Here is a 199,684-nt window from a genome sequence, read left to right as displayed (position 1 = left end):
AACAGTTTCTCCTGTTGGTGTATTTGGACAAGCATCTACATTATTCATTACACCATCATTATCATCATCTAATTGGCTACTTGAACAACCTGTAGCATTTGCAGCTTCACCTATTGGTGTATTTGGACATACATCTAAACTATTTTGAACGCCATCATTATCATCATCTAATTGTCCAATTGAACAACCATTTGCATCAACACTTTCTCCTGCTGGGGTATTTGGACAACTATCATTTACATTTAAAACACCATCATTATCGGTATCCTCATTTTCATTTTCAGCAGTTATTTTAAAACTATCTACTGTCCAACGCGTTGGAACGCCGTTTGAATAATATTTAAAAGCAAAATACACAGTTCCTGTAATTGAACTAATATTAACATTAGAAAATTTAAAAATTTCTTCTGTACTGCTGGTGTTTGATTTAATTGGAATGGTAATATTTGGAACTGGTTGCCAAGTAAAATCAGCTGGATTTCCTGCGCCAGCATAATCAATAGAATATACTAATTCTAATGGTGAATTTCCGTATGCTGCATCGGTATAAAAAGTAAGTTTTTCTCCAGTATTGGCATCAAAATCAATAGGCGTTTTTGTAATTAACCAATCTTTACTTAATACTTCTTCTTGGTAACCATTTATTCCATATGAACCTGAATTATTTTCACCAAATTGTGTTTCGCAAGCCCAATTTTTAGTACTTGCTTCATTGTACGAAACAAATTTCACATCGGCACAGCTATTAAAATTTTCTTCAAATAAAACAGTTGGACCAACCTGTGTAGTAAAATTATATGATGCACTAAATTCTGACTGATTATTAGCGGCATCTCTAGCTTTTACTGATATTTGATAAGAAGTGTTTCCGTTTAAATTAGAAATATTTACAGAAGTGGCAGTTGATGATGTTAAATAATTACCATTTAGGTACACTAAATAATCATAAACCCCTGTATTATCCGTTGAGGCTGTCCAAGTAATTGTTGCACTTGTATCGGTAATATTAGAGGCTACTAAATTTGTTGGTGCAGAAGGAGCTTCGGAATCTGAAGAACCTGACATGTTCCATTTATCTTCAGCGGCTAATCCGCCCCAAATTACAGTTGCTAAATATGGGTTATCTACATAAGGGTTTCTGTTACCTTGTATGTTTGCCAAAATGTTGTTTCTATTTTCTTCAAATGTAGAAACAGGGTCTTCAACATTCCATTTTAAAAATAAATCTATCATATTAGGATCTACAGCTAATGTTGTTCCAAATCCAACATTAATTGGTAAACATTTTGTTTCAGATACTTTAGAACCATCACCATTGTAACGTGTATACATATACATTACAATTCTAGCAATATCTCCTTTCCATTCATCACCAGGATACCAGCCTCCGTTAGTTGAAATAATTCTAGAAGTGCCACTTGCATCGGTAAATTTATTATTACTTCTTGTAGAATTTCTATCTTGGTCAGCTGGTCTTAAATTATAAACGTCCGTTCCAGGGCCAGGTTCTTCAGTTCCTAACGCTGGAATTGCCAATGATTTTGCAAAAACGTGTTCTCGGTTCCATTTTCCAGGAATATAAGATGAGCCTGCTTGCTCTAATTTTGATCGGCTTCTATCCGTAGAAAAATTACCATCATCATCGTTATAACCATAAATCAACAAAACATTTGCAGCATTATCAGGGTCTTCATCACCACTTTTACAAGCGTCCCAAACATCAACAGGAGAACCCGTATAAGGTATTCCCGTATGGGTTGCTTTTAATTTTGCAGATAGTACTAAAAAAAGATCGTTCCCAGTATTTGATAAATCAACATCATTATAATAAGATTGAACTTGACTATAGGTGGGAATTGTAAATAAAAACAGAAAGAAATAACGTAAAATTTTTTTCACTTTAAAATGGTTTAATTAATTTTTGTGCAAATTTTCATTGATACAAAAAAGATTTGTACAAACTTATTATATATTTATAGAATTAAATAATTTTGTGAATAATATTATAGGCAAACTATTATTGTAAAATTAAAAAGTAATTAAATTTTCCTACTTTTGTGCTCAACTAAAAAAACAAAACTATTATGACCAAAATGATTCATTCTTACTGGGCTTACATTGTATTAATTATTTTAATTTTTGCAATTGTAAATGCTATTATTGGCTTAAATTCTAAAAAAGAATTTGCTGCTAAAGATTTAAAGATTTCTCTATTTGCACTTATTGCATCTCATATTCAATTAGTTATCGGTTTTATTGCTTATTATATGTCCGATTTTTATTTAACAATGAGAAGCGCTGGAATGGGTGAAGTAATGAAAAATAGTGATCTTAGAAAAATATTAGTTGAGCATCCATTGGTTGGAATTATTGCAATAACTTTAATTACAATAGGATTTTCTAAACACAAAAAGAAAGCTACAAGTACAGAAAAATTTAAAACAATTGCTGTTTTTTATGGAATTGCCTTAATTTTAATTTTAAGCAGAATTCCTTGGTCGCAATGGTTTTCTATGTAAAAAATATTAAATACATCCTAAGTTAACGCTTAGGATTTTGTTTTTTGTAATTATGAAAAAAATTTTATCATACATACTTTCTATTATTTTTTATTTTTTCTACGGAACCTTATTATTAGTCTTCCACGTATTACAATGGTTAGGTAATACTTTTGGAAAGTATAAAGGGCATAAAATTGCTGTAGATTTAATGAACTGTACTTTTACATACCTTTTATTAATTTTAGGAAACAGGGTAACATTTATAAATAAATTTAAAATTCCTAAAAACGTACCTTTAATAATAGTATCAAACCACCAAAGTATGCATGATATTTCTCCAATGTCATGTTATCTTAAAAAATACCATCCAAAATTTATTTCAAAAATAGAATTAGGAAAAGGGCTTCCTAGTATTTCATATAATTTAAGACACGGAGGATCTGTTTTAATTGACAGAAAAGACCCAAGACAATCTTTAACTGCAATTAAAGAATTTGCTCAGTATATTGAAAAAAATAACTACGCAGCTGTAATTTACCCAGAAGGCACCAGAAGTAAAGATGGTGTTCCAAAACGATTTTCAGAAAATGGCTTGAAAATGCTCACCAAATTTGCACCTTCAGCCTACATAATTCCAGTAACAATTAACAACTGTTGGAAAGTAAATAAACATGGCATGTTTCCGCTTGGAATAGGAATAAATGTAACCTTTGAATTTCATGAAGCTATTAAAGCAGACAGTATGGAATTTGAGAAACTTTTTGAAAAAGTTGAAACTACTATTAAAAATTCCGTAGTTTAGCAACCTACTAAACTAAAAATCAAAACATGTCAGCACATAACGTAAGGTTAGAGGTGATGCGCACCTTAGAAAAAAATATTGATACTTTTGTAGAAAAATTCTTAATTAGTCCTGAAAAAATTTGGCAACCAACAGATTTTTTACCCAACTCACAAAGCAGTACTTTTTTAAATGAAGTAAAAGAAATTCAAGAATTATCAAAAGAAATGCATAACGACTTTTGGGTTGTATTAGTTGGTGATACCATTACCGAAGAAGCATTACCAACATACGAATCATGGTTATTAGATATTGAAGGAATATCTCAACACTCTAATGAAGGAAAAGATAATGGTTGGGCAAAATGGATTAGAGCTTGGACCGGCGAAGAAAACAGACACGGAGATGTTTTAAATAAATATTTATACCTTTCTGGAAGAGTGAATATTCGAGAGGTTGAAATTACAACACAGCATTTAATTGCAGACGGATTTGATATTGGCACGTCTCGCGATCCATATAAAAACTTTGTATATACTAGTTTTCAAGAATTGGCAACCTACATTTCTCATAATAATGTTGCTAAAATTGCACGTCAAAATGGTCATAAAATGTTGGCAAAAATGTCTAAAATAATTGCAGGTGATGAAATGCGTCACCATTTAGCATATACAGAATTTGTAAAGCAAATTTTTCAACACGACCCAAGTGAAATGATGTTAGCTTTTCAGCACATGATGAAACATAAAATTGTAATGCCTGCTATGCATTTAAGACATTCCTCAGAAGCAAAAGGAAGTATTTTTGATCAATTTTCAGCAGTTGCACAACGCATTGGTGTATACACTGGATTTGATTATGTTGATATCATAAAAAAATTAAATACAAGTTGGGAAATAGACAAAATTACTGGTTTAACACCTGAAGCAGAAAAAGCCAGAGATTATTTAATGAAATTACCTGAACGTATGTACCGAATTACAGAAAGAATTGTAGTCCCAAAAACCGAATACCAATTTAAATGGATGAATCCATTAGTATAACAAAAAAGCTCCAAATTAATTTGGAGCTTTTTTTATAAAATTTTGAAAGTGTCTTTATCTTTTAAAAAATTAAGTTTATTTCTTGTTGTTGAAATATGTGTTTTATCTATTGTAAAAGATATTACATCTTCTTCATCGAGTAAAGCATTTATTAGTTGTTCACCTAAACAATTATAGGCTGCAGAATGACCGTTATATTCCAATCTACTTGCATCAACTCCTACTCTATTCACACCAATAGTGTAGCACATATTTTCAATAGCTCTGGCTGGCAATAATGTATCCCAAGCGTTAATTCTTGGTTTTGGCCAATTTGCTACATATAATAAAATATCATAATCTTCTACATTTCTTGCCCAAACAGGAAAACGTAAATCATAACAAACTAATGGGCAAATTTTCCAGCCTTTATAATTAACTATCAATTTATGTTCACCAGCAGTATACACCTTTTCTTCTCCGGCTAATGTAAATAAATGTCTTTTATTGTAATAATTTACCTCTCCTGAAGGATGTACAAATAAAAACCTGTTATAGTACTTACCATCTTCTTGTATAATTACACTTCCACAAATAGCAGCATTTGTTTTTTTAGATGTTGTAATCATCCATTGCACAGTGTTTCCATCCATTTGCTCGGCAATATCTTTAGGTTGCATACTAAAACCTGTGGTAAACATTTCGGGTAAAATAATAATGTCTACTTCTTCTTTAATTTCGCTTATTCTCTTAGAATATTTTACCAAATTTTTAGCACTGTTTTGCCAAAAAATGTCTGATTGTATTAAAACAATATTTAAAAATCTATTCATAAATAATTACAACTTTTTTTTAAGCTTATCAATTTTGCTTTTTAAATCGCCCAGTTTTTTTTGCCATTTAACTTCATCTTCCGGAGATAATTTTCCTTTTTCCTGTAATTTCTGATGCTTTTTAAGTTCGTTTTCATATTTATTTTGAGCATCAGTATATTTATCTTTTGCTTTTTCTGCTTTTTTAATCTGTTCTTCGGCTGCTTTTTCTTTTTTTTCGGCTTTATTTTGAGCTTTTTCAGCTTTTTTTTGAGCCTTTTCAGCTGCTTTTAACTTTTTATTAGCTAAAATTTCTTCACTTAATTTATTTTTAATTACAACTTGTTGTTCTGGTGATAAAGTGTTGGTTACATCAATTTTATTCATAAAAATAGCATTTCCTTTCACCAAATAGGTTACTCCATCATACTCAACTTTTTGCGCATAATTTATACAAACTGCAAAAAGGAAAAGTGTAGTTATAATACTTTTTAATGTTTTCATAATTTTCTTATTTAAACTAAAATACAAATTAAATTGAATTTAAAATGGAAGCTGCTTGTTTTAAAGTTTCATCTGTTTTTGCAAAACAAAAACGTAAAACTTTGGTATCTAACTTATGTTGATTAAAAACAGAAATTGGAATAGCTGCTATTTTTTGTTCCTGAGTTAAGCGAACTGCAAAATCATAATCGCTTTCATCAGTAATATTTTTAAAATTTAGCAGTTGAAAATAAGTTCCTTTTGAAGGTATAAATTCAAATTTCGAATCTTTAATTAAGCTTAAAAATAAATCTCTTTTCTGTTGATAAAAACTGTTTAACTCTAAATAATTATTGGGTGTTTTTAAATGTTCAGCTAATGCAACTTGTGTTGGATGATTTACACTAAACACATTAAATTGATGTACTTTTCTAAATTCATCCATTAATTCCTTTGGTGCCAAACAATAGCCAACTTTCCAACCTGTATTATGAAATGTTTTTCCGAAAGAAGCTGTAATAAAGGCTCTTTCGGCCAAAGCAGGAAATAAAGCTGCTGATTGATGTTGTTCTCCATCAAAAATAATATGTTCATACACCTCATCACTTAATAATATAATATTGGTATTTTTAAGTAATGTTTCTAATTGCAACATATCTTGTTTTGTTAAAATTCTTCCTGATGGATTGTGTGGTGTGTTAATGATAATCATTTTAGTTTTATCAGAAATCAACCCTTTTACCAATTTCCAGTCAATTTTAAAATCTTCCGGATTTAACTGAACCGCAATAGTTTTTCCACCAAAAAGCTGAATAGTTGGTTCATAAGAATCATAGGCTGGTTTAAAAATAATAACCTCATCATCTTTTTTAATTGTTGCGGCAATTGCTGTAAAAATTGCTTGCGTTGCTCCTGCTGTAATGGTAATTTCAGTTTCAGGATTGTAAGAAACACCATATAAATTTTCCATTTTGGTAGCTATCGCTTTTCGCAAACTAAAAACACCAGGCATTGGTGCGTATTGGTTTTTTCCATCATTCATGGCCTTGTTAACCGCCTCTATTAGTTTTGAATCACTTTCAAAATTTGGAAAACCCTGTGATAAGTTTAAAGCATTGTGCTTAATGGCCAATGTACTCATTACAGAAAAAATAGATGTTGGTACTTCTGGTAGTTTAGACACAAAAGTATTAGTATATGAAGGCATTTAATTTAAATTTTAGAACTTAAATGTACTAAATATCCGCTGATTCATCAGAAGAAAATGCTAAAATATCTCCTGGCTGACAATCTAACTCTTTACAAATGGCTTCTAAAGTCGAAAAACGAATTGCTTTAGCTTTACCCGATTTTAAGATTGATAAATTTGCGGTTGTAATTCCAATTTTTTCAGCCAATTCAATGCTTTTCATTTTTCGAGTAGCAAGCATTACATCAAGATTTACAATTATTGACATACTTAAATAGTTAATTCGTTTTCTTCTTTTAATTTTTTTGACATTCCAAAAATTTCACTTAAAACCATAAAAAATAATCCAAAACATATTAATAAGATAAACGGGCTAAAGGTAAAGTTAAAAGCAGCCGTAACTTTATGCATATAATAAACTTTATAAAAGGTTGTTGTTATACCCGTTAAAATAGCAGAAGTTATTAATAAATAGCCAATTTTATTAAAGTTTTTTAACACAACTTCATCAAATATTTTTAACAAATAAAAATATTTGATCACCTCTCTAAAAAGATATAGACAATAAATTACAATTAAATATGATATCATTAATACTAGCAGTAAAAATTTTGTAACGTTATCTATAATTTCAATTTGAACACCGTTAATATTGAAATCTAAGTCTGCGAAACCTATATCTAAAAAAACAACTACAGTAAACACCACTATGGCAACTACAGAAATCATTGAAAAGATCCAAAGTAAATCAACTAATGCTTTTAAAATTTTAAGTTTTCTCATTATATATAATTTAGTAACTCAAAAATATAAATAATTATCGAATAACAATAATTATTTTCCATAAATCAATAAAAAAACCTGTTTTATTTCTAAAACAGGTTTTTCTAAATTTATATATTTTAAAAACTAAATAATACTAGCTTTTAAATATTCACGGTTCATACGTGCAATGTTTTCTAAAGAAATTCCTTTAGGACATTCAACTTCACACGCTCCAGTATTGGTACAGTTACCAAAACCTTCTTCATCCATTTGCTTAACCATATTTCTAACTCTATCTGCAGCTTCAACTTTACCTTGAGGTAATAATGCAAACTGAGATACTTTTGCAGAAACAAATAACATTGCTGAAGAGTTTTTACAACTAGCAACACAAGCTCCACAACCAATACATGCTGCAGCATCCATAGATAAATCTGCGTTATGTTTAGAAATTGGGATTGCATTAGCATCTTGTGTGTTTCCTGAAGTATTTACAGAAATGTAACCACCAGCTTGTTGAATACGTTCAAAAGCCATACGATCTACAATTAAATCTTTAATTACTGGAAATGCTTTTGCTCTCCAAGGTTCAATATAAATTGTATCACCATCTTTAAAAGTACGCATATGTAACTGACACGTAGTAATTCCTCTGTCTGGCCCGTGTGGTTCACCATTAATATGTAATGAACACATACCACAAATACCTTCTCTACAATCGTGATCAAATGCAATTGGCACTTCATCTTTCGCTACCAATTGTTCATTCAACACGTCCATCATTTCTAAAAATGACATATGTTCTGAAATATCGGTAACTTTATATTCGACCATTTGACCTTTATCTTGAGGTCCTTTTTGTCTCCAAATTTTTAACGTTAAATTCATAATGTCTTCTTATTTATATGAACGAGTTTTTAATTCGATATCTTTAAATTCTAATTGTTCCTTATGTAAAATTGCTTCACTTGGTTTTCCTGTATATTCCCAAGCTGCAACATATGCAAAGTTGGCATCATCACGTTTTGCTTCTCCATCCTCAGTAACGTGCTCTTCTCTAAAGTGACCTCCACATGACTCTTCACGATGTAAAGCATCTTTCGCAAATAATTCTCCTAATTCTAAGAAATCAGCTACTCTACCTGCTTTTTCTAATTCAGGGTTTAACTCATTTAAACTTCCTGGTACTTTAACATTTTTCCAAAAATCTTCACGAATTTCTTGAATTTCTTTTATTGCTTCTTTTAATCCTTTTTCATTACGAGCCATTCCAACTTTATTCCACATTACATTTCCTAATTTTTTATGGAAATAATCTACAGAATGAGTTCCTTTATTGTTCACAAAGAATTCTAATTGATCTCTTACAGATTTTTCAACTTCATCAAACTCTGGGCTATCAGTAGGAATTTTACCTGTTCTAATATCATCAGCTAAATAATCACCAATAGTATAAGGCAATACAAAATATCCGTCAGCTAACCCTTGCATTAATGCAGATGCTCCTAAACGGTTAGCTCCGTGATCAGAAAAGTTTGCTTCTCCAATACAATATAAACCAGGAACAGTTGTCATTAAATTGTAATCAACCCAAACGCCACCCATTGTATAGTGAGTTGCTGGATAAATCATCATAGGTGTTTTGTATGGATTTTCATCTACAATTTTCTCATACATTTGGAATAAGTTTCCATATTTCTCTTCAATAACTGCTTCACCTAATTTTGTAATTTCTTCTTTTGAAGGATTGTGTAGCCCTTGCACTTTTGCTTTTTCACTACCATATCTTTGTATTGCAGCAGCAAAATCTAAATATACAGCTTCACCTGTAGCATTTACACCATAACCAGCGTCACAACGCTCTTTTGCAGCTCTTGAAGCAACATCACGAGGCACTAAGTTACCAAATGCAGGATATCTTCTTTCTAAGTAGTAATCTCTATCTTCTTCTGCAATTGCCGTAGGTTTTAATTTTCCTTGTTGAATTGCTTTAGCATCTTCAATTTTTGCAGGAACCCAAATTCTACCATCATTACGTAATGATTCAGACATTAACGTTAATTTACTTTGGTAATCTCCCGAACGAGGAATACACGTTGGGTGAATTTGTGTAAAACAAGGATTTGCAAAAAACGCGCCTTTTTTATGAATTTTCCAAGCAGCCGTGGCATTAGAACCCATTGCATTTGTTGACAGGAAATAAACATTACCGTAACCACCTGTTGCAATTACAACTGCATGTGCAGAGTGGCGCTCAATTTTTCCTGTTACCAAATCACGAGCAATAATTCCTCTCGCTTTTCCATCAATTTTTACAACGTCTAACATTTCATGACGATTGTACATATCAATTTTTCCACGAGCAATTTGCCGGTTCATTGCAGAATAACAACCTAGTAATAACTGTTGCCCTGTTTGTCCTTTTGCATAAAAAGTTCTAGATACTAAAACTCCACCAAATGAACGATTATCTAACAATCCACCATAATCACGCGCAAAAGGAACTCCTTGCGCCACACATTGGTCAATAATAGCACCTGAAACTTCAGCTAAACGATGTACGTTTGCTTCGCGTGAACGGTAATCGCCACCTTTTACAGTGTCGTAAAATAAACGATAGTTTGAATCTCCATCGCCCATATAATTTTTTGCTGCGTTGATACCTCCTTGTGCTGCAATTGAATGCGCTCTACGCGGAGAATCTTGGTAAGCAAATGCTTTTACGTTATATCCTAACTCAGCTAAAGTTGCTGCGGCTGAACCACCGGCTAAACCTGTTCCAACCACAATAATATCAATATTACGCTTATTTGCTGGGTTTACTAAGTTAATGTGATCTTTATATTGTGTCCATTTATCTTTTATTGGACCTTCTGGTACTCTTGAATTTAAAGTAGTCATATTCTCTTAAGATTAATGGTTAAAATGGTGAAATAATGCAATTATGATAAATCCAAGTGGAATAAGTATTGAATACCATTTTCCTAGTGATTTTACGCAACTTGTATACTTGTTATTAAATCCTATTGATTGAAACGCCGATTGAAAACCGTGCATTAAATGTAATGCCAATAATACAAAAGCAACTACATAGATTCCAACTTTTACAGGACTAGCAAATTTGTGCTGCAATTCTTCATAATAACGATAATTTGTAGTTCCTTCTATATAACCACTCATATCTCCTACGACATATTTGGTATTTAATTCTGGAATCCAAAAATCTAAAAAGTGAATTACAATAAATGCTAAAATAACACCGCCACTAATTGCCATATTTCTTGACATCCAAGAAGCACTAGCTGCACCATTATATTTTACATAATTTACATTTCTTGAAGCTCTGTTCTTTAACTCTAACACAAAACCCATCACAAAATGAAAAACTACGCCAAAAATAAGTATTGGTTGCAATGCAAACTGAATTAATGGATTTGTTCCCATAAAATGAGAAGCTTGATTAAATGCCTCTTCACTAAATAATGAAGTTAGGTTTACCGCTAAATGAATAATCAAGAAAAAAATTAAGAAAAGTGCTGACAACGCCATGGCTACTTTTCTTGCGATTGATGAAGATAAAAATCCGCTCATTTTTTATATAATTTTTTTAAAACATCAAAGATACTATTTCCTTTTTTTTCCTAAAAGATAAATTCACCTTTAAAGTCTATTTAGAATGATTATAAAAATAACAATTTATTTATAATTAACTTAATTTATTTAAATTAGTCTGCTAAACCATTCTACTCTAATTTTTTATGAAAAAACTAACTTCCATTTTCCTATTTATTTCTATTTGCTTAAATGCACAACAATTTGATATAGAAAAATTTAAAAACATAAAACCACGCGCTATTGGTCCAGCAGGAATGAGTGGTAGAATTACCGCAATAGATGTAGTTACTAAAAGCCCTGAAATTATTTATGCAGGCTCTGCATCTGGTGGTTTGTGGAAATCTGAAAGTGGCGGAATAGCTTGGGAACCAATTTTTGATAAACAATTAGCCTTATCAATTGGTGCTGTTTCAATTCAACAAAGTAATCCTGATGTAATTTGGGTAGGAACTGGTGAAGGAAATCCTAGAAATAGTTTAACTGGCGGCTACGGCTTATACAAAAGTTTAGATGCTGGAAAAACCTGGCAACTGGTTGGTTTAGAAAAAACAAGAAATATACACAGAATAGTTATTGATAAAGACAATCCTAATACTGTTTATGTTGCTGCAATCGGTTCTCCTTGGGGAGCACATCCAGAACGTGGTGTGTATAAAACTACCGATGGAGGCAAAACTTGGGAAAAATCGTTGTTTGTAAATAATAAAACTGGATGTGCCGATTTAGTTGTGGATCCATCTAATCCAAATAAATTAATTGCTGCCATGTGGGAGCATGAACGCAAACCTTGGACATTTAATTCTGGCGGTGAAGGTTCAGGATTATATATAACTTATAATGGCGGTGAAAATTGGAAAAAACTAACTGATAAAGACGGTTTACCTGAAGGAAATTTAGGAAGAATTGGATTAGCAATAGCAGCTAATAACCCAAAAATTGTATATGCATTAGTTGAAGCTAAAAAAAATGGTTTGTACAAATCTGAAGATGGCGGAATTAATTGGAAGTTAGTTAATGATAAATCAAGCGGAAGAGGATCTGAAGGCATTGGAAACAGACCTTTTTATTATTCTGATCTTGCAGTTGATCCATCAAATGAAAACAGAATTTATACTGTTTTTACCTATGTAAATGTGAGTGAAGATGGCGGAAAATCTTTTAACCAATTAATGCCTGCTTACGGAACATCGGTTGGCGTTCACCCAGATCATCATGCGTGGTGGATTCATCCAACAAATCCAAATTATATGATTGACGGAAACGATGGCGGCTTAAATATTACACATGATAGAGGTAAAACTTGGCGTTTTGTTGAGAATTTACCAGTTGGGCAATTTTATCATATTAATGTAGATAACGATTTTCCTTACAATGTGTATGGCGGATTGCAAGATAACGGCTCTTGGGCTGGCCCAGCGTATGTTTTAAAAGATCAAGGTATACGTAATTCCTATTGGCAAGAAATTCAGTTTGGAGATGGTTTTGATGTAGTTCCAGATCCAAAAGATTCTAGATTTGGATATTCTATGTCGCAACAAGGTTTTGTTACTAGGTATGATAAGGTTACTGGAAATTCTAAAATCATTCGGCCAACACATCCAAATCCTGCTATTAAATTGCGTTTTAATTGGAATTCAGCAATTGCTATGAATCCTATTGATAATGAAACTATTTATTTTGGGAGTCAGTTTGTGCATAAATCAACCAACAAAGGTTATACTTGGGAAATCATTTCGCCAGATTTAACTACCAATAATCCTGATAAACAAAAACAACACGAAAGCGGCGGAATAACCATGGACGCTACAGGAGCCGAAAACCATTGTACCATTTTAGCAATTGAACCAAGTACTTTTGATGAAAATATACTTTGGGTAGGAACCGATGATGGAAATATTCAATTAACTCAAGACGGAGGAAAAACTTGGGAAAATGTTTCAAAAAACATAAAGAATATACCAAAAGAGGCTTGGGTTGCACAAATAAGAGCTTCAAAATTTAATAAAGCAGAAGCTTATGTAATTGTAAATAATTATCGCCAATTCGATTTTAAACCATATTTATTTAGAACACGTGATTTTGGAAAAACTTGGGAAAATTTAGTAGAAGATAAAGATGAAACTTTTGGATACACATTATCTTTTATTCAAGATTTAGAAGTTCCAAATCTTCAATTTTTAGGAACAGAATATGGCTTATATGTGAGCATTGATGAAGGTAAAAACTGGACAAAATGGAACGGCAACTATCCAAATGTTTCAACAATGGATTTAACAATTCAACCTCGCGAGCACGATTTAGTAATTGGTACTTTTGGTAGAGCTATTTATGTTTTAGATGATATTAGACCATTAAGAGCTATTGCAAAAGAAGGCAAACAACTTTTAGATAAAAAAATACACCTATTTACGCCTCCAACAGCATTTATTACTGAAACGCAACAACCCTCAGGAACACGTTTTGGAGCAAATGCCATTTTTAATGGAGAAAATAAAAATGGTGGCGCCATGATTACGTATAGTATAAACAAACCAGAAATTAAAAAAACAGAAGAAACTTCAGACAAAAAGAATAAAAAAGCAACAACTGAAACTGCTATAAAAGAAGAAAAACCAGCAGTTAAATTTGATACTATTTTCTTTGAAGTTTACAATGATAAAAATGAGTTAATACGAAGTGTCAAATACAAAGCACCAAAAGAAAATGGACTGCATAGAATGTACTGGCGATTAGAAGAAAAAGGAACAAGAGGACCTTCAAGAAGAAAAGTATCGGAAAAAGCTTCTGAACCAGGTGGCGTAACAGTTTTACCAGGAAATTATACAATAAAACTACATTTTGGAAATGAAACTGTTTCAGAAAAAATTGAAGTAAAATATGATCCTAGAATTAGCATTTCATTTGAAGTTTTAAAAAGTAAGTACAATTTATTAAAAGCATTAGAAAATAAAATAGGAATTGCAGGTGATGCCAGTCAACGCCTACTTGCTTCAAAAGAAATTGTTGAAGATTATCAAAAAAGAATTATAGCATTAAAAACGGATAAATTTGAAGATTTACTTAAAAACCATAAAGAAATTATAACTAAAATTAATGGTTTATTAGATGATTTATTAGGGAAAGAAGATGACAGACAAGGTATTACCGACACCGAATTTCCGAGCACCATTTCTTATTTATACACAGCAAGGAGTTATGTAAATTCCTTACAGCAATTACCAGGTTTAACAGAAACAACATTGATAAAAAATGCTGATGAAAAAGTTAAAGAAGTAATTTCAAAAATTAATGAATTTTATAAATCGGATTGGATTTCTTATAAAGATTCTGTAAAAGATTTAAAATTATCTCCTTTTACTGATATTGAAGAATTTAAATATGAATAAACAAAAGGCTCAAATGAATTATTTGAGCCTTTTGTTTTTAAAGTTAAAAACCAATGAGATTTGTTACATTTTACTTCACTTCAAAAACCTGTTTTTCTTCACCAATTTTTACAATATATTTTCCTTTTGGTAAATAATAAACATCATTTTTAGCTTTTTTATAAGATGCGTCTTTTTTGGTTAGTGCAATAATTGCCTTTTTATCAACTACTGATAAATCATACTCAAAATAATTAAAACCTTTTTCTGCTTTTACTTGATATTGGTTTAGTTCTAAATTATCTTCTGTACTAATAGTAATTTTTAAATTTCCTTCATTAGCAGCGTAAAATGGAATTGTTACACTTGGTAAATTAACATCATACCATTGTCCCCAAGAACTTCCCCAACGCGATGAATAACGAATTGTAGGAATTTCAAAAATAGCGGAGTTCTTATCTTTTATTTTATTGAATTGTTGCAAAGCTGAAACGTTTGCTTTGTAAATAGAGCGACCGTGCGTTCCAACAACTAAATCTTTCGCCTCCTTTTGAATCACTAAATCATGAACTGCAACTTTTGGTATTCCATTTGAAAAAACTTGCCAGTTTTTACCTTTATCAAAAGTAACATACAATTCATTATCAGTTCCTAAATACAATGTATTTTCATCTTCAGGATCTTCTTTTACCACATTTATTGGGAAATTTGGTAAATTACCTTGAATACTTTCCCATGATTTACCCATATTTTCGCTTACAAAAATATAAGGTTTAAAATCATCGTTTCTGTAACCATTTATAGTTACATATACTCTTTCTTTTTCATGTTGTGATGCAATAACTCTAGAAACCCAAAGACCTTGTGGTAAATTATCTGAAATTCGCACCCAACTTCCTCCACCGTTTATAGTTACATTTACATAACCATCATCGCTTCCAACATAAATAAATCCAAATTGAAACGGACTTTCAGAGATTGCAGTAAGTGTTCCATAAGGTACATTTCCTTTTTTTCCACCAGTGGTTAAATCTTCAGAAATAACATCAAAAGTTTCTCCTTTATCCATGGAACGTAATAATTTATTAGCGCCCATATACAAAATATCTTGATTATGAGGCGATAATAAAATAGGTGTTTGCCAATTATATCTGTATGGTGAATCTCCTAATTCGTGTTTTGGATGAATGTTAACTCGTTCATTGGTTTTCAAATTTACACGATAATAATACCCAAATTGACTTCCAGCATACACAACATTATGATCTCTGTTATCAATCTGAACTTGCATTCCATCACCACCTCCAATACTTTTATAGGGATAATCACCGTTTGATTCCCATCGTTTAGAAGCCTCGTAATTACTAGGTCCGTACCAAACACCATTATCTTGCAATCCGCCATATACATTATATGGTTTTTGATTATCAACATTTACGGAATAAAACTGTCCTACAGCTGGTTGATTATTCTTTATCCAATTATCTCCATCATCGTACGTAATATTAATTCCGCCATCGTTTCCATTAATTAAATGACCTTGCAAAATTGGGTTTACCCAAATAGATTGATGATCTGAGTGTACATTATCTTTACTGATGGATGTAAACGTTTTACCACCATTATCAGATTTTAATAATGGAACGCCACCTATATAAACTTTGTTTTCATTTGATGTATTCACTGCTATTGTTCCAAAATAATATCCATAGGAACTGTAAACATCATCTAAATAATTTTCATGTGTTTTATACCATGTTTTACCTCCATCAACAGATTTATATAGCTCTGCACCAATAACTTCAGAATTTAACAATACAAAATTTGCATCTTCTAAATACGAAACCAAATCATTAGGAACAATTTTCCCTTTTTTAACTGATTCTTTTACAGATTCCGCTGTATATTTTGAATCGAAATCATTTTCTTTTAAATATAAATTCAACTTTTTATTTTCCAATTTCAAAAAGTCTGAAGTGCTCATATTTCGTAAATCATCCTTTTTTAAACCTTCTGATTCTTTTTTCACTTCTTCGGGTCTCAAAAATTGATTATCTAATAAAGCATAAATAATATCATCATTAAAAGCTGCCAAACCAATACGCCCAATTCCATCTCCAGTTGGAAATCCGTTTCCTTCAATGGTTAATTTACTCCAAGTTTCTCCTGCATCTGTACTTTTATAAATAGCAGAATTTTCGCCATCTCCATCAAAATTCCAGGCTTTCCGGTTTCGTTCCCAAGTAGCTGCGTATAAAATATTTGAATTTGTGGGTGAAGCACTGATGTCTATTACACCGGTATTTTCATCAATAAATAAAACACTTTTCCAAGTTTTGCCACCATCAGAAGTTTTAAAAATTCCTCGTTCTGCATTTGGTGTGTATAAATTACCAATTACACCAACCACCACTTCATTTGGATTATTTTTATTGATGATAATTCTACCAATATGCTGTGAATTTTTTAACCCAACGTTTTGCCAAGTTTTACCTTTATCTATACTTTTTAAAATGCCAATACCTGCATACGAAGAACGTGACGAATTACTTTCGCCCGTGCCAATCCATATGGTTCCGTTATTCCAATCTACTGCAACATCTCCCATGTTTTGAGTTGGTGCGTTTTCAGTTACAGAAGTAAAAGACGTTCCGTTGTTATTTGTAAACCACAAACCTCCTGAAGCGTATGCGGCATAAAATTCAGTTGGTTTATTTGGATTAACATCTACATCTACAATTCTACCGCTCATAATTGTAGGACCAATATTTACAAATGGTACATTTTTAACTAAAGAAGTTTGTGCATTTATTTCTAAAAAAAGACATAAAAACAGCCATAAAAAGTATTGCTTTTTCATTATAAAAGTTTGATTTTGGTACATAAATTTAACTTTTATAAAGATACAATTATTTAAAAACTATTACTACTAGCTTTTATTTTAGTGCAAAATTAAAAATGGTGTTTTAGTGTAGTATTTTATTGAATTCATTTTTGGTCTAAACAAAATTTGTTCAAATAAATTTAAATTTTTAGCTGCCATTATTACAATGTCAGTATTATACTCATCAATAATTTTTTGAATAGAAAGTTCTAAGTTTTTATTTAGCTCGGAATGGAATGTATGCGAGCAATTAATAAAATAATCATGCAGTGTTTCTTTATTCCAAAGCTGCTCTTTATCAAGCACTGCACTTTTTTTAGCAACATACACAAACCTAAATGTAGATTTTTTGTATTCTAATAAATGATTGATGTTTTGAAGCAATTTGGCTTCGTAAAAATAGGTGTAATCTGTTGGAAAAGCTATTTCTTTTAAACCTTTATATCGTGCATCTTTTGGTACAACTAAAGTTGAGCATTTTACTTTTGTAATAATATCTTCAGAAATTGAACCAATATTCATTTTCCCTTTTGAAGAAAGCCCATTGGTTCCCAAGATAATTAAATCTATTTTATGTAATTTAATTTGGTTTTTTACCGCACTAAGCAAATTAGATTCAACAGCAATTGGAGAAAATGTATGTTTCCCTTTTAAGGGAGATTGGTTTATTTTATTTAATAATGTATTGAATTCTTTTTTTGAATTTTTAGCTTTTTTAACAGTAGCCAAACCTCCATTATCTATAGCCACATGTTCAAATTCATCTTCTTGAATATCAGAGGCATTTAACAAGTAAAAATTGTATATTTTATCTTGAAAAAGTGCTAAAGAATACTCAATAGAATTCCATGAATTTGAAGAAAAATCGGTTAAGATTAAAATATTTCTCATTGCTTTTATTAATACAACAAAACTAAATAAAGGTGTATTAATAATAAATGACATAAATCAGTGATTTTTTGTAACATTAACTATGTTACATAAAAAAACTTATTGAAAAGTTAATTAATTGACTCTAAAGCATTCAAGTCAACAATTCTGATATTTCTTCCTTCTATTTCTATAATTCCTTCTTTTTTTAAATCGGTTAACGTTCTAATTAAACTTTCTGTTGCAATTCCGGCAACTCCGGCTAAATCTCGTCGCGAAATATTTATGTTATCGGAAGGTTTTCTGGTCATTTTTTGTGCAAATTTTAAAATTGTACTGGCTGTTTTTCTTCGCATTGAACCGTATGCCATTTGCAACAATTGTTCTTTAACTTCAATTAAATTATCATTAATTAATTGAAATATTTCTAAGGATAATTTATAGTTGTTTTCAATAATTTTTTGCATTGTATTTTTTGTAACATACATTAATTCAGCCTTTTCCATTGCTGTTGTTGTTTCAAAATAATGTGCATTTTCTATAATTGAAGAAAAACCAAAAAGATCGTCATCTTTATAAACATTAATAATAAGTTCTTTTCCAAATTCATCAATTTTTGAACTTTTTACAGAACCTTTATATACCAAAAATACGTTGTTACAGAATTCTCCTTCTCTGTATACTACCTCACCTTTTTTTAGCACTTTTGAAATACCAAAATCGCAAAAATAATTTTTCAGATCATCAATGTTTTCTATGTTTTTAAATTCAGAAGCTTCGTTGGAGGTTTCAATATTTGTTTCTTCTTCTTGCAATAAAGCTGATTTTGCCAACCTACTTTCTATTGCGCTAATTAACAACTCGTCATTTACTGGTTTTGTTAAGTAATCATCCGCACCTAAATCCATTCCTTTTCTAACATCTTTTATTTCGGTTTTTGCCGACATAAAAATAAATGGAATTCGTTTGGTTTTTTCATCCTCAGAAAGAATCTTAAGCACATCGTATCCATCCAGTTCTGGCATCATAATATCACACACTACTAAATCTGGCATTAATATTTTTGCTAATTCAGCGCCACGTTTTCCGTTGGCTGCTGTTACCACTTTATAGTTTTCTAGTTCTAAAATTTCTGCCGTTGTTTCTCTTAAAACTGTGTCGTCTTCAATAATTAATATTGTTTTCATTCTTCTGTAATAATTGGTAGTTTTACAATAAATGTTGTTCCTTCATTTTCAACACTATGAAATGATATTGAACCATTTAAACTTTCTAAATGTCCTTTTATAATATTTAAACCAATACCTGTTCCTTGGTTTGTTAATGCATTTTCTGCTCTAAAATATCGCTCAAAAATATGCTTTTGGTCTTTAGAAGGAATTCCAATACCGCTATCTTTTATTTCAAAAATAAAACCATCACTGTTTGCTGTAATATTAAAATCTATAACAGTATTTTCTGGTGAGTATTTTATGGCGTTGTTTAGCAAATTTCCTAAAACTAAATCTAATATTTTTTCATCGTTATAAATACTTATATCATCAATGTTTTTTGGGTAATTTATATGTTGCCCCATTTTTAACATCATATTAGCATTGTAAACTACTTCATTTACTACTTTGCTTAGTTTAAAGTTAGAAAATTTGTATTTTACTTTTCCTGAATCTAGTCTTTCAACAGATAAAAAGTCGTTTAAAATGCCATCTAAATATTGCACTTTATTTTTAATGGTTTGCAAATGTTTTTCTCTTTTATCTTGGGTTTCTGTATTTGTATATCGGCCAATTAAAACTGCTGAATTTAAAATTCCACTTAAAGGTGTTTTAAATTCATGAGAAACTAATGATAAAAATTTAGTTTTTAACTCGTTTAATTCTTTTTCTTTTTTAAGGGCATTTCTTAATTCAAGTTCAGCTTTTACTCTTTTATCAATTTCACTTTTTAAATTTGCAACGGTTTTATGAAGTTCGTTTGTTCTAGTTGAAACTTTGTTTTCTAATTGCGTATTTAATTCAATAATTTTATCTTCGGCTTTTTTACGTTCTGTAATATCAATAATTATTGACATTATATATGTTTTTTCTTGAACTTTAAAAGGATTTAAACCTACCTCGACAGGAAAATTATCACCATTTTTTTTAACTCCAAATAGCAATCTATTTTTCCCCATTTGTCTTTTTGAAGCTTTGCTATCAAAAAAAGAATTAAAATAATCACCATGCACATGATGATGTTTTGAGGGAATTAAAATATTTAAATGTTGGTTTATAATCTCATTTTTTAAATACCCAAACATTTCTTCAGCTGCTGAATTTGTTGCAACAATAGTCTGATTTTCATCGACTACCACTACACCTTCAGAAACTGCTTCAAATAGAATATTAAACACGAAATCGTCTTCTTGAAACAAACTTGGCAATAGAATATTTTTTTAGTTATTAGTAAATTCGAATTTACAAAAAAAATGGGAGCTCTAAATATATAGTGTTTAATTTTTTATTAACTAATATGTTTTCGTCATAGTTTCAGGAACTACAATAATAAAATCGGCTTTTAATTTATTTTCTTGGTTAAATTTATTCAAATTCTGTTGCTCCACCACACTAACTGTTACTACTTTTAAAGAATTTGCATTTTGTTTTAAATACCAATTAATTCCTTCATAATCATCAGAATGATATGAACCGTTGTAATGTAAAAACAACTTGTTTTTTTCGTTGTTTTTTAAAATAAAATATGCCATTGTAGCATCTTTTATTGCTTGTGCTTTTGGTAAATTATCACCTCCGTGACCGCCCATCATCGCTTTCATTTTTACATATCCTGGCAACGTAGCATCATATTTAATTGGCAACGTAGCAATCCAAGATTTTTCTTCTACAGCAAGTGAATCTAGTGCTTCAAAACCTCCTTTATAAACCAAACTTGCGTAAGATCTAGGAATATTGGTTGCAATAAATTTAAGATTGTTTGTTTTAGCAAAATCTACCAAAGGTTTGTAATCTGTTTTATAATTATTCCACAATCTTACTAAAGTATCTAGTCCTTTTTCATCTATTTCTCCAGATAAGTAATTATTTAATTGTTGTTGGTTATCCGCCTCAAACATTTCGGCTCCTAAAGTTAATTTTCTTAACTTAAATAAATCTTGTGTAGTTTCCAATTGTAACCAGTGCACAATAGGATTGTTGTGGTGTTCGCCAAATAAAACAACATCTGATTTTGACATAGTTTTAATCATTTTTTTATACGAAACCTTATTTCCTTTTGCATTGTATAATTTATATGCAGGTTTATTTTGAGAAAAAAGTATTGTTGAAAATAATACAATTGCAATAGATAGTATTAGTTTTTGCATAAATAAAATTTGATTTAATGAAGGTTGGTTTTCAACAAATTTATAACTTTGTTATTAAATAATCCAAATAAAATCTTAGTATTAAAAAAGCAAGTTGCCTTTTTAATTAATTAAGAGATTAAAAATATAAATACTTCAACATGAAATATCTTCCAATAAACAATCAGCTATTTATTAAAAATAGAGCAAAATTTACTGCTCAAATGAAACCAAAATCTATTGCAGTTTTTAACTCAAATGATCTTTTTACAACGGGTGCAGATAGCACATTACCGTTTGAGCAAAGTAGCGATTTGTTTTATTTAAGTGGTGCAGATCAAGAAGAAAGTATCTTGTTGCTTTTTCCAGATGCTATTGAAGAAAAACACCGTGAAATTTTATTTTTAACCGAAACCAATAAGCATATTGAAATTTGGTATGGTGCAAAATATTCTAAAAAAGAAGCAACTGAAGTTTCTGGAATAAAAACGATTTATTGGCTATCTGAATTTAAAAAAATATTTTTTGAATTAATGACTGAAGCTGAAACTATCTACTTTAATACAAATGAACATTACAGACAATCTGTAGAAATAGAAACACGTGAAGATAGATTTATAAAACAATGCAAAAACGATTTTCCAGCACATAAGTGGGAAAAAAGTAATCAAATCTTACAAGCTATTAGAGGGGTTAAAGAACCTGAAGAAATTGACATTATGCAAACAGCCTGTGAAATTACAAATAAAGGTTTTAGAAGAATCTTACCTTTTGTAAAACCAGGAATTATGGAATATGAAATTGAAGCCGAGTTTATGCATGAGTTTTTAAGAAACCGTTCAAGAGGATTTGCTTACACACCAATTATTGCATCGGGTTACAGCGCTTGTGTTTTACATTATATAGAAAATAACAAAGAATGTAAAGATGGCGACATGTTGCTATTAGATGTTGGTGCAGAGTATGCAAATTACTCGAGTGATATGACCAGAACCATTCCTGTAAACGGTAAATTTAGCGATAGACAAAAAGCTATTTACAACGCAGTTTTAAGAGTTAAAAATGAAGCAACAAAAATGTTAGTTCCTGGAACTTTTTGGGCAGAGTATCAAAAAGAAGTGGGAAAAATAATGACTTCTGAATTATTAGGTTTAGGATTATTATCTAAAGCTGATATTCAAAATGAAGATCCAAATTGGCCAGCATATAAAAAATATTTTATGCACGGAACTTCGCACCATATGGGATTAGACACTCACGATTATGGTCAATTAAAAAAACCGATGCAAGCTGGAATGGTATTTACTGTGGAACCAGGAATTTATATTCCTGAAGAAAATATGGGAATTAGAATTGAAGATGATGTTGTTGTACAAAAAACTGGAGCTCCTTTTAATTTAATGAGAAACATACCTATTGAAGTTGAAGAAATTGAAGATTTAATGAATTAACTAAAAAAGTTTTCAAAAAAATAAAAATCTTAATCCCAAATTAATTTGGGATTAAGATTTTTATTTTTTCAAGAAGTAACTCCTTTAAAAAAGATTATTTTTTTTATAATAATACAACACTCTTATAAAATACGTTACTAAAATAATAATTGAAAATATTGGATAAATACAATTAACTTCACTATTTTCATTTGTCATTTCATTTAAATGATACATAAAAAACAAACACCCTAAAGCATATAAAAATTTAAAATAGATGGGTTCTTTTTTTATAAATTCCAATAATTGCATTTTCAATATATTTACATTCAACAATTAAAAAAACTCGAAAAAATTCGAGTTTTCCTTAGCAATTTCCTTAAAACATTCATATTTGAGGTTTCAAAACAATTTCACAAATCTTCATAAAAAAGATTTGAAGAATTAAGTAAAAGTAGTTATACTTCAACAACCTAAAAAACTTTACATGTCTATATTCATAAATTTAGAGTTATTTTTGTAGTATCAATTTTGTATTTTTGAACCGCTAAAAAAGAAATGAAAAAAGATGACCCTAAGTACAAATTTAAAACCTCGAATTTTAAATAATACAATAATTACATTTAACTTGTTGTTTTATTTAATAATTTCACAAACAACCTCTGCACAAAATAATAACTTAAAAACATCTGATTCTTTAAAAAATAAAAGTTATGAAGAATATGCATCACTCTTTTATAAAAACCAAAATGATTCAATTACAGCTTATAAATATGCTAATTTATATTTAACAAAAGCTAAAAAAGAAAAAGATATAATTAGAACGGCAAATGCATATTCTTTATTAGCAACTCTTTGCTCTAAACCAAAATTTGCGATTAAATATAGTGATAGCATTATTAACCTCACAAAAAATATCAAAAACAATAAAATATACCCAACTCTAGGCTATATACAAAAAGGAATGTTAAATGAGCAGCTTGGAAATTATTATGATGCACTAGATTACTATATAACCGCAAATAAATTAGCTGTAAAAAACAAAAACTATGAGCAAACTTTTTATATTAAAAATCAAATTGGGCAACTTAAATTATTTTGGGGAGATTCAAATGAGGCTTTGAATATTTTTAAATCTCAATTATATTTATTTACAAATAATAAAGAAAAATTTAAAGATAAAAACGCAGCCTATTATAAAACACTATTTAATTTATCTAATGCTTATATTTTAAATGAAAAGCTTGATTCTGCATTATTCTTTTCAACAAAAGGGCTTAATAAAGGATTTGAAAATAATGATTTGTTTCAATATAATAGGTTTCTCTCACAAACAGGTGAGATTTTCTATTACAAAAACGAATTAAAAAAAGCCTATGACAGTATTATAAAGGCTTTTCCATTTGAAACATCGTACAATGCTCAATTCAACAATCATTTTATTTTAGGTAACATTTTTAAAAAACAACATAATGAAGTTAGTGCATATTACCATTTTTCAAAAGCAGATTCCATTTATAATTTAACAATGGATGTTGTTCCAGAAGTAAGAGAAATTCAAGAATATTTCATCAATTATTATAAATTAAAAGGTGATATTAAAAATCAATTAAAATATATAAATAGACTTTTACACCTTGACAGTATTATACATAACAACCATTTAAATTTAAATGAAACCATTTTTAAAAAGTATGACACACCTTTGCTTCTTGCTGAAAAACAAGAATTAATTACGCATTTAAAAGAAAAAGAGAAAAAAACATCTTTTATAATTTATGGCTTAGTTGGCATTTTGTTAATTATATTTTTTTTTAGTTTTCGATTTTTCAAAAACCAGCGCACTTATAAAAAGCGATTTAAAAAATTATTATTTGAACAAAAAAAAGAAATTGAAAATAATATTGAAAACAAGACTAACTCAAATGAATTACATGAAATTTCAAAAGATATAGTTGATGCAATTCTTTTTAATTTAAAAAAATTTGAAAAAAATAATGGTTTTATAAATAACCAAATTACCCTTGCTAATTTAGCTACGGATTTTAATACAAATTCCCGCTATTTATCAAAAATAATTAATGTAAATAAACAAAAAAACTTTAGTACCTATATTGCAGATTTAAGAATTGAATATTGTATAAAAAAATTGAAAGAAGATATTACATTTAGAAAATATAGTGTTAAAGCAATTTCTTCAGAAATTGGCTTTAATAATGCCGAAACGTTTTCAAAAGCATTTTATAAAAAAACGGGTATTTACCCTTCTTATTTTATTAAAGAAATTGAAAAATAACCATAAAAAAACTCGAAATTAAAATTTCGAGTTTTTTCTTTAACCAATAAATTTATCATAGTAATTTATGAGGTTGCAAAATCAAAAACGTAATTATTTAAACGTTTAAGTGCCGTAATTTTATCGTTTGTATTTACTAAAAGTGAAATATTATTATTACTTCCTCCATAAGAAATCATTCTTACAGAAATGTCTTGCAATACTTGAAATAATCTATGTGTTTCTTGATGTTTAACAACTGAATGCCCCACCAAACAAATAATAGTTTGCTGATGATCAATTTCAACTGTTGAAAATTTTTCTAATTCTTCTTTTATGTCTGCTAGATTTCTATCATTATCAATAGTTAATGAAACTGCAATTTCAGAAGTTGTAATCATATCAATTGATGTTTCGTATTTTTCAAAAATTTCAAATACTTTTTTCAAAAATCCGTGAGCCAATAACATTCTTGCTGATTTAATTTTAATGGCAGTAATATTATCTTTTGCAGCAATTGCTTTTATACCTTCACCAACATAATCGCTTGTAATTAGTGTTCCATAACATTCTGGATCCATTGTGTTTTTTAAACGCACTGGAATATTTGCTTCACGCGCAGGCATTACCGTTTGCGGATGTAAAATTTTTGCTCCAAAATAAGCTAACTCAGCAGCTTCATCAAAAGATAAATTAGAAATTGCGTGTGTATTTTCTACAAACCTTGGATCGTTATTATGCATTCCGTCAATATCAGTCCAAATTTGAACCTCATCTGCTTCTATAACAGCTCCAATAATTGTAGCTGTGTAATCACTACCTCCACGTTGTAAATTTGCAACATTTCCATAGGCATCTAAACAAATAAAACCTTGGGTAATATAAATATCTGCAGGTAATGCATCATTTATAATACGTTGTATATTTTGTCTGATATAAAAATCATCAGGTTCATTTGCTTTGTCAATTCTCATAAATTCTAAAGCTGGTAACAAACGTGCATTTACACCTTCTTGAATTAAGTACTTTGTAAATATAAATGTAGAAAGTAATTCACCTTGCGCAACAATTTTATTGTAAACTAATATGGAGTGTTTTTCTGCAGTTATATTTCTTAAAAAGTCAAATATTTTATCAATATAATTTGCCGCTTCTTGTTTTATTGATGGTGATTCTAATAATTCATCAATAACAATATTATACTTATTATATAATGCTTCAATATTCTCTAAAGCTTGTGCAACAGCCCCTTTTTTTATAAGGTCAGAAATCTCTACTAACGCATTTGTTGTTCCTGACATTGCAGACAAAACAACAATTTTTTTATCATTATCTGTAATTAATTCTTTAACACGCATCATGTTACCTATTGAACCTACAGAAGTTCCTCCAAACTTTAAAACTTTCATTTTTTCTTATTATTTAGTCCGCAAATGTAAATTGTTTTCTATTTAAATGTGTTTATTTAAAAATTATAAACTAATTTTGCACAAACTGTTAACTATTTAACAAAATGAAAACAATAGCCACTTGTGTAGAAGAAATTTTAGTTTCACAACCTTTTTTAGAAGATGCCTTAACACGAAATATTTTAAACTTCAGTGCTTTATCAGAAGAGTTAAGAGAGCCTATTTCTAAAATGTTACGAAAACCGGTAAAAGCTGGCGCAATTATGATGGCTTTAAGGCGCTATAGTCCGCCAAAAGAAATGGCTAACAAAGTGAAACTGAATAAAGTATTGCAAAATTTAGGTGATATAACTGTTCGGTCAGATATTTCCGATTACACATTTAAAAATTCTCCAAGTTTAATTCACAGTCATTTAAAAATGCTGGAAGTAATTAAAGAAGATCCTCATATTTTTTACACATTTACACGGGGCGTACACGAAAGCAATGTATTAATTACCAATACGTTAAAAAAACACATGGAAGATAGCTACAAAGATGAAGTTTGTACAACCATGCAAGATCATTTGTCCGCCATTACCATTGGATTGCCTAAAGAAAATACAAAAATTGCAGGTTTATATTATCAGTTTTTTAAACGATTGGCTTGGGAAGGAATTTCTTTATACGAAGTAGTTTCAACCACCAACGAGTTTACCATTTTGGTTGAAGATGAAGTTGTTGATACAGCTTTTTCAGCTGTAAAAAGTTTAAAAAATTAAGTTAGTTTTAACTCTTTTAAAATGACAATTCTTTACAAAAATACAACTATTAATTTTACATCAACCGGTAAAGGAACTGCCGTTGTGTTATTGCACGGTTTTTTAGAAAACAGCAGTATGTGGAATGAAATTGTTCCTGAAATTTCTAAAAAAAATCGAGTTATTTGTATTGATTTATTAGGGCATGGAAAATCGGAAAGTCACGGTTATATTCATACTATGGAAGAACAAGCTGAAATGGTAAAAACTGTTTTAGCCTTTTTAAAATTGAAAAAATATATTTTAGTTGGCCACAGTATGGGCGGTTATATTGCATTAGCTTTTGCCAAATTATATGCCAAAAACATAAAAGGTTTATGTTTAATGAATTCAACAGCGCTACCAGACACTGAAGAGAAAAAAATAAATCGAGATAGAGGAATTGCAGCCGTAAAACAAAATCATAAAACTTTTGTTAGAATAGCAATACCAATGCTTTTTTCAGAAAAAAACAGAGCTATTTTTACTTCTGAAATTACTTCTGTTACTAATGAAGCTTTAAAATTATCTGCTCAAGGAATTATTGCTGCTTTGGAAGGAATGAAAGTCAGAAAAAACAATACTCAAATCTATAAAAAAGCGGAATTTCCAATGATGATGATTATTGGAAAAGAAGATCCAGCTTTAGATTACAATTCACTCATTCAACAAACTAAAAATACAAGTGTAAATGTTGTTGAATTTCCTGATGGACATATGAGTCATATTGAAAATAAAGATGAACTCATTGAAACGTTATCTCAATTCATTAAAAAAGCATAATCAAAACGTATATTCTGCTCCAAATACTATTCCGTTTACATTTTCGCTGCCTATAGCATTTGCATGGTAACCTATAACAAGTGCTGTTTTTTTAATATGATATTTTAATTGAACCTTAAATTCATTAACATTACTAAAATTTATAAAACTTTGTTTGTAACTTAAATGGATGCTTATAGGCTTTGCTGGAAATATTTCTGTTCCAATGGTGTATGCTAAACCCCAAGTATCAACTCCGTTTGCAACATAAGAGGCTCCTGCTCCCCACCAAACTGAAATATTCTGTTCTCTAACTCTGTAATACTTCAGTAAAAATGAAGAAACATCTAAATATTGCTTTCCTTGAATAGAATTTTCTGAAAAATTTAAATGCGAAACTTCAACACCTAAAATAGGAATAACTCTATAATTAGCATTTAACTCTAATGCATTAACACCTCTATTAAAAAGCTGATAGGCACTGATTTTAAACAAACTATTTTTGGTTTGTTCAAAATCCGTTTTTAAATATTCTCCTCTTAAATTTTTGTAATAAGGATAAGGTGTTATATTTCTATATTCCGATCTTCCGACAACAATTCCATAAAATGCATAATAGCCTAATTCAGCAAAAACATCAACAAAAAACCCATTACCTTCATTATTTCTACTAATTTTTCTGGAGGTAGATTTTGTTTCTGATTCTTCTGTATCATTTGATAAACTTTCCTTTGCTTTTTCAAGTCTGCCTTGCGAAAACATTATAAAAGAAGATAAAAATAACGCAATAAAAAGAAAGTTTTTCATATACTTTATATTTTAAAAATTAGCATCAATTATAATGCCTAAGCATATTTTAAAAACAGAAATGCGTTTAATCTTTACTTAACGCATTCCAACCTTGGGCAGTTAATTTTATTTGTTGACCAGCTCTGGTAACTAAATTTGCGCCAATACTTTCATCGGTCATATGACCAATAACGGTTAAATGTGGATTCCCTTTAATTTTTGGAAAATCTTCTTGAGCAATTGTAAACAACAACTCGTAATCTTCACCGCCACTTAATGCAATAGTTGTACTATTTAAATCGAATTCTTCACACGTTGAAATTACCTGCTGATCTAACGGTATTTTTTCTTCATACACATTACATCCAACTTTAGATTGGGTACAAATATGTAAAATTTCAGAAGAAAGTCCATCAGAAATATCAATCATAGCTGTTGGTTTTACTCCTAAATCACTCAATAATTTCACAATATCTTTTCTTGCTTCAGGTTTTAGTTGGCGTTCAACTAAATATGAATAATTGGTTAAATCTGGCTGCGAATTTGGATTTACTTCAAACACTCTTTTTTCTCTTTCCAATACTTGTAATCCTAAATATGCAGCACCAATATCACCAGTAATCACTAATAAATCATTTGGTTTTGCAGTATTTCTGTATACAACATCTTCCTTCTTCACTTCACCTATGGCAGTAATACTAATTAGCATTCCCTTTGTTGAAGTTGATGTATCGCCACCAACCAAATCAATATTATAGGTTTTACAAGCTGTGTAAATTCCATCATACAATTCTTCCAAAGCTTCTAACGGAAAACGGTTAGAAACTGCAATAGAAACAGTAATTTGGGTTGCGTTACCATTCATTGCGTACACATCCGATAAATTTACAACCACCGCTTTGTAACCTAAATGCTTTAACGGCATATAACTTAAATCAAAGTGTACGCCTTCAATTAACAAATCGGTAGTTACTAAAATTTGATTTTCTTTATTTTCAATAACTGCAGCATCATCTCCAACACCTTTTATTGTTGTTGAATTTTTAATTTTAAAATTTTGAGTTAAATGGTTTATCAATCCGAATTCTCCTAATTCAGATAATTTGGTGCGCGATTGGTTTTTATCTTCTATCATTTTGCAAAGATATAGCAATTCTTAAAATGAAACGAATACAATTACTTTTTGAAATATTTAAACACCGGAAACTCCACTTTTTTGGAATTTACCTTTTTAGATGCTAAATAATTATCGAAAAAATTCCAAGTGAACAATCCATCATCAGATTGAGGTTCTAACATATAAAAGATAAGGTTTGTTAAAGGTTGTGCCATATCAATATAAAAATCTCCTTTTTTAAATGTTGTTGTTTTTGAAACATAGTTTCCTTCAGCAGTTGCCATAAAATGACCTTCAAACTCACGATCAGATTTTTTAAACGAATCAATTAAAAATACTTCGCCTTTTACAGTTTTATTTTTTTGAAGTTCTTCCACTTTTACGCCATGCTTTTTTAAATGATTTACAACAAACTCCATAGATTTTGGCAAATAATAACCACTTGGCAATTTACTTTCAACTGTTGCTTCAAACTTAGCATAATTTGTAACATTCGGGACTTCTATTATATGAGTTCCGCGTGCATATTGCTGTTTTCCATCTTCATCAATAAATGGAATATAATTATATGTTCTGTAGTTTTCAATATTTTCATCTAAAGCAATCATTTTAAACCGAACACCTTTGGTTATTTTCCCTGCATTGTTTTTTACATTTTCAATGGCATTTTTTTCAGCTTCCGCATTAATTTCAACAATTTTTTGGGCATTTTTATTGGTAAACTCTAAAATTTCTGCAACAAAACCATAGGTTCCATTCATTCGTTTATAAAAGCGATCGTGTGCAAAAGCTTCACTTAAAATTCCTATTTTGTTTCGTAAACCCATTAAATTTACAATATATCTGGGATGATGATTGTACGTGTAAATTGCTTTTGGCGGCCAACTTTCTTGTAAATAATAATAACCGTAATTTCCCATTTTCACATGGTAATTAGCATCAACAGCTTTGGTAATTTCGGGCAACATGGTATTCCAAGTATAATTGTAAGTGCCACTTTCTCCTACGGAATGATAACTTGGCGCATAGGTAATTCCGTATCCGTGCCAAGTTCCGTTGGTGGTGTGCAAATCCACCAAAATTTCTGGGTTCCATTTTACCAACACATTGGTAATTAAACTTTCGGTTTCCAGCGCTTCCATTTTTATGCCGTCTCTGTTTAAATCTAATCCTTGGCTGTTTTCCCGAATTCCAACTTCAATTGGGCTATCTTCTTGACTTGGTCTTCTGTCTTTTTCCATTTTATCATTAGAATCAGTATTATAAATGGGTGCAAAAAGCAAAATCTGATTTTGAAGTAAATGTTGTTTGTCTCCCAATAAAATATCGCGTATTAATTGTTGTAACACTTCTTTGCCTTCGACTTCACCGGCGTGAATATTGCCCTGAACATAAAATACCGGTTTTCCACTTAATTTTGCTTCTTCTGGATTGGAAATTTTTGGATTTGCCAATATAACTAATGGAATCTCTTTTCCTTCTTTACTTGTTCCCATAAATTCAATATGAATGAAATCAGATTTTTTCTGAATTTCATTTATGAAACTCATAACTTCAGCATAGGTTGAAGTCTTTTCGTAATTGCTTTTTTCAGGAATTGTTAATAAATTATGATCAATTACATGTTGACTAGTTATTTGAAAACTGATAAAAAATAGGGAGAGATAGATTAATTTCTTCATTTTAAATTTGTGCTGAATTTTTAATTGATAAAAATAACTAAAATTAACTTTGAAATGATTTCAATTAAAAAAAGAACTAAATTTTAAATAAAAACTTCAATAATAAGATACTAACTATTGATATTTCTAATTACACTATTGATATTATTCATATTAAAATACTATTATAAATCAATATTTGTACCTATATTTGCACTTATTTAGAATTAATCTATTTAAGCAATATGATAAAAGTTTCAGAAATAGCAAAAAAGAAAGTTATAGAGTTAATGCAAGAAGACGGCTTTAATCCTGAAGTTGACTTTGTTAGAGTTGGGGTTAAAAGTGGTGGTTGCTCTGGACTTTCTTATGAATTAAAATTCGACAAACAAAACCAAGAAGGCGATAAAGTATTTGAAGATAATGGTGTAAAAATTATTATAGACAAAAAAAGCTTTTTGTATTTAGTAGGTACAACTTTAGAATATTCGGGCGGTTTAAACGGTACAGGATTTGTTTTTAACAACCCTAACGCACAAAGAACGTGCGGTTGTGGAGAAAGTTTTTCCCTATAAAAGCATTAAAAAATTGAAAAGTTTAATTTATAAATTAAACATATCTCTTAACAATTTTCTAAATTTATCAACTATTAAAAAAAATACAATTCATAATTTCAATAACTGATTTAATGAATTAGCAACTAATTATAATGAGCAAATTTACTGAAGACGATTTAAAAAAAGAACTCGAAACCAAAGAGTATGAATATGGTTTTTATACAAATATAGAAGCCGATAAATTCCCAATTGGTTTAAGTGAAGAAGTTGTTATTGCCATTTCTAAAAAGAAAAACGAACCTGAATGGATGACCTTATGGCGTTTAGAAGCTTTCAAAATTTGGAAAGAAATGGAAGAACCAGATTGGGCAAATGTAAACTATGAAAAACCAAATTTTCAAGATATAAGTTACTATTCTGCACCGGTTCAAAAGAAAAAATTGGATAGTTTGGATGAAGTTGATCCAGAATTATTAAAAACTTTTGCAAAATTGGGAATTTCAATTGATGAACAAAAACGTTTATCAAACGTAGCTGTTGATATTGTTATTGATTCAGTTTCTGTAGCAACATCTTTCAAAAAAACATTAAAAGAAAAAGGCATTATTTTTATGCCAATTTCAGAAGCAATTCAAGAACATCCAGAATTAGTGAAAAAATATTTAGGAACCATTGTTCCTAAAACCGATAATTTTTATGCCGCTTTAAATTCTGCAGTATTTTCTGATGGATCATTTTGCTACATCCCAAAAGGTGTAACCTGCCCAATGGAGTTATCTACTTATTTTAGAATTAACGAAGGTGGAACTGGGCAATTTGAACGTACTTTAGTAATTGCTGATGAAGGAAGTTATGTAAGTTATTTAGAAGGTTGTACTGCGCCAGCGCGTGATGAAAATCAATTACACGCAGCAGTTGTAGAATTAATTGCTTTAGATGATGCTGAAATAAAATATTCAACAGTGCAAAACTGGTTTCCTGGCGATAAAGAAGGAAAAGGTGGAGTGTATAATTTTGTAACCAAACGTGGTTTGTGTGAAAAAAATGCAAAAATTTCGTGGACTCAAGTAGAAACTGGTAGTGCAGTAACCTGGAAATATCCTAGTTGTGTGCTAAAAGGTGACAATTCAGTTGGAGAGTTTTATTCTATTGCAGTTACTAACAATCATCAACAAGCAGATACTGGCACAAAAATGATTCACTTAGGAAATAATACAAGAAGTACTATTATTTCAAAAGGAATTTCAGCTGGTCATTCACAAAACTCATACAGAGGATTAGTTCAAGTTGGAGCGCGCGCTAATAATGCTCGTAATTTTTCACAATGTGATTCTTTATTAATGGGTAATAAATGTGGCGCACATACATTTCCATATATTGAAGCAAAAAACAAAACTGCACAAATAGAACACGAAGCAACCACTAGTAAAATTGGTGAAGATCAATTGTTCTATTGTAACCAACGTGGTATAGATACTGAAAAAGCCATTGCCTTAATTGTAAACGGTTTTAGTAAAGAAGTATTAAATAAATTACCAATGGAATTTGCAGTGGAAGCTCAAAAATTATTGGAAATTAGTTTAGAAGGATCAGTAGGATAAAAATTAAAAAGTAAGAAGTTAAAAGTTTAAAAATAAAATCTAAAGCCTTTAACCTTTAATCAAAATTAAAAGATGTTACAAGTAAAAAATTTACACGCAAGTATCAACGATAAAGAAATTTTAAAAGGAATAAATCTTGAAATAAAAGCTGGAGAAGTGCACGCTATTATGGGACCAAATGGTTCTGGTAAAAGTACATTATCTGCAGTAATTGCTGGAAAAGAAGAATATGAAGTTACCGCAGGATCTGTAGTTTTAAATGGTGAAGATTTAGCAGATTTAGCTCCTGAAGAAAGAGCGCACAAAGGTGTGTTTTTATCATTTCAATATCCTGTTGAAATCCCAGGCGTAACAGTTACCAACTTTATTAAAACAGCTATTAACGAAACTCGCAAAGCAAAAGGACAAGAAGAATTGCCCGCAAAAGATATGTTAAAGCTAATTAGAGAAAAAGCCGATTTATTAGAAATTGACAGAAAATTTTTATCACGATCATTAAATGAAGGTTTTTCAGGAGGTGAAAAAAAACGTAATGAAATTTTTCAAATGGCAATGTTAGAACCAAAATTAGCCATTTTAGATGAAACCGATTCTGGTTTAGATATTGATGCTTTAAAAGTAGTAGCTAATGGTGTAAACAAATTAAAAAGCAGTGACAATGCAGTTTTAGTAATTACGCATTACCAACGTTTGTTAGATTATATTGTTCCAGACTTTGTACATGTTTTATATAACGGAAAAATTGTAAAATCTGGTGGTAAAGAATTAGCTTTAGAATTAGAAGAAAAAGGTTACGACTGGTTGAAATAATAAAACTATGGATTTAAAAGAAAAATTAGTTTCTTCATTTTTAGCTTTTGAAAATAAAGGAATTCTTGATTTAGACTCAAGCGTTCATTCTATTAGAACAAAAGCTATTCAAAACTTTGAAAAAGAAGGATTTCCTTCAAAAAAAGATGAAGAATGGAAATACACCAATTTAAAACCATTGCTAAAACACGATTTTAGTTTGTTTTCTGCTACTGAAAAATCAACTGGTTTTAAAAACATTGAAAATTACTTAATTAATGATATTGAGTCTTATACTTTAATATTTATTGATGGCGTTTTTAGTTCATTTTTATCTGATACAACACATGATGATTGTGATGTTTGTGTGTTATCATCTGCATTAAACAGACCTAAATACAAAATGGTTGTTGATAATTATTTTAATACCATTGCTAAAAACAATAATAGTTTATCGGAATTAAACACGGCTTTTACCAAAGAAGGTGCATTTATTAATATTCCTAAAAATACCATTGTTCCAAAACCTATCCAAATTTTAAATTTTTCAACTGGTAGCGAAAAAGAAATTTTACTACAACCTAGAAATTTAGTAGTTGTTGGTGAAAATTCGCACGTTCAAATAATTGAACGTCATCAAAATTTATCAAAAAATACTACGTTAACAAATTCTGTTACTGAAATATTTGTTCATAAAAGAGCCATTGTAGATTATTATAAAATTCAAAATGATACTGAAAATTCTTCGTTAATTGACAGTACCTTTGTGTCGCAAAAACAACAAAGTGTAGCTTCGGTTCACACGTATTCTTTTGGAGGTAATATCACTAGAAATAATTTAGAATTTTACCACGAAGGCGAACATATTACAACTAATTTAAATGGTATTTCTATTTTAAACGGAAAACAACATGTGGATAATCATACGTTAGTAAATCATAAATTCCCAAATTGTGAAAGTCACGAGTTGTATAAAGGTATTTATGCTGATAAATCTACAGGGGTTTTTAATGGAAAAGTAATTGTACAACAAGAAGCACAAAAAACAAATGCTTTTCAGCAAAATAACAATATTTTAATTGATGATGGCGCAAGTATAAATGCAAAACCTCAATTAGAAATTTTTGCTGATGATGTTAAATGTTCGCACGGTTGTACCATTGGACAATTAGATGAAAGTGCTTTATTTTATATGCAATCTAGAGGAATTCCTAAAAAAGAAGCGAAAGCTTTATTGCTTTTTGCCTTTGGAAATGATGTTGTAAACAAAATTAAAATACCACAATTAAAAACTAGAATTACTAAATTAATTGCTAAAAATTTAGGTGTTAATTTAGGATTTGAACTTTAAAAATTTCTATTATAAAAATAAAAAAGCCACAAAAACAGTGGCTTTTTTATTCTTCTTTTTTTATAACTTCAGGGTTTATTACAACAAATTCGGTTCTTCTATTCATTTGATGTTCTTCTTCAGTGCAATCAATTCCATTTGAACATTTATTTACCAATTTAGTTTCTCCAAAACCTTTTGTTGATATTCTTGCAGAATTTATGCCTTTTTCAATAAGCCAATTTGCAGAAGCTTTAGCCCTTTCATTAGATAATTTTATATTATATTCATCTTGCGCTCTGGAATCAGTATGCGATTGAATGCTAATTTGAATTTCGGGATACTTATTCAGTATATCCAACACTGTTTCTAACTCTTTTTTTGCGTCTGCTCTAATTTCTGATTTGTCCAAATCAAAATATATGGTATTTGTTTTAATTAATACCAAATCATTATTTTTTTCAAATTCAATAGGCTGTTTTTCAATTTCAGCGCTATTTTGCGTATATAAACTGCTACTAACTGTTTTACAACGCACATATAATGGTGTTGAAATTGGATAATCATTATTCATATCAAAATCTTTTAGATAACCGTCATTGGCATAATTATCTAATTCAATAACCGACACATTGCTAAACTCAAACATAACTCTACTGGTTGGTCCATCATTTTCTTCAAGAGAACCCACTGCAATAATATTTGGAGGTAAGTTTGCTACAATTAAATTTGTTGGATTTGCAGTACCTAAAAACCTTAAATTAGCGTCACAATTGGTTGCTAAAGCTTCATTGTCTGGTCCGTCAATATCATTTATAATAAATCTAAAATTATTACCTTCAATTGGTGTTTTTTTATCGGATTTTAAAAACGTAAATCTAATTCGGCTTAAGTTTCCTGGTATTCCAGATGTTGAAGAAATTGCAGTATATCTAATGTCATCACCTTGTTGGGTGAAAAAACCGTTTTGAGGACCTCCAATTTTTTGTGCTTTAATGTATGCTAATGATGGAATTGTAGATGAAGTTGCTTTAAATAAGGCATTATTTGTTCCACTTCCTGAAAGCACACTTATAATTTTTACCGATTCAAAAGATTGAGCAAAAATCTTATTTTTAAAACATACTTCACCTAATATTACAAATATTAATGCTAACAATGAGCTATTATAATTTTTGTAATTGATAATATAATGCCAAAAAAACTTTTTAAACATCATCGTGCTAATTATCAAGGCTCTACAAAAATAACTTTCAATTAATTACAAAACACTAATTATTATCAGAATATTGAAGAAAGATTTACAAATTATAATAAAACATATATAAATTTAATTAGGTTTTACTTAAAAAAATCTATTAAACTGATTAAAAACAAAAATCCACATTTAGTGGATTTTTGTTTTTAAAATTATCTTTATTGTTTAATTGCATCTGGGTTTACAATAACAAATTCAGTTCTTCTATTTAATTGATGGTCTGGTTCGCTACATTTAACACCATTAGAGCATTTATTTACTAATTGTGTTTCTCCATAACCTTTACCTGTTATTCTTGAAGGGTCAATGCCTTTATCAATAATCCAATCTCTGGTTGATTTGGCTCTTCTTTCAGATAATTTAATGTTGTACAAATCTGGAGCTCTACTATCTGTATGTGATCCTAAGTCAATTTTTAAATTAGGATATTTTCTCATAATTAATAGTACTTTTTCCAATTCAATTGCAGCATCTTTTCTAATGTCTGATTTATCTAAATCAAAATAAATTGGATTTATATTTACCATTAATTTACCTCTAACATTTACAAACTCACTAGGTGACAATGTTAATCCAATAGCTAATTCTAAATCTACTACATTTGAAGTTGTAAATATTTCTGAATCTTCATTGTAATTTTCTTTAGTTCCCACTACCTTATATGGCGTTTCACAAGCTACTTTAAAACTAAATGATGCATATTTATCGGCAATAACACTTTCAATTTTATTTCCATTTCCATCATATAAAACTACCAAAGCTCCTGGTAATAAAGCTCCTGAATCCTTTTCTCTTACTTGCCCTTCAACAAATTGTTCACAATTAACTTTAACAGGTTTTAGTTCTTCAAAATAATAAATATCATCATCGCCTTTACCGCCTTCTCTTTTAGAAGTAAAATGACCCGTTTTATTTCCTTTTTGAAAAACAATTGAAAAATCATCTTTGTCACTATTTATAGGAATGCCTAAATTAATTGGTTTTTCAATTACTTCATTGGCAATAATTTTGGTTTCATAAATATCTAATCCTCCCAAACCTTCTCTATATCCATCTGAAGAAAAATATAGTATATTATCACTATTTATATATGGAAACATTTCTTTTTTTGCTGTATTAACATTTGGTCCCATATTTACAGGTGTTCCGTAAGTACCATCTTTATTAATATCTACAACCCATATATCTGTTGATCCGAATCCGCCGGGTCTATTTGATGTAAAATACAGTTTATTTTCTCTAAAATTAAGTGCTGGATGACCCGTATCGAACTCATCACTATTGAATGGTAATTTTTCAATATTTACAAATTCACCATCTTCATTTACATCAGCTTTAAACAATTGAATTAAAACCCAATCATTTGAATCCTTTTTTTGCTTTTTATTAATATAATTGTCTCTTGAAAAATAAACAGTTTTTAAATCTTTTGTAAAAACCGCATTAGATTCGTGAACTTTTGTATTTACCTTTTTAGAAAACAATTCAACATCTGTTATTTCACCTGTTGCAGTAACCGTTCCTTTATATAAATCTAAAAAAGGTTGCTTATTTAAGTACCATTTTCTATTTCTAGCATTTTTAATTTTTCTTGATGAAGCAAAAACCACTGAATTTTCTCCATAGTAAGAAACTCCAAAATCTTGATATTCAGTATTTACTTCAATATTTTTTATAGTATATTTTTGATTTTGAGCAAATACAAATACTCCAAAAAATAATACTATTATAAATGTAATTTTTTTCATATTAAAAATGTTTTAATTAAAAGAATCTAGGACTCTTAATATTTTTTATATTAAAATCAAACAACAACATAATTTCATGTGATCCTGAATTAAAATCCCCAAATTTGGAAGTTGTATAATCATATGCGTAACCCACTCTAAAATCATCATTTACCTGAAAACCAATCATTCCACTTATAGAATCATCAAGTCTGTGAGATAACCCTAACTCAACTCTTTCATCTACTAAAAGATTTAATGATAAATCAACTGATAACGGTGCCCCTGCAGTAGCTTTAATCATTGTAGATGGCTTTAATTTTAAATTATCTGCTACATCAAAAATATATCCAGTTGTAAAAAAGTAATGCATTTTTTCTGAAGCTGTACTTACAATACCACCTTCTTTTTCAAGATGCCTTGTTTCTAAAAAGTTAGGTGCGGATAAACCTGCATAAAATCTATCATTGTAATACAGTATTCCAGCTCCAAAATTAGGAGAAGTTTGATGAATTGGAATGTTTAATGGATCTGGATCTACAGTTATTAATTCTCTAACATCCATAAAAGTAACACCTGCTTTTAATCCAAATGCTAATCTACCTTCATTTGATGTGTAAATTGTATACGAAAAATCTGCATACACATTATCTTCTTTAACAGGGCCTATTTCGTCATGAATTACAGATAATCCTAAACCGACTGCTCTTCCAACTGGCGAATGCACTGAAAGTGTAACAGTTTTAGGAGCACCTTCTACGCCAACCCATTGAGTACGACCAAGCAAACCGATACTTGTGATTTCTTTAGAACCTGCATATGCTGGGTTTAAAACATTCATATTGTACATATACTGCGTATATTGAGGATCTTGTTGACCAAAAACAGTTGTAATGGAAAGTAAAGCTAAAACCCCTAATAGTAATTTAATTTTTTTCATAAACTTAGTTTAAAAATTTAGATGGAGAGCGCAAAAACGCTCTCCATAAAATCATGTTTTTATCTTCTTAAATATATCCAACCTGTTTGAGGTTTTCTTTCATCATTATTAAAATAAATAGTGTAGAAATAAGTTCCTGTAGGTAAAGGATCATTTGTAAAGTTCCATTTACCATTAGAATATCCATTCCACCATTGTGGTGTTTGGTATGGATTTCCGTTGTGTTTATATTCATACACTTTATTTCCATATCTATTAACAATTTCCATACTGAAATTAGGATAAAGAACTTCTAAATGTTCAATTTCAAAAACCTCATTTATTCCATCTCCATTTGGCGTAAATCCTTCAGGAATGGTTAATAAAACTATTGGTTCAGTTGCCGCAGATGCTTGATCATCTTCATATTGATCATTATTTCCTGGTGTAGAATCTATATCAAATTCATTCGAAGCTATAACTTCTGCTATATTTGTCCATTCTCCAATTGGTAACACATACGCAACAATTGTTAAAGTTTCAGTTGCATCATTTAAAATTGTACCAACGTTCCAAATACCAGAATTAGCATCATACGTCCCTATAGTAGAAGAGTAACTTACAAAAGTATAACCTGATGGAAGCATATCTTTAACTACTACACCCGTTCCACTACTTGGGCCAACATTTGTTAAATTTATTGTAAACTCAACATTTGTTTCTGCATAAGGCTCAAATATATCAACATCTTTAGTTAACTCTAAATCTGCCACTGGTATTGGTGAAGTTGCAATACAACTGGTATTGTTACTAGCATTAATATCTGTTTGATGCAAGGCTGTAATAGATGCACAATTTAAATAATCTCCTGTTGCATTCACAATTGCATCAACAACTAAAACTTCTGTTTCTCCATTAACTATTTTTCCAACGTTCCACAGTCCTGTTAAGTAATCATAAGTTCCTCGTGTTGAACTATAATTTAAAAATCTATATCCAGAAGGTAATAAATCTGTAACTTCAACTTCTGTTGCATCAATATCTCCATTATTTGTTAATCTAATTTCAAAAGAAACTTCGGTTTCAACTAAAGGATTTATATTGTTAGCCACAACAGTTTTAGAAATACCTAAATCCACTGCTTGAATTGGAGGTGCTGCAGCACAATCATAATCATCTTCAGTATCCAATCCATTATTTGGTGTTGAATCAACATCAATTTCATTTGCTGCGGTTATTTCTGCACAGTTTGTATAAATACCGTTTTCTAAAACAACAACATCAACCAGTAATACAGCAGTATTTCCAACTTCAATAAATCCAATATTCCATAAACCTGTTATTGGATTGTATGTTCCTATAGATGAGCTATAATTTACAAAATCATAACCCGATGGGATGATATCAACAACTTGAACTCCGGTTGCTTCAGTTGGACCATCATTGTTAACTCTAATTTCAAATGTAATTGTATCTCCTACTTCAGGATTTACAACATCATCTACCACTGTTTTTGTTAAACTTAAATCAATATAAGCAGTTGGAACAATACTTACACTACCAATATTATTGTCAGGATTTAAATCAGCCTGATCAGCTAATAAATTACTTGTTGTATTCGTAATTGTTTGCCCAAGGGTACCATCATTAACAGTCGCAACAATTGTTAAAGTCGCTGATTCTAAATTCAACAAACTTCCTACTGTCCACAATCCAGATCCATAGTTGTAATTTCCAACAGTTGCTAAACTACTTACATATGTAACACCTACTGGTAAATTATCAATTAATGATACGCCTGTAGCGGTACTAGAACCATTATTTGTTACAACTATACTGTATATAATGGTATCACCTTCATTTGGCGTTGCATTACTCACTGTTTTAAGTACTGCTAAATCTGAACTTGTTACAGTGATTGTAGCTGATAAATCGTCTTCAGTTAAATTTGAATCAATTTGATCTTGAGAATTTGAAACACTATTTGTAATTGTTTGACCTCCTTGATCTAATCCTACTAAAGCCTTTATAACAATGGTTTGTTGCTCACCTGGATTTAATGTTCCGATATTCCAATTTGGAGCCATCCAAGTACCATCACTTGGAGTAATTGTTTCATATGTTAATCCAGTTGGTAAATCATCTGTCACTACTAAATTAGTTACAATTGATTCTCCTTTATTTGTTACTGTAATTGTATATGTAACAATGTCACCAATATTTGGAGTTGGATTATCTACTACTTTTGTTAACACGATATCAGCATCATTAGAAACAGTAATGCTTTCTGTTAAATCATCGGCAACTAAATTTGGATCAGATTGATCTCCTGTAGCTGCTGTTGTTGTATTAACAATTGTATTACCTGAAGTGCCTTGATTAATAATTGCTAAAATTGTTAACGTTTCTGTAGCACCGTTTGTTATGGTTCCTATATCCCAATTTCCATCACCACTATTATATACACCTGAAGTTACAGTTGCACTGCTAAATGTTAATCCGGCAGGTAATAAATCAACTAAACTAACATTTGTAGCATTACTTGGCCCTTGATTTTCAACAGTGATGGTATAAACTACCGTGTCGCCTTCATCAAATGTACCATCTAATTGTGCAGCAACCGTTTTTGTTGTTACCAATTCTGATGCGGTAACTGTTACTATTGCTGATGGACTATCTTCAGTTAGGTTTGTATCTATTTGATCTTGACTATTTGTAACTGTATTTATAAGTTGCGTTTGTGGTACAGTTCCTTCTGCAGTTACCAGTGCTTCAATGGTAATTGTTTCTGAAACTCCACTTGCTAAACTACCTATAGTCCAAATTCCAGAATTCCAAGTACCAATACTAGGCGAAGCATTTCCTAGTATTAAACCAGCAGGCATAGCATCGGTAATTACTAAATTTGTAACTAATGATGGACCATTATTGGTTACAACAATGGTATAAGTAATTGTATCACCAGTGTTTGGAGTTGGATTGTCTACTGTTTTAACTAAAACAATATCAGCACTTTCAGTTACAGTTATAGGTTGATCCAAATCATCTCCTACGGTTGTAGGGTCGGTTTGATCTCCAATTGCAGCAGTTGTTATATTGGTAATTGTGTTACCACTTGTACCTTCATTTACGGTTGCTGAAATTGTTAACGTTTCTGTAGTACCGCTTGTTATGGTTCCAATAACCCAATTTCCATCACCACTATTATATACACCTGAAGTTACAGTTGCATTACTAAATGTTAATCCAGCAGGTAATAAATCAACCAAACTTACATTTGTAGCATTACTTGGTCCTTGATTTTCAACTCTAATTGTGTATGTTACTGTATCACCTTCATCTGGTGTGTTTACATTAACTGTTTTTACAGTAACTAAATTTGCTGCAGTAACTGTTACACTTGCTAAATTTCCAGTAATTGGTGAGCTATCATTTTGATCTTGAGTATGAGTTGCTACATTAATTATTGGTATTTGAGCTGATGTTCCTTGTGCTGTAACGACCGCCTCAATTGTGATTGTTTCGGTTAAACCAACACCTAAAGTTCCAATGTTCCAGTTAGGTGCTGTCCATGTTCCTGAACTCGGTGTTACTAAACCTAATTGTAATCCTAAAGGTAGTACATCTGTTACCACTAAATTGGTAACAACTGCCTCGCCATTATTTGTTATAGTAATTGTATAAGTAACAGTATCTCCTGTATTTGGAGTTGGATTATCTACTACTTTTGTTAACACGATATCCGCATCATTTGAAACGGTAATGCTTTCTGTTAAATCATCAGCAACTAAATTTGGATCAGATTGATCTCCTGTTGCTGCTGTTGTTGTGTTAACAATTGTGTTACCTGATGTGCCTTCATTAATAATTGCTGAAATTGTTAACGTTTCTGTAGCACCGTTTGTTATGGTTCCTATAACCCAATTTCCATCACCACTATTATATACACCTGAAGTTACAGTTGCACTGCTAAATGTTAATCCGGCAGGTAATAAATCAACTAAACTAACATTAGTAGCATTGCTTGGTCCTTGGTTTTCAACAGTAATGGTATAAACTACTGTGTCGCCTTCATCAAATGTACCATCTAATTGTGCAGCAACCGTTTTTGTTGTTACCAATTCTGATGCGGTAACTGTAATCGGCTCTACTAAATCATCACCAATGGTTGTTGGATCAAATTGATTACCAGTTGCAGCAGTAGCTGTATTAACTATTGGAGTTTGTGAAGCTGTACCTTGTGCAGTAACCAATGCATTAATTGTTAATGTAGCAGAATCTCCAATATCAATAGTACCAATATTCCAAACACCACCAGAATACGTATTAACAGAACCTCCAGTAGCAATGTGTGAAACATAAGAAGTTCCTGTTGGCAAATTATCAGTTAAACTAACACTTGTAGCAATACTAGGCCCATTATTAACAACCGTTAAAGTATAAGTTACAATATCACCTGTATTTGGTGTGGCGTTATCTACATTTTTAGTTGTTATTAAGTTTGAAACACTTATAGGTGTTGTAGTAACATCATCTTGGTCAATTTCACCTGGTGTATTATTACCATGTACTATTCCATTTGGATCTGGTTGATCTGCAGATGTAATTTCAGCAATGTTTGTAAAATTACCTGTAGCATTTACTAGAGCTGTAATAGCTAAAGTAGCTACAGAGGTATCTGATAAACTTCCAACCGTCCATAATCCTGTTGTGTCATCATACACTCCTTGAGATGGCAATGCTGAAACAAATGAATACCCACTAGGTAATTGATCTACTACATCAATTCCAGTAGCATCACTTGGACCATTATTAGTAACTGTAATTGTAAATACTACATTACTACCTACATTTGGATTTAAATTATCGACTACTTTAGTAAGTACAAGGCTTGCCAAAGCATTTTCAGAAGTTGCAACTGTTGCATTATTATTAGATGCATCAGGATCAGCTATATCTGACGATGCAGCAGCTGTATTATTTATTAATCCTGTATAACTACTTGGCACAGCAATTGTTACCGTATACACAACAGTACCACCAGAATTTAGTGAAGATATATTTTCATTAATATCACCTGATCCATTAGTTGCATTCGTTGCGTTCCAAGTTGTAGCTGCTTCTAAAATAGGATCTGTAATATCATCCAATACTACTACATTTGTTGCTGTGGCAGGTCCATTATTGGTTACCGAAATGGTATACACTAAATTGGTTCCAGGAGTATATGTAGTAGCACTTGTTTTTACAACTACAATATCAGCTTGTGGAATATACTCTATAGTTACTAAAGCGTTGTTTGATTGATTACCTTGCGCATCTTCTACATTATAATTAATTGGTGTTGGATTGGTAATAAATCCTACATTAGGCGTAAACGTTATTGCTCCTATAATTAAGTGAACATTCCAACTTCCTTCACCAGGCACATCAAAACTAGTTATATCACCATTAGCATCGGTTACAATATTTAATGCACCTACTGGCGCTACTAAACTAACTGTTGTAGGATTGTAATTATCACCATTAATATCATTTAGAAGTACATTAACAGTAACAGCAGTATTTATTGGATTACCTGTTGAATAATCATCATCTGCAACCGGAGCATAATCAACAAAAATGGTTGCTTCTGTTGAAACATTTGCTTCGTCATCCTGAATTACATAATTAATTGGTGTTGGATCTATTACAAAAGTAGCTTCTGGAATAAAAGTGACTTCACCTGTTATTTCATTAACAGACCAAACTCCTTGACCTGGTACAGTTACTTCAATACAATCTCCATCCAAACCAGTTACTGTGCAAGATGCACCTACTGGTAATCCTGTTAATTGTAATGAAACGGTTGTTGGATTAACAGTGTCTCCTAATGTATCATTTCCAACGGTAGCTACAGTAACGTTTGTTAAAGGCGAATTGCCAGCTGTACTGTAATCGTTTTGAGGTACAGGAATATAATCGAAGGTTATTGTTGCAATATTTGACGTATTACCATCATTATCTTCTATAGTATAATTAATTGATGTTGGATCTAAGGTGAAGCTTGAAATAGGTGTAAATGTTACAACCCCTAACGAATTTACACTCCAGTTTCCTTCTCCAGGTACATCAAAACTTGTAACATCGCCATTTGAGTCGGTTACAATATTTATTACCCCAACTGGCGCAATTAAACTTACTGTAGAAGGAATAACACTTCCGTTTGTTTCAACATCGCTATCAATACCATTTCCATTATTAGCAATAACATTTAATGAAACTGCTGAACTTGGTGTATTACCTCCACTATAATCATTTTGTGCAATTGGCGGATTTACGAGATATGTAATTGTTATGGTAGCTTCATTTGAAACATCTCCATCATTATCTACAATGGTGTAATTAATTGGTGTGGGATTACTTGTAAATCCTGCGATTGGCGTAAAGGTTATATTTCCTAAAGCATCAACTAACCAAGTTCCTTGGCTAGGTATATCAAATCCAACAATATCTCCATTTAAATCTGTAACAATATTTAGTGCTCCAACTGGAACAATTAAATTAATTGTTGATGCATCAACTAATCCATCAGAATCAGAGTCCAATCCGTAACCATTGTTATTTAAAATATTTAGGGTAACTGAACCTTCAGGATTATTTAAACTTTCATCATTTTGAGCTAAAGGAAATGCGTTTATAGTTAAGGTTTCTGTTAAATCATCACCAACAGTAGTAGGATCTGATTGGTCTCCAGAAGCCGCTATTGTTGTATTTGTTATGGTTGTTCCTTGCGTTCCTGCGTTTACAGTAACTGTTATATTTAATGTTGCAGTTGCATCAACGGCAATAGTACCAATTGTCCAAACCCCTGAAGCCTGATTAAAACTACCAGCAGTAGTAACATGGCTCATATAGGTTAAAGTTGTTGGTAAAATATCTGTTAAAGCTACATTAGTTGCAACTGTTGGTCCACCATTATTATTAACCGAAATAGTAAATGTTACTATATCACCTTCATTAGGATTTGAATTATCTACCGTTTTAGTAGTAACTAAATCAGATTCATTAATAGGAATAATATTTGCGGCATCGTGGTCATCTTCAGTAATGTCATTATTTCCATGAGGAGAATCTGGGTCAATTTGATCTGCCGATACAATTTCAGCAAAATTTACATAACTACCTGTTGGGTTAACTGTTGCAGTAATATTTAAAGTTACTGAAGCTGCTATTCCAAGAGAAGGAATTACCCATGAACCCGTAACAGCATTATAGGTATTAGTAACATCTGATAATATATGAGAAACATATGTGAATCCTGAAGGTAAAAAATCTGTTACATCAACATCTGTAGCGATGCTAGGACCATTATTTAAAACTGTTATGGTAAATGTAACATTTTCACCAACATTAGGTGTTGGATTATTCACAACTTTAGTTAACTCTAGGTCTGAAACTTCAATTGGTGTAGCTACAGCATTATCTTGGTCGTCTTGAGCAGCAATATTATCATTAGGAGTTGAGTCAATATCTGCTTCATTAGTAGCAGTAATTTCAGCACTATTTGAATACACTCCCGTAGCATTAACCGTTGCTACAATTTGCATAGTTGCATTCGTTCCGTTATTAATATTTCCTGCATTCCAAATTATTGTTGGAGCAAAAGAATCATCAATTGAACCTGTAATTGTGTTACTCGAAATATATGTATAACCAGACGGTAATATGTCTGTAACTTCTACACCTGTAGCGTTACTTGGTCCGGCATTTGCAATAGTTAATGTAAACGTAACGTTACTTCCAACCATTGGAGTGCTATTATTTATTATTTTTTGCAATGACATATCAACCAGTGGAACTGGTGCTGCAGTAACCGAACTTTGATCATCTTCGGTACCAACTTTATTATTAGGTGTTGAATCTGGATCGTATTGATCGAAATCAATAATTTCAACAGTGTTTTGATATTCATTTGGAACTCCTGTTATTGCATTTACTGTAACTTGATAGGTTAAATTTAGTGTTGTTCCATTAAGTATTGCTAAATTATTCCAATTAATTTCATGTGTTCCAGAATTATATATACCTCCATTGCTAATTGATCCAGGAACAATTGTGTATCCAACAGGTAAATCATCTGTAATATCAATTCCAGTAGCGTTATTATTTCCATTATTGGTTACAGCTACCTGAAAATTAAGCGTACTACCAACATAAATTGGTGAAGGAGGTGTTATTAACGTTTTCAATAAACTTAAATCGGTAACGGGAATAATTGTAATAATAACATTATCACTTGTCGTAGCGCAAATTCCGTTTTCAATAGTCCACGTAAACTCGTAAGTACCTGGAACAAATCCTGCAATTTGCGTGTTTGGATTATTAACATCTAAAATAACAGGTGAATTTGGTCCCGCTACAAAAGTCCATTCACCAACCAACGGAGATGTTGCTGGAACTGCATTTAAAAATAAGTTATCAAATTGAGCAATTACCTGATCTGGGCCAGCGTTTGCTGCTGGTTTTGAATCATAAATTGTAATTTGAACTGTGTCATCAAGAGTACATCCTCCGTTAGAAACTGTCCATCTAAATACATAAACTCCTTCTTCTAAACTTGATGCTGTAGCATTTGGAGAAAATAAATTAGAAAACACAACTGCTGCAGAACCAGCTGGCTTAGATACAACAGACCAAGCACCTGAACCTGTACTTACAGGATTAGCTCCTAAATTCACAGAAGTTACATCACAATGTTCCTGATCTGGACCGGCATTTGCTGATGTTGGAGGAACTCCATTAAATATGACATCAACTGTATCAATACTTGGAGCACAAACCGTTCCATTTGTTATTGCCCACGTAAATTGATATGTCCCTAAAATTAAAGCATATGGATTTGATATAGAAATTCCTGATTTCGGGTCATTAGGGCTATCAATTGTTAATGACCCTGGAATATAACCTGCAGGAGTAGATGTTAAGGTCCATGTTCCGATTCCATTTGTAGGTGTATCAGCATCTAATTGAATGGTTAACTGACATGCATTGTTTTGATTTGGTCCTGCATTTGCTAAACTAGGTGGTTCATATGCATTTACACGAACAACATCTCTTAAATTTGAACAATTTCCATTAGAAGATCTCCATTCAAAAATATACAAACCTTGAATTAAACCTGTAAACGTAACAGATGGATTATTAGAGCCTATTTCTGGTGGTGTATTTGGACCACTTATCAAAGCCCAACTTCCTGTTCCTGAAACAATTGTATTTGCTGCCATGGTAACTGTAGTACCTCCTGACAAACAAATTTCTTGATCACTTCCAGCATCAGGAGTTGTGGGTAAAGCACTATTTACCACATTCATCGTATCTGTAGGTCCACAAGATGCGCCATTATCAAATTGAAATGTATATGAATTACCTGGAACAACTGTTGCAACTGCAGTATAACTTGAAATTGGAGTAATTACTGCACCATTTGCAGTAGTTTCTGTCCAAGTACCTATAGAACCCTCCGTTCCAATTAATAATACTTGTGTTGCATTACATAGGTTTTGATCAGGACCTGCGTTCGCTGGCGCCTCTACTATAAATGAAACGTCAGATGTATATGTAGGGCAATACATGCCATTAGCACTAGTCCATCTAAAAGTATAGGTTCCTGATACTAATCCAGAAACCAGAGTTGTTGGGTCATTTATATTGGCAAAAGTTGGATTATTTGGTCCTGAAACTAGTTGCCATGTTCCCACTCCATTTGTAATAGTATTTCCTGATAAATTTACAGAAGTGCCACAAAAATCTGGTATTGGTGAAGTTGATGCCACTGTTGCAGGTAAGCTCACTATAAATGACATCGTATCGGATGCTGAAGCACAATTACCTTGCTCAACTCTCCATTCAAACACATAATTACCTGGTGCTAATGATGAGAAAGTTGCAGTAGGACTATTTATATCATCAACCGTCCAATTACTATCACCTGAAATTTGAATCCAAGTTCCAGTTAATCCAGAAGCAAGAGTATTTGCAGCCATCACTACTGAATCTCCAGTTAAACTAGTACAAACTGTTTGATCTGGACCTGCATTTGCTGCTGGTGGATCGGAAATTGTAATCTCCATAGTATCTGTAAATTCAGCACATGACGGATCAGAAAAAGATCTCCATTGCAACACGTATGTACCACTTGAAGTTAATCCGTTAACGTCTGTATTTGCACTTGTATTATCTACAAAAGTAATGATAGGGCCCACTGGTTGAGAAATTACTGACCATTCACCTGAGCCACTTAATAATGGTGTTGCTCCTAAAGTTGCTGAAGTTATTCCTGTAACTAAACATTGATCAGAACCAGCATTAGCTGGAGAAGGCGCAATAAATATACTTGTATTTAATGTTACATCACTTTGAGCTATTGGACAATCAATAGCCGATGAGGTGACTGTCCATCTTAATGTATATGTAGAAGATGGATTTAAATTTGTTACATACGAATTTGGATCTGTTGCATCTGTAAATGTTACGGCCGGATTGGCATCTAATTGTGTCCACAATCCTGTTTGTCCAGCTATTAGAGCATCTGCTTGTAATTTATATGTACCAGCACAAATTGGATCTGGTGGTGGAGCAATTGTTGATGTTGGAGCAATTGAAACTGTAACTTGTACATCATCATGAGAATCTGTACCAGCTACACCTCCCGACAAATTCCATCTAAAAACATAGATGCCCTGAACTAATCCTGATACGTTGGCATTAAAATTATTTATATCATCAAATGAAGCAGAATTAGGACCACTTACTTGCGCCCAATAGCCAACAATTCCAGTACTTGATGTATTTGGGTTATTTCCAGACAGTTGTGTAGTAGTAACTCCACATAAAAGCGCTACATCTGTTCCAGCATTTGAGATAGAAGGTGTAACAGATGATATCACTGTTAAATCAGCAAAGGCTTCATTACAGCCTGTATTAATATTTCCATTCGTATATCTTCTTACTCTAAATACATACGTACCTGGTTTTGATAAACCTGAAAAGTTTAAATTTCCTCCAGAAGTATTTAAAGATGGAGATGTGCCTGAAGGGCTGCTAATTACAAAGGTTTGATATGCGTTTCCTCCAGTGTTTGTGAGTGAAACACTTCCAGATGTTGCATCTACTGGTAAAGTTAAAGGACTTATACCTCCATTTATAGATACCGTAACTGGATTATTGAAATAACTAACCGTAAAGTTAATAGATGAAATACACAACGGATTAACACTTGCATTTCCATTAATTGTATATCTAAATGTATAACTTGAAGTTCCATCTAAACCTGTAACAATTGTTGTAGGAGAATTTGGGCTTGTTATGGTAGCCGCAGGACCAGCAATTTGTGTCCATTGCACTGTTTCACCAGAATATAAAGGTATATTTCCTTCTAAAACTGTTGATGTAACAGTTCCTAAACAAAAACGTTGTGTTCTATTAACACCACCTGCAGTGGTTACAGATTGTGTAGCCGCCGGAACAACAACAGAAACTTCATCAGTTCCAACTGCACAAGGTCCAGTAACTGTCCATCTAAAAACATAGGTTCCCTCTATTAAACCATTTACTGCAGTACTTTCTGCATTTGGAGAAACTATTGTTGGTGTACTTGGTCCAGAAACAAATGTCCAGTTTCCAGTTTGACCACCTGTTCCGTTTCCTCCAATACTCCCTAATAAATTGGTATTTTGAGTAGTGGTATAACATTCACTTAAATTTTGATCAGTACCAGCATTTGCTGTTACTTCACCACCGTAATTTGTAACAATTACATCATCAGATGTTGAACATCCGTTTGGATTGTTAATTGTCCACCTTAAAGTTGTTGACCCTGCAACATTTGTTGGAAATGTAATTGATGATGTTGGCGACGAGGTTGTTGAAATTGTTACACCTGCATTATTAGTACCTACAATACTCCAGACTCCAGACTCACCAGCATTTAATGGTGTGTTTGCTGATAAATTGTAGGAACCAGGACAACCATCTATCGGACTCCCAGCATTGGCAATAGTAATTGGATTAACAGTGTAAGTTACATCTTGAAAGGTTGTACCAATATTACAAACCGCAGATATGCGGAATGTATAGGTATTACCTCCAACTGCACCTAAAACATTGGTTACAGCTGCTGTAGGATTTACAATTACAACAGAAGGACCCGCAATTTGTTGCCATTGAAAGCTAACAATATTACCTCCAGTAACACCATTTAAGGTAAATGTGTCTGATGCGCAAATGGTTTGATTAATTCCGGCATTTACGGTACAATCTTGAGCCTTTATATTATTTGTAAATAAGATAAAAAAAGTAAACAGTGTACTTAGTACCTGAAAATTAAATTTAGACCAAAATTTCTTTTGATTAGAGTAGTTTTTTTTCATGTATTGACTTTTTATAGTTTAAAACCCTCTAAATATCAAGTGTTTACTTAAAAAATGAGTTGTGAGGGACTTTAACATATTTGAAGCCAATATAATGAAATGAGCATTTTTTTGTTAAAATATGTTAACAAAATAAGCAAAATACAATAATATTGTAATAATTGGACATTATTAATTAACAGAATACAAAATTTCACTTAAAAACTGATTCACATTAAAAATTGGATTTTCAGCTAACCCAAAACGCACAATAACCAATTCTTTAGAAGGAATAATAAAAACGTATTGACCTTGGTAGCCGTTGCAAGAATATAAATCTTTTGGAGCATTTGGGTAAACACCACCCACATTTAACCAAAATTGGGCTCCATATTCACCATTAGAAGTTTTAGTTGGTGTTTTTGTATAATTTACCCAAGATTCATTTAAAATTTGAGTTCCATTCCAATTGCCATTATGTAAATATAATAGTCCGAATTTTGCCCAATCTCTGGCAGTTGCCCAACCATAACTAGAACCTATATAATTACCTGAAAAATCTGTTTCAACAATCATAGAATTCATACCTATTTTATCTATTAATTCAGCATACCAAAAATCTAAATAATCTTGATGTGCTTTAAATTGATTACGAATAAAACCAGATAATAAATTGGTAGTTCCAGATGAATAATTCCAACTTTCATTTGGTTTGCCAACTAACGGTTTAGTCAGTTGTATTTTTGTCATATCTTTATCTAAAAACAACATTTTAGTAACGTCTGAAATTTTGTTATAATCTTCTAACCACTCTAAACCACTATTCATTTGCAATAAGTTATTTAGAGTTATTTTTGAACGCTCATCATTTTCCCAAGCTGGAAACAAATGGGTTTGATTTACATGAATTTTTCCTTGTTTTTCAAGTACGCCTAAAACAGCACTTGTAATACTTTTGGTCATAGACCAACCTAGTAATTTGGTATTTTTATTAAAACCATCAACATATTTTTCAGCAATAATTTGGTCTTTATAAATTACCAAAACAGCTCTTGTTCTTTTTTCTTGTTCACCTTCACAATCAAAGGCATTTTCAACGGCAAAGTCTAATAATTTATAATTTACATTACTAAATATAGTGTCTTTTTGAGGAAGATTTCCATACGGATATGGTAAATTGGTTACAATAAAATTTCTTTTAGGTTTAAATGAAATAGTTTCTTCTAAATTTTCAGGAACCAACACACATCCAATACCGTCTTTATATATAGCCTTTCTTTTTTTAAGTCCAAATACGGTTGAAGAAACGGATTTTTCTTCAAAATTTATTTCATTTTTTGCATAATAAACCGGATTAATATCATTATCTCCTTCTTCAATAGATTTTAGATCTCTTCCTGCTTCAAACGTACAAGAACAAACACTTTTTGCTGCAAAACCTGTAATAATATTTAAACGCGGATAATTAAAAACAACTACTGCAATTAGTATTATAACTATAGGAAGTATTCCGAATTTGACTATTTTTTTCATTAATATTTAATTTTATCACCCCTAAAAGTAACATTTATTTTGTTAGTTCAAAAAAAGATTTTACTTTTGTTAACCATTTGGTTAAACCATATAGTTAATTTAATGAAAAAAATAAAAGACACAACAACCGAAACATCTATATTAAACGCCGCTAAAACTATTTTTGAAAAAAAAGGAATGGACGGCTCAAGAATGCAGGAAATTGCTGATGAAGCAGGCATAAATAAAGCATTACTCCATTACTATTATAGAAATAAACAACAATTGTTTGAAGCTGTTTTTAAAAGTGCCTTTAATTTATTAGCACCACAAATGCATAAAATACTAAACGACGATTCTTCGGTTTACGATAAAATAAGAAGCTTTACTAGCAACTATATTTCGTTTGTAATAAAACACCCGTATTTACCAAATTTCATTATTCAAGAATTAAATAAAAACCCAGAATTTGCCATCAATATTTTAGCAGAAAACAAGTTTCCAAATATTGAAAAATTTAAAAATCAAATTTCTGAAGAAGTAGCAAATGGAACTATAAAACCCATAAAAGCAGATCAATTATTTATCAATATTCTATCCTTAAATATTTTCCCATTTATAGCTGCTCCGTTGCTTAAAGGATTTTTAGATTTAAGTAAAGACGATTATAATTTAATGTTAGAATACAGAAAAACAGAAGTCGCCGAATTTATAATAAACTCCATAAAAGTTTAAATTATGAAAAAAACAATCACATTTGTAATTCTTTTCGTTTCGTTTTACGCAATTGGCCAAGAAAAATTACAGTTAACGGATTTATATAAGTTATTAAATACAAATTATCCGTTAACACAACAAACAACACTTTTAGAAAAACAACATCAGTTAGATTTAGAAGTTATTAATACTGAAAATTTACCAAAATTAGAATTTGCTGCACAAGCAACTTATCAATCAGATGTAACACAAATTCCTATTGTAATTCCAAATTCTACCATTGAACCGCCAAATAAAGATCAGTACAAGGCAACAATCTCTGTAAATCAATTAATTTATGCTGGCGGTTTGGTGAAAGCATCATCTGAAGCAAAAACAGCTGCTTTAAAAACCAATTTAAAACAAGTTGAAGTCAATTTATATCAGTTGAAAAAACAGGTAAATCAACTGTATTTTTCTATTTTATTTCAACAAGAAAAAAAGGTGTTACTCAATTCTAAAAAAGAATTGTTAGAAGCCAAATTAAAAGAAGTAAAAGCCGGTGTAAAATACGGTGTTTTATTACCTTCATCAGACAGTGTTTTAGAAACTGAATTGTTAAAAATCAATCAACAATTTATTGAAATTGAATCAAACAAAATAAGTTTATTTCAATCACTTTCTAATTTAGTTGGGACAGAAATCTCTTCAAACAAAACGTTAGAAAATCCACAAACAATTACTGCAGAAAATAACGAAATTAACAGACCAGAATTGGACTTGTTCCAACTAAAAAAAGAACAAATTGATAATACCGAAACGGTCCTTTCTAAACAAATTGCTCCAAAACTATCAAGTTTTGCAACTGGTGGTTACGGAAATCCAGGATTAAATGCTTTAGATAATTCATTTCAAACTTTTTATATGGTTGGTGTTAAATTAAACTGGAACGTTTTTGATTGGAACGCCAACAAAAAACAACGCGAATCTTTAAAAATAAACAAAGAAATTATTGACACAGAAGAAGCCGTTTTTAAACTAAACACAAACATTGAATTAGACCAAAATAAAGCCGAAATTGAAAAAATTTCAGCATTTATACCCAATGATAATTTAATTATACAATTACAAAAAAACATTTTAAAAACTGCTGAATCGCAATTAAAAAATGGTGTAATAACTGCATCTGCATACATCACAGAATTAACAAATTTATATGAAGCAGAAAACAACTTAAGCACACATAAAATTCAATTATTACTAGCGCAAACAAATTACAATACAACTAAAGGAAATTAAATTATGAAGATTATAAATAATATAATAGCAGCGGGCTTTATTACAATTGCATTAATTTCTTGTAACAACAACAATAAAGCAGATGGTTATGGTAATTTTGAAGCTGTTGAAATTACAGTTTCTGCAGAGAATAACGGAAAATTAACATTATTTTCTGTTGAAGAAGGACAAACTATTACAAAAGGAGAAATTGTTGGTTTAATTGACACCATTCCTTTAGCGCTTAAAAAAGAGCAACTAATGGTTTCAAAAAACATTATTTCATCAAAATCCAGCGGTGTTTTATCACAAATTAGTGTTTTAAACGCGCAATTAAAAACTGCAAAAATATCTCAAAATAGAATTCAAAATTTGATAAAAGAAAACGCAGGAACACAACAACAGTTAGATGACATCAACGGTAAAATTGATGTTATAAATCAGCAAATTAGAAGTGTTGAAATTCAAAATGCGCCAGTTGTCAATGAACTAAAAAGTATTGATGTCCAAATAAGTCAATTAGAAGATCAACTGCAAAAAAGTTTAATTACCAATCCAATTAACGGAACCGTTTTGGTAAAATATGCCGAGCCAAATGAAATTACTTCTTTTGGAAAACCGCTATACAAAATTGCAGATGTAAGTACCATGCAATTAAAGGTGTATATCAGTGAAAAACAATTAGCTTCCATTAAAATTGGACAAAAAGTAATTGTAAAAATTGACAGTAATAAGGATTTAAAAAATTACGAAGGAACTATTTCTTGGATTTCATCGGAAGCTGAGTTTACACCTAAAATAATTCAAACAAAAGAAGAGCGAGTAAACCTTGTTTACGCAGTAAAAGTGAACATACAAAACGATGGAAGTTTAAAAATTGGTATGCCTGCTGAAATGTGGATTTCAGAATAATTTTCTAAACATACGTCAACTTGAACTTAATTCAGGTTCTCATCAAGATTAGGAAAGAAATTGTGAAATTCAGAATCAAGTTCAGAATGACGAAATTTTTCCATAAAAAAATTAATAAATATTTTCGTGAAACATTTACATAAAATAGCATCCCTACTTGCCTTTTCCATTGGAATTATGTCCGTAATTGCAGGCTCAAAAGTATTGTTTCGCATTGCTACAAAAAACTATACAGTGCTTAACTGGTTAGTTATTTATAATGTAATTTTTGGGTTTATATCAATTGTTGCAGCATATTTAATTTGGACAAAACATATATTTACTAAAAAAGTTATTGCTTTTGTTCTAACATCTCATGTGCTGCTACTCATTTATCTCAATTTTTTAAATGAAACTGTAGCTTCAGAAAGCATTTATGCCATGGTTTTTAGAGTAAGTGCCTGGAGTATAATTGCACTTATTACTTTAAATTTTAACACCTATAAAAAATGAGTATTTCTGTACAAAATATCAGTAAATCTTTTAAAGACAAAACCGCTTTAAAAAACATTTCTTTTGAAGTACAAGAAGGTGAATTATTTGGTTTAATTGGTCCAGATGGAGCAGGAAAAACAACACTTTTTAGAATTTTAACCACGCTTCTTTTTGCGGATAGCGGAACTGCAACTGTCGCCAATTTTGATGCCATTAATGATTATAAAAAAATTAGAAACAATGTTGGTTATATGCCAGGGAAATTCTCATTATATCAAGATTTAACCGTGGAAGAAAATTTAGAGTTTTTCGCAACTATTTTCGGGACAACCATAGAAGAAAACTACGATTTAATTAAAGATATTTATGTTCAAATAGAGCCTTTCAAAAACCGTAGAGCAGGAAAATTATCTGGCGGAATGAAACAAAAATTAGCCTTATGTTGTGCATTAATTCACAAACCAAAAGTGTTGTTTTTAGATGAACCAACTACAGGTGTTGACCCAGTTTCTCGAAAAGAATTTTGGGAAATGTTAAAGCGTTTACAAACCAAAGGAATTACCATGTTAGTTTCTACGCCGTATATGGATGAAGCTGCTTTGTGCGATAGAATTGCGCTAATTCAGGATGGTAAAATTTTAGAAATTGATACACCACAACACATTGTAAAACATTATCCAAAAACCATTTATAATGTTAGCGCAAACAATATGTACCAATTGATTAATAGTTTAAAAAATTACGAACATAATTATAGTGTGTATCCTTTTGGTGAATTTGTGCATTATTCCGATAAAAGAAATGATTTTAATCCAACAGATTTAAAACTATACTTAGAAAAACAGCAGTTACAAAACATACAAATAAGTAAAACGGCAGCAACCATTGAAGATACTTTTATGGAATTGGCTAAATAAATAATACGTCACTTCGAGTGATTTTTGCAAAAAATTATATCAAGAAGTTCTCGATATTTCGGCTAAAGCCTCAACTTGAACTGACGAAAAGCATTAAAAATGAAAGAAGATACTGTAATAATAGTAGAAAATTTAACCAAAAATTTTGGAGATTTCACTGCCGTAAATAATATTTCCTTTGAAGTTAAAAAAGGTGAAATATTTGGGTTTTTAGGAGCAAATGGTGCAGGAAAAACTACCGCAATGAAAATGCTGATTGGTATTTCAAATCCAACTTCAGGAAATGCACAAGTTGCTGGTTTTGATGTGTATAAAAATCCAAATGACATCAAAAAAAATATTGGATATATGAGTCAGAAATTTGCGTTGTATGATGATTTAACAGTAAAAGAAAACATCACCTTTTTTGGCGGAATTTATGGTTTATCGCGTAAAAAAATTGAAGAAAAAAGATGTCAATTAGTTGAGGAATTAGGTTTGCAAGAAATCGTAAATGAATTGGTTGGCTCACTACCATTAGGTTGGAAACAAAAAATATCCTTCTCTGTTGCTTTATTACACAACCCGAAAATTGTTTTTTTAGATGAACCAACTGGTGGAGTTGATCCAATTACACGTCGCCAGTTTTGGGAAATGATTTATAAAACCGCACACGAAGGAACCACCATTTTTGTAACTACACATTATATGGATGAAGCGGAATATTGCGATCGGGTTTCCATCATGGTAAACGGTAAAATTGAAGCGTTAAACACTCCAAAAAAATTAAAAGAACAGTTTAAAACCTCAACTATGAACGACGTATTTTTAAAATTAGCCAGAGGATGAAACGATTTATAGGATTTATAAAAAAAGAGTTTTACCATATTTTTAGAGATAGACGCTCATTGTTTATACTTTTTGGGATGCCAATAGCTCAAATTATGTTATTTGGATTTGCTATAACCAATGAAATTAACAATGTTAATATCGCTATTTTAGATCATTCAAAAGATGAGACAACAAAGGAAATTATTCATAAAATAGCATCTTCAAAGTATTTTACAATTACAGCATCAATTTTAAATGAAACTGAAATTGAAACCGCCTTTAAAAAAGGACATGTAAAAGCGGTACTTATTTTTGAAAAAGATTTCAGCAAAAATTTAGGCAAGGAAAACAACGCTACAGTTCAAGTAATTGCAGATGCAACAGATCCAAATACAGCAAATACAATTAGTAATTATGTAAGTGCAATTTTACAAAATTATCAACAACAAATTAATGTAGCTGTAAAAACTTCGTATCAAATAATACCAAAAACCCGAATGGTTTTTAACCCTGAACTTAAAAGTGTTTTTATGTTTGTACCAGGAGTTATGACCATTATTTTAATGTTGGTTTCTGCAATGATGACTTCTATTTCTATAACTCGCGAAAAAGAATTAGGCACTATGGAAATCTTGTTAGTTTCGCCTTTAAAACCATTTCAAGTAATTATTGGCAAAGTTGTTCCATATATTTTTCTATCTATTATAAATGCCATTGTAATTGTATTATTGGGGATTTTTGTTTTTAATATGCCGGTTCAGGGAAGTTATTTTTTACTAGCTGCAGAAAGTGTTTTATTTATCATTACGTCCTTATCATTAGGTATTTTAATTTCAACTATTTCAGCGTCACAACAAACAGCTATGATGATTTCATTAATGGCTTTAATGTTGCCAACAATATTACTTTCTGGGTTTATTTTTCCGGTTTCAAGTATGCCGCTTCCACTTCAGATAATTAGCAATATTGTACCTGCAAAATGGTTTATCATCATTCTAAAAGGAATTATGTTAAAGGGTGTTGGAATTCAATTTATTTGGAAATCGACATTAATTTTAGTGGGTATGACCTTGTTTTTTATAGGTTTAAGTGTTAAAAAATATAAAATACGATTAGAATAATGAAAACCATTCTATTTATCATCCAAAAAGAATTCAAGCAAATCTTTAGAAATAAAGGAATGTTACCAATTATATTTGTGTTACCAATTTTACAATTGGTGATACTTTCTAATGCAGCTACTTTTGAAATAAAAAATATTAAATTTTCGTATATAGATAATGACAAAACTTCCTTTTCAAGAGAATTAATTCAAAAATTTGATGCTTCCACCTATTTTAATGTACTTACCGATTTTCCTTCAAATAAATTAGCTAGCGAAGCTATGTTAAAAGGTGATGTTGATGTAATTTTAGAAATTCCCGAAAATTTTGAGCGAGATTTAGTGAAAAATCAATCAACAGATTTATCGGTAACTATTAATGCTATTGATGGCGCTGCAGCTGGCGTAGAAAATGTGTATATCAATCAAATCATCAAAGATTTTAACAAAAAAGCGCAGGTAAAATTAGTACAACCTTTTAACCAAATTAACAAACCCATAAATATTACAAGCATACCTTCATTTTGGTATAATGAAACCTTGAATTACAAAACATTTATGGTACCCGGAATTTTAGTTTTATTAGTGACTATGATTACGCTTTTTCTATCCGGAATGAACATTGTTCGCGAAAAAGAAATTGGAACTTTAGAGCAGATAAATGTAACGCCTATAAAAAAACATCAGTTTATCATTGGAAAATTATTCCCCTTTTGGATAATTGGATTTGGCTTATTAACTATTGGGTTAATCATTGCAAAACTGTTATTTAATGTTCCAATAGTTGGTAGTATTTTTCTACTATATTTTTTTACTTCTATTTATTTGTTAGTAATTTTAGGTATCGGATTTTTTATTTCAAATTTTACAGAAACCCAGCAACAAGCTATGTTTATTTCGTGGTTTTTTACAGTAATTTTTATTTTAATGAGCGGACTTTTTACACCTATTGAAAGTATGCCTGTTTGGGCACAATATATTACCGAATTCAACCCAATTAAATACTTTGTTGAAGTCATGCGTATGGTGATGTTAAAAGGTTCAAACTTTACCGATATAGTTCCACAATTTACAAAAACATTGGCGTATGCAATTATTATGAATGGTTTGGCGGTAATTAGTTATAAAAAGTCAACGTAGTTTATTTCAATTTTGTAATTTTGTATTTAGAATCATTCTAAAAAAGAAAAATGATAGATATTGATAAAGTTAGAGCCGATTTTCCAATTTTAAAAGAAACAATAAACGGAAAACCATTAGTTTATTTTGATAATGCAGCAACAAGTCAAAAACCACAAGTGGTAATTGATAGCATTGTAAACTATTATAGCACTATAAACTCAAATATTCATAGAGGTGTTCATACTTTAAGTCAAAAAGCTACCGATGCTTATGAAGAAGCTCGTATAAAAATTCAAAAACATTTTAACGCTAAAAATAGCTACGAAATAATTTTAACAGCCGGTACAACACATAGTATTAATATTGTTGCTACTGGTTTTACTTCGCTTTTAAATAAAGGTGATGAAATTATTGTTTCAGCACTTGAACATCACTCAAATATAGTTCCTTGGCAAATGTTATGCGAGCGAACTGGCGCTATTTTAAAAGTAATTCCCATGAATTTGGATGGTGAATTGGTAATGAGTGAATATGACAACTTATTATCAAACAAAACCAAATTAGTTTTTGTAAATCACGTTTCCAATGCTTTGGGAACCATTAATCCTATTGAAGAAATTATTGAAAAAGCACATAAAGTTGGTGCGGCTGTTTTAATCGATGGCGCACAAAGTTGTCCACATTTAAAACCCGACGTTCAAGCGTTGGATGTAGATTTTTATGTGGCTTCTGCTCATAAATTGTGTGGCCCAACAGGTGTTGGAATGTTATATGGAAAAGAAGCATGGTTAAACAAGCTTCCTCCATATCAAGGTGGTGGCGAAATGATTAAGCAAGTCACTTTTGAAAAAACTACGTATGCAGATTTACCTCATAAATTTGAGGCTGGAACGCCAAATATTTGTGGAGGAATTGCCTTTGGAACTGCTTTAGATTATATGAACTCCATTGGTTTTGATAATATTGCAGCCTACGAGCATGAACTGTTAGAATATGCTACCAAAAAATTATTAGAAATTGAAGATTTAAAAATTTACGGTACTTCCAAAAATAAAACTGCTGTAATTTCTTTCAATATTGGTAATATTCATCCCTACGATATTGGTTCAATTATAGATAAATTAGGTATTGCTGTTAGAACAGGTCATCATTGTGCACAACCAATAATGGATTTTTATAAAATTCCTGGAACAGTAAGAGCTTCATTCTCATTTTACAATACTTTTGAAGAAATTGATATATTTATATCTGCTTTAAAAAAAGCAAAAATGATGTTGCGTTAATTATTTAACACTTTTTTACTTATTGTTATTTATACTTGTTTTATTGAGTTTCTCATAACTTTTTTAGTATTTTTTTTATAAACTAATTTGGTTGTTAACATTTTTTTAATATATTCGACAATCTTTATTTTAAAGATTTCGTCCTATTATTAACTAAAATCAAACTTAACAATGAAAAAAATTATTCTATTCTTTGCTTTTGTAGCATTAGTATTTGTTGCTTGTCAAAACAACTCAAGTGAAGTTGTTCCTACTCAAGAAAGTGCAGAAATTGACATGAGTGACTTTTACGTGTACACCGATGATGACTTATCATCAAGATCAACAGAAAATTCAGCCGGAGACAAATGCTACAGTATGAAAGTTCTGAATGAACAGTTAAAAAACAATCCAGGTTTAGAAAAAAAGATGTACAATATTGAAAAACATTCAAGAACTGTAATCTCTTATAAAGGTAAACCAAGCAATCCAGGTGGTGGTGGAGGAACTACTCCAACTCCTTATACTGGAACTATAAATATACCTGTATATGTTTATGTGGTTTACGCAAATTCATCTCAAAATATTAGTGATGCACAAATAAACTCACAAATTTCAGTTTTAAATGCAGATTTTAATGATACAAATTATAATGATGTTCCTGCCGAATTTCAAGGAGTTGGCGCAGATGTAGATATCAATTTTTCATTAGCTGTAGTAGATAGAAAATCAAACTCAACAGCATCTTGGGGAACAAATAATGCTGTAAAAAGTGCGTATCCTGCAGTACCAGGTTATTTAACTATTTGGGTTGCAAACATTGGTGGGGGAATTTTAGGTTATGCACAATTTCCAGGTGGAGCAGCATCAACAGATGGTGTAGTTATTTCTCCTCAATATTTTGGAACAACAGGAACAGCTACAGCACCTTTTGACAAAGGAAGAACTGCAACTCACGAAGTTGGACATTGGTTAAACTTACGCCACATTTGGGGTGACGGAAGATGTAAGCAAGACGATTTTGTTGCTGATACACCAAGTTCTGATGGACCAAACTATGGATGCCCATCATACCCAACAGTAAATTGTCAATCAAACGACATGACAATGAACTATATGGATTATACAGATGATGCTTGTATGAATATGTTTACTGAAGGTCAAAAAGATAGAATGAGAGCAATATTTGCTACTGGAGGTGCTAGAGAAAGTTTTGTACAATAAAAATACTGAATAACATTATTAAAAAAGGAGCTTTAAAAGCTCCTTTTTTGTATTTTAAATATCTATTTCAATGAAAACATTCTTAAATTTAATAATAGTTCTTTTTTCACTTTCAACCTCCTGCGAAAGCCAAGAGGTTAATCAAAAAATACATATAAATTATAAAGCACAAACAAGAGGATTTTTATATAAAATCTCTTTAAATAATAACGTTTTAGAAATAGACAATAACGGAACACTAAAAAGTAAAATCCTAAATAGCCAACAATTCTCAGAAATTGAAAAATTAGTATTCAATATAAATTTTGATGAGATTAAAAACAACATTTCAATAGATGATTTAGCTGTTGATAAGGCAATTGAAGGCGTGTTTGAAGTAAAAATTAATAGTAAAACACATCTATTGAACTTAAATCACAACAATCTTCCTGTCAAAATCGAAGAATTATTTAGTCAATTAGAACGTTATTTAGAATGATTTATTTCCTTCCAAAATCGGCTGGAATTTCACCCCAAGCTTTCGTTTCCCATTTTAAAATTCGGGTAGTGTAGTTATTTTCTTTCAGCCATTTTTCAGCTCGTTTCACCAAATCAAATAATTGCTGATTTTCAGAAGAAATAGGTAAATTAGTTCTGCACTGACCATTTTTAACCCAACTCATGGCAATTTTAGAATCGGAATATAAAGGATAATTTAGGTTTTTCTGTTTTAAATAACCTAAACCGTGTACCAAAGCTAAAAATTCACCAATGTTATTGGTCCCTTTTTCAAACGGACCTTGTATAAATAATTGTCGCTTTGTTTCAGAATCTACTCCGCGATATTCCATTTTCCCTGGATTTCCAGCACAAGCTGCATCAACTGATAATGAAGGAAATTTAGGTTTTCCAAACTTTTTTAATTCTTCAGAGGAAAGTAGTACTTTTTTTGTATCCTTTCCTTTATAATCTTCATATCTCCCTTTAAATGCATCTTCAGCTTCTACTTTAGAAACAAATGCTTTGTATTGTGCACCTTTAAAATTATCTATTTGTTTTTTACAAGTATCCCAAGAATTAAAAACTCCTTTTTTGTGCCCTTCCCAAACAACATAAAACTTTTTTTTAGCCATAATATATTAATGTCCTACAATAACTTCTTCAATAACTTTTGGAAAATATTTATACTCTAATTCGTGTATTTTTTCCGCTACATCATTAGCAGAATCCGATGGTAATACGTTAAATCGCTCTTGAAAAATGATGGCTCCTTCATCATAATTCTCATTTACATAATGAATTGTAATGCCAGTTTCGGTTTCTTTGTTTGCAACAACTGCATTGTGTACATGCATTCCGTACATTCCTTTTCCACCATATTTTGGCAATAATGCAGGATGAATATTGATAATTTTATTTGGAAAAGCTTCAATTATTTTTGATGGAATTTTCCATAAAAAACCAGCTAAAATCACATAGTCTGCATTGTTTTTTAATAAATTTAAAATAACATCAGAATCATTTAACATCGCCCTGTCAAAATATAAACTATTTATTTCTAACCTTTTAGCTCTTTCAAAAACTTTAGCTTCCTTCTTGTTACATAAAATTTGAACAACAGAAATTAAATTGCTATTTTTAAAATACTTAATTATATTTTCAGCATTAGAACCAGATCCGGAGGCGAGAATAACAATACGAGTCATAAAATTTAAACTAAGTTGTATCGCAAATAAAACAAATAATTAGTAACTTATTCCGTTAAAATACAAAAACTTTATCTATTTTTATTCTAAATAAATCATCTTTTACAATTAAAAGATTTTGATTTAAATAAAGTTTTATATTTTTGCCGAGTAATTAAATTTAAAAATTAAAGAATTATGTCAGACATTGCATCAAGAGTAAAAGCCATTATCGTTGATAAATTAGGCGTTGACGAAAATGAAGTAACAACAGAAGCTAGCTTTACTAATGATTTAGGAGCAGATTCACTTGATACTGTTGAATTAATCATGGAATTCGAAAAAGAATTTGATATTCAAATTCCAGACGATCAAGCAGAGAACATTGGAACTGTTGGTCAAGCAATTAGCTATATAGAAGACGCAAAAAAGTAAATTTTATATGGAAATTAAACGAGTTGTAGTAACTGGACTTGGGGCATTAACACCTATTGGAAATAATGTTGAACAATATTGGAATGGACTCATTAACGGAGTTAGCGGGGCTGCTCCAATAACTTATTTCGATGCATCCAAGTTCAAAACTCGTTTCGCATGTGAGCTCAAAAATTTTGATGTCACTCAGTTTATTGATAGAAAAGAAGCTAGAAAAATGGATAGGTTCACGCAGTATGCCATGGTTGCATCTGACGAAGCTATTTTAGATTCTAATTTAAACATTGAAAATCTTGATAAAGACAGAGTTGGCGTTATTTGGGGCGCAGGTATTGGTGGTTTAGAAACTTTTCAAAATGAAGTTTTAAACTATGCCTCTGGTGATGGTACGCCAAGGTTTAATCCTTTCTTTATTCCAAAAATGATTGCAGATATTGCGCCAGGTCAAATTTCTATTAAATATGGATTTAGAGGTCCAAATTTTGCAACCGTATCAGCTTGTGCATCATCATCAAACGCAATTATTGATGCTTTAAACTATATTCGTTTAGGATATGCAGATGTTATGGTATCTGGTGGTTCTGAAGCAACTATTACCATTGCTGGAATTGGAGGATTTAATGCATTACAGGCGCTTTCAACAAGAAATGATGATCCTGCAACCGCATCAAGACCTTTTGATAAAGATAGAGATGGATTTGTTTCGGGCGAAGGAGCCGGAGCTTTAATCTTAGAAGAATATGAACACGCCAAAGCAAGAGGAGCAAAAATTTATGCTGAAATTGCTGGAGGCGGTTTATCTGCAGACGCATATCATATAACTGCTCCGCATCCAGATGGATTAGGTGCCAGAAATGTGATGCTTAACTGTTTAAAAGATGCTGGTTTAAAACCAGAAGATGTGGATGCTATTAACATGCACGGAACTTCAACTCCATTAGGAGATATTGCTGAAAGTAAAGCAATTTTAGAAGTTTTTGGTGAACATGCTTACAAGCTAAACATCAATTCAACCAAGTCAATGACTGGTCACTTATTAGGTGCTGCCGGAGCTGTAGAAGCTATTGCATCTATATTAGCTATAAAAAACGGAATTGTACCTCCTACAATAAATCATTTTACTGATGATGACCAAATTGACAGTAAATTAAACTTTACGTTTAACAAAACTCAAAAACGTACTGTAAATGTTGCCATGAGTAATACTTTTGGCTTTGGAGGGCACAACGCTTGTGTACTGTTTAAAAAACTAGATTAACACAACTGAATGAATTTCATTCGAAAAATTATTAATACTCGCACAAAAGATGACGAGGCTTTTTTTGCTGATTTAAAAAAAATAATAGGATTCACTCCTAAAAATATTTCCTATTATAAAAAGGCATTTACTCACAGATCTATAAAAGAGTTTGATGAAGAAACTGGAAATCCGGTAAACTATGAACGATTAGAATTTTTAGGTGACGCTATGTTAAGTGCCGTTATTGCTGCTTACTTATTTAATGAAGTTCCATCAGGTGATGAAGGATACCTAACTCAAATGCGATCTAAAATTGTAAGCCGAGAACATTTAAATGAACTTGGTAGAGATTTAGATTTACTCCGTTTTGTTAAAAGCAATATTGCAAGATCTAAATTTGGAGAAAACATTCATGGAAATATTTTTGAAGCATTGGTTGGAGCTATTTATTTAGATAGAGGTTATAAATACTGCAATAAATTTATTGAAAAAAGAGTAATTACTCCTTACGTTGATGTTCCAAAACTAGAAGGAAAAATTACCAGTTATAAAAGTTTATTTATTGAATGGTGCCAAAAACAAAAAAAAGAATTTGTATTTGATGTGTATGAAGATACGGGTAACGACACTATAAAACATTTTAGTGTAAAACTTTTTTTAGATGGAATTTTAATTGCAAAAGGGCGAGCAACCTCAAAGAAAAAAGCAGAAGAAACAGCATCTAAAAGAGCTTATTTTGTTTTTCAAAAAGAATTATCTAACTTATAATCAATACAAATCGAATACGATTTCGTAAATTAATTAGTTACTATAATTAAACAATAGTACTTTTGTCCCTATTTATATTCATTCTTGATATGCAACTATTAACGTTTGATTTTGAAGATGATTATTCCCTAATTGGAATTCATTCTACTGAAGAAGATTACAAGTTAGCTTATTTGTTAAATAAGCACTTAAAAACAAAATTTAATAGATGTAAACAACATTTAGATTTTAAAAATTCCAATGCTGAATTTCCCTTGTTTGAATATAAAGATGAACATAATTTTATGAATTATTATTTAATTAACAACAAACATATTCAATATGTAAACTCTAATGAAATGGGCGGTTTATTTGGTGGTAACTACAGCACAACTTCATATTTAATTCCCGAAAAAAAAAACGTAGACTTTTTTTTAAAAATTGAAGGTGGAGATCACGAAAATTACATTCAAAAAACAATAAATAATTTAAAAAAAATTAATCAAATTATAACGTCCTATTCAATAGAACTTAATACTTTAAAAACAAAAGATCACCTTATATTTTAATTATGGCAGAAAATAGAAAACGCACCAAAATAGTAGCAACATTAGGGCCAGCAATTGGCACAGAAACTCTTTTAGAAAAGATGATGGAGTCTGGTGTAAATGTATTTAGAATTAACTTTTCGCACGCAGATTATGAAGATGTTAAAGAAAGAGTTAATTTTATTAGAGCAATTAATAAAAGAAGAAATTTTAACGTAGCTGTATTAGCAGATTTACAAGGACCTAAATTACGTGTTGGTGTAATGCAGGATGATGTATATTTAAATGAAGGTGATGTATTTACATTTACAACCAACAAATGTGAAGGAACTAAAGAAGTTGCCTTTATGACCTATCAAAGTTTTCCTATGGACGTTCAAGTTGGAGAACATATTTTAGTTGATGATGGTAAATTATTATTTGAAGTTACTCATACAGATAGAGACAGCAAAGTTGTAACAAAGGTATTACGCGGCGGTCCGTTAAAATCTAAAAAAGGTGTTAACTTACCAAATACAAAAATTTCTTTACCCGCATTAACAGAGAAAGATATTAAAGATGCTATTTTCGCAATGTCTATTGAAGTAGATTGGATTGCCCTTTCTTTTGTTAGAACTCCTGAAGATCTTATTCAACTTAAAGATTTAATTAAAGAGCATTCAACACATAATATTCCAATAATTGCTAAAATTGAAAAACCAGAAGCAGTTGCAAACATTGATAAATTAACAGCTTATTGTGATGGTTTAATGTGTGCTCGTGGAGATTTAGGAGTGGAAGTTCCTATGGAAAAAGTGCCTTTAATTCAAAAAAGATTGGTACTAAAGGCAAAAAAAGCACACATTCCAATTATTATAGCTACGCAAATGATGGAAACTATGATAACCAATCAGGTACCAACAAGAGCAGAGGTAAATGATGTAGCAAACTCAATTATGGATGGTGCAGATGCTGTAATGTTATCTGGAGAAACTTCTGTTGGAGAATACCCATTAGAAGTTATTAAACAAATGCGTAAAATTATTGAAAGCGTTGAAAACTCTCCACTAATTTCCGTTCCAGACCATTATGTACAATGCATAAATGAGCGTTTTATATCAAACACTATTTGTCACCAAGCAGCTTTAATGGCAAATTCTATAAATGCTGAAGTAATTACAACATTAACTGATTCGGGTTATACTGCTTTTCAAATTTCATCTTGGAGACCAAAATCAAATATTTTAGTTTTTTCTTCAAACAGAAGAATTTTAGCAATGTTAAACTTACTTTGGGGAGTTAAAGGTGTGTATTATGATAGATTTGTAAGTACAGACCAAACTATTGAAGATATTAATAATTTAGCGCATGAACGTGGGTATTTAAACCAAGGAGATTTTGCTATCAATATTACTTCAATGCCAGTAAAAGAAAGAGGTATGGCAAATACCATGAGAGTTACAGAATACAAAAAGAATTAATAGCTTTTTAATATAGCTTATATAGCCAACAATATTAAAAAATGGGCTTTAGCAAATTTGCTAAAGCCCATTTTTTAATATCTATAAATTTAAATTATATCTTCAAAAGATAATTTAAATTATACTTAAATAAGTAAAATAAAATTCCCAAAACAATTTGTTTAAAAAAAAACAAAACCTGTATCTTTGGAACTTATTTTTAGTAATTATATTATGGATAGAAGAAAGTTTTTTAGAAACGGTTCACTTTTTGCCTTAGGCACTTCACTATTAAACACTTTTGATTTAGAAGCAAAACAAATTGATTTTGATACTATAAAAAAGAATAAAATAGCTAAAAATATTATTATAATTATTAGTGATGGTATGAGTATAGGAACTTTAAATATGACCGACTTATACCTTTCAAGAAAAAATGGTATCGGAAGTAATTGGCTACAATTATATAAGGAAAATAAAATATCTAGAGCTTTAATGGATATGGCTTCAGCCAACTCTATAGTAACTGATTCAGCAGCAGCAAGCTCATCTTGGGGTGGTGGGTATAGAATTAACAATGGAGGATTAAACGTAGGCGTAAATGGAGAAAAATATTTACCTATTTGGCAAAAATTTAAAAAAGCTGGTAAAATGGCTGGCTGTGTAACAACCGTGCCAATCACGCATGCTACTCCTGCAGGTTTTTGTGTTAACAGTTCATCAAGAAATGACCAAGAAGGTATAGCAGAAAAATATTTAGATAATAATTTTGATATAATGATGGGCGGTGGAAATAGCTATTTTTCTTCAGAACATCGTAAGGATAAAGTGGATTTATATCAAAAATTCAGCAACAATGGTTATCAAATTGTAAAAACAAGAAAAGAAATGTTAAATACCAGTAATAATCTACCAATACTGGGTGTTTTTTCTGATAGCGGATTACCTTATACAATAGACAGAAATAACAACAACGAATTGCATGAAAAAATTCCAACACTCGGTGAAATGACTCAAAAAGCCATCGACAGAATGAAAGGGCATCCTAATGGTTTTGTTTTACAAGTTGAAGCAGGAAAAGTAGATTGGGCTGCACATGGAAATGATATTGCTGGTTTAATTTTTGATCAAACGGCCCATGATGAAGCAATAAAAGTAGCAATCGATTTTGCTGAAAAAGACAATGATACATTAGTTATTATTACTACAGATCACGGAAACTCTAATCCGGGTGTTATTTCTGGAGAAAAAGCAAACGATAATTTTGACACAATTCAAAAATACAAACATTCTAATGATTGGATTTTAAACGGCTTTGGTAAAGAAACAACAATTTCACAAATAAAAGAACGAATAGAATATGCAAATAATTTTAGCGTAAGTGAAGATGAAGCAAAATTAATTTTAAGCTATTATAATAACCTTAAATCTGAAGATGGTTTATATAACAATAAACACCTGCCCTTTAAAGTGTTAGCCGAAATACAAAAAAAGCATAATTCTGTAAGCTGGATCAGCCAGCACCACTCATCAGATTATGTTGAATTGGCAATGTTTGGACCAGGTAGTAACCTATTAAAACCATTTATAAAAAATACAGACTTACACTACTTAATGTTGGAAGCTGCTGAAATAGAAAATAAATTTTAAATTATTCTTTTTTAATTAATAAATAATAATCATTTTCTAACGGTAAATAACCTTGATCATATAAATAAAAATAGGTATTCCCGGTTTTTGTAGTGTAAATTGAAGTAAAATAATTAAAATCAAAATTACCATCTAATAGTTTAGTTCTAGTAACTTTTGTTTTACCCGATTCATTTAAATCACTCAATATTTTATGATTTTTCCGAAGGCGATTATTAATATTTCTAATTAAATTTTTACTCTCTTTGTTTACTTTGTTATTGTAAGAGTTTCTACAATAATCTGAACAAAATTTTTTATCAACCCTTCCATTTAAAGGTTCATCACACTCTAAGCACTTTTTTTTCATAGCTTTTGCAATCTTTTTATTTTAATCGTCAATTTTTACGTTTCCCCAATTTTCTCCAGATTTAATTCTATACAATTGCATCTCTGAAATTCCAAATTGCTTAGCAATTAAACGCATTCTGGTTCTTCTATTAGGGTCAAATATTTTCTTTTTAATCATTCTAACTCTACCTTCCGTAAGTTTAGAATAGGTTCGCTTACCAATTTTTTTCTTGTGAATTGGGTTCTTTTTATTGTGTTCATTTAATTCTGCCCTATTCACCCATTTCAAATTATCAGCTCTGTTATTTAATTTATCAAAATCTAAGTGAATTACAAAGTTTTGGTCTTCTCGTTTTTTACAATAAATCTCAGCTACAACTCTATGAATATAGCTAGATGATGTGTTTTTGTTTCCTTTTTTTCGAATCCAAAATGAATCATACCCTCCAATTAATGATGTTTTAGAAAGTTCCCATTCCTCCTCACCGGCTTTTCTTCTTTTAACGCGCCCGTAATTAGATATCATCAACTCATCATCAGCACTCCATTTTTCATTAAAATAGGGCGTCCAAGTTTCCTGTCTAAAATTAACAATCATTTTTCTAATTTTTAGTGTGTAGTTTATCAAATATACGAAAAAATATCCGTGTACAAACGACTACAAACATTTACATACGAAAGTAAACATATTACAACCGAATATAATTTAAAACATACACAATATTTGCACTGTTGAATTGAACGAATGACATTTAACATAATTAAAACCTTATCTTATGAATACGTTAAGAAACAAAGTACAACTTATTGGAAACTTAGGAAACAAACCAGAAATAATAACATTAGATTCTGGAAAAAAATTAGCAAAATTTTCAATGGCTACAAATGAAACATACAAAAACGCACAGGGCGAAAAAGTAACTGAAACACAATGGCACAATATAGTAGCGTGGAATAAAACTGCTGAAATAGCTGCACAATATTTAGAAAAAGGACGTGAAATTGCTATAGAAGGTAAACTTACATCTAGAAGTTATGATGATGTAAATGGGGTGAAAAAATATATTACTGAAATTGTTGTAAGTGAAATGCTTTTGTTAGGCAACAAGTAGTAGGAATTTTGCCGTGAAAAAAAATGAGTGCTAATTGGCACTCATTTTTTCATGTACTAACAAAAAAACAGAGTAAACATGTACGAAAATTATAAAAAAAGATAAAAAACAGTATTAGAAAAAAAATGATTAATTTTTTATAAATAATCTAATAAAAAAATAAAAACTATCATAAAAACAAGCTAACAACTCATAAAAAACCAATAATAATTAAAATACATGTCATAATTACAGTAATAATATGCAAAATATAGCATTATAACCATACAATTAAATCATTTACCTAACATATATAATTATTCAATTTTAAACATAACTAATTATTTTTTAATGATTTATGTACAGTAAATCAAAAATATTACTATTTTAGCATTAAAAATTAAGGAGTTTTACTAATTCAAATATTGCATAATAAAAATTATATGTGTAGTTTTGTTCCCTAATTGTAATAACACAAGTTTATTAACCTATTTAAATTTTAAAGAATATTAATTAAAAAGTTACAAAATGAAACATTTAAAAAAATTGTCGGTAGTTCTGATGATGACTACCCTATTCAGTGTTAGCTTTACATCTTGTATTGACAACGAAGTCTCTCCAGTTGTAGAAGCTATTTACGAAGCTCAAGCTGATTTAATTGCTGCACAAACTGCAGTACAAAATGCTGAAGCATCTTTATTAGCTGCGCAAGCACAAGCAGAACAAGCGCAAGCTGCTTATTTAGAAGCGCAAGCTCAAGTTGCTCTATCTCAAGCTGCTGCAATTGATGCAGAAACAGCTGCACAAGAAGAAGATACAGCTTATATGGCTTTAGTACACGAACAACAAATGATGTTATTAGTTGCTCAAACAACAGCTAATGTTGCTGCTCAAGAAAATGCTGCTGCAATTGCACAAGCTAATTTTGAACTTCAAATGGCAAATTTAATGGCTCAATTAGAAGCTGCTGGTGCGCAATTAGCTACTCAGTATGCTTATGCTTATGCAAGTGCTATGAATACTGCTAATAGTATTTTAGAAGACAAATTAGATGCTGAAGCTGATTTAGCTGCTGCAAACCTTTTCTTAACTTATGATGGAAGTAACTATGTTTCTTCTGCATATTATTTAGCTCAAATGGAAGCTGCTGTTGCTAATGCTGTAGCTGAGAAAGCTAGCATTGAAACTGCAATTGCTGATATGGAAGCTTACATTGCTAATCCTTCAACTCCAGAAGCTATGGTTTCTGCTTTAGAAGCTGATAGTGATGATTTACAAGCTCAATTAGATGCTTTAGCTATTACTATGCAAGAGCAATACAACAAAATCATGGCTATATATGATCAAAACGGCGTAAGAAATGAAGTTGTTGACAGATATATGGAAGCTTTAGGTGATTTAGAAGATGCTCAAGAAGACAAACAAGATCGTGAAGACTGGATTGATGCTGCTAATGATGATATCGCTTTATGGGAAACTCAATTAGCTGATTATCCAGCTGCTTTAGCTGCTTTAGAAACTGCTGTAGCTGATGCTGAAGCTGCTGTAGCTGCTGCTGAAGATGCATTAGAAGCTGCTGAAGATGCTCAAGATATTACTGCTGATGCTTTAGCTGATGCAAACACTGCTTTAGCTGATGCAAACACTGCTTTAGCTGATTTAAATACAGAATTAGCAGGATTAAATACTTCTTACCAAGATGCTATTCAAGATTTAGCTGATGAAACTGCTGCTTACGAAGCTGGTTTACCAGCTGCTGAAGCTGACTTAGCTACTGCTGAAGCTAATTTAGCTGCTGCTCAAGCTGACTTAATTGCTGCTCAAGCTGATTATGATGCTAAAAAAGCTGCTTTTGAAGCTGACCCTACAGGTTTTGTATGGGAAGGAGGAGCTAATGGTGCTGTAGGTTTACATGCTGATGCAACAACACCTACTGATTCTTACAGAGTTGTAAATGCTACTGATAATGGCGTTGATGCTTTAACTTTAACTGCTGGTGCAGGTTTAAACGTAACTGGATCTTATGCTACATATGCTGCATTCTTAGCTGATGCAAGTGCTGGTGCTTTAGCTCCTGGTGACTACTACAATGTAGGTGGTGATGATATTGCTGCTGGAACTAAATCAGATCGTTTAGAAGCTGCTGCTGATGTTTTAACTGCTGCAATTGATGCAATTGAGCCATTAGAAGACGCTGTGGCTGTTGAACAAGATATCGTTGATAATTTTGGAGATGCTTTAGCTGCTGCACAATTAGTTTACGATCACCAAAAAGATTTATACGAAAATCAATTAGCGCTAGTTGCTGCTGCTGAAGCTGTAGTTGATGCTGCTCAAGCTGATGTTGATGCTGCTATCATAGCTAATGATGACGCTCTTGATGCAATTGCTGATGCAACAACTGATTTAGCTGACGCTAACACTGATTTAACTGATGCTGATGCTGATTTAACTGCTTTTGAAGCTACTACTGAAGAAGATATCCAAGGATGGATTGATGATGCTAATGATGATATCGCTGATTGGACAACAGAAATTGCTGCTATCCAACCTATCATTGATGCTAAACAAGCTGTTGTTGATGCTTTACAAGCAGAATACGATGAGTATGTTGCTAACACTGGTTATTTAAGTTCATTATATGCTGACTTACACGCAGAAATTATCGCTGAATGGCAAGTTTACTGGTCATTAGAGCAACAAGAAACTGCTTTAAATAATGAGTTAGACTTAAACGAAGACTTAATTGATGCTTATACTTCTGGAAATTTAGATGATTTAGCTGATGATTTAGCTGATTTACAGTCTGATTTAGAAGATGCTATGTATGACATCGAAGTTGCTCAACAAGCTTTAGCTTCTGCTCAAGTTGATGCTAATGCTGATGTTGCTTATATTGCTTACTTAGAAGCTAAAATCGCTACTTTAACTGCAAGACATGCAAATGCTTTAGCAATTGCTGCTAAATACAAAGCATTAATGGATGCTGCTTTAGCTAGCTAAAAAATTCTTTAGGAAACTAAAAAAAGGGCTGCAAAAACAGCAGCCCTTTATTAAACAAAATAAGAACTCTTAAAGAACTAAAACATATGAAAAAATATTTAATTTTATGCTTTATTTTTGTGTTAGCACTAAGTGTTAATGCTCAAGATAAAGATTCAGACCACGTTTGTAAAGAAGATCCTTGTAGTCATGCGAATATATTCGCACCACAAAAAGGAGACTTTACAGCCGCTATGGTTTTTGGACGAGGAGCATATCTAAATGGTGGTTTAGTTGTACCTAATTCTTATCCTAGTACTGTTGATGGAACGTCACCTTACGATAATACCGTAAATGCGAACAGCAATAGTATTACAAACATGATAGGAGCTGAAGGTAGATATTACGTTGGTAATAAATTTGCGCTAACACTTAGTGGTGGGGCAATTATGCGTAATACACCTGCAGTATTAGCTATTCCTGGAGTACCAAATTCAAGTGTTCCTGCGTATGCTGCTGTTGATTCTTCTGAAAATATTGATGTTACAGCTACTATAGGTGGACAATGGTTATTTAAAACAAAAAATGATAGATTATTTCCTTATTTAGGATTTGCTTTACCATTTGATTATGCAAGACAATCTTTGTATGATCCAACTGTAACTGTTGACAACTTAGGGAATGTTACTATTACTGATTTAGGTGCTCGTCACGCAGATATTACTGCATTTGGTGTACAAGCTGTTGCTGGTGTTGATTATTATGTTGCTAAAGATGTATTCTTTGGTTTTGATATTAAACCAGTTTCATACACTTATGCTGTTAGTGTAAAAACTCCAGGTCCAGGATTAATGAATCTTGAATCTGAAAACAATACTGTTTCTTTCTTTGCTCAATTTTCTTTCAAACTTGGGTTTAAATTCTAACTTGTAGATTATTATAAGAAACTAAAAAGAGGCTATTTTAATAGCCTCTTTTTTTTTAGTAATTCATTGATAACTGAATGCGTTTTCTTGAAATATCTACAGCTATTACTTTTACTATAACTTGTTGATGCAATGCTACAATTGAACTTACATCACTCACAAATGTATCAGACAAGTTAGAAACGTGTACCAAACCACTTTCTTTAATTCCAATATCAACAAAACATCCAAAATTAGTTATATTATTTACAATTCCTGGCAATAGTTGTCCTTCATGCAAGTCGTTAATAGTTCTAATATTTTGGTTGAATGTGAAAACTTTAGCTGTTTTACGTGGATCTAAACCTGGCTTTTCCAACTCTCTTATAATATCTTTTAAAGTTGGTAAACCGATTGTTTTTGAACAATATTTTTGCAACTCAACCTTTTGAAGAACTTGTTTATTTCCAATTAAATCAGAAACATTTAACTTTAAATCTTTGGCAATTTTAGTAATTACTTCATAACTTTCAGGGTGAACTGCAGAATCGTCTAGAGGATTCTTTGCATTTTTAATTCGTAAAAACCCTGCACCTTGTTCAAAAGCTTTATCACCTAATCTAGGAACTTTTTTAATTGCATCTCTAGAAGTAAAAGCGCCTTTTTCATTTCTATGCTTCACAATATTCTCTGCCAATTTAGGTCCAATTCCAGAAACATAACTTAGTAAAGAGGCACTTGCCGTATTTACATTAACTCCCACAGAATTTACACAACTTTCAACAACGGAATCTAAAGACGTTTTTAGTTTAGTTTGATCAACATCATGTTGGTATTGACCAACGCCAATAGATTTGGCATCAATTTTAACTAATTCAGCCAAAGGATCAGCTAGGCGACGACCAATTGAAACGGCTCCTCTAACAGTAACATCGAAATTGGGAAATTCATCTCTTGCAATTTTTGACGCCGAATAAATACTTGCGCCAGCTTCACTTACCACAAAAACCTGCACATCTTTATTAAAACGCATTTTTCTAATTAGCTGCTCCGTTTCACGCGAAGCAGTTCCGTTGCCAATAGCAATGGCTTCAATTTTATACGCATCTACTAAACTATTAATTTTTTTCATTGCTCCAATAGCGTCGTTTTTTGGAGCGTGCGGATAAATAGTTTCATTATATTCTAAACCACCTTGTGAGTTTAAGCAAACTACTTTGCAGCCGGTTCTAAAACCTGGGTCAATTGCTAAAATATTTTTTTCACCCAGTGGTGCACCCAATAATAATTGCTGTAAGTTTTTTGCAAAAACTAATATGGCATTTTCATCGGCTTTTTCTTTTGATGCGTTTAAAATTTCATTAGATAATGCTGGAAATAACAAACGTTTGTAAGAATCTTGAATAGCTAATTTTATTTGCTGTGTACAAACATTGTTGGAATTAATAATTCTGTCTTCAATTTTAGCTACAGCTTTTTCATCATCAATTTGTATTTTAACACGAATAAAACCTTCTTTTTCTGCTCTTAAAATTGCTAATAACCGATGTGATGGACAACGATTTAAAGTTTCAGACCAATCAAAATAATCTCTAAACTTTTGTGCTTTTTCATCGTCTTCTTTAGCTTTTACAACCTTTGTATTAATGCTTGCAAATCTATCTAACTGATAACGTATATTGTTTCTAACATCAGTGCGTTCGTTAATCCATTCTGCTATAATAAAACGCGCTCCTTCTAGAGCAACATCTATGCTTTCAATCTCACTATTCAAATATTTTTCAGCAATAGAATCAATATCTGTTGCGCGCTGACTCATTATAATTTTAGCTAAAGGTTCTAAGCCATTTTTACGTGCAATTTCAGCTTTTGTATTGCGCTTCTTTTTATATGGCAGGTATATGTCTTCTAAAACGGTTAAATCTGTTGTAGCTTCAATTTTTTGTTTTAATTCATTAGTCAAAACCTCCTGCTCTTCTAATGTTTTTAAAATAGTTGCTTTTCGCTTTTCTAACTCTTCAAATTGAGCTTTAAATTTAACAATATCACCAATTTGAACTTCATCTAAATTTCCAGTTCGCTCTTTTCTATAACGTGAAATAAATGGAATGGTACAATCTTCATTTAAAAGTTGTACTGTATTTAAAATACTATTCGTTGAAATTTGAGTATTACTAGCTATATAAGATATTAATTGCATGTTATTAATTTTATTTATGCAAAGATATTATTAACAAAATTAAATAGTGAATTATAAATAAATTAGAATCTAATAAAATTAAAAATACGATAAATGACGTATATCTTATAGCTATAAAATAACATACATTTAAAATAAAAAAATAGCGTGAACTATATACGTAGAAAAATTGCATTTATAATTTTAATTACACTTTACTTAAATGTTTTTTCACAAAAAAAAACAACTACAGATTTCTATTTAGACAGCACTATTACATATACATTTACTAGAATATTTAGTTACAACGGAGAAACGGATGAACTGCAATTTAAAAGTTCAGAAGAACTCTTTTTTATGAATGGTTTTTTAACTGAACATTATCAAATTACTACAAATCCAGCATTTAATAACGCCACTTTGTTTAACTATAACAAATCTACGCTGCTATCAGAAACACAAAAGACCACTAGTGAATTTGGTTATACTGAAGACATTATAAATTATGAATACGATTCAATAAACTCAACAGTTATTATAAAAAAAGGGTACGGAGATTCACCAAAAAAAATAACACAAAAACTGTACTACGAAAACTGTATAAAACCAAATTTTATTGAAACATTTGATGATTTTGAAGATTATATAATACTAAAAGAAATACTGAGTAAAGATTATAGCAAAAAAATTTATTATAATGCATTAGGAGAAGTAACGGGAACAATTATACAATTATTTAATGGTTATCTGCCAATTAAAACTATTAGTATATCAAAAATAGGACGAAAAAGAATTTTTGATCACGAAATATATAAATATGACACCTATGGAAATTTAGAACAAATAGATTTTTTTACTGTAAAAAACAAACAACTCTATCGGAAAAAAACGCCTGTACAAACTATCACAAAATTTTCAAACTTTTTAGTGAATTCATATTGGGTTATCCAAATAGATCAAAAACTGAATGCTGAAAACAATGGTTTTTATGTAACCGTAAGAATACTAAAAGATGATAAAAATAATATTTACAAATTAGCTGATGATGGTATTATTTTAAATTTCTGCAAAAAAATATACAACGAACTAAAACCAAACTAATTTTTTGAAGTTTTTATTTCGAAAAAAAGTTTTAAAAGTAAAAAAGGAACTATAACAATGGCTGATAACATATTTGAATTGGAGTTTTCATAAAAGTTTTTTGGGAGAAAACCCCATATAAGCATTCCAATGATTATTGAAATATGAAGTACAATAATTCCTTTTGATAGTAATATATTACCAGAAACAGTTTCGTATTCATTTTTAAAAAACAAAAACAATTCCCTAACAATAAACGTAATTAGCGTAAAATTAAACATGGAACTTTGAAATAATAATACTTCAAAATTTATAAGAATTAAATCTTGATTTTTCCAATCAATTATAAATCCAAAAAAAATAACAATAAATACAAAATAGACAAATAATAAGAAAAATTTACTTTTAATATTACTAATAAAAACCAGCTGATTTTGAATAAATTGTTTTTTAAAAATATAAAAAACAAATTTAGAAACCGTTCTTAAAATTTCATCAAACCAAAATAAATATACAATATAAAAAACACTTATTTGGTTGTTAGCAACTGCCATTAAAGTAAAAGTTGACATCAATGCTAGAGAAACATAATTAGTAATCACTGAGGCTTTTAATATCATATTTATACTATTTTTTAAATTAACTGAATTTCATTTACAAATAAAACAAAAAAACCAGTAAAATTAAATTCACTGGTTTTTTTGTTTTATTTTATTTTAAAATAATTACATATCAAATCGCACACCAAGTGAAATATTGTTTTGCTTAATTGTAGCGTCTTTAAAGATTGGATTTAAATCGTATTTAATATACAAAGACACATCATCTTTACCCACATAAGCACTTAAACCATATACAAAATTATTGGTATTAAAATCTTTTCTAGATTTTTCTTTTATTCTATCACCGTCTTGTTTGTATTTAAGTTTTTGAAGGTTTCCAATATTAAAACCACCATAACCACCAATTCCAATTTTAAATTTATTGTTTCTAGAATATCTAAAACTATTTTCTCTTTCAATTTTATTGGATGGCCCAAACTCAAAATGAATTGGAAAAACTAAATTGGTCATTCTAAATTTTGATTTGTTTAAATCATCCGGAAACTCTTCCAAAACAGTTTGATTTCCATTTTCAACAAAATACATATTATCTTTTAATTTAAAGCCATTGTATTGAAGCGAAACCCCATATTTAAATCTAACAGCATTTGTGTTTTCAAACATTCTAGTATCCCAAGCCCAACCAATTTCAAAAAAGCGACTTCCACCAACTTTGTAAGGAGAATCATTTAAGTTTTGCCCTTCAATAATGGAGTTATTTAGCCCAAAAGCTACTACAAGATTAGAGTACGTTTTTATATCTTTCTGATTTCTACTTCTATTATCATCTATTTTTAAAAACCCATCTTTACTACCAATTTCAATTGAAACCTTAGTATATTCATTTGTTTCAGCTAATTGGTTTTCATTATTTCTTTTTAATAATGAAATTGAATTTTCTATAATTGCTAATCTGTCATCAATATTTAATGCGTGTAACTGTGCTGCTTCATTTTTAAGTTTATCAGCTTCTAAAACAGAAATTTCTCCTTGTTCTAATTTTTTATTAATTGCAATAACTTCTTTTTTTAAAGCTTCTTTTTCATTTGTTACTACTTTTTCTTTTTCTAATTTTAATGTTTCTAATTTATTTTGATATGATGTTTTTTCTTGAGAAAAACTTTGTTGACACAACACACAGTTTCCTATAAGGAATACGAAAATTACTATTTTTTTCATCTTATTAATTTATTTTAATTGTCTCTAATTACAAATATATTTTTAGGCTCTTTTAAAGTATTTACAATAGCTTCAAATAATCTATTTTTAAAATCTTTATCTAAATCATATTCAACATCCGCTAACAAATCTGCACTATTAAATTTATTGTTCTGCCCAGCTTTACGAGCTGTTATTAAACTTTTTTGAGCAGCAACTAATAATTGATCAATTTCTAAATCTGTTACTTCACCTTTCTCTTTTTTTATATTTTCTACAAGAGCAACAAATTCTTTTATTTTTTGATTTTCTAAAGTGTCAATTCCTAAAGTTTGAGTATTAACTACCATTTCAGACTTATTTGATATTTTAGAAACTGCTAATTGATTACTTTGTTGAATGTTAATAGCATTTTTAACTTTTGTTTTTTGAACAGATTTGTTTGGTATTTCTTCTTCTAAAGTTGCAATTACGTTTTGATTTTCTTGAATTTTAGGTTGAATTTTATGTTCCTTAACTTTTAAAACTGGTTGTTCTACAATTTCAATTTGTTTTTCTTTATTTCCGAAAAAATAAACTCCAACAGCAACAAAAATTATAATAGCTGCAGCATATCTTAAAAAAGTCCACTTATTTTGTTTTTTAGTTTTTTCAAAATCGGATAATCTTTTTTCTAATGTATTCCAAGCATCTTCACTTGGCTGAATGGTCCTTTTTTGTAAGTGATTATTATGATAATTCATGATACTTTTTTTTATTTGTTTCCAGCATTTTTTGCAATGCTTTTCTAGCTCTGAATAATTGTGTTTTTGATGTTCCTTCTGTAATATTTAACAGTGATGCAATTTCTGCATGTTTATATTCTTCAATTACATATAAGTTAAAAATTACTTTACAAGCATCTGGTAATTCATCAATATAATTTTGTAAATCTTCAATAGCTATTAAAGGTTCTGTAGCTATTTCTTCCGCTTCTTCAAAATAACTCATGTCATCTACAAAAACCAATTTGCTCCTTTTTCTTAAAAAAGAAATACTTTCCCAAATCATAATTCTTTTAATCCAACCTTCAAAACTTCCCTCGTTTTTAAATGTTGATAATTTTGTAAATACTTTAAAAAAACCATTTAACATAATTTCTTCAGCTTGTTGAAGATCTTTTATGTAAAATTTACATACACTCAACATTTTAGGAGCATATTTATCAAACAATAGTTGTTGAGCTCTTCGATCACTTTTAAGTGATTGCTTAATTAAATTTGAATCGTTTGAAATTGGTTTTATTATTTTAAGCATATTTTAAAAACGTCTTACATTAACATAGACGCAAAAGTTGTGCTAAGGTTGACAAAGATTAATTTAAATAAATATAAAACATAAAAGCAACCTCCTTTTAAAGAAGATTGCTTTTGTTTCTTGTGTAAGAATTTGCAAAATTTTTAACTCACTTGCGCTCCATTAGCAACGGAATCATTTTCAGGAGCTATAAATGCTAATTTTCCATCTGGCGTGTCAGTCATTAAAATCATTCCCTGACTTTCAATTCCTTTTAAAACACGTGGCGCTAAGTTTACTAAAACAGTTACTTTCTGACCAATAATTTCTTCAGGCGAAAAAGATTCTGCAATACCAGAAACTATGGTTCTAACACCTAAACCAACATCTACTTTTAGTTGCAATAACTTCTTAGTTTTAGGCACTTTTACAGCTTCTAAAATGGTTCCAACACGCATATCTAATTTTGTGAAATCATCAAACTGAATGGTTTCTTTTTGTGGTTCTACTACTTTATTTTCTGCTTCGTTAACTAATTTTGTTGCTTCTAATTTATCTAATTGCGCTTGAATTTCTTCATCTTCAATTTTGGCAAACAATAATTCTGCTTGTCCAATTTTGTGATTGACAGCAATTAATTCATCAGTTTTAGCGATATCTTCCCAAGATATTTCGTCTGCACTTGATGTGATATTTAATATTCCTTTTAATTTACTTGATGTAAATGGTAGAAATGGTTCTGCAACAACAGCCAAACCTGCTGCAATTTGTAAAGCCACATACATAATGGTTTTAACACGTTCTGGGTCTGTTTTTATTACTTTCCAAGGTTCTTCATCAGCTAAATATTTATTTCCTAAACGGGCTAAATTTAGCATTTCTTGTGAAGCTTCTCTAAAACGGTAACGTTCAATTGAACTTGCAATAATGGCTGGGAATTTTTGTAATTGCTCTAAAGTTTCATCGTCAATAGCTCTAAATTCATTAGGCTCTGGAATAATTCCTTCGTAATATTTATTGGTTAACACCACTACTCTATTTATGAAGTTGCCAAAAATAGCCACTAATTCGTTGTTATTACGTGCCTGAAAATCTTTCCAAGTAAAATCGTTATCCTTAGTTTCTGGTGCATTTGCTGTTAAAGCATAACGTAATACATCTTGCTTTTCGGGAAAATCTATTAAATACTCATGCAGCCAAACTGCCCAGTTTTTTGATGTTGAAATTTTATTGCCTTCTAAATTTAAAAACTCGTTTGCAGGTACATTTTCAGGTAAAATAAAACTTCCTTCGGCTTTTAACATGGCTGGGAAAATAATGCAATGAAATACAATATTATCTTTCCCAATAAAATGAATTAATTTGGTGTCTTTATCTTTCCAATATGGTTCCCAATCTTTTCCCTCACGTGCTGCCCATTCCTTTGTTGATGAAATATATCCAATAGGCGCATCAAACCAAACGTACAATACTTTTCCTTCTGCTCCTTCTACAGGAACTGGAATTCCCCAATCTAAATCTCTAGTTACTGCACGTGGTTTTAAACCATCATCTAGCCAAGATTTTACTTGCCCTAATACGTTGGTTTTCCAATCATTTTTATGACCATCAACAATCCACTCTCTTAACCAAGTTTCATATTTATCTAATGGTAAATACCAATGTTTTGTTAATTTGGTTGTTGGTACATTTCCTGTAATTGCAGATTTTGGATTGATTAAATCTGTTGCATTATGACTTGTTCCACATTTTTCACACTGATCGCCATAACTTTCTTCGTTTCCACATTTTGGGCACGTTCCAATAACAAATCTATCTGCTAAAAATTGCTTTGCTTCTTCATCGTATAATTGTTCGGTAGATTCTTCAATAAATTTACCTTCATCATACAATTTCTTAAAAAATTCTGAAGCTGTTTTATGATGCACTTCTGCCGATGTGCGAGAATAATTATCAAATGAAATTCCAAAATCTTCAAAAGACTTTTTAATTATTGCATGGTATTTATCTACAATATCTTGTGGTGAAACACCTTCTTTCTTAGCTTTTATAGTAATTGGCACACCATGTTCATCTGATCCGCAAATGTAAATTACATCGTTTCCTGTGTTGCGTAAATAACGTGCATAAATATCTGCTGGTACGTAAACTCCTGCTAAATGCCCAATATGAACTGGTCCGTTTGTGTACGGTAATGCCGCTGTAATTGTATATCTTTTTGAATTGTTCATCAAAATTTATTTAAGAAAGCACAAAAATAGGCATTATTGTTGATTTTAATAGTTGTTTAAACACTGTTTTATAATAAAATGATTGTATTTGATTTATTTGACAATCTGCTTATTTATATTAAATTTACTAAAAAACGCTTGGTATGTTAAACAGAAATAAAATATGGCTATGCACGGTTTTAATTTTAAGTGTTTTTTATTATGCCTTTTCAAACACAACAAATCATCAAGAACAGTTTCAAAAAATGACTAATAAATTGATAAAACCTCCGTACTTAAAAGCTGGAGACACCATTGCAATTGTAGCAACTGCAGGAATTATTAAAGATAAATCGCCTATTTTAAAAGCTAAAGAATTGGCAGAAAGTTGGGGTTTAAACGTTATTATTGGAAAAAATACATTTAACCAAACAAATCATTTTGCAGGTACAGATCAAGAACGTTTAAACGATTTTCAAGAAGTACTTGACAATAAAAACGTAAAAGCAATTTGGTGTGCCAGAGGTGGTTACGGAACTGTAAGAATTATTGATGCTGCTGATTTTACAAATTTTAAAAAAAATCCGAAATGGATTATTGGATATTCTGACATTACAGTGTTACATAGCCATTTACATAATTTAGGTTTTGAAACCTTGCACGCAATATTAGGAACAAGTATGGATTTTAACGAAGAAAAAAACAAACCTTCTATTGCATCCTTTAAAAAAGCCTTGTTTGGAGAGCCACTAACCTATTCTGTAAAAGAATCAAACTATAATAAAATGGGGCACGTAAAAGGACAACTTGTTGGTGGAAACTTATCTATTTTACAAAGTTTATTAGGTTCAAAATCTTCTATAAACACTGATAATAAAATTTTATTTATTGAAGAAATTGGTGAATATCATTATCAAATTGATAGAATGCTATATGCCTTAAAACGTGCTGGATATTTTGATAATTGCAAAGGTTTAATTGTTGGAGGAATGACCAAAATTAGAAAAAACACTACACCTTGGGGGCAAACTATTGAAGAACTGGTTTTGGATATTACTAAAGAATACGATTTTCCAATTTTATTTGATTTTCCTGCAGGGCATGATGTTGAAAACAATGCTTTAATTTTAGGCCGAGAAGTTGATTTATATGTTACTAAAGAATTTTCAGTTGTAAAATTTAGCGAATAAAAAATGGCTACACACAATGAATTAGGCACTAAAGGGGAAGAAATTGCTTTAGATTTTCTTCAAAAAAATAATTATAAGATTTTAGAAAAAAACTGGCGATTTAAAAAAGCTGAAGTTGATATTATTGCCTTAAAAAAAGGAATATTGGCAGTTGTTGAAGTAAAAACGCGCTCATCAGATTATTTTGGAAATCCACAAGATTTTGTTAACCAAAAGAAAATTCAATTATTAGTTGAAGCCATTAATGAATATGTGATTTCAAAAAATTTAGACGTAGAAGTCCGATTTGATATTATTGCAATCTTAAAAAATAAAGACAAATTTGATATACAGCATTTAAAAGATGCTTTCCTTTATTTTTAATTGCTCTGCGCAATATCTACAATTGCTATTGGCTTATTTTTATTATTTACTGCAGCAAATGTAAACACGCCACTAATTGCTTTTAGTCTTTTTTCATCAAACATTTCTTCCATATAAATTTCAACCAAAACATCAATTTTAACGGCACTAACCTTTATTACTTTCCCTACAATTTCAACTATTGAACCAGACTTTATAGGTTGTAAAAATTTAATTTTATCAGTACAAACAGTCACCATTTTTTTTCTGGTAAACCTAACGGCAGCAATATACGCAACTTCATCCATCCATTTTAAAGCTTCACCTCCAAACAACGTTTCGTGATTGTTTAAAGCAGTAGGAAAAACAACTTTAAACTGACTTGTTACAGAATTATTGATAGTATTTGACATTAAAAAAATATTTCAGCAAATATAAATAATTATTATTGTTTTATGAACGTACGTTCATTATATTTGTATAATAAACACAAAGAATGGCACGACCAGAAAAAAACAGAACAATTTCTCAACCTCCTTTAATGAAAGGATTTAAACCTTTTGGTATTCCACGCTGTAAAGTTGAAGCTCTTAATTTAACTTTTGAAGAATACGAAAGTATTCGGTTAGTAAATTATGAAAATATGGAACAAAAAGAGGCTGCTGCTTTAATGAGTGTTTCTAGACCAACACTTACAAGAATTTATAACAAAGCCTTAAAAACAATATCAAAAGCATTTGTTGAAGGAAAAGCAATTGTTATTGAAGGTGGAAATTACGAATTAGCGCAAGATTGGTACAGATGTAGAAAATGTCATAAACTAATTGAAGCCGATAAAACTCAAGCTGATTGTGAGGAAACAGAAGATTGTCATCCAAATGAATTAATAAATTTAAACAAATAATAAATCGCTAAAATAATTTTAAAATGAAAAAAATAGCAATACCCGTTGATATAAACAGTCAACTTGAAGATCACTTTGGACATTGTGATCATTACGAAATTTATTCAATTTTTAATAATAAAATTGTATCTGTAGAAACTTTAATTGCCGAACAAGGTTGCGGATGCAAATCTAACATTGCAAGTGTTTTAGCAGAGCATGGCGTTACAACTATGTTGGCTGGCGGTATTGGAACTGGTGCCATAAATGTACTTAATAAATGTAACATTGAAGTTGTTAGAGGTTGTTCTGGAAATACCATGGAAATAGTTAATAATTACCTTGATGGTAAAGTAATTGATAGTGGCGAAAGCTGTATGCATCACGAACATGAGCACAGTCATGGACATCAATGCAGCCATTAAAACAAATAAAAAAGCCTTCAATACAAATAAAATATTGAAGGCTTTTTATTTATTTCGGTGAGCTATTTTCTAATAAAAATGCTTTTACATCCTGAATGTGGTCAGGTTTTGCGATAATTGTTTTCGAAGCATCTAACACAAAATATGTTGGAGTTGATGTTATATTGTATTGTTTAGCAATGTTGTTTTGCCATTTTTCAAGTCCTAAAACATTGGTCCATTTTGTAAATTTCTCCGAATAAACTTTAAATCCCAATTCATCATTTTCTAAAGAAACTGCAATTACATGAATATTTTTGTTATTCTTTGTGTACTCATATAATTCTGGTACTTCAACTAAACAATGCGAACAAGTGGTACTCCAAAAAACCAAAATGTAAGTGTCTGAAACATTTATATCAGATAATTTTTGTTGTTTCCCATTTTGTTCCCAAGAAAAATCAGGAGCAATTTTACCTATTGATAACTTCATTTTACTTTCAACCTCTACAACAAGTGCTTCATCAATAAATTCTTTTGGTAATTTTTTATAAATAGATTCTAACATAAAATCTACCAAAGTAACATTTTGTATTTGAGTAAAAGCCAACATTAAAGTAGCCGAAACTTCACTAGCCAATGCATTATTTTCACCAATTTTTTGTAGCACATCTATAACGGCATTTTTGTACAAAACAGTTTGTACTTGTGCATCATCAGATTGACTTAAATAAAACACATATTCTATTATTTTTTGATTGATAAAAACAGCGTTTCTAAGCTCATTATCATTGAAATTTATAAAATCAAAAAAATGTTGTCTTTCACTGTTTAAATATTCTTGTGGCGTGTTAATAATTGTTGGCGCATAATATTTTTGATTTGCCTTTATAAAATGATTTGCCAATTTACCAACAGATGCTATCTCAAATTTTGTTTGCACATTTTTAAATAGCTCATACGCTGAAGAATAATCTGCTTTTAAAGATTCTTTTTGCTTTTCATCATCAGTTCTAAAAAAAGATAACTGAATAGCATCCAGCTTTTGACGCATTACTTCTATTTCATTTAAATAATTATAGTATAATTTATTTTCTTCAGAGGCTATAATTTTTAACGTTTCAGCCTGGTTTTTAGGATTAAATTCAATTTCTACAGATTCATTATTATATAAAATATCAACAAAACCACTATTTTCTATATCGTACGTTAATCTATACATCCCTTTTGGTGTATTTTCTGGAATATTAAAGCTAAATTTTCCAGAAACCACATCAGCATTTGCAATGTAATTTTGATTAACTCCTTTAAGTTGATATAAAATAACCCATTTATTTTCGTTTACTCCAGTGAATGTTCCTTTAACAACATTTTGACTTTGAGCAACGAATGAAATTAAAAATAAGCTGAATATAATTTTTTTGAACATGATAATTTTTTTGTTGAAACAATCAATAATTAAACCAAATGTAACTATTTTTATTATTTTGCATAAAACAACTTCTTATGAATTTTACAAATAAAGTAATTTGGATTACTGGTGCATCATCAGGCATTGGAAAATCTTTAGCAATGGAGCTTTCAAAACTGAACACTAAATTGATTTTATCATCTAGAAATATTGCTGAATTAGAAAAAGTGAAGAATGAATGTGATGCTTCATCTGAAATAAAAATTATTCCGCTAGATTTAGAAAAATATCAAACCTTACCTTCTAAAGTTGATGAAGCTATGTTACTTTATGGAAAAATAGATATTCTGTTTAATAACGGTGGTATAAGTCAACGTTCAAAAGCTATTGACACTGCAATTGAAGTTGATAGAAGAATTATGGCTATTAATTATTTTGGCACCATTGCATTATCCAAAGCGCTTTTACCTCATTTTATTGCTCAAAAATCTGGACAATTTGTTGTAATTACTAGTGTTGTTGGCAAAGTTGCAACACCAGTTCGTTCATCGTATTCTGCTTCAAAACACGCATTACACGGCTTTTTTGATAGTTTACGAGCCGAAACACATCAATACAACATAAAAGTAACATTAGCGTGTCCTGGCTATGTAAAAACCAATATTTCTATGAATGCATTAACTGGAAATGGCACTGCTCAAAATAAAATGGATATTGCTACCAATAACGGTTTATCTCCAGCATATTTTTCTAAAAAATTATTAAAGGCCGTTTCAAAAGAAAAAAATGAAGTGTACATAGCAGGTTTTAGAGAAAAATCTGCCATTTATTTAAAACGCTTTTTCCCAAAATTATTAGCTAAAATGATTCGAAAAATGGCTGTTACCTAAATAAGTTCCTGTGCTTTAAAATACAACACAATTGCTTCTTTTATAAGTACCGTTTGTTCGCCAGTTTTTAACGGAGGTAATTCTTCTAAAACTTTGTAATGCGGCCAACCATCTGCATCATAAAAATCAAATTCGTAATAACCAAAAGGCTCTAACAAACGGCAAATTGCTATATGCATTAAATTAACTTTATCATCTTTTTTAAACTCTCTTGCACCTTGCCCAAGTTCCTGTACACCAATTAAATAAATAATAGCATCAACATTTAATTTTTCACCATCACCAAATTTAGCTGCTAAAATTTCGAGAATTTTCTCGTAATCTTCTTTTAATTTTTGATCTCTAGACATTTGAATTTTTTAGTTTGATGGCAAATATACAAATCGATTCATGTATATTTACAAAAAGAACCAAATGAATACTTTTGATATTATAATTTCGGCACTTTTACTCTTTGGTTTTATAAGAGGTTTATTTAAGGGTCTGTTTGTTGAAGTTGCAAGTTTAGTAGCATTAATTGCAGGCGTTTACGGAGCTATTCACTTCTCATATTTTATTGGTAATTTTTTAGCAAACAGGGTTGAATGGGATGAAAAATTTGTGACAATAATTTCGTTTTCAATTACTTTTGCAATTATTGTTTTAGTAATTGCCCTAATTGGAAAATTATTAACCAAAATAGCAGATTTTGCTTCATTAGGCTTGTTAAATAAATTTTTAGGTGGCGCATTTGGTGTATTAAAAGTTGGGTTAATTTTAAGTATTGTGTTAATAGTTTTTTCAAAATTAAATAATACCATTCCTTTTGTTTCCGATGAAGAGCAAGAAAATGCTATTTTATACAAACCAATTAAAATGTTAGCTCCAGCAATTTTTCCAAACTTTTTACGAGTTAATGAAGATAAAACTATTGATACAGCTAATTCTGCTGAAAATTAATGTTAGTAATTGTATAAACTAACGTCAAAGCTAAAAAATCTTATTTCATATATGCGCAATTTATTATCGCTAGTTACTTTAGTTACTATTATTCTATTAAATGGCTGTACAAAAAAAAATAACGATACTTTTAGTATTTCAGGCAAAGTTTTAAATTTAAAAGAAAACTATGTTGTACTCTCTATAATTGATGATATTCAAAACAATTATTCAACAGTTATTGACACATTAAAAATTAATAAAAATGGAGAATTTAATTCGGTTTATTTTTTAGAACCCGCTATTTATTCTTTAAATTTTGATGATAAAAAAACGGTTTTATTGGCTATTGACAAAGGTCAACATATTGTATTAAAAGGAAAGAACATTGAAAATATTACAATTAAAGGTTCACCAGATACCGATTTATTAAATGCATATGAAACTTTTAGAAATGAATCATTAAACCGATTGGTAAAATCTGTAAGAAATCAAATTAAAGAAGCTCAAAAAACCGCTAGTGAAAACGAAATTGCTGAATTACGCGAGCTTGAAGTTGAAAACTACAAAAAACACATTAATGAGTTAACCAATTTTATTAAAGATAAAATGGGAACTTCTATAGCTATTTATCCAACTTCAATACGTTGGAATGCTGAAGAAAATTTACTATTTTATAAAGAATTAACAACTAGTTTTGAAGAAAAATATCCAACTATAGAAATTACTAAAAAATTAAAGCAACGTGTTCAGTTATTAGAAAAAACGAGTATTGGAAGTATAATTTCTAACATAAAAATGACCGATACTACGGGAACTATTATTGAGTTAGATAGTGTGCGTAAAAAATATACTTTAATTGATTTTTGGGCAAGTTGGTGTCCGCCTTGCAGAACTGAAAGTAAATTATTAAATGAGCTATATGATAATTACAATTCAAAAGGATTTGAAATTTATGGAATTTCTTTAGACTCAAAATCTGAAAGTTGGTTAAAAGCTATTGAAAAAGACCAAAGAATTTGGCCAAATGTGTCAAGCGTTGAAGGTTTTAAAACACCTATTTCTATTGAATTTGGAATTACAGCTTTACCAACTAATTTTTTAATTGATGAAACTGGAAAAATAATTGCAAGTAATATTCATGGAAAGCAATTAAAAACAAAAATAGAAACGCTTTTTAATTAAATTTCTTTTAAATTGTTTGCTATCGTCCAACCAATTTTACCATCTGCTAATTTAATTTTTTTCCAATTATCTAATTCGTCTAAAATTTGAACTTTTGTTCCTTCGTGTAGTTCAAAAACCTCATCACTTGTATTTGTGGGTGCATTTTTAACATCTACTTTATCTTTAAAAATAATAGCTGTTTTAGTGTTTTTAACAATATCATAATTTTTAAACGCAAAAGAAGCACTTATAACCATTATAAAAACAGCTAAAATTGAGGTATTAAAAAATAGCAATTTAGTTTTTGAACCTGATGAAAAATAGTATAACAAAAACAATAATACTGCTAAAAATGAAGCAATTACAGCTATAATTGCCCAAGTATCAAAAGTGTATTTTAAAATTACATTTGCTGAAAACCGTTGTAAAAAAGTTTTTGGCAATTCTTCAATAACATCAATAGTCATTCTTTTAGCAAAAGCTAAATTTGAAATAGCATCTTCGTTAAGAGGATTTATCTTTAAAGCCTTTTCATAGTAATAAATAGATGGTGCAACTTTGTTTAATTTATAATAAGAATTTCCTAAATTATAATACAACTCATCTGACTGTAAACCTTGCTTTTCAATAGACAAGTATATATCAATTGCTTTGGAATAGTTGCCATTTTTATATAAACTATTTGCCTTAGAAAACAATGCTTCAGGTGTTTGTGAATATGACAACACCGTAAAAAGTACTACAAAACTAAAAACTAATTTTTTCATATTACAAATGTTTATCAATTTTAGTAATTACCTCTTTTGCTTTCTCAAACTCTTGCTCCATCATTACGTTTGTAGTTGGTGTATATCTGGCAAAATCACAATCGTTTAAAACATCAATAAAATCTTTAATGGTACTTTCATCAACTCCTTTGTTTTTTAATATTTCAGAAATTTTTTCTTTAGAAATATCAGAAGTTTCAATTTGTAATTTTGCTTTTAAGAAATTATGCAATGCCTTTTCTAACGCAATATAAAACGCTTCTTTTTTACCCAATTGTTTTTTAGCTTGTGATAGGTATTTTTTAGCCAATCTGTCCGCTAATCTAATTTTATTACCAAAAATATCCCCAGCACGTTCCGCACGTTTTTTTCCAATAAATATTGCAATAGGTATTGCTAAAAATGGTAATAACAATAATAAATAAAATGTTGTTGAATGTAAAAATTCTGGCTCTTTAATAGGTTTAAACTCGGTATCTAAATCAATAAACCTAAAGTTGTTGTTATTAGCAACTACTTTTTGTTTTATGGTTTTAGTTGAATCTACAGTTGATGGTAAATCTTTGCCTTCTAATACCTCCATAATAATGGCATCTACCTGAATAGTTTTGTATTTCTTTTCAGCAGTATTAAAATAGGAAAAACTAATTTCAGGAATTTTATATTTTCCTTTATATTGAGGAACCACAGTATAAATATCAGAAACACTACCTCTTAAACCATTTAATGCAGTTGAAACTTCTTCTTTATGTTCTGGTGTGAATACTTCTAATTCAGTTGGTGTGGTTATTTTTGGAATCTCAAATAATTTTAAATTTCCTCTACCCGAAACTTCAACTGTTATTTGAGCAGCATCATTTGCTTTTAGTTGGTTTTTATCTGCAATAACTTTAAAATCAAATTCACCAACAGCACCCGTAAAATCAATAGGCTTACCAGTTTCTGGCAGTGCTTTAACTTTTATATTTCTAATGGCTGAAGCTGTTGAATAACTAATGTTTCTAGTAATCATATTACCAAAAAAATCACCTCTCCCTGTAGGAATTCCTACAGAAAAGTCCATTGTCATTGGTTCAATAATTAATTCTCCGGCTCTTTGTGGAATTAAAACGGCTTTTTTAAGAACTATATATCTGTAATCTTCTCCGTTATATTTTCCTTTTTGAACGTTGATTTCACTAACTTCTATATCCTGATTCCAAAACCCGTTATATTGAGGAGATTCTGTAACACGCCAATCATTTACGCTTATGTTTTCACTAACAAAAAGTTTGTATACCACGTAAATTCCTTCGCCTACATACGGACTTAAATTTGAAACTTCCGCCACCAAATGAATGTTTTGTTGCGCTATATATTCTGGATTATTTGGATCTTTTGGAATTTCTACAGCTTTAGAAACCGTAATTTTTACAGTATTAGATTTAACGGTTTCTCCTTCGTATTCAATTGTTGCAGGTTCAATAGTAAATTCTCCTTCACTTCTTGGTTCTAAAATATAAATATACGATTGTGAAAAACTTGCTTTACCATTAATCCATGATTGATTTACAGATGAACTTGGTCCACCAACCACTTTAAAATTACTAAAAGATGGTGGTGAAAAATTATCTGCACCTTGTTTATTTACAGAAAACTGTACTCTAAAACGTTGATTTACGCCTAAAGTATTTTTGCTCACAGATGTTTCAAATTCAATTTGAGCAAAAAACACTTGTGATGTAAATAATAAAAAACCTAGTATGTAAAACTTCATTAATTTCATGGCTTCAAAAATTGGTTCTTATAATTAATTACCAGTCTTTTTCTTGTTTAACTTTTCTGCCTTTGGCTTTTTGTTCGTTTAGTTTTTGTTGTGTTTTATTTTCTTCATTATTCATAGCCTCCAGCAACTGTTTCATTTGCTCTGGTGATAATTGATTTGGACGCGGTTGCGGTTGCTCTTTCTTTTCAGGATCTTGTTTATCATCTTTCTTTTCATCTCCTTTATCATCTTTTTTGTCCTTTCCTTTGTCTTTATCGTCTTTTTTATCTTGGTTTTTATCTTGATCGCCGCCGTCTTTATCTTTATTATCTTTATTCTTATCGTCTTTGTTGTCCTTATTATCTTTGTTGTCCTTGTTATCTTTATTATCTTTATTTTGTTGGTCTTTCAAAAGTTTTTGAGCCAATGCTAAATTATAGCGAGTTTCATCATCTTTTGAATTATTTCTCATAGCGTTTTTATAAGCTTCAACGGCTTGTGCATACTGTTTCTCTTTCATAAAAGAATTTCCCATATTATGAAAAATTTCGGCTTTGCTCATTTTATCTTTCGTTGCTTTTGCCGATAATTCATAGTTTGCAATAGCTTCTTTATTTCTTCCTTGTTGATAAATTGTATTTCCTAAATTATAGGCAGCTTTGCTATAATTCGGATTTTTAGAAAGTGCTTTTTTATAAGCAACTTCTGCATCAGAAAATTTTAATTGGTTGTATAGTTTATTTCCTTCTCTTACTTCATTTCTTGCTTCGCGCTCTAATTGTTCTTGATTAGGCTGTTGCGCAAACAGAATTGTTGTAAATGTTAAAAATACTATGATTAAACTATTTTTTTTCATTGAATAAATTTAATTTTTGAATCCATTTCGTTTTCTTTTCAAGCAATAATACATCAATTAAAAGGAACAGCAAACCTAAACCTATAAACCACTGAAATTGGTCTTTATAATCTGAAAATTGTTTTGTTTCAAATTCATTTTTTTCTGCTTTAAGCAATAAATCTTCAATGGTTTTAATAGTTTCTTGCGTTCTATTTCCATCAATATATTTTCCATTACCTTCGGAGGCAATTTCTTTTAAAACATCTGGTTTTAATTGTGTAATTACAACTTCACCTTTATTGTCTTTTTTATAACTTACTACATTTCCGTTTTCTTTTATTGGAATTGGACCACCTTTTTCTGTTCCAATACCAATAGTAAAAATTTTAATTCCGGCTTTGGTAGCATCTTCTGCTGCATAAGCAATATTTTCTTCGTGATCTTCACCATCAGAAACAATAAATAAAAATCTATTGGTTCTTTCTTTCATATCAAAATAGGTAATTCCTCTATTTATAGCTTCATTAATAGCGGTTCCTTGGCTTGAAACCATATCTGGATCAGCATTTTGCAAAAACATTTTAGCTGCTGCGTGATCTGTAGTTATTGGTAATAAAGGATAGGAATTTCCTGCATAAATAATAACTCCAATTCTATCACTTCCTAAATTATCTATTATTCTGGTAATAATTTGCTTGGCTTTTTCCAATCGGCTTGGAGCAATATCTTCAGCTAACATACTTTTAGATACGTCTAAAGCAAAAACAATATCAACACCTTGCCGTTTTATAGTTTCTAACTTAGTTCCCATTTTTGGGTTTACCAATGCTATTACCAAAAATGCCAAAGCAATACAAATTACTCCAATTTTTAAGAAAGATTTGAATGTAGACATTTGTGGACTTAATTTTTCCATTAAACCGCTGTCTGCAAATTGTTTTTGTTTTCTTTTTTTCCACCATAACACCAACAAAAACAACACAAATATTACTGGAATACTTGCTAAATATATAAAATATGTTGGTTCTTCTAATTGATACATTTTTACTAGTTTAATGGTTTATTGCTGAATGGTTAAACAGTTTAATTATTAATTTGTGCTTTTCGCAAAGCATTTAACATTCTCGATATTTTACCTATTTCAACCCTTACTTTGTCATAATTTTCTTCAGAAATAAAATTTAATTCTTTTGATATAATTAACTGATTTAAAACTTCCATTAATGAACTAAAAGCCATTGTTGTAAAATGAGCTTTATCTTTATTAGTTTGTCTTGAAGTTCCTTCTGCTAAATTAGATGCAATTGAAACTGATGCTCTTCTCAACTGACTTACCAATCCATACTTTTCATTTTCTGGAAAACTAATTGTTAATTGATATATTGTTTTTGATAAATCAACTGAACACTTCCATACTTCTAATTTTTCAAATGAAAATTCATACTTCATAACCTTTACACTTTTCAACTAATCCACCTATTAACCAATTTATATAAAACTTTTAAAAATGGTATGTTTTAATAACATTTCAATAAAAATTAGCAATCCTGCTAATAGCACTAAAATTCTGTAATCTTCTTGATAATTATAATATTTAAACTCCTCAATTTCTGTTTTCTCTAGCTTATTTATTTCATTATAAATAGCTTTTAACTTTGTGTTATCAGTAGCTCTAAAATACTTCCCACTGGTTTCTTTAGCAATATATTTTAATAAAGCTTCATCAATTTCAACAGGTGAATTTCTAAACAATAACTGCCCTGTTCTTGGATCTTTTGCATAAGGAAAAGAAGCCATTCCGTTGGTTCCTAAACCAATGGTATATACTTTAATTCCAAGTCCAATAGCTAATTCTGTAGCTGTTTTAGGATCAACAAAACCTGTATTATTTACACCATCTGTTAACAAAATAATTACTTTGCTTTTTGCTTTGCTATCTTTTAAACGGTTAACTGCCGAGCCTAAACCCATTCCAATTGCAGTTCCGCCATCTAACTCTCCCCAATTTAACTCTGAAATTGTTTTTTGAACAATTCTTTTATCACTTGTAATTGGTGTTTGTGTAAAACTTTCACCTGCATAAACCACAATCCCAATTCTATCATTTGGACGTTGATTTACAAATTGTGCGGCTACTTTTTTTAGCGCCTCTAGTCTATTAGGTTTTAAATCTCTAGCCAACATACTTGCAGAAACATCTATTGCCATTACAATATCAATTCCTTTATTTGTTTTTGTATGCTGACTTACAGAAACTATTCTTGGTCTTGCTAATGCAATAATTAATAAAGCAATTGACACTATTCTTAAAACTGGTAATATTGGTTTTAGTTTTACAATTATTGATGGTTTTGTTAGAAATCCTTTAGTACTTGAAACCAATAATGTTGCACTATCATTTTTTCTAATTAAAAAATACCATACAGCTAACAATGGTATTAATACTAATAACCATAAAAACTGCGGATGTAAAAATTCAAAATTTCTTAACATTGGTTATGGTTTTATGATCACAGAATTTATAATTCTTTCACTTATTTTATTAGCACTAGCATCATCTTTTATGTTTGAAACTATCACTTGTCTCATACTTTTATTATCAGCAAAAAATAACATTGTTAATTTATAATCTGTTAATTTTGAGGTTAGTAAACTTTTTCTCTGATAATTAACTGTTACTTTTCTTCCTTCCACGCCATTATTAGTAATGGTTTCTTCTTCATAATTTGAAAAAATAGTACCCATACTTTGTCCCATTTCTTTTAATGAACCTTGCACTCCACCATCCATATCCAAATTATCTGTTTCTTTTAAGAAATTTGTTGAGTTAACAGCTACATAAAAATCACTTATTAAACTTCCATAAGTGTAAATTGTATAATCTCCAACAATTGTCATTACACTTTCTGGTAATTGAACCGACTCCAGTTTTAATAATTCAGGCGTTTCAATTGTTACTTCTGGAAAGCCATAGTTAGATGTATACCATTGCTTATCTAATATTTCGGAAGTTGTGGATCCTAATACGTTATCTTTTACATATTTATAACCAAAATAACCTAAAACACTGATTATTAATAGTAGAGCCGCAACACCTATTAAAATATATTTTACAATATTATTTTTCTTTTTCTTAACAGGTTTAATGGTAGTTTGAGTTGCATTTTCTATGTTGCTTTCAACTTCAACCGAATCATTTTTATGAACGGCGATTTGTGTGTCTTTTAATATTAATTCAACTGTATTTCTATCCGCTTTAATTTCTTCAACAATAGGATTTGATTTGGCAAATTTTACTAAATCGGCACTTTGTAATACTCTTTTTAACTGTTGAATTGTTTCTTTTGAAATCCCTAAATTACTTGATTCGTTAAAATCATTAATTGTTTCAATCAACTCATTGGTTGTAGATTCTAATGCTGGAATGTGAATGTCTTTCTCTATATATGTTCTAACAATATCAGTTAATTCAGAATAATAGATTTTAACTTTATTTTGTTGCAACAATTGTTTTTCATCTAATTCTTTTAAACGCTGAAAGGCTTCTTGAATTGGCGCAACATATATTATAACTTCTTTTTCTTTTTTCTTTCTAAAAATAAAATACAACGCAACTCCAATAATTGCCAATATTATAAGCAACCACCACAATAAATGTTTGTAATCATCAAAAGTTTTTGGTTCACTTTTAACAGCTTTAATTTCATACATTTTTTGCTTAAGCGTGTCTACTTTTACAGTTGCAACATTTATTAATAGAGAGTCTGTTAAATATTTTGAGTTATTAATTAAAATTTCTTGTTGCGGAATAACATATACGCCACTGTCAAAACTTGTAAGTAAATATTTTTTTTCAAGCTGATTTTTTAAAGTATCTGTTGGTAAAGCTTCTACCAACTCTACTTTTTTTAAACTATCTAATTTAATGGTTGGAAAAACAATATTATTTTGACCTTTAACGGTTACTTTATACTGAATTTGCTCACCAATTTTAATGGAAGTTGTATTTGTTGAAATAGATACTGGGCTTTCTTGAGCATAGCTCAAAAAACCAATAAATAATATGCTAAATAAAAACAGTTTTTTCATTTTAATTGCTTTCGCTCCAATCAATTTCATTCGTTATCTTGCTCCTTTATGTTTAAAATAACCCAATAATTTTTTAACATAACTTTCATCAATTCTAGAACTAATAGTTCCTGCACCACTATGGTTAAAAGATTTTTCAAAATAGTCTACCAATTTTAAGTAATGTGCTGTATAACCTTTTCTAACACTTTTTGAAGCTGTATTTACCAATATTGTTTTACCAGTTTCGGCATCTAACATTGGTACAACTCCTAAATTTGGCATTTCAACATCATGCTTGTCAAAAATTCTAATGCCGGTAACATCGTGTTTTCTACCAACAATTTTTAATGTATGTTCATAATGATCATCCATAAAATCAGACAGCACAAAAACGATGGCTTTTTTCTTCATTACACTCGACAAAAATTTCAATGCTTCATTGATATTTGTTTTGGTGCTTTTTGGTTGAAACTCTATTAATTCTCTAATAATTCTAAGCACATGGCTTTTTCCTTTTTTAGGCGGAATAAATAATTCTGCCTCATCTGAAAAAAGCAATAAGCCAACTTTATCATTATTTTGAATAGCAGAAAATGCTAATGTTGCAGCTATTTCTGTAATGGTATCTCTTTTAAATTGTTGTGTTGTTCCAAAAAATTCTGACCCGCTTACATCAACCATTAACATCATTGTCAGTTCACGTTCTTCTTCAAAAACCTTTACATAAGGTTCATTATAACGTGCTGTAACGTTCCAGTCAATAGCTCTAACATCATCGCCGTATTGATATTGTCTTACTTCAGAAAAAGTCATACCTCGTCCTTTAAATGAACTGTGGTATTCACCTGAAAATATATGATCAGACAAGCGGCGTGTCTTAATCTCAATTTTTCGAACTTTTTTAAGTATTTCTTTAGTATCCATTTTTCAAGCTTTTGGCTTTTGGCTATTAGCCAAAGGCTTTTTAAGGTACTTCTACTTCGTTTACAATTTTATTAATAATATCTTCTGAAGTGATGTTTTCAGCTTCTGCTTCATAAGTAATTCCAATTCTATGACGCAACACATCGTGTACAACGGCTCTAACATCTTCTGGAATTACATATCCTCTTCTTCTAATAAATGCGTAGCATTTTGATGCCATTGCTAAGTTAATACTTCCACGCGGAGAAGCTCCAAAGCTAATTAAGCCTTTTAAGTCTGATAAATTATATTTTTCAGGATAACGAGTTGCAAAAATAATATCTAAAATATATTTTTCAATTTTCTCATCCATGTAAACTTCTTTTACGGCTAAACGAGCTCTATTGATTTGTTCTAATGACGCAACAGCGTTTACATTTGCGAAACCATCATTTAAATTCTGGCGCATAATTAATTGCTCTTCATCCATTTTTGGATAATCTATAACAGTTTTAAGCATAAAACGGTCAACTTGTGCTTCTGGTAATGGATATGTTCCTTCTTGCTCAACAGGGTTTTGTGTTGCCATTACTAAAAAAGGAACATCTAATTTAAAAGTAGTATCGCCAATGGTTATTTGACGTTCTTGCATTGCCTCAAGTAATGCAGATTGCACTTTTGCTGGTGCACGGTTTATTTCATCGGCCAGTACAAAATTTGCAAATATTGGGCCTTTTTTAATGGTAAAATCATTTTCTTTAATATTGTAAATCATAGTACCAACAACGTCTGCTGGTAATAAATCTGGCGTAAACTGAATTCTACTAAAATCACCTTGAACTGCTTTTGCCAATGTATTAATAGCCAATGTTTTTGCCAATCCTGGTACACCTTCTAATAAAATATGTCCATTACCTAATAAACCTATTAGTAATCGTTCAATCATATGTTTTTGACCCACAATTACTTTGTTCATTTCCATAATTAACAAATCAACAAAGGCACTTTCTTTTTCAATCTTTTCATTGATAGCTCTAATGTCTACGGAACTATTATTTTCTTGAATCATATTTATTGTTTTTAAACGCGTGAATTTAACATGCTTTATAACACGATGCAAATAGCCGAAATATTTTTTAAATTCTTGTTAAAAATTGGTTAAAATATAGCCGAAAGCCCTAGGTTTAATAAGATTTTAACATCATTTCTTCACCATTAAAAACGGCATAGGTAAAATGGGTAATCCAATCTCCCGTATTTATATATTTTGAGTTAGGGGCAAGATTAATTTCCATAGGTAAATGGCGATGACCAAAAAGAAAATAATCAATATGTTTTATTTGTAATTTTTGTTTACAATATTGCACCAACCACTCATTTTCTTCGCCTAAAAATTTCACATCTTCTTCACCAGAAATTAATTTATTTTTTACCGATAAATATTGCGCTAATTTTATTCCAATATCAGGATGAAGCCATCTGTACAACCATTTTGAAAAGGAGTTAGTAAAAACTTTTTTCATGCGTTTATAACCCTTATCTCCTGGGCCTAAACCATCACCATGGCCAATTAAAAAGGTTTTGTTATTGAATACAAATTCAGTAGGTTTATAGTAGGTTGGAATATTTAATTCTGTTTCAAAATAATTATTCATCCAAAGGTCATGATTACCAACAAAAAAATGAATTTTTATTCCGCTATCGCTTAACTCGGCAAATTTTCCTAAAACACGCACAAAACCTTTTGGTACAGCTTTTTTATATTCAAACCAAAAATCGAATAAATCTCCTAATAAAAAAATGTGTTCTGCATCGTTTTTAATAGCATCTAACCAATTCACAAACTTTTGTTCACGAACTTTACTTTTAGCTGCTGTTGGTGCACCAAAATGCTGATCTGAGGCGAAATATATTTTTTTGTTTACTGTCAAATTTATTTTTTAGATTCTAATTCCAGAACTTTTAAAATCATTCTGTCCTTTTTTTGAGTAATTATAAAATAACCTGTTTCATCAAATAAATTACGCGCCATAAAAGCATTGAAATATACTTTTAAATTTTCTTTTGATTTAGGTGAAAGCGGTAAATTTAAATCTAATTGTTTAATATATTGATTGAATATTTTATTATCAGTATCAAAATTCTCAACAAAATCATACAATTCCCATTTACTCATTTTTACTCTATTGTCATCAATATATTTGAAAACAAAGTCGTTTAAACCTCCGTAAAGTCTATTACTAAAAGTGTTAACAGTATCAATAGACACAAATACATCTGGAATTATTCCACCGCCACCATAAACTATTTTACCTTTTGGTGTTGTATATTTTAACGCATCATCAACTTTAATACTGTCTTTTGAAATTAACTCACCGTTATGAATTCTTTCTAAATATTCATTATCATAACTTAACGTTTCTTTGTGGTTGTATGGTTTTTGAATAGACCTTCCGGTAGGCGTGTAATAACGAGATGTTGTTAACCTTACCGCTGATCCGTCACCTAAATCCATTTCTTGTTGTACCAAACCTTTTCCAAAAGATCTTCTTCCTACAATTACACCTTTGTCATTATCTTGTAAAGCTCCGGCAACAATTTCACTGGCTGAAGCAGAGTTTTGATCAATTAAAACATATACTTTTCCATTTTCAAAATCGCCTTTTTTTGTTGCAAAAGCCTTGTCTACTTCACCATTTTTATTTTTTGTGAAAACAATTAATTTTCCGTCTTCTAAAAATTCATCAATAATGCTGTTGGCAATATCCATAAAACCGCCAGGATTTCCTCTTAAATCCAGCACTAAAGATTTCATTCCTTTTGAAATTAAATCATCCAACCCTGTTTTAAATTCATCGTATGTAGTTCTGGCAAATCGGTCAATATTTATATAACCCAATTCATTAGTTATCATATAATATGATGATACGCTTTTTATTGGAACTTCACCTCTTTTAATATTAAATTGAAGATTTTTATGTTCAGATTTTCTGTAAACAGTTACATTAATTGATGTTTGTGGCTCCCCTTTTAAGGTTTTCATTACGGCATCAGTAATTTTTCTATTTCCTAAAAAAGAACCTTTTTCAGTATCTGAAATTCCCGCAATTTTTTGAATATGTTTTCCAAATATAGAATCCTTTCCTGCAACAATAATTCTATCACCGGCTTTTAGCCCTGCTATTTCGCTTGGTCCTCCTTCAATTACATTGGTTATTGCAACGGTATCATTGTACATTAAAAATGTAACGCCAATTCCTACAAATTTACCTTCCATACTTTCTGTAACTCTTCCTAAATCTTCTTTTGGAATATATACCGAATGTGGATCAAGTTTAATAAGCATATTTGTTATAGCATTGTCTAATAAACTATCTGTATTTACTTTATCAACATAGTCATATTGAATATAATTTATCAGCCTTTTTATTTTAGCTTCATTAGAATTTGAACTAAATAAAACCGATTTATTTTTGAAGTTTAATGTAGATCCTATTAAAATACCAACTGCAACTGCAATTCCAATAAATAATGGGTAATATGTTTTTCTTTTGCTCATTTTAAATCTTTAAGATGTGTCAATTCAACTCCTGCTTTTTCTAAAAACTCAAGTCCTGTAGTATCTTTATATTTATCGGCATATACAACTCTTTTTATACCCGATTGATGAATTAATTTACTACATTCTTTACAAGGAGAAAGTGTTATATATAACGTAGAATTTTTACAAGATTGTGTAGAACTAGCAACTTTTAAAATAGCGTTGGCTTCGGCGTGTAATACATACCATTTTGTATTTCCTTCTGCTTCTTCGCAACAATTTTCAAAACCAGTTGGTGTTCCATTAAATCCATCAGAAATTATCATTCTTTCTTTAACAATTAAAGCTCCTACTTGCTTTCGTTCACAGTGAGATAATTTTGCCCACTCTAACGCCATTCTCATATAAGCTTGGTCGTATTTTAATTGTTTTTTATTCATAACTGTTTTAAAAATTCTAATTTACTGTGTTTCTTGATACTTTAACGTTAAAAATTTACCAAAAGATTGCACCAATTAACATGGGTAAGGTGATTCCAATAACAAATGATGAAACTATTAATACCCATTCTTTTTTGGAATATCTAAAAATCTTTTGAACTAAAAACCCTAAACTTAAAATGGCTAGAACAATTATTATTTGTGCAATTTCAATTCCTAAAGCAAATTCTAATAATGAAATAAATTTACTGCTTGAACTGCCAATTAACATTTTAAAATATCCTGAAAAACCCAATCCGTGAATTAAACCAAAAAATAAAGCGAAAATTAAATTGGTATTTGTTTTTGTTTGCTTTGCGGTATTTTTTCCATAAAAAATATTTACCAAAGCTGTTATTATAATTGTTAAAGGAATTAAAAATTCTACCCATTGTGAACTTATATGTACAACTTTATAGGCAGCCAAAATTAATGTAAGCGTATGACCGATGGTAAATAAAGTAATTAGCCATAATATTTTTTTCCAGTTTTTAAAATCGTAAACAACTGCCAATGCAATTAAAAAAAGAATATGGTCATAGGCATTCCAATCTAAAACATGAAAAAGCCCTGCCTTCAGAAAAAATATAAAATTATCCATTAAATTATCAATTTTAAGCGTTTCAAATATAAAAAAAGTCTACTGAATGTTACTTTTCAAACCAACTATTTACTAATTGAACCTCCACAGAACTTGCAGTATTGTGTATGTATTCATTTTTATTTGCATTGTAAGTGTATTCTTTTGACCAAAGCTCATGATTTTCAGCAACTTGCTGAATACCTTCACAAACGTACAATACATCTTTAGTTGATATTGTTGGGTGAATAGACATACGAATCCAACCAGGACGCTCAACCATACAACCATCTAATATTTGCTTTTCAATGCCTTTTGATGTTTGCTGATCTACGTGTAATAAAAAATGACCGTACGTTCCGGCACAAGAACAACCGCCTCGTGTTTGTATTCCAAATCTGTCATTCAATAATTTTACCACCAAATTAAAATGCACATTTTTTATGTAGAATGAAAAAATCCCTAACCTATCGGTATGTTGCGCTGCTAAAACAGTAAGGTTTGGAATTTTGGATAATTTATCAAACACAATAGCATTAATTTCGTGCTCTCTTTTTAAGATATTTTCAACACCCATTTTTTCTTTCAGCTGTATTGAAAGAGCTATTTTAATGGTTTGCAAAAAACCTGGAGTTCCACCATCTTCTCTGGTTTCTATATCATCAATATAATCGTGATCTCCCCAAGGGTTTGTATAATTTACAGTACCTCCACCTGGATTGTCAGGAATTAAATTTTTATAGAGTTTTTTATTAAAAACCAACACTCCTGAAGAACCTGGACCACCTAAAAATTTATGCGGCGAAAAGAAAATAGCATCTAAATAAGATTCTTCATCTGCAGGATGCATATTTATATCAACATACGGAGCTGAACATGCAAAATCAACAAAACATAACCCACCGTTTTGATGAATTATTTTTGCAATTTTATGGTAATCTGTTCTAATTCCTGTAACATTTGAGCAAGCTGTAACAGATGCAATTTTTATTGGCCTATCTTTATATTTTTCTAATAATTTTTCAAAGCTATCAAAACAAATTAAGCCCGTTTCTTCACACGGAATAATCTCTACATTTGCAATAGTTTCTAACCATGATGTTTGGTTTGAATGATGCTCCATATGCGAAATAAACACAATGGGTTTTAACTCATCAGGAACCGTTGTATGATTTTTTAAATTTTCAGAAACCTTTAATCCTAAAATGCGTTGAAATTTATTTACAACGCCAGTCATTCCAGTTCCATCGGTTATTAAAACATCATCTTTACTTGCGTTTACGTGCTGTTTTATAATGTTTCGGGCTTTGTGATAAGCCATTGTCATTGCTGAGCCAGTAACGGAAGTTTCAGTATGTGTATTGGCAATAAATGGACCTAATTCGTTCAATATTTTTTCTTCAATTGGTCTGTAAAAACGTCCGCTAGCAGTCCAATCTGTATAAATAATTTCCTTTTCACCATAAGGCGATTGAAATTTTTGATGAACACCAATGATATGTTTTCTAAATTGTTGAAAATAAATTTCTAATTCAGAAATAGTATTTTCTAAATTTTTATTTAAAGATTTTTCTGATGAAATACTCATACTTAAAACTTGTTGAAAAGAAACACTCTAATAAAACTATAATTAGAGTGTATCTTTTAGAATAAAAATCAATAAGGTTTTGTTATATCTTTAATTCATCAAACAACGCTTTTAAATCGTCTGATGATGGTCTTGGCGCATCTGGAGTAACAATATTTCCTTGCGGATCAATTAATATAAAACGTGGAATTCCATTAATTTTATAATCTGTAACAAACTGCGATTTCCAATCATTTTCTGCAAATAATTGAATACCTCCTAATTCTTTTTCGGCAACCATTTGTTTCCAAGCTTCGTGATCTTTTGCTTGATCTATTGATATACTTACAAACTCAATATTTTTGCCATGATATGCTTTTTCAACTTCCTTTAAAAATGGAATTTCTCTTTTACAAGGTCCACACCAAGTTGCCCAAACATCAACATATACATATTTTCCTTTTAAATCATCTAAAGAAGTTGTTCCTCCTTTAAAATTTTCTAAATCTGTAAATTTTGGTGATACATTTCCTTTTGCTAAAACTGTATTTAAATATTGTTGCTCTTCATAACTATTAGCAACATATTTTGTAAAACCTTCAATACCTTTCATTTCATTAGCAATAAATAATGAATCAAGGTTTTGTGTATTGGTTAAAAGTGCATTAAAATTTTCTTTAATTTCTCCTATTTTTTGATCAAAAACTGCTTTTTCTAAGGTAAAAAGTGTATCGTTTTCAAAAACATCTTCTTGCATTAATGCTTTTGCTGCTAAATAATTATTTACATCAGCTCCTTCACCCGTAAAGCTAACAGATTCGTCAAATTGTTTTGTATCTAATGAAATAACTAAATCAAATCCATTTTTTAAATATATTGAAGTGCTTTCTGCTCCATCAAAAAAATTGTATATTCCAGTTGCTACTTTTAAAGTGTCTGAAAAAGTTCCATCAGCATTTACTTTAATAGTTTTGCTATAGTCTCTTGATCGAACAACCAACGAGTCTGAATTTTGATCTATAATTTTACCCGATAAGGTTACATAATCTTTCGGTTCTTCTTTTTTACAAGATGCTACAAGCAAAACGATGCTTAAAAAATAAATTAGTTTTTTCATTATTATTAATTATTTAAAGTTTGATATTCCTGTTTTTAACCAATTGTGATATTCCTCAACATCAGGAGTATAAGCAACTGGCTCGTTTAATTTTTCTTCGTTGGTATTTATTAACACATAAAATGGTTGCGCATTTGCACCATACTTAATGGTTTGAAATTCACTCCATTTTTGTCCAATATATTTTAATTTTTTACCAGGTCTTAATTTCGAATCAATTTCATCTCCTTCTGGCAATGGTCTTTTATCATCTACATACAATGATATTAAAACGACATCATTTTTTAAAATTGGTAAAATTTCATCTTTTGCCCAAACATTTTGCTCCATTTTACGACAATTTACACAAGCGTGCCCTGTAAAATCTAACATTATTGGTTTGTTTACTTGTTTTGCATAGGCCAAACCTTTATCATAATCATTAAAGGCTAAAATATTATGAGGCGGCATAATGTGTGCGCCATCAGGTAATTCTGAATGGTTTTGATTTAATGAACTTCCAACTTTTGTTGATCCAACTCCGTAAGGAGATTCGCTATAGTGTTGCGCTGGTGGAAATGCGCTAATTAAATTTAGTGGCGCTCCCCAAAGTCCTGGAATCATATAAATAGTGAAGGTTAAAGATAATAACCCTAAACTTAATCTCCCTACAGAAATATGAGTTAGCGGTGAATCATGCGGTAATTGTATTTTTCCAAATAAATAGAATGCTAAAGTTCCAAAAATAGCAATCCAAATAGCTAAGAAAACTTCACGTTCTAACCAATGTAATTGCAATACTAAATCGGCGTTTGATAAAAATTTAAATGCTAAAGCCAATTCTAAAAATCCTAAAACAACTTTAACGGTATTTAACCAACCTCCAGATTTTGGTAATGAGTTTAACCACCCAGGAAATGCTGCAAATAATGCAAATGGAATAGCTAGGGCTAATGAAAATCCTAACATTCCAACAATTGGTCCTATTTGATTGCCTCCAGCTGCAGCTTCAACTAATAATGTTCCAACAATTGGTCCTGTACATGAAAAAGAAACAATTGCCAAAGCCAAAGCCATAAAGAAAATTCCTATGATTCCACCTCTATCTGCTTGTGCGTCAACTTTTGTTCCCCAACTGCTTGGTAATACAATTTCAAAAGCACCTAAAAACGAGATTGCAAAAACTATTAATAGTAAAAAGAAAATAATATTAAACCATACATTAGTAGATAATGCGTTTAAAGCATCTGCACCAAAAATGGCACTTACCAACAATCCTAAAACTACATAAATAATTACAATAGAAGCTCCGTAAATAATGGCATTTTTAATTCCAGCTACTCTGGTTTTACTTTGTTTGGTAAAAAAACTTACTGTCATAGGAATCATTGGAAACACACACGGTGTTAACAACGCCGCAAAGCCCGAAAAGAAAGCTATAATAAAAATAGTTAACAGACTTTTATCTTTAGATTTTGGTAATTTAGTTTCAATAACTGTTGTGTTTTCAGTAATTTCTGAAACTTTCGCTTCAATTTCATCTTCAACTGGATTTGCTGAAAAATTAACCCCAGTTGAAACTGGAATGGTAAAATTTAAATCTATATCTGTTGGCGGTAAGCAATTAGCATCGTCACATACCATAAAAGTAACAGAACCTTTTATATCAAATGTACTTTTTGAAATTACTTTTATGCGTTGTTTAAAAGTTGCTTTGTTTTCAAAATATTTAATTTTCATTTCAAAAACAGGATCATTTACTGTATGACCTTCTTCTTCTGATGTTTTTCCAGTTATTTCAAAATCTTTACTTGTTTCATAAGAAAAAGATGTTGGAATTGGTCCATCTTGCGGAACATTTTGTGAATATAAATGCCAATTTTTTTCAATAATGGCAGTTGTAATTAAATTGTATTCTGTTTCTGAAACTTTTTCAACTGAAGTTTCCCATTTTACTGGGTCATGAATTTGAGAAAAACTAAGTGAAACTATGAAGAGAGATATAACTAAAAATATTTTTTTCATATTAAAGGGTGATTCTTTTATAAGAATTTCAAAATTAAACAATAATTATGATTCTGTCGTTTAATTAAGTAATTTACCCTATTTCAATATGTTAAATTTTTCTTAATGTATTTTAAAACGTTTCCTCTTTTATTTTATAAATTAAGTTTTCAATAGGTCTTTTAATAAACCTAGCAGCCCTTAACCCTCTTTCTTTCAGGGCTTCATTTATAAAATCTTGCGCATAATATGCAATAGAACCAACAAAGTATAACGGCACAAACTTTAACTCTTCTTTAAATTGTAAAATTTGATTATCAATAAATTTCTTAATGCCTTTATTAATAATGTTTTTCATTACGCTATCGTGCTTATTTTCAAATAAAAAAACTGCAAATTCGGCTAAATATTTATTTGGAGCATCTGACTGGTATAATTTACTGATTACTTCATTTTCTGAAATCACAAATTTTTCTTCAAACAACACTTTTAGTGTTTCGGGCATTTGATTGTAATAATAACATTTCAATAATTCTTTCCCAAAATAGTTTCCACTTGCTTCGTCCATCAACATATATCCCATTGCCGGCACTTTTTGATAGATTTGATTTCCATCAAAAAAACAACAATTTGAGCCAGTTCCTAAAATACAAACTACGGCAGCTGAATTTGTAGAAGCTTTTACCGCCGCCATTGTATCTTCTTTTACATCTATTTTCGCATTTTTAAAATAAGATGAAAAAATGGTTGAAATTAATTGTATGGTATTGTTTGTGTTGCAACCAGCGCCATAAAAATGAATTGAACTTACTTTGTCTTTATAGTTTAAAAGCTGTTTGTTTTCTGAAATTATATTTTGAAGCGTTTCCTTTTTTAAAACTGAAGGATTTAAACCTTTGGTTCTAATTTTAATTGGAGCGGCATCTTTATTTTCAAAAAGAACCCAATCACATTTAGTTGAACCACTGTCGGCAATTAGTAACATTTAATTGAAATTTTATAAACTAATTAGTTATTTTTTTGAAATACTCATTTGAAATATTACTTACTTTTTTAGTATCAATTAAAAAAGCTGCTAACTTTTTTAAGTCTTTAGAAATTGCTAACTCTACATCTTCAACTGGTTTTTCAATTTGCAAAAGTTGTTCAATACAATTTGTATAATCTTCCTTTGTAATAGTTTCAGAATTAATAATTTGCAAAAATGTTGTTGAAATTTCGGCTAAATTTTTAGATAAAGGCGCTATATTTTTAAGTAGCGGACTTCCTTTTTCTATTTGATTAAACTGCTGGTAATTTACAGCCCATTTTTTAAAAAAAGAAACAATTTCAGCTTTACTATTTTCGCCTTTTGAAGAAATAAAATTATGAACCAGTTCTTTAAAAATAATAGCATCACTTGCATCGGCTGTACAAGCATCGGCAAATAATGTAAACGGAGAATAGGTTTTATATTCAGTTCCTCCTGCATTTCTTGAATAAATTTTTAAAGGCTCGTATACTTTTGCTAAAGTAATTAATGCTTCAATATTTTGATTATTTGTAATATTTCTTAAGATTACATCTCTATTTCTGATATGAGTTATACCTAATTCTTCTAATCTAAAACTAATAACACCCAATCTTTTATACATATTTGAAACATCAACTATTGCTTCAGATGACCAGAAACGTTCCGCAATTGCTGCGGTTCTGGGCCATAACCTAGAATCTAATGTTAATTTTGTTGCTAATTCACTCCACATAGTTGCTTCACCACCTAAAACTCTAGCTTTTTCAATAGCTGATAAGTTGTTGTTTTTAGGTAACGGATCAACCAAATAATGTTCACTTACTGGCTGCATTAAATCTATATAATACCCATTTGACAAAATGGTATTGTATCCTTTTTTTGCGGCTAAAAATAAGGAACTTCTTTGTGGAACGCCTTCATTTTTTCCTTTCCAAGAGTGAATTAAAGCAGATTTTGGCATTTTATCTGTCATAATTTCTTCCCAACCCATAACAGATTTACCTAATTTAACTAAAATTTCCTCTAAACGAATGTTCATAAAGGTTTGTAAATCATGGTTAGATTGTAAATTATGTTTCTTTTTAAAACTTTGAATATGCTCATTTTCATCCCAATGTTTTCCTTCATTTTCATCACCTCCAATATGAAAATACTTGTCTGGAAATAATTCAGCCATTTCGGCAAACAAATCACCTAAAATTTCATAAGTTTTTTCGTTTGTTGGATCTAAAGTTGGATCAAAAATTCCTGAAAATCGTTCAATTGAGTAAATCGTATCTTTACTTCCAATTTCAGGATATGCAGTTAAAATTGCTGTTGCATGACCAGGAACATCTATTTCTGGAACCACTCTAATTCCTCTGTCTGAAGCGTACTGAACAACATCTTTAATTTGTTCTTGCGTATAATATTGCCCGTCTGAACCCAATTGATGTAATTTTGGATGTTTTTTAGATTCAATTCTAAATCCTTGATCATCGGTTAAATGCCAATGAAATACATTCATTTTTACAGCAGCCATTGCATCTAAATTTCGCTTTAAAACATCAACCGGATGAAAATGACGTGCTACATCTATCATTAATCCACGCCAAGTAAATCTAGGAAAATCATTAATACTAACTTCAGGAAAATAGTATGATGTGTCATTATTATCAAGTAATTGCAACAAGGTTTCTAAAGCATAAATTACGCCAATATCTGTAGTAGCTTCTATAGAAATTTTATTTGATGAAGTTTTTAATTGATAAGATTCATCTTCATTTATTTCTAACTTCCCTGCTCTTTTATAAAAAATTTCAAGTGTGGCATTTTGTATTGAGTTTGCATTAAAAGCAAATCCGTTATCAAAAAAAACACCTGTTCTGCCACTTAATCTTCTTAAAAACTTAGTGGTTGCTATTTCTATTCTTTTGGTTATTTTTTGATGTACAACAATTGTAAAATCAGGTTGAATTTCAAGTTTTGATTTTCCTAAAACTAACTCTTGTGGCCAAGGCATTAGGTTTAATTCCTTAGATTGACTCCAAGAAGAGATTACATTTAACAGTATAAAAAAGAATAGAATTTTTTTCATAGTTTTTTAATAATAATATCTTTTAAATGCTTCTAAAGCAGCATAATCAGCCAAACCTAATTGGTGGTATTTTTGAGCAGTTTCATTGTTTCTTTCCTCTGCACGCACCCAAAATTCTCGAGTATCATTTCCTTGAAACATCACTCCATCTTTTTGAGATTGATGAAAGAAAATTGCTTTTCTTTTTCTTAAAACTTGATCTGGACTCATTGGTACAGCCATATCAATTTGGTGGATATCCCACTCGTGCCAAGCGCCTCTATATAACCAAACCCAGCAATCATCCATATACTTTTCAGGTTTTAAAATTTCTAAAGCCGCAAAAATTGCATCTAAACAAACTTTATGAGTTCCGTGTGGATCCGCTAAATCACCTGCCGCATAAATTTGATGCGGTTGAATTGATTTTATTAAACTTACCACAATATCAATATCAGTTTTTCCTAACGGATTTTTTTTAATTGTACCGGTTTCATAAAATGGAAGGTTTAAAAAATGAACATTTTCATCAGGTACACCAATAAATCTGGTAGCGGCTAACGATTCTCTTTTTCTAATTAATCCTTTTAATTTTCTAACCTCCAAAGCATCTTCAACATCATCTTCTTTTGATTTTAATTTTTCAATAATTACATCAATATTAACACTGCCAGAATTTACATCTTTAACTACTTCAGCATATTTTAGAGCTTCATAATCTGAAACAGCAATATTTCCAGAGGTTTGGTAAGCAACATGTACTTCGTGTCCTTGTTCAACTAATCGATCAAATGTTCCTCCCATTGAGATTACATCATCATCAGGATGTGGACTAAATATTAACACTCTTTTTTTAACAGGATTTGCACGTTCTGGTCTAGATGAATCATCAGCATTTGGTTTTCCACCTGGCCAGCCAGTTATGGTGTGCTGTAATTTATTAAACATTTTTATATTGATATCATAAGCAGAACCTTCTTGTACCAATAAACTAGACATTCCGTGATTATTATAATCTTTATCTGTTAATTTAAGAATAGACTTTTTGGTTAACTTACATAACCAAATAATGGCTTTACTTGTTAATTCTTCGGTCCAAATACAAGGTCCAACTAACCAAGGCGTGTTTAAACGAGTTAAATCTTGAGCAGCTTCATCGTTTAAAATAAAAGTTGTATTTTCATGTTCTTGAAGGTATGTTGCTGGAACTTCAGAAGTTATTTCTCCTTCAATAGTTTCTTTAACTATAGAAGCTTTGTTGTGTCCCCAAGCTAATAAAACAATTCTTTTTGCTTTTTTAACGGTTCCAATACCCATTGTTATTGCTTTTTTAGGAACATTATCAATTCCTAAAAAAGATGGTGCTGCATCAACACGTGTTAAATGATCTAAAGTAATACTTCTTGTACCAGAATTGTAGTGAGATCCAGGTTCATTAAATCCAATATGTCCAGTTCTTCCAATTCCTAATAATTGAAAATCTAATCCACCATATTCTTTAATTTTTAAATCGTAATCAATACAATATTGATGTAATTCATCAATTGAAACTGTTCCGTTTGGTATGTTTATATTTTTTGGTTGAATATCAATATGATTAAATAAATGCTGGTGCATAAAATAATAGTAGCTATGTACACTGCTTTTATCCATAGGATAATATTCATCTAAATTAAAAGTTACAACGTTAGAAAAGCTTAAGCTTTCTTCTTTGTGCATTCTTACCAGTTCTTCATACACTTTAATTGGAGAAGAACCTGTTGCTAAACCTAATATACAATGCTTATTTTCTTTTTGTTTTGCTCTAATTAATTCAGCAATTTCTTGAGCTACACAAATAGATGCTTCAACAGAGCTTGAAAAAACAATGTTATGAATTTTCTCAAATCGAGTATCTTCAAATTGACCTGCTGGTTGGTATTTAATTTTGGTAGTAGTTGTAGTCATAGTTAGATTATTATTCATAAATAAAAAAGAATATTGTATGGTAAATTTATTGAATGCCTTTTTTAAAATTTTATTTTTTCGACCAAAAGCTTTTATTTAGCTATAAAAAGCAAACGGAAGTGACTAATTCCGTTTGCTTTTTCATTAATCAAAACTCAATATAAAAAAACACATTAGAAATTACTTCCTGATACATCCCACCAAAGTCTAGTGCCTCCGTTATCAGAACCATTTAAAAGGGTAATTGCTTTTGTAACATTTGCATTGTTGGTATTCTTTTCATTTTGAACAAAATTTATTCTTCTAATTTGAATATTAGTATCAATTGTCCCTCCGCTATTGTTTATTACTACAGGGAAAATTTTCGGATATCCAGTTCTTCTAAATTCACTCCAAGCTTCTTGTCCATCAGGAAACATTGCAATCCATTTTTGGGTAATTATTTGTTCTAATTTTTCTTCATTAGTACCATTAGAATTAAAAGCAATTTTAATAGTACTTGGATAAGCAATATTATTTGCTGGATTTAAGGCATCAACAAAATCTTTTGGTGTACTTGTATTATCCGCTAAATAAGCATCAATGCCAGCAACATTATGTTGTGTAAAAGAAGCTCTTATGCCTGCTTCATAATTACTTTTTGCATCACCTGCATTTGACCAACCTCTTAAAGCTGCCTCTGCACGCAAAAACCAAATTTCAGCTGCAGTCATCCATTGCATAGTTTCACCGTCAACAACACTTCCTATTGAAGAGTGACCAACATATTGTCCTTTTGCTTCAATTGCAATTCCCATTCTAATACCTTTATATGCACCAGCTAAAGAAGCGTCTTCTGCAGGATTAAAATATTTTTCAATTCTATTATCTTTAAATCCACTTAAAATTGATTCCATTTCAGCACTCATCCTAATATCACCCCAAGAACCACTTATTGTTGCTATTGGATGTGAAAAACCAGTGTTAATTTTCATATCTATAGTTTCTAACAAACCTGCATTACTATTTAATGATAGTTCTCCTTGTGTTTTTGATAAAACTGGATCAACATTTACAATTCTCATTGCAAGTCGTAATCTTAAAGAATTTGCATATTTTCTCCACAATGCAATATCACCACCCAATGAAGACATATCAAAAGGAATAAATTGTGTGTCGTTTTCATAAGCCGCTAGACCATCAATTGCATCACCTAATTCATTAAAAAATGCATTGTATGCAACTTTTTGAGAGTCATACTCTCCAGTTGTTGCAAAATCATCAAATTTTGTATAACGTATTGGTCCATAAATATCTGACACCCGATGCATTGCTGAAACTCTGATAATATTTGCCAAATGCACAAACTTTACGCCAGATTCATCTCCACCAACAGCAACTGCATTTTTTACATCTAAAACAAAAGGCATTACATTTTCATAAGCATCTGACCAAGGAAATCCGTTCCAACCATCCATTAAGCTATACGTCATGTTATTTACATTTCCTGCAAATGGTGTTGGAGGAGTCATATACCCTGAATACACATCACCCATTAAATTTTGTTGCAATTGATAATTCCAAGCTGGAGTTACATTAAAAACATTTAAAAACATTGGTGTAAATGAACCTCCTATATGATTGTTCATTTGTGTTAAACTTTCGTTTGAGATACCGTTTGGATCTGTATTGATGCTCTCAAAGTCACCAGTACAGTTTAGAAAACTAACAGCTACTATGGATGTTAGTGTATATTTTATAAGTTTATTCATTTTTTTAAAAATTTACGTTAATGTTTAATCCTATACTTCTTGTAGATGGTTGACCATAAATATCAACACCTTGCAATCCTATCCCTGTACTAGAAGCAATATTTGGGTCGAACGGAGCATCTTTATAAATAAAGAATAAATTGTTTGCTATTACTGAAAGTCTCATGTTCTCAACAAAACTTTTTTCAAATTTTAAGTTATATCCAAATGAAACTTCTCTTAAACTAACATTAGTTGCATCGTAAACATATTCGCCTAATAAACCAGCTCTACCTCCGGTTTTTAAATAATAATCTTGCGCTGTCATTTGTTTTAAATTGCCATTTGTATCAACAACATCAACCATGCCGCCATTATTATTTCTAGCATCTGCCGTTGCTTGTGAAACCCCATAAAAATCGTTTACGGCTTCCGTTACACTTACTACTTCACCACCAACTTTAGCATCAATTAAAAAGTTGAATGAAAAGTCTTTAAAATCAAATGTATTGCTCCATCCAAAAGTAAAATCTGGTTGTGCGTGCGCAATAGTTTCAAAATCGGTAGTTTCTAAGGTTAAGCTTCCTGCATCATCTGTTACAACTGGTAAACCGTTTTCATTTCTTACAACAGAACGGCCTCGAATGCTCCCAAAATCTTCACCTTCAATTAATGAATATGCGTAACCATTAACACCTGGTGCTGTTAAAATTGCTTCACCATTTTGTAATGAAGGATGTACAGAAACTACTTTATTTTTATTGGTTGCAAAGTTTAACGTTGTATTCCAATTAAACATATCATTAACAATTGGTTTTGCATTTAAAACTAGCTCTATTCCGCTATTTGATATTTCACCAGCGTTTACAATATTTTGTACAAATCCGTTTACGTTTGGCTCTGCTGCAATAAAAAATATTTGATCTGTAGTTTTTGAATTATAATACGTAAAATCAATACCTAATCTGTTATGGAAAAAACGCCATTCTGTACCAATTTCAAATGATTTTTGTTCTTCAGGTTTTAAAGTTTCGCCTTCTTTAACACCAAATCTTGGTTTTGTAAAATTTCCTTGACCAACTGGAATTGAATTTAAAGGAATTGTTGCATACGCAGGAATATCTTTACCAACAACAGCATACGATGCTCTTATTTTTGCAAATGAAATATTTTCTGGCATTTTAAACATTTCAGATAACACACCTGTTACACCAATTGAAGGGTAAAAAAACGAGTTTGTATCTGTATTTACTAATGTTGATGACCAGTCATTTCTTCCTGTAACATCTAAAAATATTTTGTTTTTATAACCAAAATTTGCTGAGCCAAAAACGGATTGTACTTCTTTGTTTGATACCGATTGTTTAATATCATTTGTACTTGCAAAGTTACCTATAGTAAATACGTTTGGATATGTTAATCCGCTACTGGTTCCTGAATCTAATGAAAGTTGGTCACCTATTGAATATTTAGTTAAACTTGTACCTAACACTCCTGAAAAAGTAAAATCTTCAGAGATTTCTTTGTTATAGTTCACAATTAAATCTAAGTATTGTTGTGTGTTCTCGGTTTTTTCTAAAATATACCTTCCTGTTGCTGGCACAAAAGTTAAATCACTACCTGCATACATTCTTTTATCAAAAGTAAAAAAAGATTTATCAAAACTTCCTCTTGATTGGAAAGATAAATCATCATTAACTTGGTATTTAACACTAACATTAGCAAGAACTCTTTGCGCTAAATCTTTACTTGGATTTCTATTTACAAGCCAATATGGGTTTTGTTGAATATTTTCATCAAATGAAGTGGCGTATTGATCCATCATATTTGTTGCTGTATTAAAATATTCAAATTTATTTTTGTACGTATTCAAATCTATTCCAACAGGATTTAAATATAAACCAGATAATGGATTAGAATACAATCCGTTAGTAGGTCGATTCCAAATTCGTTGATCAGATATGTTTATATTTGCTGAAACTTGTATTTTATTATTTAAAAAATTAGCGGTTTCACGTAAGTTTAAATTGTTTCTTACTAATTTGTTGTTTGGCATTACACCTCCTGCAGTTGTGTTTGCGTAAGAGAAAAATGTTTGAGCCTTTTCATTTCCTGCTGTTAATGATATTGATTGAATGGCCGTATAACCTGTTTTAAAAAAATCATCAACACCATTTGTTAATCCACTTTTTTTAGCGCCCCAAGATTTAGGGTCTGTAACATTCCCATTCTCAGCGATTGGTTGTCCAACTGAATTTGATTGGTACTCAGTTTGTAATTCTGGTAAAGAAACTACATTATCAACAGTAATACTTGAACTAAAGTTTACTTGAACTTTTCCATCTTTTCCGCTTTTCGTAGTAATTAAAATTACACCATTAGCACCTTGACTTCCGTATAAAGCTGCTGCTGAAGCACCTTTTAAAACCGACATACTCTCAATATCATCTGGATTTAATAATGACAATGCATCACCTCCATCTCTATTTCCAATTTGACCTCCAAAAATACTAGTTCCTGGCTCTTCACCATTTTGTCCATTTCCGCTGTTTAACATTGGCACACCATCAATAACATACAAAGGATCGTTATTTGTTGTTGAAGAATTTCCTCTTAGCACAACTTTTGAAGCTCCACCAACACCTGATGAACTTTTAGTAATAGTTAAACCAGCAGATTTACCAGATAAACTGTTTATTGGATTGGTTTGTTTTACTTTAGTTAAATCTTCCCCTTTTACTTCCTGAGCAGAATATGTTAATGCTTTCTTCTCTTTTTTCATACCTAAAGCAGTAACAATTACTTCGTTTAAACTTAATGCGTCTTCGGCTAAAACTACGTTTAATGTATTAGCATCAGTAACATTTACAAATTTTGTTTTCATTCCAATAAATGAAAAAACAAGCACATCTCCGTTTGAAGCTTCTATACTATATTTTCCATCAAAATCTGTTTGACTTCCTTTTGTTGTTCCTTGCAAAACAACATTAACTCCTGGCAAAGGAGCGCCATCTAATTCAGCGGTAACTGTACCAGAAATAGTTTTAACTTGTGCATTTACTTGTGTAGTAATTACAAGAGAAAAAACCAGCATTAATAGTGGTAATAATTTTTTCATAAGTATAATTAATGGTTAAATAATTAAAGTTTAAACTTAGATATATCAAAAGATTTTAAAAAAATATTTCTATAAACAACAGAAAAAAAACAACAGATAACAGTTTTTGCAATATTAACGAAAACGTTTTATTGTCAATTTATAATTTTATTGCAAATTGTTTTGTTATCGTAAAAAAAACCTATAATTTTTCACAAAATTTAACCTTCAAAATTTTAATATTTGAGTTTTTCGAAATTAAAATGGCTTGAAAATTCAAGCATAAAAATACCTTTAAAGTACCATTTACTTTTTTGGGGAAGCTATTTTGTATTTAATGTAATTAGATGGGGAAGTTACTTTGATGATTATTGGTATTCATTAAAATCTAACTTGGTTGAATTTCCTTTACACATTATAATTGTATATTTTAATATTTACTATTTAATACCAAAATACATTTTAACCAGAAAATTTAAACGTTACATTCTTTTTCTTTTATTTTCATTATGTATACTGTATTGTATAAGAACTGGCTTAAACTTTTTATTGGTAACCAAAAATATTTGGCCCGAAGCTGAAGGAACACAACAAGCATTTACTTTTAACCATATTGTAGCAGTAGTTTTAGGTGAATTATATGTTGTGGCTTTAGTTTCTGCTATAAAATTAACCTTTGATTGGATTTACGAAAAAAGACGCGCTGAAGATTTACAAAAAATACAATTAAGTACTGAGCTTGATTTTTTAAAATCGCAAATACAACCACATTTCTTTTTTAATACTTTAAATAATTTATACGCTTTAACCCTTCAAAAATCTGATACTGCACCCAATGTGGTTTTAAAATTATCAGACATTATGCAGTATGTTTTATATGATGTAAAAGAACCTGTAATAAGCTTATTTGATGAAATAAATTACATTCAAAATTATTTAGATTTAGAAAAATTACGTTACGGAGATAAAGTTAACTCTAAAATAAATATTATAGGAAATATTGAAGATGTTAAAGTACCTCCATTACTTTTTTTGCCTTTTATAGAAAATTGTTTTAAACATGGTGCTCAAGAAAATGAATCAATACAAGTGCGCATTAAATTTGAAATAATTAATAACAAAACTTTAAAATTTTGTGTTAAAAATAGTTTTGTGCATATTAACGATACTACTCAAAAACACGGCATTGGTATTAAAAATGTTAAAAGAAGACTACAATTATTGTTTAATAATAACTTCAAATTAAAGACTTTTGTAAAAAAGCAACACTATTTTGTTAAATTAAAAATACCAATTCAATGAAAATAAAATGTATTATTATTGATGACGAACCTTTGGCTATTTCTGTTATAAAAAGTCATTTAATTGAGTTTCAAAATATGGAATTAGTTGCAACTTTTAACACCCCAATTGCCGCTTTACAAACTATAGAAACCAATGAAATTGATGTGATATTTTTAGACATAAATATGCCTAAAATGAGCGGATTAGAATTTTTAAGAACACTTACAAATAGTCCCCATATTGTAATAACAACCGCCTACAGAGAATTTGCAGTAGAAAGTTTTGACTTAGATGTGTTAGATTATTTAGTAAAACCAATTCCTTTTGGAAGGTTTTTAAAAGCTATTAATAAAATTCAAAGTAGAATCAGTCTTGAAAAAGAAAAAATAACCGACATTGCTATAAAAGAAGAACCTTTTATTTTTTTGAAAGTTGATAAAAAAATGATGAAAATTAAATTAAACGATATTTTATATATAGAAAGTTTAAAAGATTACATAAAAGTATTTACAATTACAGGAGACTATCTAGTACATAAATCTATGACTAGTATATCTGAAGAATTACCAATTGATAATTTTTTAAGAATTCATCGGTCTTTTACCATTGCCATTAATAAAATTACTGCTGTTGAAGGAAACTCTGTTGAAATAAACAAAAAAAGAATTCCAATTGGCAGAAATTATCTAATTCAAGCAAAGCAAAAAATATTTAATAGTACCGATTTTATCAATTAATTGATCCTTTAAAAAACGTTAATGTTCAATAAAGTTAAGTTCAGCTATGTTTTTATGTTGATTAGAGAAAATAATTTCTAATACTTATTTTTAATAGTATCTTAGAAAAATATTTTTTAACCAAACATACAATAACAATGTCATCAACAAAACAACAACTTAACTCTAATAAAAGCACATTCATTCCAATACTAATAATTGCAGGATTATTCTTTATTTTCGGATTTGTAACCTGGATTAACGGAGCATTAATTCCGTTTATGAAAACAATAAATGAATTAACTTCTGCACAATCCTTTTTAGTAGCGTCGGCATCATATATTTCCTTTGTTGTAATGGCACTGCCTGCTTCTTATATTTTAAATAAAATTGGTTATAGAAAAGGAATGAGTTTAGGTTTATTTGTTATGGCATTAGGAGCTTTGGTTTTTATACCAGCCGCCGAAGCAAGAACTTACTGGGTATTTTTAACCGGTATTTTTATTCAAGGAATGGGAATGACTTTATTACAAACTGCTTCAAACCCATATATTACCATTTTAGGACCCATTGATAGCGCTGCAAAACGTATTGCAATAATGGGAATTGCCAATAAAGTAGCTGGTGCGTTAGGTTCATTAATTTTTGGAGCAATTTTACTTTCTGGAATTGATGAAATTAAAGAAAAATTAAGTGTTGTTGATGCAACCGAAAAAACACAATTACTAAATACTATGGCCGATAGTGTAGTAATGCCTTATATTATTATGGCTGCCGTACTGTTTGTATTAGCAATTTTAATACGAAAAGCACCATTACCTCACGTAGAAGCAGAACCTATTAATGAAATTGAAGAAGGTAAAACAACCAAAACAAGCATTTTTCAGTTTCCACATTTATGGTTAGGCGTTTTAACATTATTTGTTTACGTTGGTGCAGAAGTTATTGCAGGAGATACTATTATTGCTTACGGAATATCATTAGGAATATCTGGTGATGAAGCAAAATATTTTACAACATTTACTTTAATGGCAATGGTTGCTACGTATGGTTTGGGCGTATTTTTAATTCCAAAATATATAAACCAAGCATTTGCTTTAAAAGCAAGTGCTATTTTAGGAATTGTATTAACATTTTGTATAGTGTTTACAACAGGATTTGTATCTATATTATTTGTAGCTGCTTTGGGAATTGCAAACGCTTTAGTTTGGCCAGCCGTTTGGCCTTTAACTTTAAAAGGATTGGGTAAATTTACCAAAACAGCTTCTGCATTATTAATTATGGCAATATCTGGAGGTGCAATAATCCCTCCTTTATACGGACGTTTTGTAGATAGTAATAAAATGGAATTACTTTCACAAGGTTTTAGTGAAGCAGCTGCATCGGCACAATCTGCAACAGCTGGCTATTGGATTTTATTACCTTGCTATATCATTATTTTATATTACGCCATTGCTGGTCATAAATTAGGGTTGAAAAAATAATCTAATTTTTTATGGCTACTCAAAGATTAATGGCTCTTGATGTAATGCGAGGCTTAACAATTGCATTAATGATTATGGTAAATACGCCCGGAAGTTGGAGTTATGTGTATCCCCCATTATTGCATTCAAAATGGCACGGCTGTACGCCAACAGATTTAGTTTTTCCGTTTTTTCTATTTATTGTTGGAGTGTCTATGTGGTTTTCATTTAAAAAATTTGATGAAGGAATTACAAAAAAATCACTTTATAAAGTATTAAAACGATTTTCTATCATGTTTTTGTTAGGTGTTTTTTTAAACGCTTTTCCGTATTTCGATTTTGAAAATTTAAGATATTTAGGTGTATTACAGCGCATTGCAATTGCTTATTTAATTGGCGCATTGTTATGTATGCAATTTAATTACAAACAATTACTTATTATTTTTGGAATTATTTTATTGGCTTATTGGGGATTGCTATTTTTTGGGAGTACAAATGAACCTTATGAATTATCATCAAACTTAGTTTTAAAATTAGATGTTTTATTATTCGGTAAAAATCACTTGTACAACGGCTTTGGAATTCCATTTGATCCAGAAGGATTATTATCTTCACTTCCAGCAGTTGCAACGTTACTTTTGGGTTATTTTTCAGGAAAAATAATTGAGTCATCAGGCAATATAATGGCAGTTGTAAAAAAGTTACTTACTGTTGGTACTATTGCTGTTTTTATAGGTTTTATTTGGAGTTTTGTGTTTCCAATTAATAAAGCTTTATGGACTAGCTCATATGTTTTATATACAGGAGGATTAGCTATGGTTTTTTTAGCTTTTTTACTATGGATTATTGATGTGCATAATTTCAAAAAATGGTCCACTCCATTTTTACATTTTGGCACAAATCCTTTAGCAATTTATATGTTTTCTGGAATATACGTACTCGTAATTATTTATTTAATTAACATTACAAACGCTCAAGGTGAAATTATTTCAGCTTACGATTATCTTTATGCAGATATTTTTGTTCCAATTGCAGGAAATATGAATGGCTCTTTATTATTTGCCGTTACTCATATTATTTTCTTTTGGTTAATTACCTATATACTGTATAAAAGGAAAATATTTATTAAAATCTGATAAAATTGTATCTTTTTATGCAGCGTTTAAGAATATTATTTGAAAAACTGTATTATTAATTTATAGTTAAAATTACAAATAAATCAAAATAATTGAATATTTTTGGATAACCAAACTGGTTAACCAATTAATATTCAATATATGAAACTAAAATTTTCCTATTTATTTTTATTATTTACACAAATAAATATTGCTCTATTTTCTCAAACTCAGAAAACAATTGTTGAAACTATTGATCAATTTAACAATGCAATTAAGAACGCAATTCCTGGAAATACTATTATATTAAAAAATGGAATTTGGAAAGATGTACAACTGAATGTAAATGGAATTGGAACTAAAGAAGCACCTATAACTATAACTGCAGAAAAAGAAGGAGAAGTTATTATAACCGGAAACTCTAAATTAACTATTTCTGGTAAATACATGGTAGTAAGTGGTTTATGGTTTAAAGATGGCGTTCCAATTGATAAAGAAGTTATTTCCTTTAAAAAAGACTCAAAAACATTTGCCTACAATTGTAGATTAACAAATTGTACTATTTCAAATTACAATCCAACAGATAAAAGTATAGAAACTCATTGGGTTGATATGTGGGGAAAAAACAATAGAGTTGACCATAATAATTTTACTGGCAAAACAAACGAAGGTACAACATTAGTAGTTTGGTTAAAAGGAGAAGAACATATTGAAAATAATCACTTAATTGACCATAACTTTTTTGGAGAACGCCCAGAATTAGGAGTTAATGGTGGAGAAACTATCAGAATTGGAACTAGTGAAAACTCCATGAAATCATCAAAATCAACCGTTGAATACAATATATTTAAGCATTGCAATGGTGAAATTGAAATTATTTCAAATAAATCATGTGATAACATCTATAGAAACAATTTATTTTTAGAAAGTGAAGGTACTTTAACCTTACGCCACGGAAATAGAGCGTTAGTAGAAAACAATGTTTTTGTAGGAAATAACAATCCGAGAGTTGGTGGTATTAGAATTATTGGTGAAGACCATACCGTACAAAACAACTTATTAATTGGTATTTCTGGAGATGATTATCGGGCTCCAATTGTAGTGATGAACGGAGTACAAAACTCACCTTTAAACCGTTACTTCCAAGTTAAAAATGCTACTATTCAAAATAACACATTAATTAATTGCAATGCCGTTCAATTTGGAGCAGGGAAAGACAATGAAAAAACATTAGCTCCAATAAATTCAGTTTTTGCAAATAACTTAATAACCAATACTAATAGCGGTAAAATTTACAATGCCAACGACGTTATAAGTGGAATTACTTTTACTTCAAATTTTGTAGATGCCGATGTTGAAATAGATGGAAATTATTTTACTAAAGTAATTGTAGATTGGGAAATGTTAGGTTCTTTACCAATGCCTTCAGAAAATAATAATCTTTTAAAATCTGCCATAAAAATAGCAACAAGTCCAGTTGTAGATATCACGAATTCTGCAAGAACTTACTTTGTTGCTGGCGCTTTTAATTTAGGAAATAAATTAATTCCTGAAGCAATTAATGCCATAGCTGGCCCAACATGGAAACCATTGATTGAAGAACCTACTCTTGTTAAAAAAGCACAAACACTTGTAGTAGATCCTGGTGTTGAAACGCTTTCAAAAGCATTAAAAAAGGCCAATTCTGGTGATGTTTTGCTTTTAAATCCAGGTATTTATTTGGTAGATAAATCAATGAAAATTAATGGAAACATCTCTATTATTGGTAAAAATGAAGGAAATGGCGTAGAAATAAAAGCAAATGAAAATTTAGAAAAACCTATTTCTTACTTTTTTAGAGTTACACAAGGAGCTAGTTTTACAATGAAAAACATAATGCTAAATGGAGATGCTAAAGAAGTTGTAAAATACGCAGTAGTTTCACCTGATGAAAATGAATCAGAAATTTATAACTTGAGTATTGATAATTGTCAATTAGTAAATTTTACAAACAAAAATGGAGGAAGTGTTTTTAAAGCCTATATTGGAACAATGGCCGATACAATTAACATAAAAAACACGCTAATATCCGATGCATATAGAGGTTTAAATTTATCGTATGAAAAAGATCCTTTAGGAAAGTACAATGCAAAAAATTTAATAGTTCATAATACTGTTTTTAAAAACATTGATGAATTTGCAATTAATTATTACAAAAGCGGCTCTACAGTTGATGGTGGTAATTTACGTGTAACAAATTGTGTTTTCAGTAAAGTCTATAATCAAGAAAAAGGCTATGCTATTAAAAACAAAAATATTGACAATGTAAGTATTGTAAATTCTGTTTTTGAAGGTAGTTATCAAGTTAAAAATTTTGTGAATTTAAGCGGAACTTCAAACAGCATTTCCAATTGTCTAATATATGATAATGGAAGTATAAAGACTTCAAATAATGCTATTATGGAAAACATTGCTTTTAAAAATCCAAAATGGGAAGATAAAAAACTATTTATACCAAGTGATAAATCTCCTTTACTAAAAGAAAATAATGGCATTGCAAACATAGGATTGCAGCTAAAACAATAAATAAACAGCCCCCAATTAAAAAGCCTAACATCAAATATTTAATGTTAGGCTTTTTAAGTTTATGACCTAGTTTGTCTTAAACAAAATCAACAATCATTTTGTATATTTGTAATGTGCAATTTCCATTTCTAGCTCATTTTAAATACTTAATATTTATACTACTTAATAGTAAAATTTAATGTACTTTTTTAGATATTTATCTACTTTTTATACTGATTTTATCTACATTTTTCACCAACAAACACAAATGCTTTTATAAAAAGCCTTTGTAAAATTACAAAAAACCTTTTGTACAGTGAGAAAATTGTTTTAAAACAACATAAAAAACAGTCATCTATATTTTTATTCCAAAATTGAATTCTATAAAATATACTTATTTTACAGCAATTTATTTAGTTCCTGCTATAAAATTCAGTACAACATCCTCCGAAATTATAGGATTTGCACCTTCGCTTTGTGCTACCAACGCTCCAACTGCACAAGCATAAATAATAGCCTTCTGTGGGTCTTTATCCGTAAATAGTTTGTTTATCAAAGTGGCTAAAAAGGAATCTCCAGATCCAACGGTATCAACAACATCTACATAATAGCCACAACTATGATAATATGTTTCATCAACGAATAAAACTGCTCCATGAGAACCCAAGGTTACACAAATTGTTTTTGTAGTTGTTTTTTGGGCAATAAATTCTAAGTTTTGTTGCAATGAATTATATGTAGAACCTAAAAATCGAGAAACTTCATACAATTCTTCATCATTAAACTTAATAAAATCTGCGGTATTCATAAACTCAATCAAAGTATCTTCAGTATAATGCGGATTTCTTAAATTGATGTCAAATATTTTATAATTAGCAACTTCTAACAATTGCAATACTGTTTTTTTTGTTGATTCATCACGAGCAGCCAAGCTTCCATATACAAAAAAATCGGCATTTTTAACTAATTCTAAATCATCAATAGATAAACGAATTTTATCCCAAGCAGAAGGATAGGCAATATCGTAAGAAGCATTTCCTTTTTCATTCAATTGGACATTTACAACTCCTGTTGGATAATTTTTTTTTACTTGAATTGATCTTGTATTGATTTCTAATTTTTGAAAATATTCAATTAATTCTTTTCCATTTTCATCATTACCAACTGCGCTAATCATAGCAACATCAACACCAAATGATTTTAACCGAGAAGCCACATTTAAAGGTGCTCCTCCTATTTTTTTAAGTTTAGGAAAAACATCAAATAAAATTTCGCCAAAACAAACCGCTTTTAACTTTTTACTAGCCATTATAACTTACTTAAATTTACATATTCGCTTTCATTTAATTGTGAAATACGAATATGAGTCGGTTTAAAAATCATATTATATAAAAATCCGAGAAATAATATAGCTGCAAAAAAGGTTGCTAACATAAAACCGTATATTGCATTAGAACCAAATAAATCGCTAACTACACCCATTAACATGGGTCCAACAGCCGCACCTGCAGCTGTAAAAAATAAAATAATTCCTGCAACAGAACCATGACTGATTTTTGGAAAACAACTAATTCCTTTAGAATTTATTGTTGGGTAAATAACAGACATAAACAAACCTGATAATGGTAATAATACAACTGTGGCTGTACTATTTAAAAAACTAAAAGCATAACACAATAATATTGCAAAACTTGAAATAGCCATTACAACAGTCCAATCAAAACGCTCTAACATCCATGCACCTAAAAAGCGTCCTCCTGCACGTAAAATAAAAAATATAGGCAATGCATACAGCGCTATAAAAGTAAAACTACCATCGTACCCAGCTATTAAAGTTGGCATCCAAACATAAATTGCAGCTTCAACAGCAACATATAAAAAAGCGGCTAAAGAAAATCCAAGGGCATATTTATCTTTCACCATAAGCAAGGTTCGTTTAATATTTATTGGCTCTTCTGTAGATTTTTTAGTATCTGGATATTTTGCAAAAAAAGCTATAATAATTAAAACCACACATAAAGTAGCTGCCACCACATATAGCCATTTCCAATCTACATTTTTGGTCAAAAAATAACTTACTAAAAACGGACCAATTATAGCTCCTACGCCAAAAAATCCTTCTACAACATTCATTGTTGACGTATGATCGTTTGTAGATTTTGACATATCTCCAATCAATGCCAAAGCACCTGTTTTAAAAACACCAATTGCTGCTCCAGAAATAATTAACAACACTAAGAAAAACCCAAAAGTATTACCCAACAAAAATAAATATGAGTTTACAGCGAATAATGCCAAACCTATTATAATTGTTTTTTTTCTACCTATTTTATCTGCTAAAAAGCCTAAAAATATACCGGCCAACGCAATTGCTGTCATTGGACCGTAATGTAAAAGTCCAGCTGCAGTCATTGATAAATTAAATTCCTTCATTACTTCTGGAATAATAACACCCACTGCATCTGTTGTCATAGCAAACATCATAAACATAAGGTAAGTTAACCACTTTATGTTTTTTTGATTGTATTCTGTCGTTTGTTCTACCTGATTTTTCATTGTATTAATTTGTATAAAATTAAATAATATTCCTATTATAGCACTTTAATCACTATTTTATGATGAGAATTTTGTTTCCATTTTCATTGAAGTTAAATCAATAAAAAGCTCTGCAATATGGTTGTTATTTACCCATTTTATATTTAGCACATTTTTTGAAGTTTCAATTAAATTAAAATCTCCGTTAAAAGCTAGATGGTTATTCCTTAAAAGCATCAATTCTTTCAAATCGTTGATTAAAGGTCTATTTAACTGCTCCTTAATTTCATTTTTTGTGAAATAATGACGGTTTATATCTCTACCAACATTAGTTTTTTCCAACAATTCCATATCATTTTCACCTGCAAATAAACCTACATAATACACTTGAGGTATTCCTGGTACAAAAAACTGAATAGCTCTTGCTATTAAATAAGCGTTTTCATCCCTTCCTAAGGCATCAAAATAGGTGCAATTTACTTGATATAAATCTAAGTTTGAAGCAGCTGCTCCTGTTGCCTTTAAACTATTTCCACCACTGTTTATATGCATTTGATCTACAATTTTAGATAAAATGGCACCTTCAATTAAACCTGGTTTTTCGCCTTCACCAGCAACATCTACAATTCCAATTCCATCATGCGTGTCCAGCACTGTTAATGCATTTTTAGGACTAACCTCTAACCATTTTTTTAGGCTTGAAGCATTTTTATTAAACAAAGTATCTAATACCAATACAGGCAATGCAAAATCGTATACGTAATCTACTCTTTTTGCAATTTCAATTTGGGTTTTATAGTATGAATGAATTTCAACCAAAACTTCAATTCCTTTTGCTTTTGCTTTTTTAGTAAGTTGACTTATAAATTCATAGGTTTCATCAATCATAAAGCACGATGTTCCTGGTTTTTTTATAGCGTATCCCGCAGCGTCTAAACGTATCATTTTAACACCACCTTTTTCAAAGGTATCTAAAATACTTTCTAAGTATTTAATACCAATTTTATTATTTACATCAATATCAATTTGATTGCTTGTAAATGTGGTCCAAATCAATTTAACCGAACCGTCGTTTAATTTAACCATGGTAAATGGTAAATTTGGACGCGGTCTATAAATTGATAACAAATCTGCCTCAGTTGCTCCATTTGGAAAAACAGTATTGTACTTTAAAAACAACGAAGCATACTCTGATTTTTCTCCTTTTTGAAGATAATCTTGAAATTGAATTGATTTTGCCGAAACGTGATTCACAATTAAATCGGCCATAATATCAACCTCTTCACTTAGTTCTTTTAAATCGTTCCAATCACCTAACCTAGGATCAATTAAATTATGATCTATGGGGTCAAAACCTGCATCTTCTCCATCAATTGGGTAATAGAATGGTAAAATGTGTAAACCTCCAAACAGCCCTTTTAACTCATTTTTGAATAAAGAATTTAACTCTGTTATACTTTTACAACCAAGTCTATCTATATATGTTATTAATTGTATTTTATTTTTCATAATTGCTTATTGGATTTATGGAAAAAATTAAAAAAAGTGAACTATCTTATTTTCTTACTAAAGAACAGTTCACTTTTAAACTTAATTAAACCAACTATTTCTTGTAAATTAGAATTATAAACTTTTAAAGGAAGCCTTTAATTGAATGGTTTTAAAGTAACTAGCCAATTATTTCAATAAAAGGCTAGTTATTATACTATAAAATATTAAAAAGTATATGCAAATGTTAAAGATGATGATCTTCCTGAAATTGATCTTGCTCTTACATAATTTGTTTGACCTTCAACTATAGAACCTTCTTCAGATTCTGTAATCCCAATAGTATCAAAAAGGTTGTTTATGTTTAATGCAACTGAAAAACCTTTTGTAATTGTTACTTTTCCAAACATATTTACATACGCATAACCTGGCATTACTAAATCATTATTATTTTGAGCATATGATTTTGTATTTCCAATAATACTTGCTCCAATTACATGATTTCCATTTTCACCAAAACTATATGTAGGAATTAAACTGTAAATAAAATCTGGTTGTCTTCTTGGGGTATTCCCAACGTTTGAACCGTCAATAGTTCCTGAAATTTCAGCATTTGTATAGGTAAGTGCTCCTCTAACATCAAACTTATTTAATTTTAAAGAACCTTCAATTTCTATCCCTAAAGATTTATAATCGTTTTTTTCAACTTTTTGAGTGGTTGCTTCAAAACCTGCTTCTTCAGTTGTTTTAGCATAAAAACCAGTGATGAATAAACCTGCATTGTCAAATTTTCTTTTGTAACCTAATTCTGCCTGATCTAAAATATCTTTTGGGTTTCCTAAAGAAGTCATTGGTTGTCCAAATGTAAAAGCGCGATCTGCTTTACCAGAAGCTCCACTACTGTATCTTGCAAAAACTGCAGTTTCATCATTTAATTTATAGTTACCACCAAAAGAATATGAAACATAATCATAGTCATAATTAATTGGATTTGAATTTGCGTTATCTACTACTGAAACATTCATTTCAATTGGCTCAATAGTTCCATTATTATTTACATCTAAATTTGCAGATTGTGTTCCTCCAATACTAGAACCATTCACTTTTACATTATCATATCGTACACTAGCATCTAATGTTAAATTTTTACTGGCATCAATAGTAATTGCAGCATAAGGTGCATTTACATTATAAGAAGCATTGTATTTTTGTGTACAACAGTTGCCCCATTCAGCAGCGCCATAAGAAGCTTGTCCGTTTTCTGTTATTTTTGTACCATCAGCTAAAGTAACATCTAATGGAGCAGCATTTACACCATTTACTTCAGTTAAATGAACATTCCACAACCAAGACATTTGAATGTTTTGATTTGCAGTGAAATATCCAGCTATTAAACTAACTTTTTCAAATTTCTTTGTTACTTTAAAATCATTCACAAAATTATTGAAGTTTTCTAATTCAGTATCAAACATCATAATTCTTTGCGCCAATCCATTTGGATTATTAAATGCATTTCCAGTTACTGTATTTGTAACTGTTGCACCTGTTGCATCATATCCGTTATAGCCAGCAATACCAGCAACCATATCATTAACAGTCCCAACTGCTGCAGTAAAAGGAGCTATAAATCTACCTTTATTAAAAGCCATTCTTGATTTGTTGTCTATTTTCCAATCATTTTCTAGATTGAAAGAAAATTCTGCGCCAATAGCATTAGAAATAGGGTGCATACCATCTGCCACATCAGCATTTCTTCTATTTCCATTAGAATCCAACCCATTATTTTGTGTTAAATAAGGGCTATGTTGAGCTCCTGTTGTAGCATCAAACCCTTCAATATTTCCCCAATTAGGATTGCTGTTTGTACCTGTTACTTTTATTGGCATTGGCATATATGCTGCCGTTCTATCGTTTAAAAATTTATAATAAACTCTGGCATAACCATTTTCAAATCTCTTTGTTAGATTTAATTTAATTTGACCTCCTTTATTGGCTAAATATCCTGCGTCTCTTACGCCTTCTCCTTGTCTAAAAAAACCTCCCACATGAAAAGCAACACCGTCACCTATTGGAGTACCATAATCAAAGTCTGTTTTAAAGCTATTGTAGTCTAATCCAAAAGAAGTTGAAATTCCTCCTCCTTCAACTTCACCTGTTTTACTAATAAAGTTTATAATACCTGCTGGTGAATTACTTGAAAGTGTAGATGCTGAACCTCCTCTAATAGCTTCAATTCTTGCAACATTTTGATCTGCTCTTAAAAAAATATCAGACGTAGCAAAAGCTATATCACCATATAAAAGTACTGGCAAACCATCTTCTTGTAACTGTAAATATTTTGAACCTCCAGCGGAAATTGGCACACCTCTCACTGAAATATTTGTATTTCCATCACCACCTGAAGACTCTGTTCTAATACCAGGAATTGTTCTAAATATTTCAGAAGTTGATCTTGGTGAAGATTGCTCAATTAGTTGAGGTTTTAACGTAGTAACAGAAACACTCGACTCAATTTTTGATCGAGGATTAGCAACACCAGTAATTACCACATCATCTAACGACATTACATCTTCTCTTAAAACAACATCTAAAGAAATATCACTTCCTTGTAAATTTATAGATTTTAAAAATGTTTTAAACCCAACATAAGAAACTTCTAATGTATATTCTCCAGTTTCTAAATTCGATATTATATACTTACCATCCATGTCAGAGGTAGTTCCTATTGAAGTACCTTTCATTAAAATATTTACTCCTGGCAATGGTTGACCAAAAGCATCGTTTATGGTTCCTGAAACACTTTTTGTTTGTGAAAAAGCAACACTAGAAATAGCTAAGAAAAATATATAAATATAATTCTGCTTCATTAAAAATAGTTTTTTCATAATATTAAAGTTATTAAATTTGATTAATATCTCGAATGTATACAGAATTGATACTTTAATATTTAAATTTATCAACGAAAACGATTTCGATTTTACCGAAAACGATTTCGATTTTACTTTTAAATAAATTTATTTTACAATATTTAATTAAAAGAAGAGGTTGTAATAATGCAAATTATTAAAGAAGTAGGTATATCTTCTTAACAACTCCTTCAAAGACAGTAAAGAATTTTTAGTTTGTAAGTATAAAAACAAAATAAGCTCTTAAAAATTTACTTATTTTTACTAAATGGGAGAAGTAACGTTAAAACAAATTGCTGAAGAACTTGGTATTTCAGTAACGACGGTTTCAAAGGCTTTAAAAAATTACGCCGATGTTAGTCCAAAAACTAAAACGGCGGTCATAAATCTTGCTAATAAATTAAATTATCAACCAAATTCATTTGCTGTAAACCTCCGAACAAAGGAATCTAAAACTATTGGTTTAATTATTCCTGAAATTGTACACCATTTTTTCTCAAATGTTGTAAATGCTATTATTGAAAAGGCCGAAAAAAAAGGATATTTGGTAATTATTTTGCAATCTAACGAATCGGAAGAACTTGAAAAAAAACAAATAGATTTATTATTAAGCAAGAGAGTTGATGGTATTTTAATGTCGTTATCTAATAACACAAAAAATTTGGATCATTTAAAAAAAGTTATTGAACATAATGTCCCTTTAGTTTTATTTGATAAAATCTCAAAATTGCTAGATTGCTCAAAAGTTGTTATTGACGACAAAAGTGCAGGTTATGATGCCACAGAGCATTTAATTAAATCAGGATGTAAAAAAATCGCTCATTTTAGAGGTCCTTTAAATCCACAAGGTTCAATTGATCGTTTTTTAGGGTATAAAAAAGCATTGGAAGATTACAATCTAAAATTTGATAGTTCTATTGTATTTACTTGTGAAAAAGTAAGTTTTAATGAAGGGTATAAATTTGCAAAAAAAATACATACAGAACATAAAGATGTTGATGGAATTTTTGCAATTACCGATTTGGTTGGTATTGGCGCTGTAGCTTATTTTAATGAAGTTGGTGTTAAAATACCCAAACAAATTGGCATTATTGGTTTTAGTAATTGGTTTATGGCTAGTGTTATTTCACCTTCTTTGAGTACCATAGATCAACCAGGTTTTGAAATGGGAAAAAAATCTTTAAAATTATTATTAAAAGAAATTAAGGCAACCAAAAAAGGAAATCAAATTCAGCACCAAACTGTTGTTTTGCCAACAAAAGTTATAAAAAGAAATTCTACTGCATTTTAATTAAAAAAAATAAAAGCCTAACACTTTTAACAAGCATTAAGCTTTTTTTATTTGTTAAGTATTTTTTCTCTAAAATTTATATTTAACATTTGTTGTAATAGTTTTCCAATCATCAGTTCTAAAAGGTACGGCAGGAAAACCTTCTTTATTAAATAAATTACTTGCTGAGGCATCACCAATCCAACTAAATCTGATATGTATAGGAGTATTTATATTTTTTGCTGATATAATAATGTTATCACCTTCAATAACCGCATTTACTTTATAAAAAATTTGATCTTTTCCTGCAATTTCAAACCCGTGAACGTTGCCTTGTAAATCTGTTGTCATTAGGCCTCCACCAATATCATCAAAAGAAACAATAATATGGTCATCATTTATTTTCATAGATTTAAATTTTGGACCAGAATGTACCATTGGCTTTTCATATAAATTATGTAAAGCAATTGATGCTAAACGTTTTCCTACAGTTTTTTTATTTCTTGGGTGAATATCATTTGGGTTACCAACATCCGTTGTTACCACCATTCCAGTATTTGGTAATTGTAATGTTTTGGTTTGTGCTTCTCGCAGTTCTGCCAAATCACAACCAGTATTACTATCTCCTTCTGAATTAAATGTTGCCAATTGAACATAATAAAAAGGTAATAATTTATCATCCCACTTTTGCCTCCAGTCTCTAATTAACAATGGAAATGTTGTTCTATATTGGTATGCACGACTTACATTTGTTTCACCTTGATACCAAAGAACACCTTTAATACCAAAAGGAATTATTGGGTTAATCATTGCATTAAAACATAATGAAGGATAATCATTAAAATTAACTGCATTATAAATAGATTCAACCTTATATTTCCAAATGCCACTTAAGGGTAATTCCTTTTCCCCAATAGTCAATGTAAAGTTTACTGCATCTCCATAAAGTCCTCCGCTTCCTGAACTATCAACAACTCTAATTGAAATTACATTATCTCCTTCTTTTAATATGTTGGCATTAATTGTGTAAGTTCTTTTCTGATCCCATCCTTTTGTTTCGCCAATTTTTACGCCGTTTATATAGGTGGTATCATCATCATCAACAGCAGGAATGTTAAGTATTATGGTATTATTTAAATCTTCTTTGGTAAGGGTTACATGTTTTCGTAGCCAAATAACACCATCAAACTCTCCCAATTCTTGAGACTCCCATACTTCTGGTTCATTCATTTGTAACCAAGAAGAATCATCTAAATCTACCTCTTTATATGTTTCTATTTTTGCATTTGAAAAAGGTTCGTTTTGTAATTCTTCTATTCTTTTTTGTGTTCCTGAAATTTTTATTTTTAGAAGAGAATCTAAATTGGTTTTTGGCAAGGTTGCAATTAAATTTTTAAATTCATTACTACTTTCAAAACCTTCACGGCTTATCCAAGTTTCGATATTTGAACCACCCCAAGATGCGTTTATTAAACCAATAGGAATTTGTAACGAATCATATAATTGTTTTGCAAAAAAATAACCAACACCTGTAAAATCTGATATAGTTTCGGAATTGCAAACATCCCAAGATACATTATTGAAATTAGCATTTGGTAAAGAACTTATTTCTTTTGGAATTTTTATATGTCGAATGTTTGAATAGGAAGCTGCATTTTTTATTTCAACTTCTGCATTGTCTGATTGTCCAACAGTCCATTCCATATTTGATTGTCCGCTACATAACCAAACTTCTCCAACTAATATATTGCTTAATTTTATTGTGTTTTTGCCAATTACAACTAACTCATAAGGACCGCCAGCAACTTCAGAATTTAAAGTAACCATCCATTTACCATGAGCGTTTGTTTTTGTTTTTTTAATTTGCTTATTAAAACGCACTTCAATTTTTTCATTCGCTTTAGCCCAACCCCAAATAGGAATACCTGCATTACGCTGTAATACCATATTGTCGCCAAAAATGCTAGCTAATGAAGTTTGAGAGTTGATAGTGCAACTAAAAAAAAGCACTAATAAAGTAAGTAAATATTTCATTTTTATAAAAAAGAATTAATTTAATATAATTTATATGATTAACTTTTTGAAGTCATATTTATAGGTTTTGAATAAATTTAAGAAACTGCTGTTTCTTAAATTAATAAAAGAAATCAGCAGTATCAACTCAACTTAATTAATCAATTTTAATATGATAAATGATTATTTTAATCTAAAAAAACAGTTCACAATACACATTACTATTAACTGTTTTTAAGAACTTATTTCTTTCTAAATTGGACATCTTTAATTGTAATAGTAGGAGTTCCACCACTACCACATTTTATAACCAAGTAAACTGTACCACTAGAAGGGAAAGTTATAATTCCATCATTATTTCCACATCCAACTGTACTAATTAACCCATTAAAAGGAGCTAAACCACAACCAGCCCAAGTATTAATAGATCTAACAACTGTTCCTGTAGCATAATCAGCTCCCTGAACAGGTACTGTTGTAGAAGCATAAACTTCAAACCAAGTATCTGTTAATCCTTGTGTAGAAGATACATTCATATCAATTTTATATTTCTGACCAGCTTCTACCTGAACTGCTTGATAAATTGCTTGTTGCGACCAGTTTCCTCCAGTGGTAACACTTACACTACCGTCATTAAATTTCCAAAAATCACCGCTACTTATTGTTAACACTGTCCATTTAGCATGGTCTTCAGCATTTGCAAAAAGTCCTCCTTGAATTAAATTAGCGGCCGGATCAGATGTAGTAACTACAACATTTTGTTCTGCTACAAAAGATTCACCTCCAATACCAACTGCATAATGTTTTACAGCATATGTTCCAGCATCTGGAAAATAAATCTCTTCTTCCATTTTCCCTATAAAAGCAGCTTCGCCAGTTCCTAAATCCCATTTTGAAGTTATATAATTGCTTGATAAAGCTTTAACTAAATATTTATTTACCGCTCCTTCAACTGGAGTAACCGTAAAACTTGCGTCTAACGCTTCTCCTACTATTCCATTTCCTAATTCAACATCATCAGGCTGACATGCCGTAAATATTCCAAATGATAATACAGCAAAAAACAATAAACTTGTTACTAATTTTATTTTTTTCATTTTTTTAGATTTAAATTATTAATAACCCGAATTTTGAACAATCACAGAGTTTTCTAATTCCTTTTCAGGAATAGGTAACACTTCATTTTTTCCAGCTATAAAACCTCTAGAAGCCAATACTGTTGAAGCTTTACCTGTTCTCACCAAATCAAACCAACGATGTCCTTCACAAGCTAATTCTTTTCTCCTTTCTAAAGCAATTGCGTCTAAACTTACAGGTACTGATGGCAGCCCTACTCTTGCTCTAACCGCATCTAATAACGCTTGTGCTCTTGCTCCAGTGCCACCCAATGCTTCAGCTTCTAACAAATACGTATCGGCTAATCTTATAATATAAGTATCTTGATAGAAATTTAATGTTGGATCTCCGCCTAGTGTAGTTGCATCCGATTTTAATGGAACAAATTTAGCCATAAAATAACCTGTATTTGTTGAAGCTTCATTAACAAATGAATATCCGATTACTTGTCCACTTGCTATTAATGCTTTTACATCAATAATTGTAGCATCAAAACGTGGATCATCCTTTAAAGCATCGTACAAACTTTGAGTTACGGTATTTACTCCCCACCCAGAAAAATAATCAGGCGCTGTAGAGTTTGCTGTTCTTGTATAATCTCTAATACCCACCATAATATTTAAAATATTACCTTCTGTACCAAAACCAAGACCCGACCAATCTGCTCTTCCTGCTTCTGTATGAACGTCTTCTAAAATACTTTCTGAATTAAACTTGTTTGAATGTACCCACAAATCTTTAAAATTATCTAACAAACGATATCCGAACTGACTAGTTCCACCTGGAGTGCCATTTACTTCTGCCAACTGAGCAGCAGCTTCGGGTAATTTATTATCATATACATATACTTTACCTAACATTGCTTTTGCTGCACCTTTGGTCCATCTACCTCCTTCAGTTGCTGTGTTTATTGAAATTGGCAGCAATTCAATTGCTTCTAATAAATCTTTTTCAATTTGCGCATAAACTTCCTCTTTAGATGATTGAGGATATGTTTGTGCTTCAACAGGTGAAATCGTACTTGTCATTAATGGAATATTTCCAAATAACCTTACCAAATTAAAGTGATAATAAGCACGCATAGCTTTACATTCTCCTTCAAATCTTAATTTCAAGCTTTCATCCATTGGTACATTTTGCAATTTTTGAAGTAATGTATTAGCTCTAAAAATACCTTGATAATGATTACTCCAAAAAGCTCTAGGCATATTTGTAGGAGTTAATTGATGATAAGAAAAAAGTGAAATTGCATCACCAGGAACAGAAGCTCCATAATTATCATCAGATCCTGCGTTCATAAAAGAAATCATATTGTCCCAACTTGAAGAGTTGAAACTCATAATGTCATAGGCAGCAATAAGTGCTGAATATGCTTCATCAGCGTTTTGATAATACGTTTCTTCAAGAGAGGTTCCTTTAGGTGTAATTTCTAAATAATCTTCATTACAAGAAAATAGGAAAGTAATTAGCACGCTAAAAATAAATATATTTTTAATATTTTTTGTTTTCATAATGTTTCTAAATTAAAATTGAATGTTAGCTCCAAACATAAAAGACTTAGCTTGAGGATAATAACCTCTATCTATTCCAAAAGTGCTTCCACCAATTTCAGGATCATATCCTGTATAATGAGTAAAGGTTAATAAATTTTCTGCAGTTACAAATAATCGCAGTTTTTGAGCGCCAATTCTACTTATTACGTTTGAAGGCAATGAATAGCCTAACTGAATAACTTTTACACGTAAGTAATCACCATCTTCCAAATAAAAATCTGAAAATCGAGAGAAATTTAAGTTTGTATCGGCCGTAGTTAATCTAGGATATGAATTTGAAGTTCCTTCTCCAACCCAACGATCTAAAGCTTTTGTTTGATAATTTGGTGCAGCTCCTAAGTCAATTCTTCGTAAACCTTGGAAAATTTTATTTCCGGCAGCTCCTTGAAATGACATGTTTAAATCAAAACTTTTGTAATCTAAGTTAAAATTAAAACCAAAGGTATATTTTGGAATTGGACTTCCTAAATATTGTTTATCGGCATCTTCTATTTTTCCATTTCCATCGGTATCTACCCAACGAAAATCACCAGGCTTAGCATTTGGTTGAATAATAGTTCCTTCACTATTTACATAGGCATCTATTTCTTCCTGATTTTGGAAAATACCGTTGGTTTTAATTCCATAAAAAGTATTTCTAGGCATTCCAATTTCGGTTCTAGTTAAGGTTCCCATTGATTGAAAACCAACACCTCCGGTAATATATGTTTTTCCTTGACCTAAATAGGTAACTTCATTTTCTAAATAAGAAATATTTCCACTCGCTTTAAAATTAAGCTCTCCAAATTGTTTATTAAAACCTAGTTCAAGTTCAATTCCTCGGTTTTCCATATCAGCAACATTTCCTAATGGAAGACCAGATGCACCAACAAAACCAGGTATTTCAACACTTTGTAAAATTCCTGTTGTTTTTTTCTTATAAAATTCTAAGGTCAAATCTAAAGCATGAAATAATTTAGCATCTACACCAATATTTGTTTGCGTTGTTTCTTCCCATTTTAAATCTGGATTAGAAGGAGCGTTAGGACTTGTTCCTATTTGAACAGCCCCATCAGTTCCTAAAGGATAATTACTTCCGCCAGAAACCAACGCTAAATAACCAAAGTCACCAATTGCATCGTTTCCTGTTACACCGTAACCTCCTCTTACTTTAAGTGTATTAATTATAGTATTTTCTTTCCAAAAATCTTCTTTTGAAGCAACCCATCCTGCTGAAAAAGAAGGGAAAACACCAAATTTATTATTTGAACCAAATCTTGAAGAACCATCTCGTCTAATTACCCCAGTAATCAAATACTTTTCCTTATAATCATAGTTAATTCTTGAAAACAAAGAAGTTAATTTATGAAGATTGTTTGTATAAGAAGTACCAAACTTATTGCTTTCTGCAACATTGTATGTAAATGATGCCAATCTATAATCGCTGGTTGGAAGACCTCTATAAGTTGTACTTGAACCATAGGAATCATTGTCAACATAAACTCCTTGTCCAAGTAGTACAGTAAAGTTATGATCTTGTATTTGTTTGGTATAAGAAATTATATTTTCATTATTCCAACCAAAATTTTTATTCATGGTTCTATTTATACTGTTTTCCTCGTTAATATTATTACCATTTAAGTAATACATTGGTGTAAACCCTTCAAATCCCCAGTAACTTAATTTTGCTCCCAAGGTTGATCTAATTTTTAAACCATCTATCGGTGCAATTTCTAAATAAGCATTCCCAACTAAATCATCAGACCAATTATAATTTCCTAACCTAGTTTTTACATATGCTAATGGATTTGTCATATTGTTTTGCACAACAGTTGATATTCCATAAGGATTGCCATTATCATCAGTCATAACTGCATTTCCTAAATAAGGAATTCCATTTGCTTTACCCGGATCAGTTTCTACTAAAGGTGTAATTGGATCTAAATGTAAGGCGGAGCTTAAAGGTCCTCCTTGTTCTGCATTTGTATTTCCAATATTTAACGTTTTTTGGTGAGAATACCCTAATGTTTGACCAGCTGTAAAAAGTTTAGATATTTTGTGCGTTGAATTTAAACGCATACTTTTTTTATTTAAACTTGAAATTTCAGGAGTAACAATACCGTCCTGCACTTGAATTCCAAATGAAGCATAAAAATTAGAAACATCATTGCCGCCACTTAAACTTATCTCATGCGAAGATCTTAACGCATTATCTGCAAAAATAGCATCTTGCCAATCTGTACCTTTACCGTAAGAGCTAGGATTTGCATAAATAACCTCTCCACCACCATTAACAGATTGCTCATTCATAATAGTAGCATATTCGGTAGCATTTAGTAAACTTAATGTTCTTGCTGCTTTAGAAATACCTGTATAACCACTGTAAGCAACGTTAAGTTTCCCTAATTTTCCTTTTTTTGTTGTGATTAAAATAACTCCTCCAGCTGCTCTAGATCCATAAATTGCTAATGAGGCTGCATCTTTTAGTACTTCCATTGATTCTATATCGGATTGATTTAAAAAACCAATTCCTCCATTATCAACAATAACACCATCAACAACCCAAAGTGGATCGTTCCCTGCTTCTGTAAAAGTTGTAATACCACGAACTCTAATTGTTGATGAAGATCCTGGTTGGCCAGCATTTGCAGCAATAGTTAACCCAGATACTCTACCTTGTAAAGCTTGTTCAACTCGGCCGCTAGGCATATTTTCTATATCTTTAGCCTTTACTGCAGATATTGCTCCTGTTACAACACTCTTTTTTTGAGTTCCATACCCCACAACTACAACTTCATCAAGTGCAGCACTACTCATTTCCATTATAATAGTGAGTGGCCCATTTGTTATTGCTACTTCTTGAGTTACAAACCCCATAAAAGAAACAACAATTGTTTTTGCATTTTCCGATACTTCTAATGAAAACTTTCCATCAAAATCGGTTGATGTGCCATTCTTTGTTCCCTTTTCAATTATGGAAGCACCTGGCAAAGCAAAATTATCTTCAGAAGAAATAACAGTACCCGACACATTTTTTTTATTTTGTGCGGAAACCATTATAAAACTAAAGCATAAAAAAAGAAAGAAAATCAATCTTAATTTTTCTGTTTGTAATTTAAATTTCATAATAATTAATACGTTTAATTTTGGTTAATAAATTGAATAGTGTAAAACTATATTTTAAAAAATCGCAACCATATTTTTTATATACGCCTTAATTACGCCTTGAAAATGTTGATAGTACGCCAACATTACATCATTTAATTTTATTACCTAATAAATAGCACTTTAAATTGTTTTTTAACTTACATTTGAATCCACTTTTTTTATAAATAACTTTATTTATGGTTCGTAAATATTTTTATGTTTTTTTAGTTTTTTTATCTGTAACCGTAAAGGGGCAAGTTGATGCTGCTTTTTTAAAAAAAATTAAATCATCGGTAACCGAAACTATTAGTTTTGGTAAAAACGATTTTAAATCAGACTCTCAATTTTGGACTATGATTGAGGATAATGATGGCGTATTAATTTTTGGAAATAATTCTGGTATTTTAATTTTTGATGGTGAATATTGGAAAAGCATTTCATTGCCTAATAAATCATCCGTAAGAAGTTTATTAATTGATGAAAATGGGGTAATTTGGGTAGGTGGATATAATGAAATTGGAAATTTAAAAAAGGACGATTTTGGGAATTATTATTATAAATCGCTTATAGACCAGCTTCATTTAAACAATATTAATTTTGAAAATACTTGGAAAATACATTCTATAAATAATAAAATTGTAATTAGAACTTTTAAAGAATTGATTGTTATTATGGGTAAAACTGTAACACACATAAAAGCAAATCAAGCATTTACTTACTCTGCGGTAGCTAATGGAAATTTAATTGTACAAGATGCTGAAAATGGCATTTATTTATTAAATAAAAATGGAGATAAACTTATATTTACTATTAGCTCTAAAGATTTAAATAACAGCCTAATAACCGCTTCACTACCTATTAACAATGAAGAATTTTTTTTAGTAACTAGTGATGGTCATGTTTATTTGGCAAATTTAAATTCTAAAACCATTATTAAACAAAAAGAACTATTTGAAAAAGGGCATATTGATCCCATAAATTGTGGAATCCAAAAAAATGATTCCACATTACTTTTAGGCACATTAAGTTCTAAAATAATTGAATTAAAGAAAAATGGAGCTGTAAATAAAACCAATATCAGTTTTAATAAAGTTAAAAACACAGCCATACTTAATTTTTATAAATTAAAATCTAATAATATTTGGGTACTTCAAAACAATGGTATTTCATGTTTAGACTTTAATTCACAATACTCTAATATTTTTGATTTCGCTTCGGTATATGACATTTTAATTGATAATCAAACCATATACATTGCAACTAACGAAGGTGTTTATTATTTAAATAAATTTGAAAATTTCAATTACCAGTTAAACAAAATTGAAGATCTTCCTGGTCAAACCTGGTCTTTAACAAAAGTAGAAGATGAAATTATAATAGGACATAATGATGGAATTTTTGTTTTTAAAAATAATGTTTTAAAACAAATAGATGGCAGAACAGGTTTTTGGAAAATAACTCCAATTAAAGGCAAAAAAAATAGTTTTCTTGCCTCAAGTTATAATGGTTTATTTTTAATTGAAAAAGAAAAATCTAATTGGGTTTTAAAACATCCAATTAATGGTTTTGAAGAATCTACTAGAGATATTCTTCCATCAGATGATCCAAATACTTATTGGGTTTGCCATGGTTACAAAGGTGTTTATAGGTTAGTAATAAACGCTGAGTATACACGCGTGGAATCTGTAGAGCATTTCACCACAAATAACGGTTTTAAATCACCATTTAATATTAATGTGGTAAATTATAATGGTAAAATTGTTTTTACAACAAATAATGGTATTTATACATTTAATAAAAAAACTAAAACTTTTATACCAGATAAAACCCTAAATTCTATTTTAAATCCATCAAAAAATACACGTAAATTATTGTACACTAAAAACCGTACGTGGTTTGTACAAGATGATGAACCTGGATATTTTAATAATAACAATGTAAAAGAAATAATAAAAGCTCCTTTTTCTAATCTAAAAGGAACTTTTAATGAAGGTATGGAGTGTATTGTACCAAATAATGATTATGCTTTTTTCGGCACAAAAGACGGCATGTTTTTATATGATATTCATAAATTTAACAACCAAAACACATTTACATCATTTAGTAATATAATTTACACTAAAGGCAATCAAAAACAATTTACACCAATTAATTCATCAAAAAATATTGAATTACCCAATAATTCTGATATTTTAAGGTTTGAATTTAGTGCGCCTAAAATAGCTCCATATACTCAGACGCAGTATAGCTATTTTCTTGAGGGGTTAGATGATAATTGGTCGTCGTGGTCAACAAATCCTTTTAAAGAATACACAAAATTAAGCCGTGGTCAATATATTTTTAAAGTAAAAAGCAAAAGTAATACAGGAATAAACGGAAAAGAAATTTCATACACTTTTACAGTACTTCCAGCTTGGTATCAAACTAATTTAGCATACCTTTTATACATATTACTGCTTTGTTCAATTGCTTTTATGATATATAAACTAATCATGAAAAAAATTGAAAACGAAAAAAGAAAAACTAGACTAGAAACTTTAAAAGACCAAAAATTAATTAAACTAGAATTAGAACAATTGAAATTATCAATTGAAAAAAAGAAAATTACTGAAGACAACAATCATTTAGAACTTGATTTAATTGATAAAAGTAAAGAATTAGCAAATTACACGTTATTACTAAGCAAAAGAAAAGAAGCTTTTTTAGAATTAAGCAATGATTTAAAACAACTAAAAGACATTGTTAAAAATAATGAATCAAAAAATAAAATTATTCAAATATTTAAAAAATTAAATCAAAATAGTATTGGAGATAAATATTTAGAAATATTTGATGTTAATTTTGAAAGGGTTCATCTTAATTTTTTCAAAAATTTAAAACAAATTGATTCGTCATTTTCTCAACGAGAACTTAGGTTATGTGCTTTAATTAAAATGAATTTAACAAATAAAGAGATTTCACATATATTAAATATTTCTGATAGAGGGGTTGAAACTGCGCGATATAGAATACGCAAAAAATTAAATTTACCTTCCTCTGAGAGTCTTTCTTTATTTTTAGAAAATCTAACTATTAATGCAAATGATTAATCAAAACATCAAAAAAATCTCATCATTATAAAATACAAAACGCTATAAATATTTATAGCGTTTTAAAGTACCTCGAGCCGGGATCGAACCGGCACTCCCGAAAGAACTGGATTTTGAATCCAGCGCGTCTACCAATTCCGCCATCGAGGCTTTTTCAATTGGTGTGCAAATTTATAAATTTTTTTCATCAATAACATAAATTTTTCATTAAGTTACTCAAATACTCTATAAATAATTTTAAATTTGCACCACAAACAACAACACAACAATAAAATGGAAAACTGTCAATTAGAACCTAAAATTTTTGCCTGTAGGCAAAGCAAAGAATTAGCTTTAGAAATAGCCAAGCATTATGGCTTAAAATTAGGGAATGTAGTTATTTCTAATTTCAGTGATGGAGAATTTCAACCAGCACTAGTGGATTCTGTAAGAGGACGACGCATTTTTATTGTTGGATCAACTTTTCCAAACTCAGATAACTTAATGGAAATGCTTTTAATTCTTGATGCTGCTAAAAGAGCTTCCGCAAGACATATTACAGCAGTAATTCCTTATTTTGGTTGGGCTCGTCAAGATAGAAAAGACCAACCTCGTGTTGCAATTGGCGCAAAATTAGTTGCCAATTTATTACAAGCTGCAGGCGCAACTAGAATTATGACTATGGATTTACATGCAGATCAAATTCAAGGCTTTTTTGAAAAACCAGTAGATCATTTATATGCATCTACAATTTTTTTACCATATGTAAGAAGTCTAAATTTAGAAAATATTACCATTGCATCTCCTGATATGGGTGGCTCAAAAAGAGCATACGCTTATTCAAAATATTTAGAAAGCGAAGTAGTAATTTGCTACAAACAACGTCTTAAAGCCAATGTTATTGATACTATGGAACTAATTGGAGATGTTGCAGGAAGAAATGTAATACTAGTTGATGATATGATTGATACAGGGGGAACGCTTACTAAAGCAGCCGATTTAATGATGGAAAAAGGAGCAGTTAGTGTACGTGCAATATGCACACATCCTATACTTTCTGGTGAAGCTTATGATAGAATTGAAAAATCTCAACTACAAGAATTAATAGTTTCTGATACAATTCCTCTAAAAAGAGCATGTTCTAAAATAAAAGTTGTATCTTGCGCCCCTTTATTCGCAGATGTTATGCATAAAGTACAAGACAACAGATCCATCAGCGGACAATTTTTAATGTAAATAATAATTAAATATAAATAAATGCAATCAATTACAATCAAAGGATCTCAAAGAGAAAGCGTGGGTAAAGTAGCTACTAAAGCCTTACGTAATGCTGGAAAGGTACCTTGCGTATTATACGGAGGGGACAAACCATTACACTTTTCAGCCGATGAAGTTTCATTCAAACCATTAGTGTATACGGCTAACGTTTATACAGCAACGATTGAGTTAGAAGGAAAAACTTACAATGCAATTTTACAAGACATTCAGTTTCACCCAGTAAGTGACAAAATTTTACACGTTGACTTTTATCAATTGTTTGACGATAAATTAGTTACAATGAGTATTCCTGTAAAATTAGTAGGTACATCTCCAGGTGTATTAAATGGTGGTTCATTACGTTTTGCAATGCGTAAATTAAACGTAAGAGCTCTACCAGCTGATTTACCTGACTTTATTAATGCAGATATTTCAAAATTAAGAATTGGACATAAATTATATGTTACAGCTTTAAAAAATGAAAAATTTAGCATTTTACATCCAGATAATACAGTAGTAGTTCAAGTTAGAACATCTCGTAATGTTTCTGCTGCTGAAGAAGAAGAAGAAGAAGGAGAAGAAGAAGCAACTGAAACTGCTGCTGAATAAACCAAAATTATTACAATTTAAAAAGCGTTGCATTTGCAGCGCTTTTTTATTTAAATAAACTTATGCTTTTACTATTTTTGTTTAATGACGTTAAAACAATTAGTAAAAATTATTTTTAGCTTTAAAAAAGAAATACCCACTGAAAATAATATGAAAACATTTTTAATTGCTGGTTTAGGAAATATTGGCGAAAAATATGCAAATACTAGACACAATATTGGCTTTAAAATTTTAGATGAATTAGCATCTAAAGAAAATGTATCTTTTGAAACTGAAAAATTAGGCGATATTGCTAAATTCCGTTTTAAAGGAAGAACCTTTATTTTACTAAAACCATCTACTTATATGAATTTAAGTGGAAAAGCTGTAAAATATTGGTTAACAAAAGAAAAAGTTGCTATTGAAAATTTATTGGTAATTTGTGATGACTTAAATTTAGATTTTGGGGCAATTAGAGTAAAAGGAAAAGGAAGCGATGGCGGACACAATGGCTTAAAAGACATTAATGCTGTTTTAAATACCCAACAATACGCACGATTTAGATTTGGCGTTGGAGCAGATTTTTCTAAAGGAAGACAAGTTGATTATGTTTTAGGCGAATGGGATAAAGAAGAAAACAAATCGCTACCTGAACGTTTAGATAAAGGATGCGAACTTATTAAATCTTTTGGAACAGCGGGACTAAATAATACAATGAATGCTTTTAACGGCAAATAAGTTATTCCTGATCACTTGCATACCATTCCGCGTGTGAAGTACCCGTTTCTCTTAATTTTAATGAATATAATTCAATATTTTCAGGCAATCTGCTTTTAATTTTTTGAGCAAAATCTATTAGCATCATTTCACTTGTTGGCTGATAATCTACCAAAATAACACTGTGTCCTCTTTTTTCTAATTCTGCTGCCAACTCAATATGTGGTGTATTTTTATTAAAAACTGTTGCGTGATCAAATTTATCAACAATTTCTGAAGCTACAATTTTTTTAAGATCACCAAAATCTATCACCATTCCTAATTTTACGTTTGAGGTATCTTTTATTGGCTTTCCAATTACCGTAACAGATAATTTATAACTATGTCCGTGTACATTTTTACATTTACCATCATAACCATACAAGGCATGTCCGGTTTCAAAATCAAATTGTTTTGTTATTCTTATTTTACTCATTGCTAAATTTGAGTTATAAATTAATCTTCTAAATCTTTTCTATTTTTAGCCTTATAATATACAAAATACGCTAAAACAACCAACAATACAAAAGGTAAATATGTACCAATTACTACTCCAATTTCATAACCACCATCCGGAGCATTTTTAATTTTTTCTTCAATATTTATCTCTTGAAAAAAAGCTATAAAATTACCTAACATGTTTTATTTTTTAAATTTCTGAAGTGCTTTTTTAGTAAATTCAGATAATACTAAAGTACCACTTATTTCGGCTCTTTTTACTAACAATTCGTCCCAATTCTCAGTATTCCCCCAAAGAATCTTCTTAATTTCTATTAAAGCATTTGGATTGTAACTTGCTAAATTAATTGCTAAGTTTTCAACTTCTTTATCTAATTCATCAATGGTTTGAAAAACAGTGGCGAACAATCCTTTTTCCTTTGCCCAATACGCCGTTTTCCAACTTGTTGCATCTAAAGTTAATTCACTAAAAGCAGCCACTCCCATTTTACGCTCAACAGCAGGAGCAATTACAAATGGACCAATACCAATACTTAATTCTGATAGTTTAATAGATGCTTGTTCAGTTGCTAAACAATAATCACAGGCTGCAGCTAAACCAACGCCTCCACCAACAGCTTTCCCTTGAACGCGACCAATTATTAATTTTGAACAGTTTCGCATAGCATTTATAACATTCGCAAAACCTAAAAAAAATTGTTTCCCCTGTTCTAAATTTGAAATAGCAACCAACTCATCAAAAGAAGCTCCAGCACAAAAAGCACCTTCTTTTTCACTTTTTAAAATAATTACATGAACATTATTATTTTCACTAAGTTCGTTAAAAGTTGTTGCTAAACGTTGTAACAAGTCACTTGGAAATGAATTGCTTGCTGGATGAAAAAACTCTACCGTTGCAATGTTATTTTGAATATGCGTGTATAAACTTCCGTTGCTCATAATTGCCAAAGTTACGGGTTTTTAATCAAATATTTTGTTCTAAATTTTACTACCAATACACTTGAGCGTATAAACATCCAAACTACAAATGCAATCCAAATGGCATATAATTTTAAATTAAAATAATCTCCAATTAATAACACTGGTAAAAATCCGAAAAAAGTTGCGAAAATTAATAGGTTTCTTAAAGTGGCTGCTTCTGCCAAACCTTTAAAAATACCATCGTACACAAAAGCTATTGCGTTTATAGGTTGCATTATTAAAACAATCCAAAAAATACTGTAGAACGATGTTAGAACAATTTCATCTTGAGAAAATAATGCACCTATTTGAAAATAAAAAATCCCACAAAAAATTGCTAAAATACAAGCTACACCCACTGAATATTTACTTAGTTTTAAGCTGAGTTTCCATAGTTTTTTATAATTCTGTTCACCCAATAATTTTCCTGAAACTATATTACCAACACTTGCATAACCATCAATAAAAAAAGCAAAAAACAACCAAATTTGAAACGCAATGGTTTGTGCTGCAATATAATTATTACCATATTTAGTAGCGAATGAATTTGCTAAATATAAAGCTACATTTAAAGCGGCGGCTCTAATTGCTAAATTAAAACTTATGGACAGTAACTTTCCAATTTCTTTGTTAAATGGCAATGAAATTTTAAGTTTAAAAGGTGTTTTTTTCAACAGTAAAACCAAGGCTAAAATTGCCATAACAAATTGAGAAATAACACTTGCCCAAGCGGCTCCAATAATATTCATAGGTTCAATAAAACCATCAATTCCAAAAACCAATATAAAATCTAAACCAATATTTAAAACTGCCCCAACCATACTAATTAGCATAGGCCAAAAGGTGTTTTGAAGACCTCCAAAAACGCCAAAAACAGAAAAAACAAACAAGGTTAACGGAAAACCAATGGTTCTAATTTTAAAATATTCTACCGAATAATTTAAAATGAGTCCTTCTGCATTGTATAATTGAAATATTTCTGCTACAAAAAACAAGGAAATAGCACAAATTATAATGCTTAAAGCAATATTAATAGCTATAATTTGTGCCGGAAGTGAATCTATTTCATGTAATTTTTTAGCGCCTAAATATTTGCTAACAGTTGCTGAAATAGCAGAACGTGTTTGTGCTAAAATCCAAACCATTGCTGAAATAAAAGAACCCGCAATACCAACAGCTGCCAAAGCTTCCGTTGGATGATTTTGAATATTCCCAACAATAGCAGTATCAGTAATTGAAAGTAAAGGTTCTGCAATTCCAGAAATAATGGCGGGAATAGCTAATTTGTTTATAGCTTTAAAAGATATGTTTGTTTTTTTATGCATTTAAAACAAGTTCAAAACAATAAAAAGGAAACTTACTTTGCTTTGGGAAATATATAGATTCAAGCTGTTTATAATTCCTGTTTTTGTAGAATTTTAAATTTCTTAAATTCTGGCTAAACGTATCTAACCTTACTGAATTATAGCTGTTTTTTTTGGCAAAATTTTCTGCAAAATCCATTAATTGCTTTGCATACCCTTTTCCTTGAAAATTAGGATGCACCGCCAATCTATGAATATACAAATTGTTATTATTTTCAGTTAACCACTTTACATTTTTATATTCCACATCTTCAATTTCTGTGAGCACAATAATTCCAGCAATTACATTATCAATTTCAAGTTTATATAGTTGTTGCAATTCAATATCTCTTTTTAAAACTTCCAAAGAAGGATAGTGTTCATTCCATTGAAAAATATCATTTTCAATTAAATGTTTTGCGCAACTTTTGGTAAGTGCATAAATTTCCTCTACATCTTTTGACAATACTTTCTTTATCATTATTTTAAAATAAATTCAATGGTTTTAGCAACTACTTGCTTTAGATAATCTGGCATATTTTCATTCATCCAAGGTTGTGTACAACCTAACGTGTGATTCATCTCATCAATAATTAACAACGTGCTTTTTTGATTCCATTTATGCAAATTTTTAGCTTCATTTAACAGCACAACATCATCATTTGTTCCGTGAACAATTAAATGCGGAATGGTTAATTTAGAAACAGCATTTTTTATGGTTAATCTATTTTCATTTTCTTTAAAGTTTGTGTAAAATTGAAAATAATGTGGCATTTGTTGTTTCGTTCTGGAGTTTTCAACATACGAAATTCCATCTTCTCTCCAATTTTCTAAAATTTCACCAGTAGGGAAACGCGCACCAAAATCTGATACAGAAGACCATGTAATTACTTTGGAAATTTTACAGTTTTCTGATGCTTTTATTGATACAATTCCTCCGCCACGTGAATGCCCAATTAATACAATATTTTCAGTATCAATTTCACTTTTAAAACTTTCATTGGTGCAAATCCAATTTATAACATCTTCTAAATCATTTAATTCAATAGTAAAATTATTTTCTCCAAAAGCATTTAAATCTGGAAAATCAATTGGGTTTTCAACGGTACCACCGTTATGAGAAAAATTGAATTTTACAAAAAATAAATTGTGCTCCACAAATTTTGGGACCGCTAAATTCCAAGCGCCCCAATCTTTATAGCCTTTGTAACCGTGACAAAAAATTACTACTGGTTTTTTGGTGTTGTTTTGATTGAAATAAACATCAGTTAAAATTGGTTTTTTATGATGTGTACTTTTTACAACTGTATTTAATATTGATTTCATTTTTATAATTTAAAAAGGTAAATTTTCGTTTTGTTTAAACGGAATTTCTGGATTTAATATTTCTGAAATAATTTCTTTTAATGTTACTAAAAACACCTCTAAATTTTCTTGTTGAATTAAACTTTCTGTTGTACCTTTTTTTTCTGAAAAGTTCATTTTTAAAAAGCCAGCATTTAAGTTTTTAAAAGAAATAATTCCTGCTTCTAAAGGTTTTGAAATTAAATCTGGATTTTGGGTAAATAAATAAGAATACATTAGCACTTGAAGTGCTTTGGTGTATTTGTAATCTTCTTTCAAAAGGCTTAAATCGTTAATTTTTAAATCTTTAGCTTCTACTTTACCAGTTTTATAATCTATAATTCTAACAACACCATCAAGTTCATCAATTCTATCAACAATTCCTTTTAGTTTTATCGGAAAATCAATTCCTTTAATCGGAATTAACGTTTCAAGCTGTTTTTCTAATGCAATTATTTTAAGCTGTTTGTTGTTGTTTAAAATATCCAATTCTTGTTTTAAAAATCGTTCTATATGATTTCTGCAAACTTCAAAAATTAGTTTATTTTTTCCTGTTTTTATATTTCCTTTTTTATAATATTCTTCAAAATTTAAAACTAGTAAAGGTTCAATTTTATTAAACATTGCTTTCACATCACTTTTGGTAACATACTCATTTATAAATGGTTTATATAAAGCTTCTAAAACTTCATGAATTACCGTACCCATTGTATTAACAGCAATAGTTTCTTCTACTTCGTTTTCATCGCCAATTTTTAATATTTTTTGTTCGTAAAATTTTACCGGATTGTAAATATAATTAGCAATGGCAGAAGGTGAAATTCCTTTTGTAAAAACCTCTTTAAGTTGTTCAACTATTTCGGGAGTTTTATCAATCTCTAAAATATTTTTTTTACTATTTTGAACAATTGGACTAATAGTTATATGTTGAACTGTTGGATTATTTATTTCAATTTTGGTTAAAAATCTGCTTTTTTCACCAGAACCATAACCATCTGTTTCTGTATTATATAACAAGAAAATATTAGTAGCTCTTTGCAATAACCTTTGAAAATGATATGAGAAAATTGCATCTTTTTCTTGATATGTTGGCAAGCCAAAATACTTTTTAACATCAAACGGAATAAACGAGATTTCATTTTTACCTCCAGGCAAAATTCCTTCATTTACCGATGTAATAATCACCGTTTCAAAATCTAATGCTCTTGTTTCTAACATTCCCATTAATTGTAATCCTTTTAGCGGCTCACCTTGAAACGACAACTTTTCATTTTGTAATAGTTGATTGTAAAATAAACTTAATGTTTTTAAATTTTCAATATGATTATAGGAAGTGTTTAACGTTTCTAATTGCTGAAAGATGTTATAAAATCTGAATAAATATTCTTTTTCAACACCTATTACAAATTCTTTAATTTCAGTTATTAAATGAATACATTTTTTAATAATGGCATTTACATCTGAAGAAAAATTAAATAATGAAAACACTAAACTTAGTTTATTACATTCTTGCTCGGTTAAAAAATCTTGTAAATCTTTTAACGTTAAAAAAATAGCGTTTTCAAATTTTATTTTTGAAATTAATTTTTGAAGTATTTCACCATTTAATTGATTCAAAAATGGATCATTCAACACTTTTAACACATCTTTAAAGTAAAACCTACCATTGTTGCTATCGGAAAATTTTTGTTGATTTAAATGCAGTTTAAATAGCTTTTCAAACAAACTTGCAATTGGAATATCTTTTAAAGGATAACCCATTGTTATATTCACATTTTTAACATTTGTTGGAAATGAATTTAGTGTTAATGCTAAAAGGTTTTCATCGGCCAAAACCAATGCGGTTTCGTTAAAGTTTAGAAGATTAGAAAGCAATTCTCCTGTATACTTTACCTGAGTAATATTTTTAGGAGTTCCAATAATTTTAATATTTTTAGAACTCACTTCAACTTCTTCCCATAAAAATGGATACTTTTTATAATATGGCCACTCGCTTTTATATTTTCTGATAAAAAAACCAGCCTCATTTTGAAGATCTAAAATAGCGGCATTTACATCCCAATAAATTGTTGCAATATTGTTATTTAATAACTCTTGAAAAATTGTTTCTTCAGCCTTATTTAATGCATTAAAACCAGCAAAAACAAACTTATTTTCGGAATTATTTTGAATAAAATACTCTAAATTATCGGTAGCTTCCCTATAAATTAATCCCTGATAACCAACCTTGTTACTTTTTAATATTTTATATAAAGCTTTGTATAAAATATTTAAATACTCAAAAAATTGAAAATAATTAAAAGCTAGTTTACTAGGTTGTTTATCTTGAAACCATTCATTTAAACGTTTAATGTCTCTTAAGTTAGAAAAAAAAGTGTCTGTATCAACCAAATAACTATCCAAATCATTAAAATCATGTAATGCCACAGTTGCCCATTGAGAAAATGTTTCGAAAGAATCAATGCTTTCAGTTGGTATTTTACTTTTGTAAACTGAATAAAACTCAAAAATAAGTTGGGTATTATCAATTAAATTGACCTCAGCTAATTCTTGAATAAAATTTTCAATGCTAATAATTTTAGGTAAAAAATGTACTCCATTTGACTGAGCTATAAACTGTTCTTTTAAAAAAACACAAGATCGTTGACTAGGTAGAATAAAAGTAATATCAGAAATATTTTTATGTCGAGAACTAATATCTTTAACAACTTTTGAAATAAATGAATTCATATAGCTTTTTTAAGATTATAAAAATAAAAAAAGCCATTCGAAATGAATGGCTTTTTAAAGTTATTTTAAGTTTTATTAATTAGTTTACTAATTTAACTTCAACTCTTCTATTTTCTGCTCTTCCAGCTTTATTCATATTTGTAGCAATTGGACTATTTTCACCATAACCTTTTGCTTCTAAATTACTTGAAGGAACACCTTTACTTACTAAATAATCTTTTACAGCATTTGCTCTACTTTCAGATAATTCTAAATTTCTAGCATCGCTTCCAACGCTATCTGTATGACCACCAATTGTAAATTTAGCTGTTCTAAATTTCGACATAATTCCAGCTGCTTCATCTAATTTAACATATGTTTCTTTTTTAAATGTAGATTTTCCAGTATCAAAATAAACTGTTTTAAACAATTCTTCTAATTTTGCAACCTCTATTATAGTAATTTCAGGACACCCTTTATTTGATGCAGGACCGGCAACATTCATACATTCATCATCTTTATCTAAAACACCATCGCCATCAGTATCTGGCCAAGGACAACCTTTATTATCAGCAGGACCGGCAACTTGTGGGCAGGCATCATTTTTATCAACTACTCCATCACCATCTGTATCAGGACATCCACTATTAGCTTTTGTGCCTTTTTCATTTGGACAAGCATCGTCTTTATCTGCAATACCATCACCATCTGTATCAGGACAACCATTTAGAGCTGCAACACCAGCAACATTAGGACAGTCATCTTTTGAGTCGATAATACCATCATTGTCAGAATCTGGACAACCATTATATTCACTTAAACCAAATACTTCTGGACAAGCGTCATAATCATCATACACACCATCACCATCTTTATCATTACCACCAAATTTTATAACAATACCTAAAGAATGTTGAAAATGTTGAACAATAGCACTTTCAAAAGCATGCTTATATTTAGATTCTAAATTCATACCAATATTTTCACTGAACCAAAAGTTTATTCCGATACCTCCATTAAAAGTTCCAGTACCATAACTATCCATCCAAGTATACCCACCACCTATTGATGCATAAGGATCAATAAAAGAAGTTTCACCAATTACTCCATTTAAATCATATTTAACAGCACCATCTAATCCATAATAAGCTAAATCAGAAACACTGTTGTCTCCAACTTTAGAAATCTTGTTTAATGAACCTGCTGCCTCAATACTAAATCCATCTGCTAAGTATTTATTAACCGTTATTTTTGAAATTGCAGGTATAATGTTATAGTGATCACCTATATTGAAATATTCACTAAACCAAGTTCCGTGACCAGGAAGGCCAGCATTTGTAGGATAAAAATCTACTGCATTGGTTCCAATTCCAATAGCAATTGTATTATTTTTATCTTGGGCATTTAAATTACTAATCCCAACAATTAGTATAAAAGCCATTAAAATTAATTTAAATTGTTTCATCGTTATTAATTTATTTGTTATTTTGACTATCTAAAGATAGTTTAATTTTTTTTTTAAATAAAAAAATTATAAAATAAAATGCTGTCTCACTCGAGTGAGACAGCATTTTATTTTATATAAATTCTATATAATTATTTTACAATATTTACTTCTGTACGTCTATTATTAGCTCTACCAGAAACTGTATCATTAGAATCAACTGGTCTAGATTCACCATAACCAACATAAGTTAATCTTAATGGATTAATACCTTTTGAAATTAAATAATCTCTAACAGCAGATGCTCTTCTTTCAGATAATAATTGATTTGATCTATCTGTACCAACGCTATCAGTGTGTCCTGCAACAACGAAGTTAGTTTCTGGATAATCTTTAAGTATTGTTACCATAGATTCTAAAGTACTTATAGCTTCGCTTTTGAAAGTTGCTTTGCCTGTATCAAATAAAATAGTTCTTCCATATCTATTTAATTCATCCATAACTTCACTAGAAGGATCAACTGGACAACCATCATTTGAAGCTGGGCCAGGAATTTCAACACATCTGTCAATTAAATCAATAACACCATCTTCATCAGTATCTTTAAATGGACAACCTGCATTAGTTTTTGGACCAGGTACGTTTGGACAAGCATCATCTTTATCAGTTACACCATCTCCGTCAGCATCTGGGCAGCCATGTAATTCTTTTAATCCTGCAACTTCTGGACATTTATCTTTCATATCAGGAATTCCGTCTGCATCTGTATCTGGACAACCATCAAATTCTTTTAATCCAGCAACATCTGGACATTTATCACAACAGTCTGTAACACCATCGTTATCAGCATCAGTATCTGGACAACCATTAAATTCAGCTAAACCAAAAACTCCAGGGCAATCGTCATCTCTATCTCTTATTCCATCTGCATCTGTATCAGAGTTTCCGAATTTCCAAGTTAAACCAACTGAATGTTGAAACATTTCAAAATCAGCAGGAGTATTTACTTTTTTGTAACCTGATGTAAAATTAATACCAACATGGTCAGATACCCAAGCATTAAATCCAGCACCAACATTTACACTTATTCCATCTTTAGAACCTACCCAATTTTCACCAACACCAGCATATAAAAATGGATCAAACCAACCTGTTTGTCCAAATAAATTGTTTAAATCATATTTTACATTTAAATCAACAGCAGCAAAAGTTACGTCAGCCCCAGCTCCCCAAGGTCTATCAACTTTGTTGTATGCTCCTGCTAATTCTAAACTAAATCCTTTATCTAAATATCTAGATGCAGAAATTCTACTTAACCAAGGTATAATGTTTAAATTATTTCCATCATAATCATATGACCCGAAATATCCTGATTTCGCATCAGAATTAGTACTAATATCAATAGAATTAGTTCCAAAAGTTAACATCCAAGGGTTTTCTTTGTCCTGAGCGTTAGAATTGCTAAAGGATGCAATCATTAACAAAGCCAGTATGGCAATTTTTAAGTGTTTCATTTTCAATAAATTAAATTAAATGTTCTTTTTATTATTAATCTGAAATAAGCTTTCGCAGTATCTTATATTTTAGCAAATTTACAAAATATTCTTAAATACTCTACAATATTAGAATAAATCTAGACAATTTTCAACTTTTTCCCTATTTTAATGAATGCTTTAATGGCTTTGTCTAAATGTTCAATACTGTGTGCTGCTGATAATTGGACTCTTATTCTTGCCTTTCCTTTTGGAACCACAGGAAAAAAGAATCCTATAACATAAATACCTTCTTCTAATAGTTGACGCGCCATTTCTTGTGCTAATTTTGCATCGTATAGCATTACTGGAACAATTGCTGAATCGCCTCTTACAATATCAAAACCAGCATTTATCATCTTTTCTTTAAAATATTTAGTGTTTTCTTCTAGCTTGTCTCTTAATGAGGTATCTTTAGATATCATTTCAAAAACTTTTAATGAAGCACCTACAATTGCTGGAGCTAATGAATTTGAAAATAAGTATGGGCGAGATCTTTGACGCAATAATTCAATAATTTCTTTTTTACCTGTTGTATAACCTCCCATTGCACCACCAAGCGCTTTACCAAGAGTTCCGGTAATAATATCTACTCTTCCGATTGCATTTCTAAGTTCAAGAGTTCCTCTTCCTGTTTTACCTATAAAACCTGCAGCATGGCATTCATCTACCATTACTAAAGCATCATATTTATCCGCCAAATCACAAATTTTATCTAAACTAGCAACAACGCCATCCATTGAAAAAACGCCATCGGTTACAATAATTTTAAAACGATGTTGTTTTTTAGAGGCTTCAATTAATTGTTCTTCTAAAGAAACCATGTCATTATTATCATATCTGTAACGCGCAGCTTTACACAACCTAACACCATCAATTATTGAGGCATGGTTTAAAGCATCTGAAATAATAGCGTCTTCTTCTGAAAATAAAGGTTCAAAAACACCGCCGTTAGCATCAAAGGCTGCAGCGTACAAAATTGTATCTTCGGTTTGATAGAAGTCTGCAATTTTATGTTCTAATTGTTTATGAATATCTTGTGTTCCGCAAATAAATCTTACTGAAGACATTCCAAAACCATGAGAATCTAAGGCGTCTTTTGCCGCTTGAATAACTTCTGGATTATTTGAAAGCCCTAAATAATTATTTGCACAAAAATTAATAACTTCTTCACCTGTATTAATTTTTATAACTGCATCTTGTGAACTAGTAATTACACGTTCTGATTTATATAAACCTGCTTCTTTAATTTCTTGCAGTTCTTTTTGTAAATGTTGTTGAATTTTTCCGTACATAATTTGGTTATTTTACACAAATTTATGGTATTTTAAACTTCTTCCACAATAATTTCTTCATTAATATACACCAATAATTTTTTGTCAATTTTAAAATTAAGTTGTTCTAAAACTTGAGCGTAGTTATTTATTTGGTTATAATATTTTGGATCCGCTTTTCCTGTTTTATAATCAATAATTGTAGCTTTATTGTTTATTATAACTATTCTATCAGGAATAATTATTTTTTTGTCTTTTGTTATAATTTCTTGTTCTAAAAAAACTTCATTGTTTTGATTAAAGTAGCCTTTTAAATACTCATGATTTACAATTTGATTGATTATTTGAACTATGCTCGTTTTTTCATCAGTTGTTATTACACCTTCAAAAGTATAGCTATTTAACACATCATTCACATCGTTTTTTGTTTTAATTTTTGATAGAATTTCATGAATTAAATTTCCATAATTTATTGATTTTCCCTGTACAGTATCCCACAATAAAGATGAACTTGTAACTATAGAAATATTATTATTTTTCCAAGAGTTTGAAATAAAATTTGTTTGAAAAACTGTTTTATTGGCTTCTTTTAAGTTAGCACTTACTTTATTTGAAGTACCAAAAGAATAGTCGTTTTTTTCAGATTCCCATAAATTTTGCTGCTTTAAAAAATTGATAAATAAACCTGAAGTAAAGTTTAAATTTTCTTCGTTTTTTGCAGTTATATTTTTTTCGGTAATTACATATAATTGCTCTACGGCTCTGGTTAAAGCAACATATAAAATATTAAAATTATCTAATTCTAACTGTTCACGCTGGTTATTAAATAAAGAAACTCCTTGTTCCCCAACATAATTTAATTTTTTCCCGTAATCAATTAACACATTTTTAATTGTGTTTGACTGTGAATAATTATACCAAGTTTTAGGTTTTATTTGGTTGTAAATATTTAAATTATATGGAAAAATTACTACCGGAAACTCTAATCCTTTTGCTTTATGAATTGTCATAATTCGAATCGCATTTTTAGCTTCTGGAGCAACAATGCTTAATTTATCTTTTTTTAAATCCCAATAATCTAAAAAACCTTGAATAGTCATTTCTTTCTTTTGTTGATATTCAAAAACTGCATCTAAAAAAAACTGTAAATAAGAGTCGGATTGTTTTGCCAAACCAAATCCTCTAATAATGTATTCAATACTTTCGTAAAATGGACTTTGAACAAATTCAAGCAAATTAAAAAACACTTTAAACTGTTTTAGTTCCTCAAAAAAGTTGTTTTGTGAAAGGTTTATTAATTTTGATATAAACTGATGTTTTGGTGTTTCAATTTGCAAAAAGTTGTATAAAAAATACAACACTTTAACTTTAAATTCTTTATTTAAAGGATTTTGAATAACTAACAATAAATTAATTATAAACTGAACTTTTTCACTATTGTTAATTAAAAGTGTTTCAGACGAAATAATTTCAATACCATTTTCAGCTAAATATTTTGCAACCTCAACTCCTTGCTTTCGGGTTCTTACCAATACACAAACATCATTTTTTTCAAATGAAGTATCTAGATTATTAATAATATCCAATATTTTTTTTGGATAAATTAATGACGGATCATCATCATCATTTTCTTGTTGCTTATCAACAAATGAAATTTGAACAAATCCTCCAATATTGGTATTAATGTTTTGGTTATTACCTTTAAAATATAAATTACAATAACTTGTGTTGGCTAAAAACCCTGATATATGTTTAAAAAACTGGTTGTTAAAATTTATAATTTCACTATAACTTCTGTAATTGGTATCTAAATTAGAAATTGATTTTTCAATAGAAAAAGGATTATTACTTGGCATTTTTCCTTCCGTAGATAAATCTATAAATTGTTCGGCTTTACCACCTCGCCATCTATAAATAGACTGTTTTGCATCACCAACTAATAACAATTTTCCAATTTCACCCAATTCGTTTTCAGAAGTTACAGCATTTTCAATTAACGGAATTATATTTTGCCATTGCAACTCCGATGTATCTTGCATTTCATCAATAAAATAATACTTATATTTTTCGCCAATTCGCTCGTAAATAAAAGGTGCAGGTTCATTTTTAATAGTTTCACTAATCAACTCATTAAATTCAGCATTTAGTAAAATATTATTGTCGCTTTTTATTTCTTGTAAGGCAGTATTTATAAAATTCAACACCGCTAATGGAATAATACTATTTAAAACTAAATCGTTTAACGTTTTTTGCTGATAAAATGCTTCTGATTGATTGTATAAATTCAATAATTCTGGCAATAAACTTTCAATGGTATTTTTAACTGAATCTGATTTAGATTTTGAATAAAAAAGATGGTCATCAATATTTCTTTTTAAAGTATTTTGATCAAAAAATTTTGCTTTTTTTGGGTTTTCAGATAACGCAATAAAATGCTTAGGAAGTTGAGTGTAATAAAAATCTTTAAAATCAATACCAGCATTGTTAATTAAATTAATTCCAGCGTCACCAACTTCCTTTAATTGTTTTTCTAAAAGTGTGTTTTCTTTTTGAAGTGTTTCTTTTAACAACTTAAAATCTTCAATAGAAATAGTTTGAAGTGTTTTTAAGTATTTTGCATGATTTTCATTTAAAATTAATTTTGCAAAATCTTTTAATTCATTAGAAATATCCCACGCTTTATCATCATCTAATTTTTGAATAGCATAGTTTATTAATAAATCGGTAAGCGCTTTATTTTCACCAATTTTTGAAATTACCAAATCAACTGATTCATTTAATAAAGTTTCTGCATCCATTTCCACTTCAAAATTTAAAGGAAGTTGAAGGTCATGCGCAAAAGTTCTTATTAATTTATGCGTAAAACTGTCAATAGTTGTAATGCTAAATGCAGAGTAATTTTGAAGAATAGCATTTAAAATTATTTTAGATTTTTTGAAAATAGTTTTTTCTGACAACTTGGTTTCATCACAAATTGCATGAAACATATTTCCAACTTCTTCTTTTGAAAAAGAGTGTAAACTTTCAATAACTCGTTGTTTCATTTCACCAGCTGCTTTATTGGTAAAAGTTACTGCTAAAATTTGTTGAAATTTAAACGGATTAGAGCTTGTTAAAAGAATTTTTAAATATTCTTTAACTAATGAAAATGTTTTACCGCTTCCGGCTGAAGCGTTATATACTTGAAAGGATTGTGAAAGCTGCATTCATAGAAATTATGAATGCAAGTTACTAAATAAAATGTTTTAAAAACAACTAGCGCCGTCTCTCCACATAAATCTTTTACCACCCCTACCTGTCATACCTAATTTCATAACAACAGATAATGAATAGTAAAAATGAGGTAATAGAGCAAAATCTGGTGAGTTGTATTTATAAGCCCATTGTGCATTTAAACCAAATTTAGGACTAAACCATAAATTTGCACCAATTCCACTATTAAATGTTCCTCCACTTCTATCAGCAAAAGTGTAGCCACCTCCTGCAAAAACAAATGGATTTATAACTCTTTGATTGTTAAAAATATTATATTGAATATTACCATCTATAGCAATATAGGTAATATCGTCTATCATTATTTCTCCAAGTTTTGTAATCTTATTTAAAGAAAGTCCTGCATCAAAAGAAAACTTCTTTTTTAAATATCTTGTAACATTAATTTTTGGTCCACCAATATTCCAATGATCTTGAGCATTCGTGATTTCATTAAAAAATCCATCAGGATTTCCTGTGTTTACATTATGTTTTGTATTATCAATAGGAAAATAATCTACTGCATTTATACCAATACCTACAACCCATTTATTATACTCATCTTGTGAATAAAGATTGTGTCCTATCAATATATTAAGGAATAGAAAAAAAATAAATTTCTTAAACGATAAATACTTCATTTTTATGCGGGGGTTTTGTTATAACCTAATAATATGTAACGTAAAATAAATTAATATAGTATATTATTAAGTTTTTTTGATTTATAAATAGCAATTATTTAACTTTTATTTACTTGTTTTATTGCTTTGGTAAATTCCTCTAAATCATTATCATTTAAAATTAAATGTATAGCTTCATCAGCTACTTTTTCAACATTATCAATCGGAAAACCTAATCCAATACAAATTTTTCGTAAAACATTAGCTTCTTCACCCTTTGCTTCACCATCAGCAAAAACCATTTTAGCTAAATCAAACAAATGTTCAATTCGTTCATCGTAATTATGTGGGGCGTGCATTGGGAAATCTTCAGGAGAATTTAGTATCTCGTTGTATTTTTCTTCTAAAATATGGAATCGATTTGCTACTCTCTTTAATAACTTTTCTTCTTCTTTTGTAATAATATCATCAGCTTGTGCAAGCCTAACAATACTAGCAAAATGCGCTATATTTCTTTTTTGTTCACCACTTAAATTATAATCTGACAATGCCATTTTAATGATTTTTTTATGGGCAAATATAATTAAACCAATAAAATATTTGTCATTTTCAATTTTAAAAAATTGTTTTAATGCTTAATTGTGTTCGCTTTTTTAATTATTTTTTTAAAATCATCAGCGTCAGGTTCTTTTATAAAAAAGTCGATTGACTCTTTTACTATTAGACGTACATTTTCCGCTGGAAACCCAAGTTCTACGGCAATTCTTCCCATTAATGAAGTTTTATCTATTGTCGGATTTCTATCTAAAAACAACATTTTAGTTAAGTCAAACAAATGCTCTAAACGCTCATCATAACTAACTGGTGAAACCATAGGATATTTTGAAGGATTTTTTAAAATTTCATTAAATTCATTGGTTGAAATATCTAATCTAAGAGAAAGTCTTTCTAATAATAGGCGTTCTTTAGCGTTAATTTTGCCATCGTGTAAGGCAATTCTTATCAATGAAGCAAAATGTGCTAAGTTTTGTTCATGAAGTCCTGTTGGGTATAAATCTGATATTGACATAACTTATACTTTTTAAATTACTTATTTAAAGTTAATAAATTTTATGGAATTTTTCCTTGTTTTTCATAAAATGCTACCTTTGGCAAAATTTGCAACAATTGAGTAAGCAAAACATTATAAATATTTACGAGAAATTTGTTATAAAAAAACAAATAACTCAGGCACTTAAAAAGGAACATCACCAATTTCAAATATCGAATTTGGTTGGGTCGTCATTGTCTTTTATTATTTCAGAAAGTTTTAAAATTATAGACAAACCTATATTGTTTTTATTAAATGATAAGGAAGAAGCCGCCTATTTTTTAAACGATTTAGAACAATTGATAAATGATAAAGATGTGTTTTTTTATCCAGGTTCTTACCGCAGACCTTATCAGATAGATGAAATAGATAATGCCAATATTTTATTGCGATCAGAAGTTTTAAACCGATTAAATTCTAGAAAAAAACCAGCAGTTATTGTTACCTATGCCGATGCTTTATTTGAGCAAGTAGTAACAAAAGCTGAACTGAATAGAAATACGTTAAAAATTGCTGTAAACGACAGTTTAAGTTTAGATTTTGTAAACGAAGTATTGTTTGAATATCATTTTGAACGCGTAGATTTTGTAAGTGAACCCGGAGAATTTTCGGTAAGAGGTGGAATTATTGATGTGTTTTCATTTTCACACGATGAACCTTATAGAATAGAATTTTTTGGTGATGAAGTGGATAGCATTAGAACTTTTGATGTAGAAACACAACTTTCTACTGAAAAACTGACCAAAATAAGCATTATGCCTAATGTTGAAAATAAAGCATTAGACGAAAAACGTGAAAGTTTTTTAAACTATATTTCCAACAAAACAGTTGTTTTTATTAAAGATAATGAGCTAATATTTAATAAATTAGATAACCTTTTCAGCAAAGCCGAAGAAGAATTTAAAAAATTATCAACCGCAATAAACCACGGAAAACCTGATGAATTATTTTGTGATGGCGCATTAATTAAAAAACAATTAAGCAATTTTACAGTTGCTGAAATAATAAACTCTAGGCAAAATGAATTGGAAGAAGCTTCTAATAAAAGAATTTCAAATCAGGCTTTAAATGGCGTTATCCAATTCAACACTAAGCCGCAACCTTCATTTAACAAACAGTTTGATTTATTAATTGAAAACTTTCATAAAAATACTGAAAACGGATTTACAAATTACCTGTTTTGCGATTCTCAAAAACAAGCCGATCGTTTTCATGATATTTTTGAAGATGTTGACAAAGAAATTGAATATAAAACTATAGTTTTTCCATTATACCAAGGTTTTATTGATGTTGAAAACAACTTAATTTGTTATACCGATCACCAAATTTTTGAACGGTATCATAAATTCCGATTAAAAAATGGCTATGCTAAAAAACAAACCATTTCATTAAAAGAATTAACAAATCTTGAAATTGGTGATTACGTAACACATATTGATCACGGAATTGGAAAATTTGGTGGACTTCAAAAAATTGAAGTTGAAGGTAAAAAACAAGAAGCCATTAAACTTATTTATGGCGATAGAGATATTTTATACATCAGCATTCACTCGCTTCATAAAATATCAAAATATAACGGAAAAGATGGCGCGCCACCAAAATTATACAAATTAGGTTCTGGCGCTTGGGAAAAATTAAAACAAAAAACAAAAACACGCATTCGTCATATTGCATTTAATTTAATTGAATTATATGCAAAACGAAAAATTCAAAAAGGATTTCAATACCAACCAGATAGTTATTTACAACACGAATTGGAAGCGAGCTTTTTATATGAAGATACTCCAGATCAATCATCAGCAACACAAGATGTAAAAAACGATATGGAAAGTGAACAACCAATGGATCGTTTGGTTTGTGGCGATGTAGGTTTTGGTAAAACCGAAGTTGCTGTAAGAGCTGCTTTTAAAGCAGTTGATAATGGTAAACAAGTAGCTATTTTAGTGCCAACCACTATTTTAGCTTTTCAACATTTTAAAACGTTTAGTCAACGCTTAAAAGATTTCCCTGTAACTGTAGAATATTTAAACAGGTTTAGAACCGCAAACCAGCGTAGAGGTGTTTTAGAAGGCTTGGAAAAAGGAACTGTTGATATTGTTATCGGAACGCATCAATTAACAAATTCTGCCATAAAATATAAAGATTTAGGACTTTTAATTGTTGATGAAGAACAAAAATTTGGCGTTGCCGTAAAAGACAAACTAAAAACTATTAAAGAAAATATTGATACGTTAACGCTAACTGCAACACCAATTCCAAGAACATTACAATTTAGCTTAATGGCAGCGCGTGATTTGTCGGTTATTAGTACACCGCCACCAAACCGTGTTCCTATTGAAAGTAACGTTATTCGTTTTAACGAAGAAGTAATTCGTGATGCTATTCGATATGAAATTCAGCGTGGAGGACAAGTGTTTTTTATTCATAACCGAATAGAAAACATAAAAGAAGTTGCAGGTTTATTACAGCGTTTAGTTCCTGATGCTAAAATTGGCATTGGTCACGGACAAATGGATGGCAAAAAGCTAGAAAACTTAATGTTGGCTTTTATTGATAATGAATTTGATGTTTTGGTTTCTACAACTATCATTGAAAGTGGTTTAGATGTGCCAAATGCCAATACTATTTTTATAAATAATGCCAATAATTTTGGTTTGTCTGATTTACATCAAATGCGTGGACGTGTTGGACGTTCCAATAAAAAAGCGTTCTGTTATTTTATTACACCTCCGCATCATATGATGACTGATGAAGCTAGAAAACGAATGAATGCTATTGAATTATTTACCGATTTAGGAAGTGGAATTAATATTGCTATGAAAGATTTGGAAATTCGTGGTGCTGGAGATTTATTAGGTGGTGAACAAAGCGGTTTTATTAACGATATTGGTTTTGATACGTATCAAAAAATATTAAATGAAACTATTGAAGAATTAAAAGAAAATGAGTTTAAAGATTTATACAAAGACACATCAGATAAGCCAAAAGAATATGTAAAAGAAATTCAAATTGATTCTGATTTTGAAATTTTATTTCCAGACAATTATGTAAATGTAATTACAGAACGATTAAGTTTATATAACAAATTAGGTGAACTAAAAAAAGAAGAAGAATTACAACAGTTTGAATTAGAATTAATTGATAGATTTGGGGAATTACCAAAACCTGTTGTTGATTTATTAGATAGTGTTAGAATAAAATGGATTGCTAAACAATTGGGTATTGAAAAGTTAATTTTAAAACAAAACAGAATGTTGTGCTATTTTATTTCAGACCAACAAAGTTCATTTTATCAAACACAAACATTTACAAAAGTATTGCAATATGTTCAACAAAATGGAAGCTCTTGTGTTATGAAAGAAAAAGATACCAAAGCTGGACTTAGATTGTTGTTAACTTTTATAAAAATTACATCAGTTAAAAAGGCATTAGAAACGCTTCAAAAAATATAAAATTTGAAAAATCGACATCTTAAAAATTTATTAGAGTTAAATATTGCTGTTGTTTTTATTAGCACATCTGGTGTTTTAGGGCGCTCAATTTCATTTCCTCCTGAAATAACTATTTGGTGGCGTTGTTTATTTGCAGCAATTTTTATTGGATTGTTTTGTTGGTATAAAAAATATGATTTAAAAATAAACAATAGAAAAGATGCATTTTCATTATTTTTAAGTGGATTTTTATTAGGAGCGCACTGGGTTACCTACTTTTACGCATTACATTTATCTAATGTTGCTATTGGAATGTTATCCTTATTTACATACCCAGTAATAACAGCTTTGTTAGAACCTGTGTTTTTTAAAATAAAACTAAGCAAATACCAATTATTCTTAAGCTTCTTGGTTTTAGTAGGAATTTATTTTTTAACCCCAGAATTTAACTTCAAAAACAGTTATACCAAAGGCGTATTAATGGGATTAATATCAGCCGTTTTTTATGCCTTAAGAAACATTATTACAAAACGAAATTTATCACATTACAACGCATCAAAAGTAATGTTTTATCAAATGCTTGTGATAATTGCGCTATTATTCCCAGTATTATTTAAAGATAATTTACACTATGCCAACATTAATAATTGGGGAAGATTGTTAACCCTTGCTTTAGTTACTACAACCATTGGTCATACCTTATTTGTAAACAGTTTTAAAAACTTTAAAATAAGCGCTGTAAGTATTATGAGCAGCATGAGCCCTATTTATGGAATTTTATTTGGAATGCTTTTTTTAAGTGAAATACCGTCACTTTCTACTTTTTTTGGTGGTTCACTTATACTAATCACTGTAATTATTGAAAGTATTCAAACCAAAAAACAGAAATAGCTATTTCAAATTTTAAGTATATTTATCAACCCAAACACCTTAAAAACAAATATTTATATGTTTTTACATAAACTTCATTAGGGTTGTTAAAACCTAAAATAAAATTACATTTTGCTAAAAATATTTGAATTATATAAAGTATAATGGTAATTATATAACATTTTTAAAAGCCTAGTGCCATAAATTTGCTTTAGATTAAAAATGAAAAGATATCAAATTCTAAATACATAGTACTAGGTATCTTAATTAATTAACTTTTAAAACTTAAAAGATTATGAAAATAAATTTACTAAATATGAAATATTTAAAATTAGCCATACTGGCTTTATTTCTGATGAACGGTTTAAGTACTATAAATGCGCAAGACAAAGATAATCCTTGGGCAATCGGTATTGGTATAAATGCCGTAGATTTCTACCCAACAAACCCTGGTTTAGCAGGTCATGGAGCTTGGTTTGATGAATATTTTAATGTAGATGACCACTACAATATTATACCAGCAGTAACAAAAATTACTGTTAGCAGATATTTAACGGAAGGTTTTTCTTTAGAAGCAGCAGGTTCTTTAAACAAAATATCTAAAATGGGTGACAATAGCACTAGCGATTTGGCTTATTATGGATTAGATGGTGCTTTAAAATATAATTTTATAGAATCTTCATGGTTTGACCCATATGTTACAGTTGGTGGTGGTTATACTTGGTTGGGTAGCTTAGGAACGGCTACTGCAAATGGTGGTGTAGGATTTAATGTTTGGTTTAATGATAACGTTGGATTAAATATTGAATCAAAATACAAGCATACATTCGAAAGCAATATTGTTCAACATTTACAACATTCAGCAGGACTTGTAATAAAATTTGGAGGAACTGATACTGATGGTGATGGTATATATGATAAAAATGATGATTGTCCTAACATATTTGGTTTAGCAGCATTCAATGGTTGCCCTGATACTGATAATGATGGCATAACGGATTCTAAAGATGATTGTCCTAATGTAGCTGGTTTATTAGCCTTAAACGGTTGTCCAGATGCGGATGGTGATGGAATTGCTGATAAAAATGACGCATGTCCAAATGAAAAAGGAACCAAAGCAAACAAAGGCTGTCCAGATACTGATGGTGATGGTGTAATTGATAAAGAAGATACGTGCCCAACAGTTGCTGGTCCAATAGAAAATAAAGGTTGTCCATGGCCAGATACAGACGGAGATGGTGTTTTAGATAATATCGACAAATGTCCAACATTAGCAGGTCCTGCATTAAATAGTGGTTGTCCAATACTACCAACAATTGAGGTTATGGCAACATTAAATGAATATGCAAGAACTATTTTGTTTGATACAGGAAAAGCAAGTTTCAAAAAAGAATCTATTAATATTTTAAGATCAATGACTGACATATTTAAAGATTATCCAGAAGCAGACTTTGTAATTGCAGGTCATACCGATAGTGTAGGAACTGATAGATCAAATCAATTATTATCTGAAAGAAGAGCAAATGCAGTGAGAGATTATTTAATTGCAAACGGTATTAACCCTGATAGATTAACAACAGTTGGTTACGGAGAAAGTAAACCAGTTGATACGAATAAAACAGCAGCAGGTCGTCAAAATAACAGACGTACTGAGGTGACATTAAAAAAATAACTAAAGTTAGTATATTTACTATTTAAGTAGAAGTAAAAATCGTCTAAAAATTAATTTTTAGACGATTTTTTTATGAAAAAAATCTTTTAATATTTACAGCACAAAAACCGTTTCAAAATAATCATTTACATCTACTACCATCATTCCTGCATCTTTAGCAGCTTGCATTCCTAAAATTCCATCTTCAAAAACAACACAGTCTTTAGGATTCACTTTCATAAGTGCTGCGCATTTTAAAAAAGTTTCAGGGTGTGGTTTTGGATTTGTAATATCATCTGCAGTAATTACAAAATCAAAAAAATGTTGCATTTTAATAATTTCTAAGGTTTTTTTTGCACCATTTCTAGTACTTCCTGTTCCAATAGACATTGGCAAAACTGAATGGTATTTTCTAACAACATCTGCAACCACAGCAATTTCTTCAGTTGAATCTACCAACGTTTTAAAATGAGATGCTTTTACATTTCCAACAGCAATTGGATCCATTTTAGTGCCAAATAGTTCATTTAATTTTTCAACTGTTGCCCAACGTGGTTTTCCAGTTAATTGCATAAATAAATCAGCATTAAAATCTATGCCATATGGCAGAATAGCTTTTCTCCAAGACTCAAAGTGGTGCTGCATAGTATTTGCAATGGTGCCATCTAAATCAAAAATTAATCCTTTAGCATTTTCTGGTATTGTAATCATTTCATTTTTTATTAAGCTTCAAAAGTAATTATATAAAATGCTTTTAAAAAATGATTCACAGTTTCTTTACGAAACCCTTTGATAAGATTAATTTATGTTTAATTAATTGCTTTAAATTGCTTCAAACTGTTTTCCTGGCAAAGGTTTCACCAAACCTTTCATTTCTAAATGAAATAAAACAGTTGTTGTAATGTGAATTGGTAATTGACAAGTAAGCGAAATACTATCTAATAATTGCTTTCCCTCATCTACTAAAAAATCATATATTAATTGTTCGTTTTCATTTAATTCAACAAATAATTGTTTTTGAATTGCTTTAGGCTCATTTTTAACTAAATTCCAATTCAGCATTTCAACCAAATCACTTGCACTGGTTAAAATAGCCGCTTTATTTCTTTTAATTAAATCGTTGCAACCTTTACTAAAATTATCAGTAGTTCTTCCGGGAACGGCAAAAACATCTCTACTATAACTATTTGCAATATCTGCGGTAACCAAAGACCCACCTTTTTCGGCAGATTCAATTATTATGGTAGCTTCTGAAATTCCAGCTACAATTCTATTTCGTTTTAAAAAATTTTCACGCAAAGGTGTTTCATTGTGCCAAAATTCGGTTAAAAAACCACCATTCTTATAAACTTCAGCAACGTATTTTTTATGTGATTTCGGATAAATCTCTTCAAAACCATGTGCCAAAACGCCAATAGTTGTCAAGTTATTTTTTATAGCCGCTTTGTGGGCACAAATATCAACACCATAAGCAAAACCACTTACAATAATAGGATTGTATTCTTTTAAATCCAACACAAATTTCTCACAAAAATCTCTTCCGTAACTGGTAATATTTCGTGTTCCAACAACACTAATTATTGGTCTATTTTCTAAATTAAAACTTCCATCTTTAAAAAGCAACAATGGGCCATCAACACAATGTTTTAATTTTGAAGGATACTTTTCATCTTCAAAATACATTGGTTCAATATTATTTTCCTGAATGTATTTAAGCTCTTTTTCAGCTTCTTTTAAATACGTTTCATCAAACAAATTTTGAATGGTAAAAGCACCAATTCCATTTATTTTTTCTAAGTTTTTAGCCTTCTCTTTTAAAACACTTTTGGCGTTTCCGCAATAAGAAATAAGTTTTTTAGCATTAATATCGCCTATACCCTTTACGCGCTGTAACGCTAAAACGTACAGTAAATCTTCTTCTAGCATATTTTAACAATTTGAATTTCAATATATAAAAATTTTGTTAATAAAAAAGATGATAACTTTTAAAATTTATGGCTGTTTTGGCTATATTTGTTTTAATGAGATTAGCAACATACATCAGCGATTTATTATACAGATACGAATGTGTAATTGTTCCAAATTTTGGAGGTTTTGTAACCAATGAAGTTTCGGCAAAAGTGAACCACTTTACGCATACTTTTTATGCACCGTCAAAACAATTAACTTTTAATGCTCATTTACAAAACAATGATGGATTGTTAGCAAATTATATTGCTAGTGTTAAAGGTGTTTCTTTCACTAATGCTGTTGAATTTATAAATGCTGAAGTAAAAAATTGGAAACAACAATTAAAAAATGAAGAACTTGAATTAGAAAATATTGGTTCACTTCTTTTAAACAAAGAAGGAAAACTTATTTTTGAACCTGCTAATTCAATTAATTATTTAACTTCATCGTTTGGGTTAAATACCTATGTATCTCCAGCTGTTAGTAGAATTGCTTATAAACAAAAAGTAAAACAGTTAGAAACAATTGCTCCAGTTTTAAATACAGAAGAAAACAAAAGAAAAACTCCTACATTTATTAAATATGCTGCAACAGCTGCCATTATTTTTGCGCTTGGAACAGTTGGTTGGAATGAATATCAAAAAGTTGAGTACAACAATTTAGCTGCTGCAACTCAAATTCAACAACAAAAAGTAGAAAAATCTATACAAGAAGCAACATTTGTAATTAGCAATCCGTTACCTGCAATTACTTTAAATGTTGCCAAAGAAACCTTTAATTATCATATCATTGCTGGCGCTTTTAGAGAAACTGAAAATGCTGAAAAAAAATTGCAAGAACTAAAGGGAAAAGGATTTAACGCTAAAATTTTAGGCGTTAATAAATGGAATTTAACACAAGTTGCCTACGAAAGTTTGAATGATGAAAACGAAGCAATTAACAAGTTAAGGGCTATTCATAAAACTGAATCTAAAGACGCTTGGTTATTAGTTCAGGAATTCTAGAATTTACCCAATTTTCATTTTTCGTTAAAATAAGTTTACCTTTGCTAAAAAATTAACTCATGGTAAAAACTCCTCATGATTCCTTAACAATTTTAACCGATATTGTTCTTCCAGGCGAAACAAATCCACTCGGAAATTTATTTGGTGGTGAATTATTAGCCAGAATGGATAGAGCTTGTAGTATTGCTGCTAGACGTCATTCGCATAGAATTGTTGTAACTGCTTCTGTAAATCACGTAGCATTTAATAAGGCTATTCCTGTAGGAAGTGTTGTAACTGTTGAAGCTAAAGTTTCCAGAGCATTTATATCATCTATGGAAGTTTATGTTGATGTTTGGATTGAGGATAGAGAATCTCAAATTCGCACCAAAGTTAATGAAGGTATTTATACATTTGTAGCTGTAGATAACACAGGAACTCCTGTAAAAATTCCACAAATTAAACCAGAAACAGAGTTGGAAAAACAACGCTTTGAAGGTGCCTTACGAAGAAAACAATTAAGTTTAATTCTTTCAGGAAAAATGAAACCACAAGAAGCTACCGAATTAAAAGCACTTTTTAATAGCTAAATTACATTTTATAAATCCAAGAAGCAGGATTTTCAGTATCCGTATTTTTAGATAAAATGAATCCTAAAATTGTTTTACCAGTAATTCTATCCGTAAAAATAGTTCCTATTTCCTGTTTAGTACTAACTTTATCTCCAGTACTCACATAAACGTTTTCTAAATTTTTGTAAACCGTTATATAATTACCATGCTGAATTAAAACAGCTTTTTGGTTACCAGACATTACCTGAATTGCTAAAACAGTACCTTCAAAAACCGCTCTTGCTTTACTTCCGGCTTCAGTAGTAATTCTAACTCCATTACTTTGTATAGTAGCACTTGAAACTATTGGATGTGGCTGTTTACCATAATACGTAGAAACATATCCTTTTTCAACTGGCCAAGGTAAACTTCCTTTGTTTGAAGTAAATTTAGAAGCCAATTCTTTTGCTTCAGCCGTTAATGTAAATGTTGCCTTTGATGATGTTCCGGTAGTTGTTTTAGTAGAAGTTCCTTCAGCTTTTTTATTAGATGCTGCAATAGCTTCTCTAATTAATCTTTCAATTTGCGCATCAATGCGTTCTTCTTCTTTTTGAAATTTTTGAATTTGTCTTTTATAGTTTCCTTCTTTCTCTTTAACCTGACTTAATAACTTTTCTTGTTCTTTTCTCTCTTTCTCAATAACAGTTTGCTCTTTTTTCTTTTCGTTTAACAGCGCTGTTTTTTGATCTTTTTTAATTTTTAATGAATCTGTTAAAGCTTGTAATTTGGTTGTTTTTTCTAGAATTTCTTCTCCTTGCATTTTTCTGAAAGAAGTATATTGTTTCATATATTGAAACCTTTTATATGCCTGAAAAAAGTTTTCAGAAGACAGTAAAAACATAATTCTGCTATTTTGAGATTTGCTTTGGTACGATTTAAAAATCATATCAGCATAATCCTTTTTTAAAGTTTCTAAATCACGTTTGTTTTTGTTTATTTCTAATTGTTTTACATAAATTTCATTATTTAATTCATTAGATTCACTGGTAATCACAGAAATTAACTCTTCTCTAACTTTAATTTTATGTTTTAAATCTTTTACATCACTTAATAAGTTAGATTCTTTTCTTTTAGTGTTTGAAAGCAGTGCATTTATATACACAATATCTTTTTGAATTTGCGTTCTACGCGCTTCTAATTGTTGTCTTTTAGAATTTTGAGAATGCATAGTTGCACTAAAAAAAAGTGCGAAAATAATTATAGGGAAATAGATTTTAAACTGCATTATTTTAAAATAATTTCTTTGTATCCGTTAGGAATTTCAAACGGAAAGGTTAATTTTTCATTAAATGTTACCGAACTATATTCAATATTTATGGTAGTAATATTGGTCTGGTCAATTGCTCTTATAGCTATATTTTCCGGAAATTGCTCTCCTTTTATTTTTTTATATCCTGAATAAGAAACTGATAATAATTGTTTCTTATCATCATTTCTAATTTCTTGTCGATTTAATTTAAAGTTATCAGGATTCATGAAAAATAAAATGCCAAATAATTCATTGTCATTTTTTGGATAAATTTCATATAATTTATCATCAATTTTAGAATTATAATCGCCTTTTTTTAAGTTTAAAATAGCCTGACCTAATAAAATGTTTTGCACCTTTTCATAATCTAATTCTGTTCCTAAAAACTTACTTAAAAGTGAAAAATCTCCATCAAAATATGTGCCTTGTAATTTTTCGTAATAACTAACTCTGGTTGGAGTAATTAATACTTTTGCTAGAGGAAATCCCAATTTTGTTGCACTCATCCAAATTGTTTTATCTTTTTCCATTCGCAATTTAATAGTTACCGTAGCACTGGTTTTTTTATCGGTATATCTTGCATTTAACTTTGCATCAATAGTTTTTTGGTTAAAATTATTACTATAATGATTATTAATAATTTTTTTGGTTGAAATTGCTTCAATTGCAGCACCTTCCACTACTTTTTTATTTGTTTTACACGATGTAAAACCTATGAGTAAAATAACTATTATTTTTAAATATTTCATACGATTATGTTCTTAATTGAGCAGCCTTTTGTTTAAACTTTGTAGCTTCTGTTTTATTGCCAATTCCAAAATAAGCAATAGACAACTGTTCATAAAAATTAGCTTCCATTATTCTATCATCTATAACAAAATCAATGCCAATAGTAAGAACGGTAATTGCGTCATTATATTTTTCAAGTTTATTAAGCGCTGTTGCATTTGTTAAATACAAAAAAGGTTGTGCTGGATATAATTCCAGTCCACTTTTACTATCTTCATTTAAAATATCAAACAGTTGCTGCTCTAATTCTAACTTTAATAATTGATTTAAAATTGCGTAGTCTTTAGTTTTTAAGTAATCTTTTCTTAAACTTTCAATAGTAGTATTTTTAGCTGAAATAATTTCTTTATCATTTGGTTTAAGCCCTTTTTTACTCAACAAATAATCATTATAACCAATTGTTTTTAAAGATTTTAATCCATTTTTATCAATTTCATCAATCAATTTTTCAGCTTCCTCAAAATTTTGATTTTGAATGTACAACAACACTAAGTCATCGCTTAAATCAGGATAAATTTTTACAAGATTACGTTGCAATTTTATAGCACTCTCAAAATTTTGTTGCGCTTTAAAAATGGCAATTTTATGTAGTATCAAATATTTGTTATTCGGTTCTTTTTGTAAAGCTTTATCAATAAATATTTCAGCTTCAAAGTATTTTTTTAAGAATAAATAATTTTTAGAAAATTCAAAATCTACCGCTAAACTTTCAGAATCTAACTGATTGCATTTTTCCAAACTTACAATGGCTTTGCTAAAATTATTGATAGATTTTTGTTTTAAAGCTTCAAAAAAATGTTGTTGAAATTCTAAATTATTTGTATTAACATTGGCAATTATTGGCTGTTGCGCATATGAAAATAGTGAAATTATTAAAATTCCAATATAAACTATTTTATGTGAAAAATTGACTTTCATATGTGGCGCAATATACAATTATTGGTATTAAATTCCTTTAGGAATTGCATCTATTAATTTTTGAGCATACGCTGTTTTTGGCGCTTTGTAAATGGCATCAGCATCGCCAATTTCTTCAATTTTTCCTTTATTCATCACCACTAATTGATCGGACATATATTTTACAACTGCCAAATCATGTGATATAAAAATATAGGTAAAACCAAAATCTTGCTTAAGTTCATTTAATAAATTTAATACTTGCGCTTGTACAGAAACGTCTAATGCCGAAACCGATTCATCACAAATAATTAATTTTGGTTTTAGTGCAATGGTACGCGCAATTCCAATTCGTTGGCGTTGACCACCAGAAAATTCATGCGGATAGCGATAAAAATGCTCTGGAGTTAAGCCAACTCTTTCTAAAATTTCAAAAACATAGTTTTTACGCTCTTCAAAAGAATTAAAAATTCCGTGAACTTTCATGGGTTCCATAATTGCCTGACCTACTGGAATTCTTGGGTTTAATGAAGAAAACGGGTCTTGAAATATAATTTGAACTTCTTTTCTAAAACTTTTTAGTTCACTTTTTGAAAGATGCGTTACATCTTTTTCATTATAAAAAATGGTTCCTTTTGTGGCTTTTTCTAATTGCAAAATGGTTCTGCCGAGTGTTGTTTTACCGCAACCAGATTCGCCAACCAAACCCAATGTTTCACCTTCAAATAATTGAAATGAAACCTCATCCACCGCTTTTACCAAGCTGTCATTTTTAAAAAAGAAACTATTTTCAGCATTAAAATATGTAGCTAAATTTTTTAATTCTAACAGGGGTTTTTTGGCATAAATTTTTTGATGAAATTCAGCACGTTCTTTTGTTGTATAAACTTCATGATGCACGTTATTTTCCATAAAATCTTTAACCGTTGGCAACTTTTTTAAGCGTTCATTTAAATTTGGTTTAGAGTTAATCAACGCTCTTGTATAATTATTTATGGGTTTTTTAAAAACTTGCTCCACCAAACCTTGCTCCACAATTTCACCTTTGTACATCACTAAAACAGTGTTTGCAATTTCAGAAACCAACGATAAATCATGCGTAATAAAAATAATGCTCATTTTAGTTTCTTGCTGCAACTCTTTTAACAATTCAATAATTTCCTTTTGAACTGTAACATCCAAAGCAGTAGTTGGCTCATCAGCAATTAAAATTTGAGGTTTACACGCAATTGCCATTGCAATCATTACGCGTTGTTTTTGTCCGCCAGAAATTTGATGCGGATATTGATTATAAATTGCTGCTGCTCTTGGTAATTTTACCTTATTAAATAGTTCAATTACTTGTTTTTTTGCTGCTGTTTTTGATATTTTTTTATGTTGCAGTATAATTTCTGATACTTGATAACCACAAGTTAAACTAGGGTTTAAAGAACTCATAGGTTCTTGAAAAATCATGGAAATTTGATTGCCTCGAATTTTTTGAAATTCTTTTTCTGAAATTTTTGTAAGATCAACGTCATTAAAAAGAATGTTTCCCTCAACATTTGCATTTTTTGACAACAATCCCAAAATAGCTAATGAAGTCACCGATTTTCCACTACCCGATTCGCCAACAATTCCTAAAATTTGTTGATTACCCAACTCAAACGATATATTATTTACAACAGTGTTATAGTGTTTGTTAGATTTAAAGGAAATTGAAACATTTTGTACTGAAAGCATCGTTTAATTTTTTTGATAAAAATACTGATTTAAAAATAACTAAAATGTTTAAAACTGCGTTAGGGATTAAACGGTTTGTTTGAGCTCTTTTTAAAGTTTTAATAAAACTTTAAAAAAGCGAGTAGTGAAAGCCCGACCTGAAAGGGAACGTCCAAAAAACATTTATTGCAGTTTTAGCATTTATTTTGTGTAGTTTTGCGCTAAAATTTATTTTAAATGAATTACTTATCGGTTGAAAATATTTCAAAATCATTTGGTGAATTAGAGCTATTTAGCAATATTTCTTTTGGTATAAATAAAGATCAAAAAATTGCTTTTATTGCCAAAAATGGTACAGGAAAATCTACATTATTAAACATAATTGCGGGTTTAGAAAGTTCTGATACCGGCAAGGTGATTAGCCGAAAAGGATTAAAAATTGAATATTTATCGCAAGAAGATAATTTAAACGATGAACTAACCGTTGAAGAAACTATTTTTGATTCAGACAACGAAACCTTAAAAATTATTGAGGAATATGAGCATGCGTTAAACAATCCGGAAGATGAAAAAGCGTACCAAAAAGCTTTTGAAAAAATGGAACGTTTTAACGCTTGGGATTTTGAAACACAATACAAACAAATTTTATTTAAGTTAAAATTAGAAGATTTATCGCAAAAAGTAAAATCGTTATCCGGAGGGCAACGTAAACGCTTGGCGCTTGCAATAATTTTAATTCATAAACCCGACCTGTTAATTTTAGATGAGCCAACAAATCATTTAGATTTAGAAATGATTGAATGGCTAGAAAGTTATTTTGAAAAAGAAAAAATAACGCTTTTTATGGTAACGCACGACCGCTATTTTTTAGAACGTGTTTGCAATGAAATTGTTGAACTTGATAATGGTGAATTTTATACGTATAAAGGAAACTATTCAAATTATTTACAAAAAAAAGAAGAACGTTTAGAAATTGAACAAGCTATTGTAGATAAAGCAAAAAACTTATTTAAAAAAGAATTGGAATGGATGCGCAGACAGCCAAAAGCGCGAACCACAAAATCTAAAAGTAGAATTGATGATTTTTATGTAATAAAAGAAGTGGCTTCACAACGAAGAAACGACCATGTGGTTCAGCTTGAAATTGATATGGAACGCATGGGCTCTAAAATTTTAGAACTGCATAACATTTCAAAAACTTTTGGCGATTTAAAAATACTAGACAAATTTGAATATAATTTTTTACGTGGTGAACGCATTGGAATTATTGGAAAAAACGGTACGGGAAAATCTAGTTTTTTAAACATAATTACGGGTCAAATTCCAATTGATAGTGGAAAAGTAATAATTGGTGACACCATAAAATTTGGTTACTATACACAAGATGGAATTGTTATTAAACCAGGACAAAAAGTTATAGAAGTTATAAAAGAGTTTGGAGAATACATACCATTAACCAAAGGACGTAAAATTTCTGCTGCACAATTATTAGAACGTTTCTTATTTAACAGAAAAAGACAATATGATTTTGTTGAAAAATTAAGTGGTGGCGAACGTAAACGTTTATATTTATGTACCGTTTTAATTCAAAATCCAAATTTTTTAATTTTAGATGAGCCAACCAACGATTTAGATATAGTAACCTTAAATGTGTTAGAAAATTTCTTATTAGATTTCCCAGGATGTTTATTAGTAGTTTCACACGACCGTTATTTTATGGATAAAATTGTTGATCATTTATTTATTTTTAGAGGCGATGGCAATGTTGAAGATTTTCCAGGAAATTATACCGATTTTAGAGTGTATGAAGACTCTAAACCAAAGGATGAAGAACCTGTTTTAATTGAAAAAGCTACAGATACACGTCAAAAATCTGAGCCAAAAGCAAAACTTTCTTACAAAGAAAAAATGGAGTTTGATGCTATTGAGGGTGATATTGAAAAATTAACCAAAGAAAAAGCAGCAATTGAAGCAAAATTTTTAGATGGCTCTTTGGATGGTGATGAAATCAATAAATTATCTATTCAACTTCAAGAATTATCAAACAAAATTGATGCAAAAGAAGAGCGTTGGTTAGAACTTTCTACTAAATTAGAAGATTAATTTATTCTATTTTTAAACTTAATATAGTTTTAGAAAAAAACCTCTAAACGTGAATAATGTTTAAATCATTTATTAACGGTTGATTGTTAAAACGCAGCAATAGTTGCGCAATAGCAATGGTATCTTTTTCGCAATAAGTTACAATGCGCTTAATATTATTTTCATTATAATAAACCGTTGCAACTTCACTACCTGATATATCATCTTTTGGTGAAGGAATTCCTAAAATAGAGGTTAATAATTTTAGCGAAGTAAAATGTTTATAATCACCAAATTTCCATAATTCCATAGTATCAATATGTGGTATTTCCCAAGGTTTTTTACCAAATAAATTTAACTTTTCTGGTAAAGCTATTTGATGAATAATCATACGGCGTGCAATAAAAGGAAAATCAAATTCTTTTCCGTTATGCGCACATAATAAGTGCTGTGGTTTATTAAAATGATTTTCTAACAAACTTTTAAAATCTTTTAAAAGTTGTTCTTCATCTCCAAAAAATGAAGTGACTCTAAAATTTCTATTTTCAGATTTAAAATTGGTGAAATAACCAACTGATATGCATATAATTTTACCAAATTCCGCCCAAATACCCGCGCGTTCATAAAATTCTTCTGCAGTAACATCTTCTTTACGTTGATAGTGTGTTTTTAACGCAAATAAGTCCTGAACTTCTTTTGATAAATTTGAAAAATCCTTTTCTTCAGGAACGGTTTCAATGTCTAAAAATAAAATATTTTCAAAATCTAATTTTAAATTCATAGCTTTTCAATTATATCAATTATTATTGAATTATTAACTTTTTTATGGCTAATTTACCTTCTTCTTCAACCTTAAGAATGTAAATTCCTTTATTTAAAAAAGAAACTTCCACAGTTTCATTGGCCTTTACTATTTGGTTATACACTTGTTTACCTAAAAGCGTATTAATTTCAACCAATTTATCTAATTTATTTTTTGAAGATATTGAAAATTTCCCATTAACAACTGGATTTGGATACATTGTGAAATTTTCGATCGTATTTTCAGCAATTGGCAATGTTTGGTTAGTATTTTGAAATCCTGGCGTAGCAGCTACTGGACCTGACCACGTAAAATCTGAATATGTTTTCCCGTTTCCAATAAGTTGTAATGAATAACCTACAGGTGTTGATTCGTTTTCAGAAACACCAATATCCACCGAGGTCATTCCATTTGCAACCCCATTTACCGCTGTTATTGTACCTTCGTAACTTAAAAATTGCACTACATTTCCTAAGTTATCAACCAAAGCCATTCCATCTGGACTTCCATTTTGTATACCTGCTTTATCAAACCAAAGTGTTCCTAAATTGTTTTGTTGATTTGGAATTACTCCGTATAACGATAACAATAAATAAGAATCATTATCTGAACCATTATAAAATCTAACCTCATAACCTGTTAAATCCGTTCCGGCAGGACCCGCAATTTCAATACCCTCATTTACATCGCCACCATTATTGTCATAATGTATTTCATTAATAAAAATAGTTTGTGCATAAAAAACTGAAGACATGGCAAATGCCAAGCATAGTAAGTAATTCTTTTTCATAGATTGTAATTTTAGCAATTACCCAAAAATAATTAAAAATGAGTTTTATTTAAACTTTTGGTGTAAAAAAAATACCACTAATTAACAAACAGCCTTAAAATATTAATAAACCGTAACTTTAATGTTACGTAATTGTTATACTTTTAATAACTTCATTTCATTTGTACTGAAATAACATTTTATGATTACTTTTGAAAGTATTTATTTTTTGATACTATGAAAAATTCAGATATTAAAATATTATTGGTAGATGATGAACCAGATATTTTAGAAATAGTTGGTTATAATTTAAAAAGTGAAGGTTATAAAATTTTTACAGCAAAAAATGGTGTTGAAGCTATTAAAATTGCAAAAAAAGAAATACCTCATTTAATTATTTTAGATATTATGATGCCTGAAATGGATGGCATTGAAGCTTGTGAAAAAATAAGAAGTATAAAAGAACTAGAAAACGTACTTATTACTTTTTTTACTGCTCGTGGCGAAGATTACTCGCAAGTTGCAGGGTTTGATGTTGGTGCTGATGATTATATTACAAAACCAATAAAACCAAAACTTTTAGTAAGCAAAATTAAAGCCTTACTACGAAGAGTTACAGATTTTGAAAATTCATCATCTTCATCATCTGAACAAGTTAATGTTGGTGAAATTATTATTGATAGAGAAGAATACGTAATTATAAAAGACGGTGAAAAACTATCTTTACCACGAAAAGAATTTGAATTATTTTCATTACTAGCTTCAAAACCAGGAAAAGTTTTTAAACGCGAAGATATTTTAGACAGTGTTTGGGGAAATGAAGTAGTTGTTGGTGGCAGAACTATTGATGTGCATATAAGAAAATTACGTGAAAAAATTGGTGATAATAATTTTAAAACTGTAAAAGGTGTTGGGTATAAATTTGTAATAGATGAAGATTAAAAAAACATATTCTTTTGCTTTTTTCTCCTCATTATTCATCACTTTATTTACAACAATTACCTTATTTTTATCGGCTTATTTTGTTTTAGATATTTTGTTGAGTATAAGCTATATGCTATTATTTATTGCCATAGTTTTTAGCTCAACTTTTATAATTACCCAATATCGTTTAGAAAAATTTATTTATCAACGTATTAAAAAAATATACGACAGCGTTTCTATTTTAGATAAATCGGATTTTAATAAAACTTCTATTACTTCAGATTTAGCTACCCTATCTCGTGAAGTTGAAAAATTTGCTGAAAACAAACAACAACAAATTAAAAAACTAAATTTAAGAGAAAGTTACCGCAGAGAGTTTTTAGGCAATATTTCACACGAATTAAAAACACCGCTTTTTACCGTTCAAGGATATCTTTTAACCTTAGCCGATGGCGCTATGAACGATAAAAAAATTGGTCCAAAATACTTAAACAGAGCCAATAAAGGTGTAGAACGGTTAATTGCTATTGTAAAAGACCTCGATTTAATTTCTAAATTAGAAGCTGCCGATTTAAATTTAAACAAACAACCATTTAACATTATTAACTTAATCCAAGATGTTTTTGAGTTGTTGGAAATGAAGGCAAAAAAAAGAAATATCTCTCTTATTTTTAACAAACAATATACATTTCCAATAATGGTTATTGGTGATGTAGAACGTATTGAACAAGTACTTACTAACTTATTAGTAAACTCTATTAAATATGGAAAAATTGGCGGAACTACCATTGTAAGTGTTAAACAAGATAAAAAAGGTAAAATAGTAGTTAAAATTACTGATGATGGTGAAGGAATTAAAAAGGAACATCAAGCACGTCTTTTTGAACGTTTTTACAGAGTTGACCAAAGTAGATCTCGAGATCAAGGAGGCTCTGGATTAGGGCTTTCTATTGTGAAACATATTATTGAAGCTCATAACGAAAAAATATCACTAAAAAGTGAATACGGTAAAGGTTCAGAGTTTTCATTTACTTTGGAAAAGCTTGAAAAGCCTCAAATCTAATGCTGTTTCTTTTGCTTTAAAACCTTTAAAATTTTGTAATTTCTCTAAGTCATTCAAACTAAAATTTTGTTGATTTGCAAAAGGAGCAATTCCTTTTTTCTCACAAATTTTAGCTAAATATTCTTGTTCAAATTGCCCAGGAGTTGGAATAAAAAAAGCTTTTTTTTCAAGTGCTAACAAATCCATAATTGTTGAATAACCTGATCTTGAAATAATGACTTTACTTTGATTTAAAACACGCTCTAATTCATTAGCCAATAAATAATTTTTTATGATGAAATTCTGAGGAACATCAATGCTTTCATCTGAAAAAACACCACGCACAAACAAAATAGTTCCATTAAATTGTTTTAATTCTTGTAATAATTTAGATTCTAATAATGTTCTTTGAGGTTCGGGACCAGAAAGCAATACTGTTAAATCGTATTTTAAAGCTAATTCCTGCTTTTTAAATCTGCTAAGCGGTTCAATATACTTTATATTAATTTTAGTATCATTTAAATGCCCTAAATTTCCCGATAAGTTTTGCTTATCATTAAAATCAGGTACCCAACATTCCGTAAATTTTTTAATTATTTTTTGATGAATTTTTGAAGTGATAAAAGTGGTCACTCCTGAAAGTACATTTAACTGGTGTGTTACATAAACTGAAGGAATATCCGCATGATAAACGCCAAATCGGTTATCGGAAATAATTCCTGATAATTGTTCTTTTTCAACAATTTCAGCAACCATTTTTTCTTCTTTTTTTACAGCAGAAATTATAGATGGAACACTTAAAAGCAGCTTCAATTTTAAGTATTTACTGCTTTTTGTGTACTTTATATGATAACTTGGAAGTGTGTAACTTTTTAATAATGGAAATTCTTTTTGAAGTAATAACAATGCAATACCATCACTTGCTAAAATTGGCTCAAAATTAGCGTCAATTAAAGCATTTATAATAGGAATACAACGCGTTGCGTGACCTAAACCCCAATTTAACGGAGCAACAAGAATTTTTTTTTAAAGGTCAAAACCAATATCTTTTCTAAAATTCATTTTATCAAAGCAAATTTTATCAATGCTTTGGTACGATTGTTTTAATGCATCTTTATAATTTTTTCCATAAGAGGTAACTGCCAAAACTCTACCTCCGTTTGAAACTATTGTATCGTTTTTTAAAGTTGTTCCTGCGTGAAAAACAATAGAATTATCCACTTCATTTAATCCGTGAATTTCTTTGCCTTTTTCATACGCCTCAGGATATCCACCCGAAACTAATACAACAGTACAAGCGCTTTCTTCTTTTAATTTAATAGTTTTGGTATGCAATTCGTTTTTTCCGGCAGCAATCAACAATTCAAGAAAATCGCTTTTTACTCGTGGAATGACCACTTCAGTTTCCGGATCACCCATTCTGCAATTGTATTCAATTACCTTTGGTTCGTTGTCTACTTTTATAATTCCAAAGAAAATAAATCCTTTGTATGGAATATTATCTTTGTGCAAACCATCAACTGTTGGCTTTATAACACGCTCTTCAATTTTTTTCATGAACGTATCATTTGCAAAAGGTACTGGCGACACCGCACCCATTCCTCCGGTATTTAAGCCTTTATCACCTTCACCAATTCTTTTGTAATCTTTAGCGTTTGGTAGGTTTACATAACTTTTACCATCAGTTAAAATAAAACAGCTTAACTCAATACCATCTAAAAATTCTTCAATAACCACTTTACTACTTGCTGCACCAAATTTTTTGTTGGTTAACATTTCTTTTAGCTCATCTTTTGCTTCTTGTAAATCATTTAAAATTAAAACACCTTTACCAGCCGCTAAACCATCAGCTTTTAAAACATATGGTGGTTTTAAGGTTTCTAAAAAAGAATAGCCTGCTTCTAAATTTTCAGCAGTAAAACTTTCATAAGCTGCGGTTGGAATGTTATGGCGTACCATAAATTCTTTGGCAAATTCTTTACTACCTTCTAATTGGGCTGCATATTGTTGAGGGCCAATTACTGCAACATTTTTTAATTCAGTATCATTTAAAAAGAAATCATGAATTCCTTTCACTAATGGATCTTCTGGACCTACTACTACTAGTTTAATATTGTTTTCTAAAATATGCTTTTTTACTACTTCAAAATTTGTTGGATCTATATCTAAGTTTGTTCCAACTTCTTTAGTTCCTGCATTTCCAGGCGCAATAAATAAATTAGTTAGTAAATTACTTTGTGCTATTTTCCATGCAAATGCGTGTTCTCTTCCTCCTGATCCAATTATTAATACGTTCATGTAGTTTTATTTTACCGTCCTTTTCCTTCAAAAACGACTTTTATTGTGCTTAAAATTAATTTAAAATCTGTGAATAAGGATAAATTGTCTAAATAAATTAAATCGTATCTCGCTCTTTTTAGCATTTGATCTAAATTATCTGCATATCCATATTTTACTTGACCTATTGATGTAATTCCTGGTTTTAACTTTTGAATTTCTTTATATTTTGGTATAAAAGCTAGTATTCCATTTAAAAATAACTGTCTTTCTGGTCGTGGACCAACAATGCTCATTTCACCTTTTAAAACATTAAAAAATTGAGGAAATTCATCGATTCTATATTTTCTTAAAAAATGTCCAAATTTAGTAATTCGTGCAATTTCATCTTTTGATAAAAGAGGATCATTAACTGGTGATTCTCCTCGCATACTTTTAAACTTATAAATATTGAACTGCACTCCATTTTTTCCAATTCTTTTTTGTGTAAAAAATGTTTCTTCACCAGTTTCAAAAAAAATAATTAATGCGACAAGTGGTATTAGCCAACTTAACACAGTAATAATAATTATACTAGAAAAAACAATATCAAAAACTCTTTTTGGAAATATGTATCTTTTTTTGCCCAATTTTATTAAAAAATTTGCTCTAATATTTTTTGAGTAATTACATATGTTGGTAAAACTCCTGTTGTACCTAAACCACCTGAAGCTAATGTACTTCCTGTTTCTAATGGATTATCTGATGCATAATATGCGTATCTTACTTTCACTTTACTTGAAATATTTCCTCTAATTTTTGAAGCTGCCTGAATGGCTTTTTGGTAATGAGCTCCTTCCATTTCAAGTCCGGTAACACTCCAAGTAGAATCGTAAAAGAACTTTAAAATATCTTTATTTTGAAGTGATGTTCCTAAAACCGTTACCATAGAACCTGCATAAACATTCACGCCACAACCTTCAAACATTTTTTTCTTTAATTGATTTTTAAACGGATAATTATCAGCTGTTCCTTCAAAAATATGGGATGAAGGAATCATAATATCTCCTTTTCCTCCTTCTAAAATTCCGGCTTTTCCCATAATTGAAATTGAATCAACATTTAAATGGTGCTTTTTACCGTTATCACATTTAAAAGGTTTTAACAATTCATCCATCGTTTCGTATGCTTGCTCACCAAACGCATAATCCATCACAATAATTACAGGTTTTTCGTCATGTTCCAAGCTATTTTTAATGGTATATTGTGTTTTACTAATATCAATTTTTTCGGTATCAATAATTTGTACATCAATATTTGTACCTGAAATATCTGGAATAAAAGTTAATCCGTTTTCTTTAGCATATTCTTTAACTTGGTGGCGCAAATCTTCATTTTCTTCTTTGCTTAACAATACATATAATGAAATAGGATTGTTATTTTCAATTTGCTGTGGAAGTACAACTGGCGCATAAATTGAGTTCATAACGCTATGCATATTAGCACTAATAATATGAATTGGTCTATCGGCTAATTTCTTTTCAATTAAAACTTCTTTAATATTATTTGCCCAAATTTCACCATAAATATGGTGCCCAATTCTTTCACGTAAAATTGGACTAAATGAAATGGCTCTTTTTAAATTATCAACAATTTCGCTAATTGCTAAAGAACCTAGCCAATATATAATTTGGAAAAACCGATCTGGATTGTTTTTTTCACCTAAAACAAAATAAACTTTTTGTGTTTCTTCAAAAGTTCTACCAATAATACCCGCTACATGTGCTAGTAAAATATCACATTCGTTTCTAGATAATTTTTTGTTATTAAGTACAACTTCTTCAAGCTTTTTCCACTCTCTAACCGTATCGGTTCCTTCTTCAATTAAAACTCTTTCTGCTATTTTGTGCGATTCAATAAATAAAAAAGTAAGGTGTGTTAAAATATCATAAATTTCAGATCTACCACGTGTAACCTCAATATTCATTTGGTCTTTGTCTATTCTATAACAATTTCTTCTTCTTTTAGGAGGAATAATTGGTTTAAAATGCGAATTAGAATACCCTTCATCTGCCGTTAAATTAATATATCTGCATTCTTCAATACCAATTGGCAATCTTTCAAGCACATAAATTAACCCGTTTAACTCTACTTTTTCTTCTGCAATAGTTCCATAAATTTCAGGACGTAATAACAACAAGGCCTGACGTAAAGCGTCTCCAGAAATTCCCATAGGTTTGTAAAAACCTCTGCTAAATAAATGACGCATTGAAATATATAAACGCTCTATAGCGCTTGAAGACTCTTGTGCTCGGGTTCTGCCTTTTATTTTTGATTGTTGCATAAATCTATTTTTTGGGATGCAAAGATACAATATATCTGCTGAATTCTTTTTTTGATGATTTTACCAAAAGGTAAATTTTACTTTTTTAATATTTTTTGATATTCCGAACTATTTAACAACGTAATTGCTTTTGAAATTACTGGATCAAATTGTGCTTTTTGTTGATAAACACCTTCAACAAAGTAATAACGTTTTACAATTTCTTCGGTTAATTTTTTAATAATTTCTGCTTTGTTTTTATCTAGTTCTTTTAATTTTTCTGATTGAATGGTTGCTAAAACCTCGTTATAAGACTTTGATAAATTTCCTTGTAAATTCTCTTCCAATGCTTTCTTATTGGCTTTTTTAAATTCAGCTTCGGTTTCAGTTTCAAAATATTGTTGATTTTTGGCTAAATAGCTTCTTAAATCGTCATATTCATTTAATGCTACATTAAATTTTGATGGCTCTTCTATTGATTTATGCGTGTAAAAATAATTAGTAACATAATTAAAAAACGCATCAGAATTTAATAAGGTTTCGGTGGTTTTTGTTGTTGTGGGTTTTTCCAAACTTACATCAGGTAAAATTCCACCGCCGCCATAAACTGTTCTTCCAATTGCCGTTTTGTATTGCGCTCTACCTTTATCAGAAAATTTTGGAATATTTCCATTATCATCTCTATTGGTATAATCTAATTCTTGAATACAACGTCCGCTTGGTGTATAATATTTAGAGATGGTTAATTTCATTTGCGTACCATACGAAAGTTCTCTGTATTGTTGCACCAAACCTTTACCAAAAGAACGTTCACCAACAATTACTGCTCTATCATAATCTTGCAATGATCCTGCTAAAATTTCTGAAGCCGATGCAGATTTACCATCAATTAAAATAGAAATTGGTATTTCTAAATCTAGTGGTTCTTCTTTTGTTTTAAAGGTTTCATTATGTTTTTCAACTTTACCTTTGGTAGTGACTACTACTTTATCTTTTGGAATAAAAAAATTGGTAATTTTAACGGCTTCATTTAACAATCCCCCAGGATTGCTACGCACATCAATAATTAACTTTTTCATTCCCTGTTTCTTTAAATCTAAAAAAGCATTTTTAACTTCAGTAGTGGCGCTTTCGGTAAATTTAATAAAGGAAATATATCCAACTTCTTCGTTTAACATGGTATAGTGCGGAACCGGACTTACCTCTACTTTTTTTCTAGTAACTGTTACTTCAAAAGTTTTATTCTGACGTTCTAATAACAAAGTAACCGTTGTGTTTGGCAATCCGTTTAATAATGTTGATGCTCCTTTTTCATCAAAATCTTTTACTAAAATGGCATCAATTTTTAAAATTTTATCGCCTGGTTTTATGCCAGCACTTTCTGCAGGTGAATCTTTTAATAACTCTTTTACTAAAAGTGTATGATTTTTAAATTCTACCAAAGTTCCAATGCCTCCATATTCTCCTGTTGCAGCAATTCGTGCGTCTTCAATTCCTTGTTCATCAAAATAAACCGTATACGGATCTAAACTTTGTAACATATGATTGATAGACTTGTGGGTTAATTTTGCAGGATTTACTTCATCTATATACAACATATTTAGTTCTTTAAACATGGTTGTATAAATATCAATCTGCTTGGCAATTTCAAAAAATTTGGATTGAAATCCAACAGAAATTAAAACCGCAAAACCTACAAAAATTGCTAATATCCATTTTTTACACTTGCTCATCGTCACTAATTTTAGTTAAAAACTTTTCATGCAATTTATGCAATGCTTGTTCTAAATCGGCATAATTAATTTCTTCTTTTGCCATATAAATAAACATAAAAACGTACGGATCTTTTAAATTATCTAAAAATTTAAATTTATTTAATCGGTAAACTTCACGCAACATTCTTTTAATTCTGTTTCTGTTTACGGCTAACTTTATATTTCTTTTTGGTACAGAAAATCCTGCTTTTATTGCCACCTCGGTTTCTCTGTTATTTTTAAAATAAATTAATTGAATGGGAAACGATTTTACACGTTTACCTTCAGAAAACAACAACTCAATTAGTTTTCTGCCTTTTAATTTTTCATCTTTTCCTAAGGTATATCTCATTATCACAAATGTAAGGAATAAAAGATTTTAAAAAATCAAATTCTTAAAGACTTTAAATTAGTAAATTTGTGTGAAACCAAATTAAAATAGTAATGTCACAAGATTTATTTCAAGCACCAGATTATTATCAATTAGATGATTTATTATCTGAAGAACATCTATTAGTAAGAGCTGCAGCACGCGAATGGGTAAAAAGAGCTGTTTCGCCAATTATTGAAGAAGCTGCGCAACAAGCAAAATTTCCAACTTCTATTATTTCTGGATTGGCAGAAATTGGGGCTTTTGGGCCTTATATTCCTGAAGAATATGGTGGCGCAGGTTTAGATCAAATTTCTTACGGATTGATTATGCAGGAAATTGAACGCGGAGATTCCGGCGTTCGTTCAACAGCATCAGTACAATCATCATTAGTAATGTATCCTATTTGGAAATATGGAAATGAAGCCCAAAAACAAAAATATTTACCAAAATTAGCCAGTGGTGAATTGTTAGGATGTTTTGGATTAACAGAACCAAACCACGGATCGAATCCTGGTGGAATGGAAACCAAAATTAAAGATATGGGCGATCATTTTTTATTAAATGGCGCTAAAATGTGGATTTCAAATGCTCCATTTGCAGATATTGCTGTAGTTTGGGCAAAAAATGAAGCAGGAAGAATAAAAGGGTTGGTTGTAGAACGTGGAATGGAAGGATTTACAACTCCTGAAACACATAACAAATGGAGTTTAAGAGCTTCTGCAACTGGCGAATTAATTTTTGATAATGTAAAAATTCCAAAAGAAAACATTTTACCAAACAAAGATGGTTTAGGTGCGCCGCTAGGCTGCTTAGATTCTGCACGTTATGGCATTGCCTGGGGTGCAATTGGAGCCGCTATGGATTGTTATGATACAGCTTTACGCTATTCAAAAGAAAGAATACAGTTTGATAAACCCATTGCCGGAACACAATTACAACAAAAAAAATTGGCTGAAATGATTACTGAAATCACCAAAGCGCAATTATTAACATGGCGATTAGGCGTACTTAAAAACGAAGGAAGAGCAACAACAGCCCAAATATCTATGGCAAAAAGAAATAATGTTGATATGGCTTTAAAAATAGCCCGAGAAGCACGTCAGGTATTAGGTGCTATGGGAATTACTGGAGAATATTCTATTATGCGCCATATGATGAATTTAGAAAGTGTAGTAACTTATGAAGGTACACACGATATTCATTTATTAATTACTGGGTTTGATATTACCGGAATTCCAGCTTTTAAATAAGATTTTAAAACATCGTTTATATTAAAAAAGAGGCTAAAATTAGCCTCTTTTTTAATATTATTCTATAAGTATTTTTTTACCTATTTTCCCGTTTTTAGTATTAATTTGAACAAAATAAATACCTGTTGCAGCTTTTACAGGTAAAGAAAAGGAATCTTCTAAAAATTCTTCTTTCCAATAACCCTTAATTTGCCCTAAGTTATTATATAAAATAATTGCTTCAATTTCTAGGTTAATAGGTTTTACAATTTGTAATGCTTTATTAGAATTATTCATAAATACTAAAATATCATCTTCTAAAGTTTCTTCTTCTACAGCTAATGTATTTTCAGATTTAAAAGTTAATGCAAATCTATTTAAATATTCTCCTTTTGGTAAATCGATTTCAAATGATTGATTTTTAATAGTATGTATACCTCCTGTAATTTTATCTTTAATATATATTTCTTGCGTATCGCTCACATTTTCTAAAGCATCCATTTTTATGGAAATTAAACCGCCGCTTGAAATTATTCCTATCGGAATTTCTTTATTAATATCGATAGTGTTAGTTGCTTGAATCACATATTTTTTATCAGCAATAGTCCAAAACATGTCATCTTCAAATATTTCATAAATTTCAGCTTCATAACCATAATCTACTCCATCAGTTGAATTTTCATCTATTGTTAGTAATATTTGACGATTATCAATTTTTTCTCCTTTAAATCCTAATCTAAATTTTGGTCGTTCATCATCACTAGCTATTTTAGATTTTATTGAGTTCTTTTGAGCAGCACCCTTCATAAAAATTGAGCTACCTGAAGTTTCTGTAGCAAACATTCTTTGATTGTTATTAAATTGAATAGAACCACCATCCGCATCAGCCCAAACAAAAAATCCTTGACCTATTGCTATATATCTTTGTGGTTGCTTTGTACCGTTTGGAACACTTTGATTAACAACCGAGTGAGCAGAAGCAACAACACCTCCGCTTAAATTATAATAGGCATATCCTGCTTGATAGTCGGCTAAATTATGTGAATTTCCTCCATAATGTTCCCAAAAATAAATGGTTCCATCTCTTAACGAACTGGCATTATCTAAAATAAATTGATTGGCATCTAGTGCTGAAGGATAAGGATTACCCACCAAATAGTCGTTATTTCCACTAATAGCTAAATTAATTGTTCCATTATTTGGCTTACCAACAAACACATAATTTTGATCTGATGAACCTGGGTTACCTGGTCCTTTCATTAAAAAACCTTCGCCTGGATTTAAATTTCCTGTACTTCCTATTTGTCCCCAACCATTATAATTTCCATCAGGAGAATTCGTATATTTATAAATCCAAGAATTTGCTATTTTTATTGCACCTGAACCACCAGGTATGCTTCCATCATAACCACCAACAAAATCAATTGTTTTTGGATTATCAGGATCTGTTCCATCTCTTAAAACATCAGCAACTGTATATGGTGTTCCTGCAGTTGTTCCAGTTTTAATTACTGGTGAAGACCAATCGTTATAACGGTATCTATTTCCTTGTCCTTGTTGATCTATTTCTATAAATCCAGTGCTTGCAATATCTATAGTACTTCCTGTATTTTGTATCAATTGCGCTTCTCCTTGTAAATCAAGTTTTCCATTTAATAGCAAAGTTCCTGCAATTTGTATATAATTATCTCTAATTTGTAAAGATGCAGTACTATTATTTTGAATTTCAATATTATTAACTTTACCGAAAGGAGTTCCATTATAAATAATTGGATATTTACCCGATGTAAGAGGTGATGGAATTAAAACATTTGTACTAATTGTTGGAACAGTTCCGCAACTCCAATTTGAAGGTTTATTCCAATCATAATCTGTTGTTCCTGTCCACATATTTGTTGAACAGCCAGCTATATTAATAGTGTAATCTTCTATTTCACCAGTGTTATAAGAAAAATTACAAGCTGAATAAGAAGCTGTTTGAATATCATCTATAAAGCCAATACGTATGCGAGTATTTCCTAGCGCCGCTGTTGCTGGAATTAAAATACTTATGGGTACTACAATTGTTTTAGTTCCCGAAACACTAGCCCCACTATTAACATTAATTATAAAATTTTCGCCTGCATCTTCAAAATCTAAATCTTGATTAAAATCTATCCAAATATTTATTTTATTACTGGTAACTTGATTCCAACCATTTAAATTTATGGATATATTACCATTTAAATTCATACCAGCGTTTGCATCTATTGTTGCAAATGATGTGTAATTGTTATATGCCCCTGTGTTACCATTAGTTGTATTATTAATTGCACCCAATGACACATTTGAAATGAAATTTATGTTATAATTATTGATATTAATTGGCGTACAATATGATAAAATCCCATTACCTTGAATGGTAAAAATATATGGTGAATTGGTACCATTTGTAAAAGAAACAGTAACAGTTGCTGTTTTTAATCCTGCAGAACTAGGCGTAAAAGTAATCGTAAGATATTTATTAGTATTTCTATTTAAATTTCCATTTCCAAGATTACTTGTTGAAAGGGTAAATTCAGTTGCATTTGCACCTGAAATATTTATAGAAACTGATGATAAGCTGGTTGGACCATTACCAGCAATATTGTCAAATGTAAATGTATTAGCTTTTGACGAACCTAAATTAGTATTCCCAAAATCAGTTCCATCAGTAAGACTTGGTGTAATATCACCACTATTAATACTAATACTATTAGAGACGTCTCTAACCTGTAATGTTCCCTGACTAAATAGTAACGTGGGAATTAAAACAACAAACATCAGTACGCTATTAAATATCTTGAAGTTACTACACATAGAATCAATTTATTGGGACTGCGCAAAAATAAGTTGTTTTTTAAAAAAAAGCTAATTTTAGAAAAAGTAATCAACAAACGATGAAGTTTTATCAATAAAATACTTCATGTGATCAACAAAAAACTGATTTTTTAGGTGAATTACTAAAAGCCTCATTTTAAACTACTTCATTAAATATGCAATAGTTGCGCAACTTTTAAAATTAGTTGTACACCTTTTTAAATTAGTTGTGCAACTATGCTGTTAAAAGTGCCCAACTTTTTAAAATTGTAATCTTCATCTTTAATCTGACATAATTAACCAATCTGAAATACACTAAAATTGAGAACAGTATATTATTGTAAATGCCACAAAATGAAAATTAATCTATAAAAAAAAGCAAAAACTAAAAGTTGTTTTTAGAAAAATAAGTAACCTGAGATGTAAAAACTTTAATGACTAAATATAAGCTATTTAGCCATTAAAGTTTTGTGTTTTAATTAATTATTAGCTTCTTTGTTGCCTTTCCTAAATCTGTACTTACCGTTATAAAGTAAATGCCTGACATAAAATTAGCCGTATTTATCAATTCAGTAGTATCAAAGTTATTTTGCACATTTTTTGTATATACTTTTTGCCCTAATACATTGGAAACTGTTATATCAAAATCGTGTATCTCATTTGGCATTTTAATAGTAATTTCACCATTAGAAACTGGGTTAGGGTAAATAGAAAATGTGCTTAAAATTTCATCTTCAATGCCAAGGGTTTTATCAACAATATTTACTGTGTAATCCTCAACTTCACCATAAGAAAAAGTCTCACAAGCTGTAGGTGCAGATTGATTTGAATTATTATAATATTTCATGGAAACTCGCATCCGTGTTGTACCGTAAACAGCTGAAGACGGTATCGTGAAACTTCCAGTGACTGGTCTTGTCTTTGAAGATTTTTTTGACCAAACTTGCTCATTTGCATCTAAAAAATCACCATCTTGATTAAAGTCTATCCAAATACTGTATGCATCATTATATTTAGTCCCAGAATTATTTGGCCAAATTGGCATGATTGATGTATTTACAATTTCACCCTTATCTACATTTAATGCCAAATTTGTTAAATCTGAATATCCAGTTGCAGAACTAACCATATCAATATTGCCAATTTTTACCAGACCAATGTAACCACCAGCTGAATCAGATCCTTGAGATGTACAATAATTAGTTGTAATAGTATTAAACGTCTCAATAGCACTCCAACTTGTTGTTGTTCCACTACAGGTAGCTGTCACTTGAAATTCATAGGTTGATGTTGCTGTTAATCCCGTTAAATTTGTTGAATTTGTAGTTGATGTTGTAGTTATCCATGATGATGCTCCAACTTTTCTATATCTTATATTGTATAAACTGGCGTTTTTAATATTATCCCAAGATATGGTTGCCGATGTCATTTTTAATGAATACGCCCTTAAATTTGATGGTGAAGATGCTGTTGATAATGGTGTTAAATAAACATCTGGCAAAACAACTGTTTGATAATCCGTAATTGTTTGGTTTCTTAAAATGTACGGCACATAACAATCTGCTTCATACATAATATCATAAGTACCGCCTTTAATTGGTCTATAATAATCTCCCAAAGGCAATTCGGTTTCAACCCATGAACCATTAGTGTCGTGATTAAGAATACTAATTTTAGCATTTATAGGTAGATTTGTATTGGCGTCTTTTACAACTCCCTGAAAACCGTATGTTCCTTGTATTAAAAACTCAATAAATGCTTCTTTATTATAATTCCATAAATCTAAAATATCATAAGAACCGGATGGACTTGCAGGAGGTAATTTAGTATTTGATATTTCAAATGTTATTTCTTTGGTATGTCTTTCATAATTCATATAATCTTGTCGCCCACCATTAATAATGTACCAATCAGCACCGTGTGTAATACCAAGGTAAGAATTAAATGTATTATCATAAGTCATATAAGAAACTGAACCTGCGCTAGTGTGAGTATTAGCAGCGTACTCAGTACTAACTAATTGCATCCAAGTATCGTCCGCATGTCTATCATAGGTATAATCCCAAGGGTAATTGACAACCTCTTCTCCACCGTGAAAATTCCCGGCAACCACAAAATGCGTTGATTCTGCCAATTCCATAAATTTAGTTGTTTCATATTGATATACTCTTCCGTCAGGATGTAATGTTCCATCGGGAACAGGATAGTTTCTATTCATATCAAATGCATAAGCATTTCCTCTAATTGCTGAGCTTACACTTGTATTTGAAGTTCTATAGGTTCCATCTGGATTTGCCAACGGATTAATCCATACTTCAGAATTATCTAATAAATTTTTAACTCGGGTATGATCAGAATCTCCAGTATTTTTATAGGCTGTAATAAAATGATCAATCAAATTCAACATAGAAGGGTAGCCCGCAATTTCATCTCCATGAATTGAAGATGTATACATAACTCTTGGTTCTTTCTCCCTAGTGTTCACATTATCAGAAAGTACAATAAACAATAATTGATGTGCACCTCCAGAATAACCACTACTGCCAGAGCCTGAAGTAGTTCCAATAGAAACTAATCTAGCAATATCGGAATGATCATTAACAAAATCATTCATTTGTTGCACATATTGTGCATAGGTAGGATATGCAACTAATGGGAATGATAATGTATAAGATGCGTTTTTTCCAGAAACTCCTTTTTTATGAATTTTGGGGTTAAACATTTCCACATTCTTAGGTTCATTCAGCTCTTTATTTATAGTAAAAGGTAAATTGAATTTAAGAAATTTTTCAAAATCATCTTTGTTAGCAATTGCTTTTATTGTTAAAGGATGCTTAGGATCTTGTCCGTGATCAAAAGAAACTATGTTCGCTAATTGTTGAATTTCTTTAATTGTATTTGCTGTAAAAGTGAAAGCTAATTCACCTCTTTCTTTTAAATATTTCTCGGCCAATTCTAAATTACTTTGTGCATTTGATAGGCACGCACTAAATAAGAATATGGTAATAAGTAATTTTTTTATCATTAATGGGGGTTTATACGTTTTACTCTATTATTATTTTTTTATTGATGATTCCTTTTTCAGTTTTCATTTGAACTACATAAACTCCTGTAGCCAATTTTATAGGTAAAGAAATAAGGGTACCATCAAACTTTTGATTCCAAATTTTAATATTTTGACCAAGATAATTTACCAATTTTATTTGAGAAATATTGGTTTCAGCATCTTTTTGAATTTGTAATTCAGCTATTTGATTATTCATAAAAATATGGACTCCTGAAATTTCTTCTATGATTTCTGTATCTTCTTCTATTACTTTAGGAATTGGTTTAAATACCAAATAAAATCTATTTACATATTCTCCTGCTTCTATTTCTTGTTCAAAAGGATTTTCTTTTAAATTATATGTTTTTTGCAACAAACTATCTTTTAAAAATAATTGCATATTTACGTCTTCATTCTCAAGTTCGTCTATTTTTATTTTTACCGTACCCGTTTCTTTAACTTTAACACCTAACAGAATTTCCTTATTATTTTCAATGGCGTTTGTGGCTTGTATTACATACTTTTTATCTTGTATTACCCAATACATGTCATCTTCAAAAACTTCATAAATTTCTGCCTCATAACCCCTATCAACACCATCTGAAGCATTTTCATCAATAGTTAATAATAATTGTCTATGATCAACTTTAGCCCCTTCAAAACCAATTCTTATTTTTTGTCTATTATCCATAAACCTGCTGGTTGATTTTGTAGTTTTTTTAGTAATTCCTTTCATAAAAACAGATCCAAAATTGCTCACGGTTTCTTCGGCTTCTTTAAAAAAGATTCTTTGTGAGTTTTTAAAATGAATTTGCCCATTTGTGCTTCCTACAACAAAAAAGCCTTGACCAACTGGAATAAACCTACCTGGTATTTTAGTTGAAGTTCCTAAATTACTCACTCCTGCAGGAATTACACCGCCTGAAGTTGCGGTTACACCTCCTGCTTTGGTTAGCGTTGCGTAGCCTGCTTGATAATCTTTTAAATTATGATTTGTACCTCCATAATGTTCCCAAAAATATAATGGCCCCGTTAAATTTGGATTGTCATCAATAAATTCCCAAGAATCGATTGCTGAAGCGTATGGATTTCCTAATAAATAATCATATCCGCTTGTAATATTTAAATCAAAATTTCCGTTGTTTGGTTTTCCAACAAATACATAGTTTTGATCTGCTGCAGCTCCAGTTCCTTTCATTAAAAAACCTTGACCAGGATATATTTTACCGGTATTACCAATTTGCTCCCATAAACTATAACTACCTTCTGGGTGGTTTGCATACTTATACATCCAATATGTACTTAGTGTTATTGGTGGCCCAACTGCGCCATCATAGCCTCCAACATACGTAATAGCACCTGGTGAGCTTGCATTGGTACCATCTCTTAAAA

Annotated in this window: 155 protein-coding genes and 1 tRNA gene (1 of these 156 cut by a window edge); 59 read left to right on the top strand and 97 right to left on the bottom strand. The window is 30.2% G+C overall.

Features of this window, described 5'->3' with window-relative positions:
• Window positions 1-1,899: endonuclease (locus BM335_RS05495; protein ID WP_177219161.1), on the bottom strand; the 1,899-nt coding region annotated here is incomplete at its 3' end.
• 194 nt (window positions 1,900-2,093) lie between these two features.
• Here BM335_RS05495 and BM335_RS05490 point away from each other — a divergent pair.
• From BM335_RS05490 to BM335_RS05480, 3 genes are read left to right on the top strand one after another with little or no spacing between them, the layout of a single operon-like run.
• Window positions 2,094-2,519 (top strand): hypothetical protein, encoded by a 426-nt coding sequence (locus BM335_RS05490; RefSeq protein ID WP_245780613.1) that lies wholly within the window; start codon window positions 2,094-2,096, stop codon window positions 2,517-2,519.
• A gap of 52 nt (window positions 2,520-2,571) precedes the next feature.
• Complete coding sequence (locus tag BM335_RS05485; RefSeq protein WP_090224020.1) at window positions 2,572-3,303, top strand: lysophospholipid acyltransferase family protein; 732 nt, start codon at window positions 2,572-2,574, stop codon at window positions 3,301-3,303.
• A gap of 26 nt (window positions 3,304-3,329) precedes the next feature.
• Window positions 3,330-4,325, top strand: a complete 996-nt coding sequence (locus tag BM335_RS05480; RefSeq protein ID WP_090224018.1) for an acyl-ACP desaturase — start codon at window positions 3,330-3,332, stop codon at window positions 4,323-4,325.
• A 32-nt stretch (window positions 4,326-4,357) separates the two neighbouring features.
• Here the strand turns inward: BM335_RS05480 and BM335_RS05475 are convergent, their stop codons facing one another.
• From BM335_RS05475 to BM335_RS05440, 8 genes are all read right to left on the bottom strand, one after another.
• Window positions 4,358-5,137 (bottom strand): amidohydrolase, encoded by a 780-nt coding sequence (locus tag BM335_RS05475; protein ID WP_090224016.1) that lies wholly within the window; start codon window positions 5,135-5,137, stop codon window positions 4,358-4,360.
• A gap of 6 nt (window positions 5,138-5,143) precedes the next feature.
• Window positions 5,144-5,620, bottom strand: coding sequence for a hypothetical protein (locus BM335_RS15675; RefSeq protein ID WP_090224013.1), 477 nt, complete (start codon window positions 5,618-5,620; stop codon window positions 5,144-5,146).
• 28 nt (window positions 5,621-5,648) lie between these two features.
• Window positions 5,649-6,806, bottom strand: coding sequence for a methionine aminotransferase (locus BM335_RS05465; protein WP_090224010.1), 1,158 nt, complete (start codon window positions 6,804-6,806; stop codon window positions 5,649-5,651).
• Window positions 6,807-6,834: 28 nt separating this feature from the next.
• Window positions 6,835-7,056, bottom strand: a complete 222-nt coding sequence (locus BM335_RS05460; RefSeq protein WP_090224008.1) for a helix-turn-helix domain-containing protein — start codon at window positions 7,054-7,056, stop codon at window positions 6,835-6,837.
• Between the two features lie 2 nt (window positions 7,057-7,058).
• Window positions 7,059-7,571, bottom strand: coding sequence for a DUF2975 domain-containing protein (locus BM335_RS05455; RefSeq protein WP_090224005.1), 513 nt, complete (start codon window positions 7,569-7,571; stop codon window positions 7,059-7,061).
• A 126-nt stretch (window positions 7,572-7,697) separates the two neighbouring features.
• Complete coding sequence (locus BM335_RS05450) at window positions 7,698-8,441, bottom strand: succinate dehydrogenase/fumarate reductase iron-sulfur subunit (RefSeq protein WP_090224002.1); 744 nt, start codon at window positions 8,439-8,441, stop codon at window positions 7,698-7,700.
• A 9-nt stretch (window positions 8,442-8,450) separates the two neighbouring features.
• Window positions 8,451-10,454: a fumarate reductase/succinate dehydrogenase flavoprotein subunit gene (locus BM335_RS05445; RefSeq protein ID WP_090224000.1), complete on the bottom strand. Its 2,004-nt coding sequence runs from the start codon at window positions 10,452-10,454 to the stop codon at window positions 8,451-8,453.
• Between the two features lie 12 nt (window positions 10,455-10,466).
• Window positions 10,467-11,144, bottom strand: a complete 678-nt coding sequence (locus tag BM335_RS05440; protein WP_090223998.1) for a succinate dehydrogenase cytochrome b subunit — start codon at window positions 11,142-11,144, stop codon at window positions 10,467-10,469.
• Window positions 11,145-11,311: 167 nt separating this feature from the next.
• On the opposite strand from BM335_RS05440, the gene BM335_RS05435 reads away from it, so the two are divergent.
• Window positions 11,312-14,554, top strand: coding sequence for a WD40/YVTN/BNR-like repeat-containing protein (locus tag BM335_RS05435; protein ID WP_090223995.1), 3,243 nt, complete (start codon window positions 11,312-11,314; stop codon window positions 14,552-14,554).
• Window positions 14,555-14,624: 70 nt separating this feature from the next.
• On the opposite strand, the gene BM335_RS05430 is transcribed toward BM335_RS05435, so the two are convergent.
• From BM335_RS05430 to BM335_RS05410, 5 genes are all read right to left on the bottom strand, one after another.
• Complete coding sequence (locus BM335_RS05430; RefSeq protein ID WP_090224070.1) at window positions 14,625-17,393, bottom strand: VPS10 domain-containing protein; 2,769 nt, start codon at window positions 17,391-17,393, stop codon at window positions 14,625-14,627.
• An 81-nt stretch (window positions 17,394-17,474) separates the two neighbouring features.
• Window positions 17,475-18,362 carry a universal stress protein gene (locus BM335_RS05425; RefSeq protein ID WP_090223993.1) on the bottom strand — a complete coding sequence of 296 codons (888 nt, stop codon included), beginning with the start codon at window positions 18,360-18,362 and terminating at the stop codon, window positions 17,475-17,477.
• 56 nt (window positions 18,363-18,418) lie between these two features.
• Window positions 18,419-19,474, bottom strand: coding sequence for a response regulator (locus BM335_RS05420; RefSeq protein WP_090223991.1), 1,056 nt, complete (start codon window positions 19,472-19,474; stop codon window positions 18,419-18,421).
• The gene (locus tag BM335_RS05415) at window positions 19,471-20,706 is read right to left on the bottom strand and encodes a PAS domain-containing sensor histidine kinase (protein WP_245780612.1); all 1,236 of its coding nucleotides are present in this window, start codon (window positions 20,704-20,706) and stop codon (window positions 19,471-19,473) included. The genes BM335_RS05420 and BM335_RS05415 overlap by 4 nt, the downstream gene beginning before the upstream one ends.
• Window positions 20,707-20,790: 84 nt before the next feature.
• On the bottom strand, window positions 20,791-21,645 hold the full coding sequence (locus tag BM335_RS05410) for a ChaN family lipoprotein (protein WP_090223989.1): 855 nt from the start codon (window positions 21,643-21,645) through the stop codon (window positions 20,791-20,793).
• Between the two features lie 140 nt (window positions 21,646-21,785).
• On the opposite strand from BM335_RS05410, the gene BM335_RS05405 reads away from it, so the two are divergent.
• Entirely contained in the window at window positions 21,786-23,075 is a 1,290-nt protein-coding gene (locus tag BM335_RS05405; RefSeq protein WP_090223987.1) for an aminopeptidase P family protein, read from the top strand.
• A gap of 547 nt (window positions 23,076-23,622) precedes the next feature.
• Window positions 23,623-25,350, top strand: a complete 1,728-nt coding sequence (locus BM335_RS05395; RefSeq protein ID WP_090223982.1) for a helix-turn-helix domain-containing protein — start codon at window positions 23,623-23,625, stop codon at window positions 25,348-25,350.
• Window positions 25,351-25,415: 65 nt separating this feature from the next.
• Here BM335_RS05395 and BM335_RS05390 read toward each other — a convergent pair whose 3' ends face one another.
• Complete coding sequence (locus BM335_RS05390; RefSeq protein ID WP_090223980.1) at window positions 25,416-26,738, bottom strand: aspartate kinase; 1,323 nt, start codon at window positions 26,736-26,738, stop codon at window positions 25,416-25,418.
• A gap of 104 nt (window positions 26,739-26,842) precedes the next feature.
• Between BM335_RS05390 and BM335_RS05385 the strand changes: the two genes are divergently transcribed.
• Complete coding sequence (locus BM335_RS05385) at window positions 26,843-27,499, top strand: hypothetical protein (protein ID WP_090223978.1); 657 nt, start codon at window positions 26,843-26,845, stop codon at window positions 27,497-27,499.
• Window positions 27,500-27,520: 21 nt separating this feature from the next.
• Window positions 27,521-28,300, top strand: coding sequence for an alpha/beta fold hydrolase (locus tag BM335_RS05380; protein ID WP_090223974.1), 780 nt, complete (start codon window positions 27,521-27,523; stop codon window positions 28,298-28,300).
• On the opposite strand, the gene BM335_RS05375 is transcribed toward BM335_RS05380, so the two are convergent.
• The 3 genes from BM335_RS05375 to BM335_RS05365 form a co-directional block, all read right to left on the bottom strand.
• Window positions 28,301-29,086 carry a hypothetical protein gene (locus BM335_RS05375; RefSeq protein WP_090223971.1) on the bottom strand — a complete coding sequence of 262 codons (786 nt, stop codon included), beginning with the start codon at window positions 29,084-29,086 and terminating at the stop codon, window positions 28,301-28,303.
• Between the two features lie 67 nt (window positions 29,087-29,153).
• Window positions 29,154-30,203, bottom strand: a complete 1,050-nt coding sequence (gene thiL, locus BM335_RS05370) for a thiamine-phosphate kinase (RefSeq protein ID WP_090223969.1) — start codon at window positions 30,201-30,203, stop codon at window positions 29,154-29,156.
• A gap of 41 nt (window positions 30,204-30,244) precedes the next feature.
• Window positions 30,245-31,867 (bottom strand): M14 family metallopeptidase, encoded by a 1,623-nt coding sequence (locus BM335_RS05365; RefSeq protein WP_090223967.1) that lies wholly within the window; start codon window positions 31,865-31,867, stop codon window positions 30,245-30,247.
• Window positions 31,868-32,091: 224 nt separating this feature from the next.
• Here BM335_RS05365 and BM335_RS05360 point away from each other — a divergent pair, with 224 nt between their 5' ends.
• The 4 genes from BM335_RS05360 (at window position 32,092) to sufD (ending at window position 36,144) form a co-directional block, all read left to right on the top strand.
• Entirely contained in the window at window positions 32,092-32,421 is a 330-nt protein-coding gene (locus tag BM335_RS05360; RefSeq protein ID WP_090223964.1) for a HesB/IscA family protein, read from the top strand.
• A 134-nt stretch (window positions 32,422-32,555) separates the two neighbouring features.
• Entirely contained in the window at window positions 32,556-34,004 is a 1,449-nt protein-coding gene (gene sufB, locus BM335_RS05355) for a Fe-S cluster assembly protein SufB (protein WP_090223962.1), read from the top strand.
• 72 nt (window positions 34,005-34,076) lie between these two features.
• The gene (gene sufC, locus BM335_RS05350) at window positions 34,077-34,814 is read left to right on the top strand and encodes a Fe-S cluster assembly ATPase SufC (RefSeq protein WP_090223959.1); all 738 of its coding nucleotides are present in this window, start codon (window positions 34,077-34,079) and stop codon (window positions 34,812-34,814) included.
• A 7-nt stretch (window positions 34,815-34,821) separates the two neighbouring features.
• Window positions 34,822-36,144: a Fe-S cluster assembly protein SufD gene (gene sufD, locus BM335_RS05345; protein ID WP_090223957.1), complete on the top strand. Its 1,323-nt coding sequence runs from the start codon at window positions 34,822-34,824 to the stop codon at window positions 36,142-36,144.
• A 46-nt stretch (window positions 36,145-36,190) separates the two neighbouring features.
• Here sufD and BM335_RS05340 read toward each other — a convergent pair whose 3' ends face one another.
• From BM335_RS05340 to BM335_RS05320, 5 genes are all read right to left on the bottom strand, one after another.
• Complete coding sequence (locus tag BM335_RS05340; protein WP_245780611.1) at window positions 36,191-37,282, bottom strand: OmpA family protein; 1,092 nt, start codon at window positions 37,280-37,282, stop codon at window positions 36,191-36,193.
• A gap of 257 nt (window positions 37,283-37,539) precedes the next feature.
• Window positions 37,540-39,129, bottom strand: a complete 1,590-nt coding sequence (locus BM335_RS05335; protein ID WP_090223952.1) for an OmpA family protein — start codon at window positions 39,127-39,129, stop codon at window positions 37,540-37,542.
• A gap of 16 nt (window positions 39,130-39,145) precedes the next feature.
• Window positions 39,146-40,048, bottom strand: coding sequence for a PorP/SprF family type IX secretion system membrane protein (locus tag BM335_RS05330; RefSeq protein ID WP_090223949.1), 903 nt, complete (start codon window positions 40,046-40,048; stop codon window positions 39,146-39,148).
• A 59-nt stretch (window positions 40,049-40,107) separates the two neighbouring features.
• Window positions 40,108-52,437 (bottom strand): PKD domain-containing protein, encoded by a 12,330-nt coding sequence (locus tag BM335_RS05325; RefSeq protein WP_090223947.1) that lies wholly within the window; start codon window positions 52,435-52,437, stop codon window positions 40,108-40,110.
• 171 nt (window positions 52,438-52,608) lie between these two features.
• Window positions 52,609-53,949 (bottom strand): serine hydrolase domain-containing protein, encoded by a 1,341-nt coding sequence (locus BM335_RS05320; RefSeq protein WP_090223944.1) that lies wholly within the window; start codon window positions 53,947-53,949, stop codon window positions 52,609-52,611.
• A gap of 102 nt (window positions 53,950-54,051) precedes the next feature.
• Here BM335_RS05320 and BM335_RS05315 point away from each other — a divergent pair, with 102 nt between their 5' ends.
• The 11 genes from BM335_RS05315 to BM335_RS05265 all read left to right on the top strand — a co-directional run bounded on the left by BM335_RS05315 (window position 54,052) and on the right by BM335_RS05265 (window position 64,203).
• Complete coding sequence (locus BM335_RS05315) at window positions 54,052-54,663, top strand: TetR/AcrR family transcriptional regulator (RefSeq protein ID WP_090223943.1); 612 nt, start codon at window positions 54,052-54,054, stop codon at window positions 54,661-54,663.
• A 3-nt stretch (window positions 54,664-54,666) separates the two neighbouring features.
• Window positions 54,667-55,923, top strand: coding sequence for a TolC family protein (locus tag BM335_RS05310; RefSeq protein WP_090223941.1), 1,257 nt, complete (start codon window positions 54,667-54,669; stop codon window positions 55,921-55,923).
• A gap of 3 nt (window positions 55,924-55,926) precedes the next feature.
• Complete coding sequence (locus tag BM335_RS05305) at window positions 55,927-56,814, top strand: HlyD family secretion protein (protein WP_090223939.1); 888 nt, start codon at window positions 55,927-55,929, stop codon at window positions 56,812-56,814.
• 126 nt (window positions 56,815-56,940) lie between these two features.
• Complete coding sequence (locus BM335_RS05300) at window positions 56,941-57,306, top strand: hypothetical protein (protein WP_143102383.1); 366 nt, start codon at window positions 56,941-56,943, stop codon at window positions 57,304-57,306.
• Entirely contained in the window at window positions 57,303-58,205 is a 903-nt protein-coding gene (locus BM335_RS05295; protein WP_090223935.1) for an ABC transporter ATP-binding protein, read from the top strand. Before BM335_RS05300 ends, BM335_RS05295 begins: the two co-directional genes overlap by 4 nt.
• Before the next feature lie 99 nt (window positions 58,206-58,304).
• Window positions 58,305-59,033: an ABC transporter ATP-binding protein gene (locus BM335_RS05290; RefSeq protein WP_090223933.1), complete on the top strand. Its 729-nt coding sequence runs from the start codon at window positions 58,305-58,307 to the stop codon at window positions 59,031-59,033.
• Window positions 59,030-60,136 carry an ABC transporter permease gene (locus BM335_RS05285; RefSeq protein ID WP_090223931.1) on the top strand — a complete coding sequence of 369 codons (1,107 nt, stop codon included), beginning with the start codon at window positions 59,030-59,032 and terminating at the stop codon, window positions 60,134-60,136. The genes BM335_RS05290 and BM335_RS05285 overlap by 4 nt, the downstream gene beginning before the upstream one ends.
• On the top strand, window positions 60,136-61,257 hold the full coding sequence (locus BM335_RS05280; protein ID WP_090223928.1) for an ABC transporter permease: 1,122 nt from the start codon (window positions 60,136-60,138) through the stop codon (window positions 61,255-61,257). Before BM335_RS05285 ends, BM335_RS05280 begins: the two co-directional genes overlap by 1 nt.
• Before the next feature lie 50 nt (window positions 61,258-61,307).
• Complete coding sequence (locus BM335_RS05275; RefSeq protein WP_090223926.1) at window positions 61,308-62,522, top strand: aminotransferase class V-fold PLP-dependent enzyme; 1,215 nt, start codon at window positions 61,308-61,310, stop codon at window positions 62,520-62,522.
• A gap of 171 nt (window positions 62,523-62,693) precedes the next feature.
• Window positions 62,694-63,725 (top strand): zinc metalloprotease, encoded by a 1,032-nt coding sequence (locus BM335_RS05270; RefSeq protein ID WP_090223924.1) that lies wholly within the window; start codon window positions 62,694-62,696, stop codon window positions 63,723-63,725.
• Between the two features lie 70 nt (window positions 63,726-63,795).
• Window positions 63,796-64,203 carry a hypothetical protein gene (locus BM335_RS05265; protein WP_090223922.1) on the top strand — a complete coding sequence of 136 codons (408 nt, stop codon included), beginning with the start codon at window positions 63,796-63,798 and terminating at the stop codon, window positions 64,201-64,203.
• Between the two features lies 1 nt (window position 64,204).
• On the opposite strand, the gene BM335_RS05260 is transcribed toward BM335_RS05265, so the two are convergent.
• Entirely contained in the window at window positions 64,205-64,837 is a 633-nt protein-coding gene (locus tag BM335_RS05260; protein WP_090223920.1) for a ribonuclease H1 domain-containing protein, read from the bottom strand.
• A gap of 6 nt (window positions 64,838-64,843) precedes the next feature.
• Complete coding sequence (gene purN, locus BM335_RS05255) at window positions 64,844-65,410, bottom strand: phosphoribosylglycinamide formyltransferase (RefSeq protein WP_090223917.1); 567 nt, start codon at window positions 65,408-65,410, stop codon at window positions 64,844-64,846.
• 177 nt (window positions 65,411-65,587) lie between these two features.
• Here purN and BM335_RS05250 point away from each other — a divergent pair, with 177 nt between their 5' ends.
• From BM335_RS05250 to BM335_RS05225, 6 genes are all read left to right on the top strand, one after another.
• On the top strand, window positions 65,588-65,824 hold the full coding sequence (locus tag BM335_RS05250) for an acyl carrier protein (protein ID WP_089380648.1): 237 nt from the start codon (window positions 65,588-65,590) through the stop codon (window positions 65,822-65,824).
• 7 nt (window positions 65,825-65,831) lie between these two features.
• A complete protein-coding gene (gene fabF / locus BM335_RS05245) occupies window positions 65,832-67,082 on the top strand; it encodes a beta-ketoacyl-ACP synthase II (RefSeq protein ID WP_090223915.1) in 1,251 nt (416 codons plus the stop codon).
• 9 nt (window positions 67,083-67,091) lie between these two features.
• A complete protein-coding gene (gene rnc / locus BM335_RS05240) occupies window positions 67,092-67,832 on the top strand; it encodes a ribonuclease III (RefSeq protein WP_090223912.1) in 741 nt (246 codons plus the stop codon).
• A gap of 89 nt (window positions 67,833-67,921) precedes the next feature.
• The gene (locus BM335_RS05235) at window positions 67,922-68,380 is read left to right on the top strand and encodes an IPExxxVDY family protein (RefSeq protein ID WP_090223910.1); all 459 of its coding nucleotides are present in this window, start codon (window positions 67,922-67,924) and stop codon (window positions 68,378-68,380) included.
• Window positions 68,381-68,382: 2 nt separating this feature from the next.
• Complete coding sequence (gene pyk / locus BM335_RS05230; RefSeq protein WP_090223908.1) at window positions 68,383-69,819, top strand: pyruvate kinase; 1,437 nt, start codon at window positions 68,383-68,385, stop codon at window positions 69,817-69,819.
• Between the two features lie 213 nt (window positions 69,820-70,032).
• Window positions 70,033-71,448, top strand: coding sequence for an alkaline phosphatase (locus BM335_RS05225; RefSeq protein WP_090223906.1), 1,416 nt, complete (start codon window positions 70,033-70,035; stop codon window positions 71,446-71,448).
• 1 nt (window position 71,449) lies between these two features.
• Here the strand turns inward: BM335_RS05225 and BM335_RS05220 are convergent, their stop codons facing one another.
• Both BM335_RS05220 and BM335_RS05215 read right to left on the bottom strand, forming a co-directional pair.
• Window positions 71,450-71,797, bottom strand: coding sequence for a hypothetical protein (locus tag BM335_RS05220; RefSeq protein ID WP_090223904.1), 348 nt, complete (start codon window positions 71,795-71,797; stop codon window positions 71,450-71,452).
• Between the two features lie 21 nt (window positions 71,798-71,818).
• Window positions 71,819-72,376 (bottom strand): HNH endonuclease, encoded by a 558-nt coding sequence (locus BM335_RS05215; protein ID WP_090223901.1) that lies wholly within the window; start codon window positions 72,374-72,376, stop codon window positions 71,819-71,821.
• A 178-nt stretch (window positions 72,377-72,554) separates the two neighbouring features.
• Here BM335_RS05215 and BM335_RS05210 point away from each other — a divergent pair, with 178 nt between their 5' ends.
• The 3 genes from BM335_RS05210 to BM335_RS05200 all read left to right on the top strand — a co-directional run bounded on the left by BM335_RS05210 (window position 72,555) and on the right by BM335_RS05200 (window position 76,777).
• Window positions 72,555-72,890 carry a single-stranded DNA-binding protein gene (locus tag BM335_RS05210; RefSeq protein ID WP_090223899.1) on the top strand — a complete coding sequence of 112 codons (336 nt, stop codon included), beginning with the start codon at window positions 72,555-72,557 and terminating at the stop codon, window positions 72,888-72,890.
• Between the two features lie 507 nt (window positions 72,891-73,397).
• On the top strand, window positions 73,398-75,872 hold the full coding sequence (locus BM335_RS05205) for a hypothetical protein (RefSeq protein ID WP_143102382.1): 2,475 nt from the start codon (window positions 73,398-73,400) through the stop codon (window positions 75,870-75,872).
• 86 nt (window positions 75,873-75,958) lie between these two features.
• The gene (locus BM335_RS05200) at window positions 75,959-76,777 is read left to right on the top strand and encodes a BT1926 family outer membrane beta-barrel protein (RefSeq protein ID WP_090223894.1); all 819 of its coding nucleotides are present in this window, start codon (window positions 75,959-75,961) and stop codon (window positions 76,775-76,777) included.
• A gap of 55 nt (window positions 76,778-76,832) precedes the next feature.
• Here the strand turns inward: BM335_RS05200 and BM335_RS05195 are convergent, their stop codons facing one another.
• Complete coding sequence (locus tag BM335_RS05195) at window positions 76,833-78,956, bottom strand: Tex family protein (RefSeq protein ID WP_090223892.1); 2,124 nt, start codon at window positions 78,954-78,956, stop codon at window positions 76,833-76,835.
• A 147-nt stretch (window positions 78,957-79,103) separates the two neighbouring features.
• Here BM335_RS05195 and BM335_RS05190 point away from each other — a divergent pair, with 147 nt between their 5' ends.
• Window positions 79,104-80,036, top strand: a complete 933-nt coding sequence (locus BM335_RS05190) for a hypothetical protein (protein ID WP_090223890.1) — start codon at window positions 79,104-79,106, stop codon at window positions 80,034-80,036.
• Here the strand turns inward: BM335_RS05190 and BM335_RS05185 are convergent.
• From BM335_RS05185 to metG, 5 genes are all read right to left on the bottom strand, one after another.
• Window positions 80,033-80,635 (bottom strand): hypothetical protein, encoded by a 603-nt coding sequence (locus BM335_RS05185; RefSeq protein ID WP_090223887.1) that lies wholly within the window; start codon window positions 80,633-80,635, stop codon window positions 80,033-80,035. The genes BM335_RS05190 and BM335_RS05185 overlap by 4 nt on opposite strands.
• 105 nt (window positions 80,636-80,740) lie before the next feature.
• The gene (locus BM335_RS05180; protein WP_090223885.1) at window positions 80,741-81,796 is read right to left on the bottom strand and encodes a hypothetical protein; all 1,056 of its coding nucleotides are present in this window, start codon (window positions 81,794-81,796) and stop codon (window positions 80,741-80,743) included.
• Window positions 81,797-81,810: 14 nt separating this feature from the next.
• Entirely contained in the window at window positions 81,811-82,518 is a 708-nt protein-coding gene (locus BM335_RS05175) for a hypothetical protein (protein WP_090223883.1), read from the bottom strand.
• The gene (locus tag BM335_RS05170) at window positions 82,505-83,071 is read right to left on the bottom strand and encodes an RNA polymerase sigma factor (RefSeq protein WP_090223881.1); all 567 of its coding nucleotides are present in this window, start codon (window positions 83,069-83,071) and stop codon (window positions 82,505-82,507) included. The genes BM335_RS05175 and BM335_RS05170 overlap by 14 nt, the downstream gene beginning before the upstream one ends.
• A gap of 143 nt (window positions 83,072-83,214) precedes the next feature.
• Window positions 83,215-85,281 (bottom strand): methionine--tRNA ligase, encoded by a 2,067-nt coding sequence (gene metG / locus BM335_RS05165; protein ID WP_177219159.1) that lies wholly within the window; start codon window positions 85,279-85,281, stop codon window positions 83,215-83,217.
• A gap of 143 nt (window positions 85,282-85,424) precedes the next feature.
• On the opposite strand from metG, the gene BM335_RS05160 reads away from it, so the two are divergent.
• Together BM335_RS05160 and BM335_RS05155 are read left to right on the top strand one after the other, a co-directional pair.
• Window positions 85,425-86,450, top strand: coding sequence for a S66 peptidase family protein (locus tag BM335_RS05160; protein WP_090223875.1), 1,026 nt, complete (start codon window positions 85,425-85,427; stop codon window positions 86,448-86,450).
• A 3-nt stretch (window positions 86,451-86,453) separates the two neighbouring features.
• Window positions 86,454-86,813 carry a YraN family protein gene (locus tag BM335_RS05155; RefSeq protein ID WP_090223872.1) on the top strand — a complete coding sequence of 120 codons (360 nt, stop codon included), beginning with the start codon at window positions 86,454-86,456 and terminating at the stop codon, window positions 86,811-86,813.
• On the opposite strand, the gene BM335_RS05150 is transcribed toward BM335_RS05155, so the two are convergent.
• Window positions 86,810-87,205 carry an acyl-CoA thioesterase gene (locus BM335_RS05150; RefSeq protein ID WP_090223870.1) on the bottom strand — a complete coding sequence of 132 codons (396 nt, stop codon included), beginning with the start codon at window positions 87,203-87,205 and terminating at the stop codon, window positions 86,810-86,812. The two genes, BM335_RS05155 and BM335_RS05150, sit on opposite strands and share 4 nt — an antisense overlap.
• Before the next feature lie 83 nt (window positions 87,206-87,288).
• Between BM335_RS05150 and BM335_RS05145 the strand changes: the two genes are divergently transcribed.
• Together BM335_RS05145 and BM335_RS05140 are read left to right on the top strand one after the other, a co-directional pair.
• The gene (locus BM335_RS05145; protein ID WP_090223867.1) at window positions 87,289-87,696 is read left to right on the top strand and encodes a DUF134 domain-containing protein; all 408 of its coding nucleotides are present in this window, start codon (window positions 87,289-87,291) and stop codon (window positions 87,694-87,696) included.
• A gap of 23 nt (window positions 87,697-87,719) precedes the next feature.
• The gene (locus BM335_RS05140) at window positions 87,720-88,100 is read left to right on the top strand and encodes a NifB/NifX family molybdenum-iron cluster-binding protein (RefSeq protein ID WP_090223865.1); all 381 of its coding nucleotides are present in this window, start codon (window positions 87,720-87,722) and stop codon (window positions 88,098-88,100) included.
• Between the two features lie 49 nt (window positions 88,101-88,149).
• Here BM335_RS05140 and BM335_RS05135 read toward each other — a convergent pair whose 3' ends face one another.
• Complete coding sequence (locus BM335_RS05135; RefSeq protein ID WP_090223862.1) at window positions 88,150-89,508, bottom strand: TlpA family protein disulfide reductase; 1,359 nt, start codon at window positions 89,506-89,508, stop codon at window positions 88,150-88,152.
• Between the two features lie 77 nt (window positions 89,509-89,585).
• On the opposite strand from BM335_RS05135, the gene BM335_RS05130 reads away from it, so the two are divergent.
• Window positions 89,586-90,380: an SDR family oxidoreductase gene (locus BM335_RS05130; protein WP_090223860.1), complete on the top strand. Its 795-nt coding sequence runs from the start codon at window positions 89,586-89,588 to the stop codon at window positions 90,378-90,380.
• Here the strand turns inward: BM335_RS05130 and BM335_RS05125 are convergent.
• A complete protein-coding gene (locus tag BM335_RS05125; protein WP_090223858.1) occupies window positions 90,377-90,730 on the bottom strand; it encodes a hypothetical protein in 354 nt (117 codons plus the stop codon). The two genes, BM335_RS05130 and BM335_RS05125, sit on opposite strands and share 4 nt — an antisense overlap.
• 64 nt (window positions 90,731-90,794) lie before the next feature.
• On the opposite strand from BM335_RS05125, the gene BM335_RS05120 reads away from it, so the two are divergent.
• Window positions 90,795-91,319 (top strand): CvpA family protein, encoded by a 525-nt coding sequence (locus BM335_RS05120; protein ID WP_090223856.1) that lies wholly within the window; start codon window positions 90,795-90,797, stop codon window positions 91,317-91,319.
• A gap of 51 nt (window positions 91,320-91,370) precedes the next feature.
• The gene (locus BM335_RS05115) at window positions 91,371-92,483 is read left to right on the top strand and encodes a TlpA disulfide reductase family protein (RefSeq protein ID WP_090223854.1); all 1,113 of its coding nucleotides are present in this window, start codon (window positions 91,371-91,373) and stop codon (window positions 92,481-92,483) included.
• Here BM335_RS05115 and BM335_RS05110 read toward each other — a convergent pair.
• The 21 genes from BM335_RS05110 to BM335_RS05010 form a co-directional block, all read right to left on the bottom strand.
• Window positions 92,480-93,232 carry a tetratricopeptide repeat protein gene (locus BM335_RS05110; RefSeq protein ID WP_090223852.1) on the bottom strand — a complete coding sequence of 251 codons (753 nt, stop codon included), beginning with the start codon at window positions 93,230-93,232 and terminating at the stop codon, window positions 92,480-92,482. The two genes, BM335_RS05115 and BM335_RS05110, sit on opposite strands and share 4 nt — an antisense overlap.
• A 1-nt stretch (window position 93,233) precedes the next feature.
• Entirely contained in the window at window positions 93,234-94,988 is a 1,755-nt protein-coding gene (locus tag BM335_RS05105) for a BatD family protein (protein WP_317041024.1), read from the bottom strand.
• Between the two features lie 37 nt (window positions 94,989-95,025).
• On the bottom strand, window positions 95,026-95,832 hold the full coding sequence (locus BM335_RS05100) for a tetratricopeptide repeat protein (RefSeq protein ID WP_090223847.1): 807 nt from the start codon (window positions 95,830-95,832) through the stop codon (window positions 95,026-95,028).
• Window positions 95,819-96,856 (bottom strand): vWA domain-containing protein, encoded by a 1,038-nt coding sequence (locus BM335_RS05095; protein WP_090223844.1) that lies wholly within the window; start codon window positions 96,854-96,856, stop codon window positions 95,819-95,821. The genes BM335_RS05100 and BM335_RS05095 overlap by 14 nt, the downstream gene beginning before the upstream one ends.
• A gap of 41 nt (window positions 96,857-96,897) precedes the next feature.
• The gene (locus BM335_RS05090; protein WP_090223840.1) at window positions 96,898-97,263 is read right to left on the bottom strand and encodes a four helix bundle protein; all 366 of its coding nucleotides are present in this window, start codon (window positions 97,261-97,263) and stop codon (window positions 96,898-96,900) included.
• 39 nt (window positions 97,264-97,302) lie between these two features.
• A complete protein-coding gene (locus tag BM335_RS05085) occupies window positions 97,303-98,307 on the bottom strand; it encodes a vWA domain-containing protein (RefSeq protein ID WP_090223837.1) in 1,005 nt (334 codons plus the stop codon).
• 3 nt (window positions 98,308-98,310) lie between these two features.
• Complete coding sequence (locus BM335_RS05080; RefSeq protein ID WP_143102381.1) at window positions 98,311-99,903, bottom strand: hypothetical protein; 1,593 nt, start codon at window positions 99,901-99,903, stop codon at window positions 98,311-98,313.
• Between the two features lie 33 nt (window positions 99,904-99,936).
• Entirely contained in the window at window positions 99,937-100,809 is an 873-nt protein-coding gene (locus BM335_RS05075; RefSeq protein ID WP_090223832.1) for a DUF58 domain-containing protein, read from the bottom strand.
• Between the two features lie 40 nt (window positions 100,810-100,849).
• The gene (locus BM335_RS05070; RefSeq protein ID WP_090223830.1) at window positions 100,850-101,857 is read right to left on the bottom strand and encodes an AAA family ATPase; all 1,008 of its coding nucleotides are present in this window, start codon (window positions 101,855-101,857) and stop codon (window positions 100,850-100,852) included.
• A 115-nt stretch (window positions 101,858-101,972) separates the two neighbouring features.
• Complete coding sequence (locus tag BM335_RS05065) at window positions 101,973-102,725, bottom strand: UDP-2,3-diacylglucosamine diphosphatase (RefSeq protein ID WP_090223828.1); 753 nt, start codon at window positions 102,723-102,725, stop codon at window positions 101,973-101,975.
• A complete protein-coding gene (locus tag BM335_RS05060) occupies window positions 102,722-104,347 on the bottom strand; it encodes a S41 family peptidase (protein ID WP_090223826.1) in 1,626 nt (541 codons plus the stop codon). Before BM335_RS05060 ends, BM335_RS05065 begins: the two co-directional genes overlap by 4 nt.
• Window positions 104,344-104,769, bottom strand: coding sequence for a deoxycytidylate deaminase (locus tag BM335_RS05055; protein WP_090223823.1), 426 nt, complete (start codon window positions 104,767-104,769; stop codon window positions 104,344-104,346). Before BM335_RS05055 ends, BM335_RS05060 begins: the two co-directional genes overlap by 4 nt.
• A gap of 55 nt (window positions 104,770-104,824) precedes the next feature.
• A complete protein-coding gene (locus BM335_RS05050; RefSeq protein WP_090223820.1) occupies window positions 104,825-105,409 on the bottom strand; it encodes a HupE/UreJ family protein in 585 nt (194 codons plus the stop codon).
• A gap of 49 nt (window positions 105,410-105,458) precedes the next feature.
• On the bottom strand, window positions 105,459-106,976 hold the full coding sequence (locus BM335_RS05045) for an aminotransferase class V-fold PLP-dependent enzyme (RefSeq protein ID WP_090223818.1): 1,518 nt from the start codon (window positions 106,974-106,976) through the stop codon (window positions 105,459-105,461).
• Window positions 106,977-107,058: 82 nt separating this feature from the next.
• A complete protein-coding gene (locus BM335_RS05040) occupies window positions 107,059-108,072 on the bottom strand; it encodes a TlpA family protein disulfide reductase (RefSeq protein ID WP_090223816.1) in 1,014 nt (337 codons plus the stop codon).
• Between the two features lie 9 nt (window positions 108,073-108,081).
• Window positions 108,082-110,076: a protein-disulfide reductase DsbD family protein gene (locus tag BM335_RS05035; protein WP_090223813.1), complete on the bottom strand. Its 1,995-nt coding sequence runs from the start codon at window positions 110,074-110,076 to the stop codon at window positions 108,082-108,084.
• 112 nt (window positions 110,077-110,188) lie between these two features.
• Complete coding sequence (locus tag BM335_RS05030; RefSeq protein ID WP_090223810.1) at window positions 110,189-111,040, bottom strand: N-acetylglucosamine kinase; 852 nt, start codon at window positions 111,038-111,040, stop codon at window positions 110,189-110,191.
• Window positions 111,041-111,059: 19 nt separating this feature from the next.
• Window positions 111,060-113,144, bottom strand: a complete 2,085-nt coding sequence (locus tag BM335_RS05025; protein WP_090223808.1) for a beta-N-acetylhexosaminidase — start codon at window positions 113,142-113,144, stop codon at window positions 111,060-111,062.
• Window positions 113,145-113,150: 6 nt separating this feature from the next.
• Window positions 113,151-115,088, bottom strand: a complete 1,938-nt coding sequence (gene nagB / locus BM335_RS05020; protein ID WP_245780610.1) for a glucosamine-6-phosphate deaminase — start codon at window positions 115,086-115,088, stop codon at window positions 113,151-113,153.
• 155 nt (window positions 115,089-115,243) lie between these two features.
• Entirely contained in the window at window positions 115,244-116,821 is a 1,578-nt protein-coding gene (locus BM335_RS05015; protein WP_090223802.1) for a RagB/SusD family nutrient uptake outer membrane protein, read from the bottom strand.
• Window positions 116,822-116,825: 4 nt separating this feature from the next.
• Window positions 116,826-119,918, bottom strand: a complete 3,093-nt coding sequence (locus tag BM335_RS05010) for a SusC/RagA family TonB-linked outer membrane protein (protein ID WP_090223800.1) — start codon at window positions 119,916-119,918, stop codon at window positions 116,826-116,828.
• Between the two features lie 222 nt (window positions 119,919-120,140).
• Here BM335_RS05010 and BM335_RS05005 point away from each other — a divergent pair, with 222 nt between their 5' ends.
• The 5 genes from BM335_RS05005 (at window position 120,141) to BM335_RS04985 (ending at window position 127,040) form a co-directional block, all read left to right on the top strand.
• Entirely contained in the window at window positions 120,141-121,199 is a 1,059-nt protein-coding gene (locus BM335_RS05005; protein ID WP_245780609.1) for a sensor histidine kinase, read from the top strand.
• Window positions 121,196-121,918, top strand: coding sequence for a LytR/AlgR family response regulator transcription factor (locus tag BM335_RS05000; RefSeq protein WP_090223797.1), 723 nt, complete (start codon window positions 121,196-121,198; stop codon window positions 121,916-121,918). Before BM335_RS05005 ends, BM335_RS05000 begins: the two co-directional genes overlap by 4 nt.
• A 137-nt stretch (window positions 121,919-122,055) precedes the next feature.
• On the top strand, window positions 122,056-123,381 hold the full coding sequence (locus BM335_RS04995; protein WP_090223794.1) for a sugar MFS transporter: 1,326 nt from the start codon (window positions 122,056-122,058) through the stop codon (window positions 123,379-123,381).
• An 11-nt stretch (window positions 123,382-123,392) separates the two neighbouring features.
• Window positions 123,393-124,496 (top strand): acyltransferase family protein, encoded by a 1,104-nt coding sequence (locus BM335_RS04990; RefSeq protein WP_090223791.1) that lies wholly within the window; start codon window positions 123,393-123,395, stop codon window positions 124,494-124,496.
• A 141-nt stretch (window positions 124,497-124,637) separates the two neighbouring features.
• On the top strand, window positions 124,638-127,040 hold the full coding sequence (locus tag BM335_RS04985) for a polysaccharide lyase 6 family protein (protein ID WP_090223788.1): 2,403 nt from the start codon (window positions 124,638-124,640) through the stop codon (window positions 127,038-127,040).
• Window positions 127,041-127,428: 388 nt separating this feature from the next.
• Here the strand turns inward: BM335_RS04985 and BM335_RS04980 are convergent, their stop codons facing one another.
• The 4 genes from BM335_RS04980 to BM335_RS04965 all read right to left on the bottom strand — a co-directional run bounded on the left by BM335_RS04980 (window position 127,429) and on the right by BM335_RS04965 (window position 133,909).
• Window positions 127,429-128,328, bottom strand: a complete 900-nt coding sequence (locus BM335_RS04980) for a carbohydrate kinase family protein (protein WP_090223786.1) — start codon at window positions 128,326-128,328, stop codon at window positions 127,429-127,431.
• Window positions 128,328-129,575, bottom strand: a complete 1,248-nt coding sequence (locus tag BM335_RS04975; protein ID WP_090223783.1) for an MFS transporter — start codon at window positions 129,573-129,575, stop codon at window positions 128,328-128,330. Before BM335_RS04975 ends, BM335_RS04980 begins: the two co-directional genes overlap by 1 nt.
• 57 nt (window positions 129,576-129,632) lie before the next feature.
• Window positions 129,633-131,063, bottom strand: coding sequence for a sucrose phosphorylase (gene gtfA, locus BM335_RS04970; RefSeq protein ID WP_090223781.1), 1,431 nt, complete (start codon window positions 131,061-131,063; stop codon window positions 129,633-129,635).
• Window positions 131,064-131,269: 206 nt separating this feature from the next.
• On the bottom strand, window positions 131,270-133,909 hold the full coding sequence (locus tag BM335_RS04965; RefSeq protein WP_090224063.1) for a TonB-dependent receptor: 2,640 nt from the start codon (window positions 133,907-133,909) through the stop codon (window positions 131,270-131,272).
• Window positions 133,910-134,216: 307 nt separating this feature from the next.
• On the opposite strand from BM335_RS04965, the gene BM335_RS04960 reads away from it, so the two are divergent.
• On the top strand, window positions 134,217-135,239 hold the full coding sequence (locus tag BM335_RS04960) for a LacI family DNA-binding transcriptional regulator (protein ID WP_090223776.1): 1,023 nt from the start codon (window positions 134,217-134,219) through the stop codon (window positions 135,237-135,239).
• A 69-nt stretch (window positions 135,240-135,308) separates the two neighbouring features.
• Here BM335_RS04960 and BM335_RS04955 read toward each other — a convergent pair whose 3' ends face one another.
• From BM335_RS04955 to BM335_RS04940, 4 genes are all read right to left on the bottom strand, one after another.
• A complete protein-coding gene (locus BM335_RS04955) occupies window positions 135,309-137,252 on the bottom strand; it encodes a sialate O-acetylesterase (RefSeq protein WP_090223773.1) in 1,944 nt (647 codons plus the stop codon).
• Between the two features lie 221 nt (window positions 137,253-137,473).
• Entirely contained in the window at window positions 137,474-138,328 is an 855-nt protein-coding gene (locus BM335_RS04950; RefSeq protein ID WP_090223771.1) for a hypothetical protein, read from the bottom strand.
• Between the two features lie 18 nt (window positions 138,329-138,346).
• Complete coding sequence (locus tag BM335_RS04945) at window positions 138,347-139,858, bottom strand: RagB/SusD family nutrient uptake outer membrane protein (protein ID WP_090223769.1); 1,512 nt, start codon at window positions 139,856-139,858, stop codon at window positions 138,347-138,349.
• Between the two features lie 12 nt (window positions 139,859-139,870).
• Window positions 139,871-143,005, bottom strand: a complete 3,135-nt coding sequence (locus tag BM335_RS04940; RefSeq protein ID WP_245780608.1) for a SusC/RagA family TonB-linked outer membrane protein — start codon at window positions 143,003-143,005, stop codon at window positions 139,871-139,873.
• A 218-nt stretch (window positions 143,006-143,223) separates the two neighbouring features.
• On the opposite strand from BM335_RS04940, the gene BM335_RS04935 reads away from it, so the two are divergent.
• Window positions 143,224-146,115: a triple tyrosine motif-containing protein gene (locus BM335_RS04935; protein ID WP_090223764.1), complete on the top strand. Its 2,892-nt coding sequence runs from the start codon at window positions 143,224-143,226 to the stop codon at window positions 146,113-146,115.
• A gap of 68 nt (window positions 146,116-146,183) precedes the next feature.
• On the opposite strand, the gene BM335_RS04930 is transcribed toward BM335_RS04935, so the two are convergent.
• Window positions 146,184-146,265 (bottom strand) — tRNA-Leu (locus tag BM335_RS04930).
• A 123-nt stretch (window positions 146,266-146,388) separates the two neighbouring features.
• On the opposite strand from BM335_RS04930, the gene BM335_RS04925 reads away from it, so the two are divergent.
• The 3 genes from BM335_RS04925 to pth all read left to right on the top strand — a co-directional run bounded on the left by BM335_RS04925 (window position 146,389) and on the right by pth (window position 148,677).
• The gene (locus tag BM335_RS04925; protein ID WP_090223762.1) at window positions 146,389-147,330 is read left to right on the top strand and encodes a ribose-phosphate pyrophosphokinase; all 942 of its coding nucleotides are present in this window, start codon (window positions 146,389-146,391) and stop codon (window positions 147,328-147,330) included.
• A 21-nt stretch (window positions 147,331-147,351) separates the two neighbouring features.
• On the top strand, window positions 147,352-147,960 hold the full coding sequence (locus BM335_RS04920) for a 50S ribosomal protein L25/general stress protein Ctc (protein WP_090223759.1): 609 nt from the start codon (window positions 147,352-147,354) through the stop codon (window positions 147,958-147,960).
• Window positions 147,961-148,110: 150 nt separating this feature from the next.
• Window positions 148,111-148,677: an aminoacyl-tRNA hydrolase gene (pth, locus tag BM335_RS04915; RefSeq protein ID WP_090224060.1), complete on the top strand. Its 567-nt coding sequence runs from the start codon at window positions 148,111-148,113 to the stop codon at window positions 148,675-148,677.
• Between the two features lies 1 nt (window position 148,678).
• Here pth and BM335_RS04910 read toward each other — a convergent pair whose 3' ends face one another.
• The 14 genes from BM335_RS04910 to BM335_RS04845 all read right to left on the bottom strand — a co-directional run bounded on the left by BM335_RS04910 (window position 148,679) and on the right by BM335_RS04845 (window position 164,701).
• A complete protein-coding gene (locus BM335_RS04910) occupies window positions 148,679-149,131 on the bottom strand; it encodes a 6-pyruvoyl trahydropterin synthase family protein (RefSeq protein ID WP_090223757.1) in 453 nt (150 codons plus the stop codon).
• A 20-nt stretch (window positions 149,132-149,151) separates the two neighbouring features.
• Window positions 149,152-149,334 (bottom strand): hypothetical protein, encoded by a 183-nt coding sequence (locus tag BM335_RS04905; RefSeq protein ID WP_090223755.1) that lies wholly within the window; start codon window positions 149,332-149,334, stop codon window positions 149,152-149,154.
• A 3-nt stretch (window positions 149,335-149,337) separates the two neighbouring features.
• On the bottom strand, window positions 149,338-150,093 hold the full coding sequence (locus BM335_RS04900; protein WP_090223752.1) for an enoyl-CoA hydratase/isomerase family protein: 756 nt from the start codon (window positions 150,091-150,093) through the stop codon (window positions 149,338-149,340).
• An 11-nt stretch (window positions 150,094-150,104) separates the two neighbouring features.
• Window positions 150,105-151,439, bottom strand: a complete 1,335-nt coding sequence (locus BM335_RS04895) for an MATE family efflux transporter (RefSeq protein ID WP_090223750.1) — start codon at window positions 151,437-151,439, stop codon at window positions 150,105-150,107.
• Window positions 151,432-151,938: a GNAT family N-acetyltransferase gene (locus BM335_RS04890; protein WP_090223747.1), complete on the bottom strand. Its 507-nt coding sequence runs from the start codon at window positions 151,936-151,938 to the stop codon at window positions 151,432-151,434. The genes BM335_RS04895 and BM335_RS04890 overlap by 8 nt, the downstream gene beginning before the upstream one ends.
• On the bottom strand, window positions 151,938-152,783 hold the full coding sequence (locus tag BM335_RS04885) for an alpha/beta hydrolase family protein (protein WP_090223745.1): 846 nt from the start codon (window positions 152,781-152,783) through the stop codon (window positions 151,938-151,940). The genes BM335_RS04890 and BM335_RS04885 overlap by 1 nt, the downstream gene beginning before the upstream one ends.
• Window positions 152,784-152,792: 9 nt before the next feature.
• Window positions 152,793-155,531, bottom strand: coding sequence for a PD-(D/E)XK nuclease family protein (locus BM335_RS04880; protein WP_090223743.1), 2,739 nt, complete (start codon window positions 155,529-155,531; stop codon window positions 152,793-152,795).
• 79 nt (window positions 155,532-155,610) lie between these two features.
• Window positions 155,611-156,975, bottom strand: coding sequence for an OmpA family protein (locus BM335_RS04875; protein ID WP_090223741.1), 1,365 nt, complete (start codon window positions 156,973-156,975; stop codon window positions 155,611-155,613).
• A gap of 131 nt (window positions 156,976-157,106) precedes the next feature.
• On the bottom strand, window positions 157,107-158,468 hold the full coding sequence (locus BM335_RS04870) for an OmpA family protein (RefSeq protein ID WP_090223738.1): 1,362 nt from the start codon (window positions 158,466-158,468) through the stop codon (window positions 157,107-157,109).
• A gap of 119 nt (window positions 158,469-158,587) precedes the next feature.
• On the bottom strand, window positions 158,588-159,781 hold the full coding sequence (gene kbl / locus BM335_RS04865) for a glycine C-acetyltransferase (protein WP_090223736.1): 1,194 nt from the start codon (window positions 159,779-159,781) through the stop codon (window positions 158,588-158,590).
• Window positions 159,782-159,813: 32 nt separating this feature from the next.
• Window positions 159,814-162,966, bottom strand: coding sequence for a UvrD-helicase domain-containing protein (locus tag BM335_RS04860; RefSeq protein ID WP_090223734.1), 3,153 nt, complete (start codon window positions 162,964-162,966; stop codon window positions 159,814-159,816).
• A gap of 39 nt (window positions 162,967-163,005) precedes the next feature.
• A complete protein-coding gene (locus tag BM335_RS04855; protein WP_090223732.1) occupies window positions 163,006-163,602 on the bottom strand; it encodes a hypothetical protein in 597 nt (198 codons plus the stop codon).
• A gap of 149 nt (window positions 163,603-163,751) precedes the next feature.
• Window positions 163,752-164,186: a tellurite resistance TerB family protein gene (locus BM335_RS04850; RefSeq protein WP_090223730.1), complete on the bottom strand. Its 435-nt coding sequence runs from the start codon at window positions 164,184-164,186 to the stop codon at window positions 163,752-163,754.
• 74 nt (window positions 164,187-164,260) lie between these two features.
• Entirely contained in the window at window positions 164,261-164,701 is a 441-nt protein-coding gene (locus tag BM335_RS04845) for a hypothetical protein (protein ID WP_090223727.1), read from the bottom strand.
• Between the two features lie 98 nt (window positions 164,702-164,799).
• Between BM335_RS04845 and mfd the strand changes: the two genes are divergently transcribed.
• The 3 genes from mfd to BM335_RS04830 all read left to right on the top strand — a co-directional run bounded on the left by mfd (window position 164,800) and on the right by BM335_RS04830 (window position 170,695).
• Window positions 164,800-168,174, top strand: a complete 3,375-nt coding sequence (gene mfd, locus BM335_RS04840; protein WP_090223724.1) for a transcription-repair coupling factor — start codon at window positions 164,800-164,802, stop codon at window positions 168,172-168,174.
• Between the two features lie 3 nt (window positions 168,175-168,177).
• Entirely contained in the window at window positions 168,178-169,044 is an 867-nt protein-coding gene (locus BM335_RS04835; RefSeq protein ID WP_090223722.1) for a DMT family transporter, read from the top strand.
• Window positions 169,045-169,318: 274 nt separating this feature from the next.
• Entirely contained in the window at window positions 169,319-170,695 is a 1,377-nt protein-coding gene (locus tag BM335_RS04830; RefSeq protein WP_394332774.1) for an OmpA family protein, read from the top strand.
• Between the two features lie 93 nt (window positions 170,696-170,788).
• On the opposite strand, the gene BM335_RS04825 is transcribed toward BM335_RS04830, so the two are convergent.
• A complete protein-coding gene (locus tag BM335_RS04825; RefSeq protein ID WP_090223717.1) occupies window positions 170,789-171,385 on the bottom strand; it encodes an HAD family hydrolase in 597 nt (198 codons plus the stop codon).
• Window positions 171,386-171,496: 111 nt separating this feature from the next.
• Complete coding sequence (dprA, locus tag BM335_RS04820; protein WP_090223715.1) at window positions 171,497-172,600, bottom strand: DNA-processing protein DprA; 1,104 nt, start codon at window positions 172,598-172,600, stop codon at window positions 171,497-171,499.
• 95 nt (window positions 172,601-172,695) lie between these two features.
• Between dprA and BM335_RS04815 the strand changes: the two genes are divergently transcribed.
• Together BM335_RS04815 and BM335_RS04810 are read left to right on the top strand one after the other, a co-directional pair.
• Window positions 172,696-173,628, top strand: a complete 933-nt coding sequence (locus BM335_RS04815; protein WP_090224058.1) for an HU domain-containing protein — start codon at window positions 172,696-172,698, stop codon at window positions 173,626-173,628.
• A gap of 59 nt (window positions 173,629-173,687) precedes the next feature.
• A complete protein-coding gene (locus tag BM335_RS04810; protein ID WP_090223712.1) occupies window positions 173,688-174,197 on the top strand; it encodes an acyl-CoA thioesterase in 510 nt (169 codons plus the stop codon).
• Between the two features lies 1 nt (window position 174,198).
• On the opposite strand, the gene BM335_RS04805 is transcribed toward BM335_RS04810, so the two are convergent.
• The 4 genes from BM335_RS04805 to BM335_RS04790 are packed head-to-tail and all read right to left on the bottom strand — an operon-like array spanning window position 174,199 to window position 178,875.
• Window positions 174,199-175,443, bottom strand: coding sequence for a murein hydrolase activator EnvC family protein (locus tag BM335_RS04805; protein WP_090223710.1), 1,245 nt, complete (start codon window positions 175,441-175,443; stop codon window positions 174,199-174,201).
• On the bottom strand, window positions 175,443-176,216 hold the full coding sequence (locus BM335_RS04800; protein WP_090223708.1) for a lipoprotein insertase outer membrane protein LolB1: 774 nt from the start codon (window positions 176,214-176,216) through the stop codon (window positions 175,443-175,445). The genes BM335_RS04805 and BM335_RS04800 overlap by 1 nt, the downstream gene beginning before the upstream one ends.
• Window positions 176,217-176,220: 4 nt before the next feature.
• Window positions 176,221-177,174, bottom strand: coding sequence for a tetratricopeptide repeat protein (locus BM335_RS04795; RefSeq protein WP_090223706.1), 954 nt, complete (start codon window positions 177,172-177,174; stop codon window positions 176,221-176,223).
• 27 nt (window positions 177,175-177,201) lie between these two features.
• Complete coding sequence (locus BM335_RS04790; RefSeq protein WP_090223704.1) at window positions 177,202-178,875, bottom strand: ABC transporter ATP-binding protein; 1,674 nt, start codon at window positions 178,873-178,875, stop codon at window positions 177,202-177,204.
• Window positions 178,876-179,091: 216 nt separating this feature from the next.
• Between BM335_RS04790 and BM335_RS04785 the strand changes: the two genes are divergently transcribed.
• Window positions 179,092-180,957 carry an ABC-F family ATP-binding cassette domain-containing protein gene (locus tag BM335_RS04785; protein WP_090223701.1) on the top strand — a complete coding sequence of 622 codons (1,866 nt, stop codon included), beginning with the start codon at window positions 179,092-179,094 and terminating at the stop codon, window positions 180,955-180,957.
• A gap of 43 nt (window positions 180,958-181,000) precedes the next feature.
• Here BM335_RS04785 and BM335_RS04780 read toward each other — a convergent pair whose 3' ends face one another.
• Both BM335_RS04780 and BM335_RS04775 read right to left on the bottom strand, forming a co-directional pair.
• Window positions 181,001-181,717: a 3'-5' exonuclease gene (locus BM335_RS04780; protein WP_090223698.1), complete on the bottom strand. Its 717-nt coding sequence runs from the start codon at window positions 181,715-181,717 to the stop codon at window positions 181,001-181,003.
• 22 nt (window positions 181,718-181,739) lie between these two features.
• Window positions 181,740-182,528 carry a T9SS type A sorting domain-containing protein gene (locus BM335_RS04775; RefSeq protein ID WP_143102380.1) on the bottom strand — a complete coding sequence of 263 codons (789 nt, stop codon included), beginning with the start codon at window positions 182,526-182,528 and terminating at the stop codon, window positions 181,740-181,742.
• 216 nt (window positions 182,529-182,744) lie between these two features.
• Between BM335_RS04775 and BM335_RS04770 the strand changes: the two genes are divergently transcribed.
• Both BM335_RS04770 and BM335_RS04765 read left to right on the top strand, forming a co-directional pair.
• Window positions 182,745-183,449 carry a response regulator transcription factor gene (locus BM335_RS04770; protein WP_090223691.1) on the top strand — a complete coding sequence of 235 codons (705 nt, stop codon included), beginning with the start codon at window positions 182,745-182,747 and terminating at the stop codon, window positions 183,447-183,449.
• Complete coding sequence (locus BM335_RS04765; RefSeq protein ID WP_090223688.1) at window positions 183,439-184,494, top strand: sensor histidine kinase; 1,056 nt, start codon at window positions 183,439-183,441, stop codon at window positions 184,492-184,494. Before BM335_RS04770 ends, BM335_RS04765 begins: the two co-directional genes overlap by 11 nt.
• Here BM335_RS04765 and BM335_RS04760 read toward each other — a convergent pair.
• From BM335_RS04760 to rnpA, 6 genes are all read right to left on the bottom strand, one after another.
• Window positions 184,456-185,286: a glycosyltransferase gene (locus tag BM335_RS04760; RefSeq protein WP_245780607.1), complete on the bottom strand. Its 831-nt coding sequence runs from the start codon at window positions 185,284-185,286 to the stop codon at window positions 184,456-184,458. The two genes, BM335_RS04765 and BM335_RS04760, sit on opposite strands and share 39 nt — an antisense overlap.
• 213 nt (window positions 185,287-185,499) lie before the next feature.
• Entirely contained in the window at window positions 185,500-186,771 is a 1,272-nt protein-coding gene (gene purD / locus BM335_RS04755; protein WP_090223684.1) for a phosphoribosylamine--glycine ligase, read from the bottom strand.
• A gap of 11 nt (window positions 186,772-186,782) precedes the next feature.
• Window positions 186,783-187,379: a sugar transferase gene (locus tag BM335_RS04750; protein WP_177219158.1), complete on the bottom strand. Its 597-nt coding sequence runs from the start codon at window positions 187,377-187,379 to the stop codon at window positions 186,783-186,785.
• 5 nt (window positions 187,380-187,384) lie between these two features.
• Window positions 187,385-189,073: a DUF6909 family protein gene (locus BM335_RS04745; protein WP_090223679.1), complete on the bottom strand. Its 1,689-nt coding sequence runs from the start codon at window positions 189,071-189,073 to the stop codon at window positions 187,385-187,387.
• 77 nt (window positions 189,074-189,150) lie between these two features.
• Entirely contained in the window at window positions 189,151-190,785 is a 1,635-nt protein-coding gene (locus tag BM335_RS04740) for a S41 family peptidase (RefSeq protein WP_245780606.1), read from the bottom strand.
• Window positions 190,772-191,158 (bottom strand): ribonuclease P protein component, encoded by a 387-nt coding sequence (rnpA, locus tag BM335_RS04735; RefSeq protein WP_090223674.1) that lies wholly within the window; start codon window positions 191,156-191,158, stop codon window positions 190,772-190,774. The genes BM335_RS04740 and rnpA overlap by 14 nt, the downstream gene beginning before the upstream one ends.
• A 92-nt stretch (window positions 191,159-191,250) precedes the next feature.
• Here rnpA and BM335_RS04730 point away from each other — a divergent pair, with 92 nt between their 5' ends.
• Window positions 191,251-192,429, top strand: coding sequence for an acyl-CoA dehydrogenase family protein (locus BM335_RS04730; protein WP_090223672.1), 1,179 nt, complete (start codon window positions 191,251-191,253; stop codon window positions 192,427-192,429).
• A gap of 57 nt (window positions 192,430-192,486) precedes the next feature.
• Here the strand turns inward: BM335_RS04730 and BM335_RS04725 are convergent, their stop codons facing one another.
• The 3 genes from BM335_RS04725 to BM335_RS04715 all read right to left on the bottom strand — a co-directional run.
• The gene (locus tag BM335_RS04725; RefSeq protein WP_177219157.1) at window positions 192,487-195,210 is read right to left on the bottom strand and encodes a GEVED domain-containing protein; all 2,724 of its coding nucleotides are present in this window, start codon (window positions 195,208-195,210) and stop codon (window positions 192,487-192,489) included.
• A gap of 511 nt (window positions 195,211-195,721) precedes the next feature.
• The gene (locus BM335_RS04720; RefSeq protein ID WP_090223667.1) at window positions 195,722-198,271 is read right to left on the bottom strand and encodes a M14 family zinc carboxypeptidase; all 2,550 of its coding nucleotides are present in this window, start codon (window positions 198,269-198,271) and stop codon (window positions 195,722-195,724) included.
• Between the two features lie 19 nt (window positions 198,272-198,290).
• Window positions 198,291-199,684: the final stretch of a DUF8202 domain-containing protein gene (locus tag BM335_RS04715; protein ID WP_090223665.1), read on the bottom strand. 4,039 nt of this gene lie beyond the right edge of the window; only the last 1,394 of its 5,433 coding nucleotides appear in the window; its start codon lies beyond the right edge, outside the window; it ends in the stop codon at window positions 198,291-198,293.

The organism is Lutibacter maritimus (assembly GCF_900116115.1).
In the GTDB taxonomy this organism is placed as follows: Bacteria; Bacteroidota; Bacteroidia; order Flavobacteriales; family Flavobacteriaceae; genus Lutibacter; species Lutibacter maritimus.
This window is presented reverse-complemented; position numbering and strand designations above follow the sequence as displayed.

What these genes read in the sequence shown, in the direction of transcription:
- BM335_RS05490 (WP_245780613.1), top strand. Translation starts at nt 2,094, where the DNA reads ATGATTCATTCTTACTGGGCTTACATTGTATTAATTATTTTAATTTTT.
- BM335_RS05485 (WP_090224020.1), top strand. Translation starts at nt 2,572, where the DNA reads ATGAAAAAAATTTTATCATACATACTTTCTATTATTTTTTATTTTTTC.
- BM335_RS05480 (WP_090224018.1), top strand. Translation starts at nt 3,330, where the DNA reads ATGTCAGCACATAACGTAAGGTTAGAGGTGATGCGCACCTTAGAAAAA.
- BM335_RS05475 (WP_090224016.1), bottom strand. Translation starts at nt 5,137, where the DNA reads ATGAATAGATTTTTAAATATTGTTTTAATACAATCAGACATTTTTTGG.
- BM335_RS15675 (WP_090224013.1), bottom strand. Translation starts at nt 5,620, where the DNA reads ATGAAAACATTAAAAAGTATTATAACTACACTTTTCCTTTTTGCAGTT.
- BM335_RS05465 (WP_090224010.1), bottom strand. Translation starts at nt 6,806, where the DNA reads ATGCCTTCATATACTAATACTTTTGTGTCTAAACTACCAGAAGTACCA.
- BM335_RS05460 (WP_090224008.1), bottom strand. Translation starts at nt 7,056, where the DNA reads ATGTCAATAATTGTAAATCTTGATGTAATGCTTGCTACTCGAAAAATG.
- BM335_RS05455 (WP_090224005.1), bottom strand. Translation starts at nt 7,571, where the DNA reads ATGAGAAAACTTAAAATTTTAAAAGCATTAGTTGATTTACTTTGGATC.
- BM335_RS05450 (WP_090224002.1), bottom strand. Translation starts at nt 8,441, where the DNA reads ATGAATTTAACGTTAAAAATTTGGAGACAAAAAGGACCTCAAGATAAA.
- BM335_RS05445 (WP_090224000.1), bottom strand. Translation starts at nt 10,454, where the DNA reads ATGACTACTTTAAATTCAAGAGTACCAGAAGGTCCAATAAAAGATAAA.
- BM335_RS05440 (WP_090223998.1), bottom strand. Translation starts at nt 11,144, where the DNA reads ATGAGCGGATTTTTATCTTCATCAATCGCAAGAAAAGTAGCCATGGCG.
- BM335_RS05435 (WP_090223995.1), top strand. Translation starts at nt 11,312, where the DNA reads ATGAAAAAACTAACTTCCATTTTCCTATTTATTTCTATTTGCTTAAAT.
- BM335_RS05430 (WP_090224070.1), bottom strand. Translation starts at nt 17,393, where the DNA reads ATGAAAAAGCAATACTTTTTATGGCTGTTTTTATGTCTTTTTTTAGAA.
- BM335_RS05425 (WP_090223993.1), bottom strand. Translation starts at nt 18,362, where the DNA reads ATGTCATTTATTATTAATACACCTTTATTTAGTTTTGTTGTATTAATA.
- BM335_RS05420 (WP_090223991.1), bottom strand. Translation starts at nt 19,474, where the DNA reads ATGAAAACAATATTAATTATTGAAGACGACACAGTTTTAAGAGAAACA.
- BM335_RS05410 (WP_090223989.1), bottom strand. Translation starts at nt 21,645, where the DNA reads ATGCAAAAACTAATACTATCTATTGCAATTGTATTATTTTCAACAATA.
- BM335_RS05405 (WP_090223987.1), top strand. Translation starts at nt 21,786, where the DNA reads ATGAAATATCTTCCAATAAACAATCAGCTATTTATTAAAAATAGAGCA.
- BM335_RS05395 (WP_090223982.1), top strand. Translation starts at nt 23,623, where the DNA reads ATGACCCTAAGTACAAATTTAAAACCTCGAATTTTAAATAATACAATA.
- BM335_RS05390 (WP_090223980.1), bottom strand. Translation starts at nt 26,738, where the DNA reads ATGAAAGTTTTAAAGTTTGGAGGAACTTCTGTAGGTTCAATAGGTAAC.
- BM335_RS05385 (WP_090223978.1), top strand. Translation starts at nt 26,843, where the DNA reads ATGAAAACAATAGCCACTTGTGTAGAAGAAATTTTAGTTTCACAACCT.
- BM335_RS05380 (WP_090223974.1), top strand. Translation starts at nt 27,521, where the DNA reads ATGACAATTCTTTACAAAAATACAACTATTAATTTTACATCAACCGGT.
- BM335_RS05375 (WP_090223971.1), bottom strand. Translation starts at nt 29,086, where the DNA reads ATGAAAAACTTTCTTTTTATTGCGTTATTTTTATCTTCTTTTATAATG.
- thiL (WP_090223969.1), bottom strand. Translation starts at nt 30,203, where the DNA reads ATGATAGAAGATAAAAACCAATCGCGCACCAAATTATCTGAATTAGGA.
- BM335_RS05365 (WP_090223967.1), bottom strand. Translation starts at nt 31,867, where the DNA reads ATGAAGAAATTAATCTATCTCTCCCTATTTTTTATCAGTTTTCAAATA.
- BM335_RS05360 (WP_090223964.1), top strand. Translation starts at nt 32,092, where the DNA reads ATGATAAAAGTTTCAGAAATAGCAAAAAAGAAAGTTATAGAGTTAATG.
- sufB (WP_090223962.1), top strand. Translation starts at nt 32,556, where the DNA reads ATGAGCAAATTTACTGAAGACGATTTAAAAAAAGAACTCGAAACCAAA.
- sufC (WP_090223959.1), top strand. Translation starts at nt 34,077, where the DNA reads ATGTTACAAGTAAAAAATTTACACGCAAGTATCAACGATAAAGAAATT.
- sufD (WP_090223957.1), top strand. Translation starts at nt 34,822, where the DNA reads ATGGATTTAAAAGAAAAATTAGTTTCTTCATTTTTAGCTTTTGAAAAT.
- BM335_RS05335 (WP_090223952.1), bottom strand. Translation starts at nt 39,129, where the DNA reads ATGAAAAAAATTACATTTATAATAGTATTATTTTTTGGAGTATTTGTA.
- BM335_RS05330 (WP_090223949.1), bottom strand. Translation starts at nt 40,048, where the DNA reads ATGAAAAAAATTAAATTACTATTAGGGGTTTTAGCTTTACTTTCCATT.
- BM335_RS05325 (WP_090223947.1), bottom strand. Translation starts at nt 52,437, where the DNA reads ATGAAAAAAAACTACTCTAATCAAAAGAAATTTTGGTCTAAATTTAAT.
- BM335_RS05320 (WP_090223944.1), bottom strand. Translation starts at nt 53,949, where the DNA reads ATGAAAAAAATAGTCAAATTCGGAATACTTCCTATAGTTATAATACTA.
- BM335_RS05315 (WP_090223943.1), top strand. Translation starts at nt 54,052, where the DNA reads ATGAAAAAAATAAAAGACACAACAACCGAAACATCTATATTAAACGCC.
- BM335_RS05310 (WP_090223941.1), top strand. Translation starts at nt 54,667, where the DNA reads ATGAAAAAAACAATCACATTTGTAATTCTTTTCGTTTCGTTTTACGCA.
- BM335_RS05305 (WP_090223939.1), top strand. Translation starts at nt 55,927, where the DNA reads ATGAAGATTATAAATAATATAATAGCAGCGGGCTTTATTACAATTGCA.
- BM335_RS05295 (WP_090223935.1), top strand. Translation starts at nt 57,303, where the DNA reads ATGAGTATTTCTGTACAAAATATCAGTAAATCTTTTAAAGACAAAACC.
- BM335_RS05290 (WP_090223933.1), top strand. Translation starts at nt 58,305, where the DNA reads ATGAAAGAAGATACTGTAATAATAGTAGAAAATTTAACCAAAAATTTT.
- BM335_RS05285 (WP_090223931.1), top strand. Translation starts at nt 59,030, where the DNA reads ATGAAACGATTTATAGGATTTATAAAAAAAGAGTTTTACCATATTTTT.
- BM335_RS05280 (WP_090223928.1), top strand. Translation starts at nt 60,136, where the DNA reads ATGAAAACCATTCTATTTATCATCCAAAAAGAATTCAAGCAAATCTTT.
- BM335_RS05275 (WP_090223926.1), top strand. Translation starts at nt 61,308, where the DNA reads ATGATAGATATTGATAAAGTTAGAGCCGATTTTCCAATTTTAAAAGAA.
- BM335_RS05270 (WP_090223924.1), top strand. Translation starts at nt 62,694, where the DNA reads ATGAAAAAAATTATTCTATTCTTTGCTTTTGTAGCATTAGTATTTGTT.
- BM335_RS05265 (WP_090223922.1), top strand. Translation starts at nt 63,796, where the DNA reads ATGAAAACATTCTTAAATTTAATAATAGTTCTTTTTTCACTTTCAACC.
- BM335_RS05260 (WP_090223920.1), bottom strand. Translation starts at nt 64,837, where the DNA reads ATGGCTAAAAAAAAGTTTTATGTTGTTTGGGAAGGGCACAAAAAAGGA.
- purN (WP_090223917.1), bottom strand. Translation starts at nt 65,410, where the DNA reads ATGACTCGTATTGTTATTCTCGCCTCCGGATCTGGTTCTAATGCTGAA.
- BM335_RS05250 (WP_089380648.1), top strand. Translation starts at nt 65,588, where the DNA reads ATGTCAGACATTGCATCAAGAGTAAAAGCCATTATCGTTGATAAATTA.
- fabF (WP_090223915.1), top strand. Translation starts at nt 65,832, where the DNA reads ATGGAAATTAAACGAGTTGTAGTAACTGGACTTGGGGCATTAACACCT.
- rnc (WP_090223912.1), top strand. Translation starts at nt 67,092, where the DNA reads ATGAATTTCATTCGAAAAATTATTAATACTCGCACAAAAGATGACGAG.
- BM335_RS05235 (WP_090223910.1), top strand. Translation starts at nt 67,922, where the DNA reads ATGCAACTATTAACGTTTGATTTTGAAGATGATTATTCCCTAATTGGA.
- pyk (WP_090223908.1), top strand. Translation starts at nt 68,383, where the DNA reads ATGGCAGAAAATAGAAAACGCACCAAAATAGTAGCAACATTAGGGCCA.
- BM335_RS05225 (WP_090223906.1), top strand. Translation starts at nt 70,033, where the DNA reads ATGGATAGAAGAAAGTTTTTTAGAAACGGTTCACTTTTTGCCTTAGGC.
- BM335_RS05220 (WP_090223904.1), bottom strand. Translation starts at nt 71,797, where the DNA reads ATGAAAAAAAAGTGCTTAGAGTGTGATGAACCTTTAAATGGAAGGGTT.
- BM335_RS05215 (WP_090223901.1), bottom strand. Translation starts at nt 72,376, where the DNA reads ATGATTGTTAATTTTAGACAGGAAACTTGGACGCCCTATTTTAATGAA.
- BM335_RS05210 (WP_090223899.1), top strand. Translation starts at nt 72,555, where the DNA reads ATGAATACGTTAAGAAACAAAGTACAACTTATTGGAAACTTAGGAAAC.
- BM335_RS05205 (WP_143102382.1), top strand. Translation starts at nt 73,398, where the DNA reads ATGAAACATTTAAAAAAATTGTCGGTAGTTCTGATGATGACTACCCTA.
- BM335_RS05200 (WP_090223894.1), top strand. Translation starts at nt 75,959, where the DNA reads ATGAAAAAATATTTAATTTTATGCTTTATTTTTGTGTTAGCACTAAGT.
- BM335_RS05195 (WP_090223892.1), bottom strand. Translation starts at nt 78,956, where the DNA reads ATGCAATTAATATCTTATATAGCTAGTAATACTCAAATTTCAACGAAT.
- BM335_RS05185 (WP_090223887.1), bottom strand. Translation starts at nt 80,635, where the DNA reads ATGATATTAAAAGCCTCAGTGATTACTAATTATGTTTCTCTAGCATTG.
- BM335_RS05180 (WP_090223885.1), bottom strand. Translation starts at nt 81,796, where the DNA reads ATGAAAAAAATAGTAATTTTCGTATTCCTTATAGGAAACTGTGTGTTG.
- BM335_RS05175 (WP_090223883.1), bottom strand. Translation starts at nt 82,518, where the DNA reads ATGAATTATCATAATAATCACTTACAAAAAAGGACCATTCAGCCAAGT.
- BM335_RS05170 (WP_090223881.1), bottom strand. Translation starts at nt 83,071, where the DNA reads ATGCTTAAAATAATAAAACCAATTTCAAACGATTCAAATTTAATTAAG.
- metG (WP_177219159.1), bottom strand. Translation starts at nt 85,281, where the DNA reads ATGAACAATTCAAAAAGATATACAATTACAGCGGCATTACCGTACACA.
- BM335_RS05160 (WP_090223875.1), top strand. Translation starts at nt 85,425, where the DNA reads ATGTTAAACAGAAATAAAATATGGCTATGCACGGTTTTAATTTTAAGT.
- BM335_RS05155 (WP_090223872.1), top strand. Translation starts at nt 86,454, where the DNA reads ATGGCTACACACAATGAATTAGGCACTAAAGGGGAAGAAATTGCTTTA.
- BM335_RS05150 (WP_090223870.1), bottom strand. Translation starts at nt 87,205, where the DNA reads ATGTCAAATACTATCAATAATTCTGTAACAAGTCAGTTTAAAGTTGTT.
- BM335_RS05145 (WP_090223867.1), top strand. Translation starts at nt 87,289, where the DNA reads ATGGCACGACCAGAAAAAAACAGAACAATTTCTCAACCTCCTTTAATG.
- BM335_RS05140 (WP_090223865.1), top strand. Translation starts at nt 87,720, where the DNA reads ATGAAAAAAATAGCAATACCCGTTGATATAAACAGTCAACTTGAAGAT.
- BM335_RS05135 (WP_090223862.1), bottom strand. Translation starts at nt 89,508, where the DNA reads ATGTTCAAAAAAATTATATTCAGCTTATTTTTAATTTCATTCGTTGCT.
- BM335_RS05130 (WP_090223860.1), top strand. Translation starts at nt 89,586, where the DNA reads ATGAATTTTACAAATAAAGTAATTTGGATTACTGGTGCATCATCAGGC.
- BM335_RS05125 (WP_090223858.1), bottom strand. Translation starts at nt 90,730, where the DNA reads ATGTCTAGAGATCAAAAATTAAAAGAAGATTACGAGAAAATTCTCGAA.
- BM335_RS05120 (WP_090223856.1), top strand. Translation starts at nt 90,795, where the DNA reads ATGAATACTTTTGATATTATAATTTCGGCACTTTTACTCTTTGGTTTT.
- BM335_RS05115 (WP_090223854.1), top strand. Translation starts at nt 91,371, where the DNA reads ATGCGCAATTTATTATCGCTAGTTACTTTAGTTACTATTATTCTATTA.
- BM335_RS05110 (WP_090223852.1), bottom strand. Translation starts at nt 93,232, where the DNA reads ATGAAAAAATTAGTTTTTAGTTTTGTAGTACTTTTTACGGTGTTGTCA.
- BM335_RS05105 (WP_317041024.1), bottom strand. Translation starts at nt 94,988, where the DNA reads ATGAAGTTTTACATACTAGGTTTTTTATTATTTACATCACAAGTGTTT.
- BM335_RS05100 (WP_090223847.1), bottom strand. Translation starts at nt 95,832, where the DNA reads ATGAAAAAAAATAGTTTAATCATAGTATTTTTAACATTTACAACAATT.
- BM335_RS05095 (WP_090223844.1), bottom strand. Translation starts at nt 96,856, where the DNA reads ATGTATCAATTAGAAGAACCAACATATTTTATATATTTAGCAAGTATT.
- BM335_RS05090 (WP_090223840.1), bottom strand. Translation starts at nt 97,263, where the DNA reads ATGAAGTATGAATTTTCATTTGAAAAATTAGAAGTATGGAAGTGTTCA.
- BM335_RS05085 (WP_090223837.1), bottom strand. Translation starts at nt 98,307, where the DNA reads ATGTTAAGAAATTTTGAATTTTTACATCCGCAGTTTTTATGGTTATTA.
- BM335_RS05080 (WP_143102381.1), bottom strand. Translation starts at nt 99,903, where the DNA reads ATGAAAAAACTGTTTTTATTTAGCATATTATTTATTGGTTTTTTGAGC.
- BM335_RS05075 (WP_090223832.1), bottom strand. Translation starts at nt 100,809, where the DNA reads ATGGATACTAAAGAAATACTTAAAAAAGTTCGAAAAATTGAGATTAAG.
- BM335_RS05070 (WP_090223830.1), bottom strand. Translation starts at nt 101,857, where the DNA reads ATGATTCAAGAAAATAATAGTTCCGTAGACATTAGAGCTATCAATGAA.
- BM335_RS05060 (WP_090223826.1), bottom strand. Translation starts at nt 104,347, where the DNA reads ATGAGCAAAAGAAAAACATATTACCCATTATTTATTGGAATTGCAGTT.
- BM335_RS05055 (WP_090223823.1), bottom strand. Translation starts at nt 104,769, where the DNA reads ATGAATAAAAAACAATTAAAATACGACCAAGCTTATATGAGAATGGCG.
- BM335_RS05050 (WP_090223820.1), bottom strand. Translation starts at nt 105,409, where the DNA reads ATGGATAATTTTATATTTTTTCTGAAGGCAGGGCTTTTTCATGTTTTA.
- BM335_RS05045 (WP_090223818.1), bottom strand. Translation starts at nt 106,976, where the DNA reads ATGAGTATTTCATCAGAAAAATCTTTAAATAAAAATTTAGAAAATACT.
- BM335_RS05040 (WP_090223816.1), bottom strand. Translation starts at nt 108,072, where the DNA reads ATGAAAAAACTAATTTATTTTTTAAGCATCGTTTTGCTTGTAGCATCT.
- BM335_RS05035 (WP_090223813.1), bottom strand. Translation starts at nt 110,076, where the DNA reads ATGAAAAAAATATTTTTAGTTATATCTCTCTTCATAGTTTCACTTAGT.
- BM335_RS05030 (WP_090223810.1), bottom strand. Translation starts at nt 111,040, where the DNA reads ATGTTACTAATTGCCGACAGTGGTTCAACTAAATGTGATTGGGTTCTT.
- BM335_RS05025 (WP_090223808.1), bottom strand. Translation starts at nt 113,144, where the DNA reads ATGAAAAAAATTCTATTCTTTTTTATACTGTTAAATGTAATCTCTTCT.
- nagB (WP_245780610.1), bottom strand. Translation starts at nt 115,088, where the DNA reads ATGAATAATAATCTAACTATGACTACAACTACTACCAAAATTAAATAC.
- BM335_RS05015 (WP_090223802.1), bottom strand. Translation starts at nt 116,821, where the DNA reads ATGAATAAACTTATAAAATATACACTAACATCCATAGTAGCTGTTAGT.
- BM335_RS05010 (WP_090223800.1), bottom strand. Translation starts at nt 119,918, where the DNA reads ATGAAAAAATTATTACCACTATTAATGCTGGTTTTTTCTCTTGTAATT.
- BM335_RS05000 (WP_090223797.1), top strand. Translation starts at nt 121,196, where the DNA reads ATGAAAATAAAATGTATTATTATTGATGACGAACCTTTGGCTATTTCT.
- BM335_RS04995 (WP_090223794.1), top strand. Translation starts at nt 122,056, where the DNA reads ATGTCATCAACAAAACAACAACTTAACTCTAATAAAAGCACATTCATT.
- BM335_RS04990 (WP_090223791.1), top strand. Translation starts at nt 123,393, where the DNA reads ATGGCTACTCAAAGATTAATGGCTCTTGATGTAATGCGAGGCTTAACA.
- BM335_RS04985 (WP_090223788.1), top strand. Translation starts at nt 124,638, where the DNA reads ATGAAACTAAAATTTTCCTATTTATTTTTATTATTTACACAAATAAAT.
- BM335_RS04980 (WP_090223786.1), bottom strand. Translation starts at nt 128,328, where the DNA reads ATGGCTAGTAAAAAGTTAAAAGCGGTTTGTTTTGGCGAAATTTTATTT.
- BM335_RS04975 (WP_090223783.1), bottom strand. Translation starts at nt 129,575, where the DNA reads ATGAAAAATCAGGTAGAACAAACGACAGAATACAATCAAAAAAACATA.
- gtfA (WP_090223781.1), bottom strand. Translation starts at nt 131,063, where the DNA reads ATGAAAAATAAAATACAATTAATAACATATATAGATAGACTTGGTTGT.
- BM335_RS04965 (WP_090224063.1), bottom strand. Translation starts at nt 133,909, where the DNA reads ATGAAGCAGAATTATATTTATATATTTTTCTTAGCTATTTCTAGTGTT.
- BM335_RS04960 (WP_090223776.1), top strand. Translation starts at nt 134,217, where the DNA reads ATGGGAGAAGTAACGTTAAAACAAATTGCTGAAGAACTTGGTATTTCA.
- BM335_RS04955 (WP_090223773.1), bottom strand. Translation starts at nt 137,252, where the DNA reads ATGAAATATTTACTTACTTTATTAGTGCTTTTTTTTAGTTGCACTATC.
- BM335_RS04950 (WP_090223771.1), bottom strand. Translation starts at nt 138,328, where the DNA reads ATGAAAAAAATAAAATTAGTAACAAGTTTATTGTTTTTTGCTGTATTA.
- BM335_RS04945 (WP_090223769.1), bottom strand. Translation starts at nt 139,858, where the DNA reads ATGAAAACAAAAAATATTAAAAATATATTTATTTTTAGCGTGCTAATT.
- BM335_RS04940 (WP_245780608.1), bottom strand. Translation starts at nt 143,005, where the DNA reads ATGAAATTTAAATTACAAACAGAAAAATTAAGATTGATTTTCTTTCTT.
- BM335_RS04935 (WP_090223764.1), top strand. Translation starts at nt 143,224, where the DNA reads ATGGTTCGTAAATATTTTTATGTTTTTTTAGTTTTTTTATCTGTAACC.
- BM335_RS04925 (WP_090223762.1), top strand. Translation starts at nt 146,389, where the DNA reads ATGGAAAACTGTCAATTAGAACCTAAAATTTTTGCCTGTAGGCAAAGC.
- BM335_RS04920 (WP_090223759.1), top strand. Translation starts at nt 147,352, where the DNA reads ATGCAATCAATTACAATCAAAGGATCTCAAAGAGAAAGCGTGGGTAAA.
- pth (WP_090224060.1), top strand. Translation starts at nt 148,111, where the DNA reads ATGAAAACATTTTTAATTGCTGGTTTAGGAAATATTGGCGAAAAATAT.
- BM335_RS04910 (WP_090223757.1), bottom strand. Translation starts at nt 149,131, where the DNA reads ATGAGTAAAATAAGAATAACAAAACAATTTGATTTTGAAACCGGACAT.
- BM335_RS04905 (WP_090223755.1), bottom strand. Translation starts at nt 149,334, where the DNA reads ATGTTAGGTAATTTTATAGCTTTTTTTCAAGAGATAAATATTGAAGAA.
- BM335_RS04900 (WP_090223752.1), bottom strand. Translation starts at nt 150,093, where the DNA reads ATGAGCAACGGAAGTTTATACACGCATATTCAAAATAACATTGCAACG.
- BM335_RS04895 (WP_090223750.1), bottom strand. Translation starts at nt 151,439, where the DNA reads ATGCATAAAAAAACAAACATATCTTTTAAAGCTATAAACAAATTAGCT.
- BM335_RS04890 (WP_090223747.1), bottom strand. Translation starts at nt 151,938, where the DNA reads ATGATAAAGAAAGTATTGTCAAAAGATGTAGAGGAAATTTATGCACTT.
- BM335_RS04885 (WP_090223745.1), bottom strand. Translation starts at nt 152,783, where the DNA reads ATGAAATCAATATTAAATACAGTTGTAAAAAGTACACATCATAAAAAA.
- BM335_RS04880 (WP_090223743.1), bottom strand. Translation starts at nt 155,531, where the DNA reads ATGAATTCATTTATTTCAAAAGTTGTTAAAGATATTAGTTCTCGACAT.
- BM335_RS04875 (WP_090223741.1), bottom strand. Translation starts at nt 156,975, where the DNA reads ATGAAACAATTTAAATTAATTTTAATGGCTTTTATACTAATTGTTGGG.
- BM335_RS04870 (WP_090223738.1), bottom strand. Translation starts at nt 158,468, where the DNA reads ATGAAACACTTAAAAATTGCCATACTGGCTTTGTTAATGATTGCATCC.
- kbl (WP_090223736.1), bottom strand. Translation starts at nt 159,781, where the DNA reads ATGTACGGAAAAATTCAACAACATTTACAAAAAGAACTGCAAGAAATT.
- BM335_RS04860 (WP_090223734.1), bottom strand. Translation starts at nt 162,966, where the DNA reads ATGCAGCTTTCACAATCCTTTCAAGTATATAACGCTTCAGCCGGAAGC.
- BM335_RS04850 (WP_090223730.1), bottom strand. Translation starts at nt 164,186, where the DNA reads ATGGCATTGTCAGATTATAATTTAAGTGGTGAACAAAAAAGAAATATA.
- BM335_RS04845 (WP_090223727.1), bottom strand. Translation starts at nt 164,701, where the DNA reads ATGTCAATATCAGATTTATACCCAACAGGACTTCATGAACAAAACTTA.
- BM335_RS04830 (WP_394332774.1), top strand. Translation starts at nt 169,319, where the DNA reads ATGAAAATAAATTTACTAAATATGAAATATTTAAAATTAGCCATACTG.
- BM335_RS04825 (WP_090223717.1), bottom strand. Translation starts at nt 171,385, where the DNA reads ATGATTACAATACCAGAAAATGCTAAAGGATTAATTTTTGATTTAGAT.
- dprA (WP_090223715.1), bottom strand. Translation starts at nt 172,600, where the DNA reads ATGCTAGAAGAAGATTTACTGTACGTTTTAGCGTTACAGCGCGTAAAG.
- BM335_RS04815 (WP_090224058.1), top strand. Translation starts at nt 172,696, where the DNA reads ATGAGATTAGCAACATACATCAGCGATTTATTATACAGATACGAATGT.
- BM335_RS04810 (WP_090223712.1), top strand. Translation starts at nt 173,688, where the DNA reads ATGGTAAAAACTCCTCATGATTCCTTAACAATTTTAACCGATATTGTT.
- BM335_RS04805 (WP_090223710.1), bottom strand. Translation starts at nt 175,443, where the DNA reads ATGCAGTTTAAAATCTATTTCCCTATAATTATTTTCGCACTTTTTTTT.
- BM335_RS04800 (WP_090223708.1), bottom strand. Translation starts at nt 176,216, where the DNA reads ATGAAATATTTAAAAATAATAGTTATTTTACTCATAGGTTTTACATCG.
- BM335_RS04795 (WP_090223706.1), bottom strand. Translation starts at nt 177,174, where the DNA reads ATGAAAGTCAATTTTTCACATAAAATAGTTTATATTGGAATTTTAATA.
- BM335_RS04790 (WP_090223704.1), bottom strand. Translation starts at nt 178,875, where the DNA reads ATGCTTTCAGTACAAAATGTTTCAATTTCCTTTAAATCTAACAAACAC.
- BM335_RS04785 (WP_090223701.1), top strand. Translation starts at nt 179,092, where the DNA reads ATGAATTACTTATCGGTTGAAAATATTTCAAAATCATTTGGTGAATTA.
- BM335_RS04780 (WP_090223698.1), bottom strand. Translation starts at nt 181,717, where the DNA reads ATGAATTTAAAATTAGATTTTGAAAATATTTTATTTTTAGACATTGAA.
- BM335_RS04775 (WP_143102380.1), bottom strand. Translation starts at nt 182,528, where the DNA reads ATGAAAAAGAATTACTTACTATGCTTGGCATTTGCCATGTCTTCAGTT.
- BM335_RS04770 (WP_090223691.1), top strand. Translation starts at nt 182,745, where the DNA reads ATGAAAAATTCAGATATTAAAATATTATTGGTAGATGATGAACCAGAT.
- BM335_RS04765 (WP_090223688.1), top strand. Translation starts at nt 183,439, where the DNA reads ATGAAGATTAAAAAAACATATTCTTTTGCTTTTTTCTCCTCATTATTC.
- purD (WP_090223684.1), bottom strand. Translation starts at nt 186,771, where the DNA reads ATGAACGTATTAATAATTGGATCAGGAGGAAGAGAACACGCATTTGCA.
- BM335_RS04745 (WP_090223679.1), bottom strand. Translation starts at nt 189,073, where the DNA reads ATGCAACAATCAAAAATAAAAGGCAGAACCCGAGCACAAGAGTCTTCA.
- BM335_RS04740 (WP_245780606.1), bottom strand. Translation starts at nt 190,785, where the DNA reads ATGAGCAAGTGTAAAAAATGGATATTAGCAATTTTTGTAGGTTTTGCG.
- rnpA (WP_090223674.1), bottom strand. Translation starts at nt 191,158, where the DNA reads ATGAGATATACCTTAGGAAAAGATGAAAAATTAAAAGGCAGAAAACTA.
- BM335_RS04730 (WP_090223672.1), top strand. Translation starts at nt 191,251, where the DNA reads ATGTCACAAGATTTATTTCAAGCACCAGATTATTATCAATTAGATGAT.
- BM335_RS04725 (WP_177219157.1), bottom strand. Translation starts at nt 195,210, where the DNA reads ATGTTTGTTGTTTTAATTCCCACGTTACTATTTAGTCAGGGAACATTA.
- BM335_RS04720 (WP_090223667.1), bottom strand. Translation starts at nt 198,271, where the DNA reads ATGATAAAAAAATTACTTATTACCATATTCTTATTTAGTGCGTGCCTA.